A 228,025-nucleotide genomic window follows, 5' to 3' on the forward strand; every position below is an offset into this window, starting at 1 on the left:
CCCTCGTCCTCACCCTGCACGACCTGATCTATTACCAGAACCCGGCACCGCCGTCGTTCCTCCCGCTGCCCGTACGCCTGCTGTGGCGGCTCTACCACCTCGCCTACTGGCCGCAGCGCCTCCTGCTCGACCGCGCCGATGTGGTAGCGACGATCTCGCACACCACGGCCGGCCTCATCCGGGAGCACAAGCTCACGCGGCGACCCGTGGTGCTCGTCGGCAATGCGCCCCAGCCGACGGAGCGGCGCCGTGATCCGGAGGCTCCGCGGTCATCTTCGTTGCTCTACATGGGCTCCTTCATGCCCTATAAGAACGTCGAGACCGTGGTCCGCGCGATGGGACTCCTGCCCGGTTCGATGCTTCACCTGCTGAGCCGCATCACGGCGGAACGCCGGCGTGAGCTCGAGGCCCTCGCGCCTGATGCGGAGCGCGTGGTCTTCCACGGCGGCGTGACGGATGCCGAGTACGAGGACCTGCTGCATGACTCGACCGCACTCGTCACCCTGTCGAAAGCCGAGGGATACGGACTGCCCATCATCGAGGCGATGGCCACCGGCACACCCGTCATAGCCAGCGACATCCCGATCTTCCGCGAGGTCGGCGGTTCCGCAGCGCTGTACGTCGACCCGGACGACCCGGCGGCCGTGGCCGCAGCCGTGCGGACCCTGGAGGAGCCCGACCGGTGGGCGGAAGCGTCCCGTGCCGGACTCGAGCGGGCGTCGGCCTACTCGTGGGCCGCATCCGCGGACCAGCTCCGGCTGGCGTGCGAACGTGCAGTCGCCGAATATGCACGACGGCGGGCCTGACATGGCCGACCTCCAGTGCCCGGCCACGGCGATCCTGCTCGACGCCGCCGCCGCTCCGCCCCCGTGGCTGACACGCCTGAACGTCGCCGGACGGTTCGAGGCACGCGGTTCCGATGCCATCGTGGCCCTCGTGGAGGAGACGGCCGACCTGTACCGCGGGGAGGCCTTCGTGGTCGCCGCGCCTCCGGCCGACCTGGACCAGGCGCTGCGGACGCGCGGTATCGGAGGCACCACGCCGATCGTCGTCGAGATCGATTCGAACGGGTGGCGGACCGTGTCCCCTCCCTGAGGAGCAGATCCGTTACCGTGCCTCACACGCGTCGCCTCCGATGAGGACGCGGGCGCACAGGCGGGCGCTGAGGCAGGCTGGGGAGACGCGGCACGGGATCGGAGCCCGCCGGGTCACGCCATCGGTCAGAGCACGTCGAGCGCGTCGAGGCGGATGTGCACCGGGTCCCCGGTCCTTCTGGCCGAGAGCGCCGCACGGCGGGCGCGCAGCTGGCGGGTGATTCCGGCGGCGGTCCGGTAGGGGAAGAACAGCAGGACGCGATGGCTGCCCTGTCCGGCCAGCGCGTCGGTGGACGGCATCGCCTTCCCGATCCCGCGCGGAGGAAGCGCGGCACGGACGGCAAGCATCGCCTCCCTGCGGACATCCGGCGGTACGGGTGCAGGACCGACGACACGCGCTGCACCCTCGAGGTCCAGCCCCTCCAGGAAGTGCACCAGGGCCTCACGGGTCCCTGTCAGCACGGCGTACCGCACGGCGGGTGGAAGGCCCAGTTCCTGACGTTCCACCAGCTCGCGGGACGCGGCACCGGCGGGATCCCACCGCACCAGGTGCCCCACCGCGACGTCATCGTCGCCCGTGATGACGACCGTGCCGCCGGAGGTCGACGGCCGGGCGAGTATCGCCGCCGAGAACCATCTCCGCAGGGCGTCCTCGCCGGCCCGCAGTGTCTCCCTGCTGAGCATGGCGTTGCCGTCGAGCAGGATGACAGCCGCATATCCTTCTGCTGCCACGGGTTCGGCTCCTGACGTGGCGACGACGACGGCGGGAACATCGAGGACTGTGTCGACGATGTGTTCGCCCGCCGATGAGATGACGGGTACTCCGGGGAAAGCCCTGCCGAGCTCCTCGGCCGTCCTCGTGGCGCCCGCCACGGTGGCCCGGACACGCGTTCCCCCGCACGCGGAACAGGCCCAGTGGTTGTCCGGCCGGCCGCACCACCGGCACGCGAGCGGCGCATTGCGTCCCGTCTGCGCCAGTGGTCCGGCACAGACGGAGCACCGGGCGGGGTGGCGGCACCGATCGCATGCAACGGCCGGGGAGAAGCCGGTCCGAGCGACCTGCAGCAGCACGGGACCCTTCTTGAGTCCCGCCTGTGCTGCGGCCCAGGCGGCATGCGGGATCCGGGCCTGGGCGGCGTGTGGATCACGTTCCATCTGGAAGGCGTCGGCTGCGTGGACCACACGGGGGGATGCGCGCCGCACTTCGGTGCGATCGGCCTGGATGGCTCGGGCCCAGCCCGTATCGACGAGGCGTTGCGCTTCCGTGGACCGCGCGAAGGACGACAGCAGGATGCCCGCTCCCTCGTGTTCCGCCCGCAGCAGCACGACGTCCCGGATGTGCTGATAGGGGGCGCGCTGCTCGACGTGCTGGTCATCGCCGTCATCCCACAGACAGACGAGTCCGAGGTTCCGAACGGGGGCGTAGGCGGCGGACCGGGTGCCGACAGCAACCGTGGCCGTGCCCTGCAGGACCCGCAGGAAGTTCCTGTACCTCGGCGTGGCACCGTCCTCACCGGTCAGGCGGGCGACGGCGGGCGCGCCGAGGCGCGCCACGAGGACGGCCTCCACGCGCGCGAGGTCACGCTGGTCGGGAACGACGACGACGGCTCCCCGGCCGGAAGCGACGGTCGCCGCCACGGCGTCGGCCAACTCCTCGGTCCAGGCCCGGCTTCCGTAGCCCCCGAGGCTCGTGAGCACCGCGCGGGGAGACTCCCCTGCCGCGAGGTGCTGGAGATAGGCGGGCCCGTTGACATAGCGCTGGAAGGTGCCCTTGGCCGGGGGGCCGGGAACCTCCCGGGGCCGGGCGGGCTCGGGCTCGGACGGGGTGGGGTGCGGAACCGGCTCAGGAACGGCCGTCGCCGGCAGCACGAACTCGGCTTCGACGCGTGCCATCCGCGGCGGCACGGCGGACCGGAGCACATCGCTCACCGTTCCGACCGAACGGGCGGCGACCGACGTCGCCAGGGCGAGGATCTCCGGTGTGAGCACCCGCAGCGGGGAGACCACCTTTCCGAGCGGCAGCAGGGTGGCCGTCGTGCTGGCCTCCGCGACCCGTTCGGCCAGGAAACCTGCCTGTTCCCGACCGGCGAAGCGGACCTTGACCCGGACGCCGGGTTGCGCCTCCGCGTCCATGGCAGCGGGCACCGAGTAGTCGAAGAACCGGTCCAGGTGAGGAAGCTGCGCGTCGAGGACCACGCGGGCGATCGGCAGGATCCGGGCCCGCTCGGGATCAGTCTGCGGCAGCTTGGCAGCGCCGAATCCATGCAGCAGCGACAGTTGTCCGTCGGTGCCGTCAGGTTGCCGGGAGCTCTGTCGGGTCGGGTGGGGCGTGTTCTCCGTCATGATGCCGCGGCGGCCACCGAGCCGCTCCCTATCCCTTCCGCGTCAGGCGTTGAAGTAGCTCCGGAGCTTGTCCACCCGGTCGGTGCGTTCCCAGGTGAAGTCCTCCTCCTCGCGGCCGAAGTGGCCGTGCGCTGCCGTGCGCTGGTAGATGGGCCGCTTCAGGTCGAGTGCGTTGATGATCCCGAGGGGTCGGAGGTCGAAGAGCTCCCTGATGGCATCCCCGATCGCCAGAGGATCGACGGTCTCGGTACCGAAGGTCTCGACATAGATGCCCACGGGCTGCGCCATGCCGATCGCGTAGGCGATCTGGATCTCGGCGCGCCGCGCGAGACCGGCAGCAACGACGTTCTTGGCCACCCAGCGCATGGCGTAGGCGGCCGAGCGGTCGACCTTCGACGGATCCTTGCCGCTGAAGGCACCACCGCCGTGGCGGGCCATGCCGCCGTACGTGTCGACGATGATCTTGCGTCCCGTGAGTCCGGCGTCCCCCACTGGCCCGCCGATGACGAAGGCACCACCGGGATTGAGGATATGGCGGACCGATGACGTGTCGAGCTCGGATTCCGCGAGGACCGGGATGATGACGTGCTCCGCGAGGTCCGCGCGCAGCTCCTCGAGGGATACCTCGGCCGAGTGCTGGGACGAGATCACGACCGAGTCGATGGAGACCGGGCGGTCGCCGTCGTACCCGATGGTGACCTGCGTCTTGCCGTCCGGACGCAGATACGGGAGCGTTCCGTCCTTGCGCACGCTGGTCAGGCGCTCGGAGAGGCGGTGGGAGAGCCAGATGGGAGTCGGCATCAGGACAGCCGTCTCGTCGCTCGCATAGCCGAACATGATGCCCTGGTCCCCGGCGCCCTGCGCATCGTACGGGTCGACGCCGGTACCCTCACGGGTCTCGAGCGAGGTGAAGACTCCCGAGGCGATCTCCGCGCTCTGCTGCCCGATGGACACCGACACACCGCACCGTGCGCCGTCGAACCCGTTCGCCGAGGAATCGTAGCCGATACCGAGGATCGTCTTCCGCACGATCTCGGGGATCTCGACATACGCCTCCGTGGTGACCTCACCCGCGACGTGCACCAGGCCCGTGGTGACGAGCGTTTCGACCGCGACGCGGGAGTCCGGATCCTGCTCGAGGAGACCGTCGAGGATCGCGTCACTGATCTGGTCGCAGATCTTATCGGGATGACCCTCCGTGACCGATTCCGAGGTGAAAAGGCGCAGGGAGGAACCGGTGCTGGGTGAATTCACGTGCCCACTCTACTTGGTCGGAGGGACAGTCCTGCCCGGACGCTACGCGATGCGACGGCGCTGTCCGGCGTTCCGGCGGCGGGCGGTCGGGAGGAAGCCGTCCGAGCGGTTTCAGCGGGACAGGATCCGTGCCGCATGGTCGATGACGGCGTCCGCGACGACCCGCTTGCTTCCGCGAACCGGCCCCGATGCGCTGCCGTCCGCGTCGAGGATGGTGACCTCGTTGGAGTCCTTGCCGAAGACCAGGTCCGAGCCGACGACGTTGAGCACGAGGAAGTCGCAGCCCTTCCGCGCGAGTTTCGCGCGTGCGTGCGTGAGCGGGTCCGCGGACGCGTCGCCCGTCTCGGCAGCGAAACCGGCGATGACCAGCGGTTCGGCCAGGGACGCCCTGGCGATCACCGCGTCGCGGAGGACGTCGGGGTTCCGGACGAGGCTGATGACCGGATCGGCGCCGTCGTCGCTCTTCTTGATCTTGGTCGTCGCGACCTCGGCGGGGCGGAAATCCGCCACGGCTGCGGCCATCACGAGCACGTCGGTGGTGGCCAGCGCCCCGAGGACGGCATCCCGCAGCTCGAGTGCGGACTCGACCCGGACGACGTCGCAGCCACGGGGTGCTGCCACCTCGGCGTGCGCGAGGATGAGCGTCACCTGGGCACCCTGCGCCAGCGCTGCCTCCGCGAGGGCCATGCCCTGCTTGCCCGAGGACCTGTTGCCGAGGAACCGCACGGGGTCCAGCGCTTCTCGGGTTCCGCCGGCGGAGATCGTGACGCGCCTCCCCGCGAGCGACCCGGTTCCCCCTGCCCGGGCGGCAGCAGCCATGACCGCGTCGAAGATCTCGGCTGGTTCAGGAAGCCTGCCCGGACCCGAATCCGTGCCGGTGAGACGCCCCGACGCCGGTTCGATCACGGTCACGCCTCTGGATCGGAGGGTCTGGACGTTCGCCCGCGTCGCGGCGTGCTGCCACATCTCGGTGTGCATCGCCGGTGCCATCACGACGGGTCCGCGGGCCATGAGGAGGGTGCCGGTGAGGAGGTCGTCGGCGAGGCCGGCAGCCGCCCTCGCCATGACGTCGGCGGTGGCGGGGGCGACGACGATGAGGTCGGCCTCATGACCGAGCCGGACGTGGTTGACCTTGTCGACGTCGTCCCAGACGCTGTTGCTGACCGGATGTCCGGACAGCGCCTCCCACGTCGCCGTGCCGACGAACCGTGTGGCGGCGTCCGTCGGGATGACGGTGACGTCGTGCCCGGACTCCGTGAAAAGACGAAGGAGGGATGCTGCCTTATAGGCAGCGATCCCTCCTCCGACACCAAGTACTATGCGCACCGGTTGTCCGTTACCTGCCCTGCGGTTCCGGTTATTCGGACTGTTCCATGGGCGAGGACACGAGCATGCCCTCGTTGATCTCGCGGAGTGCGATGGACAGGGGCTTCTCGTTGAGCTTCGTGTCGACGAGGGGGCCGACGTACTCGAACAGGCCCTCGTGCAGCTGCGAGTAGTACGCGTTGATCTGGCGGGCGCGCTTGGCACCGTAGATCACGAGGGCGTACTTCGAGTCCGAGGCCTCCAGCAGAGAATCGATCGACGGGTTGATGATGCCTTCGGGCTGAGTTGACACAAATTCTCCAAATATTTTAGGCGGAAGGGCTGATGCGGCGCTTCTCAGCGCTGCAGCGGAAGCAGTCCCATCAGTGACACGAGCTCGTCTGCCGCATGCTCCACGGTGTCATTGACGACGGTGTGGTCGAATTCCGGCTCGGCGGCAAGTTCCAGTTTAGCCGTTTCCAGCCGCTGCTGCTGTTCCTCGGGTGTTTCGGTGCCGCGGCCGACGAGGCGGCGCACCATCTCCTCCCAGCTGGGCGGAGCCAGGAACACGAAATTCGCGTCCGGCATAGTGTCCTTGACCTGCCGCGCACCCTGCAGGTCGATCTCGAGGAGCACCCGGCGGCCCTCGTCCATGGCGGCCTGCACCGTGCGTCGCAGCGTGCCGTAGCGGTTGCGTCCGTGCACCACGGCCCACTCGAGCAGCTGCCCGTCGCTGATGAGCTGGTCGAACTCCTCGGGCGAGAGGAAGAAGTAGTGCACGCCGTCCACCTCGCCCGGACGCGGGGGACGGGTGGTCGCCGAGACGGAGAGCCATACCTCCGGGTAGTTGTCCCTGATGTAGGTGGAGACCGTTCCCTTGCCGACCGCCGTCGGGCCGGCCAGGACTGTCAACCGGGGCTGTGACACTGACTCTTCCTTACTTGCTGGCCGGGCCAGAGTGATGTTGTGCGAGGTAGGAGACGAGGGACGTGCGCTGATGGATGCCGAGGCCTCGTACACGCCGGGTCGCCGCAATCCCGACCTCGGCCATAATGGCCGCCGCCCGCACGTCGCCGACGCCCGGAAGGGCCTTGAGGAGGTCCAGTACTTTCAGGCGGCCCACGGCGTCGTCGCCGTCGGGATTGTCGATCACGTCCTCCACAGAGAGCTTACCGGTCTTCAGCCGGGACTTGATGTCCGCCCGAACCGCCCTCGCCGCCGTCGCCTTCTCGCGCGCCTGGGTTCGTTCGTCATCCGTCAATGGCTTCAGGCTCACTGGTGCTCCCTGCGCTGGACGGCACCACGTATGGCGGCGACCGCTCGTCGTATGGATGGGCAAAGGATGGTGCGGACGGAGGAATCGGGGTTGGGCTGGAACCGAACCTACCGGGCGCGTGCCCCGGAAATCAATGTACCCGCGGCATCATGCGAGCTCGTCGCGCGTCCGCTCCGCCGCTGCGCGGAGATCGGCGGGATGAGGGCCTGCCGCGAGGATGGCCCGGCTCGACGTCGGCAGGACGAACGGCAGGGCGTTCCCGAAGGCGGCACGCAGCTCGACGGTCCCGGCGCCCTGCGCTCCGACCCCCGGGGCGAGGATGGGACCGTTCAGCGAGCCCAGGTCCAGTCCGAGGTGCCGGGCGGCATCGCCGATGGTCGCCCCGACCACGAGGCCGACGTGACCCGGTCCGGCGCCGGCGTTCTCGGCGGCAGCGGCGAGCGCTATCGAGCGCGCCACCGACTCGTCCCCGCCCACGTGCTGCACCGAACGGCCTTCGGGGTTCGAGGTCAGGGCGAGGACGAAGACACCCCGGCCCGTCGCTGCGGCAAGGTCGATGGCCGGCCGGAGGGACTCGAAACCGAGGTAGGGATTGAGGGTGACGGCGTCGGCCGCCAGTGGCCGCCCCTCCCCCAGCCATGCTTCGGCGTACGCCAGCATGGTGGATCCGATGTCCCCGCGCTTCGCGTCGGCGATCGTCAGGACGCTGGCGTCCGCGGCCCGCGCGAGCAACGTCTCGAGGACGGCCAGGCCACGGGAGCCGTGCCGCTCGTAGAGGGCGACCTGCGGCTTGAGTGCCACAGCCACGGCCCCGACGGCCTCCAGCACCGTCAGCGAGAAACGCTCCAGGCCCTCGGGTGAGTCATCGAGCCCCCAGCCGGCGAGCAGGCCCGGATGTGGATCGATCCCGACGCAGAGGCTGCCCCGGGCAGCCCGGGCCGCCGCGAGGCGCTCTCCGAAAGGAGCACGCAGCGCAGCGGCCGGCGCCTCAGGAGGCATCGCGTGCCTCGGTGGAGGCGCGCAGGTTCGCGGCGTGTTCCTGGAGGCTCGTCACCGACCACTCGTAGGACCGCATCGCCTCGATCGCCTGCACTGCCGCACCGACCTCGGGGATGGTGGTGATGACCGGCAGCCCGTAGGACGTCGCGGCAGCGCGGATCTCGTAGCCGTCGCCGCGGGCCTGGCCGCCGGAGGGCGTGTTGATGATCATGTCGATCCCGCCCTCGGTGATGAGGTCGACGACGGTCCCCCGGCCCTCGCCCGCACCCTCGGCGACCTTGCGGACCGTCGTGGCCTGGATGCCGTTGCGGCGCAGCACGTCCGCCGTGCCGCCGGTCGAGACGATCTCGAACCCGAGGTCCACCAGGCGCTTGACCGGCATGATGATGGCGCGCTTGTCGCGGTTGGCCACGGAGACGAAGACCTTGCCCTCGATGGGCAGTGCGGCGTTCGCTGCGGCCTGGCTCTTGGCGAAGGCCGTGTCGAAGTACTTGTCGATGCCCATGACCTCGCCGGTGGATCGCATCTCCGGACCCAGCAGCGAGTCCACGACGGTGCCCTCCGGGGTACGGAAGCGGCTGAAGGGCAGCACGGCCTCCTTGACGGAGACCGGTGCGTCCAGCGGAAGTGAGCCGCCGTCACCCTTGGCGGGCAACAGGCCGCGCTCGCCGCGGAGCTCCGCGATGGTCACACCCGTGCCGATCAGCGCCGCACCCTTGGCGAGCTGCACGCCCGTGGCCTTCGAGACGAAGGGCACGGTGCGCGAAGCCCGCGGGTTGGCCTCCAGGACGTACAGGACGTCGGATGCGAGGGCGAACTGGATGTTGATGAGACCGCGGACGCCCACGCCCTCGGCGATGGCGAGCGTGGCTTCGCGGACCCGCTGCAGGACGTCGGCCCCGAGCGTGATGGGCGGGAGCACGCACGCGGAGTCACCGGAGTGGATGCCGGCTTCCTCGATGTGCTCCATGATGCCGCCGAGGTACATCTCCGTGCCGTCGTACAGCGCGTCCACGTCGATCTCGATGGCGTCCTCGAGGAAGCGGTCGATCAGGACGGGGTGCGCCTCGGTGATCTCCGTGGCATTGGCGATGTAGCGGGAGAGGTTCGCCTCGTCGTAGACGATCTCCATGCCGCGGCCGCCCAGCACGTAGGAGGGTCGCACCAGCACGGGGTAGCCGATATCGTCGGCAATCCTCTTCGCATCCTCGAAGGACACAGCGGTGCCGTTCTTCGGGGCGATCAGCCCGCCGGCGTCGAGCACCCGGCTGAAGGCACCACGGTGCTCGGCGAGGTCGATGGCCTCCGGGGAGGTGCCGAGGATCGGGATGCCCGCGTCGGCCAGTTCCTGCGCGAGCTTCAACGGTGTCTGGCCGCCGAGCTGCACGAAGACGCCGAGGACGCCGCCGGTGCGCTGCTCGGCCGCGATGACCTCCAGGACGTCCTCGAGGGTCAGCGGCTCGAAGTAGAGCCGGGTCGAGATGTCGTAGTCCGTGGAGACCGTCTCCGGGTTGCAGTTGATCATCACGGTCTCGTAGCCGGCCTCGCGGAGCGCCATCGTGGCGTGGACGCAGGAGTAGTCGAACTCGATGCCCTGGCCGATCCGGTTGGGGCCGGATCCCAGGATGATGATCGACGGCTTCTCGTGCTGGGCCACCTCGTCCTCCTCGTCGTAGGACGAGTAGTGGTACGGGGTGTAGGCGGCGAACTCCGCGGCGCAGGTGTCCACGGTCTTGAAGACCGGCCTGATGCCGAGGGCATGGCGGACACCGCGGACGACGGCGTCGGGGGTATGGGTGAGGGCACCGATCTGCTCGTCGGAGAAACCGTGGCGCTTGGCGAGCCGCAGCACCTCCTCCGTCAGGTTCGGGGCCGACCGCACCTCCTCGGCGACCTCGTTGAGCAGGACCAGCTGGTCGAGGAACCACGGGTCTATGCCCGTGGCCTCGTAGAGGCGCTCCACGCTGGCTCCACCGAGCAGCGCACGCTGCACCTGGGAGAGCCGCTCGGTGGTGGGACGCTTCGACGCCTCGACGAGCGCGTCGACCTCCCCGGGAGCGACGGGGGCGTAGGAGAGCTGCGAGCCCTTCTGCTCGAGCGAGCGGAGTGCTTTCTGCAGCGCCTCGGTGAAGTTGCGACCCATCGCCATGGCCTCGCCGACGGACTTCATGGTCGTCGTGAGTGTGGGATCCGCGGCCGGGAACTTCTCGAACGCGAACCGTGGCACCTTCACCACCACGTAGTCGAGGGTCGGCTCGAAGGATGCCGGGGTCTTCAGCGTGATGTCGTTCGGGATCTCGTCCAGCGTGTAGCCGAGGGAGAGCTTCGTCGCGATCTTCGCGATGGCGAAGCCGGTGGCCTTCGACGCGAGGGCGGAGGAGCGCGAGACACGCGGATTCATCTCGATGACGACGACACGGCCTGTGCCGGGTTCGATGGCGAACTGGATGTTGCACCCGCCGGTGTCCACGCCGACCTCGCGGATCACGGCGATCGAGATGTCCCGCAGCCGCTGGTATTCACGGTCGGTGAGCGTCAGGGCGGGAGCCACGGTGATGGAATCGCCGGTGTGGACGCCCACGGGGTCGAAGTTCTCGATGGAGCAGACGACCACGACGTTGTCGTTCTTGTCGCGCATCATCTCGAGCTCGTACTCCTTCCACCCGAGGATGCTCTCCTCGAGGAGCACCTCGCTCGTGGGGCTGTACTGCAGGCCCTGTCCGACGATCCGGCGCAGGTCCTTCTCGGTGTATGCGAGACCGGAGCCGAGGCCGCCCATGGTGAAGGAGGGGCGGACCACCATCGGGTAGCCGAGGTCCTCGGCGGCGACGAGGGCCTCGTCGAGGGAGTGAATGATGGCGGACCGGGCGGACTCGGCGCCACAGCGCGCGACGACCCCCTTGAACTTCTCGCGGTCCTCACCGAGTTCGATGGCGGCGATGTTCGCGCCGATGAGCTCGACGCCGAACTTCTCCAGGATCCCGTTCTTGTCGAGGGCGATGGCCGTGTTGAGCGCCGTCTGGCCACCCAGCGTCGGCAGCAGCGCGTCGGGGCGCTCCTTCTCGATGATCTTCGCGACGATGTCGGGGGTGATCGGCTCCACGTAGGTCGCGTCGGCGAACTCCGGGTCCGTCATGATGGTCGCCGGGTTCGAGTTGACGAGGATGACCCGCAGGCCCTCCTCGCGCAGCACGCGCAGCGCCTGGGTGCCCGAATAGTCGAATTCGGCGGCCTGTCCGATGACGATCGGACCGGAGCCGATGACCAGGACGCTCTTGAGGTCGGTTCTGCGGGGCATCAGTTCTCTTCCTGCGTTGTGCTGCTGAGTTGTGTGGGGCTGCGCCGGGGCTGCGTGCCCGTGACCTGGGATCCGTGCGTGCCCAGTTCGGCAGCTGCCGCGTCGGCGAGGGCAGCGGACTCGGAGGGGGCGTCGAGGGCCGAGGCCAGCACCGCATTCCCTGAACCCGGATCCGCCTTCTCGGCCCGCATGAGGTCGATGAAGCGGTCGAAGAGGTAGGCCGAGTCGTGCGGGCCGGCAGCCGCCTCCGGGTGGTACTGGACGGAGAACGCAGGGAGGTCCAGGCACGCGAGGCCCTCGACGACGTCGTCGTTCAGGCTCACGTGGCTCACCTCGACGCGTCCGTAGGAGCCCGCGGGCGCCTCGACCGGGCCGTCGAGCGGAGCATCGACCGCGAATCCGTGGTTCTGCGAGGTGATCTCGACCTTTCCCGTCCGGCGGTCGAGCACCGGCTGGTTGATGCCGCGGTGGCCGTAGCGGAGCTTGTACGTGCCGAATCCGAGCGCCCGTCCGAGGATCTGGTTACCGAAGCAGATGCCGAAGAAAGGCATGCGCGCATCGAGGACCCGACGGAGGAGCTCCACCTGCGCGTCGGCGGTGGCGGGGTCACCCGGTCCGTTGGACATGAAGACGCCGTCCGGCTGCGTGGCGACGACATCCTCGAAGGTGGCGTTCGCCGGCAGGACGACGGTGCGCACCCCGCGCTGGGCGAAATGCTTGGGAGTCATCGCCTTGATGCCGAGGTCCAGGGCCGCGATGGTCGCCACGGTCCCACCCGTCCAGCCGTGGTCTGCGGGCTCGACGACGTACGCCTCGTCGATGCTGACCTCCTCGGCCAGCCGGGAGCCCGTCATGGACGGCTGCGCGACGACCCTCTCGACCAGCTGACCCTCGGTCAGGGCGGCGTCGGGCCCGGAGAAGATGCCGGCCCGCATGGCCCCGCGCTCGCGGAGGTGCCGGGTGATCGCCCGGGTGTCGACACCCTCGATGCCGACGACGCCCTGCTCGCGCAACTGGTCGTCCAGGCTCTGCTCGGACCGCCAGTTCGACGGTCGGCGCGCAGCGTCGCGGATGATGTAGCCGGCGACCCAGATACGGCGCGATTCGGCGTCGTCCGCGTTCACGCCGGTGTTGCCGATGTGCGGCGCGGTCTGCACGACGAGCTGGCGGGCGTAGGACGGATCGGTGATCGTTTCCTGGTAACCGGTCATGCCGGTGGCGAAGACCGCTTCTCCGAGCGCGGTGCCCTCGGCGCCGTATGCGCGGCCGCGGAAGGTCCGCCCGTCCTCGAGGACGAGCACCGCGGGTGCCTTCGCGTGGGGTGGCTTCGATGGAGCGTGGCTCACAGCTGTTCCCTGCCTTCGGGGGTCGGTGGAGTTCGGTGGTCTGACGTAGTTCTGGTGCGGGTCCGGGAGTCCGGAATGGTCGGGGGGTTCGCCGGGAGGAGCCCTGCGACGGCGGCGACGAGCTGGGCCTTGTGCGCGGCGTGCCGGGTGCGGAAGCCGGTGTCCACGCGATCCGTCCGCTCGGGACCGAGTCTCCAGGTCACCACCACGAGGCCATTCTTCTCGACGAACTTGCCGGTCATGCCACCGGCCAGCTGCACCGAGACGAGGTCCTCCCGCGGGATGAAGACCGTACGGGCGCCGGTGCGGCTGACGAGGACGCCGTCGGGGTGGACGGCGGCGACGGCGTTGCCGCGGAGGCCGAGACCGTGGACCGCGATGCGGTCGAGCCAGTCCCCCGCCGTCGTCGTCGCGACGTACTGGCCCTCGGCTTCGTAGAGGACGGGCCCGAGGTCGGCGGGCACCTCCGGCGGTGCAGGGACGTCGCCCTGGCGTCGGAGGCGGTTCCGCCACCCGAGCGCCATCAGTGCCACGATCACGACGATGATGGCGACGGTCAGGGCCACCCAGCCTAGATATTCCATGCGGGAGCCTCCCCGGTCATCGAGGCGGCGGGTGCCTGTCGCGGTGTCGCGAGGCGGCCCTCCAGGACTGTCGGGTGCCCGGCGTAGAACGTCGCACGGACGCTGCCGGGCAGTTCGAGCCCGCGGAACGGGCTGTTGCGGCCCTTCGTGGCCATGGTGGAGGGGTCCACGGTCCAGCGCGCGGCAGGATCCACCAGGATCAGGTTGGCCGGTTCCCCCGCGGCGAGGGGACGGCCCTGGTGCTCGAGCCGGCCGATGCGCGCCGGAGCCACCGACGTGACCCGGGCGAAGCCCTCCCAGTCGAGCAGGCCGGTCTCCACCATGGCGTGCTGCACCACGGACAGGGCGGTCTCGAGACCCGTCATGCCCATCGCGGCCTGCGCCCACTCGCACTCCTTGTGCTCGCTTGGGTGCGGCGCGTGGTCGGTCCCGACGACGTCGATGGTGCCGTCCGCGAGGGCTGCGCGCAGGGCATGCACGTCATCGGAGGTCCGCAGGGGCGGGTTGACCTTGTAGACGGGGTCGTAGCTGCGGACCAGCTCGTCGGTCAGCAGCAGGTGGTGCGGGGTGACCTCGGCGGTGACGTCGATGCCGCGGGCCTTGGCCCAGCGGATGATCTCGACCGACCCGGCGGTGGAGACGTGGCAGACGTGCAGCCGGGACCCGACGTGCTGAGCGAGAAGGACATCGCGGGCGATGATGCTTTCCTCCGCGACGGCCGGCCAACCGGTCAGGCCGAGGACGGCCGAGACCTCGCCCTCGTTCATCTGGGCCCCCTCGGTCAGGCGGGGCTCCTGCGCATGCTGGGCGATCACGCCGTCGAACGCCTTCACGTACTCGAGCGCGCGACGCATCAGGACGGGGTCGTGGACGCAGATGCCGTCGTCGGAGAAGACGCGGACCGAGGCACGCGATTCGGCCATGGCGCCGAGTTCGGCGAGGCGTTGCCCGCCGAGACCGACGGTGACGGCGCCGACCGGGCGGACCTCGACCCAGCCCGAGGCGAGGCCGAGCCGGTACACCTGCTCGACGACGCCGGCGGTGTCCGCGACGGGCGAGCTGTTGGCCATGGCGTGGATGGCCGTGAAGCCGCCCAGGGCTGCGGCGCGCGAACCGGTCTCGACGGTCTCGGCGTCCTCCCGGCCCGGCTCGCGGAGGTGGGTGTGGAGGTCCACCATCCCGGGAAGCGCCACGAGGCCTTCGGCGTCGATGGTCACGGCGCCCCGCGATGCCGCGTCCGCTGCTTCCGGGCCGACGACGGCGATGAGGCCGTCGCGGATGAGGAGGTCGGCAGCGTCGCCGCCGAGGATCGATGCGCCGAGGATCAGATACTCCGTGGCGGAGGGGGTCGCGGTGGAGCCGGCGGTGGTGTCAGTGGTCACGGGGTGCGGCCTTCCGGGGTCGTCGCGAGCTGGTCGGGCTGGTCGGCCTGGTTTTCGGGCTGGTCGTCCTGCGGGTCGTCCTGCGAGTCACCCGAGAGCAGGAGGTACAGCGCGGCCATGCGCACCGATACGCCGTTGCGGACCTGGGCGAGGACCGTCGAGCGCGGCGAATCGGCGGCGGCGGACGAGATCTCCAGGCCCCGGTTCATCGGACCGGGATGCATGATGACCGTGTCATCGAGGCCCATGGTGTCCAGCAGGGCGAGCCGTCCGTCGTCGAACCCCCAGCGCCGCGAGTACTCCCGCGTGGAGGGGAAGAACGCGGCGTTCATGCGCTCGGCTTGCAGGCGGAGCATCATCACGGCGTCGGGCCGCTGGGCGAGGGCGTCGTCGAGGTTGTAGTACACCGTGCAGGGCCAGGCCCCGACGCCGACCGGCAGCAGGGTGGGCGGTCCCGCAAGGAGGACCTCCGCGCCGAGGGTCGTCAGGAGCCACACGTTGGAGCGGGCAACGCGCGAGTGCAGTACGTCCCCCACGATCAGGACCTTCATGCCCGCCAGGGTCGTACCCGCGGATGGCGTGCCGTCGAGCTTCGCCCAGTGGCGGCGGAGCGTGAAGGCGTCGAGCAGCGCCTGGGTCGGGTGCTCGTGCGTGCCATCGCCCGCATTGACCACTGCGGCGTCGATCCACCCCGAAGCGGCGAGCCTGGCCGGAGCGCCGGACGCGGGGTGGCGGATGACGACGGCGTCCGCGCTCATCGCCTCGAGGGTCTGCGCGGTGTCCTTGAGCGATTCGCCCTTCGAGACGGAGGATCCCTTGGCCGCGAAGTTGATGACATCCGCGGACAGGCGCTTCGCGGCGGCCTCGAAGGAGATGCGCGTGCGGGTCGAGTCCTCGAAGAAGAGGTTCACGACGGTGCGCCCGCGCAGCGCGGGCAGCTTCTTGATCTCCCGCTGCCCCACGGCCGCCATCTCCTCGGCGACGTTCAGCAGGCGCAGGGCGTTCCGGGCCGAGAGATCCTGCGTGCTGAGCAGATGCTTCACAGGCGGTCCTCGATGACGACCTCGTTGACCGCGGAGCCGCCGATCAGGTCGATCTCCGCCAGGTGGACGCGCACCCGTTCCCGGGACGACGTCGGGAGGTTCTTCCCGACGTGGTCGGCGCGGATGGGCAGCTCGCGGTGTCCCCTGTCCACGAGGACAGCGAGGCGGACGATGCGCGGACGCCCGAGGTCGGCGAGGGCGTCAAGGGCTGCGCGGATGGTGCGACCCGAGTAGAGGACGTCGTCGACGAGCACCACGACCTTGTCGTCGATACCCGACGGCGGCAGCTGGGTCGCGAGGGGCGACCGGGTGGGATTGCGGCGGAGGTCGTCGCGGTACATGGTGACGTCCAGCTGGCCGGTGATGAGATCGGGGTCCACGGCTGGATCGACGGCTGAGATCTTTTGCGCGAGGCGCTGGGCGAGGGGGAAGCCCCTGCGCGGGATGCCGAGGAGGACGAGGTCCCGGGAGCCCCGGTTCGCCTCGAGGATCTCGTGGGCGATACGCGTGAGTGCGCGGTCTATATCTGCTTCTGCGAGAACAACGCGCTTGTGGATGCCGGATTTCGAGGCAGGCACGGTCATAACACGCTTCCTCCTTCCCCGCCTCACTGGACGGAATTTAAAGGCTGGTTGCGGTGACAAAACTATCACAGCGGCGCCTACCCCTAGGGTTGCACCATGGCTATGAACACCCCCGGACCCGGCGTCGGCGACCCCCGCCGGGAGGACCGGCACGGCTACGGACAGCAGGGACCGAACCGTGGCGGACCACAGCAGCACCAGGACTGGTGGGGCACCACGACGCTCCGCCACCACCATCCGGCACCCGCGAGGACACAGGGGCATCCGCTCCATCCCGTATGGAATCAACCGCCTCCGCGGCGTAGGGGCGTCCTCAACATCCTCCTGGTGATCGCGGCGGCGCTCGTCGTCGCCGGCGTCCTGCTCCTGCTGTCCCTCTCCCTGGGTCCCTCCGCCTTCCTGCTCTGCGGCATCCTCGCCCTCGTCCCTCTGGCCATCTGCCTCCTCGGGCTGCGCTGGATCGACCGATGGGACCCCGAACCGCGCGGGGCCCTCGTCTTCGCCTTCCTGTGGGGAGCGGGAGCCTCGGTGGTGGTGACACTGCTCCTGGGGACCTACGTGGTGGAACTGCTCGGCAGCGCGCTGACCACCACGTCTCCCGAGGTGATCGGACCCGTCCTGCAGGCACCGCTCGTGGAGGAGTTCGCCAAGGGCCTCGGTGTCCTCATCCTCGTGTACACGCGGCGCAGCCACTTCGACGGACCGGTCGACGGGATCGTCTACGCCGGAACCGTGGCGGCAGGGTTCGCCTTCACGGAGAACATCCTCTACTTCGGTTCGGCCGTCGTGGAATCGGGCAACGCCGGCGCCCTCGTGGGGGTCTTCATCCTCCGCGGCCTGTTCTCGCCCTTCGCGCACGTCATGTTCACGTCGCTCCTCGGATTCGTGCTCGGCTTCGCGCTCAGCCGCGGTGGGGGCAACGGCCGCATCCTCGGTGCCTTCGTCCTCGGACTTCTTCCCGCGATAGCGGGACACATGCTGTGGAACGGCGGCACGCTCGTGCTGTTCAACAACTTCTTCCTCTTCTACCTCGTGGTGCAGGTGCCACTGTTCATCGCCGCGGTGATCGCCGTCGTGCTCCTGCGTCGCTCCGAGCGGCGGCTGACCGAGGCGCGGCTCGGCGACTACGCGCATGCCGGCTGGTTCACCCCGGAAGAGGTGCGTATGCTCGCCACCCGGCCCGGCCGATCGCAGGCGCTCGCCTGGGCACAGTCGGTCGGGGCGAAGAACGACATGCGCGAATTCATCCGCACGGGTTCGCGGATCGCCTACACGCGCCAGCGCATGCTGGGCGGACGGAGCGACGCCGACTACGCGGCGGAGGAGCGCGCACTCCTGGATGAAGCCAGCCGGCGCCGCGCCAGGATTTTCCAGCTGGCCTCGGCCCGCTGAGTCAGGGAGTGCCCGGACCCTGCTTGCCGGAACTCAGGCGAGCAGGGTCGGCTTCAGCTGCTGCAGCCTGCCGAGGAGACCGTTGACGAACTTCGGAGACTCGTCCGTGGAGAGCATCCGGGCCAGTTCCACGGCTTCGCTGACGGCGACGCCGTCGGGGACGTCGTCGTTGTAAAGCAGTTCCCAGCTCCCGATCCGGAGGACCATGAGGTCCACTGCGGGCATGCGGTCGAGGGTCCAGCCCTGTGAATAGGTGCTCAGGAACTCGTCGATCTGCTCCTGGTGCTCCAGGACGCCCTCGACGATGTCCACCGTGTAGTCGGCGATGACCATGTCGGTCTTCTCCCGACGGGCGCGGATGACCTCGAGGGCCGGCATGTCACGCTGTGTCGACTCGAAGAGGATGTCCAGGGCCCGGCGTCGTGCCTTGCTGCGTGCGCTCACTCGTTGACGCGTCCCAGGTACTCGCCCGTCCGGGTGTCGACCTTGACCTTGGTGCCGTTACCGAGGAAGAGGGGCACCTGGATCTCGTGGCCCGTCTCGACGGTGGCGGGCTTCGTGCCGCCGGTGGAGCGGTCCCCCTGGAGACCCGGCTCGGTGTAGGTGATCTCCAGCGTCACGGACGCGGGCAGCTCGACGTACAGCGGCGAGCCCTCGTGCATGGCGATGGTGGCCATCTGGCTCTCGAGCATGAAATTCGCTGCGTTCCCGACCGTCTTGCCGGGCACGGTGATCTGGTCGTAGTCGGTGGTGTCCATGAAGACGAAGTCCTCACCGTCCTTGTACAGGTACTGGTAGTCGCGACGGTCGACGGTGGCCGTCTCGATCTTCAGCCCGGCGTTGAAGGTCTTGTCGACCACCTTGCCGGAGAGGATGTTGCGAAGCTTGGTGCGGACGAAGGCTCCACCCTTGCCAGGCTTGACGTGCTGGAATTCGAGGACGTTCCAGAGGTTGCCTTCGAGCTTGAGCACAGTGCCGTTCTTGATGTCGTTCGTGGTCGCCACAGATTCACTTTCGTCGGTTTCGCGGGTGGATGGGCCGGCCGAGGCACAGCGGGCACGCGGAGGCGCACCGAAAGTCCAGGGATCAGTCTACCCCGAGCGGCGTGCGTACCGGCCGGCCGGGACCTGCGCTGCAGTGTCAGGCCCCGCGTCCAGCTCTCAGGACGCGATCTCCTGGTAGGCGGCGAAGAGGAGTGAGGTGTCCGGTACCTCGAGCATGCCGGGGCGGCCGACGCCGTCGAGCACGACGAACCGCAGGAGGTCGCCACGCGACTTCTTGTCCCGGCGCATACCGTCCAGCAGCGCTGCCCACCGATCGCGCCGGTAGGTGACAGGCAGCCCGAGGGACTCGAGGATGCTCTTGTGGCGGTCCGCCTCCACGTCGCTGAGCCGCCCGACCATCCTGGACAGCTCGGCGGCGAAGACGAGGCCCACCGAGACCGCTGCTCCGTGGCGCCATGAGTAGCGCTCGGCGAGCTCGATGGCATGCGCCAGCGTGTGGCCGTAATTGAGGTACTCCCTGCGGCCCGACTCGCGGAGGTCCTCCGAGACCACCTCCGCCTTGACGCGGATGGCCCGCTCGATGAGGTCCCGCAGCACCGGCGAGGTGGCGTCCGTCGCCGCTGCGGTGTCCTGTTCGATGAGGTCGAGGATCGCCGGGTCGGCGATGAATCCGCACTTGACCACCTCGGCGAGCCCCGTGACGAGCTCGTTCTTCGGCAGGGTGGCCAGCGCGTCGAGGTCGACCAGGACGGCGGCGGGCGGGTGGAAGGAGCCGACGAGGTTCTTCCCCTCGGAGGTGTTGATGCCCGTCTTGCCTCCCACGGCGGCGTCGACCATGCCGAGCAGGCTGGTCGGCAGGTGGACCACCCGGACACCGCGCAGCCAGGTCGCCGCGACGAAGCCACCGAGATCGGTCACCGCGCCCCCACCGACGGTGACGACGGCGTCCGAGCGCGTGAAGTCGTTCTGGCCCAGCACCTGCCAGCAGAAGGCGGCCACCTGGATGTGCTTGCCCTCCTCGGCGTCGGGTATCTCGGCGGTGACGGCGGTGAAGCCGGCGGCGGCGAGCTCGTCGCGGACGGTATCGCCCGTGGCGCGGAGGGCCCGGGGATGGATGACCAGGACGCGCCGCACGCGTTCGCCCAGGATCGCCGGCAGCCTGCCGAGGAGGCCCCGGCCGACGACGACGTCGTAGGTGTTCTCAGGGGTGCTCCCGGTGACCGGGATGATGGTCGCTTCGTCAGTCGCCATGGGTCTGCATTCCGATCTCGTGGTTGATGTCTGTGTCCAGCGAGTCAGCCACGGTGGAGGTCTGGTCGTTCGACGTGTCCGTGGTCCGGGGTGGGGGCGCCGCAGGCAGGGCACGCAGGACGGCGTCGGCCGTGCCCCGTACGCTCAATCCGCGGCCGTCGACCACGACCGTCGCGAGCGCCGCGTAGACAGGTCGTCTCGCCGCGTACAGCTCCTGCCAGCGCTCGGCAGGCCGGCCCGCAAGCAGGGGACGCCCCGAGTCCCCGCTGATGCGGGGCAGGACGGTCGCGAGGTCCGTGTCGAGGAACACCACGACGGCGCCGGCGAGGAGTTCCTGTGTCCGGGGATGAAGCACTGCTCCCCCGCCGAGGGACACGACGACGCCGGGGACGAGCACCTCGGCGACCACCTCTGCCTCCAGGAGCCGGAAGCCCTGCTCTCCGTGCCGGGCGAAGATGTCGGCGATGGTGCCGTGCCGTTCGACGATCAGCCGGTCGGTGTCGACGAAACGCGAACCCGTGCGTTGCGCGAGCACCCTGCCCACTGCCGATTTGCCGACGGCCATCGGACCCACGAGCACCACGGGGTGGTCCCGCATCCTCAGGCTCCTGCGGAGTCCAGGAACTCCGGGATGTTCTCGAGGTAGCTGCGCATGTTCCGCGCCGTCTCGGCGAGGGAATCACCGCCGAACTTCTCGGTGACCGCCTCCGCGAGCACCAGCGCGGTCATGGCCTCGGCCACCACCCCGGCAGCAGGAACGGCACACACATCCGAACGCTGGTGGTGCGCCCGGGCCGCCGCTCCGGTGCTGACGTCGACGGTCCGCAACGCCCGGGGAACCGTGGCGATGGGCTTCATTGCGGCCCGCACGCGGAGGGCGTCACCGATACTCATACCGCCCTCGATACCGCCTGCCCTGTTGCTGGCGCGGACGATCTTGCCGGAGTCGTTCCGCAGGATCTCGTCGTGCGCGGCGGTACCGCGGCGAGCCGCGGTCTCGAACCCGTCGCCGACCTCGACGCCCTTGATGGCCTGGATGCCCATCAGGGCCGCGGCGAGCCGCGAGTCGAGGCGCCGGTCCCAATGGACGTAGCTGCCGAGTCCCGGGGGGAGTCCGTAGGCGACCACCTCGACCACACCGCCGAGCGTCTCACCCTCTTTGTGGGCCGCATCGACCTCGGCCACCATGGCGTCCGAGGTGTCCCTGTGGAAGCAGCGCAGCGGGTCGGTGTCGAGCGCGATGACGTCGCTCGGCCGGGGCAACGGCGCATCCTCGGGTACCGACACGGAGGCGATGGATACGGTGTGGCTGACCAGGCGGATGCCGAGCCCCTCGAGGAATTTGGCGGCGACCGCTCCGAGGGCCACCCGGGTGGCGGTCTCGCGGGCGCTTGCACGCTCGAGGACGGGACGTGCCTCGTCGAAGCCGTACTTCTGCATGCCCGTGAAGTCGGCATGCCCCGGACGGGGTCGGGTGAGCGGCGCGTTGCGGGCCGACGCGGCGAGTTCGGCGGAGTCCTCCTCGCCGAGGGGGTCGGCGGACATGATCTTCTCCCACTTGGGCCACTCCGTGTTGGCCACCTCGATGGCCACGGGACCGCCCTGTGTGATGCCGTGGCGGACGCCGCCGATGATCCGGACCTGATCCTGCTCGAACTTCATGCGCGCGCCGCGTCCGTAGCCGAGGCGGCGGCGCGCCAGGGCCTCCTGGATGTCACTACTCGTGATGCCCACTCCCGCGGGCATTCCCTCGATGATCCCGACCACGGCGGGGCCGTGCGATTCTCCTGCCGTCAACCAACGCAACATGGCTTCCATACTGCCATGCAGACGGCGGGCATCAGCGTCACGTCATGCGGACGGCGTCACACATCACGTCCAGCAGCGCTGCGGAGTCCTGCGCACTGTCGGGAAAAAAGAGACGCACCTGCTCCACCGCCTGGTGCAGCAGCATGTCGAGGCCGGGGACGATCGTCCCGCCGGCCCGCTGCCAGCCGGCTGCGAGGGCGCTGGGCCAGGGATCGTAGGCGACATCGAGGAGCGTCCCCCGGGTGCGGAAGCCGCTGTCCGACTCCAGCTCGAGGGCCAGTGCGTCCCCGGCATGAGGCGGAAGGGTGGAGATGACGACCTCCGCGGTCCGCACGTGCTGTCCTGCCTCGGCCCACGGCAGGAGGACGACGTCGATGCCGAGGGCCGAGCCGACGCGCAGGAGGTCGGCCGCCGCGTCCGGACGCCGGACCAGCACGCCGGCCGACGAGGCTCCCAGCCTGGCCAGACCGGCCACCGCTGCGGCAGCCGTCCCGCCGCCGCCGAGGATGACCCCGTGGCCGGGGGTGCGCACGCCGGCTGCTGTGAGGGCGTTGGCGACGCCCGCGACGTCGGTGTTGTGGCCGGTGAGCGTGGCTCCGGGCGCATCGCCGGCGACGACGACGGTGTTCACGACGCCGAGGATCGCCGCCGGTTCGGTGGAGGTGTCGACGAGGCGCGCGACGCCCGCCTTCAGCGGCATGGTGACCGACAGACCGCGCCAGCCCGGAGTCGTCCGCACTGCCATGATGAACTCCTGAAGGCCGGCCTCATCGACGTCGAAGGCCGTGTAGGAACAGTCGATGCCGAGCGCACGGTAGGCCGCCGCGTGCAGCAGCGGCGATTTGGAGTGACCGATCGGCGACCCGATGACGGCGGCCCTGAGTGCGGGCGCCGGGGTTCCGGCGGGTAGCACCTACCCGCACCGTCCGGGGTTCTCGCCGCACCAGGCATCGTACTCGGTCACGTAGCGCAGGTGCTCCGCGTACGTCTCCGAGAACTTGGTCTCGCCGGTGTCGAGGTTCACCGTGACCCAGAAATAGAAGGGGACGTCCGCCGGATTGACGGTGGCGTCGATGGCCTCGTCGCCGGGGGAACCGATCGGCCCCTTCGGCAGGCCGGGGTTCGCGTAGGTGTTGTACGGGTTGGAGGTGTCCTGCTTCTCCTCGTCGGTCAGCTGGTAGCTGCGCTTGCCGAGTCCGTAGGTGACGGAGGCGTCGGACTGGATGAAACCGCTCGTCTCCGTATTGCCAGGCGTGAGGCGGTTGTTGATGGCGCCTGCGACCGTCGCATAGTCGCCCTGCTGGGCCTCGGCCTGCACGATGCTCGCAATCGTCAGGATCCTGTACTGCTCGGCCGGGTCCGTCACGCCGTCCTCGGCGAGGCGGTCGGTCGTCGCCTTGATCATCTCGGTGACGATGTCCGTGGCCGTCGCCTCGACGTCGAAGCGGTACTCCCCCGGGTGGAGGTAGCCCTCGAGCGAGAGGGCCTCCGGCGGCAGGCCGAACTGCGTCGGGGTGGCAGCCAGGGCGTCGAACTCGGCGCGGGGAATCCCGGTGGAGGTACTGAGGATGTCAAACACTTCGCCCTGCCGCAGATCGCGGGCTACGGCGGCGTAGGAGACGAGGGAGGGATCCTCGCCGAGCAGCGCCTCGGCGGCGTCGGCAGCAGGCATCTGGAGCCGCATCTCGTACTCGCCGGGCTGGACCTCGCGGCCACCCGAGATGGCGCCCAGCGCTTCGATGAACGTCTGCGAGTCCGCGACGATGTCCGCACTCTCGAGACCGGTGCCGATGGCCAGTGCGCCCGCACCTTCGGGGACGGTGAAGACGGTCTGGTCCCCGCCCGGGCCCGCGTAATCGGTCACCTCGTTGAGGCCGAGAGCGTCCCTCAGCATCAGGGCTGCGGCGTATACGGTCCCTGCGAAGAGCAGGAGGACGACGAGCATGACCACGGTCCGCCGGAGGCGTCTGCGCTGCTTGGTCTTCGAGGACGGACGACGGGTATTGCGGCGCGACTCCTCCTGGGCAGCGAAGAACTCCTCGACGGGTTCGGAGTAGGTGTCGGCCTCATCCTCGTCGTGCCTCTCGGCGGTATGCCGGCCTTCGGCACCACGGGCGGCAGAGGAATGACGCGTACGGTTGTTCACGACTCCGGATCCCTTCTGCTCGGCGTACTGTCCTTGATATCTGGCTCCTCTGTTGGGGTCAGCAGCGGGCCCTGAGCGCCCTCTGCGTCACGCGCAGGAACCGGATCCCCCACATCCCGTCCACGTGAACGTTGCATGTCGATGGCGTGCTGGAGTATTTCGACGGCAGCCACCTGATCCACTACCTTACGATGCTCACGGCTACTCAGACCAGCCGAATGAAGCGATCGATGCGCGGACACCGTGCTCAGGCGTTCGTCGACCAGCCGTACCGGTAACGGACGGGCCTGTCGGTCGAGTTCCTGCATCACCAGGTCCGCATAGGCCCGGGCCATCTCGGCGGAGGCGCCCTCCCTGCCGCTCAGGTTCTTCGGCAGCCCGACGATGACCTGCACCGCGCCTCGCTCGATGGCTTCGCGGACGAGGATCCGCACGTCGCTGTTCCTGCGCGGATCCCTCTTCAGCGTGCGGATCGGCGTCGCGAGCAGTCCGTCCCGGTCGCATCCGGCGAGGCCTACGCGGACCTGCCCGACGTCGACACCGAGCTTCGGTCCCTGGGGGTAGGACGCCGCGACCCCGCCGGTCGTCGCTTCCCCGCCGAGGTCGGACATCGGGCCGGTCAGCGTTCGGCTACGGCCGCGCGAATGGCCGAGAGGGCATCGGGGATGCGCGCTGCATCCGAACCGCCGCCCTGCGCGACGTCGTCCTTGCCGCCGCCGCCTCCACCGAGGATCTTCGCGGCCGTCCGGACCAGCGCACCGGCCTTAACGCCTGCAGCGCGGGCGGCGTCGTTGGTCGCCACGAGGACCAGCGGGCGGTCCTGGGAGACACCGGTCGCCGCGACCACGGCGGCATCGGAGCCGAGGCGTCCGCGCAGGTCCAGCACGAGGGTCCGCAGCTCGTCCGCACCGCCGATCTCACCGGCGTCGTGCGCGATCAGGCGTACTCCGTCGACGTCCACGGCGGTGTCGACGAGCGAGGCCGCGGTGGCGGTGAGCTGTTCCTTCCTCAGGCGGTCCAGTTCCTTCTCGGCGACCTTCAGCTTGTTGAGAGTGGCCGAGAGGCGTTCCGGCAGCTGGGCCGAGGGCACCTTGAGCATGTCGGAGAGCTCCGAGACCAGGGCGCGCTCCGCCGCGAGGTGGCGGAACGCGTCGAGACCGACGAGTGCCTCGACACGCCGGTTTCCCGAGCCGACCGACTGCTCCCCGAGCAGTGTGAGGCTGCCGATGAGCGACGTCGAAGCGACGTGTGTGCCACCGCAGAGTTCGCGGGAGAAGTCCGCGTTCATCTCGACCACGCGGACCGTGTCGCCGTACGCCTCGCCGAAAAGGGCCGTCGCCCCGAGCGCCTTGGCATCGGCTAGGGACATGATCTTCGTCTCGACCTCGTAGTTGTTCCGGATGGCGATGTTGGAGACCTCCTCGATCTCCGAGCGAGCCGCGGCGCTGATGCCCTCGCCCCAGGAGAAGTCGAAGCGCAGGTACCCGGCCTTGTTGTAGGACCCGCGCTGCAGCGCCTCGGGGCCGAGGATCTCGTGCAGGGCGGCGTGGACGATGTGCGTCCCCGAGTGGGCCTGCTCCCCCGCATGGCGGCGCTGGCGGTCGACGGCGGCCGTCACGGTCGCGCCCTGAACCACCTCGCCCTCGCGGACGACGGCGTGGTGGACGCTGAGGCCCTTGACCGGGCGCTGGACGTCGAGGACCTCCACGACGAAGCCGTTCCCCGTGATGAGGCCTACGTCGGCGGCCTGGCCGCCGGCCTCGGCATAGAACGGGGTTTGGTCGAGGACGAGCTCGATCTCATCGCCCTGCAGGGCGCTGGGAATGGACTGGCCCTTGTCCAGCACGGCGATGATCGTGCCCTCCGAAGTGAGCTCGTCGTAGCCGGTGAAGACGGTCTGGCCGCGGCCGAGGAGCTCGTTGAAGACGGAGAAGTCGGCGTGGCCCGCCTTCTTGCCGCGCGCATCGGCCTGAGCACGCTGGCGCTGCTCGAGCATGAGCGACCGGAAACCGTCGGCGTCGACCGCCAGTCCAGCTTCCTCGGCCATCTCGAGGGTCAGGTCGATGGGGAAGCCGTAGGTGTCGTGGAGCGTGAAGGCGTCCTGGCCGGACAGGGGTCGCTGCTCGGAGAGGGACTCGCGGACCGCTTCCTCGAGCCGTGCCGTACCGGAGGCGATGGTGCGCAGGAACGCCTTCTCCTCGGCATAGGCGATGCGGCTGATGCGTTCGAAATCGGTGTCGACCTCGGGGTACACGCCCTTCATCGCGTCGCGGGACGCCGGAAGGAGTTCGGGCAGGCACGCCTTCTCCACGCCGAGGAGCCGCATGGCGCGGACGGCGCGGCGGATGAGGCGGCGCAGCACGTAGCCGCGGCCCTCGTTCGAGGGGCTGACCCCGTCGGCGATGAGCATCAGGGAGGAGCGGATGTGGTCGGCGACCACGCGCATCCGGACATCGTCCGTGTGGTGTGGATCAGCGGCGGACTCGGCGCTCGTGTAGGTCTTGCCGCTCAGTGCAGCCGCCCGGTCGAGCACGGGACGCACCTGGTCGGTCTCGTACATGTTCTCGACGCCCTGCAGGATCATCGCGAGGCGCTCGAGGCCGAGGCCGGTATCGATGTTCTTCTTCGGGAGCTCGCCCAGGATCTCGAAGTCGTCCTTGCCCGTGCCCTCTCCGCGCTGGTACTGCATGAAGACGAGGTTCCAGATCTCCACGTAGCGGGAGTCGTCCGCCTCGGGACCGCCGTCGACGCCGTACGCGGGTCCCCGGTCGTAGAAGATCTCGGAGCAGGGACCGGCGGGGCCGGGCTGGCCCGTCGACCAGTAGTTGTCCTTCTTGCCCATCCTCTGGATGCGGGCGGCGGGGACACCGATGCTGTCCCGCCAGATCTTCAGCGCTTCCTCGTCCTCGTGGTAGACGGTGATCCAGAGCCTCTCGGCGGGGAGGCCGAAACCGCCGTCGGCGACGTCGCTGGTGAGCAGGTTCCAGGCAAGGCGGATGGCCTCGGCCTTGAAGTAGTCACCGAAGGAGAAGTTGCCGCACATCTGGAAGAAGGTGCCGTGCCGGGCGGTCCTGCCGACCTCCTCGATGTCGCCGGTGCGGATGCACTTCTGGACGCTCGTCGCCCGGTCGTAGGGGGCTACCTCCCGCGCGGTCAGGTACGGGATGAAGGGAACCATCCCGGCCACGGTGAACAGGAGCGAAGGATCGGAGGAGACCAGCGACGCCGACGGCACGACCGTGTGCCCGTTCTTCTCGAAGTAGCTCAGCCAGCGGCTGGCGATCTCGTGGGACCTCATGGTGGCACATCCTTCAGTGGTTGGTCGGAGCGCCGGCGAGGAAGGCATCGGCAGCGGAATTCCTGCTGCCGCCGCTCCCTGTCCGGGTGCGCCGTCGTTCGGTGGCGCTGCGCAGGCCGGCTCCCGGCTCGCGCCGCAGGATATCCGGGCGGAGACTCGACGCGGGTACGACGATGGGTGGTGCTGTTGGCCTAGCGGAGGGACCGACGGGACGATGGAACGGCGCCCGCTGCCGTCTCCGGAGCGACAGGGGCGGTAGCTCCGGGTAGCTCGACGCCGAGGGCGGCCCGCAGGTCGGTCTCGCGCTCCGCCATCGCCGAGCGCAGGGCATCGGCGAAGTCACTGATGCTGTCGCTGATCTGCCCGACGGCGCGGTTCAGGCCCTCGGGCCCGAGGGTCGACTTGGCCTGGGACACCTTACGGACGGCGACGACGCCGATGGTGATGCCGGCTGCCAGCCAGAAAGCTCTTCTGATCATCGTTGTCTCCGGTTCGTTGGGGGGCTAGCGGCTGCGACGTCGGCGTGCAGGCGAGGTGCGGCCGCCGAGGGCCGTGCGGACGCCGTAGGAGAAGGCCGAGACCTTGATGAGCGGAGAACCGATCGTGGCGGCGATGAGCGACGACAGCGCGGAGATGTTGGCCGAGGCGTCGGAGACGTTGGAGGTGATCCCGTCGACGGTCCTGAGCTGCTGGTGCGTGGTGCTCACGGTGCTGGTGACCTCCTCGATCAGCGGCGTCGTCTCGTCGGTGACGGTGCGGATGGCCTTGCGCAGCTCGTCGAACACGCGGCCGAGCTTCCAGATCGGAACTGCCAGCAGCAGGACCAGGACGGCGAACATGCCAGCAGCTATCAGGCCCGCAATATCTCCACCTGACATGGGCGGTCTCCTTTACGCAGGGGTGCACCGCCTCGACGGTGGCATGGGAATTCTTGCTGTTAGTACCTTACAGAACGAAGAGCCCGCGGCGGGTGCCGCGGGCTCTTCGTACGCACTTCTCGCTGGGTCCCGGTGGATTGCTCCGCCGGGCGGAGCGGCTAGCGTGCGTAGTACTCGACGACGAGCTGCTCTTCGCAGGTCACAGGGACCTCGGAGCGCTTCGGGCGGCGCACGAGGCGGGCCTGGAGCTTGTCGAGCTGCACGTCCAGGTAGCCCGGAACGGCGGGCAGGACGTCGCGGTGCGCACCGGCAGCCGCAACCTGCAGCGGAACCATGGTCTCGCTGCGGCGGTGGACGTGGATGAGCTGGCCTTCGGCCACGCGGAACGACGGGCGGTCTACGCGGCCGCCGTCGACCATGATGTGACGGTGCACGACGAGCTGGCGGGCCTGGGCGATCGTACGGGCGAACCCGGAACGGAGCACGAGGGCGTCGAGGCGCATCTCGAGCAGTTCGATCAGGTTCTCACCGGTCAGACCCGAGGTGCGTCGGGCTTCCTCGAAGACACGGGTCATCTGTGCCTCGCGGATGCCGTACTGGGCGCGCAGGCGCTGCTTTTCGCGCAGGCGTACTGCGTAGTCGCTGTCCTGCTTGCGACGCGCGCGGCCGTGCTGGCCCGGCGCGTAGGGCCGACGCTCGAGGTACTTCTCGGCCTTCGGGGTCAGGGCAATGCCGAGGGCTCGCGAGATGCGGACCTTCCGGCGGGCACGTGTGTTGTTAGCCACGTTTACCTTTCGATGTTTTTCGCGGCGAAGAAACGGGAAATGCCACGAGGGCATCCGCACTTCCTGGTGTCGCTGGCCTCCACTTGCGGAGAGCCGGGATTGGCCGCTTCCCGGTACTACAGTCCGCCGCGACCCTGGCTTCCGCCCGCGTTCAGCAGCAGGGAACCTGCTGGAGGAAGCGGAGGGAGGCTGGTACACGACGACTTGCCAGTCAGCGGTCAATGCTAGCAGTCGGGCGCTTCAGGGCCGAATCACGCTTCGGCTCCGGAGCGGAGGGACCGGGCGCCGCCTACTTCCCGCGGATGATCCTGCGCAGCCGGGTCAGGCGGGAGGAGATGTCCCGCTCGGCTCCCCTGTCCGTCGGCTCGTAGTAGTCCCGTCCCACCAGGTCGTCGGGCGCGTACTGCTGGAGTGCGATCCCGTGTGGCTCGTCGTGGGAGTACACATAACCCTTGCCGTGCCCGAGCTGCGATGCTCCCGGATAGTGGGCGTCCCGCAGATGGGCAGGGATGCCCTGACCGCGCCCCGCCCGTACGTCGGCGATGGCCGCGTTGATCCCGTTGTAGGCGGCATTCGATTTCGGCGCGGTGGCGATGTGCACCACCGCCTCGGCAAGGATGATGCGGGCTTCGGGCATACCGACGAGCTGCACCGCCTGGGCAGCGGCGACGGCGGTCTGGAGGGCGGTGGGGTCGGCCATCCCGACGTCCTCCGACGCGGAGATCATGAGCCGGCGGGCGATGAACCGCGGGTCCTCCCCCGCCTCGAGCATCCTGGCGACATAGTGCAGGGCGGCGTCCACGTCGGAGCCACGGAGCGACTTGATGAAGGCGCTCGCGACGTCGTAGTGCTGGTCCCCGGCGCGGTCGTAGCGCAGGGCGGCGACATCCACCGCCTTCTCGGCGTGCTCGAGAGTGACCAGCACGGGCAGGGTGACGTGTTCCTCGCCGTCCCCGCTGTCCTCGTCGCGTTCTTCCCGGCCGGCGTAGGGGTCGTGCGGTTGCGGAGGCTGCTCGGACTGGGCTACCCCGGCCGCGGCCTCAAGGGCCGTCAGTCCACGCCGTGCATCGCCTGCAGCGAGGCGGACGAGGTGCTCGAGCGCTTCCTCCGACACCTCCACCGTTCCCGCGAGGCCGCGTCCGTCGTCGACGGCGCGCTGCAGGAGGTTCCTGATATCCGACTCATCGAGCGGCCGCAGCGTCTGCAGGAGCGACCGCGAGAGCAGCGGTGACACCACGGAGAAGGACGGATTCTCGGTGGTTGCGGCGATGAGCACCACCCAGCCGTTCTCCACCCCGGGCAGCAGCGCATCCTGCTGTGCCTTGTTGAACCGGTGGATCTCATCGAGGAACAGCACGGTGGTCTGCCGGTAGAGGTCGCGCGTGGTCAGCGCCTCGTCCATCACGCGGCGGACGTCCTTCACGCCGGCTGTGATGGCGGACAGTTCGACGAATGTCCGGCCCTGCCCCCGCGCGATCACGTGCGCGAGCGTCGTCTTGCCGGTTCCGGGCGGACCCCACAGGATTACGGACGACGGCGCCGCGTGGGCCCCCGGATCATCCTCTCCGGCGAGCGTCCTCAGCGGTGATCCCCGCCCGAGCAGGTGCTGCTGACCGACGACCTCGTCGAGGCTGCGGGGCCGCATCCGCACCGCGAGGGGGCTGCGGGGCCGCACGACGCCCGAGGAACGGCCGCCGCCGGGTGCCGCATGATCCGACGCGTCGTCCTCCGCTGCAGCACTGAAGAGATCATTCACAGCGTCAACGTTACTGCGGGGCGCCGACGGCCCCGGTACGGTGGAGTCGCAGCACGTGGCACGGTCCCGTGAACCGACGATTCACCGACGAACGGACGAGACCCATGCCCTCCACAAGGTCGGTCCTCGTCGAGGCGCACCGCCTCGACGGGTGGCTCGCACGATTCGGTGAGCGCAACGGCGCCTACACCGTCGAACCCGATGGAGAGCGGGCCGACGGCTCGATCAGGCTCGCCGCCGTGAACGGCTGCACAGCCGTCCTCGCCCCACCGCTCCCCGTCAGAGCCCGGAGTCCCCGTGAGCCGGCGGGCGCCCCTGCCGCATCGGACCAGCGCGCACTGGGGGAACACCTGCTGTCGGGCGTCGATCCCTCGGCCACGGTGGGCTTGCTCCTCATCCGCCGTGGCGGGTACTCCGTCGGAATCTCCCGTGGGGGGACGGTGGTGGCCTCGAAGACCGGAACGCGCTACGTCCAGGGCAAGACGGCCGCCGGAGGCTGGTCCCAGCAGCGGTTCGCCCGACGTCGGGCCAACCAGGCCGATGCGCTCGTGGAGGAGACTGCGGCACGGGCCGCGAAGCTGTATGCCGCGGACCCGCCGTCGCTCCTTCAACTCGGTGGCGACAGGGCCCTGGCCACTGGCACCCTCGGCGAATCGGCGCTGAAAGCCTACGCACACCTGCCGCAGGTACCGTTCCTGACCGTGCCGGATCCCCGCTTCGCCGTCCTCAAGGAAGCAGCGCGGTCGGCGCTGTCGGTCCGGATCACCGTGACCGACCCACCTCCCGGTGCCGTCTGAGCGGACCTAGGGCGGCCTGCGATCGCATCACCCTTTGATGCGGCCGTCCCCAGGGCGGATGCTCCGTGCGTCAGGATCAGGTCGTCTTGCGGATGAGGGCGAGGTACATCGCATCGGTGCCATGGACGTGCGGCCAGAGCTGGGCGGTCGTCCCATGGCCTGCTCCCAGCGCTCCCCCGATGCTGACGGAATCGAGCGCGGAGCCCGCGTCCAGCCGCTCGAACCCGGTGCGCCTGCGCAGGCAGTCGTCGACGACCGCATCCGTCTCCGCGTGGTGCGGCGAGCAGGTCACGTAGGCGACGACACCGCCGGGCGCGACAGCGTCCAGGGCGGAGGCGAGCAGCTCCCGCTGGAGGGGCGCAAGGGACACGAGATCGGTCGGGGTCCTGCGCCAGCGCGATTCCGGGCGACGCCGGAGAGCGCCCAGCCCCGTGCATGGCGCGTCGACCAGCACACGGTCGAAGCTGTCCGGCTGGTCCTGCCCGACGGCGCGCCCGTCGCCGACCTGGACGGTCCACGAATCCTCCGGCAGGGGTCGCAGTGCCTGGCGTACCAGCTGGGCACGGTGGGGCACCGGCTCGATCGCGGTGAGGTGGACGCCGGCGTCCTGGCCGATCGCCGCGAGCAGCGCCGTCTTCCCGCCCGGGCCGGCGCACAGATCGAGCCACTGTTCGGGTCCCTGCCCGCGGCGCTCCCCGAGATCGACGGCGGCCAGAGCGCGAGCCACCAGCTGGGAGCCCGAATCCTGCACGCGGACGGTGCCGGTCGAGATTCCGGGGAGGCGGCTGACGTCACCGCCCGAGTAGTACGCCGAGCCCTCCGCCAATCGTCCCGGCTCGGCCCCTTCGGCCAGAGCGTCGTCAAGCGTCGCCAGTCCCGGCAGTGCCACGAGGTGCACCATTGGGGCTGCGTTGTCCGCGGCCAGGAGCGCGTCGATCTCGGCAACGTCGCGCCCATGCGCGACGAGCGCCTGTCGCAGGGCCCGGACGATCCACTCGGGGTGGCTGTGCGTCAGGGCTGCGATCGCCGTCGCGTCCGTCAATCCCTCGGTGATCTCGCTGATCCAGCCACCGAGGTCGCGTGCGGTCACCTTCCGCAGGACGGCGTTGACGAGCGACGACGGTCCCGCGCCGATCACTGCGCGGACGAGTCCGACGGTCTGGTCGAGTGCTGCGTGGGCGGGCACGCGCATCGCGAGGATCTGGTGGACGCCGATCCGCAGAGCATCGAGCACTGCGGGGTCCAGCTGGTCGAGCGGCCTGTCCACGCAGCGGGCGAGCACCGCATCGTAGGTCCCCTGGCCGCGGAGGGCGCCGTAGGTCAGCTCGGTGGCGAAACCGGCGTCCCGACGGTCGAGCCGATGCTTCCGGATGCTCGTCGGCAGGACCAGGTTCGCGTAGGCGTCCTCGGCCGCGACGGCGCGCAGCACCTCGAACGCCACGAGACGGGCGGGATCGGCCCGACGGGTGCGCTGGGACGGTGAGGCCTGGGAGAACTGACGCTCACCACCCCGGTTGCGCTCCCGGCCCTGCTCATTTCGACGGCGGCCGCCGCCCTGTCCTCCACCTGTCCCGGCTGACCGGTCCGGGGTTCCTGAACCAGTCCCCTGTCCCTGCCGCGGGGTACCGCGTCCACGGGACACGTCGCCCGCTCCTGGGGTCTCACTCATTCGAACACCAGCTCTCCGCGCGCTGCCGCGCCTCGTGCCCAATCGAGGGCACCCATCATCTTCTTGCCTGCGGGTTGGAGCTGTCCGAGCTCTACGGGCTCGGTACCCGTCCCCACGAGGACGGCGCGCCCCTGCACGCGGACGGTCCCGGGCGACAGCACCACGCGCTGGAGGTCGCTCACCCCCTCCGCCACCTCTCCGTCCGCGGTCGTTTCGGCGAGGCCGAGGTCAGCTGACAGGAGGGCCACGGGTGCAAGCTTCACGCGCTGCCCGTCGAGGGTCGTCCAGGCTCCCGGCTCGGGGGTGACCGCGTTGATGCGGCGCCGCACGGCGCCTGCGGGCTGCAGCCAGTCGATGCGGGCGTCGTCGATCGTGAGTTTGGGTGCGAGGCTCGGCTCGCCCGTCTGGGGAGTGGCGGTCACCTGCCCGGCATCGATGCCGGAGAGGGTCTGCACGAGCAGCACGGCACCGCTGTGGGACAGCCGCTCGAGGACTTCCCCGCTCGTCGCGGAGGGATCCAGGGACTCGGTCATGACGCCGAAGACGGGCCCGGTGTCGAGCCCCTCCTCGAGAAGGAAGGTGGAGGCGCCGATCACGTCGTCCCCGGCGAGCACGGCATGCTGGACAGGAGCCGCGCCCCGCCAGGCCGGAAGGACGGAGAAGTGCAGATTGATCCATCCGTGGCGCGGTATCTCCAGCCCGGCCGGCGGCACGATACCGCCGTAGGCGACGATCGCCGCTGCATCCAGCCGGAGTGTGCCGAGTCGGGTGATGAGGTCAGGAGTGAACCGGTTGGCCTTGAGGACCGGGAGCCCGAGCTCGTCTGCTGCTGCTGCGACCGGGCTCTGCGTGAGCACCCGCCTGCGTCCGAGCGGCGCGTCCACGCGCGTGAGCACGGCGACGACGTCGAACCCTGCCTCCACCAGTGCACGCAGCGAGGGCACCGCGACCTCGGGCGTGCCCGCGAAGAGGATCCTCATCAGCGAGCCCTGCCCAGGGAGCCGTTGCGGCGACCGGCGGGCGGGGCGGCGCCGGCGATGAAGCTCGACCCGAGTGAGCGGGAGCGCTCGGCCGCGGTGCGGGACGTCACGCGGTTGTAGTCCGCACTCCTGATGGCCCTGAGCGCGTTCTTGCGATCCTCCCCCTCGAGCCGATCGATGTAGAGGGTCCCCCTGAGGTGATCGGTCTCGTGCTGCAGCGCTCGCGCCAGCATGCCCGTCCCCTCGACCACGATCTCCTCGCCCGCGAGATTCCTGCCGGTGACGCGCGCCCAATCCGTCCGGTCGACGAAGCTGCCGAGTCCCGGCACGGACAGGCAACCCTCGACGTCGGACTCACCCTGCGACGCGCCGCCGACCTCCAGTACGGGGTTCACCACGTGTCCCTGGTCACCGTCCACCCGGTACGTGAAGACCTGGAGCCCGATTCCCACCTGGGGTGCCGCGAGACCGGCGCCCTGTACGTCGATCATCGTCTCGGTCATGTCGTCGATCAGACGGGCCAGCTCGGGACCGAACTCGGTGACCTCGGCCGCCGGAGTACGGAGGATGGGATCTCCGATCATGCGAATACTCAGGACGGCCATCGGTGCTCAGTTCCTCGTTTCGATCACAGGGGCGCGGTGCGCTGGAGGGGCTTGGATTCCACCCGCGCGCCGGAAACGACCGCGAGACTCCCGTCAATCCTAGTGCCGCGGGCCGGATCCAACCCCGTCGTGCTTCAGGCGGGCAGTGCCGGTTCAGCACGACCGGCCGACCCCGTGGCCCCGCTGGACCCCGCCGTACCATCCTGTCCGTCCCTCGAAGGTGGCGGGCCGATGGGCAGCAATGCCCGGCCGGCCTCCTCTGCCTCCAGACCGGCCTCCCACGCTCGCCGCAGTGCACAGAATCGAAGCCAGTGATTCCTGAGCACCGCCGGATTGGCACGCATAGCCCGCACCTCGGTCTGCCCGACTGCCACGCCCAGGAGGAGGGGCTGGTCACCGTGCGCCCACGGTCGCCATTCACCCTTCTGCGGGTCGACGACGGATTCCTCGGCCTTCATGCCGGCCACGAGTTGCATGACGACCTTGTCATCGAGGGCCTTCACAAATCCGTCGCGGTCGGTGTTCTTCGTCTTGTAGTCGATCAGGCAGGTCCGTCCGCCGATCGTCGCTACGAGGTCCAGGGTGCCGGCATACCCGAGTTCCGCGTTCCACACGGTCAGCTCGGGTTCCACGGGACGGACGTCGTACAGGTTCCACCATTCGTCGAAGCGCTGTGCGAAGCCTGCCTCGCCGTTCTCCTCGAGGGCCAGGCGGGCGGACTCCAGGTCCTCGGGACGGCCCAGCGCCCGCAATGCCACCTGTTCACAGTAATGATGCACCCGGGTACCGCGCTGGGCTGCCTCGTCGCGATACCGCTCGGCGGCCGACGCCGCGTCCCTCACGGTGCTTCGCAACTCCGCGGGGTTGCCCAGGGCACCCGGCAGACGCGGATCCTTCGAGAGTGCGGTCGCGGCCATGTGGCCGAACCACCCGCCGAGGGAGCTCGGCAATTGCGAGATGACGGTGGTGATCGACGGTACGGAGGGTTGCTCCGAGGTGGAGCGGGCGTACATCCTGCCGTGGGGTGTCGCGTGTGCAAGGAGCGGGGCGGTCATGGAATCAGTCTGTCAGCTACCTCTGACAGCCTTGTGCCGTGGGCGCCGCCGGGAAGCACGCAGGTGCCGGCCCGGGCGGCATCCATGCTTGAGGCGATTGGACGAACCCCCAAACGTCCTATAGAGTTTTTTCTCGTTGGAAAATGAAGAAACACCGTGAAATGCGCTGCATGGAGCGGGAATCTCAGGTCGTTCTCCTTCTGCGGACGTAGCTCAGCTGGCTAGAGCACCACCTTGCCAAGGTGGATGTCGCGGGTTCGAATCCCGTCGTCCGCTCGCAAGACACTGTAGGGCCGGCTCAGTCCGGTGACCGGAGAGATTCGGTCATGGTGGGGTGGCCGAGAGGCGAGGCAGCGGCCTGCAAAGCCGTCCACGCGGGTTCGAATCCCGTCCCCACCTCGTTACGGTACTTGCACCCATGGAAATGGGCGATTGGCGCAGCGGTAGCGCGCTTCCCTGACACGGAAGAGGTCACTGGTTCGATCCCAGTATCGCCCACGACGGCGCCCCCTCGGGGGCGCTTTTTTGCGGACGTAGCTCAGCTGGCTAGAGCACCACCTTGCCAAGGTGGATGTCGCGGGTTCGAATCCCGTCGTCCGCTCTCAGGCCGGTTGTCGGCCGTTGCCCGGTCCTGGCGAGGACCGGGCATTTTTTATGCTCCGCCATGGGCGAACGTATCGATTATCCCGGGTTGCGCCCAGCTTCCTGTCCTACACTGGCTGCAGCGGAGACGGACTGCGTCTCCAGGACCGAAAGGAGGTGTCCGTGGGTTTATTGGATGGGCTCAAGGGCAAGGCCGGCACCCTCGCGGGTAAGGCGACCGAACTCATTGGCGATAATTCCGACAAGGTGAAGAACGGCATCGGTAAGGCTGGCGGATTCATCGACAGCAGGACCCATGGCAAGTACTCGCACCACATCGACGGAGTGCAATCAAAGGCTTCGCGGATGGTCGACAACATCGACAAGAAGGACGGCAAGGGCGACGTCGGCCCTACCCTCCCGCCGGCCGTGTGATTCCAGCCCGGCAATAAGGAAGCGCCGGTCCCGCCGAGAGGCGGCACCGGCGCTTCTTGCATGTCGGCCCCTAGGACCTAGCTCGCCACGTCACTGCCCTGGCGCGCGAGGGCGGTCAGGCGGGAGACGGCACGGTAGTACTTCTTCATGTAGCCGCCACCCATCATCTCCGGCGTGAAGAGATTGTCGAACGTGGTGCCGCTGGCCATGATGGGCACGTCGCGGTCGTACAGTCGGTCGGCGAGGACGACGAACCGCAGCGCCACGGACTGCTCGGTGATTGTCTCCACGTTGTGCCAGGCCACGGCGTCGACGCCGTCCAGGAGCTGCCGATAGCGGCTGGGATGCACGTCGGCCAGGTGCCGCAGCAGGTCGGAGAAGTCGTCCTCCGCGAGGACGCCCGCTGAGAAGGAGTCGATGCGGTCCCGCAGGGCGGCGTCATCGATAGCCTCCGGAGCCTGTGGGAGGCCACGGTGACGATAGTCGTCTCCGTCGATCCTGGCCACCTCGAACTGGTCCGCGAGGACCTGGATCTCCCGCTGGAAGTCCTGGGCGGCGAATCGTCCGTCGCCGAGCGATCCCGGCAGGGTATTCGACGTCGCGGCCAGTTTGACGCCGGCGTCGGCCAGTTCCCGCATGAGGCGGGACATGAGGACCGTGTCGCCGGGGTCGTCGAGCTCGAACTCGTCGATGCAGACGAGGCTGTAGCCGCTCAGTGCCTCCACGGTCTTCCGGAAGGTCAGCGCTCCCACGAGGTTCGTGTATTCGACGAAGGTGCCGAAGGACTTGCTGCCGGAGGAGGCGTGCCAGAGCGAGGCCAGGAGGTGCGTCTTGCCGACGCCGAAACCGCCGTCGAGATAGATGCCCGCCCGGGAGGCAGGCTTCCTGCCGCCGAAGAGCTTCCGGAAGCCCGAGGGCTCCGGCTCGTTGACGGCGGTGGCGAACTCCCGCAGTTTGGTGACGGCGGCCGTTTGTGACGGCTGCTGGGGATCCGGACGATAGCTGTCGAAGGACACCTCGCCGAACCGCGGGGACGGGTAGAACCCGCCGAGCAGTTCATCGACGGAAACCTTCGGTGAACGCTGTGTCAGGTGTTCGATGACTGGCACGGGTGTGGACCGCTTTCTCTCCGGCAGGGGTTCGTCACGGTGTGCGTGGGCCACGACGGCGTAGCGCACGCGCCGCTTCCGCTACGCAAGCCTACGGCAAGCCCGTCCGTCCAATACCCGGGCAGCACGGGATTGCCGGGCCTTGACCGCAGGGCATGGAGGCGCCCTCACCGTTCCACGGAGCCCGCCCGGTTACCCGGCTCCCGCCGGAGCACCCGGAAGCAATTGCCACGGCCCGTGGTTAGGCTAGTGGAAGACCCGCACCGTGCAGACAGCTATGCGAAAGGCCACAATGACCCTGGCATCAGATACACAGGACAAGTTCGCCGAGTACGCCCACCCGGAGCGCCTCGTCTCCACCGACTGGCTTGCCGCCAACCTCGGAACAGACGGGCTCGTCGTCGTCGAATCCGACGAGGACGTCCTGCTGTACGAGACCGGGCACATCGCCGGCGCCGTCAAGATCGACTGGCACACAGAGCTGAACGACGAAGTGACGCGCGACTACATCGACGGCGAAGGCTTCGCCCGCCTCATGGCGGCCAAGGGCATCTCGCGCGACTCCACCGTGGTCATCTACGGGGACAAGAGCAATTGGTGGGCCGCCTACGCCCTGTGGGTCTTCACGCTCTTCGGTCACGAGGACATCCGCCTGCTCGACGGCGGCCGGGACAAGTGGGTCGCCGAGGGTCGGGACATGACCACGGACCGGCCCGACGTCGCCACGGCCGAGTACCCCGTCGTCGAGCGCGACGACGCTTCGATCCGCGCCTTCCTGGGCGACGTCATGGAGCATCTCGGCAAGCCTCTGATCGACGTCCGCTCCGGTGACGAGTACACCGGCGCCCGGACCACCATGCCCGCCTACCCGGAGGAGGGCGCCCTGCGCGGCGGCCACATCCCCACGGCGGCGTCCGTCCCCTGGGCGCGTGCCGCCGCCGAGGACGGCACCTTCCGTACCCGCGCGGAACTGGACGCGATCTACCGTGACGAGGCGGGCCTGCAGGACGGCGACGACGTCGTGGCCTACTGCCGGATCGGCGAGCGGTCGAGCCACACGTGGTTCGTCCTCACGCACCTCCTCGGATTCCGGAACGTCCGTAACTACGACGGCTCCTGGACCGAGTGGGGCAACGCCGTCCGCGTTCCGATCGTCAAGGGCACCGAGCCGGGCGAGGTTCCCGCGTCCGCAGCGCGATCGGCGCAGGCAACGCGATGACCACTGAGGCCGTCCCCGCGAAACTCGCCGAGATCATCGACGACTTCCAGGACCTCACCGAGCCGGATCGGCTGCAGCTCCTGCTCGACTTCTCCCGCGGCCTCCCGGGTCTGCCCGAGCGCTACAGCGAACACCCCGAACTGCTCGAGCAGGTCGTGGAGTGCCAGACCCCGCTCTTCCTGACCATGGAGATCGGGGACACACCGGAGCGGCCCGTGCACCTCTTCTTCTCGGCACCGCCGGAGGCCCCGACGACCCGCGGCTTCGCAGGGGTGCTGCTCGAGGGGCTGGACGGGCTGCCGGCGGCCGAGGTGCTCGCGATTCCCGACGACGTGCCGGACCGTCTCGGTCTCACGCGTGCCATCACTCCCCTGCGCATGCGCGGCATGAGCGCGATGCTGGGCCGCATCAAACGGAAGATCAGGGAAGCGCAGTAGTCCCGGCGTCTACTGACCCGGGGGTTCGGCGACGCCGGCCGCGTGCGACCTCCCGCCGGGAAGGGTGCGCCCGAACACGTTTGCGTCGAGCCAGCGTTCGACGACGGACTCCCACCGCTCCGGGTCGAGGTTCCACTCCTTCGTATGACGTGCGCGCTGGAACCGCTCCAGGGTCACGAAGGCCGGGTTCTTCGCAGCGAGTTCCGCGGAGGGCCCGATCGGGACGAATTCGTCGTCCTCGCTGTGCAGGAGGAGGGTCGGCAGCGTGAGCTGCTCCGCCCGGGCGATCCAGTCCATGCTCTTGAGGTCGAGGGGCGCGGCCAGCCCCGTGATCCGTCGCGCACGCTGGCTCGCCAGGAGGTACTGACCCAGGCGTCCCACCGGCGCCGGGATCCGGTTGAGCTCGGCGTGGTGCGCGAGCACCTCGATCCAGTTGATGACGGGACCGTCGAGGACGAGCGCGCAGATACGCCGGCGGTGGCGCGAGAGATCGGCGGTCTGCAGCACGATCGCACCCCCCATGGACCACCCGAAGAGGACGACGTCGCGCGCCCCGTGGGAGACGGCGTAGTCGATCGCCGCGTCGACGTCGTGCCACTCCGTCATGCCGAGCCCGTATCGGCCGTCCGGGGCCGACGGTGCCTCGCCGTCGTTCCGGTAGGACAGGACGAGACTCGTCATCCCGAGGCGACGCGCCGGTCGCAGGGCACGCAGCGCCTCGGCACGTGATGCTCCGCGGCCGTGCACCATCACCGCCCATGTGGTCGCGGGGGCTTCCGCCCGGACGAGCCAGGCCGGAGCGGATCCACCCTCCACGGGGATGAGGACCTCCTCGTCCGCAAACCCCATGGCAGAGGGCGCCGGGTAGACCGCACCACCCCACCAGCCCCGCGTCGCCGCAGCGAGATCACCCGAATAGACGCTCTCGACCTCGCGCTCCACGGTGCCCTCGCGGGGGACGTACGAACGGATGGCCCCGATGCGGGCATGTCCCGTTCCCTGGTCGAAGTGGAGGCTGTACTTCCCCTCGATGACCGTGTCCTCATTGGCCGGCAGGATGACGGTCCGGCTGCCAGCGGATCCGACGACCGCGAGGATGTCGAGGTTCTCGTCCCGACCGCGGGAGGGCGTCACGATCTGCCGCGCGAAGTAGACGGCGAGCCCGGACACCGCCCCTGCGGCCGAGGAGGCGACAGCTGCTCCTGCCCCTATTCCCAGTGCCGTCCACTTGAGCCAGGGAGTGGGGACCCGCTGCGCTGCGGCCGTTGACCTCGTCGATGCCATAGCTTCATTTCTACCCTGCTTCCGCCCCGTGCGGCCAAGCCCCGCCGCTCGGCTCCGTCCCGGGGCTCCGAGTGCGGGACTCCCGCAGTACAGTGGCGCCATGAGCCAAACGATCCTCGTGCTGACCGAGGAAGCCCTGACACACGCCGATCTCCTCAACCTCCAGACCCTGCAGGGCGACGAGCCGGCGGAGGTGGTGGTGCTGATTCCCGAGGACCGGAACGAGTCCGTCCTCGGGGAGTTCTTCCGCCACCTGAGTCTTCTCGAGGTGGGTGAGGCCTTCCGGACCTTCTCCGCGGACGACCGCCGCCATGACGAGATCACCGCGCGTACCGCCGTCGAGGAATCGCTGCAGCTGCTCACTCGTGAGGGGTTCGCCGCGCGCGGACGGACGACGACGGGCAACCCGGTCGACGCCCTCGTGCAGGAGGCGACCGACAGCGGCGCCGCGCAGGCCGTGGTCATCACGCGTCCGCACGCGATGGCCGATACCTTCCACACGGACTGGGCTAACAGGGCGCAGGACAAACTCGGGATCGCCGTACTGCACCTGTACTCCGGCTCGGGATTTATTGGCGACTCGTAGGCGTTGGACCGGGTATGACGACTGAACGCGAGGCCTACACGCCTGACATCGACAAGTCCGACGACGAGTGGCGCCAGGAACTGACACCCCAGGAATACCAGGTGCTGCGCAAGGCCGGCACCGAGCGCCCCTACACGGGTGAGTACTACGACTCCAAGACCGCAGGCACCTACGAGTGCCGGGCCTGCGGAGCCGAGCTCTTCACGAGTAACGAGAAGTTCGACTCCCACTGCGGATGGCCCTCCTTCTGGGCGCCGCTGGCCGAGGACAAGGTCCGTTACCTGTACGACCGCTCGCTGGGCATGGAGCGCATCGAAGTCCGCTGCGCACGGTGCGACTCCCACCTCGGACACCTGTTCAAGGGTGAGGGCTTCGACACTCCCGTGGACCAGAGGTTCTGCATCAACTCGATTTCCATGAAGCTGGTCCCCGCCGGCTGAGCGGTGCATCTCACTCCCAGGACTCCGAAGGCCGGCCCCCGGGCCGGCCTTCACCATGTCCCCTGTAGCAAGGCCGTCTGGTCCTAGCGGGGATCGTGAGCTCAGCACCATAAGACTTCCTTACTCTCAAGGGTTTTGAGTGTAAGTAACGCTGACTGTGTTGCTACGCTTCCGGCAACGGACCTACACCCCGACCCGAGAAAGCAGGAGCCATGACCCTCGCCCCCGCCTCCACCAAGCCCACTTCCACCACACTCACCGACACCACAACAGCCCGCGACACTTCGGGGCACACCAGGCCACAGGAGCACAGCTCCTGGCTGGCGCTCAAGGCTGCCGCCCGGGAATTGCGCCTGCTACAGGTGAAGGACGGCTCCATCCCCGATCCTGATCACCATGCCGCCGCAAGCGCGCACACGACCACCATCACCGCGGCGGTGCAGGACCTCGCACCCCTGTTCCCGCACGACGCCGAGTACCTCGCGCGAACCGTGGCCGCATTCGAGGCATGGCGCGCCGGCGGCTTCGCCGTCCCGGACTTCCTCGAGCCGCTCCTGGCCTTCCAGCCGCAGCTCGACCGTGTCGACGGGCTCCAGCACCTCGTCGTCTTCCCCATGTACACGCAGAACGGCAGCACCAGCCGTCTCGTCGAGGCGGTGCTGATCGAGGTCCTCTGGCCCGAGTTCATCGCCGAGCTCGAGGCAGGCGCGTACTCGAACGCCCTGTTCGTGCCGATCCGCTTCCTCGACTTCACCGAGGGTTACGACACCAACTCCGCCGTGCTCTTCCCGGAGACCGTCGCCGTCAGCTCGACGCCGACCTTCACCTGGGGTGCCATCTTCGCGGATCGTGAGGCAGCCCGCTTCCGCCGCGTCGTCAGGGCGGCTGCGGACATCACGCGCCTCGACCTGCCCCGGGACGCCCTCGACCTGCTCGACGACCAGACGCTGGCCGAAGAGACCTTCGTGATGTGGGACCTCATCCATGACCGCACCCATATGCGCGGTGACCTCCCCTTCGATCCCTTCATGATCAAGCAGCGCATGCCGTTCTTCCTCTACTCGCTCGAGGAACTGCGGTGCGATCTCACGGCGTTCCGTGAATCGGTGCGCATCGAGAAGGACGACGACGCATCGCCCGAGGCGAGGAAGCACGCGAAGCTCGTCCAGTACGCCGTCATCTTCGACCGCATCTTCCGCTTCAGCATCACCGGGAGCCGGGTTCGCAACTATGACGGCCTGGGAGGACAGCTCCTCTTCGCCTGGATGCACCAGCACCGCGTCCTGCACTGGACCGACACCAAGCTGACGATCGACTGGGACGACGCGGCCGCCGTCGTCGTCGCCCTCGGCGAGCAGATCGAAGAGCTGTACTGGCGCTCGATCGACCGCCCGAAGATCGCCCACTGGCTCGCCGCCTATGAGCTCGTCTCCGCCACGGTGACGCCGCACCCCGCCTCCCTCTGGGCCAAAGGCCCTGACGCGCTCGAGCTCATGGGCCCGCCGCGCGGCCTCACGGACGCCGTGCTCGACGACGAATTCCCCCTCTCGATGTTCTTCGAGGCGCTGGACCGCAAGATGAAGCCCGTGATCGAGTCCACGGCCGGCATCACGGCGGACCTGGCATGAGTGCTGCCGAGGCCGCCCGGACTGCCGTCGTCGCGGGTGCCACGAGCGCGTCCGGCGTCGCCCTCACCCGGCTCCTGGTCGAAGCCGGGTACGGCGTGGTCGCCGTCGGCTCCGACGCCGGGAGGCTAGACGCCGCCTTCGGGGTCCTCGACGGCGTCGACCGCCAGGTGTGTGACCTCACCGACGAGAGCGCCGTCACCGCCCTTGCCGAACGGGTACGTGCAGACCATGGAGGCGCACACGCGCTCTTCCACCTGGTCGGCGGCTGGAGGGGCGGCAGGGGCATCACGACGCAGACGACGTCGGACTACGACGCCCTGCACCGCTCGGTCTTCCTCACACTGTTCAACACGAGTCGGGCGTTCTACGACCAGCTCGCCGCACGGGACGGCAGGCTTGCAGCAGTATCGGCGACGGCGGTCGCTGCCCCGACAGCGGGCAACGCCTCCTACGCAGCGGTGAAGGCGTCCGTCGATGCATGGCTGCAGGCCGTGGCCGACGGCTTCGCGAAGGACGGCACCTCGGCCGCGGCCACCGCCGTCGTGGTGAAAGCCCTGGTGGACGACGCCATGCGCGCACAGCAGCCCGAACGGACCTTCCCGGGTTTCACGCACGTCGACGAGCTGGCACGCATCCTCGCGTCCCTGCCGGGGAGGCCGGCTCCGGAGATCAACGGAGCCCGCATCGATGCCGTTCGGGGATAATGGGAACGTGACCGACACGATGATCCCCGCCGCAGACGCCTCCCTCCACGACCGCACCCAGCGCAGCTTCGCCTCCGACAACTACTCCGGCGTGCATCCCGAAGTGCTCACGGCGCTCGCAGCCGCCAACGAGGGACACCAGGTCGCCTACGGCGAGGACCAGTACACCGCGCGGCTGCAGGAGGTGATGGAGCACCACTTCGGTGAGGGCATCTCGATCTACCCCGTGTTCAACGGCACCGGCGCGAACGTCCTGTCCCTGCAGTCGATCCTGCCGCGATGGGGCGCCGTCATCTGCCCGCGGACCGCGCACATCAACGTCGACGAGAACGCCGCACCCGAGCGCGTCGGCGGGATCAAGCTGCTGACCGTGCCCACGCCGGACGGCAAGCTCACCCCCGAACTGATCGACCAGGAGGCCTGGGGCTGGGGCGACCAGCACCGCGCACAGCCCCTGGCCGTCTCGATCACCCAGACGACAGAGCTCGGCACGCTGTACTCCGTCGCCGAGATCAAGGCCATCGCGGACCACTGCCACGCCCGCGGCATGCGCGTCCACATGGACGGCGCCCGCCTCGCCAACGCCGCCGCAGCCCTGGGACAACCGTTGCGGGCCTTCACCCGGGACGCCGGCGTGGACATCCTGTCCTTCGGCGGCACCAAGAACGGGCTGATGTTCGGCGAGTGCATCGTGGTCCTCGACCAGGAGGCATCCACTGGGCTCGAGTACCTCCGGAAGCTCAACATGCAGCTCGCCTCGAAGATGCGCTTCGTCTCGGCACAGCTGATCGCACTGCTGGAGGGCGACCTCTGGCTCCGCTCGGCGTCGCACGCGAACGCCATGGCGGCCAGGCTCACCGAGGGCGTCCGCGGTATCCAGGGCGTGACGCTGACCCAGGAGACGACGGCCAACGCTGTCTTCGCCCTCCTGCCTCCGGGCGCGGCGGACCGCATTCGGGAGAGCTTCCGCTTCTACGACTGGGACCAGGCCACGGGCGAGGTCCGGTGGATGTGCTCCTTCGACACCACCGAGGAGGACGTCGATGCCTTCATCGACGCGATCAGCCGCGAGGTCTCGTCCTGACTCCAGCCCGTCGACCGGAGGGCTTCCAGCCCCTCGGGCCACGGCGCGCCGCCGCCGAACCCACCCCTGCAGGGCATAGCCTGCGGGTGTGAGTGCATTAGGCGGCATATCCCAGCTCCCTGGAGAATTCCTCGACGCCCTCTCCGGTCTCCGGAAGGCAGCCCGACGCAGTGAGATCAGGCTCGAGGAAATACCTGCTCCCTCCCGTCTCGCCCCCTTCGCAGTTGCGCTCGGAGCGGAGATCTTCGCATCGACCCCGGTCACGCCACCGCCCCTCCACGGGCCTGCGCGAGCCCTCGTCCTTCCGCCCCAGCCCGAGGAACTGGCCACCGGCCGCTTCATCCTCCTCTACGATCCCGAGGGATCCGAGGTTTGGAACGGATGCTTCCGCATCGTCACATACATCCGCGCGCAACTCGAACCCGACATGGGCAATGACGCCCTGCTCGGCTCCGTCGCGTGGACGTGGCTCGTGGAAGCGCTCGAGAATCACGGCGCCCGCCATCACAGTACGGGCGGCACGGCCACGCGGATCCTGTCCGAGAGCTACGGCACCCTCGAGGACCGCCCCGACACCATCGACATCGAGTTGAGGGCTTCCTGGACGCCGACGACCTCCGACGTGCGGCGCCACCTCGAGGCGTGGTCCGAGATGGTCTGTACATTCGCCGGGCTGCCTCCCCTGCCCGAGGGCGTCGCGCACCTGCCACACCGCAGGTCCTGAGCGTCCCTGGAGCTATGGATCCCTTCAGGACACGGCCCGCTGCGGGGATAGACTGAAATCACCATGAGTTCCCACACCTCCGAACAGACGGACAGCGCCGAAGCGTCCGATCAGACCGTCGATACCGATGCCTCCATCCCACTCCCCCTCCTGACCGAGCCGCGCGGCGGCGTCCCCCTCGTGATCGACACCCAGGCAGGGCTCGAGCGGGCTGCAGCGGCACTCGCGGCGGGAACGGGACCGGCGGGGGTCGACGCCGAGAGGGCATCCGGGTTCCGTTACGGGCAGCGTGCCTTCCTGGTGCAGATCCGTCGGGAAGGCGCGGGAACGTGGCTCATCGACCCCGAGCCCTTCGACGACCTCCGCATCATCGACGACGCGCTCGACGGCGTCGAATGGATCCTGCATGCCGCCAGCCAGGACCTCCCCTGCCTCTCGGAACTCGCGATGTGGCCCGACCGGCTCTTCGACACCGAGCTCGCGGCCCGCCTCGCCGGCCTTCCCCGCGTCGGGCTCGCCGCCGTGATCGAATCCCAGCTCGGCTTCAGCCTCGCCAAGGAGCACTCGGCCGCGGACTGGTCCAAGCGCCCGCTGCCCGAGCCGTGGCTCCGCTATGCCGCGCTCGACGTCGAGGTCCTATCCGAGCTGCGCGCCAAGCTCGTCGATCTCCTCGAACGTGACGGTAAGCTCGCCATCGCCGAGGAGGAGTTCGAACACATCCGGCAGACCCCACCGGCTGAACCGCGCGTGGATCCGTGGCGCCGCACCTCGGGGCTGCACCAGTTGCGCGACCGTCGGCAGCTCGCCGCCGTACGGCAGATGTGGCTCGAGCGTGAGGACCTCGCGCAGCGCCGGGATGTCGCGCCAGGCCGCCTCATCCCGGATTCGGCGATCATCGCGGCCGCCAAGGCGATGCCTGCTACGGTGCCTCAGCTCCTGGGTACCAAGGGCTTCCATGGGCGTGCAGCCCAGAAGGAGGCACCACGCTGGCTGAAGTGCATCAGCGATGCGCGGAAGCTCACCGACCTCCCCCCGCTGCACATCTCCACGAACGCCCCTCCGCCGCCGCGGATCTGGCCCGAGAAGGACCCGGAGGCCGCTGCTCGCCTGCAGACGGCGCGCCCGCGCGTGGCCGCCCGCGCGGATGCGCTCGGGATGCCGCTGGAGAACCTGCTGACGCCGGACTATTTGCGGCGTATCGCCTGGCGCCCGCCGGCAGTGCTCTCCCTGGAATCCGTGTCGGCAGCCCTGATCGAACTGGGCGCCCGGCCTTGGCAGGTCGAGCAGGTCGCGGCGATCATCACGGTAGCCTTCCTCGATCCTGATCCCCTGCCGGCCAGGGGCCAGCAGGCCGACCGGCAGACCGAAGCGCAGGCGGACCAGCACGCCGCGGCGCAGCCGGTCCCACCGTCCATCCGGGTGACGACCACCGACTGATCCCGAGGACCCTCCTGGCTGCTTGCACGCTATGTTACCCATCAGTAACATAGTGGCGGATCAACATCTCAAAGAGGAGCAACAGGTGAGCCTACACATCGGGACCACGTCCCCGCGGAGTGCATCACGCGCCGTCCGCGACGTCGTCTTCGTCGATGGAGTCCGTACCCCCTTCGGCAGGGCAGGCGACAAGGGCATCTATGCGGGAATGCGTGCCGACGATCTCGTGGTGAAATGCATCCGCGACCTCATGCGCAGGAACCCGTCCCTGCCGGCCGAGCGCATCGACGAAGTCGCGATCGCGGCCACCACGCAAACCGGCGACCAGGGGCTGACGATCGGTCGGACCGCGGCACTCCTGGCGGGTCTGCCCCGGACGGTGCCGGGATTCGCGATCGACCGCATGTGTGCGGGCGCCATGACCGCCGTGACCACGACGGCCTCCGGCATCGCCTTCGGCGCCTACGACATCGTCATCGCGGGCGGCGTCGAGCACATGGGCAACCACCCGATGGGAGTCGGCGCAGACCCGAACCCGCGCTTCGTCTCCGAGCGGATCGTCGACCCGGCAGCACTCAACATGGGCAATACCGCCGAGAACCTCCACGACCGCTTCCCGGCCATCACGAGGGACCGCACGGATGCCTACGCGGTCCGCAGCCAGCAGAAGCTCGCCCAGGCGTACGAGGCCGGGCAGATCCAGCCCGGCCTCGTCCCCGTGGCCGGCAGGAAGCCCGGCTCCGGCTGGACCCTCAACACCGTCGACGAGCCTCCCCGTCCCGGCACGACCGTGGAGGATCTCGCCACCCTGCGGACGCCGTTCCGCGCGCACGGGCGGGTGACGGCAGGCAACGCCGCCGGCCTGAACGACGGAGCGACGGCGGCCCTGCTCGCCTCCGCGGACGCAGCTGCGGAACTCGGGCTTCCCGTCCGCATGCGCCTGGTGGCGTACGCCTTCGCCGGCGTCGAGCCCGAGGTGATGGGGATAGGCCCGGTTCCCGCGACCGAGAAGGCCCTGCGCCAGGCGGGCCTCGACATCGCCGACATCGGCCTCTTCGAGATCAACGAGGCCTTCGCCGTCCAGGTCCTGAGTTTCCTCGACCACTTCGGCATCGACGACGAGGATCCGCGCGTCAACCGCTACGGCGGAGCCATCGCCGTCGGGCACCCGCTCGCGTCCTCCGGCGTCCGCCTCATGAACCAGCTCGCACGCCAGTTCGAAGAGGACCCCTCGGTGCGCTACGGCATGACCACCATGTGCATCGGTCTCGGCATGGGTGCCACCGTCATCTGGGAGAACCCCCACCACGAGCACTACGGACAGGATGCAGCATGAGCTTCGAACGCTACGACGAACTGGTCGGGCTCGTCCCCACCGAGGTGGTAACCCACTCCTACGTCCAGGACATCGCCCTTCCCGAGGGTGCCGGCGTCCTTGCGCTCATCACGCTGGACAACGACCTGGATTCCACGAAGCCGACGACGCTGGGGCCGAACACCCTCATCGAGTTCGGCCGCACGCTCGAGGGACTGAAGGAACGCGCCGCACGGGGCGAGATCAGCGCCGTCGCCGTCACGGGCAAGCCCTACTTCCTGGTGGCGGGAGCCGATCTGAGCACCGTCAAGAGCGTGAGGTCGGAGCACCTCGGCAGGCTCATGGCGGAGCTCGGCCATGAAGCCTATGACCTGCTGTCCGACATGGGCGTGCCGAGTTTCGCGTTCATCAACGGAGTTGCGCTCGGTGGCGGGCTCGAAGTGGCTCTCGCGGCCAACTACCGGACGGTGTCCTCGGGTGCCAACGGCATCGGGCTGCCGGAAGCGTTCATCGGGCTCGTCCCGGGCTGGGGCGGCGTGTACCGCCTGCCGCGCCTGATCGGGCCTGCGAACGCCGTCAAGGTCATGATCGAGAACCCGCTCAGCAACAACCGCAGCCTCGATGGCAGCGCGGCGTACGAGCTCGGTATCGCCGACGCCCTGTTCGAGCCCGCCGACTATCTCGAACAGTCGCTGGTGTGGGCAGCACGGGTCCTCACGGGTGGCGAGGCAGCGGAGGCGGTTGCGCAGCGACGCGCCAGGCTCGCCCGGTACGACGACGTCGCCTGGGCCGGAGCTGTCGCCGCGGGACGTGCGTTCGTCGAGGCGAAGACCAGCAATGCGGCCCCGGCGCCGTCGCGCGTCCTCGACCTGCTCGAGGCCGGACGGACCCTGTCGCAAAAGGAATCGGCGGCGGCCGAGTGCGCGGCGCTTTCCGACCTCATGCAGACACCCGAGTTCCACGCCACGGTCTACGCCTTCCTCGACCTCGTGCAGAAGCGCGGCAAGCGCCCGGCAGGAGCCCCGGACCGGAAGCTGGCCCGCCCGGTGACGAAGGTCGGCGTCGTGGGCGCCGGGCTGATGGCGAGCCAGCTCGCCCTGCTCTTCGCCCGGCAGCTCAAGGTGCCCGTGGTCCTCACCGATATCGACCAGGCCCGCGTGGACAAGGGCGTGGGGTACGTCCACGCCGAGATCGACAAGATGCTCGGCAGGAAGCGCCTCTCGCAGGACGCGGCGAACCGCACCAAGGCGCTCGTATCCGGCTCCGTCTCGAAGGAGGTCTTCTCTGATGCCGACTTCGTCATCGAGGCGGTCTTCGAGGAGATGTCCGTCAAGAAGCAGGTGTTCAAGGAGGTGGAGGCCGTCGTCTCCCCCGAGTGCATCCTTGCGACCAACACCTCCTCGCTGTCCGTCGCCGAGATGGCAGCCGACCTGCAGCACCCCGAGCGCGTGGTGGGCTTCCACTTCTTCAACCCGGTGGCGGCGATGCCGCTGCTCGAGGTCGTCCGGGCACCGAAGACCGACGAGTCCGTGCTGGCGACGGCGTTCGTCCTCGCCAAGGGACTGAAGAAGAACGCGGTGCTGGTGCAGGATGCCCCTGCCTTCGTGGTGAATCGCATCCTCGGGCGTATGTTCGGCGAGATCACGGCGGTGTTCGACGAGGGTACGGACGCGGAGACCGCCGACAGCGCGCTGCGGCCCCTGGGACTGCCGATGACGCCGTTCAGGCTCCTCGCACTCGTGGGACTGCCCGTCGGGCAGCACGTGCAGGAATCGCTGCACGCGGCCTTCGGCGACCGGTTCCACGTCTCCTCGAACCAGCAGAAGCTCATCGAGGCCGGGGTCAAGGGACTGTGGGAGAGGCAGGAGGACGGCACCGAGATCGTCCCCGAGCAGACCCTGGCGCTGATCGAGCGCGGGAGCACGCCGTCGTCGGCGGAGGACGTCCTGCGCCGCACGCAGGACGCGCTGGCGGACGAGATCGGGCGCATGCTGTCCGAGGGCGTCGTCGCGGCGCCCGAGGACATCGATCTCTGCATGATCATGGGCGCGGGATGGCCGATGCACCTGGGGGGCATCACGCCCTACCTCGACCGGGTCGGGGCGTCGGAGCGCGTTCTCGGGAAGACCTTCCACCAGGCCTGACGGGACATTGGAAAGGCCCCTGCCATTCGGGCAGGGGCCTTTGTCGCGGAGGGAACGGACGGCTCAGGCCGCCGGGCGGGGGAAGATCCGATCGAGTTCCGCGAGGTCGTCGTCCGATGGCGTCCACGCGACGGCTGCCGCGTTCTGGCGAACCTGCTCGGGCGAGGTGGCACCGGCGATGACGGACCCGACCGAGGGCTGGGCGGCCAGCCAGGAGAAGGCCACCTGCACCTCGGTGACCTCGCGCTCGGCCGCGAACGCGGAGAAGGCCTCGAGCTGGTCCCAGTCCACGGTCTCCAGCACGTTCCTCCGGGAGTGGGTGAGCCGACTCCCCGCGGGGACCTCGTCGCGCCGGTACTTGCCCGTCAGCAGGCCGTTCGCCAGCGGGAAGTACGGGAGGACCCCGAGCCCGTAGGCCTCGACGGCGGGAACGACCTCTCGTTCCAGGCGACGGTCCAGCAGGTTGTAGGGATTCTGCGCGGAGATGAACGGCGTGTAGCCGCCGCTGCGTGCCGTGAACTCGGCCTCGGCAATCTGCCAGCCCGCGAAGTTGGAGTGGCCGAGGTAGCGAACCTTGCCGCTCGTCACGAGGTCGTCGAGGGCCGCGAGGGTCTCCTCCACAGGCGTCAGGGCATCCGGAGCGTGGTACTGGTACAGGTCGATCCACTCCGTCCCGAGGCGACGGAGCGAGGCCTCGACAGCGCGGATGATGTAACGCCGGGATCCGCGCGCATTCCAGTCCGGGCCGTTCACCCCGCCCATGTCGAGGCCGAACTTGGTGGCGAGGACGACGTCCTCGCGCCCGCTGCCGAGCGCCTTCCCGAGCTGCACCTCACTGACCCCCGGCTCGACCCCGTACATATCGGCGACGTCGAACAGCGTGATGCCGGCGTCGATCGCTGCATGGACGACAGCGTCGGTGCCCTCCTGGGATCGGGAGGTCGTGCCGGCCCTGCCCAGATTGTTGCAGCCGAGCCCGACGGTGGAAACGCTGAGTCCCGAGGAACCCAGTCTGCGGTAGGTCATCATGGACCTAACCTACCAACACAGTTGCCCCGGGCACATGACCGAGGCAACTGTTGACGTTCGGTGGGGTCAGGCGAACCAGATGCCGATCTCACGCACCGCGGATTCCGCGGAATCGGATCCGTGGACGAGGTTCTGCTGCACCTTCGCACCCCAGTCGCGGCCGAAGTCACCGCGGATGGTCCCGGGCGCGGCCGTCGTCGGCTCGGTGGTCCCGGCGAGGGACCGGAAGCCCTCGATGACGCGCTGGCCCTCGAAGACGGCCGCCACGATCGGTCCGCTCAGCATGAACTCCACGAGTGGTTCGAAGAACGGCTTGCCGACGTGCTCCGCATAGTGCTCCTCGAGGAGTTCGCGGGTGGCGTGCACCTGCTTGAGCTCGGCAATGGTGTAACCCTTCGCCTCGATACGGGACAGGATGGAGCCGGTCAGGCCGCGGGTCACGCCGTCGGGCTTGACGAGGACGAGGGTGCGTTCAACGCTCATAGGATCTCCTGGGCAGGTGGGCGCTGCCGTGGAACGGCGCGCGATGGGAACAGCTGGTATCGGTATCGACTCTACTCAAGCCGGCGGGCCTACTCGGGGTTCGCCTTCTCCCAGGCGGCCTGCACCCGGTCGCGCTCCACGTTCTCGCGGTCCACGCGCGTTCCCTGCCGTATGCCGAACAGCCAGATCAGGGCGAAGGCGAGGCCGACGACGAACATGGTGGGCTCGAGGAATCCGCCTGCGATGAGAACGAGCTGCAGGAACCAGCCGACGCCGACGCCCCAGGGTTTCGTGAGCACCGCACAGGTCAGGATGAGGACCACGCTGAGGATCAGTCCCGCCGTGAGGATGAGCCCGGGGGAGATCTCGTCGCGTCGCAGACCGAAGACCGCGAGCGTCGCGAAGAACACCACGAATGCCTCGAGCAGCAGGACCGTCGAGGCGAACAGGATCTTCGTGGACCGGCGCTTCCTGGGCATGCCGGGCCGCCATTCGCGCTGCGCCTTCGTCATGCGTGCCATGCTTCGCCTACTTCCCGAGGAGCGTGCGGGCTTCTCCGACCACCGTGATCGAGCCGGTCACGAGGATGCCCCCTGCCAGATCATTATTCTCCTCGACCTTCATGACGGCCCATTCCAGTGCGTCATCGAGGGAGGGTGCGATGTTGATGTTCTCCTCGGCGAAACCGGCCGAGAGGGCGGCCTGCAGGAGGTCCGCCGCCGGCACGGACCGGGGCGACGTCGACTGCGTGAGGCAGACGTCCTCCAGGATGCCGCCCAGTTCCTCGTGCAGTTCGGCGAGCATCCCCGCGGCGTCCTTGTCCTCGAGGATGCCGATGACGAGCACGAGGCGGGAGAAATCGAAGGCCTCGTTGATGCCCTTGGCCGCGGCGCGGGCGCCTGCCGGGTTGTGCGCGGCGTCGACGATGATGCTCGGGGCGGTGCGCACCACCTCCAGGCGTCCGGGTGACGTGACGGCGCGCAGGCCGTTGCGCACCAGGACGGTGTCCAGCTCACGCTCACCGCCGCCGAGGAAGGCCTCGACCGCTGCGACGGCCAGGGCGGCGTTCTCCGCCTGGTGCTCGCCGTGCAGGGGTACCAGGAGCTCGCCGTAGCGGCCGGCGAGTCCGGTGAGGGACACCACCTGGCCGCCGACCGCGACCGTCCTGGACTCGACCCCGAACTCGACGCCCTCGAAGCGGAATTCCGCGCCGACCTCCCGGGCCCGCTCGAGGAGAACCTGGGCGGCGTCGTGCGGCTGGATGGCGCTCACGAGGAATGCGCCGGGCTTGATGATGCCGGCCTTCTCCAGGGCGATGTCCTCGACGGTGTCGCCCAGCAGGTCCGTATGGTCGAGGGAGATCGGAGTGACCACCGCGACCTGCCCGTCCCCGACGTTGGTGGCGTCCGTGATCCCGCCCAGGCCCACCTCGATGACGCCGACGTCGATGGGCTCGTCGGCGAAGATGGCGAACGCGAGGATCGTGACGCACTCGAAGTAGGTCAGGCGGGGCTCGCCGGCCACGAGGAGTTCGCCGTCGATGATGTCGAGGTAGGGCTTGATCTCGTCCCAGACCCGGACGAACGTCCCATCGCTGACGGGCTCGCCGTCGATGCTGATGCGCTCCGTAACGCGGGACAGGTGCGGGCTCGTGTAACGGCCTGTGCGCAGGTCGTGCGCCAGCAGGATGCTCTCGATCATGCGCGCCGTCGTGGTCTTGCCATTGGTTCCGGTGATATGGATGATCGGGAAGGCCCTGTTGGGCTCGCCCAGGATCTCCATGGCCCTGTACAGCGGGGCCATCCGCGGTTCCATCCTGTTCTCCGGCGCGCGTCCGAGCAGCTCGGCGTACACGCTCTCGACCGAGAACCTGTCGAGCCCTGCACTGATACCCGTGGAATCTGTCCCGGTGTCGTCCATATCATCCATGGTGCTGCTCCTGCTTCCCGACGGTGATGCTGAATTCGTTGCCTGCTGCCTCGTCCGCGGTGATGCGGAGCTCCACCGTCAGGGTCTCGGACCTGATCAGGGCCGCATTGGCCTCGAGGGCCTCCACCCTGTCGGGGGCGACGCCGATCGTGGTGGTGATGCGGTCGCTGATGTCGAGGTCCGCGTCTCGGCGTGCCTGCTGGACGGCCCGTATCGCGTCGCGAGCCGTGCCCTCCGCCGCCAGCTCCTCCGTGACCTCCGTGTCGAGGACGAGGAATCCGCCGCCCGGCAGGACCGTGACGGCCTTCGACGCGGCATCGTTCCCCTCCACGATGGTATCGAGCGTGTACTCGTGCGGCTCGAGGGCGAGGCCGCCGGCAGTCACGACTCCGTCGTCGGACACGGACCAGTCCCCCGACTTCGCCGCCTTGATGACGGTCTGCACGTTCTTGCCAAGGCGCGGTCCCGCCGCCCGGGCCTGGACGACGAGGCGCTGCGAGATCCCGAACTCGGCCGGTTCGGCATCCGCCGAATCGACCAGGCGCACGCCCTTGAGGTTGAGTTCGTCCGCGATGATCGACTGGTACTGGCCGGAGAGCTGGGCAGCTCCGGGCGCGACGACGGTCAGCTCGCGGAGCGGCAGGCGCACCCGGAGGTTCGCTGCCTTCCGCAGGCTGGAACCGACCGAGCACACCTGGCGGGTGCGGTCCATCTGCTCCACCAGCTCCGGGGCGGCGGGGAACGATGCGGTGTCGGGCCAGTCGGTGAGGTGCACCGAGCGCCCTCCGGTGAGCCCGCGCCAGATCTCCTCGGTCACCAGGGGAAGCAGTGGAGCGGCGGCCCGGCAGACTGCTTCCAGGCAGGTGTAGAGCACGTCGAAGGCGTCCGTGTCCTCGTCGAAGAAGCGCTGGCGGCTGCGGCGGACGTACCAGTTGGTCAGCGTGTCCAGGTAGCGACGCAGGGACTCGCACGCGTCGCTGATGGTGAAGGCATCGAGCGCTGCAGTGAGGTCGCGGACGAGGTTGCCGGTGTTCGCCAAGATGTAGCGGTCGATCGGCTCCTTCAGCTGCGCTGCGGCCTCCGGCGTCACGGTCTTCGCCTCGTAGCCCGCGCCGCCGTTCGCGGCGTTCGTGTAGAGGCTGAAGAAGTGCCAGACGTTCCACAGCGGCAGGATCACCTGGCGGACGCCCTCGCGGATACCCTGCTCGGTGACCACGAGGTTGCCGCCGCGGAGGATCGGCGACGCCATGAGGAACCAGCGCATGGCGTCCGAGCCGTCGCGGTCGAAGACCTCCGAGACGTCGGGGTAGTTGCGGAGGCTCTTGGACATCTTTTGTCCGTCGGACCCGAGGACGATGCCGTGGCTGATCACGTTGCGGAAGGCGGGGCGGTCGAAGAGCGCCGTCGAGAGGATGTGCAGCATGTAGAACCAGCCACGGGTCTGACCGATGTACTCCACGATGAAGTCGGCCGGGTTGTGGGTGTCGAACCACTGCTCGTTCTCGAACGGGTAATGCACCTGGCCGTACGGCATGGAGCCGGAGTCGAACCAGACGTCGAGCACGTCCTCGACGCGGCGCATGGTGGACTGCCCGGATGGATCATCGGGATTGGGACGGGTCAGCTCGTCGATGAAGGGACGGTGGAGGTCGACGTCGCCCTGCTTGTTCACCGGCAGCCGCCCGAAGTCCGCCTTCAGTTCCGCGAGCGAGCCGTACACGTCCGTGCGCGGGTACTCGGGGTCGTCCGACTGCCATACCGGGATGGGGCTGCCCCAGAAACGGTTGCGGCTGATGGACCAGTCGCGTGCGTTGGAGAGCCAGGTGCCGAATTGCCCGTCCTTCACGTTGCCCGGGATCCAGGTGATGTCCTGGTTGAGCTCGACCATGCGGTCGCGGATCTTCGTGACCTCGACGTACCACGATGACACGGCGCGGTAGATCAGCGGATTGCGGCAGCGCCAGCAGTGCGGGTAGCTGTGGACGTAGCTGGCCTGGCGGACGAGGCGGCCCGCCGTCCTCAGGACACGCGTGATGTGCCTGTTCGCTTCGAAGACCTGCAGCCCGACGATCTCGGCCAGCGGCCCTTCCCTGAAGATCGGCAGGAACTTCGCGCCCTCGTCGACCGAGAGGATCACCTGGATGCCGGCTTCCTCGCAGATCTTCTGGTCCTCCTCGCCGTAGGCGGGCGCCTGGTGGACGAGCCCGGTGCCATCCGTCGTGGTGACGTAGTCCGCCACGAGGATGCGGAAGGCGTTGCGGTATCCGCCCTCGTCCGGATCGGCGAGGTAGTCCCACAGCGGTTCGTAGGTGAGTCCCTCGAGTTCCGTGCCGAGGTGTCGCGACGAGACGGCGGCGTGGGCGGCGGGCGCGTTGGCGAAGCCTAGGTCCTTGGCGTAGTTGCCGAGGAGGTCCTCGGCGATCAGGTACCGTCCTGCGGCGCCGTCGCGCTCGGCGTCGACGACCGCATAGGTGATGTCCGGCCCGACGGCGAGCGCCGCGTTCGTGGGCAGGGTCCAGGGGGTGGTGGTCCAGGCGAGCGCCTGCACGCCCGCGAGGTCCTGCGACAGGACGGACTCCCCGGCGAGGATCGGGAAGGTCACGGTGACGGTCTGGTCCTGGCGGTCCTGGTAGACGTCCTCGTCCATGCGGAGCTCGTGATTGGACAGCGGCGTCTCGTCGTTCCAGCAGTACGGCAGCACGCGGTAGCCGTTGTAGGTGAGCCCCTTCTCGTGCAGGGTCTTGAAGGCCCAGAGGACGGACTCCATGTACTCCGGGTTGAGCGTCTTGTAGTCGTTGTCGAAGTCGACCCAGCGTGCCTGCCGGGTCACGTAGTCGCGCCACTCCCCCGCATACTTCATGACGGAGGCGCGGGAGGCGTCGTTGAACTTGTCGATCCCCATTGCCACGATCTGCTGCTTGTCGGTCATCCCGAGCTGCTTCATCGCCTCGAGTTCGGCCGGCAGCCCATGGGTGTCCCACCCGAAGCGCCGCTCCACGCGGTGGCCGCGCTGGGTCTGGTACCGGCCCACGAGGTCCTTGGCGTATCCGGTGAGGAGGTGCCCGTAGTGCGGCAGCCCGTTGGCGAAGGGCGGGCCGTCGTAGAACACGAACTCGTTCGAGCCGTCCACACCGGCATCACGGGCATCGATCGATGCCTGGAAGGTCCCGTCCTCCTGCCAGTAACGCAGGACACGCTCTTCGAGTTCGGGAAAGCGTGGGGACGCGCTGGTTCCGGGAGAAGCGCCCCGGGCGTCGGGTGACACTGCTTTCGGGTAGATCTGCGGCATGGTTTTCATCCTGTGTACGGCGGCGTCGGGTGGAGCAGGAATCCTGCTGTGAGGACGGGTTCCCGTTCCGCCCACCGCCGGTTGCCTGACCGGCCGCGGGGGTCCTGGACCCGCGGTACCACCTCACTTGCCGCCGTCGTCCGCCGTGCCGCTCCTGGCGGGTACAGCGAGCGGGGCCGCCGCTCGTTCAGGCTGTGACGGGCCATCCCGTCCGGTTCTACGGGCCGCCCGTGGGGCTGGCCTTTCTTCCGGAAGCTCACCGGTGATAGCCGGGTCGATGCTGTTCCCCCAAGTCTAGCCCGGCCCTGAATTCGTTGTCGAAAGCGCGCCTGCACCATGGCAAGGGGTTCGGCTGCGGATGAATCCCGTTGTGGTGACAGCCCGGTGTTGGCAGGCTGGTTCGGATACTCAACCGCAACAGGATGGACACCGCATGCCCGCTCAGGCCCTCCCTACCGCGTCAGCTCTGGACACCGCACGGTTGCTGCTGGGGGTCCTCCTTCCCACGGTCGCGGAGGGGCCGGTCATCAAGCGCCCTCGGGCCGTCGGGCTGGCCGCCCGCCTCGAACTGGACTCGAAGGCAGTCGCCATCGTGCGGAAGGTGCACGGCAAGTACCCTGACGGACCGCTGATGCTGAAGCTGCCGATCCGGAAGCAGGCCGTGGTGCTGGCGCCCGAGGACGTGGAGACCGTCCTTGCGCAATCGCCGGATCCCTTCTCCCCTGCCAGCAGCGAGAAAAAGGCCGCACTGTCGCACTTCCAGCCCTCCAACGTCCTGATCTCGCAGGGTCCGGTGCGGACGGTGCGCCGTGTCCTGCACGAACAGGTCCTGGACACCGATCACCCCGTGCACCGTCTCGCGGACGCATTCGTGCCCGTGGTGGAGGACGAGATCCAGGAGCTCCTCGTCGACGCCGTCCGCGCCGGCTCCCTGCCCTGGGACGACTTCGCGGACGCCTGGCACCGCGTGATGCGCCGCGTGGTCTTCGGGGACCACGCCGCAGACGATACCGGGCTCACCATGATGCTGGACAGGTTGCGGAAGGACGGGAACTGGGCGTTCCTCAAGCCGGTGAGAAAACGCACCCGCGCGCGCCTGAACGAACGCATCAGGGACGAACTCGCCCGCGCCGAACCGGGGAGCCTTGCCGCCGCCCTCGCGGCCGCTCCGAAGGGCGACGGCGCCGAACCCGCGGATCAGGTACCCCAGTGGCTCTTCGCCCTGGACAATACCGGCATGGCGGCCTTCCGTGCCCTGGCCGTTCTCGTGACTCATCCGGAGGCCATGGCGGCAGCGCGGCGCGAGATCGACGGCGATACGTCGGGCCGCCGGCACCTCCCGTACCTGCGCGCGTGTGTCCTCGAGGTGCTGCGGCTCTGGCCTACCACTCCGATGATCCTGCGGCAGACGACGCAGCCTGTGCAGTGGGCTCGGGGCCTGATGCCGGCGGGGTGCGGCGTGCTCATCTACACGCCCTACTTCCACCGGGACGACCGTCACCTCCGCAGTGCCCACAACTTCTCCCCGGAGCGGTGGCTCACCGACGAGGACGACGGCTGGCCGCTGGTGCCCTTCAGCGACGGCCCGGTGGTGTGTCCCGGGAAGCAGCTCGTCCTGCTCCTGACGAGCACAGCCCTCGCCTCGCTGGTCAGCGGGCATGACTTCGAGGTGCAGGAGGGCCCGAGGCTCGACCCGGCCCGCCCCCTGCCGGGCACGATGGACAACTATTCCGTGACACTTGGGGTGTCCCTCCGGGCCTGACCCCCGGGCCTGGCCCCGGTGCGAGCGCTCCTCCTTCACGGGCGCTGCCGGCTGCCCGGCTCCACCGCCGAAACAGTTCGGCGGCGGCACGCGTTCCCCGGGTCAGAGACCCGAGATCGGGTGCGGGTGGCCGAGGGACGGTGAGCCTGCCGGCATCAGCACCTTCAGCGCCCGGGGCATCACTGTCACGGCGGCCGGGAGCGAGCCTACGAGCTCACCGTCGGCGTAGACGTTGAGGGGCTTGTCCGCCGTGATCGTGACGCTCGTTCCGCGGGCGGTCGCGACACCCGGCGTGCCGATGTGCCGGCCCCGGTACGAACGGAGGAAGGTGGCAGCGACGGTCAGGATCGACGAGCGGCCCAGCGACACCACGTCGAGGAAGCCGTCGTCGACCGTCGCCCCAGGGCAGATCCGCAGTCCACCGCCGTACTGTCCGGTGTTCCCCACGGCGATGAACCAGCCGGGGAAGATCCGCTCCTGTCCGTCGACGGACAGGGTGAAGGTCACGCTCCGCCAGGCCCATAAAGCTCTCAGCCCGCCGTAGAGATAGACGAACGGACCGAGACGCAGACGCGCCGCATTGCCGTACTCGTTCGCGAGCGCATCGAACCCGACGTGCGCAACACCCAGAAAGGGGCGACCGTTGACGTGGCCGAGATCGATGTCGGCGCTGGCATAGCGCGCGAGGGCACGGACGGCCCGCACGGGGTCCAGCGGCAGTCCGAGGCGTCGCACGGTGTCGTTCCCGCGGCCGCCGGCCAGGGGCAGGAGGATGGCGCCTGACTCCTGGACACCGGCGGCGACGGCGCCGAGGAATCCATCACCGCCCAGGGCTGCGACGACGCTCCCCGGCGCAGCCGCTCGCGCCTGTTCCGTAGCCTCGCGCAGGCTCCCCGTGCGAACGACGGAGAGCTCGAAACCTTCGCGCCTCAGCGCTGCTGCGGTGCGCGGTCCGAGCCGCCGTGCCCGGCCCCGACCGGCGGTCGGACTGACGAGGAGGAGCGCCTCTCCCCTGCGACGCGGGTCTCCGCGCCGGTCTCGGTGTGGAGACCATCGGACGTCCGGACCACAGGCGATCGGGCGGCGAGCCCTGTGGTGTCGTCCCGGCAGGGGCACATCAGCCCCGGAGGACCTTGTGATTCGCAGCCTGCGCGAGGGGACGCAGGACGAGCTGATCGATATTCATGTGGTGCGGCGCGTTGAGCGTGAACGCCACCGCACCTGCGACGTCGTCCGCCGTCAACGGGTGGGCGACGCCCTCGTAGACCTTGTCCGCAGCGCCCTGGTCCCCACCCAGCCGGTTGAGGGAGAATTCCTCCGTGTGCACCATGCCCGGCGACACCTCGATGACCCGGATGTTGTTCTCGGCCTCCTCGAGGCGCAGCGCGCGAGCCATGGACTGCTGGGCCGCCTTCACCCCGCAGTACCCGGCGCCGCCCTCATAAGCCGCCATTGCCGCCGTCGAGGTCAGGAACAGCACACTCCCCTGGCCGGCCTCACGCAGAGCCGGCAGGAAAGCGCGCGTCATGCGCATCGAGCCGAGGACATTGACGTCGTACATCCATTCCCAGTCCTCGGTGACCGCCCCCGCCACCCGGTCCGCTCCGAAGGCGCCCCCCGCGTTGTTGACGAGGGCGTGGATCGGGCCGGACGCCGTGACCTCGGCCGTGAAGGCATCGACGGATGCCTGGTCGGTGACGTCGAGGGCCAGCGGGGTGGCTCCCGTCTCCTCGGCGAGCGCCATGAGGCGGTCGAGGCGACGGGCGGCTGCGATGACCTCCCACCCGCTCCGGCGGAGGGCACGTACGGTTGCCGCCCCGATACCGGAACTCGCCCCGGTGACGACGGCGCGCAGGGCAGAGGGGGCGGGGTCGGCAGGGGCGCCGAGGAGCGCGGAGGTGATGTGGGTCATGGGGCAACTGTAGCGATGCCCAGACCTGCCCTGTCGAGTGTTCCCGTCAGGGTTTGTGGGGTCCTGTGACCTCCCGACCGAGGGTTTCCGGCTCGACGGCGTCGGTCGTTAGGGTTGGTAGGCACGACCGCATCGACCGACCCTCGCCCCGCCCCTCGGCAGATCGCCACCCCGGCATCCCGTTCCCTCGCGCGCGCGTCCCCGCCCGATTCCACCGAAGGACCTCGCATGACGCCCACCCCGGCAAGCACCGACCAGCGCGTCCTGACACCGATGGAGCGTCAGTCGGTCCTTCATACCCTGAAGAGCCCCCGACTCCTGAAGACCGAGGTCCTTGCGGGGCTCGTCGTCGCCCTGGCCCTGATCCCGGAAGCCATCGCCTTCTCGATCATCGCAGGCGTAGACCCGCGCCTCGGCCTGTTCGCGTCCTTCACCATGGCGGTAACCATCGCCTTCCTCGGTGGCCGACCGGCGATGATCTCCGCCGCGACCGGGGCGGTAGCGCTGGTGATCGCTCCCCTGGTCGCGAGCCACGGCGTCGACTACTTCATCGCCGCCGTCATCCTCGGCGGGACCTTCCAGGTCATCCTCGGACTCGTCGGCGTCGCCCGGCTCATGCGCTTCATCCCCCGGTCCGTCATGGTCGGCTTCGTCAACGCCCTCGCCATCCTCATCTTCATGTCGCAGGTCCCCGAACTCATCGGCGTTCCGTTCCTCGTCTATCCCATGGTCGCCGTCGGACTCCTCATCGTCTTCGGGCTCCCCCGCCTCACACGCGTCGTGCCCGCGCCGCTGGTCGCCATCGTCGTCCTGACGGTCTTCGCCGTCCTCGCGAACGTGCTCGTACCCACGGTCGGGGACAAGGGCGACCTGCCCGAGAGCCTGCCCTCGCTCTTTTTCCCGAACGTGCCGCTGACCCTGGAGACACTGCAGATCATCGTGCCGTTCGCCCTGGCGCTGGCCGCCGTCGGACTCCTCGAATCCCTGATGACGGCGAAGCTCGTCGACGACATCACCGATACCCGCTCGGACAAGACGCGCGAGTCCTGGGGCCAGGGTGCCGCGAACATCATCACGGGCTTCTTCGGCGGCATGGGCGGCTGCGCGATGATCGGCCAGACCATGATCAACGTGAAAGCCTCCGGCGCCCGCACCCGCATCTCGACGTTCCTCGCCGGGATCTTCCTGCTCATCCTCGTCGTCGCGCTCGGGGACGTCGTCGCCCTGATCCCCATGGCGGCCCTCGTCGCGGTGATGATCTTCGTGTCGATCGCGACCTTCGACTGGCACAGCATCCAGCCGTCCACACTGAAGCGCATGCCCAAGAGCGAGACGACGGTCATGCTGGCCACCGTGATCGTCACGGTCTGGACGCACAACCTCGCGATCGGCGTCGGGGTGGGTGTCCTTGTCGCCATGGTCGCTTTCGCGCGCCGCGTCGCGCACTTCGTCACCGTGGAGCGCACCGAGGACACGCACGACGGCGCCCCTCATGTCACCTACGCGGTGAACGGCGAGCTGTTCTTCGCGTCCTCGAACGATCTCTACACCCAGTTCGAGTACGCGACGGACCCCCATCGGGTGACCATCGACCTGCACGGGTCGCACCTGTGGGACGCCTCCACCATCGCCGCCCTGGACGCCATCGAGGAGAAGTACCGGTCCTTCGGCACCCGCGTCGACGTCGTCGGCCTCAACGAGGCCTCCAGCTCGATGCGCGAGCGGCTCGGCGGCCACCTGGCGGCAGGTGGGTAGGACCGGATCCGTGGAATCGGGGCACTCGGCCGTAGGGAACAATGGGGGAATGGCCGATACGACCCAGGGCACAGACACGCCCTCACCCCAGTCCGTTTCCGTTCCCGACAAGCCCGCGCTCGAGGGCCTCGAAGAGAGGCTGTCCCGCCGATGGCGCGAGGACGGGACCTATGCCTTCGATCGGGACACCACCCGCGAGGCGGTCTACTCGATCGACACTCCCCCGCCGACGGCGTCGGGATCGCTGCACGTGGGGCACATGTTCTCGTACACGCAGACCGACGTCATGGCGCGCTTCAAGCGGATGAGCGGCGCGAACGTCTTCTACCCGATGGGCTGGGACGACAACGGCCTGCCCACCGAGCGCCGGGTGCAGAACTACTACGGTGTCCGCTGCGACCCGTCGGTGCCCTATGACGCTTCTTACCGTCCGCCCGCCGAGCCGGCGAAGAACCAGCGCGACTTCGACGCCGTCTCGCGCCGGAACTTCATCGAGCTGTGCGAGGAACTCGCGGTCGAGGACGAGAAGGTCTTCGAGGACCTCTTCAGCACGCTCGGGCTCTCGGTCGACTGGAACCTGACGTACCGGACCATCGACGACACCTCCCGCGCCGTGTCACAGCGTGCCTTCCTCGAGAACCTCACCGCAGGCGACGCCTATCTCGCCGAGGCGCCGACCCTGTGGGACGTCACGTTCCGCACCGCGGTCGCCCAGGCGGAAGTGGAGGACCGGGAGCAGCCCGGCGCCTACCACCGCATCGCGTTCCATGCGCCCGACGGGCGGCAGGTCCACATCGAGACCACACGCCCCGAGCTCCTGCCCGCCTGTGTCGCACTGGTGGCCCACCCCGACGACGAGCGCTACCAGCCGCTCTTCGGCACCACGGTCACCTCCCCCCTGTTCGACGTCGAGGTCGAGATCAAGGCACATCCCCTCGCCAAGCCCGACAAGGGCAGCGGTATCGCCATGATCTGTACCTTCGGCGACCCGACCGACGTCACCTGGTGGCGCGAGCTCCAGCTGCCCACGCGCGCCGTCGTCGGGCGTGACGGACGCATCCGTTCCGAGACGCCCGAGTGGATCGCCACCGAGCGCGCCCGCGACAACTACGCGCAGCTGGCCGGCAAGACGATCTTCAGCGCCAAGGAGGCAGTTGTCGCCCTGCTCCGCGACAGCGGGGACCTCGACGGTGAGCCGACGAAGATCACGCACCCGGTGAACTTCTACGAGAAGGGTGACAAGCCTCTCGAGGTCGTGACCAGCCGTCAGTGGTACATCCGCAACGGAGGGCGCGACGCCGGCAAGCGGGACGCCCTGATCGAGCGCGGACGGAACATCGAATTCCACCCGGCCTTCATGCGCTCGCGTTACGAGAACTGGATCGAAGGACTCAACGGTGACTGGCTCGTGTCACGCCAGCGCTTCTTCGGTGTCCCCGTGCCGGTCTGGTACCGGCTCGATGCCGACGGCGAGCCCGAGTACGACGAGCCCATCCTCCCAGCCTTCGCAGCGCTGCCCGTGGACCCCGCCGCGGAGGCCGCACCCGGCTTCGAGGAGTCCGCGCGCGACCAGCCCAACGGCTTCACCGGCGACAACGACGTCCTGGACACCTGGGCCACGTCGTCCCTGACACCGCAGATCGTCGGCGGCTGGACGCGGGACGAGGACCTGTTCGCCAAGGTGTTCCCGTTCGACCTGCGGCCACAGGGACACGACATCATCCGGACCTGGCTCTTCTCGACCGCGGTCCGCGCGGACGCCCTGCAGGACTCCGTACCGTGGAAGCACGCAGCTCTCTCGGGGTGGATCCTCGACCCGGACCGCAAGAAGATGTCGAAGTCCAAGGGCAACGTCGTGGTGCCCACCGACGTCCTCGAGCAGTTCGGCGCGGACGCCGTGCGCTACTGGGCGGCATCGGCGAAGCTGGGCGCGGACACGGCCTACGAGATCAACCAGATGAAGATCGGCCGTCGCCTCGCGATCAAGCTGCTCAACGCGTCCAAATTCGTCCTGAACCTGGGCGTGACGGAGGCGTCGATCGGTGCGGGCTCGCTCGATCGCATCTCCAACGCCCTGGACCTGTCCCTCCTGGCGCAACTGCGGACGGTCACGGAGCAGGCAACGGCTGCCTTCGAGAAATACGACTACGCGCGCGCACTGCAGCTCACCGAGTCCTTCTTCTGGACCTTCACGGACGACTACGTGGAACTGGTCAAGGACCGCGCCTACGGCGACTCGGACGACGCCGGGACACGGTCGGTGCAGACCGCCCTGGCGACGACCCTGGACGCGCTCCTGCGCCTCTTCGCGCCGTTCCTGCCCTTCGCGACCGAGGAGGTCTGGAGCTGGTGGCGCGAGGGTTCCGTCCACCAGGCGGCCTGGCCCTCGGCCGACGCACTCACCGCGCTCCCTACCTCGGCCGACGCCGGTGTCCTGACGTCGGTAGCGCTTGCCCTCGGAGGTATCCGCAAGGCCAAATCGGAGGCCAAGGTCAAGCAGCGCACCGAGGTCGAGACTGCCGTCGTGACTGCCCCGGCCGCACAGGTCGAGCGCATCCGGGCCGGTCTCGCCGACCTGCTCGCCGCCGGCAACGCGAAGGATCTCCGGCTCGCCGAGGGTGATGGCGCACTCGTGGTGTCCGACGTCGAGCTGGTGCCCCAGCCCGCGGAGTAGGTTCCATCGAACGCAGGACGGACCCGCCGATCGGCGGGTCCGTTCTGCGTCAGCTGTGACCTAGTCGAACGTAGGGCTCTCCGTGCGGGAGCGCTTTAGTTCGAAGAACTCCGGGAACTCCGCCATCAGGACGGCACCGTCGAAGATACGGCCGGCCGCCTCACCGCGCGGGATCTTTGTGAGGACCGGGCCGAAGAACGCGGTTCCGTTGAACGCCACTACCGGTGTGCCCACCTCGTCGCCCACGCGGTCGATCCCGTCCTGGTGGGATGCGCGCAGCTGCTCGTCGTACTCGTCCGTGTGGGCGTACTTCGCCAGGTCGGCGGGCAGGCCCACCTCGTCCAGCGACTCGCGGATGACGACGTCGAAGTCCTTGACCTGTCCGATGTGGATGCGGGTTCCCATCGCATCGTAGAGCTTCTTGACGAACTCGTCGCCGTGGAGCTCGCGGGCCGCGATGATGACACGAACCGGACCCCAGGCCTGGAGCATCATGGCCTTGTACTCCTCGGGCAGGTCACGGCCCTCGTTGAGGACGGACAGGCTCATGACATGCCAGTCGACCGAGATGTCCCGGACCTGCTCGACCTCGCCCATCCAGCGCGATGTGATCCAGGCGAACGGGCACAGGGGGTCGAACCAGAAATCGGCTTTCTCGACGGTGGTGGACTCGCTCATGCGGTACTCCTTCAGACGTTGGTGAGGCCGTGGCCTTTTCCGGTGCAACCTGCCCCGGCGGCTCCGTATTCCACGCCGATTGGTGCCACGCCGCCCGAGACGGTGTAATGAAGGGACACGACCAGCCGACGGTGACTGGCGCTATCCCTGCGTCGCAATCGGGCTGAATGAGTCCGCACCGGTATCGCCGGTGCTGAAAGGGACGCAGGCAATGCAGCACTGGACCGAGAACCGCGACACCTGGCTAGAGCGCGAGGCACTGGCCGAGGCCATGATCCCGCTCATCGGACGCCTGTACCGCAGGAACAATGTGGTGACGAGCATTCACGGGCGCAGCCTCATCAACAAGTCCACGATGAACATCCTCAAGGCTCACCGCTTCGCCCGCCGCATCACCACCGAAGAACTCCGCGTCGAGGACACCGCTCCCCTGCTCGAGATCCTCGCGAACCTCGACCTCGGGGCCGCGGCCATAGACCTCGGACGGCTCCGCCTCGCCTACGACCGGGCCCGCACGACAACCGACCACGGCCACGCCGATGACGGACCCTCGCTGGAAGACTTCGTCCGCGCCGAACTCGCCGACATCATCGGCCAGGGCGGACGCGACGAACGCACCACCACCGACGTCGTCCTCTACGGGTTCGGACGCATCGGCCGGCTCGTCGCCCGACTGCTCCTCGAAAAATCCGGCGGGGGCCACGGCCTGCGCCTGCGCGCCGTCGTCGTGCGCCGCGGCTCCGACAACGACCTCACCAAACGCGCCAGCCTCCTGCGCCGCGACTCCGTCCATGGCTCCTTCGAGGGCACCATCCAGGTCGACGAGGCAACGGACACCATCACCGCCAACGGCGTCCGCATCCAGGTCATCTACTCCGATGATCCCTCCTCGATCGACTACACCGCCTACGGCATCTCCGACGCCATCATCGTCGACAACACCGGCCGCTGGCGCGACGAAGAAGGCCTCTCCCAGCACCTGGCCAGCACCGGCGTCGCGAAAGTCCTCCTCACCGCCCCCGGCAAGGGAACGCTGAAGAACATCGTCCACGGCATCAACCACGCCACCATCGACGACGACGACCGGATCATCACCGCGGCCTCCTGCACCACCAACGCCATCACCCCGGTCCTCAAGGCCATCAACGACCGGTACGGCGTGATCCACGGCCACGTCGAGACCGTCCACTCCTTCACCAACGACCAGAACCTCATCGACAACTTCCACAAGGGTGACCGCCGGGGCCGCTCAGCTGCCCTGAACATGGTCCTCACCGAAACCGGTGCGGCCACCGCGGTCGCCAAGGCCCTCCCGGAGCTGGCCGGGAAGCTCACCGGCAGCTCCATCCGCGTCCCCACCCCCGATGTCTCCATCGCCATCCTCAACCTCACCCTGCAGAAGGAGACCACCAAGGACGAGGTCAACACCTACCTGCGCGAGATGTCTCTGCACTCCGGGATGCGCAAGCAGGTCGACTACATCGACAGCCCCGAAGTGGTCTCCACCGACTTCGTCGGCTCACGCCGCGCCGGCATCGTCGACGGCCTCGCAACCATCGCCGACGGCACCTACCTCGTCCTCTACGTCTGGTACGACAACGAATTCGGCTACAGCTGCCAGGTCGTCCGCGTCCTCGAAGAAATGGCAGGAGTCCACCCGCCCTCCTACCCGGCAGCCGACTTGAACGAGGCACTGGCAGCGACCGTGTGACCGCCTTGTGACAGGAAAAAGGCCCGGCCGTTCGGCCGGGCCTTTCTCCTGTCGAGCTGTCGAGCGGCCGTCAGGCGGACTTGTTGCGGCGCTTCGCGACGACCTCATGGGAGATGAGTGTCGGCTCGGCGCGCTTGGCGACGACGTCGTCCGTGATGACCACCGTGGCGATGTCCTCGCGGCTCGGAAGGTCGAACATGACAGGCAGCAGCACTTCCTCCATGATCGCGCGCAGGCCGCGCGCACCCGTCCCGCGGTCGAGGGCGAGCTCGGCGATCGCCTCGAGCGCCTTCGGTTCGAAAGCGAGTTCGACGCCGTCGAGCAGGAACATCTTCTGGTACTGCTTGATCAGGGCGTTCTTGGGCTCGGTCAGGATCTGCATGAGCGCCGGGCGGTCCAGGTGCGTGACAGTGGTGATGACCGGGAGTCGCCCGATGAACTCGGGGATGAGACCGAACTTCAGGAGGTCTTCCGGCATGACGTCGCCGTAGCTGACTTCCTCGTTCTTGAGGGAGCTGAGCGGGGCCCCGAAACCGATGCCCTTCCGACCGGCGCGCGAGCCGATGATCTCCTCGAGGCCGGCGAAGGCGCCCGCCACGATGAAGAGGACGTTCGTGGTGTCGATCTGGATGAATTCCTGGTGGGGGTGCTTACGGCCACCCTGCGGCGGGACCGATGCGACTGTTCCCTCCAGGATCTTGAGCAACGCCTGCTGCACTCCCTCGCCGGACACATCACGCGTGATCGACGGGTTCTCGCTCTTGCGCGAGATCTTGTCGATCTCGTCGATGTAGATGATGCCCTGCTCGGCCTTCTTGACGTCGTAGTCGGCGGCCTGGATGAGCTTGAGGAGGATGTTCTCGACGTCCTCGCCTACATAGCCGGCCTCGGTGAGTGCTGTGGCGTCCGCGACGGCGAAGGGTACGTTCAGCCGGCGAGCGAGCGTCTGGGCGAGATAGGTCTTGCCGCAACCCGTGGGGCCGATCAGCAGGATGTTCGACTTGGCGATCTCGACGTCTTCGGTCTCTGCCGCGTCGGCCAGGGTACCGGCAGCGCGGGGGCCGTTGCCCGACTGGATGCGCTTGTAGTGGTTGTAGACGGCGACCGCGAGTGACCGCTTCGCGGGCTCCTGTCCCACCACGTACTCCTGCAGGAAATCGAAGATCTCGCGGGGCTTGGGCAGCTCGAACGTCCCGAGATCCGCTACCTCGGAGAGCTCCTCCTCGATGATCTCGTTGCACAGGTCGATGCACTCGTCACAGATGTACACGCCGGGGCCGGCAATGAGCTTGCGTACCTGCTTCTGGCTCTTTCCGCAGAAAGAGCACTTGAGTAGATCGGTGCTCTCACCAATGCGAGCCATGGTTGAATCCCCTTAGGTATTGCGCGATTGCTATGACCACTCTAGGCCACCTGACTGCGGGAGCCGGTATCAAAATGCCCGTGGTGCCTTGCGGCGCCACGGGCTTCGATCGCTGTCCTTCAGTGCCGTCCCGTGTCCGTCCGATGGTCCTGCGCCGCCGGACGGACACGTGGACCTAGGGTGTGTTGATCTTCGGCGGGGTCATCTTGCGGGAGTTCAGGACCTCGTCCACCAGGCCGTACGCGACGGCGTCAGCGGCGGTGAGGATCTTGTCGCGCTCGATGTCCAGGCTCACCTGTTCGGAGGCGCGGCCGGAGTGGAGCGCCAGCGTGTCCTCCAGCCAGGTCCGCATGCGCATGACCTCGTTCGCCTGGATCTCCAGGTCGGACGCCTGGCCACCCTGACCGCCCGAGAGGGCCGGCTGGTGGATCAGGACGCGCGCGTTCGGCAGGGCCAGTCGCTTGCCGGGTGCACCGGCCGCGAGCAGGACGGCGGCGGCGCTTGCGGCCTGCCCGAGGCAGACGGTCTGCACCTCGGGACGGATGAACTGCATGGTGTCGTAGATCGCCGTCATCGCGGTGAAGGAACCACCCGGTGAGTTGATGTACAGCGTGATGTCGCGCTCGGGGTCCGTGGACTCGAGGACGAGCAACTGCGCCATGACGTCGTCGGCGGAAGCGTCGTCAACCTGCGTACCGAGGAAGATGATGCGATCCTCGAACAGCTTGGTGTACGGGTCCTGGCGCTTGAACCCGTAGGGCGTGCGCTCTTCGAACTGGGGAAGGATGTAGCGGCTGGTCGGAAGGTTTTGCGCCTTCGATCCCGCTGCTGCCTGGAAATCGTGGTTCATGGTGTCTCCTGTAGGACGACTGGTCGGAGTGGGCTGCTGCGGACTACGCGGTCTGCTCGGTGCCGCCGCCACCGGCGACGGAACCGGAGTGCGCGGAGATGTTGTCGAAGAAGCCGTAGTCGAGGGCTTCCTGGGCCGTGAACCACTTGTCGCGGTCGTTGTCCTTGAGGATCGTCTCGACGGTCTGACCCGTCTGCTCTGCCGTCAGTTCTGCCATGACGCGCTTCATGTGGAGGATCAGTTCCGCCTGGATGCGGATATCCGTCGCCGTTCCACCGATGCCCCCGGAGGGCTGGTGCATCAGGATGCGGGCGTGAGGGGTCGCGTAGCGCTTGCCCTTCGTACCCGAGGACAGGAGGAATTGACCCATCGACGCGGCAAGGCCGGTCGCAACCGTGACGACGTCGTTCGGGATGAACTGCATCGTGTCGTAGATGGCCATGCCGGCCGTCACCGAACCGCCCGGGGAGTTGATGTAGAGGTAGATGTCGCGCTCCGGGTCCTCGGCCGACAGCAGGAGCAGCTGCGAGCAGATGACGTTCGCGTTGTCGTCGCGGACCTCTGAACCGAGCCAAATGATGCGCTCCTTCAGGAGCCTGGTGTAGATGTACTCGTCACGACCGCCCATCTCGGGGGCGGCCATGCTCGGGGTACTTGGTTCGGTTGCCATGAACGTTAACCTCTCACTCTGGCGGGCCGCTGCCACATTCGGCCGACCCGTCCGTTTGTCTCTTCTTGGACACTAACCCGCTGGGATGCCGAATTGCTCCCGCTCGGGTAACTGTTCGCTGACGGCGCACGGTCGACGGCCGACCCCTCGACGGGTGCGTCCCGGGGAGCCTCGACCGGTCGCGCAGTGCTTAACGAGGCAGCGGTGCCGCCGCCCGGAGGCTGCGGCACCGCTGTCCGTGATGCAGGTGGAGACTAGTCCGTGACAGCCTTCTTCTTGGTCGACTTCTTCGGTGCCTTCACGGCCTCCGGCTCCTCAGCACCGGCAGGCTCTGCCGGCCCGGTGGCGTCGGCGATCTCCGGCTCGGTAGCGTCGGCTTCCGTAGCATCGGCTTCCGTGGCGTCGGTTCCGGACTCGTCGGCCTGGATGTCGTCGACGGCGTCCTGCTCGGTCTCGACGTCGTCGAACCCGATGGTCTCGGTCTCGTCACCCGCGGGGCGGACGAACTCGGTCAGATCGATGGTCGCACCATTGGTGTCCGTGACCGTGGCGTACTCGAGGACCTTGGCGAGGGCCTTCCGGCGCCGCACCTCGCCGACGATCATCGGCACCTGGCCGCTCGAGTCGAGCATCTGGGCGAACTGGTTCGGTTCCATGTTGTACTGACCGGCGGTCGAGACGATGTAGTCGATCAGCTCGCTCTGGCTGACTCCGACCTCTTCCTTCTCGGCCACGGCGTCGAGGATGACTTCGTTCTGGAAGGCTCGCTCGGTATTGGTGCGGACCTCCGCGCGATGCACCTCGTTGTCGTGGTCCTCACCGGCTGAATGCGCGTTCTCGCCGTTGAAGTGCTGCTCCAGCTGCTCCTCGATGACACTTGCCGGGACGGGTACGGCGACGAGCTCCACGAGCTTGTCCAACACCTTGTCCCGCGCCTCGACGCCCTGGTCCATGAGCTTCGACTCCGAAGCCTGCTTGGCGAGGTCTGCGCGCAGCTCCTCCGCCGTGTCGAACTCGGAGGCGAGCTGGGCGAATTCGTCGTCGACCTCGGGGAGCTCGCGCTCCTTCACGGCCTTGACGATGACCTTGACCTGGGCAGTGGCGCCGGCGTGCTCGCCGCCGGCCAGCGTCGTCTCGAACGTCGCGTCCTCATCCGTGGACAAGCCGGTGACAGCCTCGTCCATGCCTTCGAGCATCGTGCCGGAACCGATTTGGTAGGACAGGTCCTGGGCCGAGTCGACCTCGACGCCCTCGACCGATGCCGTCAGGTCGATGGTGAGGAAGTCGCCGTCCGCTGCGGGCCGGTCGACAGCGGTGAGGGTGCCGAAGCGCCCGCGCAACTCGTCCATGGCCTTCTGTACGTCCTCGTCGGAAGCCTCGACGGGTTCGACGGTGACGTCGAGGCCCTTGTAGTCGGGCAGTTCGACCTCGGGGCGGATGTCCAGCTCGACCGTGAAGGTGAGCTGGCCATCCTTCTTCGCAGGATCGGGGACCTCGGTGATCTCGACCTCGGGACGGCTGAGGGGGCGGATGCCCGTCTCCTGGACAGCGCTCTGGTAGAAGCCGTTGAGGCCGTCGTTGATGGCCGTCTCGATGACGTAGCCACGGCCGACTCGCTGGTCGATGAGCTGCTGCGGGACCTTGCCCTTGCGGAACCCCGGGACCTGGACCTGGGTGGCGATGGTCTTGTAGGCCTCGTTGATGCTGGGCTTCAGTTCCTCGAAGGGGACCTCGACGTTCAGCTTCACCCGGGTGGGGGAAAGGGTTTCAACAGCGCTCTTCACAGCGTAGGACTCCTGAGATGATTGGGATTGGTACTGCAGCGGAGGCACTTTCCTCATCACACGACAGAGTCGGGGTGACAGGAGTTGAACCTGCGACTTCCTGCTCCCAAAGCAGGCGCTCTACCAAGCTGAGCTACACCCCGTAAGTGCGAGTGTCAGTCTACGCACCTTTGCGCCTGCCGCGCACATTTGGCGATAGCGCGGCCGTTGTGGTGTAGTTATATGCGTTCCACGAGGCCCCGGAAGGGTCCGCTGCGGGGATGTAGCTTAATGGTAAAGCCTCAGTCTTCCAAACTGATTACGCGGGTTCGATTCCCGTCATCCCCTCTTGTACGGCCGTATACGGCCTCGATCACCCGGGCGTCCGCCCGGGTGATCGCTGTTTAAGCAGCCATCTTTCCGACCTTCAGTCGGCCTGGCACGAGGGGCACCAGTAGACCGTGCGAGCCGCCATGGCCGCACGCAGGATCGGTGTCCCGCAGCGGCGGCAGGGCTCGCCCGTCCGCTTGTAGACGTAGTTCGGGGCCGAACGCTTCGGACGGCCGTTGCGTGCCTCGACCGTCGTCGTGATGATGCGGCCTTCCCGGACGCCGTCCTTCATGAGCCGGACGGTATCGGTCCAGATTCCGAGCGCCTCGTCCTCCCTCAGCTGCCTGCCCGGGCGCCACGGATTGATGCCCTGGAGGAACAGCACCTCAGCCCGGTAGACGTTCCCGATCCCGGCGATCACCGACTGGTTCATGAGCTGGACGCCGACGGGCGTAATACTCGACATCACCCTGCTGACGAACTCCGTCCCGTCCGGTCGCGGCTGCAGGGGATCCGGCCCGAGCTTCGCCCGCGCTGCGTTCTCCTCGGCCCGGGTGATCACCTCGCAGGCGGTCGGGCCCCTGAGGTCCGCCCACCCGTGAGCCGACACGAGCCGCACCCGCACCGCTCCGACCGGCTCCGGCGGACCGCCGTAGGCAGCAGGGCCGGTGCCGTCGTCGGCGGACTGCTCCGACTCCCCTATCCTGCGCGGCGCGCCGATACTCGAGGCTCCACGGAACGTCGCATCGCCGCCGAAACTCCAGGCCCCGTAGAGGCCGAGGTGCACACGGAGCACGCGGTCGTTGTCGAACCGCAGGAACAACTGCTTGCCGTGGGCGAGGGCGCTCAGCAGGGTTGCGCCGTCCAGCTGGGCAGCACCCGCGGCAAAGCGCCCCTGCGGACTCGAGACAGCGAGCTGCTCACCCGTGAAGACGGACGTGAACTGCTTCGCCAGCCGGTGGACCGAGTGGCCCTCAGGCAACGCTTCCCGTTTCCTCGAAGCGCGCTACCTGCGCGATCCTGCGGCTGTGCCGCTCAGCACCGCTGAAGGGCTCGGCGAGGAACGCGTCGATAATCGCAGTGGCTTCCTCGACGCGGTGCTGGCGCCCTCCGACGGCGACGACGTTGGCGTCGTTGTGCTGGCGCGCCAGGCGGGCGGTGTCGAGGCTCCAGGCGAGGGCAGCACGCACGCCGCGTACCTTGTTCGCCGCGATCTGCTCCCCGTTGCCGGAGCCGCCGAGGACGATCCCGAGCGCATCGACGCCCGCCGCCTGATCGGCGATGACGGCCTGTGCTGCATCGATGCAGAAGGAGGGGTAGTCGTCCTCGGGATCGTAGGACGTGGGGCCGTGGTCGACGACGTCGTGCCCTGCCGCTGTGAGGTGCGAGAGCAGGTGGGCACTGAGCTCCATGCCGGCGTGGTCGGTGGCGAGGTGGACGCGCATGGCGATCGGTTCCTTCGGGTGGGCGCCGGGAGGGCCGCGGGAAGCTGCGGGGTGGGGTCCGCCCAGCCTGGCAGGACGATTCCACCCTAGTCCGCCGGGCCGGGGTCGGTGAAGCGCGTCATGGCGGCGGCCGGAATGAGAGAATCGAAGCGCCGCGTACCCCGCACCGCACGCGCCGTACCTCAACCCCACCCTGGAGGCGATCCTTGCCCGGTCTGAACCTGACGCGCGAAGAAGCACGCACACGCGCTGAACTGCTCACCGTCCGCTCCTACGAGGTCACCCTCGACCTGACACGCGGCGAGCGCGTGTTCCGGTCGACGACGGTCGTCGCCTTCGACGCACAGCAGGGCGCGTCGACCTTCATCGACGCCGTGACGGACACGGTGCACCGCGTCGAGCTGAACGGCGTCGAGCTCGATCCCGCGGATGTCGCCGACGGCGTCCGGATCCAGCTGCCGTCGCTCGCCGCCGGCAACGTCCTCGTCGTCGAGGCCGACATGCTGTACATGAACACCGGTGAGGGCCTCCACCGGTTCACCGATCCGGTGGACGGCGAGGTGTACCTCTATACCCAGTTCGAGGTCCCCGACTCCCGCCGCGTCTTCGCGGTCTTCGAGCAGCCGGACCTGAAGTCGACGTTCCGCTTCGCCGTGACTGCGCCGTCGCATTGGGATGTCATCTCCAACTCGGCGACCCACGAGCCCGTACAGGCCGGCTCCGTTGCCGATGGTGGCGCCGCTTCCACCTGGTACTTCGAACCGACGCCGCTCATCTCCTCGTACGTGACGGCCCTGATCGCGGGTCCCTACCAAGCCGTGCGCAGTGAATTGACGAGCTCCGACGGACGGACCATTCCCCTGGCCGTCTTCGCGCGGAAATCCCTCATGCAGTACCTGGACGCCGAGAACATCTTCGCGCTGACGCGCCAGGGTTTCGCATTCTACGAAGAGCAGTTCGGCACGCCCTACCCCTTCGGCAAGTACGACCAGCTGTTCGTGCCCGAGTTCAACGCGGGCGCGATGGAGAACGCCGGTGCCGTCACGTTCGTCGAGACCTATGTTTTCCGCTCCCGCGTGCCCGATGCGACCGTGGAACGACGCGCGATCACCATCCTCCACGAGCTGGCACACATGTGGTTCGGTGACCTCGTCACGATGCGCTGGTGGAACGACCTCTGGCTGAACGAGTCCTTCGCCGAGTTCATGTCCACCCTGGCCGCGGCCGAGGCGACGGAGTTCACGCAGTCCTGGACGACCTTCGCCATGCTCGAGAAAGGGTGGGCCTACCGCCAGGACCAGCTCCCCTCCACGCACCCGATCGTGGCGCAGATCAACGACCTCGAGGACGTCCAGGTCAACTTCGACGGCATCACCTACGCCAAGGGTGCTTCGGTCCTCAAGCAGCTCGTGGCCTGGGTGGGCCAGGAGGAGTTCATGCAGGGGGTCCGCCGGTACTTCGCCAAGCACTCCTGGAAGAACACGGAGCTCGTGGACCTCCTCTCCGAACTGGAGGCGGCGAGTGGACGCGACCTGAAGGCCTGGTCGGCGCTCTGGCTCGAGACCGCCGGCGTCAACACCCTCCGCCCCGAGTTCCAGACCGACGACGACGGTGTCATCACCTCGTTCACCATCCTGCAGACTGCGATCGAGGCCTTCCCGACCATCCGGCCGCATCGCCTCGCCGTCGGTTTCTACGATCAGGACGACGACGGCGCCCTGATCCGCGTGCACCGGCTCGAACTCGACGTCGACGGCGAGCGCACGGACGTACCCGAGCTCGTGGGACAGAAGCAGCCGGCGCTGGTGCTGCTCAATGACGACGACCTCGCGTACGCGAAGATCCGCCTGGACCCGGCGTCGCTGCGAACCTCGGTCCAGCACGTCAAGGACTTCAGGGACTCGCTCCCCCGGACCCTCGTCCTCGCCTCGGCGTGGGATGCGACCCGCGACGGGGAGACGCCGGCCCGCAACTACGTCGAACTCGTGCTGCAGAACATCGGTGCCGAGTCGGATTCGTCCGTCATTCTCGTCCTCCTTCGCCAATTGGCCTCGACCCTGACGTTCTACGTCGCGCCGGAGGACCGCGAGGCCATGGGTGATGCCGCAGCGGACACCCTCCTCGAGTTGGCGCTCGCCGCCGGCCCGGGGTCCGATGCGCAGCTGCAGTTCACCCGCGCCTTCTCGTCGCACGCCCGGACGTCCTCCCAGCTCGACGCGGTCGAGGCGATACTGACGGGTGAGCGCGTTCCCGAGGGGATCACGGTCGACCAGGACCTGCGCTGGGAGCTGCTCACGAGCCTCGTCGTCGGAGGACGCTACGGCGCCGAGGAGATCGAGGCCGAACTGGCACGCGACTCGACGGCCACGGGCGGGCTCGCGGCGGCTTCGGCCACCGCGGCACTCCCCACGGCACCTGCCAAGGACGCCGCCTGGGCTGCACTCGTCGATGCCACCGACCTGCCGAACGCCACCCAGCGCTCCATGATCTCCGGGTTCACCCGCGTGCACGACCGCTCGCTCCTCGAGCCCTTCGTCGAGCGGTACTTCGCGTCCATCCAGGACGTGTGGGCAACCCGCACGCACGAGATCGCCCAACAGATCGTCGTCGGGTTGTACCCCTCCCTGCTGACCACCCAGGACACCCTCGACCGGACGGACGCCTTCCTCTCCGGCCTCGGTGACGCATCACCGTCACTCCGGAGGCTCGTCCTCGAGAGCAGGGACGGCATCGTCCGGGCCCGGACGGCGCAGGCGGTCGACAGGTAGCCGGTCGACAGGTAGCCGGCCGACAGGTAGCCGGCCGACAGGTAGCCGGCCGACAGGTAGCCGATACGCGGCGCGTAGGCGCTGGGCAGGGAGGACCACGGTGGTCCTCCCTGCCCTACGGTCCTGCGGAATCCGTCAGGATCAGCCTGCGATACGTTCAGGGACTAGGGTCGGACCATGAACCTGCAGGAGCACCACTACTCCGCGCGCCTCCGCTGGACGGGCAACCTCGGCTCCGGCACCGCAGGATACCGGTCCTACAGTCGCGACCACCAGATCGAGGTGGACGGCCCCGGGCTGCTCCTCGGAACCGCAGATCCCACCTTCCACGGGTCAAGAGACCGCTGGAACCCGGAGCAACTTCTCCTGACCGCCGTCGCGCAGTGCCACATGCTGTCCTACCTCCACGTCGCCGTGACGGCCGGGGTGATCGTCACCGCCTATACGGACACCCCTGCCGGGACGATGCGCCTCAACCGCGACGGCAGCGGCGAGTTCACGGGCATCGTCCTTCGGCCGCACGTCGAAGTGGACGACGCCGGGCAGGTGGCGTTGGCGGACTCGCTCCACGCCGAGGCCAATCGCCTGTGCTTCATCGCTCGATCGGTCGCTTTCCCCGTGCTCCACCAACCGACAGCCACGGGGCCGGTGCCGGGTTAGCGGCCGTCGTCGTCCCTGCACGCAGCGCCTCCGCTGTAGCCTGTTAAGGCATCCCCGCGCCTACCCCTCGGGGCGGACTCCCCGGATGCCTGCGTGAAAGCGACTCTTATGACATTCCTCCCCTCCCTCGGCTACGGCGGCCAGGTCATCGGCTCACTGATCATCCTGATCGGCGCCCTGCTCCTGTGGCTCGTGATCCGTTTCCTCATCGCCAGGTCGGTGACGCGGGTCCAGAACGGCTATTCCGTCTTCAAGAAACCGCATTTCAAGTGGGCCCAGCCCGCACTCCGTCCGTTCGACAGCGCGCGTCGCGTCCAGCGCGCGGAGACGATCGGCGGCCTGCTGTCGAGCGTTGCCGCAGGCACCATCGCTATCGTCGCCATCCTGATGGCCATCGAGACCCTCGGCTTCAACATCGGTCCCATCCTCGCGAGCGTCGGCATCGTCGGCATCGCCATCGGCTTCGGAGCCCGCGAGGTGATCCGCGATGCCTTCCTCGGATTCTTCATCACGATCGAGGACCAGTACGGCATCGGCGACACCATCGAGGTCGGCGACACCGTCGGCGTCGTGCAGTCGCTCGGACTGCGCATCACGCGGATGATCGACGAGGACGGCGCCATCTGGTACGTACGCAACGGTGATATCACCAAGGTGGGCAACCGCTCGCAGGGCAACTACGTTGCACCGCCCGCCGAGCCTGTCGCTGCTGCGATCCCCTCGACCATCGAGGGAACGGCATGAGCGGGCTTCCTCCCGAGGGCCCGGGCACCTCGGCCACGGGCGATTCGGTTGCGGGCGGCGCCCAGGGCGATCCCGCGTCCCTCACTCCATCCCCGACCGCGGGCCACCTGCCGGTGCAGCCCGCGGGTGGACGCACCGCCCTGCCCGTCGAGCGTCTCGTAGCCGCCGGTCAGACCTTCAACCAGCCCGAGTACACCGACAACTTCTACGAGGCGATCGGTGGACACGCGACCTTCGTGCAGCTCGTCGACGTGTTCTACGACGGCGTGGCCGATGACGAGGTACTCCGTCCGATGTACCCCGAGCAGGACCTCGGGCCGGCCAAGGAACGCCTCCTGCTCTTCCTCGAGCAGTACTGGGGCGGACCGAAGGCCTACGGTGAGCAGCGGGGCCATCCACGCCTGCGGATGCGCCACATGCCGTTCCGCGTGGGCCCGCAGGCACGGGACCACTGGCTGCAGCACATGCGAGCGGCCGTCGAAGCCCTCGACCTCGCACCCCTGCACGAGGCCACCCTGTGGGACTACCTCGACCGCGCTGCGCACTCGATGGTCAACGCGGCCGACTGACCGTCCGGCCACCGACCGCAGGCGCCCCGGCCGTCCGGGCTAGAGGACCGCTGCTGCGCGCACAAGGATGTGGCCACGGACGGTGCTGATCCTCGACCACCGTCCGTTCTCGTGGATCGACGCGTCGCCGTCGGGGTCGAGGAAGCCCAGGCTGTATGCGCCGAAAGCAGCACCTGCAGGCACACTGCCGGGAACACTGGCGAGCTGACGACCCCAGACTTCGGCGCGGACACTGCTCACCAGCGGTGCTCCGGCGCGATCCGGGAGCGCGCGCGCTACGTCGCCGATGCCATCCCTCGCGGCCTGCTCGAGAACCGCGCACGGCACCGAGCCCGCGGGCGTCCAGCCGGCACGTGGCGGGAGAACGCCGGCCCAGTTCTCGGTGACGGTGACAGTGGGGACGGAGAACTCGACGTCGTCGCCGTGCATGCGGGCGAGCCTGTCCAGCACCGATCCCAGCGGCACGGTCGCATCGACGGTGGCCCTGCCTCCGAGCGCCATGGTCCGGAGCCCGAGCACCGTCGGGATCGGCTCGCCCAGGACGGTCGGACCGAGCGTACGGACATACGCCGCAAGGACGGGCCCTGAGCTCATCAGGCGCATCCCACCGTCGTCGTTGGCCCGGGCCCGGGCGGTGAAGGTCCTGAAATCCGCAACGGTATGGGTATCGGCGAAGCGCAATACCGGGGATGTCATGCCGCTCCTGCCTGGCGCGCGCGGCGGAAGGGAACGGGTGGGCCCTGCCAGGACTGGAGGATGCCCTTCTGCGCAGCAGAGAGGCGGACGGGCCGCCCGGTGCTGCGGCTGACGAGCACCATGGTGGTCGCCGCTATTGCGCTCGTGATGCTGTTCTCCACCTCCAGCCGGTCCCGGACGGCGTACCCGAGGTCGAAGCTGGATACGCCGACGGCCGTGATCCACAGGTCGACGGCGGCCGGGACGGTGCTGAAGTTCAGCGGCGCCCGGTACTCGATCTCCTGTCGTCCCACGAGGGTGTAATGGTCCGGGTCGATGACTTCCATGAACGACCCACCCGCCTGCGGCTGACTCATGAGGTGCACCCGAGCGTCCTCCAGGAACTGGAAGTACCGCACGTTGTTCACGTGACCGTAGGAGTCCTCGTCGCCGAAGCGCAGGTGAAGGGGGATGGTGTGGACCGGAGACATAGGGCCATCATCTCAAACGCCTGCCTGCCGGATACATTCGGCGGGCCCCGTCCCGGATCGGTGTGAGGAGGGCCATATGCCTGCGGCGGTATCCGTGTTGAGTGCCGGTGGGGCTGCGTCTACTGTCAGTAGACGCCCGGAAGCACGCGCTTCCATCGCACCTGTCCCCGAGGAGACACCGAACCATGGCAGAACACGCGCCGCCAGCAGAGGCCCCCGACGTCGCGGCACCGACCAAGGACCCGACCGCTGCCCTCCTCGATCTTCTCGATCTCAGTTCGGCCGAGGGTGCCCAGACGGATGAAGAGATCTTCGTCGGAACGAGCGCGCGACAGCCGAGCCGCCGCGTCTTCGGCGGACAGGTCCTCGCCCAATCGCTCATCGCGGCCATGCGCACCGTAGAGCCCACCCGCGACGTCCACTCGATGCACGGGTATTTCCTCCGTGCCGGCGACGCGGACAAGCCCATCACCTTCGGCGTCCAGCGCCTGCGGGACGGCCGTTCCTTTTCCGCGCGCCGGACGCACGCATACCAGAACGGCGTCCCCATCCTCTCGATGATCGCCTCCTTCCAGGAACCGGACGACGGCGTCGTCCACCAGGACCCGATGCCCGCGAACGTGCCCGACCCGGAGGACCTCCCGTCCACGGCGGACCTCCTCGGCGGCTTGGACCATCCCGTCGCCCGCGCCTGGGCCTTCGACCGCCCCTTCGACATCCGGCACATCGATGCGCCGCTGTACCTGTCGAACGAGGGGTCGAAGGAACCCCGGAACGCGGTGTGGATGCGCAGCCTGGGACCCATGCCGGCTGATCCCAACCTCCACCGGGCCGCCCTGGCCTACGCGAGCGACTACACCCTGCTGGAGTCGATCCTGCGTCCTCATGGACTCAGCTGGATCCAGAAGGGCATGAGTGTCGCCAGTCTCGATCACGCCATGTGGTGGCACCGACCCGTGCGCGTCGACGACTGGCTCCTCTATGTGCAGAGCTCTCCCAGTGCCTCCGGCGCCCGCGGACTGGCGGCCGGCCGCATCTACAACCGCGGCGGAGAGCTCGTGGCAAGCGTGGCCCAGGAGGGCATGGTCCGGATCCCGTCGGCCTGACGTCGGCTCTGCGCCTCCTGGCTCTGCCTGAGGCGCAGGAAAGGGAAGGACCCGACCGCCGGTCGGGTCCTTCCCTTTATTACTGCAGTGTTGCTCTGTAGCCCAGCGTCAGTCGCGCGTGAGGCGCCGGTGGGTGACGCGGTGCGGCTTCGCCGCGTCGGGGCCGAGGCGCTCCACCTTGTTCTGCTCATATGCGTCGAAGTTGCCTTCGAACCAGTACCAGGCGTCCGGGTTCTCCTCGGTTCCCTCATAGGACAGGATGTGCGTCGCGACCCGGTCGAGGAACCACCGGTCGTGCGAGACGACGACGGCGCAGCCGGGGAATTCCAGCAGCGCGTTCTCGAGGCTGGAGAGGGTCTCGACGTCGAGGTCGTTGGTCGGTTCGTCGAGAAGCAACAGGTTGCCTCCCTGCTTGAGGGTCATCGCGAGGTTCAGGCGGTTTCGCTCACCGCCCGACAGCACGCCGGCTTTCTTCTGCTGGTCCGGGCCCTTGAAGCCGAAGGCCGAGACGTAGGCTCGGGACGGCATTTCGACCTGCCCCACCTGGATGAAGTCGAGTCCGTCGGAGACGACCTCCCACAGGGATTTGTTCGGATCCAGGCCGGCGCGGGACTGGTCGACGTACGAGATCTTGACGGAATCGCCGATGCGCAGTTCTCCACCGTCGAGGGGCTCGAGGCCGACGATGGTCTTGAACAGCGTGGTCTTGCCGACACCATTGGGGCCGATGACCCCGACGATGCCATTGCGCGGCAGAGAGAAGGACAACCCGTCGATGAGTACCCGCTCGTCGTAGCCCTTCTTCAGTTTGTGCGCCTCGATGACCTGGCTGCCGAGGCGAGGACCCATGGGGATTTGGATCTCCTCGAAGTCCAGCTTCCGCGTGCGATCGGCTTCCGCTGCCATCTCCTCGTAGCGGTTCAGTCGGGCCTTGGACTTCGTCTGGCGGCCCTTGGCATTCGAGCGGACCCATTCGAGTTCCTCGGTCAGCCGCCTGGAGAGCTTCTGGTCCTTCTTGCCCTGGACCTCGAGGCGCGCGCGCTTCTTCTCCAGGTAGGTCGAGTAGTTGCCCTCGTAGGGGTACAGGTGGCCCCGGTCCACCTCGGCGATCCATTCGGCGACGTGGTCGAGGAAGTACCGGTCGTGGGTGACGGCCAGGACGGCGCCGGCGTAGGACTTGAGGTGCTGCTCCAGCCAGAGCACGCTCTCGGCGTCCAGGTGGTTGGTGGGTTCGTCGAGGAGCAGGAGGTCCGGTTTCTGCAGGAGGAGCTTGCAGAGCGCCACGCGCCGGCGTTCACCACCGGAGAGGACACGGACATCGGCGTCCGGCGGCGGACAACGCAGGGCGTCCATGGCCTGCTCCAGCTGGGAATCGAGGTCCCAGGCGTCGGCTGCGTCGATTGCTTCCTGCAGCTTGCCCATCTCGTCGAGCAGTGTGTCGTAATCGGCGTCCGGGTTCGCCATCTCCTCGGAGATCGCGTTGAACCGCTCGATCTTCCCGTAGATCTCACCGACGCCCTCCTGGACGTTGCCGAGTACGGTCTTCTCCTCGTTGAGGGGCGGTTCCTGCAGGAGTATGCCCACTGAATAGCCTGCGCTGAGGCGCGCCTCACCGTTCGACGGCGTATCGAGGCCCGCCATGATTTTCAGGATGGTGGACTTACCGGAGCCATTCGGTCCGACGACACCGATCTTCGCGCCGGGGAAGAACGACATGCTGACGTCGTCGAGGATTACTTTGTCGCCAACAGCCTTGCGGGTCTTGGTCATTGTGTAGATAAATTCCGCCATGAGTCCAAGGCTAGTGGTTGCCTACCGTGTTCTCACACTTGGGCGGCTCACCCTGCCCGGCGGGGACCGCCACCCTGCTCCGCGGAAGGAGTCCGCATCAGCGCTGATCACCGACAAAGCACCCCCCGGACGCGAGGGCCGGGAGCACCACCGCCGAGACGACACCCTCGCGTACCTCGCCGAAGACGCAGCGCCCGGCCACCAGACCGGCACCCTGGATGGCATCCACGTCGAGTCCCGTCGGCGTGCGGTCGATCGACACCTCCACGAGTTCCGGAACAGCTCCGGCGTCCGCAAATCCCTGTTCGATGGCTGCCCCGACGTCCTCACGCGTCACCGTACCCCCGCTATCAGCGAGGCCCTGCAGCGCCGACCGGACGGAAGCGGCGACCGGTGCGGCGTCCCTGTCCGAAGATGACGGCAGAGGAGGGGCCGCTGTGAGGCCGGGGTCGGAGGAGGGCGATGGAGGCGATGAAACGGATGGAGTCGCGACATCCGCACCGGACTCCTGGGGAGCCGGCGCTGCTTCGGCCTCCCCTGTCGTCATCACCGGACCGTCGGCAGCCGGGGCAGGAGCGAAGTCCCTAGCCGCAGTGCAGGATGAGAGCACGACAAGGGCCGCTGCACACGAGACGACCACGCGCAGGATGCTGCAAGGTCGGCGAAGGGGACGTGCTGGCGCGGCTATGATCACCTTCTCATCCTGCCACGCGCCTCCGGGAGCGCTCATCGGCGCTCCTTGGAGGCAGACCGCGGCGGGCCCCATGGCCCTCCCACCACCCCGCCTGACGGCGTCGTGCATGCTCGACTAGAACGGGACGGACGCTGCGTCCACGAGGTCCTGCCGCCTGGCCGCCTCGTGTCCCTCGGATGATGGTCCCGTCCCGCCCTCCGCATCACCTATTGCTCCTTCATCCGCGTCGACGATCGACCCGTCGATCTCACCCGTCGCGGGGTCGACGCCGCCGGGAAGCCCATCGGGACCACTGTCCTGAGTGGCCGGATCGACGAGTTGATCATCGGCGTGCGCTACGGAGGGTGCCTCTGCCCTATCCGTGGCCGTCCGCCTGAAGTTCGCCGTACCCCACATGAGGTCGTGACCCGCCGTGTCGGCGTCGATCTCCACCGACGTTCCCGTACGGCCGTCCGCATTGATCCACGGCCGGACCTTGAGGCGACCGGTGACGATCACGCGGTCGCCCTTCTTGATGCTCACTCCGGCATTGGTGGCCAGCTGCCGGAACATCGAGACGGAGTACCAGTTGGTGTGCCCGTCCACCCACGCGTTGGCCTCCCTGTCGAAGCGACGTTCCGTGGAGCACATGCGGAACCCTGTGATCGGTAGTCCGCTCTGCGCCAGTGTCACGCGCACCTCTGTTGCGACGTAGCCCCGCACGGTGATGATGTCAGTCATGATGTGTCCTTCCGTTGGTCTGGAGGACGGTGTGGCACCGGCCCGGGTCCAGTCTCGGCTCCCGGTCGGGGACCACGTCCGTGCGTGGGTCCTATGTTGATAACCCGCCAGGGCGGGATCCTTGGTACGCCAACCCTGCGAGGTTCGGAAGCACTTCTTCCCGGAATTCACGGCTTGAGCCTGATCCGGCTGTCTTCCTAGCGTGGAGACATGGATACCGCATCGCGCCCCCGGACCACGGACACCGGGGCAAGGGTCATCGGGAGCCTCGACGAGCTGGGGGAGATCGTGCAGGGCGACGAGCCCGTGTACCTTCGCTACTCCTGCGGGTTCGCGGCGGATAGGGATTCGACGAGCAAGGACGGCGAGAGCGGCCTGACCCTGCCGGGGCTCTCTGTCAATCCCCTCACTCCCGAGCAGTGGTGGACACGACCGATGCAGGACTGGCTTGCCCGACAGATCTGCCAGTACCGGCATCTGGCGGAGGAAGAGGACCGTTTTCCCTGGATCCTCACGGGCACGTGCGTGGGCCGGGGGCCCGACTGCGAGCCGCTGCTCACCGACGTGACGCCTCTCGGTCGCCTGCACGACCGGCTGCTGCACGAAGCGGAAAAGGTGTACGACGAGAGGTTCGATACAGGGAACCAGCCCTAGGCGTCCACTCCTGAATCGGGAAAGGACCGGACGCATCGGCGTCCGGTCCTTTTCACTGTGCCCCCGGCAGGATTCGAACCTGCGACCAGAGGATTAGCAGGAAGCGCTACGCGCAGATACGTTCTAGCGCGCGTAAGCCCGCTACTTTCCTGCAATCACGGGGCTGAACAGGGTATCCGCACTTCTGCCTGCCCGTGTCGATCCGTCCCGATACGTGTCGATACGCGGGGTTTCCGGTGGGTAAGCGGTGGGCGGCGTCCACTCCTGAGTGCCTAACTGAGGTCCCTCATTCGTCCGGTCATCAGAGCGATGTCCGTTCCAAGCTTCACGGCTTCCTCGGGGGTTAGCTCCACCTCGACGTCGACGTGGAGCCGGAGACCCACCCCCGTAGTCCAGGCAAGGGCGAGGAAGTAGCCGTCACTGATCGTTGGACCCCAGTAGACATTCCCGTTATCCGCGTCCTGTGTGAATCCATCTGGTGCAGTGGTGAGACCCATTGTTGTTCTCCTTTAGTGAGACCCCCTGAGCGGGCTGGTGAGCTCACTGAACACCCCTGAATAAGTCCGCGCAAGCCCGGCATGCCATACGGAATGATCCATTCCATACAGCCGCTTCTTGCGTGGATCTTGCCTAATTCCTGATCTATCCGACCCCTGTCCAACATTCGATCTAGCGTCCCCAGTCCTTCTTCAAGTTTGACGGTAGGGGTGCTCCGTCCATGTACCCGCGCATGGTCCTAGCAGAGGCTTCGTGCCCGTACTTCTCGAGCTTCTCGATCGCCAGGGTTAGGAGCTGTCGCAGCTTTGCGGCTTCGGCCCGGGTGTCAGCGAGGACCTGCCACTGCTCGGGCTTGTCCCCGCCGGCCCACTGCCTGAGGTATCGCCATGAGGTGAGTTTCACTTCCTCGCGCTCAAACTCACTTGGATGCTTGGGCCTTCCATTCCTCAGGAGATGGTTTCGCACCTCCTCCTCTCGCCACTGGGCTTCCTGCTGCTCCACTAAGCGCAGGATCTTGTCCGAGCTCCCGGCCACCAACGCTTTCACGATGGATAGGGTGACGTCCGTTGGTACGAAGTAGCCGCGGGCCGACCGATAGGAGTGTTCACTGTGGGGAACGCTGCATCCGATGGCCTGCTCGAGAGCGCCAACATCGTAGATGAGACTGACGCCGTTGCGGTCCATTGCGTACTCCATGACGCCGGGCTCGAGGAGCTCATCGACAGCCCACCCGAAGGCCTCCACGAGACCCTCGCTGGCGGTTGGTGATGCCGCGGTCAGTTGCGCCCAGTTCGCTTCGTCCTGACGGCGCTGGTCCACGTCCGCCCAGAGGACCTGCAGGCGCTGCGGTGGCACCCACTCCTCCGCCTGATCCTGTCCCTCCGCGAGGAACCGAACGAGGACCCTTTTCGCTTGCCGGCCTCGGCCCTGCCTGACGAACTCCACCTGCTCGAAGTCGCCCTTCGCGCCCTGCCTATAACCGTAGCGCTGGCCCTCCTCAAGCATCCGGCGCCACAGGGTACTTTTTCGGCTGTCCCGTGGCGAGAGCCTCGATCGATGCGAGGATGTCGGCTGCCAAGAGGTCACCGGGGAACGGCAATCGATCTCCCCAAGCCTCATGAGTCCGCCAAGGGTCAATGCCGATTGCCCATTCGTGGGGATCGATGTTGATCGTGTCCGAGGGTTCGCTGCGGCGGAGCAAAATGGTGTACTGCCGGGGTATCTGCGCGATGAGAACGGGTAGCTTCAGTTCGGCACGATACTGACGATTTGCCTCTTCAGAGGTTTCCATGGCGATGCGCGAGCTGCGGACCCTTTCGCGGCCGAGCAGTGTTGTGAGGACCTCCTCGAGAAGGCTTATGACGCGGCGGTCCCGAGCGTCTTTCTCCCGCCTCTGCTCATCCTGCCGGCGCAAGATGATGTCGCGCCCTAAGATCCATAGCGCGACTAGAGTCGCCGCGAGAGTAGCAATAGCAGACAGCGCGTCCCAGCCCCCAGATTCCATTCGGGCATCATGTCACAACGACGCTGGCGCCCCACCTCCGAAGAGATGGGGCGCCAATGCACTAAGCCGGATTTATGGGTGAAGTTAGACCGGCTCCGGCCAAGTGACCCGGCCAGAGAGGTCCGCGAGTACGCCGCCTTCCATGTGCGCGTATTCGAATTGGCGGGTCTCGGGGTGGTTGCCGCCGTAGGTGCCGTAGTGGAACTGCGGGCCCACTGCCCGGTTGTACCCGATGGCGGCGGGTGCATCGAAGTAGCTGACCCCGTCGAACCATGCCTTCAGGTAGCCGCCGCCACTCTTGCTGAAGGTGGATGCCGAGACGAACCGGTGCCACTTGCCCGGCGTGAAGGTGAAACCGGTACGGACCACCGTGGAAGGGCTGGCGGTGCTCTTGTTCGGCCATGAACCGCCAACGAGCAGCGGGTTCACCTGAGCCGAGCTGCCGTTGATCGGGTCGGACCGGGTGATGAGGTGCACCTTGTTGCCCTCGTACTGGACGAGGGACAGTTCGGGAGACAGCCCTGACGTATCGCCGGCATCGTTCGTGTACCGGTATTGGAACATGAGGACGTAGGCATCGCTTGAGACCGACGGCTTCAGGATGCGGAACCAGAAACTCGTCCAGACCGGCACGTCGAAGGGCAGTGCCCCGCCGACGATCAGCTCGGCGCGGCGCTGAGTCGCCCCGTCTTCAGGCATCCGGTCACCGTTACGGATCTCGAAACGTGTCCGGTGTCGGGCGTTCCGTGCGACCTGGACCGCGTAGAACGTCTTCTCATCGGCGAGGACCGATGTTTCGCCGTGGGTCGCAGCCAACTGAAGGGAGCCGATGGCCTGATCCCGTAGCGCCCTACCCGAGTTCAGGAACCGGGGGATATTCACGAACTGAGGCGGGGCGAGCACTTCCGAATCGCCGGGCACGTAGGCGGCTCGCGGGACGAGAAGGATCTTTTCGACCGTGTAGCTCCCATCGAGGGCAGACGCGATGTTCAGCGACTTACCCACGACGGTGACGTTCCGGGCGATGACGCCCCGCTCGGCCGTCATCGCGAGAAGGGCATACTCGCCATTAGCCGGAACTGTCAGGGTGTGAGTCGACGCCGGCCATGATCCGACGAGGTAGGGCGGCTGGATGAACGCTTCGCCCTGCCGGGCGTGCGTGGTCGCGGTCGTCATGAAGTCACCGATAGACAGGATCACCGGCTCGGCGCCGACACCGCCGTTGCGGGTGATGACCACGAGTGCCACCTGTGCCGCACCCCCGGGATCGCCGAGGCGTACCGTCGCACGGTGCTTCCCGCCGTTGAGGGTGGAGACGGGCACGGTGGCGCCGAGGACGCCGGTCGAGGAGTTGAACCATCCGGCGTGAAGTCGGGCGTTGTCCACCGCTGCGGTCGGGTGGGTCAGTTCACAGTTGAAGGACAGGATGACGTCTGATCCTGGCGTGAAGATCGGGACGCGGATACCGGCCGCAAGCGCCCCGCCTACGGGCGTGATGCTGAAGGTCAGGCTAGTCGGCGCCACGCTGACCACCGTTTTGACCTGGCTGTTATTGTGCCCGAACCACTGGGAGGGGAACGCGCCACCGGACCCGACAACTCCGACCGTGCCACCGCTAAACGGGTAGTTCGGGGTGATGTTCGCCCCGGCCTGGAACGCTTGGAGGGCGCCACTCGTGGCGAATGTCGGGGCTGTGAGGGTCGCGACGGTTGCCCGGTCGGGCTGGCGTACGTTCTCAAGCCGGTAGTCGCCGTTCACGAAGTCGGCCAGGACAGAGGACTTGGCGTAGAGCGATTCGAGTGTCCGGGCGTACGTCGTCAGGGCTTCCGTTTTGTCCAGTTTGGGTGCGGTCTCGGTCGCAATAGTGGCACTTAGTGCAACTCGCGCCGCCGTTCCTGGTGTTTGGATTTCGGTGGCGATGGCCTGAGCGGTCGGGACGACGTTGGAGCCGTCCTGGCCGGGCTCGCCCTTGAAGGTCCCTGCCGCAGCGGCAGCCTCCAGCTCAGCCGTAACACGGGCAGGCATCTCGGCCGCTACCAACTGAGCAGCTGCACGTGCCTCGTCAACAGCTTTCTTCATGCCGTCGTTGGAGAGACGCTCCCATTCGAAGGTCCCGGACTTGAAGATGTGGGCGTAACTGTCCGATGTGACCCGGACGTCGGGCATGACGGACCGGTCCGATGTTTTGATGGTCGTCGCCGCTCGCCCGCCCACCTTCACCGGCAGGGGATTGGTTTTGGAGATGTCACCGAGCTCAAACACCTGGAACTCCGCGCCAGGTGCAGCGATGAACTCACTGACCGAATCGTCTGCGTCAACATTCGCCGAGTTACCGGCGACGACACCTTCGTAGAAAACTTCCAACATACGATCAAACTCCTAATTCTGTAGTGAGGCGGCGGACATCCCCGACCGACACAAGGGTCCGACCGGAAACGTCACCGTGATCGACAAGCGTTCCCTGCTCGAGGAGTGCACGGATGGTTGCCTCAGGGACGTCGGTGATGGTGGCCGCCACGCTCGGCGGTTGAAGATTGCTGATGGGTATTTGAGTCATGAAGGCCTCCTGGGCCAGTTGGTGCGGGCGGATGGTTCGTGTGGAAAAAACCGGGAAGAGGTATTGGCTACTTCAAATCACGACCTCGCTCCATGGCTGGTCAGGCACGACGCCGGTCCATGACGGAAGCCCCTCAGAGCCGTCGGGCAAGTTGTCAGCGGCCCACTGGTGCCGTGCGTCATTCCATGCCGCCCAGCGCTGATACTCAGACGCGCCAGGCCAACTGTCAGGCTCGAACACGACCACGCTCGCCGGGAACCCCGCCGGCACCTCCGCAGGCCGCCTACGTCGCCTAACCACGGCGTCGGCCCACATAGACTCCGCGGACACCGTTGGACGGCGGCAGGTCATCGTCCAACCCGGGTATCTGCAGCGTTACCAGCAGCCGAGCAAGAGCCAGGCGCTGCTGGCGGGCTTCAGCGACTGCGGGATGGACCCGGGACCCCTGAGAACTCGTGAGCATCAGTCCGTCCTTCTTCACGGCGGCGTCGAGCCCCGCAACACGGTCGCGGATCCTGCACGCCTCCTCGAGGACGGCCAGCTCATGCTCAGCCCACTCGAACTCGTCCGTACACGAGTCCCACAGCTTCCGGCCCGGTGCATTCAAGCCCCTAGGTACTGCCATCTGAAGCACCTTCTACTGCCCCAAGGGCTGTTTGTTTCGGGCCGGGGAGAGATATTGCCTAACCCCAGCGGTGCTACTCGTTGTGTCGAGGGGGGACCCCCGGGTGGGTCGGTCCTACTTGAGGAGCTGTGCGGCTTGTGCCCCATGGTGGAAGGCGGTGACGGCTCGGCGTGCCTGCAGTGCTTGCCCGGCTTCGATGCCTTCCTGCATTGCATATGCGTGCTCCCTCCGCTTGTTCGTCTCAGTCGGGCCCGCGAGGCTGACTGTGTGTCCGGCGCTCACTCCTGCCCAGTGCGTGAGGTTCTTGCCGAGCATGCGGATGTCATCGGCGGGGGTGTCGCCCGTATGCAGCCGCCGGACGGTGCTGCCTACTGGCGTACCGTCGAGCCTGCCGATGATGCTGAGGAGCATGTTGATTGCCGAGTCCAGTGCCTGCAGAGTGTGCAGTGCTTCCCGTGCTTCTGTGTTCGCTCGTGCCACTTCGATCCCGGCTTTGAGAATCCGTTCGTCGTCGAGGTCGTCCATCCCACCGGCTATGAGTACGGCGTGTGCGGCGCTCAGCCTCTGGCCTGCCTCGTCGTACACGGGCTTGAACGCTTCCACGATCTCGTCGAGGTTGTCGGCGACGACCGTGTACAGCCGTGTCCTGGCTACTTCGGTCAGCGCTTCTGTGCCTGACATCTGCCGGAGCTTCTCCATCACGATGGCTTCCTGGATCCCCTGGTCGGTGAAGGGGTCGGTGCCTGCTTCGAGCGAGTCATTGACCGCTTCGGGGACGCTCTTGCCGGTGAAGTTCAGCTCGGCGGCTGCGTTGATCAGGCCCATCCTGCGGTCGAGCTCTTTGCGGATCTGGACGGGGATGGTGACCTTGTGTGCGTCCGCGGCCTTGAGAAGCTGGCGGACGGTGAGGGGAAGGGTTCTGGAGACGCTCATCGCGTTGTCCTTTCGTCGGTGGTCTTGCGTGGGCTGTTGCTGGGGGTGAGGTGTCCTCCGTGGATCCAGAGGCCTGCGAGGCCTGCGTCCACGAGCCGCTGCGCGAGGGCATCACCATTGACCGGCTCGCTGATGACTTCAGCGGGCCTGTTGCGCTTTCGCTGTTTCGGGTCGTGCTTCTGCGGCATCAGCGTTTTCCCTTCTTGGGTGCGTTGGGGCAGGAGGGTTGGTGGGCGTACTCGTAGGTGCATCGGCCCATCGCCCCGGCGGTGGACTCCCTAACCGTGGGGAAGCACTTCCTGCACTCCGACGGGGCTACTCGTCGCTTCATGTAGCTGCTTCTTTCTTTCGGAGGGTGTTGAGGATGGCGTACGGGTGAACTCCGGATTCCCACATCCCCGCGGCTGTCCGGCCGTCGATTCCCTGGACTCCGACGCCTTCGCTCGATAGCCAGAGCTCGAGCTCTTCGAAGTCGCTCTCAGGCTCAGGGGGAGAATTCGCGCGATCGCCGGGAGGTGATCCCGAGACAGAGGTCTCGGAATGATGGAGAGGATCTGTTGTAGAAGATCTGTTGGTGTATCTCAGCTGTGATACCCGGTCGGCTTCGTCTGATACCCGGTCTGTCGACTGTGATACCCGGTCTTGGTCTCGCTGCTCCCCTACCGGGTATCTCAGCTGTGATACCCGGTCGTCCGTGAGGTAGAGGTCGTAGCTGTCAGCCCATGTCCGGTCTGGGTGCCGGTTCGATTCCGTCGTCCGAGTAATCCACTCGTCTTCTCGGAGCGCTTTGAGTTGGCGCTTGATGGTGATGAGAGACTTACCCGTGACGGCAGCTAGCAGCTTGTTCCCTGGGTGCGCGTTCCGCCCCTCGGCGGTCGTGTAGTCCCAGAGCGCGAAGGCGACACTCTTCTGCACGTCTGACAAAGCTGAGCGCGACACTGCTCTGTGCCAGTCGAACTTGAAGGATGAACGCATGGTGGCTGCTTTCCGGGTGTGATTGGTCAGCAGGTGACTTCTGGTGTCTCCCGCGTCATACCGGTGGCAGTGATCCATGCGATGTGCTCAGAGGCACCGAGAAGCATTTGCGTGAATTGTGCAAGCTGCACCGGGGTGATGTCGCTCGCGCAGTCGACGGCGATGGTGAGACCTTCAGCGCCAGTCCACACCAGCTTTACCGACGCGAATTCGGTCTCCGTGCCTGGTCCCCACCACAGGTTCGGGTTGTCGGGATCCTGGGTGAAGTTCTTCGGTCGAGTGGTGGTCATCTCTTGAGTGCTCATCGTTGTGTCCCCTTGCAAGTTGTTCTTGATACCTCGAATGGCGAGTAGACGCCGTAGTCGATTCCTCTGATCCGCGGTGAGCGCCATCAGCGCTCCCTCCGTTCCTCAATCCAGGAGTCGAAGTCTGCGCGGGAGGTGCGCAGGTGCTTGCCGATGCGTAGGGCTCGCGGTGCTTTTCCCTTTGTCCGCCACTCGTAGTAAGTACGAACCGTGATACCCAGCTCGTTCGCTATCTGCTGTGGAGAAAGCCATTCGGTCGGAGTGGCTTCAGCTGTTCCTTGCATGTACGTCCCTCTCCTCTCGGGAATAATTCCATGCCCTGGAATATTCCGCTGGGAGAGACGCTACTGCTACTAATGATTCCTGTCAATTGCTCTTGTGACGTGTTGTCACCTATCCTTCGGAGCATGGAACAGAGCATCGAAAGTAAGCTGGGCCAGCATGTCCGCCTGCTGCGTGTGTCTCATGGAATGACGCAGGCAGAACTCGCCTCAGCGATGCGCGAGCAGGGCTGCCGCGTCACGCAGGCAACAATCGCGAAAATCGAGAAGGGCTCGCGGCCCCTCCCGGTGACCGAGATAATCGCGCTCGCGAAGGCGTTCGGTCTGCGCACTTCGTTCTTCATGCGCCTAGTCGAGGGGGACCCAGTAGCCGATGAGCTAGCTCAGGTGGAGGCAACTCTTGCCGGACTAGCCACCGAGGAGCGCCAAGCGAGGGACCGCATTCGTGACCTGGAGGGTGAGATCGGCGCTATCGATCGGGCTCGCCAGAAAGCACTGAAGCGCAAAGCCATTCTTGTGAAGACCAATGCCTAGGCCTCCCCTACCGCTGGGCTCCTGGGGGAAGGTCAGCCGCGATCAAGTCTCTCCCGGCGTCTGGCGCGCCATGGCTCGCTTCCGAGACTTCGACGGCATCACACGCAAGGTGGAGGTGCGAGCCGCAGCGACGTCGAAAGCCGATCGTGGCGCGCGAGCGGAGCGTCTGCTCATAGCTACGCTGCTGGATCGTGCAGCACCTGCCGGCGAGGACGTCACAGCCGATATGCGGCTCTCGAAGCTCTCGGTCGTCTGGTGGACCGAGTTCGAGCAGATGGACCGCGCACAGAACACACGGAGACGCTACCGCGAGGTGCTGGACGCCTACGTACTCCCCGGTGTTGGCGGTTTGAAGATCCGTGAGGCTTCGGTCAGCATCCTGGACCGCTTCCTGAAGACCATGACGGCCCAGCATGGCGCCGCCACGGCGAAGCTGTGCAAGACGGTCCTCTCGGGCATGCTGGGGCTCGCCGCACGCCACGGTGCACTCGAGTTGAACCCCCTGCGGGACGTTGCGGCGATCGCGGCAACCAAGAGCGAGGTAAAGGCGCTTGGGATCGAGGAAGTGCACGCTCTTCGGGCAGGCCTGCACCTGTGGCAGACCTCGAAGCCTGCGCGTGGTCGGCCGCGTCCGACCGACCTCCTCGACGTCGTAGACGTCATGCTCGCGACCGGGGCCCGCATTGGAGAGGCACTGGCGGTGCGCTGGAGCGACATCGACCTCAGCCCGAAGCGCCCCACGCTCACAGTCAACGGGACGGTCATTCACGTCAGCGGTAAAGGGCTCACGCTGCAGGAGCACCCGAAGAGCACGAACTCCCGGCAGCGCTACGTGCTCCCCCCGTTCGCCGTTGAGATGCTCTTGCGACGTCAGGTGCAGCAGAGCGCTGGCAACGCTTGGGACGTCGTCTTTCCGTCCTCGACGGGGACGCTGCGGGATCCCAACAACTTCCGGAAGCAGTGGCGCTCGGCGCGTGACGAGCTCGGCTTCTCGTGGGTTACGCCGCACACGTTCCGAAAGGCCGTAGGGACGATCCTCGCGGCCTCGGAGGGCATGGCAGCGGCGTCGGCGCAGCTCGGGCATTCCAGTGAGCAGGTGACCCGCACGCATTATGTACAGCGCGTGCACGACGCCCCTGATATGAGCCAGATTCTTCAGACATTCGGTACCAGAGACGAGACGCTTTGATCACTCCCGCGCCAGTTCCCCCCGCTGTGGGTCCCGCCGTCTCTGACGTCATCTCTCAAATCGGCGACTCGTGGGGCACCGTCATCGTCGCGATCCTCGGTTTCGCAGGAATCCTGCTCACGCAGTCGATTACGAATCGGCGTGAGCGGACACTGCAGGAACGCCTTCTCGTGCATCAGGTAGGCGCCGACTTGAGACTGCGTCGCACCGATGCCTACAGCGAGCTCACCGATGCGATCATGCACTTCATGCTGGTCATTCCGGATGTCCTACTACCAGAGTCAACCGCTGGCGACCTCGACGCTGAGGAGAGAGGTCCGATCAATAAGGCATCCGTGCGGGCCCAGCTGCTTGCCTCCGAACCCGTGAAGCAGAGCATTTCCGATCTGATGGACCGCGTTTACGAGTATGCGGATGACCTTAGTCAGGCCACCTGGGAAGCAGTCGATGACGCTACAGATGACTTCATTGCCGCCGCACAGGCCGAAGATGACAATGGCAACGTACTCGGCCGACAGAAACACCGACGGCGTCGTGTTTTCGGTGGGTATCCGGTGGATCGCACCAGTCAGGCAAAAAAGGAGAGCGGCCCTGACGAGACATAAGGCCTAGTCAGAGCCGCTTCGAGGGTGCCCCCGGCAGGATTCGAACCTGCGACCAGAGGATTAGAAGGCCCCTGCTCTATCCCCTGAGCTACGGAGGCAGTGACCCCAGTTTACTATGGCCCGCTCCACCGACCGGGGTCGGTACATCCTGCGGCTCCCCCGCGGCAGGGCGGCTACTCCTCGATCGCGGGGAAGGTGACTCTCAACTCGAGCCGGTGCTGACCATCCGGATCCTGTGAATAGACGGCTTTGCCGGAGATACCGGAAAGACCTTCGGTGCCCGACCCGGGGATGATGTGCCCGGAGCTCGCTGCGTCCGCACCCTCGGCGACGCCCCAGTGCTGCACAGTCATCGCCCCCGTGCGCTCGCCGATCCTGCCGACGAACTGTTCGGACGCCACGTAGCCTGCACCGATGTCGTTACCTGCCATCAGCAGTTCCGCCGTGCTCGTCCCGCTGATCTCGCCCTCGAAGACCTTCGCGGCCCGGACCCTTGAGAGCTCACCGGTGCTGCCTGGCTCCACGTACGGTTCCGCAACCCAATCGGTAATCTCGTACTCGCCGCTGTACGTCGTCGTTCCTATATCGATCATCCCCTCAGTATCGCCGTTACGCGCCGGTCCTGCATGTCGGGACCTGTCCGGGGAAGGGCTCGACGCCGGCACCGGCCGACTACTAGTGCAGCTGACCCGGAGCCAGGGGGCTGTAGCGCCGACGGAAAAGCACCTTCGTGCTGGGGTCGATGAAAACGAGGTAGAGCGCGAAGCCGAGGGCGACGAGGGCTGCGACCTGACGCGCCACCGCCAGGCTGAGATCGAAGTAGGGGAAGATGTCCAGCTGGTCGGAGATCGCGTAGACCATGAAGAAAGCCACCGTGATGTACATGAACTTCACCTGCCAGTCGTCCCGGATACCGGTGACGGCGAACAGCGGGATGAGCCAGACGACGTACCAGGACTGGATCATGGGAGCCAGCAGGACGATAGCCGCGAACGCAAAGGCCAGGCGTCGGACGAGGCGACTGTGATCGCCCCTGAAGACCTGGACCGCGATGATCACGAGGGAGGCCACGCGGGCGAGGGTATGGAAGGCGTTGGCGAGGTCCCAGCCGCTCAGTCCGAGGGCATTGCCGAGGGTTGCGATGACGAGACCGATGAAGCCGATTGGGGCGTACCAGATCCAGACGCTGCCAGGGGTGCTGAGCGCTCCCACCCAGCCGAACCCGAAGGTGTTCACGAGCCCCATGAGCCAAAGGATGCCCAGGCACAGGCCGGCCGTCATGAACCAGTAGAGGAACTTCCGCGGCCACGACGCTCCCTTGCCGGCCCACATCAGCCCGATGAACGGCAGGAAGATCAACGTGATCGGTTTGACGCCTACCGACAGTGTGATCAGCAGGATGCCGAGCAGGGGCCGCTTGGTCGCCGAGAAATACAGGCCGGCCAGCGCCAGACCGATCATCAGGGAGTCGTTATGGATGGCAGCGACGAAGTTGATGAGGAACAGCGGGTTCGCGGCCGTCAGCCACAGTGCGCGGTTCGCGTTGATCGAATGCAGTTCCGCCAGCTTCGGAATGAAGTAGACGCACAGCGCGACGCCGATGAGCGCCACAACCCTGAACAGGATGATAGAGGTATCCGGGTTGCCGCCCGTGATCCTCACGATGCCCTCCTCGATCCACAGGAAGACGGGTCCGTAGGGTGTCGCGCTCTGCGCCCAGAGATCATCGGCGCCGATCTGCAGGTAGTTGGAGATCTGCGAGTAGCCGTCCACGTACGGATTGAGCCCGGCGACCATGACCTGGCCCTGGGCGATGTAGGCGAAGACATCCCGACTGAACAGGGGCAGGCATGCGGCCAGCGGCACCGTCCAGGCGATGATCGCCTTCATGATGTACGGCCGCGTCTCGTCCGACCAGCCATTCAGTCGTTGACCCAGCCGCAGCCACGCACGGATCAGGAGCATCCCGCCCACGGCCAGGAGCAGGACGGACAGCACTGCGCCCGCGGGTTCGAAACGAAGCCAGATGATGATGGGATTGCGTCTGAGGTCCGCCGACGCGAGGGACAACCAGCCGACCCCGAGGGAGCCCATCCACATCATCAGGGAACCGATGAAGCCCTGCACGATCGCGACGTTCGGACGATTCAGGCCCGGCTGCGTCTCGACCTGTGTGAGCGGGAGCTGGGCGGGCATCTGGGAGATCCAATCGTCGGCAGGCATGAGTCGGCGTCGAACGCCCATGTCCTCAGGCCGCCGACCGATCAAGGCCTGACGACGGGCACACTGCGGTATGCAATGCCCTTGCCGGAAGCAGCAGGGTTACCCAGATCTCCCCGCAGCCCTGAGCGAACTGTTCGAATATTAGCATCGGCATCGTCCCTCGCCCCATAGGCAGCACAGGAGCCCGCGCGGCGACAGACAGACGGGGAGCGTGCACGACGGCGCGGATTCACGGCTCGCGTGATGGGCGATCAGGCGCGTCGGTGCTGGACTGTAGATTGGTCGGATGCCGATATCGAGTGAACACATCGTCTGGATCGATTGCGAGATGACGGGGCTGGACCTCGCCCATGACGCCCTGATCGAAGTGGCCGTCCTCGTGACCGATGCCGAGCTCAACATCCTGGGCGATGGGGTCGATCTCGTGATCAAGCCGACGCCCGAGGCGCTGGCACAGATGGGTGACTTCGTGCGGACCATGCACACGACGTCCGGGCTCCTCGAGGAACTCGACGGCGGCATCACCATGGAGGACGCGGAGCAGCAGGTCCTCGACTACATCCGCAAGCACGTGCCGGAGCCCCGCAAGGCGCAGCTCGCCGGCAACTCCGTCGGCACGGACCGGAACTTCCTCCTTCGCGACATGCCCCTCGTGGTCGATCACCTGCACTACCGGATCATCGACGTCTCGACCATCAAGGAACTCGCGCGCCGCTGGTATACCCGCGCCTACTTCCAGTCGCCACCGAAGACGGGCGGTCACAGGGCGCTCGGGGACATCGAGGACTCGATCAGGGAACTCCGCTATTACCGGGCCGCTGTCTTCGTGCCCGCGCCCGGACCGGACTCCGCCACCAGCAAGGCCATCGCTCGTACCATCACGTCCTGACCTCCTGGACTGCGGCCGACCTGGCCTGTCCTGAGCACGATGAATTGTGTGTAAACTTGTATCCGCTGCCTTCCCCGGACAGCCTGACGGGAAGTCTTTCCGCAGGCTACCGATGAAGTCGCATGGTGGGTATAGCTCAGTTGGCAGAGCGCCTGGTTGTGGTCCAGGAGGTCGCGGGTTCAACCCCCGTTACTCACCCTCAGTCGTCGGGATCGTTCCCGACCATGGATGCCGTCCCGGAGATCGTCCGGGACGGCATCCGTATTTACGGCCCCAGCACGCCCGTGCCCGGGGTGGCACGCCGTCAAGGTCTGCGCCGCCACCGGTCCGACAGCAACGAAGGACCCCGCACCATGGAACGCACAGTGTTCGATGAGGATCACGAGCTCTTCCGCGACGTCGCCCGTGAATTCAACGACCGCGCCGTGGCGCCCCACTACGCGGAGTGGGACCGGCAACACATGATGGACCGGTCCGTATGGACAGCCGCAGGCGAGCAGGGTCTCCTCGGTCTGGCTGTGCCCGAGGAATTCGGTGGTGCGGGCATGCCCGACTACCGCTTCCGCTCGGTCCTCGACGAGGAATTCGCGCGCAGCAACCACCTGGCCGTAGGTCTGGCCTTCCACCTGCACGACGACCTCGTTCTGCCCCACCTTCTCGCGTACGGCTCCGAGGACCTCAAGGAGCGGTGGCTGCCCGGCATGGTCTCCGGGGAGATCGTGACGTCGTGTGCCTGGACGGAGCCGGGTGCCGGCAGCGATCTGCGCGGCATCAGGACCAAGGCGGTCCGCGACGGTGATGACTGGCTCATCAGCGGGCAGAAGGTCTTCATCGGCAACGGGATCAGCGGTGACGCATCCCTCGTTCTCGCCAGGACCGATGGCAGCACCGGGCGCGGTTCCAGCGATTCCTTCTCCCTCTTCATGGTGAGCAGAGGCGAGGGCTACACCCCCGGCCGCCAGCTCGACAAGATGGGACTTCGCGCCTCGGACACGGCGGAGTTGTTCTTCGACAACGTCCGGGTGCCGGGATCCGACCTCGTGGGCGAGGTTGGCCAGGGCCTGCGCTACAGTCTGGAGCAGATACCCCAGGGTCGGCTCGGGATCGCCGTCGCGTCCGCGGCCCTCGCCCGAGCCACCTATGAGCAGACCCTCCGGTATGTCACCGAGCGCAGTGCCTTCGGGGAAAGGGTGCTCGATTTCCAGAACACCCGTCACGTCCTCGCGGACATCCTGACCGAGGTGGAGGTGACGGAGACCTTCGTCGATCAGTCGGTGCTCGCCTTCAATGCCGGCGCCCTGACCCCCACTGCCGCGGCCCAGGCCAAGCTGTGGGCGAGCGAGCGGGCGAAATCGATCACCGACCGCTGCCTCCAGCTCCACGGCGGGTACGGCTACATTCTCGAGTACCCGGTTTCGCAGGCGTTCCTGGCCGCGCGGCTGCTGACGATCTTCGGCGGAACCAGCGAGATCATGCGCGAGTCCATAGGCCGCTCCATCGCAGGCCGATCCCCGCAGAACAGGTAGATGCCATGACTGTCCATCCCATCACCATCATGGGGGAACCGGTCCTGCACCGGCGAGCCCGCCCCGTCGAGGCTTTCGATGATGAGTTGCGGGCCCTGATCGCCGACCTGTTCGAGACGATGGACACCGCGAACGGCGTGGGCCTCGCGGCTCCGCAGATCGGCGTGGGACTGCGCATCTTCGTGTACGGCATGGAGAACGACGACGACGTCCCGCCGCGCGGCGTCCTCGTCAACCCGACGCTGGTCACCTCCAAGGTGCCGGGGTCGGACCCTGACCCGGAGGAGGAGGCGGAGGGCTGCCTCTCCGTACCGGGCGAAGCCTTTCCGCTCAAGCGTGCCGAGTGGACGCGCGTGACGGGCTTCGACGGCGACGGGTCCCCTGTTGAGTTCGAGGCCACCGGATGGTTCGCCCGATGCATGCAGCACGAGTACGACCATCTTGACGGCAGGCTCTACGTGGACCGGCTCAACGCCAAGTACACACGTAGAGCCAGGAAAGCCATGAAGAACAATGGCTGGGGCATCCCTGGGTTGACGTGGATGCCGGGCGTCGATCCGGACCCCTTCGGGCACTGATCCCGCGCAGGTAGGGCCGGCAGATCCCCGGTCCAGGTTGTTCGAGGACGGGCCCGGGGAAGTTCTACAGCGAGCCTTTCGGTGCTTCCTCGCGCGGGACGGGCGCGGGTGCCTCGGCGAGGTCCTCGAGGCGCGTGACACCACGCAGCGGACCCAGCAGGGCCACGAGCGGCGCCGTACACGCGATGACGACACCGACGAGGATCGCCTGACGGATGCCGACGGTTTCCGCGAGCACACCGGCTGTCAGGCTGGCGAGGGCCAGCATCCCCCAACTCACGGTGCGGGATGCCGCTCCCAGCCGCCCCATCATGCCGGGAGGACAGACGCGCTGGCGAAAACTCGAGCCCACCACGATGTTCCATGAGACGCTCGCGCCCATCACGAACATACCCGCAACCCCCCACAGCATCCCCCAGCCGGGTGAGAGGACCAGCAGCGAGCCGTAGCCCAGGACGCCCGGCACCATGGACCAGCGCCACAATGGCCCGGACCCGAAGCGTTCGCCCATCCAGTTCGCGGTGACGCCGCCTACCGCTCCCCCGAGTGAGGCTGCCGCAAGCAGGAGTCCGAGCCACACTTCGGATTCTCCCAGCGTCCTCAGCACCAGCAGGACGATGAGGGAGGCGGCGATGTTGCCGCCGAGGTTCCAGAGGGCGGCGTTGAAGAGCAGGGCGCGGAGGGGCGCGGTGCTGAACGTGTAGCGAAGGCCATCGGCCATCTCACGGACGATCGGCCGCTTGGTCGGCGGCTGGACGACTTCTTTGACGTCGAGACGCTGTACCGCGAAGAGCGACACGATCGATGCCGCGAGCTGGACCAGGAGGGTATTGGAGGCACCCGCAAAACTCGTGAGCCACCCGGCCATTGCTCTCCCGGCGGCGTCGGCGGCGGCGCCGGACCCCGTGATGAGGCCATTGCCCTCCATGAGTTCATCCGGTGTCACCGCCTGCTGCACCAGGGCGGCGTCGGCCAGTTGGAAGAACACGGAGGCCACCCCGGCGATGAATGCCACACCGAACAGCAGCGGCGTACTCAGGAAGCCGAGCCAGTATCCAAGGGGCAGGACACCGAGGACGACCACGCGAACGGCGAGCGCGGCCATCATGACGGGCTTGCGTGGAAGGCGGTCCACCCAGACGCCGATCAGTAGGCCGAGGATCAGCCACGGGAGAAAGGTCATACCGGCGAGGGCGGCGACCTCGAAATTACTGGCCTGCAATTCCACAGCGGCGATGATCGGTAGCGCCACGGCTGCGACGGCGTTTCCCAGGACACCCGAGGTGCTCGACACCAGGAGAGCGCGAAAGTTCCGATTGCGCGCGAAAAGACGTTGCTCTTTGATGCCCCCAGCGCTCATCCGATCACCCTAACCGAGGCCGGGTAGGGTGAACGGACGCTTCTGGCCAATCGTAGATAGCTCATCCGCCACCCTTGACGTTTGGAGGGCCTGCGCCGACAATGGTTCGTTTCAGCAATGATCTGGTGATCCCTTCTGAAAGTTCCCGGTTTCTCCCTCGGCTTAGCGATACCTGTTTCGATTGCCCGAACCCTAGGAGGAGTGGACCATGGATATGGGAGAGCTTCCCGCGATCGTTCCCCCCAGCATGATTGCGGTCGATGCTCTCCCGAGGCGGCTATAGACGCCGGGCGGTCCCCCTACCTTCTGAGACCGGGTACGGGGGACCGTTTCACGCCCGGGGCGTGTTCGATCCGCCCATGGGATGTAGGGAGGTGAACGGGCCAGCCCCAAATGCCCCAGCAGTAGGCCGACCCGTTCCTACCGTCGCGCTTGCGTACGAGACCCGCGGCGGTGTTCCAAGATTAGGCCGACGACTGCTCCGGAACAACGTCTGACGCGCCGGGAGAGCCGTGGGTTGTCGCCGGGCCGAGAGCGCGGCCCGGCTCTCGCCGCGCTGCCGCCGAGAGGGTCGGTAGTGGGATGGGTCGACCGATATGCCGGGTATCTACCCCGTCTGCTTCTCACCTGCGGTAATGCCAGCTCGGGTGAGACTGGGGCGAGAACCGCCGAACAGAGGGTAATAACCCGATCGGTCGGCGGGGCCGCCCGGGTGTCGTCATCGTGCCACAGACGGCTGTACGTGGAGAGCGTCTCGTTGGCGTCCTTGCGCCCCAGCCGGTGCGCGACAGCCACCGGTGACATGCCCCCGGCGATCAGCACTGGCCTGCGCCTCGTTTTTCCTTGGCGGAGAGCCGGCGTACTGCTTCGATGATCCCCCTGCGGGTGATCCTGCCTTCCGTGAAGCCGGCTGAGCGCAGTGATGCCCTTTTCTCTTCGGAGTGCGGGGCACTTTCGTCACTGCGTGCTAGCCGACACGGAGCGACAGGATCTCGTCGCCGCCAGCCACGAACGTAAGGTAGTCCGATGACCATCGAACTCCCTACCGAGCGAGCACCCCTCGATGCGAGGGTAATCCCAGCTCTCGACGCGTTCACTGGCGCCTCCGACGCAAACTCGCTCGACCGCATAACCGCAGCCATCACCGCCGCGGATGCCATCGACGCCCAGCACGGCATTCACCGGGTCAAGGTCGACGACGAGACGGTCGAGCGCATCGCCTTCACTCTCGGCAGGATCTACAGCCGTGGGGACGAGTTCGACTTCCGCGATTACATGAGGACGGCGCGAAAGGTCCTCGACGCCCTGACCGGCCGGCCCGCCGCGCCCAGCTGGGGCGACCAGGTCGGTGAGGTGCACTGACGCTGCTCGCGGTGACTGCAGGAGTTCTCGCTGACATCAGGACCGACGTCGTGCAGTAGAGCCCCGACCCTTCATCAGGTAGAGCTCTACTGCCTCGTGCGAGCTAGCGGAGCATGAGTGTCAGCACCACCAGGATGCAGGCTCCGCCAAGCACGAGGAACGCCAGGCCCTGATGCTCGAGCCTTTGATTCGGATCCGTTCGCTGGAGATAGTCGTCGACATAGTTCCTTAGGGCATCCATTTTCGAAGTGTAGCGATTGTCGTGTCGGTGGTGGCCGCTCCGGTGGCGGGGATGGAACGCGCACCCCGCCCAGGCTGGCACGGCATCCCGCCTTCCAGGACAAGTTCCTTCCACCCATCGGCCTCCCCGAACCCACAGCGGGTGTCACGGCGACGGAGCGAAACTCCTCGCCCATCTGGTGTGACCTGGTCTATTCTGACGGCCACTCGCAGACGGTGAAGGGCTTTGCGATGGACTGGACGAACAGCATGGTCCTGGGCGAGTGGGTCGAATACTCGATGCCCGTGAGGTTTGGGTGAACGCGAACGTCGTCCGGCGCCGGCAGGTGGAAGTAAAGAGGCCGAACCGCGACGGCTAGTCGCTCTTCGATCTGAACGCCGAAACCAATTTCTGAACAAGAACGACCAGCAGCAGCGCAGCCCCGCCGAAGAACAATGCGGCGAGCCATAGATCCGGGGCCTCACCGCTGCCATTCGTGCCCCAACCAAGACGCCATGCTGCGAGTGTGCAGGCAATCATGGAAGCACCGACGATGAAGCAGATCGCTACCCATTTCGGCCGTCCTATATCCATTCGCTCAGAGTAGATCAGGGCTGCGCTGCGGATGTCACGGCGTTGCGCCATACCCAGCCCTCTCCATGCATCGGTGTGGGCTCAAGGAACCAGATCAAGCGGCCGCAATGCTCGGCGTACCGCTTGTTCTGACCCAGAACCGGGAGCGTACGTGCCAGCAGTGGCATCCTGGAAACGTGAGCTGACACGGCGCGACTGACCACCCATGAATGACTCGCGTCTAGCATTACGGTGACTCTCACTACATGAGACCAACCTTGGGGGAACCATGTTCGACACTTCTGCTGTGCCTACGGATGCCACAGGTGGCACGCCGTCATGAACGTTTCCCTTCTCTCGGACCCATGCACCACCGGATGGATGAATTGGGGTTACGGCGAACTGTGGCTCACTCCAGATCACCTCGTCAGAATCGGTCGGCGCGGACTCACGCTGCGTTCCGCTGCACTCGGCGGAGCAATGGGCGGGGCCATGGTGGCAGGGGGCATCCTCGCTCTGAAAGCCGTCGAAGCAGCTGACAGGAAATTCGGTGAGAACCGGCTCAAGCCAGGCGCCTCGATGGACGTCGATGCGGATCAATGGGAGCGACAGATCGCGGCTCATCCGCAGCGCACTCTCATGCTGCCCCTCAAGCACATCGCGAACGTAGATCTACGGCTGGGACTCAGCACATCACGGCTGAATGTTGCGATGACAGACGGTAAGCGACACAAACTCCTCTGGATGTTCAACGAGCACGCTGCTCCTTTGCTCGCCGGCAGATTCGGGCCGCAGCTCGGCCAGCCCTGAGCGACCTCGGCCGGGATCACTGACGACCATCCTGAAAGTGCTCCTGTCCTCAACCGAAGTCCCACGAGGATCGTCACCCTGACCACCCAGCGCCGCTTCATGACCCTGACTGATGTCGCTGAGGAGTTGGCGCTCTCCCAGTCGCAGATATACGTCCTCGCGACGTCAGGCGACCTGCCAGCCGGCGGACCTCCCCACGGGGTACGTCCGGGGACATCGACAGCTCGGGCCGTGCGGATTACGGAGAGGATCGGGGTGAGATCTGGGTGATCCACTTCCCACCGCTACCGGTCAATTCCGCCCATCAGCAGACGGGGAAATTGCCAGCGTTTCCGGGAGAAACGCCGTAATCAGCGTCCTACTAGGCCGGTCGAGGGATGGGTCGACCGATACGCCGGGTTCTGTCATCGCACGCCGTTGCCGTCGCGCGAGTGGCGGCCATCCATCTACGAACGCCGTTGCCGACGCCCTCCAGCGGCCTACCCGTGCACTCGGGCGGGCAGCCCTCGATCGCGCACTGTCTGGCCTTGCTCCGGGTGGGGTTTACCGAGCCGTGCCGGTCACCCGGCACGCTGGTGGTCTCTTACACCGCCTTTTCACCCTTACTCCCCTGCATGCCGAAGCCTGCGAAGGAGCGGTCTCTTTTCTGTGGCACTGGCCTGCGGGTTACCCCGAGTGGGCGTTACCCACCACCCTGCCCTGCGGAGCCCGGACGTTCCTCGGTGGAGCGGGTGCTCGCGCACCGTCCAACGCGGCCGCCTGGTCGACCCATCCGTCGTCCATTCTAGGCGGTGTTCTGTCCTGTCCGGCCCCATGGGTGGAGGACGCTTTGCCTCCGGGCGATGTCGCGCGGGACTGTCGACGGAGTTGGATACAGTTGATTGGTGCTGATCCTGCTCCCTCCCTCAGAAGGCAAGTCCGCCGCCCGCAAGGGCGAGCCGTTCATCCTGCAGGAACTGCACTTTCCCGTTCTGAATGAGGCTAGGAGGAGCGTGCTCGACGCGCTGAGGACCGCGAGCGGGACAGCTGACGCCCACGCTCTCCTCGGGGTCGGTGCGTCGCTCTCCGAGGACGTACGGCGGAACCTGATCCTCGATGAGGCACCAGCCGCCCCCGCGCACGACGTGTACTCCGGAGTCCTCTACGACGCCCTCGGTTACGCACGCATGACCCCGGTGCAGAAGAAGAAGGCGAGGGAGCAGTGCGTCGTCGTGTCAGGCCTGTGGGGGGCCCTCGGTTTCGGTGACCGTATTCCCGCCTACCGCCTGTCGATGTCGGTCGATCTTCCCGGCACGGGCCGGCTCGCCGCCTACTGGAGGAAGCACCTCTCGGCTCCGCTGCTCGAGCACGCCGGTTCAAAGCTGGTCGTCGACTGCCGCTCCAGCACATACACGGCAGCCTGGGCTCCGCCGCCGCAGCAGACCGCCGCTGTCAATGTGTTCCAGTTCCGCGGTGGCAAGCGAACGGTCGTCTCGCATTTCGCCAAGCACACGCGGGGCGAACTGGCCCGGCACCTCCTCACCCGGCGCGGGTCGGCACCCTCGACTCCTGCTGCCCTGCTTCGCGCAACGCATGAGAAATGGGCCGCGGAGCTGGAGCCTGCAACGAGCAGGAAGCCCGCCCAGCTCAATATCCTGCTCGACTGACGACCGGCTGACCAGCGCCTGACGACCGACCGAAGCCGCTTGACAGCCGCCGAACACGGACTGTCAGTCGGCGACCAGTTCCACCTCGAACCCCTCTTCATTCTCCAGGTAGGCGGCGTAGTGGTCGGGGCCTCCGGCGAAGGGATGGCGATCCGGGAACAGCAGCGACCAGCCGTGGCTTGCAGCGCGGCGCGTCAGCAGATCGACGTCGGCACGGGAACCGGCGCTGAAGGCGAGGTGGTTGACACCGGGGCGACGACGATCGTAGGCACCGTCGGCGACATCGGGGCCGCTTTCCAGAACTACGTAGAATTGGTCCGAGCCGAAGCTGGTGCCGGTGTCCCAGGCTTCCCTGCGGGGAAAGCCCAAACGCTCGAGCAACCAGCCGAGGCTCGCGTCAGCCCCCTTCAGGTCCTTCGTCCACACCTCTACGTGGTGGAGCCTGCCTGCGGGACGGGGCTCGTCGGACAGCGCCACAGCTTCCTGCTGCGGCTCGGCGACACGTCGCGGCTTCCATTCCACCCCCGCCATGCCTGCATCCATCCCCTCGTTCGACAGGCGGTCGGCATCCTTGTTGCGCTCACGCGGTATCCATTCGTAGGTCACGCGCCGCGGATCGAGGACCTTCCGCGCCTTCGCCGCGAGGACGCGCATGTCCGCGTGCTTGATCTGCCACCGGCCGGACATCTGCTCGACGACCAGCTTGGAGTCCATCTTGACGTGCACGGACGCCGTCGGGTTGATGTCCCGCGCCAACTCCAGTCCGGACACCAGGCCCGAGTACTCCGCGACGTTGTTGGAGGCCTTGCCGATGTAGGCGGCCTTCTCCATCAGGATCCGTCCCGTGTCGGGATCGCGCACGAGCGCTCCGTAGCCGGCGTGCCCGGGATTGCCCCGGGACCCGCCGTCGGCCTCGACGATGAGGCGTGGGGGCGCACCCTCCGTACTTCTGTCGTCGCGCTCATAGGGGTCGAACAACTGCTGATCCGTCACGGCTGCTGGTTCCCCCAGTCACTCGAGCGGATCAGGATGCACCCCGAGTCGGGGCACAGGACGATATCGTCCGGTGCAGCGCCCGAGATGTCGGCCAGGTCACCGGGGCTCAGCTGCATTCCGGAGCCTTCCGACTTGCCGTGGAACAACCGTGCTGCTCCGACGCCGCGCCGTGCGAGGATCCGCTCGTAGATCGCCAGAAGCGCGGTATCGAAGGTTGCGGCGAGTTCGTTGCGCTGCGCCTGCACCTTCCCGCGCTGTGCCTCGATCTCGGCGAGCTCTGCGTCGCGCGCCTCTTCGAGGGCACGCAGTTCCTCGCGCACGGCGTTGGTCCGACCCTGCTCTTCGGCCCGGGCCGTTCGCGCCGATTCGACGCGCTCCATCACGTCGAGCTCCACGTCCTCGAGGTCTGAACGCCGCTTCGTGAGCGAAGCCACTTCGTGCTGCAGGGCCGTCAGGTCCTTGGAGGTCCCCGTACCGCTGTTGAGTCGTTTGTCATCGCGTTCGAGCCGTGTCACGACTGCCTGCACCTCGTCCTCCGCGCGGGTCAGTTCGCGTTCGAGGTCGCCGAGTTCGGTGGTGGCTCGCACCAGCTCGCCGTCGACCTCCGCCACACGTGACGCCACAATCCCGAGCTCGGGGTTGCTGCGCGCGGCGGTCGCCCTGCGGGCAAGCTTGTTGAGGGTCGAGTCGAGGGCCTGCAGGTCCAGCAGGCGGAGTTGTTCCTCAGGTGCAGCCTTGGCCACGATTAAACCTCCAAAATGGTTGGATGGCGCACGACGAGCGGGCGTGGGCGTCGCTCAAGCCTAGGCCACGTCAGCTGCTCGAGGGGTCAGGCGGGGCACCAGCCAAGGTGCCAGGCGGGGCAGCCGTGAGCGCGCATCGGAGTGTCAGCGGCCGGGGGTGAGGACGAAGTCCCAGGGGTCGGTATTGACACCGCTCACGCGGATGTCGGTGCTGAACCCCTGATCGGAGAGGACGTTGGCCAGGGCGTCGGCCGCAGGCGTGAGCCACAGCCACTCGCTGCCGAAGTGTGACACGTCGATCAGGTACGGCGTCGCTCCCCCGGCCGCCTCCCGCACCTCCGACGCGGGATGGTGCCGCAGGTCGGCCGTCACATAGACATCCGCGCGGCTGGAGCGGACTCGGTCGAACAGCGAGTCCCCCGCGCCACCGCACACTGCAATGCGGCGCACCAGTGCATCCTTGTCACCTGCGACCCGCACCCCGCCGGCCACGGCCGGCAGGATCGAGAACACGGATTCGGCGAAGACCCCGAGGGCCACGGCGGACTCGAGGTTCCCTACGCGTCCGATCCCCTCCTCAGGCAGGCCCTCCGCTGCCCGGGTCAGCGGTTCGATGTCCTGGAGACCAAGGGCATCGGCGAGCACATCGGACACGCCCCCGACCGCACTATCGCCATTCGTGTGCACCGTGACCAAAGCGCAGCCCGCCTCGATGAGGCGATGGATCGCGTCGCCCTTGAACCCGGACGCCGCGACCGTCGATACGGGCTTGAGGAGGAGGGGATGGTGCGAGACGATCATCGTCGCCCCCCAGCCAAGCGCCTCGTCTAGGACGGCGGCCGTGGGGTCGACAGTGAACAGGATCTTGTCGACACGATTGCCCGAGCGTCCGGCAACGAGGCCGACGGCATCCCAGCTCTCCGCGAGGCTCTCCGGCCACAGCTCTTCGATGGCGACGAGCACATCACCGACGGTCGGCGTCGTCGTGGGCGGCGGTTCGGTTGGGGCTGCCCCGCTCGTCCCGGGTACCGACGGTCCGAGGCCGGCGTCGTGCTCGTTGTGTTCCATGACACCAGTAATACCCGTCGCCCGCGCACCCCTCCAAGTCTGTGTATTCCTCTGCAGGCTGATCCCCACCGGGAATCTTCGGTGCGCGCCGTGCATTGACCTAGTCATGAAGACTTTTGTGCTTGGAGGGGGCTGTTTCTGGTGCCTCGACGCCCTTTACCAGAAGACCGTAGGAGTAACCGAGGTCGTCTCCGGTTACACCGGCGGCCATACGAAGCACCCCGACTATGACTCCGTCTGCTCCGGCATGACGGGCCACGCGGAGGTCGTCGCGGTCAGTTTTGAGGAGACCGTCGTCCCCGAGGATGTCATCCTCGACATGTTCTTCGTCTCCCATGACCCGACGACGCTGAACCGTCAGGGGTACGACGTCGGCACGCAGTACCGCAGCGTCATGTACTACCAGGACGCGGAGCAGAAGGCGATCTTCGACGACGCCATAGCCAAGAACCAGGAGAACTGGAAGAACCCGATCGTGACCGAGGTCAGCCGACTCCCGGAGTTCCATGTTGCTGAGGACTGGCACCAGGACTACTACGCGAAGCATCCCGAGCAGGGCTACTGCCAGGTGATCATCAACCCGAAGCTGGCCAAGGCCCGCAAATATTACTCCCAGTGGCTTGCCGCGTAGGCGCCTCGACCCCCACCCGTTAAGCTGACCGCCGTCCGTCCGGTAGCGGTTTCCTTTCCTGCTGTCCGGCGCGCGACGTCCCGCAATACTCCCGATTAGTGAACAGGCAGGCCCAGCATGGCAAAGATCTACGACGACGTCACCCAGTTGGTCGGTGGCACGCCCCTCGTGCGCCTCAACCGCCTCACGGAGGGGCTCGACGCGCAGGTCGCCGTCAAGCTGGAGTTCTACAACCCCGCCAACAGCGTGAAGGATCGGATCGGCGTCGCCATCATCGACGCCGCGGAGAAGGCCGGAGCCCTCCACCCTGGTGGGACCATCGTCGAAGGGACCTCGGGCAACACCGGGATAGCCCTCGCGATGGTGGGCGCTGCCCGCGGATACAGGGTCATCCTCACCATGCCCGAGACGATGTCCACCGAGCGCCGGGTCATGCTGCGCGCCTATGGTGCGGAGATCGTCCTCACGCCGGGCTCGGAGGGCATGCGAGGCGCCGTCGATCGGGCGAAGGACATCGTCGCGACGACGGAGAACGCGATCTGGGCGCAGCAGTTCGCCAACGCCGCAAATCCCGCCATTCACCGCGCGACGACGGCCGAGGAGATCTGGGAGGACACCGACGGCGCAGTGGACATCTTCGTCGCGGGGGTGGGCACCGGCGGCACGATCACCGGCGTCGGCCAGGTGCTGAAGAAACGCAAGCCCGGCGTGCAGATCGTCGCCGTCGAGCCCGCTGATTCCCCGATACTGAACGGCGGAGCTCCCGGGCCCCACAAGATCCAGGGCCTCGGCGCGAACTTCATCCCGGAGAACCTCGACCGCGACGCATACGACGAGGTCCTCGACGCGACGGTGGAGGACTCCGTGCGCGTGGCCCGCGCCCTGGGTACCCAGGAGGGCATCCTCGGCGGGATCTCGTCCGGCGCCATCGTGTGGGCGGCGCTCGAACTTGCGAAGCGTCCTGAGAACGCCGGTAAGCTCATCGTGGCCATCGTCTGCGACTTCGGCGAGCGGTACATCTCCACGGTGCTCTTCGACGACATCCGCGGCTGAACAGGGTCCGACGGGACTCCTGACCCATCAACCCAGCACGACAACCCCATGTGAAGGTAGCCGGTGAGCTTTCTAGCACGATTGCACGAGGACCTCGAGACAGCGCGTACTCACGATCCTGCTGCCCGCGGGTCCCTGGAGAACACCGTGGTGTACTCCGGGCTGCATGCCATCTGGGTGCACAGGCTCACGCACCGTATGTGGCGCAACGAAAAACTGCGCTTCCCGGCGCGCGCCCTCGCCCAGCTCGCGCGGGCCCTCACCGGCGTCGAGATCCATCCGGCAGCGACGATCGGGCGACGCTTCTTCATCGACCACGGCATGGGGATCGTAATCGGCAGTACTGCCGAGATCGGCGACGACGTGATGCTCTACCAGGGCGTGACGCTCGGCGGTCGGTCACTCGAGAAGGTGAAGCGACACCCCACCATAGGTGACCGCGTCACCATCGGCGCAGGGGCGAAAGTGCTGGGTCCCATCACCATCGGAGCGGGCAGTGCGGTCGGTGCCAACGCCGTCGTCGTGAAGGACACTCCCCCTGACTCGATCGTCACGGGAATACCTGCAACCTTCCGCCACAGGGACTCGCGCCGCGAGACCCTGCCGGCGGTCGATCCGGCGGAGTACGTGGACCCCGCCATCTATATCTGAGGCCTGAACAAGGAAGCCCCCGGACAAGCGTCCGGGGGCTTCCTTGTTCAGGGTGCGATCAGTGGGTGTCGACGGCTTCGATTTCCGACTTGTCTTCGCCCCACAGGGTGTGGAACGTGCCTTCGGTATCCACGCGGTTGTAGGTGTGCGCTCCGAAGAGGTCGCGCAGTCCCTGCGTGAGGGCTGCCGGCAGGCGCTTGCGGCGCAGGCCGTCGTAGTAGGCCAGCGATGCCGAGAAGACGGGCACGGGGATGCCGAGCTGAACGGCCGTCGCGACCACGCGGCGCCAGGCGGGGACGGCTCCTGCGATGGCTTCGGCGAAGGCGGGGGCGAGCAGGAGGTTGGCCGGGCGGGTGTCCGCTTCGGCGTAGGCCTTCATGATGTCGTCGAGGAGTTCGGCGCGGATGATGCAGCCGGCGCGCCATAGCGAGGCGATCTCGTCGAGCTTCAACTCCCAGCCGTATTCCTTGGCTGCGGCGGTCAGCATGTCGATGCCCTGGGCATAGCTGACGAGCTTCGAGGCGTACAGGGCGAGCCGGACGTCCTCCACGAAGGTCTCGGGCAGGTCCACCGACCCCTCATGACCCTGCAGGATGTCCTGGGCCAGCACTCGCTGCTCCTTCTGCGAGGAAAGCGCACGCGCGAACACCGATTCGGCGATGCCCGACGTCGGACTGCCCAGTTCCAGCGCGGAGACCACCGTCCAGCGGCCGGTCCCCTTCTGCCCGGCGGCGTCGACGACGACGTCCACGAAGGGCTTGCCCGTGCGCTCGTCGATATGTCCGAGCACCTCGGCGGTGATCTCGATGAGGAACGACGACAGGGTGCCCGAGTTCCAGTCCGTGAAGATTTTCGCCTGGTCCGCCGGCTCGATACCGGCTCCTGACCGGAGGAGGTCGAAGGCCTCGCCGATGACCTGCATGTCCGCGTACTCGATACCGTTGTGCACCATCTTCACGAAGTGGCCGGCTCCGTCCGTGCCGATCCACCGGCAGCAGGGCTCACCGTTGTACTTGGCGGAGATCTTCTCGAGCATCGGGCCGAGGGAATCGTAGGACTCCCGCGATCCGCCGGGCATGATCGACGGACCGAGAAGCGCTCCCTCCTCGCCGCCCGAGACGCCGACACCGACGAAGTGGAGGTCCTGCCGGGAGAGCGCGGCTTCGCGCCGGCGCGTGTCCTCGTAGTGGGAGTTCCCGCCGTCGATCACGATGTCGCCGGGCTCCAGGAGCGGCGTCAGCTGGTCGATCACGGAATCGACGGGCTTGCCCGCCTTGACCATGATCAACACGCGGCGCGGCTTCTCTAGCGAGTCGACGAGCTCCTGCAGGGTCTCCGTGCGGACGAACTCGCCGTCGTCGCCGTGCTTCTGCAGCAGCGTGTCCGTCTTCTCGATGGATCTGTTGTGGAGGGCCACGGTGTAACCGTTCCTGGCCAGGTTCCGGGCCAGGTTCGCTCCCATGACTGCCAGGCCTGTGACGCCGATCTGTGCGCTCAATGTGTTCTCCGTCGTTTGTCAGCTGCATGCATGACGCTGCATGTACCGGTGCTCCGGCGCGTTCCTGCGCGGGCCGACCGGTCGCTTTCACACTATTACCGTCTGAACACCCGCCGCCACACCGGTGGATGTGAACGGCGTTTTGTGTCTCCGGGCCCAGTAGGAGGGACGTGTCCGACCCGACAGGTTCCCGGCTGGGACGCTGGCGCGATCCATGAAACAATGGTAGGGATGTCCGACGTTACCCTTACCCCTGCTCCCCCCGCCCCGTCTTCCTCGCGCCCCCAGGTGCGTCCCGAGGTCGAGGGCGCACAGCCGATCGTCTCGAGCGACGGTCGGCCCCTGCTGCAGTTCAAATCCCCCCGCGTCAGTCAGCCGCCGGTCCACCTCGCCGATCTCACGCTCGCGGAGCGGCAGGATCGCCTGAAGGAACTTGGACACCAGGGCTTCCGTGCCAAGCAGCTGTCCAAGCACTATTTCTCGCACTACACCACGGACCCGGCCGCCATGAGCGACCTCCCGAAGGCCGGCCGCGAGGAACTGGTCAGTGCCATGTTCCCGCCGTTGCTCACCGAGGTGAAGCGCCTGACGACGGACAACGGCGACACCATCAAGTTCCTGTGGCGGCTGTTCGACGGCGCGCTCGTCGAGTCGGTGCTCATGCGCTACCCCGGCCGCGTCACGCTCTGCGTCTCCTCCCAGGCGGGCTGCGGCATGAACTGCCCGTTCTGCGCCACGGGCCAGGCAGGACTCACCCGCAACATGTCGACGGCGGAGATCGTCGATCAGGTCGTCGCCGCGAACCGCGCCCTGGCCGAGGGTGCCCTGGGCGCCCTGCGCACCGACGGCGGACACGACGCCGACCGCGTGACCAACATCGTGTTCATGGGGATGGGTGAGCCGCTGGCGAACTACAAGCGCGTCATGGGTGCCCTGCACCGCTTCGTCGATGAGTCCCCCGAGGGGCTCGGCATGTCGGCGCGGAACATCACGGTCTCCACGGTGGGCCTGGTGCCGGCCATCAACAAGCTGGCTGCGGAGTCCCTGCCGGTCACCTTCGCCCTGTCCCTCCACGCACCAGACGACGAGCTGCGCGACGAGCTCATCCCGGTCAACACCCGGTGGAAGGTGGACGAGGCCCTCGATGCCGCCTACAACTACTACCGGACCACCGGCCGCCGCGTCAGCATCGAATATGCCCTGATCAAGGACATGAACGATCACGCCTGGCGTGCGGATCTGCTGGCGAAGAAGCTGAACCAGCGTGGACGCGGGTGGGTGCACGTCAATCCGATCCCCCTCAACCCGACGCCCGGCTCCATCTGGACCGCGTCCGAGAAGAGTGTCTCGACGGAGTTCATCAACCGCCTGCGTGCAGCCGGCATTCCGACCACGCTGCGCGACACCCGCGGCAAGGAGATCGACGGCGCTTGCGGCCAGCTCGCCGCCGGCGAATAGCGGTACGCAGCTCTGCTCCGATTGGCGCGATCGCTCGCCGAGCCGGTATAGTCGAGCCTCGTGATGATGCCCGATCCGCTGAACACGGCGAGGGTGCAGCACACGCGTCAGGGTCTTTAGCTCAGCTGGTAGAGCGCCACGTTTACACCGTGGATGTCATCGGTTCGATCCCGGTAGGACCCACAGATTGATCAGGTAGAAGAAGGGAGCTTCGCGGCTGCGGGGCTCCCTTCTTCGTTCCGCTGATCCGTTGTCAGGGTCAGTTCCCTGCCGGCCGCACTTCCTGCGCTTCGACCCCAGCGGCGTCGCTGCCCGTGCCCGGTTCCTCGAAGATCGGCTCGAGGAGCTCCGGGGGGATACCCGGAGGAGTGGGTTCGTGGAAGGGGATCGATTGCGGGGGGAGGCAGGTGTAGGGATCCGACGGTTCCGTCCACCAGGCCCCCGCGTCCGTGATGGGGCACTGAGGGTAGGACGGCTCGGGCAGCGTCTCCGGCGGTAGGTCGCCGCCCATTCCGCTGCCGACTCCCCCGCCACCCTGGCCACCCGTTTGTGGGGCATCCGCACCCGATCCGGCCGCTGCGGGACCGACGTCGGCCGGAAGCGGCTGATCGATGACAGGAGCTGGTGTGACAGTGACCACGCCGACCGCCGGGTCGATCGGCGACGGGCTGGTTCCAGGGAGGTCGACAGGCGAGGGGCTGACTGCCAGAAGGTCGACAGGAAGGTCGATCGTAGGGATGACCAAGGGGTCGATCGCGGAAGAACCGGGGGTAGCGGCATCGGCAGCAGCTGCAGCACTGGTCGCCCAGGCAGCCTGGCCCGATGTCGACGCCGATTCCGGCACAGCGGCAACAGGGCTCTGCAGGTTTGCGGGCACCGGACCGGCGGGTACCGCGCCGGCAACCACCAGGCCGGGAGTGCCCGGGACAGCAGAATGGCGGCTGGTCGTGTCCGGCGTCGGCAATACTTCCTGGGGTACGACCGATGCGGTAGCGCTGCCGACTTCCTCGCCCGGGGTGCTGGCCGGCAGGACATCGCGCTGGACAGATCCGAAGGCCCAGGTGTGACCCGGCCCCTGGAAGTCGCAGGCAAGGGGCGCGACGACGACGGCCGCTACGGCACTGAGAGTTACGGCGAGAGACTTGATCGAAGAACGCATTTTCCACCCCGGCTTAGAGACCTATGGGATGACCATAGGGCGAACCGGCGGGAGCTGAACCAGTAACCCCTACTCACATCCGAGAGGGACTACTTGCACGGGCGGGAAACGACACCTAGTCCTGTGACAGGTCAGGCAGGCGCTCGGCGAGGTAGGACAGGGCCTCGGAGACCCCGGCTTCGACCTTCAGCGAGGCGAACTCGTCACCGCGTGTCCAGCCGCGGTTGACGATGACCACCGGCTTACCCGCTTTGTAGGCGTGGCGGACGAACCTCAAGCCGCTCATCACCGACAGGGAGGAGCCCGCAACGAGGAGGCCACCAGCCGCATCCACCATGGCGTAGGCATCGGCGACGCGGTCCTTCGGTACGTTCTCACCGAAGTAGACGAAGTCGGGCTTGAGCATGCCCCCGCAGACGGGGCACGGCGCCACGATAAAACCAGCCGTGTCGTCGACCTCGGCATCGGCATCGGGTGCGACGTCACCGGCGTCGGATTCGCGCTCGAGATAGCCCGGATTCAGGTCCTCCAGGATCTCGGCGATACGGGCTCGCGGGAACGCGGAGGAACACTGGAGACACACCACCAGGTCGAAGGTGCCGTGAAGGTCGATGACGTTCGTGCTTCCTGCCGAGGAGTGCAGCTTGTCGACGTTCTGCGTGATCAGGCCGGACAACAGTCCGCGCTGCTCCAACTGCGCCACGGCTTCGTGTCCCATGTTCGGGTCGGCCCGGCGGAGGTGCCGCCACCCTACGTGGTTGCGCGCCCAGTAACGGCGCCGCAGGGCTTCGTCGCCCACGAACTGCTGGTAGGTCATCGGGCTACGCGGCACCGATTGCGGACCGCGGTAGTCGGGTATCCCGGAGTCGGTGCTCAGGCCCGCTCCAGTGAGGACGGCCAACCGTAGGCCACTGAGAAGGGCGACGGCCTGATCCAGCAGTTTCCGCTCCTGCTGGTCGAGCGGTTTGAGCTCCCTGGTCGGCATGCCGCTGACGAAGCCGGTCAGACCGAGCCTCGGACGGGACTCCGGTCCGGGCTGGTCCTCACGCGCGCCCGAACCGTCACCCGCTTGGATCATCGGAAGGTCCGCTCCGGGATCATTGCAGGGTCACAGCGCCGCTTCGACCGCAGACAGTGCTCGGGAATAGTCGGCGATGGGGCGTCCCTGTCCGTGCTCGGAGGACACGACGGCTCGGACGGTACCGGCACCATCCAGGACATAGCTCACGCGTTCGGCATAACCCTTGGTCTCGTCGAAGGCAGCGAAGGTTCGGGTGACCAAGCCGTGCGGCCAGAAGTCGGCCAGGAGGTCGAAGGAGATGTCGTTCGCGTCCGCGAAGGCGCGCAGCGTGTACTTGTGATCGACGGAGATCGCTACGAGGGTGACGCCGGCGGCGTCGAACAGATCGAGGTTGTCCCGCAGTTGCCCCAGCTCGTCGGTGCACACGCGTGAGAAGGCGAACGGGAAGAACACCAGGACGGAACCGCCCACGAGGGACGAGCTCTCGACCGTCTCCCCGAACTGGTTCGCGAGGGTGAAGGTCGGCGCGACAGACCCTATCTCCAACGGCACGGTCTACTGCTTCCGTCGGCTGACGAGCCGGGTCGCCGACCATTCCCTGGACACGCCCGCCGAGGAGGTCGAGTGCAGTCCCGCCGTCGGTGCAGCCTCCTGGACATCGGCGGGAGAGACATAGCCGGGACGGCCGGACTTGGGTGTGAGGAGCCACACCACGCCGCCGGCTCCGAGCGACGTGAGCGCGTCCACGAGAGCATCCACGAGGTCGCCGTCACCGTTCCGCCACCAGAGCATCACACCGTCGACGACGTCCTGGTCGTCCTCCGTGAGCAGTTCAGCTCCGAGCCCGTCCTCCAGTTCCTCCCGGAAGTCGAAGTCGACGTCGTCGTCGTAACCGAGTTCCTGAACAAGGTCTCCATCCTTGAAACCCAACTTGCCTGCCACGTTGACCGCAGTGGCGGCTTCAGCCTCGCTCACTTAGCTCCTCCTGGAAAAACGGGACTGTCGCCTGACGTGTCCTCGTATAGATATACATTGCTACCAGCCAACACCTTTATACGCCAAGCATCAAGCCGGAGGGCGCTTTTGGCGGCTTGGGCGGCCAAGGAGGTGCGGCAGCCGCCCATCCCCTGGTGTCCGTGCACGCCCTCGGCGTAATCTGCCGGGCGGCCCTCCCCCCGCTACGCAGAGGAGGCACGGCGGCGATAGAGTGAATGGATAGATGGCCGCGGTGCTAACGCCGGTCGGCCCAGCATGCATCTCTGCGTGGGCCCATGAGCCGTGCGCAGGCATAAAGCGACACAGACATAATCTGTGGAAGTGGAGAGATATCGCGTGGCTGTAGAACAAGGTACGGCGGATATTCTGAGCGGTCTGACGGTCGGCAAGCCCGACGGGGATCCCGAGGAGACCGCCGAGTGGATCGAATCCCTCGACCAGCTGATCCGCACCCAGGGCACCGAGCGCGCGCAGTACATCATGCGCTCGCTCCTTCAGCGTGCGGGTGCGCAATCCGTGGGCGTGCCCATGGTCACGACGACGGACTATGTGAACACGATCCCGGCGGATCAGGAGCCCGAATTCCCCGGCGATGAGGAGATCGAGCGGAAATACCGTGCCTGGCTGCGCTGGAACGCTGCCGTCATGGTGCACCGTGCGCAGCGCCCCGAGATCGGCGTCGGCGGTCACATCTCGACCTATGCCGGAGCGGCAACCCTCTACGAGGTGGGCTTCAACCACTTCTTCAAGGGCAAGGACCACCCCGGCGGTGGTGACCAGGTCTTCTTCCAGGGCCATGCCTCCCCCGGGATGTATGCGCGCGCCTACCTCGAGGGCCGGCTGACCGAGGAGGACCTCGACGGGTTCCGGCAGGAGAAGTCCAAGGAGGGCCACGCGCTCTCCTCGTATCCGCACCCCCGCCTGATGCCCAAGTTCTGGGAGTTCCCCACCGTTTCCATGGGCATCGGGCCCATGAACGCCATCTACCAGGCACAGTCCAACCGCTACCTGCACAACCGCGGCATGAAGGACACCTCCGACCAGCAGGTCTGGGCGTTCCTGGGCGACGGCGAGATGGACGAGCCCGAATCACGCGGCCTGCTGCAGCTGGCGGCCAACGAGAACCTCGACAACCTCAACTTCGTGATCAACTGCAACCTCCAGCGCCTCGACGGTCCCGTCCGCGGCAACGGCAAGATCATGCAGGAGCTCGAAGCGTTCTTCCGCGGCGCCGGCTGGAACGTCATCAAGGTGGTCTGGGGACGCGAGTGGGACTCGCTCCTGGCCAAGGACGACGACGGCGCACTGGTCGACATCATGAACCAGACGCCCGACGGCGACTACCAGACGTACAAGGCCGAGTCGGGCGGATTCGTCCGGGACCACTTCTTCGGGAAGTCGCCGGCGACGAAGGCGATGGTCGAGGACCTGACGGACGCGGAGATCTGGAACCTCAAGCGCGGCGGCCACGACTACCGCAAGGTCTTCGCGGCGTACAAGGCCGCAACGGAGTTCAAGGGCAAGCCCACGGTCATCCTCGCCAAGACCGTCAAGGGCTACGGCCTGGGTCCGCACTTCGAGGGCCGCAACGCGACCCACCAGATGAAGAAGCTGACCAACGAGGACCTCAAGGCGTTCCGCGACCACCTGCGGATCCCCGTCACCGACGAACAGATCGACGACGACCTCTACAACGCCCCGTACTACCACCCGGGAGCGGATTCGCCCGAGATCAAGTACATGCTCGAGCGCCGCCGCGAGCTCGGCGGGTTCGTACCCGAGCGGCGCACGAAGCACGTCGACATCGTGCTGCCGGGCGACAAGGCGTACGAGATGGCCAAGCGCGGGTCGGGCAAGCAGATGGCCGCCACGACCATGGCCTTCGTCCGCATCCTGAAGGACCTCATGCGGGACAAGGAATTCGGCAAGCGGATCGCCCCGATCATCCCCGACGAGGCCCGCACGTTCGGCATGGACTCGTTCTTCCCCACAGCGAAGATCTACAACCCCAAGGGCCAGAACTACCTGTCCGTGGACCGTGACCTGATCCTCGCCTACAAGGAATCCGTCGAGGGACAGATCCTCCACGCCGGGATCAACGAGGCCGGCTCCATGGCTGCGTTCACGGCGGCCGGAACGGCCTACGCCACCCAGGGACAGCCGCTGATCCCGATCTACGTCTTCTACTCCATGTTCGGATTCCAGCGCACCGGAGACTCCATCTGGGCCGCCGCGGACCAGATGGCGCGCGGCTTCATCATCGGGGCCACCGCCGGACGCACCACGCTCACCGGCGAAGGACTCCAGCACGCCGACGGACACTCCCCGATCCTCGCGTCCACGAACCCCGCAGTGATCACCTACGACCCGGCCTTCGGATACGAGATCGGACACATCGTCCGCGACGGCCTCAACCGCATGTACGGCGACGTCGGCGACAAACCCGAATCCTTCCGCAACGTCATGTACTACATCACCGTCTACAACGAGCCCTTCGTGCAGCCCGCGGAGCCGGAGGAACTCGACGTCCAAGGACTGCTCAAGGGCATCTACCTCCTCAAGCCCGCGAAGGTCGACGGGCCCCGCACCCAGCTGCTCGCCTCCGGCGTCGCAGTACCCTGGGCGCTCGAGGCACAGAAGATCCTCGCCAAGGACTGGGGAGTGTCGGCCGACGTATGGTCCGTCACGTCCTGGAACGAACTGCGCCGAGACGGCCTCGACGCCGAGGAGGAAGCCTTCCTCAACCCCGGCGCCGAAGCCCGCAAGCCGTTCATCACCCAGCAGCTCGAAGGCGCGACCGGCCCGATCGTCGCGGTCTCCGACTTCATGAAGGCCGTTCCCGACCAGATCCGCCAGTTCCTGCCCAACGAGTTCGCCACGCTCGGCGCTGACGGTTTCGGTTTCTCCGACACCCGCGCAGCGGCGCGACGGTTCTTCAAGATCGACAGCCACTCCGTCGTCGTCCGCGCCCTGGAAATGCTCGCCCGCCGCGGCGAGGTCGACGCCAACGCCCCCAAGGAAGCCATCGAGAAATACCGCCTGCTCGACGTCACCGCCGGCACCACAGGCAACGCCGGCGGCGACTCCTAACACGCAACCCCCCGGAAGGGCGACGGCGGGAAGCAGCTTCGGGCTGCATCCCGCCGTCGCCCTTTTTGTAGCCTTCTCACAAATGGAGCCCAGCGGCGTCGAGACCGTATGCTCGAAGGATGCCGCAGCCCGAAGATGCTCCCGGTCGCTCTCCCGGCGCCGTCGGAGCGACGAATGCAGGAACCTCTCCCCCGGACCCCGCGACCGTCGAGAAGCTGCGCGCCACTATCGGGTCGCTGTCGACCGCGACCCTGAAACAGCTCGACGCCGACCTCCCGTGGTACCGCGGTCTTCGCCCGGACGAACGATCCGCCCTCGGGATGGTGGCTCAGAAGGGCATCGCCTCCTTCGTCAACTGGTACCAGAAGCCCGTGTCACCGGCGTGGGTGCTCAGTGATGTCTTCGGTACGGCGCCCACCGAACTCACGCGGTCGATCAGCCTGCAGAAGGCACTTCAACTCATCCGGGTGGTGGTCCAGGTCGTCGAGGACCACGTGCCGTTCCTGGCGCCGGCCGCCGATCAGGCGCCGTTGCGGGAAGCCGTCCTCAGATACTCGCGGGAGGTCGCCTTCGCCGCAGCAGATGTGTATGCCCGCGCAGCCGAGACGCGGGGGTCCTGGGACACGCGACTGGAGGCACTCGTCGTCGACGCCATCCTCCGGGGGGAGAGCTCCGACGCACTCCGCTCGCGCATCGCCGCCGTCGGGTGGAAGTCGCAGGCGCGCATCACCGTGATGGTGGGCAGCGCCCCGCAGGAACCCAATGCCGGCTTCCTCAACGAGCTCCGCCGCGTCACCGCGCGCCTCGCCGAAGATGTCCTCGTCGGCATTCAGGGTGACAGGCTCATCCTCGTGCTCGGTGGCGTGCGGGACCCGGGGAAGGCCTATCCGAGGATCAGCGAACTCTTCGGTGACGGCGCCGTGGTGTTCGGGCCGGAAGCAGAGTCGCTCGTCGCCGCCAGCAGTTCGGCGCAGGCCGCCTTCGCCGGTCTGACGGCTGCTCGCGCCTGGCCCGACGCGCCCCGCCCCGTCTCCTCGGAGGACCTCTGGCCCGAACGTGTGATGTCCGGGGACGACACCGCCCGACGCGCCATCGTGCGTTGCATCTACCGACCGCTCCTCGCGGCGTCGAACGGGCTCGAGCAGACGCTTTCCGCCTATCTCACCCTCGGTCACTCACTCGAAGCCACCGCGAGGTCGCTGTTCGTCCATGCCAACACCGTCCGCTACCGCCTGCGGCGTGTCTGCGACGTGACGGGTTGGGATCCCCTCATCCCCCGTGAGGCCTACGTCCTTCAGACTGCACTGGTGGTGGGACGGCTCGCGGCCGGCGCAGCCCCGCCGGCGTCCTCCGGCGGGACCACGGCCGGAATCACCCGGGCCGTCCGCTCGCGCGGCGCCGACAAGCGTGCGCCTGCTGCCGTGGGCCGCCCCAACGGCTTGTAGACTTCCTACAAAGAGGCACAGCCAGCTTGGTTCAGCCGAACACCCGATAATGCTCCTTCTCTTTGGAAAGCTGGAACAGTGCTTGCAATCGCCTGCCCCGGACAGGGCTCACAGACCCCCGGCTTCCTGGCCCCCTGGCTCGACCTCCCCGGGGTCCGCAACCACCTCGAGCAGCTCAGCGACCGCGCGGGCACGGATCTGGTACGGCATGGCACCACCTCTGACGAGGACACCATCAAGGACACCGCGGTCGCTCAGCCGCTCATCGTCGCTGCCGGGCTCGTCACGGCCCGCCTGCTCCTGGCGGACTACTCGCTGACCGCAGCCACCGTCGTCGCCGGTCACTCGGTGGGTGAGCTCACCGCCTCCGGTATCGCCGGGGCTCTGTCCGAAGACGACGCGGTCGCATTCGTCCGGGTCCGGGCGAATGCCATGGCGGAAGCCGCCGCCGCGACGCCGACCGGTATGAGCGCGGTCCTCGGGGGAGACCCCGATGACGTAGCGGCGCGATTGGCCGAACTCGGCCTCACCGCCGCGAACGCCAATGGAGGCGGCCAGGTCGTCGCGGCCGGGACGCTGGAGCAACTTGCGGCCCTGAGCGGGAACCCACCGGCAAAGACCCGCGTCATCGCCCTCAAGGTCGCCGGAGCGTTCCACACCGGTCACATGTCCCCCGCCGTCACCGCCCTCGAGGCATTGCGTCCATCACTCACGCCTGCCGACCCCGTGGCTACGCTGATGTCCAACTATGACGGGAACCCCGTCGCTACCGGTGACGGGAACCTCGACAGCCTGATCGCGCAGGTCTCCCGTCCTGTGCGCTGGGACCTCTGCATGGAATCGATGCAATCGATGGGCGTGACCGGGATGATCGAACTGTCCCCCGCAGGGACCCTGACCGGCCTCGCGAAGCGCGGAATGCGCGGGACAGCGACACTCGCCGTAAAATCGCCCGAGGACCTGGACGCAGCCCGCAGCTTCATCGGGGAACACTCCCGCACCACGGACCTCGATCCGACACTTACCTCCGAAGGACCTCAGTGAGCATCACCGCCATCAAGCAAGCCCCCCTCCGTGAGCACACGCGCATCCTCGGCGTAGGGGCCTACCGTCCGGAGATCATCGTCACCAACGATGACGTCTGCCAGTGGATCGATTCCTCCGATGAGTGGATCCGGCAGCGGACGGGCATTGTCACGCGGCACCGGGCGCCCCGCGATGTCAGTGTCATCGACATGGCAGAAGCTGCCTCCCGCGAAGCACTCGTTGCGGCCGGCATCGACGCCTCCCAGCTGGGGGCGGTGCTCGTCTCGACCGTGACCCACCCGTATGCGACGCCGTCGGCGGCCGCCCAATTGACCGACCGGCTCGGTGCGACTCCAGCGCCCGCATATGACATCTCCGCCGCTTGCGCAGGCTACTGCTACGGGATCGCGCAGGCAGACGCGCTGGTCCACGCGGGATCCGCGGAGTACGTCCTCGTGGTCGGTGTGGAGAAGCTCTCCGACTTCATCGACAACTCCGAACGCACCATCTCCTTCCTCCTCGGTGACGGTGCCGGTGCCGTGGTCATCGGTCCTGGCGAATCTGCCGGGATCGGTCCATCGGTCTGGGGTTCGGACGGCAGCAAGCACGAGGCCATCCGCATGAACCATTCACTGCTGGATGTCCGCGACTACTCGCTCGGGTCGGTTGCCACAGACACCGAGGGAGAGCAGGACACCGCGGAAGGCCGTGAAGGCCTCTGGCCGACGATGGTCCAGGACGGACCAACCGTGTTCCGCTGGGCTGTCTGGGAGATGGCGAAAGTCGCCCAGCGCGCCCTCGATGCCGCAGGTGTCTCCGCCGACGACCTCGCCGTGTTCCTGCCGCACCAGGCGAATATCCGTATCATCGATGAGATGGTGAAGCAGTTGAAGCTTCCCGGGCATGTCTACGTGGCTCGGGACATCGTGGACGCAGGCAACACCTCGGCAGCCTCCATTCCCCTGGCGATGCATCGAACCCTCAAGGAACATCCGGAGTTCAGCGGCAAGCTCGCGCTGCAGATCGGATTCGGCGCCGGTCTGGTGTTCGGAGCACAGGTCGTGGTCCTCCCCTAGTTTTCAAGCCCAAACCGCGACCGTGCGGTTTGACCATCCCCGCCGGTGCACCGGCAAGAACAGAAAAGGAGCCACCATGGCTAGCAACGAAGAAATCCTGGCCGGTCTGGCAGAGATCGTGAACGAGGAGACGGGCCTCGCCCCCGAGTCCGTCGAGATGGACAAGTCCTTCACCGACGACCTCGACATCGACTCCATCTCGATGATGACGATCGTCGTCAACGCCGAGGAGAAGTTCGGCGTGCGGATCCCTGATGAAGAGGTCAAGAACCTGAAGACCGTCGGCGACGCCGTCACCTTCATCTCAGGTGCGCAGGCCTAAGAACCTGCCGTTCCCCGCGCTGCGGCCGCTCCCGGTGTCACCGCCGGTGGCGGCCGCATCCGTCCTCCCTTCGCCCCGGTTCGGCCGGCGCACGCCCTAGCTTTGAAAGAGTGACCATGCCACGCAAAGTCGTCATTACCGGACTCGGTGCAACCACCCCCATCGGCGGGGACGTCCCAACGATGTGGGCCAACTCCCTCAAGGGAGTCTCGGGCGCACGAACCATCGAGGCCGACTGGGTACAGAAATACGAACTGCCGGTCACCTTCGCCGCGCAGATCACCGTCCCGGCGTCGGAGGTCCTCACACGCGTCGAAGCCAAGCGCATGGACCCTTCGACGCAGTTCGCTGTGGTCGCCTCCCGGGAAGCCTGGCGTGATTCCGGGATCGAGGACGTCGACAAGGATCGTCTCGCCGTCGCCTTCGCTACGGGTATCGGCGGGGTCTGGACCCTGCTCGACGCCTGGGACACACTGCGCGAGAAGGGCCCGCGGAGGGTCCTGCCGATGACGGTGCCGATGCTCATGCCCAATGGCCCTGCCGCGGCCGTGAGCCTCGACCTCGGCGCCCGTGCCGGCGCACACACCCCGGTGTCGGCCTGCGCCTCGGGCACCGAAGCCCTCCACCAGGGTCTCGAACTGATTCGATCCGGCAAGGCCGACGTCGTCGTCTGCGGCGGTGCCGAAGCTGCCATCCACCCGATGCCGATCGCCGCCTTCGCCTCCATGCATGCGCTCTCCCGCCGGAACGACGAGCCTGAACTGGCGTCCCGCCCCTACGACACGGGCCGGGACGGCTTCGTCATGGGAGAGGGAGCCGGCGCCATCGTCCTCGAGGCGGAAGAACACGCCCTCGCACGTGGTGCGCGGATTTACGCCGAGCTCGCCGGTACTTCCGTCACGGCCGACGCGTACCACATCACCGCTCCCGATCCCGGCGGCCTCGGAGCGACCCGCGCCCTGAAGGCTGCTCTCTTCGACGCGCGAGCACAGCCGGAGGACGTCGTGCACATCAACGCTCACGCTACGTCGACCCCGGTCGGGGACAAGCCCGAGTACACAGCCCTGAAAGCAGCCCTGGGAAACCACCTCGACGAGGTGGCCGTGTCCGCTACCAAGTCCCAGACAGGACACCTCCTCGGAGCTTCTGGCGCTGTCGAGGCCGTCATGACGGTGCTCGCCCTCTACGAGCGGAAGGCACCGCTCACCATCAACCTCGACAACCAGGATCCCGAGATCCCGCTCGATGTCGTGACCGCACCCAGGGACCTGCCGTCGGGTGACATCGTCGCGCTGAGCAACTCCTTCGGTTTCGGCGGACACAACGCCGTCATCGTCCTACGCAGCGTCTAGGTCGGCCAGACACACGAGAGGCGCCGCCCGGCCGGGCTGCGCCTCTCGTGTGTGTGGAGCAGACTGAGTGTCGCCGTCGGCGTTGGCCGCAGCGTCAGAATTCCCTGGTGTCCTGCGGTCGACGCTCCGCCGAACGTCCTTGCCTGTGCCAGCCCCCGATCATCCGACCTGGTGCAGCCAGCGCACAGGAGCACCCTCCGCAGCATGACGGAACGGTTCGAGCTCCTCGTCCCAGGACTCGCCGAGTGCAAGGGACAGCTCGTGATAGACGGCTGCAGGATCACCGGCACCCGTCTCGTAGGCATAACGGATCCGGTCCTCGGTCACCATGATGTTGCCGTGGACGTCGGTGGTGGCATGGAAGATGCCGAGCTCAGGAGTGTGCGACCAGCGGCCACCATCTGCCCCTGCACTCTGTTCCTCGGTGACCTCGTAGCGCAGATGTGCCCACCCTCGCAACGCAGAAGCGAGCTGGGCTCCGGATCCCTGCGGGCCGATCCACGACAGCTCGGCGCGCAACATTCCGGGCGCGGCGGGTTGCGCTGTCCACTCCATGTCGATGCGCTTATCCAGCACAGAGCCGATAGCCCACTCGATATGAGGGCACAACGCAGTAGGGGCCGAGTGCACGTACAAGACACCGCGCGCCATCACAACAGACATTCCATCCTCCATAGCTGTAGGTACGTCTTCCCCAACGACCTTCAATGGATGATGAAACAGCAAACGGATGTGCCAGAGCTTTACGAGACCCACCCGCACGGCGTGCGGGTTCGATGTGACTACTGCTTATTGTGCACGAGAAGCCTCGATTCCGCTACTGCACCTACCACAGTGCCAGTGCTGGAGCGTCCCGGCTTGCTCGAGGAGTTCTGACGGGCGGCGAGGCTCCTACGCCCGCGGGTGCGCCTGCTCGTAGCTACGCCGGAGCCGATCAACGGAGACGTGGGTGTACAGCTGCGTGGTGGCGAGGCTCGAGTGGCCGAGCAACTCCTGCACGGCGCGGAGATCAGCACCACCGTCCAGGAGGTGAGTGGCAGCAGTGTGCCTCAGGGCGTGGGGACCTCTCGCCGCAGTGTCACCCAGTCCTTCGAGGGCTTCCCTGACCTGGGTGCGGACGGCCCTCTGGTCGATACGTCCTCCACGGCGGCCGAGGAACAATGCCGGGCCGCTCCTCCCGTTCACCCGCTGCGGGCGGCCGCGACGCAGCCAGTCGTCGATGGCATAGCCGGCAGGCACCCCATAGGGAACGGTACGTTCCTTGTCCCCCTTGCCCGTCACGACAAGGGTTCGGCGCTCCGTATTGACGTCGTCCACGTCGAGGCCGACCAACTCACCGACTCGGACACCCGTCCCATAGAGCACCTCGAGCATGGCCCGACGTTGGAGCTGGTGGGCATCGCCCTGCTCGCTGCGCCCTCCAAGGCCCTCGAACAGGGCCTGCGCCTGCGGGTGGCTGAGTACCGCCGGCAGGGTGCTGTTGCGCTTGGGTGCTCGTAGGCGTAGAGCGGGATTCAGTGGGACGATCTCCTCGCGCACGGCCCAATCCATGAAGGACCGAACCGCCGCTGCTCGTCGCGCCAACGTGGATCGTGCCAGGCCTGCTTGATCGAGCGCTCCGAGCCATGCCCGGAAGTGACGGAGTTCGAGCTGGCCCAGGTCTGATGCACCAGCCCCTGCAGCGTGAGTGAGGAACAGGGCGACATCCTTCTTGTACGCCCGTACCGTGTGCTCGGATCTGTTGCGCTCCAGCGTCAGGTACTTCTCGAACCCCTGAAGGGCCCTAGCAGGTCCTCCGTATGATTCAGCGGTTCCGTCAGTCATGTCTTCCTCCGCCCACCAGTATCCACGCCTCGTCGGTTCGATGAAGGCACTTCACCCAGCGCGTTTCGCAATCCTGCGCCGACTGGGCGTGCGCATTGGCCCAGGTGGGAGAGATTGACATCCGAATTCGTGGGGAGCAGGGCGTCAATAGCCTGATAATCGACAGGCGGCCAACGAGGCGGCCACGGGTGATGAATCCGAGGTGCGACAGATTCACAGTGATAGTGGCGGTCCAATGGAAGGAGTAGAAGGGTGGGCATCAAGCCCCGCTGCGCAGTGCGGCCCTGGCTGCCCGAGAGACTCCCTGGCCCGCGTCGGCCGGTTCATCAGGTCCTGGAACACCCCGGTCTGCGTTCACCTAACGTCCTGGCTAATCCGGCGCGTCGATGTGGCGGACGACGCTCTTCTTGCTTCCCAACGGGACCGGGTCTGCATCTGGAACTCCGTCCGATTCCCTGTCCAGCAACTCCGTCTTCGTCGCGTTGCCCGCGGCATAGCCGACCACAGCGCCAGTGCTGCTGACCACCCTGTGACCAGGCACGATGATCGACACCGGATTGGCCCGTACGGCCGCTCCGACAGCCCGCCCCATGCCGGCATTACCCAGGTGCGCGGCGATGTCCCGGTAGCTGCGGCGTTGACCGTAGGGTATTCCGGTCAGGGCAGTCCAGACCATTCGCTGGAACTCGGTTCCCCGAAGATCCACCGGCACGTCGAAGTGACGCCGTGAGCCGGCGAAATACTGCCCGATCTCACCCGCCGCCCGCTGCAGGAGGACCTCTGTCGCGCTCGGACTGACGTCAGGCCCTGCCTCCGCCTGATTTCTCCCGTCTGCTGGCATGACGACGGACGGCTCCAGTGGCCGTCCGAGGAGCGACTGTGCGGGCACCGGAGAGTGGTCCTCGTGATACAGGCCGACGATCGCCTCGCCGTTCGCGACGATGCGCAGGACCCCGACAGGAGAGTCGATGTCCAGGTATCGCCGTTCCGCGCCCGAAGCGTTGGTGTCTTCTTCTGCACTGCTGGACTCGATGCTTGTCATGAGGGTTCTCCGCGAGGTGTTCGTGATGGGCAGGGCGTTGTTCGGGGACTCGGCAAGACGGAAGAGCGAAACGGCGCCTCATTCCTTCTGCCGTCGCCATCCGACGCTCGTCCTGTGAGCAAGGCCGGCAAGTTCCAGCCGGGCGAGTCCCCTCAGGACCTCACGGATGGACAGACCGGCGACCGATGCCAGTTTGTCGACGGTGGTGAAGGCGCGAACGGGTAGTCCGTCGAGCACCAGAAGATCGGGGATGGTCAAGCCGTCCTGATCCCGGGCCGGCTCAGCGTCCTCCCTGGCGCGGTCGCCCAGGGGTGGTTCGCCGAGCGGGCCGGCTAGTTCGGCGACGTCGGCAGCGTCGGTGACACAGACGGCTGTACCATCCCTGAGCAACCGGTGGCATCCCGCGGAGTTGGCAGAGTGGACCGAACCAGGGACGGCTCCAACCGGCCTTCCGAGGCCCGCCGCATGGTGGGCTGTATTCAGGGCGCCGGACCGCCAACGAGCCTCGACGACGACTGTCACGGCGCTGAGAGCAGCGATCAACCTGTTGCGCTGTAGGAATCGCCACCTTGTCGGAGAACTTCCGGGCGGCACCTCCGAGATGAGCAGGCCGCTGCGCGCGACGGTTCGGAGTAATTCCTCGTTCCCGGCTGGGTAATAACGATCGACGCCGCAGGCCAGCAGCGCGACGGTGGCTGGGAAAGCACCGTCATCGGTCGTTGCGAGCGCTGCCCTGTGAGCCTGCGCATCGATCCCGTAAGCGCCACCTGAGACCACCGAGTAACCGCGGGACGCAAGGCCGGAGGCCATATCGGCTGTCACGGAGGACCCATAGTTCGTGCTGTCCCGCGAACCTACGACGGCGGCCAGCCGACCGAGGTTCGGAATCTCATGATTACCTCGTACCCACAGGCACAGGGGCGCCGAGGTCTGGAGATCGTGCAGCGCCGCCGGCCACTCACTCGATTCCGGAGTGACGAGCCGGCCCGTCAGTCGCTCGAGCGTGGCGAGATCACGCTCGGGAGCCAGATCCCCGAGACGCGGCGCCCACCGAGACAATCCCTCCTGCAGGTGGTCACGGCGGTCATCCGGCATCCCGAGTAGGTCATGAAGCTGAGCCCGGACGTCGTGACCGGCGTGGATCTCGCCGCGGGCGATGCGCAGGGCATCGATTGGGCCGACCACGGACACGAGGCCCAGACCGACGGTGTCGGACGGCTCGAAGAGCCTCGAAAGCGCGGCCCTGGCCGCTGTTGTGCTGTCCGTCCCGCCCGTCGTCACTGTGCGCTCTCCTGGAGACGGAACCCCAGGGCCGTGACGACGTCATCGGCCTCCGGGGTGTCACGACCAGCGAGATCCGAGATGGTCCAGGCGACGCGGAGAACACGATCCCAGCCACGAGCGCTAACCAGGCTCCGGTCCAGCGCCTTATCCAGGGACGCCGTCACCTTCCGCGGCAGGGCGAGGTCTCCCCGCAATATCCGTCCCTGCACCTCCGAATTCGTGGTGTAGTTCCAGCGGCGCAACCGGCTGCGCTGTGCAGCCCGCGCTCCGGCGACTCGTGCGGCTACAACGGCCGAGGTCTCGGCAGACGTGCCCCCGGCATAATCGGCGAGACTCACCCTTTGCACGACCACCTGCAGATCGACCCGATCCAGCAGGGGCCCCGACAGCCGGTTGAAGTACCTGCGACGTTGCTGGGCCGTGCACAGGCAATCGATTCCTTTTCCATTGGCGAGCCCGCAGGGACAGGGGTTGAGCGCGAGAACCAGCTGGAAGCGCGCAGGGTAGGACGCGGTGCCCGATGCACGATGAAGGACGAGGCGCCCGCTCTCGAGCGGCTCCCGCAGTGCTTCGAGAACCCGGCGCTCATACTCCGGCGCCTCGTCGAGGAACAGGATGCCCCGATGCGCCCGTGACGCGGCTCCCGGCCTCGGGATACCGCTGCCGCCCCCGATGATGGAGGCGGGAGTTGCCGTGTGGTGGGGGCTCTCGAAGGGTGGCTTACGGACCAGCTCGGCGCAGTGCCGGTCACCGCTCAGGCTATGGATGGCGGTGACCTCCATGGCGTGATCATCCTCCAGATCCGGCAGGATGCCCGGCAGCCGCTCGGCAAGCATCGTCTTGCCCGCACCGGGAGGTCCCATCATGAGCAGGTGGTGCGCACCGGCCGCCGCGATCTCGAGGGCGAATCTCGCTTCCTGCTGACCTGCGATATCCGACAGGTCCTTGAGCGGCGCGGATGGCAGGACTCGGGTCATGGCCCCGGTGCGTATCGAGGGGTCGGGACGATCCACGTCGCCGACCTCCGCTCCGAAAGCCACGGCGACGTCCGCAAGGGTCTGGAACGCCCGGACCTCCGCTGCGGGGACGAGTGCCGCTTCCGCCTCATTCTCCTCGGCAACCACTATCCGATGGTGTCCGGCTTCGACAGCGGCCATCACCGCCGGGAGGACACCATGCACGGGACGCAGTTGCCCATCCAGTCCGAGCTCGGCGATGAAAACCGTCGAACCGCACCCCCGGACATCGCCCGCTGCGGCAAGCGCCGACATGACGATCGCCAGGTCGAAGGCCGACCCTCGTTTCGGCAGGGACGCAGGAATGAGGTTCACCGTGATCTTTCGGCGGCTGAGTGGAACCCCCGCGTTCCGGGCGGCCGCCCTGATACGGTCCTTGGCCTCGTTGAGCGACGCATCCGGAAGACCGAGCAGTACGAAGGCCGGCAGGGTCTGCCCGATATCCGCCTCGACCTCGACGATGTGCCCGTTCATACCGACAAGGGATACTGCGTAGGTCCGCCCGAGCACCGTCAGATCACCGCCCGGACATGCTCGATCCGTGGAGTGCCGGAACCGTCGTCGAGGACTCCGACGGCGTCGACGCGGAACCCGCTGAATCGCAGGTTGTGCCCGCACGCCCATTTCGACGCGAGCAGGTACAGCCGCTCGAGCTTGCTCGCCGTGATGGACTCGAGCGGTTGCCCGAAGTCGTCCGAACTGCGCGTCTTGACCTCGACGATCACCAGCGTCGACCCGTCGATCGCGACGAGGTCGATCTCCCCCGCGGGACACCGCCAATTGCGGTCGACGATCGTCAGCCCGGCCCGTTCTAAGAAGTCAGCGGCCGTCGCTTCCCCGCGACGCCCCAATTCATCCTTTGCCAACATGGCTACCACCTCCGCCCCCAGCTTCAGGGAGGCAGAGAAGGTGCACGGCAGGCTCCTGGCCTATGTGGACAACCTCAGGCAGAACCAGGCGGAGCGGCGGACCGACTCAGTTGCCCAGCGTCCCGTCCTTCGGCAGCGCCATGTCGTCGGACTTCGACAGTTCCTCCACGTTGACGTCCTTGAACGTGATGACACGGACGTTCTTCACGAAGCGGGCGGAGCGGTACACGTCCCACACCCAGGCATCCTGCAGGGTCAGGTCGAAGTAGACCTCGCCGTCCGCCGAGCGGGCCTGCAGGTCCACGTTGTTCGCCAGGTAGAACCGGCGCTCCGTCTCGACGACATAGCTGAAGAGCCCCACGACGTCCCGGTACTCGCGGTACAGCTGGAGCTCCATGTCGGTTTCGTAGTTCTCAAGATCTTCGGCACTCATTCGACCATCATCCCTCAATATCGATACGGGGCATGCCGGGCCTGTCCACGCTTCCCAGCCGCCAGGTCTTCCGGTGATACTCACTGGGCCCGACGGCGTCGATGGACCCCCTGTGCGCCTCGGTGGCGTACCCCTTGTTCACGTCCCAGCTGAAGGCGGGGTGCTCGGCGGCGAGAGTCACCATCAGGGCATCACGCTCCACCTTCGCGAGCACACTGGCTGCAGCGACACTCAGGCACGTGAGGTCTGCCTTGATCTTCGTATGTACGGGCGCCGAGCAGGCGATGGTTCCCACCGGCGGTGCACCCTGGTCCGTCTGGAAGAGCTCGCCCTGTGACCGGGCGGAAAGCCAGTCGTGATTGCCGTCGAGGACGACGACATCCGGAGTGACGGTCTCGAGGACATCGGCCCAGGCCCGGCTACCGGCGGCACGCAGGGCGGCCATGAGGCCCAACCCATCGACCTCGGCCGCGGTCGCGTGTCCGACGGCGGACGCGACGGACCAGCGTCGGATGCGTGGCACCAGCGCCTCACGCTGGGAAGCCGGCAGCAGCTTGCTGTCGCGCACTCCGCGAAGTCCGGCCGTAGCGTCGAGGTCCACGACGACGATACCCACCGATACAGGTCCGGCCAGCGCTCCCCTGCCGACCTCATCGCAGCCGGCGATGTAACGGTGTCCGTCCGCCCCGAATGACTTCTCGAAAGTCAGGTTCGGGGCGGTGGATCGCTTCCTGCGCGGTGCTGTCATCGTCCTGCCGGAATCAGCTGTGCCGCAGCCTCCGGTTCGGGAATTCCGCCGAAGACATCGGGATGGTTGCCGAGGAAGCCGATGCGATCGAGAGGCCAGGCGATGACGGCCGCTTTGCCCTCGATGTCATCGACGCTCACGAACCCCTCCCCTTGCTTGTCGCGGTTGGCACGGGAGTCGGCGGAGGCATTGCGGTGGTCGCCCATGACCCAGATCCTGCCGTCGGGCACGACGACGTCGAACGGCACGTCCGACGGGTTGGCGCCGGGATAGAGGTAGGGCTCGGTCAAGGGCTCGCCGTTGACCGTGATGCGGCCCTGGGCGTCACAGCAGATGACATGGTCACCGGCCAGTCCGATGACGCGCTTGACGAGGTGCTGATGAGACTCGTCCGGAGCGAGGCCTATGAAGATGAGGGCTTCCTTGAACCAGCCGATGTCCGTCCCGGCCTGAGGTGGCAGCCACTCCTGCTCGTCACGGAAGACGACGATGTCACCGCGCTCGAGGTCGAAGGGCTGCGGCACGAGCTGGTTGACGAAGATGCGGTCGTCGATCTCGAGGGTCTCCTCCATGGATCCCGACGGGATGAAGAAGGCCCGGAAGAAGAAGGTCTTGATGAGGAAGGACAGCACCAGCGCGATCACGACGATCGTCGCGATCTCCTTCAACCATGCGCCGATCCCGTGGTCGGCCTCCTTCTTGTCCCGTGGCGACCTCGCGAATCCCTTCCCGGGGGCACCTGAGACCTCGGCAGCGTTGGAGGCGTTGGGTGCGACGGCGCCATCGCCGACCTCGGAGGAGTCGGGATCGACGGGGTGTGGTGCGGGTGCCTCGGCTCCCGAGTGTGACTTCCTGCGGAAGCTCCGTGCCATGTGCGAAATGTCCTCTGTAGTCGTGATACCCGGCGGCTACCCCACCGGACGCGGTTCTGCGGCGTCGACGCCACTGAACCGCCGGGCTCAGCCGACGTGCTGCTCGATCGGGGCGAACCGGTCAAGTGGCCAGACTAGCTGAAACGCCCGCCCGATGATCCGGTCCTCGGCGATGAGGCCGCCGCCCGGAGCGCCCAGGAGGGCCCGCGAGTCCATGGATGCCGATCGGTGGTCTCCCAGCAGCCATACCCGGCCCTCCGGAACGACGACGTCGAAGGCCTGATCGCTCGCTGCATCCCCCGGATGGACGTACGGCTCGTCGATCGGGTTCCCATTGAGCGTGAGCCGACCGTCGGCGGAGCAGCATACGACGTGGTCCCCCCCGACCCCGATGACGCGCTTGACGTACACCGTGTCGCTGCCGGACATCCCGAGCCACTGGCTCACTCCGGCAGCAACCTGCACGGGAACGCTGCGCGGATCCGTGATCGGATCGAAGGACCCTCGCCCGTCGAAGACGACGATGTCTCCGCGCTCCACTGCTCCGCGCTTTTCCTCGAGCTTGCTGACGAGGACGCGATCGCCCTCGGCGAGCAGGGGTTCCATCGACGCTGACGGGATGAAGTAGACATCGAGGAGGAAACCGCGGATCAGTCCCGTGAGGACAGCGGCGAGGACGACGGTGGAGAACACAAAACGCCAGCCCACACAATGGGACCGGCGTTTCGCGTGCGCTCCAGCCGAAGGGCGGGAAGCAGGTTCTTCGTGCACTGAAGAAGAGTTACTTGACCGTCTTGGGGTCGCGCTTCTCCTTGATCTTCGCTGCCTTGCCGCGCAGATCACGCATGTAGTACAGCTTGGCGCGGCGCACATCACCCTTGGAGACGACCTCGATCTTGTCGAGGACCGGGCTGTGGACGGGGAACGTACGTTCCACGCCGACACCGAAGCTCACCTTGCGGACCGTGAAGGTCTCGCGGATGCCGTCGCCCTGGCGTCCGAGGACGAAGCCCTTGAAGATCTGAACACGGGTGTTCTTGCCTTCGATGATGTTCACATGGACGTTGACGGTGTCGCCGGCGCGGAAGTCCGGGACGTTGTCGCGGAAGGATACGGCGTCGACGGAATCGAGAATATGCATTTTCGTGCTCCTGGTGAACGCCACAGGTCATTCACGTGGGTCACGGCGGACAATGACCGGACGCGAGGTCAGGGCAATACCGCCGAAGTAGTGTCCGACCGATCCGATGATTCGGCGGCCGGTGTGTGGAACTGTTGGCTGGACGCCCCCTGTGGCAGGGTCCGGCCCAGTGGACACAAACAACCATTCTTCCACAGCGATCGGTTCAACCGCTAATACGGAGGCCGCACGAGCCTGCCGTCGACGACGTCGAATCCTGCGGCGCGCAACGCCTTCATATCTGCTGGGGACAGGGTAGCGGCCTCGACGTCGGCGAGGAGGTCCGGCCGCCGCTCGGCCGTCCGCTGGAACTGCTCCACCCGGCGCCATTGCGCGATCTTCGCGTGGTTGCCGCTCAGCAGCACCTCCGGGATGTCGCGCCCGCGCCAGGATGACGGCTTGGTGTAGACCGGGTACTCGAGCAGACCGTCGGAGTGTGACTCCTCGACGAGGGACTCGGGGTTGCCGACGACGCCGGGGATCAGCCGTCCGACAGCCTCGACCATGGCCAGCACCGCGACCTCTCCCCCATTGAGGACGTAGTCGCCGAGGGACACGGGACGGACGTCGAACTGCCCTCGCGCCCAGTCGATCGCCCTCTCGTCGATACCCTCGTACCTGCCGCAGGCGAAAACCAGGTGGTCCAGACCGGCGAGCTCGTGGGCCATCGCCTGGTTGAAGACCGCTCCGGCCGGCGACGGGACGATGAGCGTCGGTCGTCGCGCTGCGGTCGGGGACGCTGCCACCACGGCCTCCAGGGCGAGCGCCCACGGCTCCGGCTTCATCACCATGCCCGCACCGCCACCGTAGGGTGTGTCGTCCACCGTCCGGTGGCGGTCCGTGGTGAACGTGCGGAGGTCGTGGACCCGTACATCGAGGACGCCGTCCTGCCGCGCCTTGCCGATGAGTGACAGGTCGAGCGCGGCGAGGTACTCCGGAAAGATGGAGACGACGTCGATGCGCACTAGCCGCGCGCCTCGCCGGGCGTAGCCTCGTGCTCGACCGCTGCTGCGGCGTCCACGTCATCGCCGTCGTCGGGTGCCTGGTTGGACCCGGGGGTATTCAGGTCGAAGAGCCCCGCCGGCGGAACGATGACGATGTAGCCGCCCTTCGGATTCACCTCGGGCACGATGTCCGCGACGAATGGCACCAGTGCTTCATGTCCGCCTGGCAGCTCGACGACCAGCAGGTCCTGCACGGCCATGGTCCTCAGCGCCGTCACCTTACCCACGGATTCGCCGTCCACGCGGGCGTCCAGGCCGACGAGCTCGTGCTCGTACCAGGCGTCGTCGTCGTCATCCTGCGCACCAGCGGTGTCGATGAAGAGCTGCGCGCCCCGCAGGGTCTCGGCCTGGTTGCGGTCGGAGACCTGCTCGAAGGCAATGATCAGGATGTCCTTGTTCCACCGGGCCTTCGCCACGGTCAACTCCGTCACGGCGGCTCCCTCGACGCGGAAGGTCCCCCCGGCATCGAATCGGGCTTCGGGGGCGTCCGTGAAGAGCTGGACGGTGACCTCTCCCTTGATTCCGTGGGGCTTCCCGATCCTGGCGACGAGTACGTCCATGGTGGTGCTCCTGCTGTTGTGCTGATGCGGATTCGGGTGATTAATGCGATCGGCCCCACCACCGGGTCCTGGTGGTGGGGCCGATCAATGCCGTTCGTCGGTGAAGCTCGGGCCGGTCAGCCCCGGCGGCGGTCGGTGTCGACTACGTCGACCCGTACGGGCTCGCCGTCCGCGAGTGCGGCCACCACGGTGCGCAGCGCACGGGCGGTGCGCCCCTGGCGACCGATCACGCGTCCCAGGTCCTCCTGGTGCACGCGGACCTCGAGCGTCTCGCCGCGACGGTTGTTCTTCGCGGCGACCCGGACATCGTCAGGGTTGTCGACGATGCCGCGGACGAGGTGCTCCAGAGCTTCGGCCAGCAATTTACTCTGCCTCGGTCGCTTCCGGGGCGTCGTCGTTCTTCTTCGCCTTCGACGTGATCGCCTCGGGGACGATCACCGAACCCTTCTCGGGGGCCACGAACGCTGCCTTGGGTGCCTTGGTCCTCAGGGTGCCTTCCTGGCCCTTGAGTCCCTTGAACTTCTGCCAGTCACCGGTGATCTTGAGCAGGACGGAGACCTGCTCGGTCGGCTGAGCGCCGACTCCGAGCCAGTACTGCGCACGCTCGGAGTCGATCTCGATGAACGAGGGCTCCTCGGTGGGGTTGTACTTGCCGATCTCTTCGAGGGCACGGCCATCACGCTTGGAGCGTGCATCCATGACGACGACACGGTAGAACGGTGCGCGGATCTTGCCCATGCGCTTGAGGCGAATCTTTACGGCCACTTGTGTGGTCACTCCTTGTGAATAAAAAGGGCGAACCCATCATCCTGCTCCCGTGGGGCGGGCCATTCATGGGGGTTCAGAGGACACAATGCACGCGCAGAGAGAGGGGCTGCACGGATCGAGTACGGATCCATTGTGCCAGACCGCCGTGCTTTAGGCGATTCCGCCGAACGGACCGGCGACGGCGACACGGAGCTGATTGCGCCACGGGTCCTCGAAACGCAGTTCGGCGCCCGTGTGATGACTACCGATACCCGCGTGGGAGAGGCGATCGGCAAGCGCCGCCACCTCGTCGGCCACGGGGACCCGGATGAGGACCTCACCGAGCCCGAGGGTGTCCTTGCGCGGTCCGGCTCCCCGGCTGTTCCAGACATTCATGGCCATGTGGTGGTGGTAGCCGCCGGCAGACACGAAGAGCGCCTGGTCGTGCCACCCCGCGGTGCGCTCGAATCCGAGCACGTCCACGTAGAAGCGGTGCGCCGCGTCCACGTCACCCACCTGGAGGTGCACATGCCCGACGGCGGCACTCCTCGACTCCGCCTGCGCCACCGCTGCCTCCGTGAGGTGCTTCTCGATGTAGCCGCGCGGCGGGAGTGGCAGGCTTCCCATCACTACCGTGCGGCCACCCCGCTCGTCGCGCGACCAGTCCCAGGTATCCCTTGGCCGGTCCACGTACAGCTCGATGCCGTTGCCCTCGGGATCGGCGAAGTAGAAGGCCTCGCTCACGAGGTGGTCGGCGCTGCCCACATAGGAGCTCAGTGGATGCCGCGCGGCGGAGGCGACGACGGCGGCAAGGTCCGCCTGATCCTCGAAGAGGAGAGCCGTATGGAAGAGGCCTGCCTGGCCGGGCTGTGCCAGGTGGAGGTGACGCGCAGCCTCCAGACGGACCACCGCCCTTCCCCGGCGTCCCAGCACGACGGCGTCGGTGCCGTCGTCGAGCACCTCGAGAGCGAGGGCCGTCCGGTAGTAGGCGGACATTCCGGCGAGATCACCGACCTTGAGCGTCAGTGTTCCCATGGTGGTGTCTGTGGGCAGCAGATCCTGCGTGGACATCTGGGGGGCTCCTTCTCATGCGGATGGGTCAACACCTGCACAACTACTTGAAGCTTCAAGTTATTCCACGGGGTTGCGGTTGAGGTCCTCTCCGCGCAGCACGACGGCCCGGAGAGAGGCGAGCGTCGTCACATCGGTGCGGGGATCGGCGGAGCACACGATCGCGTCGGCGCTCGCTCCCTCCTCGATGCCCGGGAAGCCGAGCCAGGATCGCGCCGCCCAGCATGCGGCATCGAGCGCGGCGGCTGCCCCGAGCCCGGCGGCGGCAAGTGCCGCGACCTCGTCGGGAAGCCTCCCGTGCGGAATGACGCTGCCGGCGTCGGTACCCGCGTAGACGGCGATACCGGCGTCGTGGGCCTGACGGACCATGGCGTGGCGGCCGCTCCATAAACGACGCATATGCGCCGCATAGTCCGGGTACTTCCCGGCTGCGTCGTCGGCGATATCCGGAAAGGTATCGATGTTGATGAGCGTCGGCACGATGGCGACGCCCTGCTCGACGAAGCGCGGGATGTGGCGGGGCAGCATCCCGGTGGCGTGCTCGATGCAGTCGATGCCGGCGTCGAGCATCCCGTCGAGCGTCTCCGCGGCGAAGCAGTGTGCGGTGACGCGCGCCCCCTCGGCGTGGGCGGCGGCAACCGCCTCCTGCAACGCGTCGGTCGGGAAGGCCGGCGCGAGGTCTCCGATGGATCGGTCGATCCAGTCCCCGACGATCTTGACCCAACCGTCTCCGGATCGCGCCTGCTCGGCCACCGCGGTGGCGAGCTGGTCCGGCTCCACCTCGACGGCGTAGTCGCGGAAGTAACGGCGGGTCCGTGCAACGTGTCGCCCTGCGCGCACGAGCCGGGGCAGGTCCGCCCGATGCTGCACCCAACGCGTGTCATTGACCACACCCGCGTCGCGGATGAGCAGGGTTCCCGCGTCCCGGTCCTGCAGCGCCTGCTGTTCGGCCAGCTCATCGGGCACCCGGCCCCGCCGGTCGAGGCCGACATGGCAGTGCGCGTCCACCAGCCCCGGCAGCACCCAGCCCTCGAGCGTCCGGCGTGGCCTGCCGGACGGGCGACGGAAGGTGAACAGGCCATCCTTCACGTAGACATCGGGAACCGTGTGCGACGGCGACAGCAGCACGGTGCCTGTGAGGTGCAGATAACCTGCGTCCCCGCGGCTTCCACCGCCCTCGCCGGACGGTTCCCTCACGCCGCCACGTCCTGCCTCATGGACCGCAGGAACGCGCGGATCACTGCATCGCCCTCCGCCGAGTCATGGGGCCGATGCGCGCCCGGCGCCACCCGATGGACCGCGCCCGTGCCGGCGAGGTATTCGGCGGCTTCCTCGTACAGCGGCTCCCACCCGCCCGTCAGCACGAGGGTGGGGACGCCCGGCACGATGGACAGCGGCGCATCCCACGGCGGACTCTGGAGTCGCAACCGGGCGGCGTCCCTCCGCGCGTCTGCGGTGGTCGGCAGGTGCGCGTCAGCCGAGAACACACGGCGCACGAACCTGCGGAGATACTCATCGTCCGTCAACGTGTCCCGTTCGGCGAACAGCGGCGCCATCAGCTCGATGTGCGCCCTCGTCGCGGGGTGGCCGACGGTGAGTGACAGGCATGCAGGTTCGACCAGGGTGAGCGACCGCACCAGGTCCGGGCGCTCCACGGCGACCATCAGGGCCGAGACGGCGCCCTGCGAATGCGCGACGAGATGCCCGCCCTTTCCGAGGGCCTCCACCAGGATCTCCCCGTCACGGGCGTGGTCGGTCGGCAGCGGATCCTCGGAGAGCGAGTATCCGTGACGTCGGACGTACAGGCAGTCGAAGTCGAGCGACAATCCGTGCTGCCGGGGCCAGGCGGCAGCACCGAAGGAACCACTCCCGTGGACGAACACCACGCGCTCGGGAGCCATCAGGATCCCGGCACCGCATGGAACGGACGATCGGGCAGCACCGCGGATGCTACTTCCCGAGGAACTTCTCGAAGCCCTTGGGGAGATTCATTGCCGACGGGTCGAAATCCTCCTGGCCGCCGAAAGCCGCACCGGTGGGCGCAGCAGTACGGGCTGCGGCGCGCCGCGCCTCCGCCTCGCGGGCCTCCAGTGCTGCCTTGGCTGGGTTCCCCGAGCGGGGCTTCTTCTTCCCCTTGGCCGCCGTGGCCTTGCGGGGACTTCCGAACCCACCGGGGCCGGCCATGCCGGGCATCCCGGGGATTCCGCCGCCGGACGCCATCTTCTTCATCATCTTCTGCGCCTGCGTGAAGCGCTCCAGGAGACCGTTGACCTCGGAGACGTGCACGCCGGAGCCGCGGGCGATGCGCGCGCGCCGCGAGCCGTTGATGATCTTCGGAGCGACGCGCTCGTGCGGGGTCATCGAGCGGACGATCGCCTCCACGCGGTCGATCTCGCGCTCGTCGAAGTTCTCCAGCTGCTCACGCATGTTGGCCGCACCAGGCATCATCATGAGCATCTTCTTCATGGAGCCCATGTTGCGGATCTGCTGCATCTGCGACAGGAAGTCGTCGAGCGTGAAGTCCTCCTGGTCGGCGAACTTCTTCGCCATCCGGGCCGCTTCGTCCTTGTCCCAGGACTTCTCCGCCTGCTCGATCAGGGTCAGGACGTCGCCCATGTCGAGGATGCGCGAGGCCATCCGGTCGGGGTGGAACAACTCGAAGTCGTCCAGCCCTTCGCCCGTCGAGGCGAACATGACGGGCTTGCCGGTGATGGAGGCGACCGAGAGGGCGGCACCGCCGCGGGCATCGCCGTCGAGCTTGGTCAGGACGACGCCGGTGAAGTTGACGCCCTCGTTGAAGGCGAGCGCCGTATTGACCGCGTCCTGGCCGATCATCGCATCGATGACGAAGAGGACCTCGTCGGGGCTGATGGCCTCCCGGATATCCGCGGCCTGCTGCATCAGTTCGGCGTCGACGCCGAGACGACCCGCGGTGTCGACGATGACGACGTCGTGCAGGCGCGCCCGCGCCTCGGCGATGCCCTGACGCGCGACGGCGACCGGGTCACCTGTGGCTGACTCGAACTCGGAACTGACACCGGGGTGAGGTGCGAAGACGGGAACTCCCGCACGCTCCCCGTTGACCTGGAGCTGACGGACGGCGTTCGGTCGCTGCAGGTCGCAGGCGACCAGCAGGGGGCTGTGTCCCTGGCCCTTGAGCCACTTGGAGAGCTTGCCCGCGAGCGTGGTCTTACCCGCTCCCTGGAGGCCCGCGAGCATGATGACCGTGGGCGGGTTCTTGGCGAGGCGGATGCGGCGGGTCTCGCCGCCGAGGATCCCGACGAGTTCCTCGTTGACGATCTTGACGATCTGCTGGCCCGGGTTCAGTGCCTGGGACACCTCGAGTCCGAGGGCGCGTTCCTTGACGGAAGCCGTGAAGGAACGGACGACGGGGACGGCGACGTCGGCGTCGAGCAGGGCGCGCCTGATCTCGCGCACCGTCGCGTCGATGTCCGCCTCGGTGAGGCGGCCCTTGCCGCGCAGGTTCTTGAAGGTCGCAGTCAGCCGGTCGGAGAGTGAATTGAACACGTGCCGTGAACTACTTTCATCGGGGATCAGGGAGGCTCAACTCCCTAGGGTATCAACTGGCACTGCAGGAGGACCGACCGCGGCCGAGCCTGCCCGTCCGCGGATCGGCCGGGAGCTACACCATCGGCACGACCCTCCGCCCGGTGCGCACTCACGTCCCGGGTTTTGTCGCAGGGCGGGACACCCGCAGGGATAGGTGGCAAGGTGAAGACGTGGATACTCACTCACTCGCAGAACACGATTCCATCCCCGCCGAGGCCGAGACGCGCGTGCAGACGCTGCTGATCCTCGGAGCTTCGGGGGACCTCACCGGACGGCTCCTTCTTCCCGGCCTCGCCCGGCTCATCCGCCTCGGGCGGGCCGACGGCCTGCACCTCGTGGGGGCGGGTTCCGACGACTGGACGGACGAACAGTGGCGTGAGCGGCTCGACGGGGCGTTCGCGCCGGCCCTCGCAAAGGCCGACGACGCCGGGCGAGCGGCGCTCCAGCAGGTGCGGGACGACAGCTCCTACCACCTGCTCGACGTGACCAGGGACGGCCTCGCCGAACTCGTCCGGACCCTTAAGGGGCCCGTTGCCATCTACTTCGCGCTGCCACCCGCCGTGAGCCAGATGGCCTGCAGCGCGCTTGGTCCGGGCTCGCTGCCGAGAAGCACCCGGCTCGTCATGGAGAAGCCCTTCGGCACGGACCAGGCGAGCGCCCACAGCCTCAACGACAAGCTGTCGAAGCTGGTCCCGGAGCAGAACATCCACCGTGTCGACCATTTCCTCGGCAAGGCGACCGTCTTCAACATCCTCGGGCTCCGTTTCGCCAACCGCATCCTCGAACCGGTGTGGAACAACCTGCACATCGAGAAGGTCGAGGTGATCTTCGACGAGGACCTCGCGCTCGAGAACCGGGCGCGCTACTACGACGGCGCCGGGGCGCTGCGGGACATGATCCAGAGCCATCTGCTGCATGTCATGGCGCTGCTGGCCCTCAATGCGCCGTCAACCCTGCACGAGCGTGACCTGCGCGACCACATCGGGTCCGTCCTGCGGGCGAGCACGGTGAACCTCGACGACCCGACCAGCAGCCGTCGTGCCCGGTACACCGCGGGCACGATCGGCGACCGCGGGATCCCCGACTACGTCGCGGAACCGGGCGTGGACGCCTCCAAGGGTACGGAGACGCTCACGGAGATCACGGTGTCCATCAACAACCAGCGCTGGTCCGGCGTCCCGTTCGTCCTCCGCTCGGGCAAGGCGCTGGGGGCCAAGCGGAAGGAAGCCGTCATCACCTTCCGACCGGTCAGCCACCTGCCCGTCGGCTTCACGGGCCAGGATGCACCGACCAGGCTCCGCATCGGGTTCGGCCCTGACACGCTGCAACTGGAACTCGACGTCAACGGACCCGGTGACATCTTCTCGCTGGACCGCGCGACCCTCAGTGCGAACCTCAACGAAACGGATCTCCTCCCCTACGGCGAGGTGCTCGACGGCGTCCTCGCAGGGGACCCGACCCTCTCGGTCCGTGGTGACACGGCGGAGGATTGCTGGCGCATCGTGGAGCCCGTCCTGAAGGCGTGGTCCGAGGACCTGGTGCCCCTCGAGGAGTATCAGGCGGGCTCTGTCGGACCCGATGCCTGGCCGTCCTCCCACGGGCGGGCCTGACACCTCCCGGACTGGACAGGACACACAGGACCACACAGAGGGAGGGCCCCCACCTGCGTGGGGGCCCTCCCTCTGTGTCTGCTCTCTACAGTGCTGCGTCCCCGCGCTCACCCGTCCGGACGCGGACGGCCTCCTCGACCGGGATCACCCAGACCTTGCCGTCTCCCGCCCGCCCGGTGTTGGCCGTGGACACCAGCACATCGACGATGTCACTGACCCAGGCGTCCGCGACGAGGACCTCCACGCGAGCCTTCTGCAGGAGGTCCACGGTGTACTCGGCACCGCGGTACACCTCGGTGTGGCCGCGCTGGCGGCCGTAGCCGCTCGCCTGGCTGACCGTAAGGCCCTGGACACCGTAGTTCTCGAGGGCCCCCCGAACTCCGTCGAGCTTGTCGGGACGGACGATCGCTGTCACCAGTTTCATGAATGTACGCCCTCCGTGACGTTCTGCTTCGTGGTCTGTGGCTGCTTCTGCTGTGTGAACATCTGCTCGGCGAAGGGGTGGAAGGATCCGCCGACCCCGAGACCGCCGAACTCGTAGGCCGTCTCCGCATGCTCCGACAGGTCCACTCCGGATACCTCGTTGTCCGGGCTGATGCGGAACCCGATGGTCTTGTGGATGGCGAGACCGATGATGGCGGTCATCACGGCGGACAGGGCGATCGCGATGGCGGCTGCCACGATCTGTGCGACGAGCTGACCGGCGCCGCCGCCGTAGAAGAGACCGCCACCCTCGCCGTCGACGGGCAGGGCGATGAAGCCGAGCGACAGCGTCCCGACGATGCCGGCGACGAGGTGCACGGCGACGACGTCGAGCGAGTCATCGAAGCCGAGGCGGTACTTGAGGCCGACGGCGAGTGCGCAGATCGCGCCGGCGACCAGACCCAGGCAGACGGCACCGACGGGGCTGACATTGGCGCAGGCCGGCGTGATGGCCACGAGACCGGCGACGATGCCCGAGGCGGCACCGAGGGACGTGGGGCGTCCGTCGCGGACGCGCTCGGTCATGAGCCAGCCGACCATGGCGGCTGCCGGAGCGGCCATCGTATTGATCCAGATGAGGCCGGCTTCCTCGGCGGTGCCCGCTGCACCACCGTTGAATCCGAACCAGCCGAACCAGAGGAGGGCTGCTCCCAGCATCACGAACGGGATGTTATGGGGGCGCTGCGCCGGATCCTTGCCGAATCCCTGGCGCTTGCCGAGGATCAACGCGAGGACGAGGGCTGCGACGCCGGCACTGATGTGCACCACGGTGCCGCCTGCGAAGTCGATCGCCTCGCCGACAGCACCTCCGACGGAGCCGTCAGAGCTCAGGAGGCCTCCACCCCACACCATGAAGGCGAGGGGGCAGTAGACCGCGGTGACCCAGATGGGGACGAAGATGACCCAGGCGCCGAACTTGGCGCGGTCGGCGATCGCGCCGCTGATGAGTGCCACCGTGATGATGGCGAACGTCGCGCCATATCCGGCACCGATCAGGTCCTCGGTGCCGATCAAGCTGGTCAGTCCGAAGGACGTGAACGGATTGCCGAAGAGTTGCGCGATGCCGTCACCGCTGGTCATCGAGTAGCCCCACAGGACCCACACGACTCCCACCAGTCCGACGGCGATGAAGCTCATCATCATCATGTTCAGTGCTGCCTTGGCGCGCGTCATCCCGCCATAGAAGAAGGCGAGGCCGGGGGTCATGAGGAGTACGAGGGCGGCTGAAATCATCACCCATACGTGGCCTGCTGTCAGATCCATCAAACACGGTCCTTCCAAAGGGGCGGGTACTTCCCGCACCTCAAGAATGAGCGGGTCGTGTTTCCGTCCTTTGGGCTTCGCATTGCGCGCAGGTTACATCAGTCTCACGCACGTAAAAGCCGCGTGACGCCGATGTTTCCAGCACGTTTCCAGGGCCGGGATCCCTTGCTGATGGGGGCTCCAGGGTCTATGCCACGGCTCAGTTCAGCAGCGCGTCGACGAATGCCTCGGCGTCGAACGGTGCGAGATCATCCGCTCCCTCGCCCAGCCCGACCAGCTTGACGGGCACACCGAGGCTGCGCTGGATGGCTACCACGATGCCGCCCTTGGCGGTGCCGTCGAGTTTGGTGAGCACGATGCCCGTGATGTTGACCACCTCGGCGAACACGCGTGCCTGGGCGAGCCCGTTCTGGCCCGTCGTCGCGTCGAGGACCAGGAGGACCTCGTCCACCGTGCCCTGCTTCTCGATCACGCGCTTGACCTTGCCCAACTCGTCCATCAGTCCGACCTTGTTCTGCAGGCGACCGGCGGTGTCGATCAGGACGACGTCGACCTCCTGGTCGATGCCGGCCTTGACCGCCTCGAAGGCGACGGACGCCGGGTCGGCACCGTCGACGTCGGACTTGACCGTCGGCACGCCCACGCGGGCGCCCCAGGTGGCCAGCTGCTCGGCCGCGGCTGCGCGGAACGTGTCGGCCGCTCCCAGGATGACGTCCTTGTCGTCGGCGACCAGGACGCGGGCGAGCTTGCCGACGGTGGTCGTCTTGCCCACTCCGTTGACCCCCACCACCATCACGATGGCCGGCCGGTCGGCATGACGCTGCGTCGCGAGCGAGCGGTCCATCGACGGATCGACCAGCTTCACCAGCTCCTCACGGAGCATGTCCTTGACCTCGGCAGGACTGCGACTGCCTGCCACCTTCACACGCTCGCGCAGGGCGTCGACCAGCTCCAGGGTGGGCTCGGTGCCGAGATCCGCCATGAGGAGGGTCTCCTCGACCTCGTCCCACACGTCCTCGTCGATCCTGTCCCTGGACAGCAGCGCGAGCAGTCCCTTGCCCAGCGCATTGTTGGACCGCACGAGACGGGCGCGCAGGCGTGCGAGCCGACCCTGGACGGGGTCGACCGTGTCGAGGCTCGGTCCTGCAGGGGCGCCTTCGAGACCACTCAGATCGTCGGGTACGAGGACGTCGGTCGTGGTGCCGTCCGGGCGCTCGAGCACATCTGTCGACGTCGAGCCGTGGGCACCGCCGGTGATCTGGTCATCAGGATCGCGCGGGGAGGAGTACAGGCCCGGGGGCGTGCGCCTGCCGCGTACCAGCAGGGTCACCACTGATCCGATCACGGCGAGCGCGAGGATGACGAAGATGACAGGCAGGAGGATATCGTTCACCGATCCACCTTCTCATATGGTCCGTTTCCCGCAGGGGCTGATTGAGCGTCCACTCGCTGCAATGACAGAATGCGAGGACCATGGCCCGACCTCCCCGCACGCGCAAGAACTCCCTTCTCAGGACCTTCTCTTCGGTCAGGCGGAGGGGGCGCGTTGCCTCACCCGCGGCGGAGCAGCAGCGCATACCGAGGGAGATCAGGGTCCTCATCGCCGCGGCCTTCGTGATTGCCATCGGGTTCGGCCTGGTGGCTCCGATCCTCCCCCAGTTCGCCCGGAGCTTCGACGTCGGTGTCACCGCCGCGTCGGTGATCGTCAGCGCCTTCGCCCTCACCCGGCTCCTGTTCGCCCCGGCGGGCGGCTGGCTCGTCGAGCGGCTCGGCGAGCGCCCCGTCTATATCGGCGGGCTGCTCATCGTCGCGATCTCGACGGCGGCGTGTGCGTTCGCGGGTGACTACTGGCAACTGCTGGTGTTCCGGGGTCTCGGCGGCATCGGATCGACCATGTTCACGGTCTCCGCGATGGGCCTGATCGTCCGGCTGGCACCGCCGTCGATCCGCGGGCGGGTGTCCGGCGCCTATGCCACTGCCTTCCTCCTGGGCAGCATCGGCGGACCGATCCTCGGCGGGTTGCTCGCAGGGCTGGGACTCCGCGTTCCGTTCCTCGTCTACGCGTGCGCCCTCGTCGTCGCGTCCGCCGTCGTCTTCACCCAGCTGAAGGGGACGTCGCTGGCCGACCGGAAGGCCGCCAGGGAACAGACTCCCCTGACGGTGCGTCAGGCAGTCACGGACTCCGGTTACCGGGCGGCCCTCGTCTCCAGCTTCGCGAACGGGTGGTCCTCCTTCGGCATCAGGATGGCCCTGGTGCCGCTCTTCGCGTCGGCGGTGCTGGATGCCGGCCCGCAGATCGCGGGCATCTCCCTGGCGTTCTTCGCAGCGGGGACCGCCCTCGCGCTGACGATGTCCGGGCGGCTCGCCGACAGTATCGGCAGGAGGCCGCTCGTCATCACCGGACTGATCGTCAACGGTTCTGCGATGGCCGCGCTCGGCTTCTCCGGCAGCGTCGTGGTCTTCCTCGCGATCTGCGTGGTCGGCGGGATCGGCACGGGCCTGCTCAACCCTGCGCAGCAGGCAGCCGTGGCGGACGTGATCGGCAACGGCCGGAGCGGCGGCAAGGTGCTGGCCGCCTTCCAGATGAGCTCCGACCTCGGTGCGATCATCGGCCCGATCGTCGCGGGCTTGATCATCGACCGCCTCTTCGTCGGCTCCTACGACGTTGCCTTCGTCGTGACGGGAGCATTGGCGATAGCAGCCGCGGCCGTATGGTCCGGCTCCCGCGAGACTCTTCCGCCGCAGTTCCGCGCCGCCGCGACCGGTGCGCGGACCACGACGGGCGACGACACGACCCGGCGTCCGGAGTCCTAGGGCGCCCCTCCACACCGAGGCCACTCCGCGGTCACCCCGCGGTCACCCCGCGGCCACCGGTGCGCCCGCTAGTCGAGGACCTTCCCGACCTCCGCGGCGAGCCGCTGGCTGATCACGGTCGAGACGCCGTCGCCCTGCATGGTCACGCCGTAGAGCGCGTCCGCGACTTCCATGGTGCGCTTCTGGTGGGTGATGATGATGAGCTGGCTCGATTCGCGGAGCTCCTCGAAGATCGTGATCAGTCGACCGAGGTTCGTGTCGTCGAGTGCGGCCTCCACCTCGTCCATGACGTAGAACGGCGATGGCCGCGCCTTGAAGATCGCGACGAGCAGGGCCACCGCCGTAAGGGACCGCTCGCCTCCGGAGAGCAGTGACAGCCGCTTGATCCTCTTGCCGGCCGGCCTTGCCTCCACCTCGATCCCGGTGGCAAGCATGTCGGTGGGGTCGGTCAGGACGAGGCGGCCCTCCCCGCCGGGGAACAGCGTGGCGAAGACGCGCTCGAACTGCTCGGCGGTATCCCGGAATGCCGCGGTGAACACCTGCTCCACGCGCTCGTCGACCTCGCGGATGATCTCCAGCAGGTCCTTCCGCGTCGCCTTCAGGTCCGCGAGTTGCGTGCTGAGGAACTGGTGCCGCTCCTCGAGGGCCGCGAACTCCTCCAGGGCCAGCGGATTGACCCGGCCCAGCGCGGCGAGATCACGTTCGGCCCGCTTCAGCCTTTGCTCCTGCTGCTCGCGCACGAACGGGATGCCCTCGGGGACCGCATTGCCGTCGTCGTCGACCGGCGTGCGCAGGGCGGCCCACTTGTCCTTCGTCGCGGGATCCTCCGGAACGGGGAGGTGGGGACCGAACTCCTCCACGAGGTGATCCGGCGTGAGACCCAGCTCCTCGATGGACCGGTTCTCCAGCGCTTCGATCCGCAGCCTCTGCTGCGCCCGCGCGAGTTCGTCGCGGTGGACCGAGTCCGTCAGCCGGGCGAGCTCGACGCCGAGGTCCGCGTTCACCGAGCGGACCTCCTGGAGCTCGGTGTCCTGCTGGTCGCGCAGCCGCTCGGCGTCGTCCCGCTGGTCCACCGCGACTGCTACCGAGCCGGCGGCGCGCTGCTCGGCCCCGCGGGCAGCGGCTGCAATCGCCGCAGCCCTGATCGCCTGGGCATTCCGTATCCTGGCCTTCTCCGCCGCCTGCTCCCTGGCCCGGCGCTCCGACTGTGCCGCGCGTTCGAGGGATACTGCCCGGTTGGCCAGTGCCGTCAACTGCTCCTCCCGGCTTCGCAGCGCCAGCCGTGCCTCCAGCTCGGCCTGCCGTGCAGCGACGGCGGCACCCTGCAGGGTGTCGCGCTGCTCGGTCGACGGCTCGGCTTCCACGGGCTGCTCCTGCAGGTCCTTCAGGCGCAGCGCCACCTCCTGCAGCCGGATCTCCTCCCTCGCGAGGTTCGCCTCTGCGGCGCGCTCGAGGGCCGTCAGGCGCTCGGCCTCGCCCGCGGCCGAGCGGAGGCCGGTATTCAGCTGGCCGAGCTTCTCGGCGACTGCCGCCATGCGGGCATCGGAGTCATGGAGGCGTTCGAGTGCGGCGTCCACACGCTGCTGCGCGGCCTGCCGACCCGCCCTTGCGGAGGACAGGCGGAAACGCAGGCGTTCGGTCTCGGCCACCACCCGGGCGAGATTGTCCGCAGTCTCCTCGGCCGCCGCCCGCAGCTCGAGGTAGCCGGCCGCCCCCGGAGTTCCTCCCCGGGCCGTGTGCCGGGAGACGACGTCTCCGTCGAGCGTGACCGCGATACCAGCGGTGCCGTCCTCGACGACGGCACGCGCCCTCCCGAGGTCCCGGACAACGACGACGCCCTGCAGCAGGTTCCCGATGGCTGCATCGAGCTCGACCGGCATGGCCACGAGATCGATCGCGGGGGTGCCGCCGTCAGCAGCCGGCGCCGTCGGGGCTCCGGGCACCTTGACGGCAGCAGGTTCGATGTCCGCGGAACCGGGTGCGACGACGAGCGACACCTGGCCGGCGTCGTCGTGCTTCATCAGCTCGAGGGCCTGCACCGCCGCAGCGACGCTGTCCACGGCGACGGCGTCCGCCGCACCCGACAGTGCCGCGACGACGGCCTTCTCGAAGCCAGGGGCCACCTGCAGGAGTTCGGCGAGCGGTCGGGACACGCCGTCGAGGCCGGCGGCCAGGAGTGCGCCGGAGCCATCGCGCTGCCGGAGCCCCTCGCGCTGTGCCTCGAGCCGGGCCGCGAGTGCACCGCGTTCCGTCTCTGCGGTCCTTTCCTGCTCGACGAGCGCGTCGAGGTCGACCGTGACGGACGCGAGGAGGGTGGAAGCCTCCTCGTATTCGGCGTCGAGGCCCTCCTCGCCTTCCTCGTGACCGGCGACCTGTCCTTCGAGCGCCGCGAAGTCACGCTCGGCGGCGCGCCGTCGTTCTTCGGCTGCAGTGATGGAGGCCCGGAGCCGTCCCAGCTCGGCGACTGCGGACTCGACACGCGAGCGGGCCGCGCCCACCGTCCCGGCGAGCCGGGCGTCACCCTCCCGGCGATCGGCCGCCGCCCTGAGGAGCCGAGCCAGGCGGACATCCTCCGCGGCGGAAGCATCCTCGGCTGCACGCCGGACCACGAGCGATTCCTCGAGGACGCGTCGAAGCGTCTGCACCTCCCCCTCGAGGTCCGAGACCTCGATCCGCACGCGTTCGGCCTGCCGGTCGAGGTGATCCGGGTTCCGGGTCTGATCCGATTCGACCCCGCCCTGTCCCAGCAGGTGGCTGCGGTCCTCCGCCCGTGCGGCCAGCGCACCGAGCTTCTCCCGCACACTCGACAGGGCGTACCAGTTCTCTCGGGCACGGTTGAGGGCGGGAACGGCCGCAGCAGCAGCCTGTTCGAGGGCCGCCTGCCGCTGCCGTCCCGATCCGAGCTGCCGTTCCACCTCCTCTCGGCGTGCCTGGAGGGCCGCCTCGGCAGCGACGTCCCGCTCGAAGCCGGATCGGAGGTGGACCAGCTCATCCGCAAGGAGGCGGGACCGCGCGTCGCGGACGGCGAACTGGACCTGCTGGGCCCGCCTGGCCACCTCCGCCTGTTTCCCCAAGGGCGTCAGCTGGCGTCGCAGCTCACCGGTCAGGTCGGAGAGCCGCGCGAGGTTCGCCTGCATGGCGTCCAGCTTGCGCACGGTCTTCTCGCGGCGCCGGCGGTGCTTGAGAATCCCGGCAGCCTCCTCGATGAAGCCGCGCCGATCCTCGGGTGTGGCATGCAGCACCTTGTCGAGCTGGCCCTGGCCGACGATGACGTGCATCTCGCGGCCGAGCCCGGAGTCGGAGAGCAGTTCCTGGATGTCGAGGAGGCGGCAGTTCTTGCCGTTGATCGCGTACTCGGAGCCGCCCGCGCGGAACAGCGTCCGCGAGATGGTCACCTCGGAGTACTCGATGGGGAGTGCGCCGTCTGCGTTGTCGATGGTCAGGGAGACCTGGGCCCGTCCCAGCGGAGCCCGGCCCGACGTGCCGGCGAAGATGACGTCCTCCATCTTGCCGCCGCGCAGGGTCTTTGCGCCCTGCTCCCCCATCACCCAGGCCAGCGCGTCCACGACATTGGACTTGCCGGAACCGTTGGGCCCGACGACGGCCGTGACGCCCGGCTCGAAGTCGAAGGTGGTCGCCGAGGCGAAAGACTTGAACCCTCGCACGGTTAGACTCTTCAGATGCACAGTGTCAGGATCTCCAGGTGGGGTAGGACTTCCCCAATCTACTGGAACGCACCGACCGTGCGGGGTATCGGACGGCGGACAAGACTGCTGGGCCCCGTTAATCCGAGTGACCCGCCCGCGCAATAACAAGTAGGCTTACAAAAGTTCCAGCAGTATTCAAAGGCGTCCAGGCCGATCCATTCGTGGGTACCTCACGGCCGTACACCGGCGCTGACCAGTTGACGAGGCAGGAAATTTGACCGGTAACGCGACGTTTCGACATGACAACACGGCCCTGCTTGCCGTCACGAGTGTGGAGGCGCCGGTAGTCGTCACTTCCGCAGAGTTCGACGAACGGCTGGCACCCAGTCTCAAGAGGCTCCGGCTCTCCAAGCGGCTCCTCGAGCGCGTGGCAGGAGTCACGGAGCGTCGATGGTGGTCCCCGGGCTCCGACTTCGACGACGCCGCGATCGAGGCCGGCGCCAAGGCGATGGCGGAGGCCGGGATCGAGCCGAGCGACGTCGGTCTGCTCATCAACACCTCGGTGACCCGACGCAATCTCGAGCCATCCGTCGCCGTCAAGATCCACCACTCCCTCGGACTTCCCTCCTCCGCCATGAATTTCGACCTGGCGAACGCATGCCTCGGTTTCGTCAACGGGATGACCCTCGCCGCGAACATGATCGACTCGGGTCAGATCAAGTACGCCCTGATCGTTGCCGGCGAAGACGCCCAGAAGACGCAGGAGGCCACCTTCAAGCGCCTCAACCGCGAGGAGTCCACGCGGGAGGACTTCCTCAGCGAGTTCGCGACCCTCACCCTCGGGTCCGGCGCGGCCGCCGCCGTCATCGGTCCGGCAGACCTCCACCCCGGGTCCCACCGCATCCTCGGCGGAGTGTCCCGCGCGGGCACCCAGCACCATGAACTGTGCGTGGGCGGGGTCGACGGTATGTATACGGACACGAAGGGCCTGCTCGACGGCGGCCTGGAACTCGTGGTCACCGCGTGGCACGAGGCGCAGTCGGATGGCTGGAAGTGGGACGCGATGGACCGCTACGTGACGCACCAGGTGTCCAACTCCTACACCAACGCCATCATCAAGGCGGTGGATCTCGAGCGCGAGCGCGTCCCCATCACGTTCCCGCACTGGGGCAATGTGGGCCCGGCATCGCTGCCGATGACGCTGGCTCAGGAATCTCAGTCGCTCAATCCGGGCGACCGCGTGTTGTGCCTCGGCGTGGGTTCGGGCCTCAACACGTCGATGATGGAGATTGCGTGGTAGCACTCCCCGGCATCGATCCCTCGTGGTCGATGTACGTCGACGTGCCCTCGACCAGCGGCGCCGATGCCCCGGGAACACGTCACCGCTGGCATTACCTCGACAACGGCGTAGGCACCGATGGCTCGGCCGTGAAGGGCACTCTCCTCTGTGTCCATGGGAATCCGACCTGGTCCTACCTCTGGCGGACCTACCTCGCAGCCGGTCTGGCGGAAGGCTGGCGCGTGATCGCCGTGGACCAGCTCGACATGGGCTACTCCGCGAGGACGGGTGTCTTCCGCCGGCTGGCGCACCGCATCGCCGACCTCGAGGACTTCGTCGGCGCCGTCGGCCTCAGTGGGCCCCTCGTGACCGTCGGCCATGACTGGGGCGGCGTCATCAGCCTCGGCTACGCCCACCGCAATCGCCAGGGACTCGCGGGCGTCGTCCTGACCAATACCGCCATCCATCAGGACCCGACCCGCCGGATCCCGGCGCCGCTCAGGCTCGCGCTGGCCCCCGGCGTGCATGATGTGGGTACCCGGGCCACCACCGCGTTCCTCGACGTGACGCTCGCCCTCGCCCGGCCGGCGCTGGAGCGTGACGTCCGCAAGGCCTTCCGGGCTCCCTACCGCAGGGTGGCGGACCGTCAGGGCATCGCGAATTTCGTCTCCGACATACCTGCCGATCCCTCCCACCCGAGCTACACCGCCCTGACCGGAACGGCGGAGGGTATCCGCAGCATCGACGTCCCCGTCCTGATGATGTGGGGTCCGCATGATCCCATCTTCTCCGACCCGTACCTCGAGGATCTTGCGCAGCGGTTGCCCCATGCGGATATCCACCGCTTCGAACGGGCGAGCCACCTCGTCCAGGAGGACGCCGACACCGCGTCCACGGCAATGGAGTGGCTGGAAGCCCGGTCGGTCGGGAACACCGCGCCCGGCCTCCGTCCTGCCGTCGACGACAGGACGGGTGGCACCGCGACGAATGCTGCCGCGGACGAGAACGCCCTCTCCGGTGGCGCCGCGACCGGAGATGCTACCCCCTACAGGCCGCTCGGCCGGCGGATCCACGAGCTGGCCACCGGCCCCGACGGCGAGACCACGGCCGTCGCCGAGATGAAGCCCACCGGACCACCCCGCGTGTTGTCCTGGCGGGAACTCGACGACGACGTCGCCGCTGTCGCCGCCGGCCTGGCCTCGCTGGGCTACGGACCGGGGAGCAGGGTGAGCCTCCTCGTCCCGCCCGGCGTGGACCTCACGGTCCTCATCTACGCGTGCCTGCGGATCGGCGCGATCATCGTCGTCGCCGACGCCGGCCTCGGCACACGTGGATTGAGCCGTGCCGTCAGGGGTTCGGCGCCCGACGTCGTCATCGGCATCGAACGCGCCCTCATCGCCGCACGGGCCTTCGACTGGCCCGGGCGAAGGATCAGCGCCGCTCCCCTGTCCGCGGTACGGCGACGAGCACTGCGCGTGGACGCATCCCTGAACGACCTGCGTGCCGCCCGTCCCGCCGATGCGACACCGGAACGATCCGATGCCGATGCCGATGCCGATGCCGATGCCGATGCCGCTATTCTCTTCACCTCCGGCTCTACCGGCCCTGCCAAGGGCGTGGTGTACACCAACCGCCAGCTCTCCGCCATGCGGGATGCCGTCGAGTCGACACTCGGTCTAGGCCCTGGCAGTTCACTCGTCGCCGGTTTCGCACCCTTCGCCCTCCTCGGCCCCGCACTGGGAGCCACGTCCGTGACACCGGACATGGACGTCACCGCACCCCGGACGCTGACGGCGCAGGCGTTGGCCGACGCAGCCGCAGCGATTAGCGCGACCGTCGTCTTCGCCTCACCGGCGGCCCTCCGGAACGTCCTGGCCACCTCGTCGGATCTCTCAGCCGATGGCAGGACAGCTCTCGGGCGGATCGCGCTGATGCTCTCGGCGGGCGCACCGATCCCGGTTCCCCTCCTGGAAGCCGTGCAGGAGCTGGTCCCCGCCGCAGCACTCCACACGCCGTACGGCATGACGGAATCGCTCCTGGTCGCCGATATCGACCTCGACGGGATCCGGCGCGCTGCAGCAGCCGCTGACACCGGGCTCGATGGCGCCGGCAACGGCGTGTGCGTCGGGTTGCCGGTCCACGGCGCCCGGGTCGCCCTCAGTCCGCTCGGGGCCTTCGAGGGACACAGCACGTCCGACTGTGATCGTGACGGCGGTCCGGACGGCGGCCTGCGCGGCGGCTCCCGCGACGACTCCCGCGACGGCGAGGCGGTCGGACCGCCGACCACGACGCCCGGCGTGACCGGAGAGATCCTCGTCGACGCGCCCCATGTGAAGGACCGCTACTTCCGCCTGTGGAAGACACAGCAGGACTCCGCCCACACCCGTCCCTGGCACCGCACGGGCGACGTCGGACACTTCGACGCCGACGGCAGGCTATGGGTCGAGGGCCGTCTGGGGCACGTCGTCACGTCGCCCGCCGGGATCGTGACACCTGTCGGACTCGAGCAGGCACTGGAAACCCTCGACGCCGTCCGCCTCGCCGCCGTCGTCGGCGTCGGGCCCGCGGGTACCCAGGCCGTCGTCGCAGTCGTCGAGACCGCATCGGCAGGACGACGGCCGCAGCTCGCTTCCGCACCACTGGCCGCAGCAGCCCGCGCCATCGCCCGGCAGCGGGGCGTCGAGGTGTCGGCCGTCATCGAGGTAGCGGCGCTGCCGGTGGACATCCGCCACAACGCGAAGATCGACCGCGCGCGCGTCGCTGCCTGGAGCGCCCGCTTCCTCTCGGGTGGGCGGGCCGGATCCCTGTGACGGTCCTCGTCACCGGGGCGAGCGGCATGCTCGGCCGCGCAGTCGCAGAGCACCTCCTCGGCCAAGGTGAGGCGGTGCGGTGCTTCCAGCGAAGGCCCTCAGGTGTCGGAGCAGAGGACGTTCTCGGATCGATAGAGGACGACGACGCTGTCGAGGAGGCCGTCCGGGGGTGCACCGCGGTGATCCACCTCGCAGCGAAGGTGTCCTTCACCGGACACGCCGCCGAGTTCGACCGCATCAATGTCCAGGGTACGGATCGGCTGCTCCGGGCGGCAGAACGTGCCGGAGCCACCGACGTCGTCCACGTCTCCTCACCGTCCGTGGCTCACGGCGGGACCTCGCTCGTGGGCGCTCCTGCCGGCCGCGCGGATCCTGATCACGCACGGGGCCACTACGCCCGCACGAAGGCGTCGGCCGAGCTGCTGGCCCTCGACCGTTGCTCGGCTTCGTTCCGGGTGGCGGCGGTGCGGCCCCACATCGTCTGGGGCCCGGGCGACACCCAGCTCGTGGAACGCGTCCTCGACCGCGCGCGAAGCAAACGCCTCCCACTGCTCGACGGCGGCACCGCCCTGATCGACACGACCTACGTCGACAACGCAGCGTCGGCGATCGTCGCCTGCCTGCGGAGGATGGACCAGGCGCGGGGGCTGTCCCTCGTCGTCACGAACGGGGAGCCCCGCCCTGTCGCAGAACTGCTCGCCGGAATCTGCCGTGCCGGGGGCGTCACCCCTCCGGAGTGGTCCGTACCGGGAGCTGTGGCGCGGGGCGCGGGCGCCGTCATCGAGCGTGCCTGGCTCGCCCTCGGGCGGTCGGATGAACCCCCGATGACCCGGTTCCTGGCCGAACAACTCTCCACCGCCCACTGGTTCGACCAGCGCCGTACCCGGGCCGTACTCGACTGGCAGCCCACGATATCCGTCGACGAGGGCTTCGAACGGCTCGGGACGTACTACCGCCGCTGAGGGTCCGACGCATTCCTCACGGAACAGCGCGGCGCCACCTGCACGAAAAAGGACGGGATGCCAGGCATCCCGTCCTTCTTCTATCACTCTCGAGCGCCCGGCCGCCCCCGCATACCTTCCGCGGGGCCGGCGACCGCCTGCTAGCGGGTGTAGTACCCGTCGACCGCCATGACGCCGACCGAGTGCACCTGCGTACCCTGCGAGGGGTTGAGCGCACTGATCATCTGGCCGTTGCCGAGGTAGATACCCACGTGGCTTCCGCCGTTCTGGCTCACGAGGTCACCCGGCTGCGGGTTGCTGGTAGGACGCAGCGCGGCGAACTGCGACCACGTGGTGCGCGGAAGGTTGATGCCGTTCTGCGCATAGGCCCACTGGACGAAGCCCGAGCAGTCCCAGGCGCCGCGCGCCGTGCCGCCGTAGACGTAACCCGAGCCCTCGCCCTGCATTGCCGTTGCGGCGATACCACCGGCCGGTGCGACCGACGCGGACTGGAAGCTGATGGCGGGCTGCGCCGCGACCGGCGCTGCAGGAGCCGCAACCGACACTGCAGCAGCAGCGGCCGGAACTGCGGCGATGGATGCCGACTGGGTGGAGTACTGCTGGGGTGCTGCCGAACCACCGAGCGAGATGGACTGGCCGGGGTAGATGACCGAGCCGTACCCGAGACCGTTCGAGGCGAAGACCGCCTCGAGGCTGACACCGTGGGCGGCTGAGATGCTGCCCAGCGTGTCACCGGCCTGGACCGTGTAGGTGCCGGCTGCGGACGTGGTGACCGCTGCCTGCTGGGTTCCGGCGGACTGGACGCTGATCTCGCCTGCTGCGCTGGCGGGAAGCGCTGCACCGAGCATGATGCCCGAAGCGGCTACGACGACGGCGGCAGGCTTGCCTGCGACCGACGCACTCGCGGTGACCGCGCGTGACGCTGTGATGATGGGGTTGATGCGCGTAGGGACTGCCCTGTGGCGCGCGATATTGCTCTTCCTGGACATGCTGCTGCCTTTCCCAATGCCGGCGAAGTTAGCTGTCGGGTTCGGATGGGACATCCGGACACGTTCCTCGCAGACCAACGCCCCCGGGCTGGTCTACGCGCGTCTTTACCCCTAGGACTCGTAAGCGAGTCCACTTTCGGTTCCCCCGCCCCTGTCGAAATGTGTAGCGAACGGTCCTTCCTCATCGACAGGGTTAGGCAGAGTGAGGAAGGGCGCCCCTCCGTGGTGGAATGAGCGCGGGATCAACGGTACGCGTTGGTCGAACTCTTGTCACATTTGGGTTACGGAGCAGCACCGTTCCGCTGCCCGACCCACGGACTAGGGTCTTGCGTTGCGCGGCCTGGGCTGGCAGTAGGGACACAGGCAGGAGGATCTGTTCATGAAGGACTCCCTGCGCAGGAGCGTGTGCCGGCCTTCGGCAGCGCACCGCCGGCAGGGCAGGCCCGAACGCCCATAGGCCTCGAGGTCGCGTGCGAAGTATCCGGATGCGCCGTTGACGTTGACGTAGAGCGAGTCGAAGCTCGTCCCGCCCGCGGCCAGCGCCCGCGCCATGACGCTCGTGGCCGCCTCGATGATCCGCAGCGTGTCCGGGCGCCGCATGGTGTCGGTGGGACGGGCGTAGTGGAAGCGGGCCGCCCAGAGAGCCTCGTCGGCGTAGATGTTGCCGATGCCCGAGATGAGTCCCTGATCGAGGAGCGCGCGCTTGAGGCCGGTCCTTCGGGCGCGCAGCCGATGGTGGAAGTCCTCCACGGAGAAGGCCGGGTCGAGGGGGTCGCGTGCTATGTGTGCGGCCTGGTGCGGAATGAGTGGCAACGCACTGGCACCCGTCCCACCCGGCTGCCCGTCCACCGTCGGTTCCAGGTCCGCGACGAACATCCCCCCGAAAATCCGCTGATCGACGAAACGCAGGTCGGCAGGGAGTGGCTCGCCGCCGTCCTCGCCCCTGGCGGCCGAGAGGCTCAGGCGCACCTTCAGGTGCTTCTCCCGCGGGGCGTCGGCCTCCTCGATGAGCAGTTGACCGCTCATACCGAGGTGGGCCATCAGGGCCACCTGTGGAGCGTCGGCGCGGTGGTCGGGGTCCTCGAGCGTGAGCCAGAGGAATTTCCCGCGTCGCACGACATCCGTCACCCGTGCTCCGGTGACCCTGCCCCTGAAGTCCTCGACGCCGGGAACGTGACGGCGAAGGGACCGCGGGTCGACCACCTCCACGCCCTCGATGATTCGGCCGGTGACCCAGCGGGCCAGGCCGCGCCGTACCACCTCCACCTCGGGCAGTTCAGGCACTCAGGAGCCGTCGCTACGCGACCCGGCCGGGGCCTCGTGATCGAGTTGCACGGAGCCGTCGGACAGCAGCTTCCAGGAGGCCGCCGCTGCAGCCTGCTCGGCTTCCTTCTTGGAGTGCCCGCTGCCGGAGCCGTAATCCACCCCCCCGATCACGAGACGCGCGGTGAAGCTGCGCGCATGGTCGGGACCGGAGCCGTCGACCTGGTAGTCGATCAGGCCCAATCGCCGGGCAGCGGCAGTCTCCTGAATGCGCGTCTTCCAGTCGGTGCCCTCGCCGAGGACGGCGGAATCGCGCAGCAGCGGCCCGATGAGGCGCATGACCATCACACGCGCGGTCTCGATACCGTGGCTCAGATAGGTGGCGCCGATGACGGCTTCCATGGTGTCCGCGAGGATCGAGGCCTTGTCGCGCCCGTTGGTGAGCTTTTCACCCTGGCCCAGCAGGACGAAGCTGCCGAGGTCGAGGGTCCGGGCGACGCCCGCGAGCGCCCTGGTACTCACGACGGCGGAACGGCGCTTGGCCAACTCCCCTTCGGACAGATCAGGGTTGTCCCTGTACAGGGCATCCGTCACCGCCAGGCCGAGCACGGAGTCACCGAGGAACTCGAGGCGCTCGTTGGTCGGTATCCCACCCTTTTCGTAGGCATAGGACCGGTGTGTCAGGGCAAGACGAAGCGTCTCGGTGTCTATATCGACACCGAGACGCTTCGTAAGATCTTCTGTACTCTTCACAACCGCATCAGCTGATCCAGTATCAAACGAACGTCCACCGCTGCGCCTGGCGCGTCATGGACACGTCCGTTGTTAGACGTCGGCTACCTTGCGGCCCTTGTACTCGAGGAACAGCGGGGTGCCGGCCGAGTCGGTGACGACCTTGGCCTGGTGCGCAAGGCTGTAGGTGATGCGGCCGTTCTCGAGGGTCTTGACCAGCTTGGGGGCGGTTGCCTTCCACTGGGACCGGCGTGCGCGGGTATTCGCGCGGGACATCTTCCGTTTCGGGACAGCCACGGCTAAATCTCTTCTCTCTCGTCTGACTCTGACTTGGGTGCCGCATCATTCTCAGCGGCGGTGCCTGCCAACCCGGCGAGGGCTGACCAGCGAGGATCCAGAACTTCGTGGTGGTGGTCCGGATCGTCGTTGAGCTGGGCTCCGCATTCGGAGCACAAGCCCTGGCAATCCTCCCGGCACACCGGCTGGAATGGCAGTGATGTGACCACTGCATCCCTCAGCACGGGCTCCAGAGCGACCGAATCGTTCTCCACCCTGTGCTGTTCTTCCTCCTCTTCTACCGACAGCGACTCGGAGTCGCTGTAGAAGAAGAGTTCCTGGATATCCACCTCGCGGTCGAACCGCAGTGGCTCCAGGCAACGGCCGCACTCGCCGGTTACCTCGACGCTTGCCGTTCCCGACACCAGGATTCCCTCGTACACGGATTCGAAGCGCAGCTCGAGTTCCATGTCGGAACCCTCCTGCACGCCGATCAGCGCCACGCCGAAATCCTTCGGCGCCGGTACATGTTCCTCGAGTGTCCGCATGCTACCCGGACTGCGTCCGAGATCCTTGACACTGAATGTCAAAGGCGAACTGAGATCGCTTTTAATGGTGACTCCTGTAGAACATATGACCGACGTACCATCCTAGCCTGATACGGCGGGCATGCCCAAAACGCCGGTGCAGCGCCGGCGTGTACCGACCTAGGACGATGGTCCACCACCGGTGGAGGGAATGTCGTCGTCGACCGCCGGTACGAGGTGCCGCAGGACGGCTTCCGGCACGAACGGACGGATGTCACCGCCGAGAGCTGCGACCTCCTTCAACAGGGTCGAGGAGACGTGGGCGAACGCAGTGCCCGTGGGCAGGAAGACCGTGTCGACGTCGGCCAGGTGCCGGTTCATGGTGGCCATGGGCACCTCGTAGTCGAAGTCCAGGCCGGACCGAAGGCCCTTGACGAGCGCCGTCGCCCCGTTCTCCCTACAGAAATCGGCCACGAGACCGGCACCCATCCGGACCACGCGGACGTTCGGCAGATGCGACAGGCTGTCGGCGCAGAAAGCGAGGCGTTGGTCGATACCGAACCGGTACTTCTTCGAGTAGTTCGTCGACACCGCGACGAGCACTTCGTCGAAGAGCCGGGCGGCACGACCGATGACCTCGATGTGTCCGTTGTGGAGGGGGTCGAACGATCCGGGGCAGACGGCGCGGCTCATGCGTCCACGGTACCCAGTCCCACGCGGGACCGCCGTATCGCCCCGTCCACCGGCGGCTCCGCCGTCGTCGACCGGTCGCGCAAAGGGCAGGACCCGCGATACTTGAGTCATGACGACTGATGCGCAGCGAAGGGTACCGCGGGACACGGCCGCCCCGTGGACGAGGGCCGCACGCGGAGCGAACCTGCTCGGCAGCGACGGCGGACTCGGTATCACCATCTTCGAAGAAGTGACCGCCCTCGCCCAGAAGCACTCGGCCATCAACCTGGGCCAGGGGTTCCCGGACGAGGACGGACCGCGGGAGATCCTGGACGCCGCTCGATCTGCCATCGCCGACGGAGCAAACCAATACGCCCCGGGCCAGGGACTGCCGGTCCTTCGTTCCGCGATCGCCGCGCACCAGGAGCGGTTCTACGGCCTCACCGTGGATCCGCACACCGAGGTGATCGTCAGCACGGGGGCGACCGAGTCCATCGCCGCGGCGATCCTCGCCTTCGCCGGCCCGGGTGATGAAGTATTGACGTTCGAGCCGTTCTACGACTCCTACGGAGCCGTGATCGGCCTCTCGGGCGCCACGCATACGACCTCGCCGTTACTGGCACCGGACTTCCAGCCCGACGCCGCCGCACTCGAAGCCGCGTTCAACGACCGGACGAGGATCATCGTCGTCAACAACCCCCACAATCCAACGGGCAGCGTCTTCCGGCGCGAGACCCTGGAGCTGATCGTCCGGCTGGCAGAGCGCCATGATGCCATCATCGTGACGGACGAGGTGTACGAGCACCTGACGTTCGGGGCCGAGCACGTGCCGGTCGCGACCCTGCCCGGAGCCGCTGCACGCACCCTGACGATCTCCTCCGCCGGCAAGACCTTCTCCGTGACCGGCTGGAAGGTCGGCTGGCTCACCGGGCCCGCCCGGCTCGTGGCTCAGGTCCGCACCATCAAGACGTTCCTCACCTACACGTCCGGGACACCGTTCCAGGGCGCCGTCGCGCTGGGGCTCGGACTACCGGACGCGTTATACACCACCGCGGCGTCGACACTCCGCCGGAAGCGCGACCTGCTCGGCGAGGGACTCAGGGCAGCAGGTTTCAAGGTCTTCGAACCGGAAGGCACCTTCTTCACCATGGTCGATGCCGCGCCGCTGGGCATCGAGGACGCCACGGCGCTGGCTCGGCGCCTGCCGTCGCTCATCGGAGTCGCGGCGATCCCCGTGGCGATGTTCTGCCACGAGGAAGGTGCCCTGCGCACGCGGTCCCTGCTCCGCTTCGCCTTCTGCAAGAAGTTCGACGTGATCGAGGAGGGCGCCCGGCGCCTGGCCACCCTGAAGGAACACGTGTGACCGATGAACCGGGAACAGGACCTCCCGCAGCAGAGGAGTTCGAGGTACCCACGTCCTGGCTCCCTGGTGCCGGCGCGTATGCGGAGATCGACGAGGACGCCCATATCGAGGGTGCACTGATTCTCAGTATCGGCGGCGCCCAGCAGTCGCATGTGGACATGGCCCACCCCGATCGGGTGTTCTACGAGTATCTCCAGCGCATTGCCCACGTCATCGACCTGCTCTCGACTCCGGGAGCTCCCCTGCGGGTCCTGCACCTCGGCGCGGGGGCGCTGACGCTCGTGCGCTACGTGCAGGCGACGCGTCCCGGATCGTCCCAGGTGGCCGTCGACCTCGAGGCCGACCTCATCGCCCTGGTCCTCGCCGAGATGCCGCTGCCCGACGGCACGGCGTGCGAGATCATCATCGGTGACGCCGCGGACGTCGTCCTCGAACAGGCGGACGGGGCCTTCGATGCCGTCGTGCTCGACATCTTCGCCGGAGCGGACGCACCCGCCCACCTCACGTCGGCCGACTTCGCGGCGCACCTGCTGCGCGTCTGTGCTGACGACGGCGTGGTCCTGGTCAACGTCGGCGACGATCCACCCCTGACGTTCGCCCGCGCACAGAGCAGGCAACTCGCGTCCCTCGCCGTGGCGTCGGCGGTCCTGACCGAAGCCGGGATGGTCGATGGCAGCCGCGCGGGCAACGTCATCGTCGCGGCACGCCGCAGCGCCTGGCCGGATGCCTGGACCACCGCCCTCCTCGCTGCCGGACCCCACCCCGCCGCAGTCCTCGCGGGTCCGGCCCGCGCAGCCTTCGAGCAACCGGGCGGGAGCTAGAACTAGTGCTCGCCCCTCGCCGTGGGTCCGCTCCGCGCAAGGGCCGGCCCGTCCGTGCGCGGAGGGTCGGGAGCGAAAGCCTGCGGTCGGTCGTTCTGCAGGGTCGGGGTGAAGGAGCCATCCGGATGTGCCCGGCGCGCGAAGTAGATGCAGGAGGGCGGCACGGGTCCGCCTGTACCCTGTGGAGGAAGAGCGTCGACACGAGAGCGGCGTCGCAGCACCACAGGTCCTGACGGGGAGGAGAACTGGCATGGCCGACGCCGGTCTTCCCTATCTGCGCTCCCTCGTCCTTGTGTCGCTGATCCTGTCGGTGTCCTCCGCCTCGCACGTGGCCGCCGCCGGACATCTGCCCGCTCCCGCCGTGATTCTCCTGCTCGGCGTGCTCCTGCTCCTCCCGATGATGCTGCTCGCGCGGCGCCCGGTCTCGTTCCGTTCGGCGCTTCTCAGCATGGGAGCCGGACAGTGGCTGTTGCACGCGCTCTTCTCCATGACCGCCGTTCCTGCCGTCTGCCAGAGCTCCGCGGCCGGCCCGGGCCATCATGCCGCCTTCGAGCTCGCCTGCTCGCCCGTGGCCCAGGACTCGATGGCCGGAGCGTCCGGCGGAGCGCTGATGATCCTGCTGCACGCTCTGGCGACAGTCGTCCTCGCGGCTGCGGCGTCGACGAGCGAGACGGCCCTCACCTCGCTCCGCGCCTGGCTCCGGCCGCTCCTCGTTCTTCCCTCCGTCGTCCTCCTGCCCGACACTCCGCACCGCCCGTCGGTGCTGGCCGTGCCGACGCCGGTTGCACCACGGTCCGCACACACCCGGGTTCCCACGCTGCGGGGTCCGCCACGTCTTCTGGCCCTGGCCGCCTGAACCGGAGATCCGAAGGGTCTCGGGTGGCAGGTCGGCACCAGCGATCTTCCTGACCCAATTTCCCGCTGCTCGACCCCGCCGTCGCGGCCGCAGTCGAGCGCACCCCCGGAAGGCAATCCCATGTCATCGAACACCCCCCAGCGAAACCGCCCCATCCTCACGACGTCCGCCGTCGCCCTTGCAACCGCCGGGCTCATGGCCTTCGGCCTCGGTGCCGCCAGCGCACACGTCACCGTCACACCGGCATCCACCACCGAGGACGGCTACTCGCAACTCACGTTCAGCGTCCCCAGCGAGTCGGAGACCGCAGCGACCAACAAGCTCGAGATCGAACTCCCCACGGAGCAGCCCTTCACGTCCGTCCGCGTGAAGCCTGTGGAGGGCTGGACGGCGGACGTGGTCACCGGCACCCTGCCGGAACCTGTCACCACTGCCGACGGCGCTACCCTCACCGAGGGTCCCCTGTCCGTGGTCTGGACGGCGGAGGCCGGCTCGGAGATCTCGCAGCAGGAATACCAGACGTTCTCGATCTCCGTCGGACGCCTGCCCGAAGCCGGTTCCATGGTGGTGCTCCCGGCAACGCAGTCCTACACCGACGGCGAGGTGGTCGCCTGGGACCAGGAGACCGTCGAAGGTGCCGAGGAGCCGGACAAGCCGGCGCCGTCGTTCGTGACGACGGCCGCGGTCGAGGGCGATGACGCCCACGGAGGCGCTGCCGCCGCTGCCGAGACCCCTGAGGCCATCGACGCCGAGCAGGCGTCCTCCAGCTCGGATTCGGGCTCGGCTTCGGCGGTCGGCTGGATAGGGCTCGTCGCCGGACTGCTCGGTCTGGCCGCCGGAGCTACGGCCCTGGTCCGCACGCGCAAGGCCTAGTCCCCGATACCGGCGCGGTGCCGGCGTGCGAACCGGCACCGCGCCCCCGGGCGGCATCCCTGACAGCAGGAGGCGAGGGGCGCCGGGTCCGTGCGCCGCGGCGTCCGGACACCGGATCGCATCAGCTCAGGCGGTTGCCGGCTCCAGGAACCAGAGGCGGGTCTCGCCGTACTTCTTGTCCGAGAACCGTTCGAGCCAGGCCGGCCACGGGGGCTCCGGCGTCCGGGCGGACCGTTCCACCACGACCACGGCGCCTTCCGCCAGTCGCGATTCGAGGGCCTCCAGGACGGCGATCACGCCGTTCGCGTCGACCGTGTAGGGCGGGTCCATCAGGACGAGGTCCCAGGTCAGTTCCGGCGCGACGCGGTCGAGGTACGTCTCCACCTTGGACCGGTGCACCCTCACAGCTGTCCAGCCGAGCACCCGATTCACGAGGTCGGCGTTCTTCTGGGCCACCATCGCGGCGCGGTCGGCGGATTCGACGAGGTCCACGGTCGCAGCACCCCGGCTCGCGCTCTCGACGCCCAGGGACCCCGACCCCGCATAGAGGTCGAGCACGTGCGCTCCTTGGAGCACCCCGTAGGACTCGAGGCGTGAGAAGAGCGCCTCCTTCACTCGGTCCGACGTCGGCCGGGTGCCGTTGCCTTCGACGCTGACGAGGGTCGAGCCACCTGCGGCTCCAGCGATGATACGCGTCATGGATCGACTCTATCGCCCGTCAGGGGCGCACCCGGAACCGGTCCGGGCAGCGACGGACGGTTGACGGGATAGACGGCCACGTCCGCATGACGGATGGTGAGGAAGACCTGGGCCCCCGCAACGACGTCCAGCGTGACGACGTCGATGGGTGCCATGTCCGCGGCCATACCCGCGGCGTGGACCCGCACCACGTCACCGCGGTGTTCGACGTCGTCGACCGCAGCCCTGATGCAGCTCGTCCCCGGCGCCAAACCGGCTTGGAGGGTCACGGCTACCTGCGCGGGCCGCACGGCGAGGCCGAGGTCCGTGCCCTGGGCCACAGGAGGACCGAGCGGTACGTGCAGGCCGTTCACCCCGACGAACCCCGATGTCGTCCGCCGTCCCGGCACCAGGTTCAGGCCGGCGAGCCGGGCACCGAAGGCGGTCAGAGGGCGTGTGAGGACTTCGCCCGTCCTGCCGGACTCGACCACCCGTCCGCCGTCGAGGATGAGGACGCGGTCGGCGAGCAGGAAGGCGTCGAGCGGGTCGTGCGTCACGATGATCGCCGACCGCTCCGCCAGGACGTCGCGGAGCAGGGTCCGGATGGCCGGGGCGACGCTCACGTCGAGAGCCGCGAGCGGTTCGTCCAGCAGGAGCAGGGAGGGACCGGCGGCGAGTGCGCGCGCGACGGCGACCCGCTGTGCTTGGCCTCCCGACAGGTGCGCGGGCCGGCGGCCCGCCAGATCCCCGATGCCCGCGCGCTCGAGCCAGTGCAATGCCGTGACGCGAGCAGTGGTCCGGTGCACCCCTCGGCTACGGGGTCCGAACGCCACGTTCTCCAGGACCGAGAGATGCGGGAACAGGAGTGCCTCCTGGGCGAGGAGTGACACCCCCCGTCCGCGGGGTTCGGTGAGGACGCGACGGCCGGGCCCGACGTCGAAGAGGACTGATCCGTCCAGGGCGGCCCGGCCCCCGGTCGGAGCCAGCAGACCGGCCAGGAGGTCGAGCAGCGTGGACTTGCCCGCACCGTTGGGACCGAGCACCGCGAGCGTCTCCCCGTCGGCGAGCTCGAAGGACACGTCGAAGTCCCGGTCGGCAAGGGTCGCGTCGAACGACAACACCATCAGCGCACCGCCTCCGGTGCGCGGCGCCGCGGCGTCCCGGCCGCGGTCACCGCGAGGCGGTCCAGCGGCCGGACCCGGTGTGCGACTCCGACGACGGCGATGGCGACGACGACGAGGATGAGGGACAGCGCCACGGCTGCGTCCGGATCGGTCTCGCGCTGGAGATAGATCTCGAGCGGCAGGGTCCTCGTGGTGCCTTCGAGACTGCCGGCGAACGTCAGGGTCGCGCCGAACTCACCCAGCGCGCGGGCGAACGAGAGGACGGCGCCGGACACGAGGCCCGGCAGGACCAGGGGCAGCGTGATCCGCCGGAGCACCGTCCAGCGACCGGCTCCGAGGGTCGCGCCGACGGCCTCGTAGCGCGTTCCCACGGACCGCAGGGCACCCTCGAGGCTGAGTACGAGGAATGGGAGGGCCACGAACGCCTGTGACATGACGACGGCCGTCGTCGAGAACGCGATGTCGATTCCCAGCGCGGAGAAGCTGCTGCCGAGCAGCCCTCGCCGGCCGAAGGTGTACAGCAGGGCGATGCCGCCGACGACGGGCGGGAGGACCAGCGGCAGGAGCACCAGGGACCTGACGAGGCGCTGGCCGCGGAAGGACGTCCGGGCGAGGACGAGGGCCATGGGAACGCCGACGACGACGCAGACGGCCGTCGCGGAGAGCGACGTCCTCAGGCTGAGGAGGAGGGCCGCCCGCGCGCTGTCGGAGGTGACGAGCGGTACGAAGCGCGGCCAGTCGACGCGCAGGGCCATGGCCACCAGCGGCAGGACCAGGAAAAGTCCCCCGACGACGGCGACCGCGACCACCCAGCGCGGAAGGGCCGCGGTGTTCATGCGTTGTGCCGTCCACGGGTGGCCGACCGCCCGCGGCCGGCATCAGGGCGCACCGAAACCCGCCGCCTGCAGCACCGCCGTACCCTCGTCACCCGTTACGAGATCGACGAAGGCCTGCGCGGTCGCGGCCTCGCCGCTGTCGGCCAGCGACGCTATCGGGTAGGTGTTGACGACACTCGACGACTCGGGGAAATTGATGCCGAGCACCGCGTCACCCGCTGCCAGCACGTCGGTCACGTAGACGAGACCGACGTCCGCCTCACCGGAGGTGACCTTTCCGATCACGTCCGTCACGGAGGACTCCTCGCTGACCGGCGTGAGGTCCACGCCTGCGGCCTCCTCCACCGCTGCCGCAGCTGTTCCGCAGGGTACCTGGGCTGCACACACGACCGTCTTCACGCCGGATCGCGCGGCGTCCGCGAGTGTTGCGATGCCCGCGGGATTGTCGGGCGGCACGGCCAACTGGAGGATGTTCGTCGCGAGATCGACCGCCGGTCCCGCGAGGAGTCCGTCGTCGGCCAGCTTGCCCATGGTGCGCGTGTCGGCGGAAGCGAGGACGTCGGCGGGCGCGCCCTCGATGATCTGGGTGACGAGGTCCGACGACCCAGCGAAGTTGAGCGTCACGTCGGTCCCGGGGTACTCGTCCTCGAACCGCTCGGCGAGCTCGGTGAAAGTCTCCTTCAGCGAGGCTGCGGCGAACACGGTGATGCTCCCGTCGACCGCGTCAGCCTGCCCACCGCTGCCCGCCGCGCCCGGTTCGCCGGCTCCGCACCCCGTGGCGGTGAGCACGACGACGCCGATGGCTGTGAGGACGAGGTGGCAGGAGTTCCGGGTACGCCCGTTCCTGGTCATGCCCTTCCTGCCGGGGTCTCGATGATGACGGTGGTCGCTTTGATGACGGCGATGGCAATTGATCCCTTCTCCAGGCCGAGATCACGGACTGCCTCACTACTCATGAGGGACACCACGCGGTGCGGCCCGCACTGGAGCTCGACCTGCGCCATGACTTTGTCCTGCAGGACATCGGTCACGATGCCGACGAACCGGTTGCGGGCGGATCGCCCGATGTCCGACGGGTCTCCCGGCAGGACGGCGTTCCGGTGCGCGAGCGTCGCCAGCTCGAACGCATCGACCACCGACCTACCCGCAGCGTCCTTCGCCCTCCTGAGCACACCGCTGTCGATCCACCGGCGGACGGTGTCGTCGCTGACTCCGAGGTATCGGGCCGCGTCTGCAATCCGTAGCTGCGTCATGAATCCGATGCTACATCCTCAGGTGCGGGGCGCAGGGATGCTAACCCTTCTCGAGGAATGCTTCCTTTTCCGGGTCGAGGTACAGCTCGATGGCCAGCGAGAGTCCCGGGTACCCCTTCAGGTCCGGATCACCCGCAACGATCTCCTGGGCGTCGCTGCGGGCCTTCTCGATCACCTTGCCGTGCTGGGTGATCTTGAGGAACCGGAGGGCGGAGCGTCCACCCGACTGCGAGGCCCCGAGGATGTTCCCCTCCCGCCGTAGCTCGAGGTCCTTCTGCGAGAGCTCGAACCCGTCGGTCGTCGACGCGACGGCGGACAGGCGCTCGCGGCTTGGGTGCTCGGGCTCGAGCTTCGTGACCAGGAGGCAGGTTCCCGCGTGCCCGCCCCGGCCGATGCGGCCCCTCAACTGGTGCAACTGCGAAATGCCGAAACGGTCTGCGTCCATGATGACCATGAGGGTCGCATTGGGGACGTCGACGCCCACCTCGATCACGGTCGTGGCGATGAGCAACTGGACGGTGCCGTCGGTGAAGCGCGACATGACGTCGGCCTTGTCCTGTGGATCCATCCGACCATGCAGCATGCCACTGACGACGCCCCGCACCTGGGGTATGTCTGCCAGCGACTCGAACAACCCCACCACACTGGTCAGTTCCTGCTGCCCGCCGGCCTTCTTCTCTCCCTGCGGCTCTCCATAGAGCGCCTCCGGGGCGTCCTCCTCGGCCTTGCCGTCGTCCCCGATCTTCGGACACACCACGTACACCTGACGCCCGGCGTCGATCTCCTCCCGTGCCCGGGCCCAGATCCTGTCGATCCAGCCGGGGTGCTCGGTCAGGCCGACCTCGTGGGTGGTAATCGGGCTCCTGCCGGCCGGCAGTTCCGAGAGCGTCGAGGTCTCCAGATCGCCGAAGACCGTCATCGCGACCGTCCGCGGAATCGGTGTCGCCGTCATGACGAGGACGTGCGGAGAGGTGCGGGCCTTGGTGCGCAGCGAGTCCCGCTGCTCCACGCCGAAGCGGTGCTGCTCATCGACGACGATCAGCCCGAGGTCGAAGAACTGCACGTTGTCGGAGAGCAGGGCATGCGTCCCGATGATGATGCCCGCATCTCCCGACGCCGCCTCGAGGAGCGACGTCCGCCGCTGCGCCGTGGACATCGATCCCGTCAGCAGTACAACCCGCGTTCCGTCCATCGCCCCGCCGAGCATCCCGCCCTCGGCGAGCGGACCGAGCGTCCGCGTGATGGACTGGAGATGCTGCGCGGCGAGCACTTCCGTCGGTGCCAGCAGGGCCGCCTGCCCGCTGGCGTCGATGACCTGGAGCATCGCACGCAGCGCCACCAGCGTCTTGCCGGAGCCGACCTCCCCCTGCAGCAGCCGGTTCATCGGATGGTCCTGGGCGAGGTCCTCCGCCAGCGTGCCGCCGACCTCGAGCTGTCCCTTCGTCAGGGTGAAGGGCAGCCTCGCGTCGAACTGATCGAGGAGCCCACCCTCGCGGCGGGGCCGGGCGGTGGCCTCCTCCCGCGCTGCCAGTGCCCGACGGCGGGCCAGGGCTGCCTGCAGGACGAACGCCTCCTGGTAGCGGAAGCGGTGCTGCGCCCGGTAGGCGTCCTCGACCTGCTGCGGCCGGTGGACCAGCTCGTAGGCGGTGGCGAGGCTCATCAGCTTGTCGCGTCGGGTGATCGACGCCGGGACGGGGTCGTCGAGGTCGGACAGGCGGAGGGTGTCGAGGATGGTGCCGACGGCCAGCGCAATGCGCTCGCTGCCCAGCTTCTCGACGGCCGGGTAGACCGGGATGGGCCGGTTGACGTAGTCCGGATCGTCGTCCCCCTCGTCCAGGAGCACGTAGCCGGGGTTGGTGAGCGACAGCTTCCCGCGGTAGACCGTGACCTTGCCGGAGAACATGGCACGCACACCGGGCTTGAGGTCGCGCTCGGCGCCGTAGCCGTTGAAGAACGTGAGGCTCATCGCACCGATGCCCCCCTCGGCGTCGTCGGTGATGACGACCTCCAGCAGCATCCCCTTGCGCGTGCGCATCCTGCGGGAGTTGGCGGATTGGACGCGGGCGATCAGGGTCACCTCCTCGTCCACCGGGACGTCCGCGATGGGCGTCAGTTCACCGCGCTTGAGGTAGGTGCGCGGGAAATGGTTGAGCAGTTCACCGACCGTGGTGATACCGAGGTGCTTGGCGAGGAGCTTCGCCAGTGGACCGAGGTGCCGGTCCAGCGGTGCGTCGAGTTCCGAGGCGGTCGTGGACCGCGCCGTGTCAGGAGTCACCGGCCCCGGCTCCCGGACCGGGGGCGGCGAGCTGGGTGACGGTGATGTTGACCGGACTACCGGCCTCGTTGATGAGCGCCAGGGCCGGCGCAGCTTCCGGCACGTGCACGTGGACGCGCCAGCGGTAGCCCTCCTCGACCTGGGTGACGGCGCTCATGATCACCGAGTCGCCGATCTCGTCGAGGTGGAGGCGGAGCGTGGCGGCGTCCAGCGGACTCAGGTTGATGGTGCACATGACTTCGACGCCGTCCGCATCGCCGCCGTTGTGGATGTGCGGGGCCTGGATGTCATAACCGTGCAGTCCGTCGAGCAGCTCGTCCTGCAGCTCCTCGCCGAGTGCTGCGGCTCGCAGGGCGTCCAGGATCAGCAGGAAGCCGACGCCGCCCGCGTCCACCACTTCGGCATCGGTGAGCGGTTTGAGCTGGCTTTCCGTGTACACCACTGCTTTCAGCGCACTCTGCACCGAACCCCTGAGCGTCAGGGCGAGCGTCAGGTTGCTGTCGTCCCCTGCGTGCGCGGCGGCTGTTTCGGCGGCCCCCTGCGCGCTGGCCTCGAGCACGGAGAGCATGGTACCCGGTACGGGATCACTGAGCGCAGACCAGCTCCTGATCTGCGCCCGGTGGAGCGACGAGGCGAAGAGCGAGCAGGTGAGGCGGGTGGTGCCGTGGAGCGGTTCCGCGAACGCTGCCAGGAAGACCGCGAAGAGCGTCCCCGAGTTGCCCCGGGCATCCTCCATCGCGGCGCGGCCTGCGAGCGCGAGCAACTCGCCCAGGTCGGACGTGTCGGCGGCGCTGACTGCACGGGCAGCGGAACGCACCGTCTGGTAGAGGTTGGTGCCCGTGTCGCCGTCGGCGACGGGAAAGATGTTGATCGCGTTGAGCCGGTCGCTGTGGTTGCCGAGGGACTCTTCCGCCTTGCTCAACCAACGCTTCATCGCGACTGCATTAGCGGTGATCTTAGTGTGCAAAGTGATCCCATCCCGTGAGAGCTGTCGCCTGTGACGCCAGTGTCACCTGCGGCTTGCCCGGCCTCACCGAGCCTACCGCAGTGAACCCGGGTGGAAGCAGGACGTCCGGGGGGAACGCGGCGAGGAGCCCATGGTCCTCGCCGCCGCCGAGCACCCAGTCCATGGGGTCGACGCCCAGCAGGTCGGCCGCCGGCGCCAGCGGACCGGAGTATTTCCGAAGCGCCGCCGGGTCGAGGTCCAGGTGCACCCCGCTCGCCGCGGCAATTCTCTGCGCGTCGCGTACAAGGCCATCGGATATGTCAAGCATTGCACTGGCGCCGGCACCTGCAGCGACCGGACCTGCGGCGAGGGGCGGGGAGGGTCGCAGTTGCGCCGCGATCAGCTCCTCCCCCAGCTGTCCGAAGTCGGCGGGTGGGCGGGCGCCCTCGAGGATCGCGAGGCCGGCCGCGGCCCTCCCGAGCGTGCCCGCGACCGCGAGGACGTGCCCTGCCCTGGCGCCCGATCTCAGCACGGGGGTGAGGCCCCGCATCGCTCCGGTCACGGCCGCCGTGATGACGAGCTGCGCACCGCCGCCGAGGTCGCCACCCACGACCGAGCAGGACTGGGCACCCAGCTCTCTGATCGCTGCCGCGAGTCCCCGGGCGCAGTCCTCGACCCAGGCGATCGGAGTCGGCGAAGGGAGCGTGAGGCTCACCACGAGCGACGTCGCGACGCCACCCATCGCGTTGACGTCGCTGAGGTTCTGGGCCGCCGACTTCCAGCCGACGTCGTAGCCCGTCGTCCTGAATCCACCGGGCCGCAGGAGCCGGAAGTCGTGATCCTCGACCAGGGTGTCCATCGAGACGACCAGGGGCCCGGCCTCGGGCACCAGGACTGCGGCATCGTCCCCGGGACCGACAAGCGCCCCGGAAGCAGGACCCAGCAGCGGAAGGATCCGGGCCAGGAGTTCGCCTTCGCTCACATCGCCGACGGTTCCCCGACGGGCTCTCGCATCATCGGCAGGGGACCGCGCTGTGGCTACCCCGTTGTGCGGATCGTGGCTCATAGGCCCTGCCGTGGGATTCCGGACCGGCGCAGAGGACCTGCACCCCGGCGCCGGCTCATGCCGTCGTCAGGGCGGTGACGTAGTCACCGAGCCGGTCAGCGGCAGCCGCGGGGGCGAAGCCGGTGGCCCGGAGCTTGGCGAGGTCGAGCGTGCTCTGCAGGGGACGCGGAGCGGCAGCCTTGCCGGCGAAGTACTCCTCCGTGCTGACACCGGTGACGTCCGCGCGGTTCCTGCCGCAGAGGGCGTACACATCGGCCGCGATGTCGGCCCAGCTCTGGGGCTCCCCGTCGTTCGTCACGTTGTAGGTGCCGAACGGCGCCTCGTTCCCGACGAGGTGCAGGATCGCAGCGGCGATGTCCGCAGTGAACGTGAGGCGCCCGATCTGGTCGTTCACGACGCTCGGGGAGATGCCCCGTCCCGCAAGGTTCGCCATGGTCCGTACGAAGTTTGCTCCCTCGCCGATCACCCAGCTCGTGCGCAGGATGTAATGCCGCGGCACCGTCGCGACGATCGCGTCACCCGCCGCCTTCGTCTGGCCGTAGACGCCGAGCGGGCTGAAGGGCTCTGCCTCCTGGTGCAGCTCCTGCGTTCCGTCGAACACGTAGTCGCTGGAGATGTGGACGAGGGTCAGGCGGTGCGTGCTCGCTACCCTGGCGAGGGCCGCGACCCCTGCGACGTTGACGGCCCAGGCGGCAGCCCGGCCCTCGGCGCTCTCGGCCGCGTCGACCGCGGTGTAGGCCGCAGCGTTGATGATCGTGTCGTAGGCCGTCCACGGGCGGGCGCCGTCGAGCTCGTCACTGAGCAGGTCCAGTTCGGCCCGTCCCGCGAATTCGACCGACGGCTGGTCTGCGAGGGCGGACCGCAATGCCTTGCCGAGCTGGCCGTCAGCGCCCACGACGAGAGTCCTGCGCGGAGCCAGGGCGGTGACGTCGCCGAGGCGCGGGTGGGCCCGGTCCTTGTCCGACAACTCCGCGTTGCCGAGGGGGATGGGCCATTCGATGGCCGCCGTCTCGTCGGCGAGGTTCAGGAACACGTACTGGTCCTGGGCATCCGCGGACCAGTGGTCGTTGACCAGGTAGGTGTACGCCGTGCCATCCTCCAGCGTCTGGAAGGCATTGCCGACGCCCCGCGGGATGAAGATCGCCGTCGAGGGGTCGAGCTCGGCGGTGAAGACGGCGCCGAAGGACGGGCCCTCGCGGAGATCGACCCAGGCACCGAAGACCCGGCCCGTGGCAACGGAGATGAACTTGTCCCACGGTTCGGCGTGGATCCCCCGCGTCGTGCCGGCGGTCTCGTTGAAGGAGATGTTGTTCTGGACCGGACCGAAGTCGGCGAGGCCGGCGGCGGTCATCTTGGACCGCTGCCAGTTCTCCTTGAACCAGCCGCGGTTGTCACCGTGGACCGGAAGGTCGAAGAGCACGACGCCGGGGATCGGCGTCTCGCGTGAGGCGAGGGGTTTCGAGAAGACGGGACCCATGCGCTACTGCCCCAGTTCGATGTACTTGGACTCGGTCACGGCCTTCTGCGGCCGCCACCAGGTTTCGTTGTCGCGGTACCAGGCAATGGTGTCGCGCAGGCCCTGCTCGAAGTGGTGGAACTCGGGCGTCCAGCCGAGCTCGGTGCGCAGCTTGGTCGAGTCGATCGCGTAACGGAGGTCGTGGCCCGCACGATCGATCACGTGGTCGTAGGCATCCGCAGCCTGGCCCATCTCGGTGAGGATGAGCTCCACGACGTCCTTGTTGTTCCGCTCGCCGTCGGCGCCGATCAGGTAGGTCTGGCCGATCTCGCCCTTGTTCAGGATGGTCCATACCGCGGAGGAGTGATCGTTCGCGTGGATCCAGTCGCGGACGTTCAGGCCCTCCCCGTAGAGCTTGGGACGCACGCCGTCGATCACGTTCGTGATCTGCCGCGGGATGAACTTCTCGACGTGCTGGTAGGGACCGTAGTTGTTCGAGCAGTTGCTGATGGTGGCCTGGACCCCGAAGGACCGGACCCACGCACGCACGAGGAGGTCGGACGCCGCCTTGGTGGACGAGTAGGGGCTCGACGGATTGTAGGGCGTCTCCTCCGTGAAGCGCTCGGGGTCGTCGAGCTCGAGGTCGCCGTACACCTCGTCGGTGCTGATGTGGTGGAAGCGCCTGCCGTACCTGCGGGCCGCCTCGAGCAGCGTGTAGGTGCCGATGATGTTCGTGTCGAGGAACGGGCGGGGGTCATGCAGCGAGTTGTCGTTGTGGGATTCGGCGGCATAATGCACGACGGCGTCGGCTCGCTCGGTGAGCGGACCGACCACGGCGGCGTCCGCGATGTCCCCGACGACCAGTTCGAAGCGCTCCGAGGGCAGCCCCTCGAGGGAGGCGTGGTTGCCTGCATAGGTCATCTTGTCGAGGACCGTGACGGAGACGTCCGTGTGCTCCATCAGATAGTGCACGAAATTGGACCCTATAAAGCCGGCGCCGCCGGTCACCAGGAGATTCTTCACGTCCTGCACTTTACCGGGTGCACCCGCGGTTGCCTGGTCGGGCGCAGTTCACGGCAGGCCGACGCCCCCTGGACTTCGACTGGGAGGCGCCCTCGTGCTCCCCGTCGCCTCAGCCCTGCACCAGCCCGGCACGGACCGGTGCAGGGCTCTGCGTCACGACTGGTGGCGGCCCCGCCTGCGCACGACGACGACGGCGACAACGGCCAGGAGAGCGGCGAGGAGGCCTGCACCGATCCACGTGACGGGTGCTGTCGAGGACGCGCGGTCCTCGCCCACGGCCGCCGCAGTACTGCGGACCGATGGCGATGCGGACCGGCTTGCCCGCGGCGACGCGCTCGCCGTCGGGCTGGTGGTCGGGGCTGCGACCGTAGGAACGGCCGCAGGCGGCGCCGCGCCCGGTGATGCGGTGGGCGATGCGCCGGCAGTGGACGCCGGGACCGGAGCCGGGATCGGAGCCGGTGCATTCGCGGATGCCGTCGCCGAAGGGCCTCCGGCGGTAGGGCTCGGTGCGGGTGCCTCGGCCGGTACGTCCACGACGTCCCCCGACACGGAGTCGTACCGCAGGTTCGTGTAGATCAGCGTGTCGGCGAACAGGAGGTAACCGGTGTCCGGCTCGATGAGGTGGCCGGTCCCCGGATGAACGAGATAACCCGTCCGTGCATTGATCGCGAAGCCGGTCGCCGGGTCGACGCCGGCCGTCGCGGTGGGATCGGGCACGGGCGGTGCGGGCTCGCCGAAGGTCGCGGCGGGCTGCGGCTGCTCCACGACGTCCGGCTGCTGCCGGGCTAGGACGTCCGGCTGCTGCTGGGCGACGACGTCCGGCTGCTGCTGCTGCTGCTGCTGCTGCTGCTGCTGGGCGACCATGGCCGGCCGGACGGCCGCGGCATCCACCGCGAGCGCTGAGGTGGGCGCGGCGATCAGTGCTCCCGCGACGAGGAGCGCAACCCTTCCGGATCGGGATCCGACTGTCCTGGTGCGGGCTGTCAGGGGCAGGGCGGGGTGGTGGGGCGCTGTCATTCGTCCTCGGCTCGATGTCCGCACCCGTGCCGCTGAGACAGCACCGGGCGCGCAGGGGACCGTCAGCGTGGCTCGGCTGCGGCTCTCGAATACTACTGTCGGCGATCCTCGCGGCCCGTTCACCGAAGCCCTGACCGCTCCGTGTCGTCAGTGCGCCGGGGCTACACATTAGGGTGGGACCATGCGTGCTCTCCCCCGCGCCGTAGCCCTCGCGGCGGCCGCCGTCACCCTGCTCGTCGTACTGCCCGGCTGTACCTCCGTGGTCGACGTCGATCCGGCGGAGGATGCCGCGCACGCGTCGTGCGCCGACGTGATGATCGCGCTGCCGCCCACGGTCGCCGAGAACGAGCAGCGCGACACCAACAGCCAGGCGACGTCGGCCTGGGGTGATCCCTCGAAGGTGGTCCTGCGATGCGGCGTAGGTGTACCCGGTCCCACCACCGATCCCTGCGTGACGGTGAACGACGTCGATTGGGTGGTCCGTGAAGGGGACCCTGCGTGGACGGCGACGACGTACGGCCGCGATCCCGCCGTCGAGGTTCTGTTCGACCCCGACGAGGTGGCCTCGAGCACGGTCCTCGTGGAACTGGGCGATGCCGTGTCGCGGGTCGAGCAGACGCGCGCCTGCGTGGGCCTGTCCGACGCGACTCCGGCACCGCCTGGCGGCTGACGCGCTTCGGCCGGCCGAGCCGGATCCAACGTTCCACCCAGCTTCACCCGAACCAGCCGCGACCCGCCAGGAGGCACCGTGAAAGCCGAACAGATCTCCGACGTCTGCACCTTCCACGGAGAGGGACCCTACTGGGACCCCCGGCGCGGGGAGCTGCTCCTGGTGGACATGATGGAGGGTGATGTCCTCGTACGCCACGAGGACGGCACCTTCGATCGGCATGACGTGCACCCGCGCCTCGCCGGAGTGATCCGCGGCCGGACCTCGGGGGGCTACGTCATCGGCGTCGAGCGGGGATTCCTCTTCTCCGACGACGCATTCACGGACCTCGTTCAGGGTCCCCTGGCCTTCAGCGATCCCGCCGTACGCATGAACGACGGCGGCTGTGACACCGCTGGCCGCTTCCTCTGCGGGTCGATGGGCTGGGAGGGCGGCTTCGGCGCGGGCGCGCTGTACTCACTGGATCAGGACCATGCTGTCTCCACGGTCCTGGAAGGACTCACCGTGTCCAACGGCCTGCACTTCTCCCCGGACGGCGGCACGGCCTTCCTCAGCGACACCCCGACGGGGCGCATCGATGCCCTCGGGTATGACGTGGAGGCCGGGCGCTTCACGGACAGGCGCACGTTCGCCGTCATCGAATCCGCCCTCGGCATGCCCGACGGAATGGCCATCGACGCGGAAGGCGGCATCTGGACCGCGCTCTACGGCGGAGGAGCCGTTGCGCGCTACGACGCCGCTGGCAGGCTCTCGGAGCACATTCCACTCCCCGTCACGAACGTGACGGCCTGCGCGTTCGGCGGCAGGGACCTCTCGACCCTCTTCATCACCACCACCCAGGAGAACATTCCTGAGGGCTCCGAACCGCAGGCCGGCGCGCTCTTCTCCCTGGACGCAGGAGTAGCCGGAGCGGCCCTGCCGATGTTCAGGGGCTAGGTGCGCCTCAGAGAATCGGCTTGCCGCCCGTGACGGCGATGCGTGCTCCCGAGACATAGCTCGCCTCGTCGGATGCCAGCATCACATAGACCGGCGCGAGCTCGGCGGGCTGACCGGCCCGCTGCATCGGCACCTGCTGGCCGAAGCTCTCGACCTCCTCCTCCGGCATCGTGGCAGGGATGAGCGGGGTCCAGATAGGTCCGGGAGCCACCGAGTTCGCCCGGATGCCGCGCTCGGCGAGCAGCTGCGCCATCGACGCGATCATGTTCGCGATGCCGGCCTTCGTCGCCGAATAGGGCAGCAGGGTCGGCACCGGATTGTCCGAGTTGACGGAGCTGGACCCGATGATCGAGCCGCCGGGACCCATGTGTGGCAGGACGGCTTTCGTGAGGTGGAAGAAGGCGCTGAGATTGGTGGCGAGGGTGTAGTCCCATTCCTCGTCCGGGATCTCCTCGATGGACTCGTGCGACATCTGGTACGCGGCGTTGCTCACGAGGATGTCCACCCGACCGAATTCCTCGACGGCCGTATCGACCACGGCCCGGCAGGTTGCGGGGTCGGCGAGGTCACCGGGGAACAGGACGGCCTTCCGCCCCGCCTCCTCCACCCAGCGCGCCGTCTCGCGGGCGTCGTCGTCCTCGTTCAGGTAGCTGATGAGCACATCCGCACCCTCCCTCGCATAGGCGATCGCCACCGCGCGGCCGATGCCGCTGTCGCCGCCCGTGATCACCGCCTTCTTGCCCGCGAGGCGTCCCGAACCACGGTAGGACTGCTCGCCGTGATCCGGTGTCGGGTCCATGGCTTCCGTGGTTCCGGGTGGTTCCTGCTGCTGTGCTGGCTGGCTCACTGTTCCTCCTGGTGTCTACGGATGATCGCACCCGTGGGTTCCTTGCCCTTCCACCGTAAGCACGCTTAGTAATTGAAGGGAAGCGGACATCCGGTCCGGGAATCCGTTGCACAGGAGGACCTGCAGTCCCATGCCGTATGCAGCCGAGTACATCCTGCCGCTCAAGTGGGCCGACATCGGGGCGGTGGCCGAGCTGTCCGGCTACCTGGAGCACCTGGTCCGGTGGGTCGACGTCACCGTGGTCGACGGCTCCGCCGGCCCCTTCTTCGAGCGGCACGCCCGGGCCTTCCCCGCCGGTGTCCGCCACGTCAGGCCAAATCCGGAGCTCCTCCGCGGGGGCGGCAACGGCAAGGTCCTGGGTGTCCTGACCGGATTGGCCCTGGCGCGGCACGAGCGCGTCATCGTCGCTGACGACGACGTCCGGTACGGCCGCCCCGACCTGCAGCGGATGCTCGGCCTCCTCGACGGGGCGGATCTGGTGCGGCCCCAGAACTACTTCGCGCCGCTGCCGTGGCACGCCCGCTGGGATACTGGACGGACGCTGCTCAACCGGGCTCTTGCCTCTGATTACCCCGGCACGCTCGCGATCCGGCGGAGCATCGTCGTGGCCGCCGGCGGCTACAGCCCGGACGCCCTCTTCGAGAATCTCGAGCTCATCCGCACCGTACGGGCCGCGGGCGGTGTCGAGGTCCGCGCCGACGACCTCTTCGTCCGTCGCATCCCCTGCTCGGCCCGGCACTTCGCCCGGCAGCGCGTGCGGCAGGCCTACGACAGCTTCGCGCAGCCGGTGAGGCTCGCCGCAGAGCTGAGCGTGCTGCCGACGTTCCTGCTGGCCCGGCCTACGGGCCGGCAACTCGCGGTCATCGCCCTCACCGTCGTCGCACTGGCCGAGGTGGGACGGCGACGGCGGGGCGGGCGTACGGTCTTCCACCCGGCAGCCGCACTGTGGGCCCCCGTGTGGCTCCTCGAACGGGCCGTGTGCAGCTGGCTCGCCGTCGTCTGCAGGGTACGCGGAGGAGTGGGCTACGCCGGGGGGCGGATGAAGCTTGCCGCCCACTCCGAGCGGAGCCTGCGGATCCGATGGGCAGACGGCGGGCATCTGGGGCCCCTACCTCGCTCCCCCGGGTCGGACTCCACCTGATCCCTCCGCCTGACGGTGTCGGTGATAGTAAGTACACTGATGGCTCAAGCCGATCACGATGAAGAGGTACTCACATGGCAGACACACTGGGAAGTCCGAACTCCGAGCCCGAGGGTGGTTTCGAGCGGGATCCATCCGACTGGGTGACCGGTGACGAGCCGATGACCGCAGCGCAGCGCAGCTACCTCGACACTCTCGCACGGGAGGCCGGCGAGGAGATCCCGGCGGATATCAACAAGGCCGAGGCGTCGGAGCACATCGACCGGCTGCAGAAGAAGAGCAAGCGGGTCAGCGACTCCTGAGCTCCGACGCGTGACCTCACGGTCGCCTGATCCCACTCGACGACGCCCTTCCGTAGGCAGGTACGGACATTCCCACTGGACGGGGTCGACGAGTGGGATTCTTGCGTCCGGGGCTGCCGCCTACCCGGCTACCGTGCGGCCGCGAAGTTGAACTCGGTGCAGATGTCCCGGCCGAACATGAAGCGCCGTACCGGAGCCGTGCGTGCCTCGGCCAGGACGTCGGAGCCGGTGAAGCGGATGCCGGGAACGCCGTCCCCGACGAGCACGGGGGCCGTGGTGAGGTAGAACCTGTCCAGCAGTCCGGCCTCGAGGAAACGCGACACGGTATTGCCGCCACCCTCGACGAGCACCTTCCAGAGTCCCCTGGCCTGCAGGATGTCCAGGACCCTGCGAGGCGCGAACTCCTCCGCAGGCAGCCTCACGACCTCCACCGAGGCGGGCAGTCCGTCGGGCACCATGGCGTCGAGGCCCGTGATCCAGAGGGTGGGGACGCCGTCGTCGGCGAAGACCCGTGCATCCGCGCCGACTTTCGCGCCGGCGTCGAGCACCACCCGCACGGGGCTGCGTCCGGCCACGTCCCCGACAGCCAGCGAGCAGTCCTCGGCGAGGACCGTCGAGGCACCGACGACGACGGCGTCCACGAGCGCGCGCAGGCGCTGCAGGTGACCGTGGTCGCCCCGGTCCTCGTGCAGGCCGGAGTCGCCGGAGCGTGACGCGATGAAACCGTCGAGGCTCTGCCGCAGCTGCCCGATGACGAGCTGCCCCGTCGCTGCCGCGAGGTAGCCGTAGCGATGGGTGAGCTCCTCCGGCTCGCCCGGCGCGGGAGCGGTCGGCACGACGCCGTCGAGCAGGGACTCCCACGCGTCTGCTGACGGAGCGGCGTCGTCGTGCCTCATGCGGGCGCGCTTGGTCGCGAGGTAGCCGGCATTCTCGGAACGCTCGGACACCGCGAGGCCGCGGCGCTCGACGACGCTGATCCCCAACTCCTCCAGGGCTTCCTCCTTGGCCGGATTCCCTGAGAGCAGGCGGACCGCACTGATGCCGAGGTCCTGCAGGATCTCGGCCGCCTGGTCATAGCGGCGGGCGTCGATGGGCAGTCCGAGGGCGGTGTTCGCGTCCACGGTGTCGATGCCCTGGTCCTGCAGCGCGTAGGCCTTGAGCTTGGCCAGGAGCCCGATGCCCCGGCCCTCGTGTCCGCGGACGTACACCACGGCCCCTCGCCCCTCCTGGGCGATAGCAGCGAGCGCGGCGTCGAGCTGCTCGCCGCAGTCGCACCGCCACGACCCGAACGCGTCTCCGGTCAGGCACTCGCTGTGGACACGCACGAGTGGGGGCGGATCCTGCGGGCCGTGGGCATCGTCGTCGATCCCCTGTGCGAGGACGACATGCTCGATCCCTCCGCCGTCACGGTAGCCGACCATGCGGAAGGTCCCGTGCCTGGTCGGCAGGACGGTCTCCACGACCCGCTCGACGCTGGCCGGGACGGAGGAGGACTCGGACTCGGCGGACCGGATGGACTGGGCGGGCATGCAACAACCTTAGGAGCGGTGCGGACGACGGCGAAAACGTGCGTCGTACTGTCAACGGACAGCAGCAGCCGTTTATTGCTGGATCAGGGACGGCGGGTGCCGGGGCAGGGGACGGCGCACTCCGGCCGCGGCGCGTCCGAGGACCTCGCGGAAGGCCAGCACGGCCGGCCGGCGTGCACCTGCGCGGCGTGCGGACGTGAAGATCGAGCGGCGCGGGCTGTCGTCGAGCTCGAGGAGCTGGACGGGCACGCTCCGTCCCGTCCACACGAGGTCCGGCATGAGGGCGACGGCGTTACCCGACTCGATCAGGCGGATCTGCGCCTGCAGGTCGGCGGTCTCGTAGCGGACGTCCGGCTCGAAGCCCGCTCGCCGGCACGCCTGCTCCGCCCAGTGACGGGACGCCGCTCCCCTGGGCTCCATGACCCACGCCGCCTCCGCCGCCTCCGCGATCGTGGAAATACCCTCATGCCCCATTCCCGCCCCGGGGACGGCGAATCGAATGGAATCCTCCGTCAGCGGCAGGTGGTCCAGCTCGGGGTGGCGGGGGGCGGCGTGGCCCGGGTACTGCTCGGCGATCACGAGGTCGAAGTCACGGGCGAACGTCTCGTACAACGCTTTCTCCGGCTCGCGCTGCACCATCTCGATGCGGACGTCCGGGTAGTCACGCGTCATGGCGGTAAGGGCGTCCGGCATGAGCGCCAGCGCCGCGGACTGGAAGACCGCGACCCGCACGGTCCCAGACACCGTGGTCAGCGACGCCGCCAGATCGGCCTCGGCCCGCTCGAGAGTCTCCAGCAGTTCCGCGGTGTGGGCTACGAGCACCTCGGCCTGCGGCGTGAGCACGACCCGCCGACCGGTCTTCCGCAGGAGCTCGACGCCGACCTCCTTCTCCAGGAGAGCCAGCTGCTGCGACACGGAGGACGGGCTGTAGCTCAAGGCCGCTGCCACCTCCGCAAGCGTCCCCCGGAGCTTGAGCTCGCGGAGCAGGCGCAGCCGACGCAGGTCGAGCATGGGACCTCCAGGGAGTCGTTACTACAGTCCTACCGATGGATAACCTTCGGGAATCGTCGCTTTTGCTAATCCTAGAGCCTGCCGATACTGGGAAGTGAAGTTGCTGCTTCATCCTGTGCCGGCGTGAGCCGTCCGACCGAGAGCCGTTGCCATGACAACCCAGATCCCGCCCCGTGAGGGCCTTTCCGCCACCGCGACACCCCTGGACACGTCCGCCGTGCCGGGCCAGGGGTCCGATCACGCGTCGGCGCACTCTTCCGCCCGAGACACCACCCATTTCTCCACCGGAGGCGCCACCCACTTCTCCGCCGGGTCGGGCGGCAGCACGGACATACCCGCAACGCTGCCGGAGGCGTCGATCGCGCTCGTGCGCCGGTGGCTCACCGAAGCGTCGAACGTCCCGGTCGACACTTCGGCACAGCAGCTCGCCGGCGTCCTGAAGGATCCGAACGGGCTCGCGTTCACGGTGGGCTTCGTCGACGGCGTCATCCGTCCGGAGGACCTCGCCGTCGCAGCACGCAATCTCGGAGCCATCGCACCGATGGTGCCCGGATTCCTGCCTTGGTACATGCGCTCCGCGGTGAAGATCGGGGCCGCCGTCGCGCCCGTCCTTCCGCAGGTCGTCATCCCCATCGCGCGGCGCGTGCTCCGGGGCATGGTGGGCCACCTCATCATCGATGCTTCCGACGCCAAGCTCGGCCGGTCGATCAGCAGGATCAGGCGCGAGGGAATAGGCCTCAACGTCAATCTTCTCGGCGAAGCCGTGCTGGGAGACCGTGAGGCCGAACGCCGGCTGGAGGGCACCGTCCGCCTCCTCGAGCGCCCGGACGTCGATTATGTCTCCATCAAGGTGTCCTCCACCGTCGCCCCCCATCCCGCCTGGGCCTTCGAGGAGGCCGTGGAGCACGTCGCCGAGAAGCTCACTCCGCTCTATGCGCTCGCGGCCCGATCGGAGAAGCCCAAGTTCATCAACCTCGACATGGAGGAGTACAAGGACCTCGATCTGACGATCGCGGTCTTCACGGCGATCCTCGGCCGTCCCGAATTCGAGACCCTCGAGGCGGGCATCGTGCTGCAGGCGTACCTGCCGGACTCGCTCGCCGCGATGATCCGGCTGCAGGAGTGGGCGGCCGCCCGACGCGCCCGTGGCGGAGCCGGGATCAAGGTCCGGGTCGTCAAGGGTGCCAACCTCCCGATGGAGCACGTCGAGGCGTCCCTCCACGACTGGCCGCTGGCCACCTGGGGATCGAAGCAGCAGTCGGACACCCACTACAAGCGCGTGCTGAACTATGCGCTGCAGCCGGACCGCATCGACAACGTCCGCATCGGCGTCGCGGGCCACAATCTCTTCGATCTCGCCTTCGCGTGGCTCCTCGCCGGCGAGCGCGGCGTCCGCCACGGTATCGAGTTCGAGATGCTCCTCGGCATGGCCCAGGGTCAGGCCGAAGCCGTCAAACGCGATGTCGGCTCGCTGCTCCTCTATACGCCCGTCGTCCACCCGAGCGAATTCGACGTCGCCATCGCCTACCTGATCCGGCGCCTCGAGGAGGGTGCGAGCCAGGACAACTTCATGTCCGCGGTGTTCGAGCTGTCCGAGAACGAGGCGCTCTTCGAGCGGGAGAAGAACCGTTTCCTCGCCTCGCTGCAGGAGCTCGACACCATCATCCCGGCGCCCAACCGCCGGCAGGACCGGACCGTCCCCTCGGCGGCCCACCCCGGCAGCGGTTTCGCGAACACGCCTGACACGGACCCTTCTCTGCCCGCCAACCGGGCGTGGGGCCGGGCGATCCTCGATCGCGTCCCCACGTCCCGCCTGGGGAACGACGTCGTCGCCGCCACGACCCTCACGCGTGCCGAGGAGCTCGAGGACACCATTGCCGGCGCGGTTTCCGCGTCGGGCTCCTGGGGTTCGCTGAGCGGTGCCGAGCGCGCAGCGGTCCTGCACAAGGCGGGGGACTCGCTCGAGGCACACCGCGCGGACCTCATGGAGGTCATGGCCGCGGAGACCGGCAAGACGCTGGACCAGGCCGACCCGGAGATCTCCGAGGCCGTCGACTTCGCCCACTACTACGCGGAGCGCGCACGCGAGCTCGACGACGTCGACGGTGCCTCCTTCTCCCCCGTGCGCCTCACGGTCGTGACGCCGCCGTGGAACTTCCCGGTCGCGATCCCGGCCGGGTCTACGCTCGCCGCCCTGGCGGCGGGCTCAGCGGTCATCATCAAGCCGGCCTCCCAGGCACGCCGATCGGGTTCCGTCATGGTCGAGGCCCTGTGGGCGGCAGGCGTACCGCGTGAGGTCCTGCGGCTCGTGCAGGTCGAGGAGGGCGACCTCGGCCGGCAGCTCATCGCCGACCCGCGGGTCGACCGCGTAATCCTGACCGGCGGCTACGAGACCGCCGAACTGTTCCGCTCCTTCCGGACGGACCTGCCGCTGCTGGCGGAGACCTCCGGCAAGAACGCCATCATCGTCACGCCGAGCGCGGACCTCGACCTTGCGGCGAAGGACGTGGCGCAGTCGGCCTTCGGCCATGCGGGCCAGAAGTGCTCGGCGGCCTCCCTCGTGATCCTCGTGGGCAGCGCGGGCACGTCACGGCGCTTCCGCAACCAGTTGCTCGACGCCGTCACCTCGCTGACGGTCGGCTACCCGGAGGATCCGACGGCGCAGATGGGTCCCGTCATCGAGCCGGCAGCGGGGAAGCTCCTCGACGGCCTGACGACGCTGGGCGACGGGGAGTCCTGGCTCGTCGAACCTCGCAAGCTCGATGACTCGGGCCGCCTGTGGAGTCCGGGGGTGCGCGACGGCGTGCGGCGCGGTTCGACGTACCACCTGGCGGAGTACTTCGGCCCGATCCTCGGCATCATGACCGCCGCGACCCTCGATGACGCCATCGCGCTGCAGAACGACATCGACTACGGACTGACCTCCGGCCTGCATTCGCTGGACAGCCGTGAGATCGCGACCTGGGTCGACGGCGTGCAGGCAGGAAACCTGTACATCAACCGCGGTATCACCGGGGCGATCGTGCAGCGGCAGCCCTTCGGCGGCTGGAAGAAGTCGGCCGTCGGTGCCGGCACCAAGGCCGGCGGCCCGAACTACCTGGTGGGGCTCGGCTCCTGGTCGTCGAAGGAGTCCCTCACCCGGGGAGCTCCCCTGCCCGTCGTCGCACCCCTGCTCACGGCGGCCCATTCGGCAGGCCTGCCCCAGACCGAGGTCGCTCGTCTGGAGCGCGCCGCCGCATCGGATGCCGCGGCCTGGACCAGCGAGTTCGGCCGCGTGCAGGACGTCTCGGCCTTGGCCGCGGAGCGCAATATCTTCCGCTACCTCGCGCATCCCGTGACGGTGCGCCTCTCGCAGGGCGCGCTCCTCGCCGACCTCGTCCGGGTCCTCCTCGCCGCTGGGGCGGCCGGTGCGCCGGTCTCCGTCTCCTCTGCCGTGGAGCTCCCCGACGAGCTCCGCTCCGTCGTCGATGACCAGGCCGACAGCGTTGCCGTGGAGGACGATGACGCCTGGCTGGCCCGTGTGGGACAGCTTCCCGTGCGCCGTGTGCGACTCATCGGCGGAAGCGCGTCAGCCCTCGCCGTTGCCACGGGAGGACGCCCGGATCTCGCTGTCTATGCGCAGCCGGTCACCGAATCGGGACGGGTCGAAATCCTGCCTTTCCTGCAGGAACAGGCGATCAGCATCACGGCGCACCGCTTCGGCACGCCGAACGCACTGACCGAGGGCATTCTCTAGTCCGGCCCCGCGTCCGGTCCGTCGGCTCGTCACGGCGCCCTCTGGCAGAATCGATCCCGACAGTATCGATGCCCTCCTGGGCGGCCGGAAGGATCGACGCCCCGATATGAGGAACACCGGGAGGACCCCGAAGACCCGGGAGCCATGGCTGACGGCGTGGCTCCCGGGTCTTCTCGTGATGGCGGCCGGCGTCACCGCGTCCTTGGCGCTGGCTTCGCTCCAGACTCTCCTCGGGGCCCTCGTCGTCGCGCTCCTCCTCGGAATCCTGCTCGGCAACTCCAGCCTGTATTCCGAGGGGCTCCGAACGGGTGTCGGCGGCGGGACCAAGCGCCTGCTGCGCGCCGGTGTGGTCCTTCTCGGACTCCAGCTCGCCCTGCCGGACATCTTCGCCCTGGGGCCGCAGGTCGTCCTCCTGATCGTCGCGTGCGTCGCCGTGAGCTTCTACAGCACGCTATGGCTTGGACAACGCTTCGGCCTGACCCGGACAGGGTCCCTCCTGATGGCCGCGGGCTTCTCGATCTGCGGCGCGTCGGCCGTCGCGGGGGTGCAGGGCATCGTCGACGCCGACGACGACGAGGTGGCCTCCGCGGTCGCGATGGTCACGCTCTACGGCTCGCTCATGATCGTCGCCCTGCCCCTGCTGAACGCGGTGATCGGACTCGACGGGAGCCGCTTCGGCATCTGGTCCGGCCTCGCCGTCCACGAAGTGGCGCAGGTGGTCGCGGTGGCCAGCACCGCCGGCACCGTGGCACTCGCGTCCGCGACGGTGGTCAAGCTCGGCCGCGTCCTCATGCTGGCGCCCGTGGCAGCTGTGGCAAGCATCGGCGAACGACGGCGGGCTACTGCTGCTGCTGCTGCGCCGAGTTTCCCGGAGGGAACGCCGAACAGCTCCGGGATGTCCGGCAGAGGAGCTCGCGCCGATCTCCGTGCCGCACGTCGGACCACGCCCCTGATTCCGCTTTTCGTCGTCGGGTTCCTCGCGATGGTGGTCCTGCGGTCCCTCGACGTCCTGCCGCAGCCTCTCCTCGACACCGGCCGGACCCTGACGACCATCCTGCTGGCCGCAGGGATGTTCGGGCTCGGCGCAGGGATCGACATCCGGCAGCTCCTCAGGACGGGCGGGCGCTTCGCGGCCGTCGGTGCTGCCTCCACGCTGCTGCTCGCGGGGGTCTCACTTCTCGGCGTCGTCGTCCTGGCTTAGAGTGTGTCTCCTGATGCCCGGAGCCAGAGTGTGACGGCGCTGAAGACAACCCGCCGTAGATGAAGCGAGCTTGTCGTAGCGGGACGAACTCCCGGCATTGCTGGCTGATTGTGAAGGGGCGTCTGTTGCATTCCTTGGAGTCCTCGACGTCGTAGCTGACGGGTCGGTCCTCGGGTCGCGGCGTCCGGGGTGTCCTTGCTGGTCGAAGGGCTCCGGGATGACCGCGACGATTCCACGGGAGGGAGCGCAGGCGCTGACCGATGACCCGCACCGAGTAGGCCTCGTCGCCGCGGACCCGGTCCGCGTGCAAGGGCGCGCGTCCCGGGCCCGGCCGGGCGACTCGAGAGTGATTCATCAGGATCGGGAACATCGGCGCGTCTCCGGCGTGGTCTGGTCCGATGAGGACCACCAGGGGAATCCCGCCCATCAGGGACGTCGTGAATCTTCGTGCTCGGCCCGCCTCCAAGACCGGCCCATGCCATGATCCGCGGTCCCATCATCGGGCCTGCGTCAAAAAACATCACGCGCTCTCGGATATCCTCCCGTACGCCATCATCACCATCAGGAGACGCGTCCTCGTGTTTCACCTTTTCAATCCCCGCCGTCGCCAACTGCGCCGGTCGGTGCATCTGGCGGTACTGACCAGAGGTTCTTCTATAAAATACCCCATTTTTGCAGTTAACTACCCGAATTCGGGTGTCGACTACTTGAAGAATCGACGCCATTTCACCATAATTACTTGCTCGACCCGTTATTCGTGGCTTGATGCCGAATAAGACCTAGGCGCATCGGCGGATCTCCAAGGTGCCATTCCTGACGGCAGGCGGGCGGTGTTCAGGTGCGGCGAAAACTGATGGACCGACACATTGAATAAAGTATCACAGCCCTTTTCTGATCGCTAGCGGTCATCTACAATGAAAGTGCACCCTGAAAAGGTGTAGGGGCGGCCCTGCTGGGGAAGCACGGTCCGAATGTGAAGATCGCAACTAGAGGCAACGGAAACGAACGCAGGCAGGCAAGGCTGTCCGAATTATTCCTGGTTCGCGCATCTGCTCTGGCATGAACGAGCGGCCTCGCCGGACATCCGCCCGCGGCGTGCTGACCGCGGCACGCACCAATTCCTATTGTTGGCCCGGCATGTGTGGAAGAAAGCCATCATGAAAAAATCTCTTAGTTGGCGCCTGTTCATCCTCGTTGCAGGAACACTGTTCGGTTTGCTGGCAGGCATGAGCCTGTCGGCACCAGCCATTGCGTCCCCCGTCCAAGTAGCAATGGATGGGAACTACCACGGCGACGATGAAGATCTAACCCTCAAGGTGAACCGCGACGGCAAACTGAAGGTCGTCGGCGACGATTACGATTCCAATTGGGTTTACGTGCAAGTCGTCCAAATAAATCACAATGGCAAACAAAGGATAATCGACGAGCGCTACGTGTGGACGCAGCGCGGTGACTTCAACTACCTAATCCAGAAGGGCAAGTGCGACAACTCTTACCAGGCGTATAGCCACAGCGAGAAGGATGGCTGGGATAAGAGCGATAAGATGAGGATCAGATGTGACAAAGGCGGTCATCATAGTTACTAATAACGCAGGTCCACTTAGTGCATGATACGAGAATTTTCTCTGAGTGTCTTGATGGGCATTCTCGACCCGGTGGGGGTTGGGCCTTCGCAGGACCAACCCTTGCGGGTTAGGTCATCGGGGCATGTGAGCTTCAAAGAGATTCGGCGCCGTGGATGGATATACGGCTGCGCACCGGCCAACTAGCTTGAGTCCGATTTCGCGGCCGGGAGAGATCGATGCATCTCGCGAATAGGGGCGTTATCGATAGCGCTGCGGCAGCCTCACCCAACGGGGAATTGGGCGTTCGAGTTCTCAAGCTCCTGTAATCCTCGATCGACTCGACTTTATTGCGACTGACTCATTGCGACTGACTTATCGCGGGTGTCGCTTCACGGGGCAGCCCCTTCAGGACGGGCGGACAGCCCTCCCTGGAGCTTCAGTTAGCGACGGCGGGATTGAAAAGGTGAAACACGAGGACGCGTCTCCTGATGGTGATGATGGCGTACGGGAGGATATCCGAGAGCGCGTGATGTTTTTTGACGCAGGCCCGATGATGGGACCGCGGATCATGGCATGGGCCGGTCTTGGAGGCGGGCCGAGCACGAAGATTCACGACGTCCCTGATGGGCGGGATTTCCCCTGGTGGTCCTCATCGGACCAGACCACGCCGGAGACGCGCCGATGTTCCCGATCCTGATGAATCACTCTCGAGTCGCCCGGCCGGGCCCGGGACGCGCGCCCTTGCACGCGGACCGGGTCCGCGGCGACGAGGCCTACTCGGTGCGGGTCATCGGTCAGCACCTGCGCTCCCTCCCGTGGAATCGTCGCGGTCATCCCGGAGCCCTTCGACCAGCAAGGACACCCCGGACACCGCGACCCGAGGACCGACCCGAAGAACCGATCCGGGTCACGCCAGGGCGCGGGCGGGAGATAGGGACGCGAACTCTCATGCCCCCGGTAGGCCGGGCGGCTCAGCGCAGGCCGGTACCGCGGTCGAGGGCGAGCCCGATCAGTTCATCGATGAGCTCTGTATAGCCGAGACCGGACTTGGCCCACATCTGCGGGTACATGCTGATCGGGGTGAAGCCCGGCATCGTGTTGATCTCGTTGATCACCAAGCGGCCCTCCGGGGTGTAGAAGAAGTCGACGCGGGACAGACCCTCGCCGCCGATCGCCTCGAATGCCTCGGCTGCGGAATGACGCACGCGTTCGATGACCTCCGCGGGGAGGTCGGCCGGACAGGACAGCTCGGCGGCAGCCCCGTCGACGTACTTGGCCTCGAAGTCGTACCAGGCGTGGTCCCCGGGCTGGATGGCGATCTCACCGGGAAGGGACGTGCGCGGGGCGTCGAGGCCCCGGCCCTGCAGCACGGCGACCTCGATCTCGCGGCCCACGATGCCGGCCTCGATGACCACCTTGGGGTCGAAGGCGCGCGCGGCCTCGACCGCGGCCCGGATCCCGGCGGCGTCCTCCACCCGGGTGATGCCCATCGAGGAGCCGGCCCTGGCCGGCTTGACGAACAGGGGGAACCCGAGCGCCGTCGCCCGCTCGATGCTTGCCTCGGAATCGGTGCGCCACTGGCGATCCGTCACCACCACGTAGGGGCCCACCTCGAGACCCACCGACGCGAAGACCACCTTCATGAAGTGCTTGTCCATCCCGACGGCGGACGCCAGCACACCGGCGCCGACGTAACGCATGTCCGCCATCTCCAGCATGCCCTGCAGCGTCCCGTCCTCACCGAACGGACCGTGCAGCAGCGGCAGGACGACGTCCACCCTGCCGAGGCTCTCGGGGACTGAGCCGGGTGCGGCGACGAGCAGTTCCTGCCCTGCCCTGCCGTCGACGGCGGTGCCCATCACCACGGCCTGCTCGTTCGCCGTGACCTCGGGCAGTACGTCGGACCGGAGGGACCAGGCGGACGGGTCGGCCGAGACCAATGACCACTGGCCGGATCTCGCGATCCCCACGGGAACGACGTCGTAGCGGGAGCGGTCGATCGCCTCGAGGACGCCGGCCGCGGTCACGCAGCTGACGGCGTGCTCGCTGGAGCGTCCGCCGAAGAGGACGAGGACTCGGGCCTTGCGGGCAGGAGTGGCAGTCTCGGTGGTCACGGTGGTCACGGTGGTCACGGTGGTCACGATGCGTGATCGCCTTCCGGCTTGAGGTTGCGGGCCAGCAGGCGCGGCCCGAGGTCGTTCACGGACAGGCGTCCCTGGAGGACGGCCACCACGCTCTCGGTGATGGGCATGTCCACGCCGAGTTTCGTCGCGGACTCCAGGACGGCCTGCGCGGACTTGATACCCTCGGCCGTCTGGTTCATGCGCACCGTCACCTGGTCCAGCGTGAGCCCCTGACCCAGGAGGTGACCGGCGGTGTGGTTCCTCGACAGGGCGGAGGAGCAGGTGGCGATGAGGTCCCCCATGCCCGCAAGCCCGGACATGGTCTCCGGCCTGCCCCCGAGCGCGACGGCGAGGCGCGTCGTCTCGGCGAGGCCCCGGGTGATGACGGAGGCCTTGGTGTTGTCGCCCATGCGGCGGCCCTCGCAGATACCGACGGCCAGGGCGATCACGTTCTTCACGATCCCGCCGATTTCCACGCCGATCACATCGGTGGAGGTGTACGGGCGGAAGTAGGACGCCGTGCACGCCGCGGCGATCCAGGTGGCGGTGTGGTGATCGGGACAGGCGACGACGGACGCCGTCGGTTCCTCCCGCGCAATCTCCATCGCGAGGTTCGGGCCGGACAGGACGGCGATGCGCCCGGCGGGGAGGCCGAGCTCCTCGGCGATGACCTCGCTCATGCGGGCGTCCGTGCCCACCTCGAGCCCCTTCATGAGGGAGACGAGGACGGCATCGGCCGGTATGAGCGGGCGCCAGGCCGGCAGCTGGGCGCGGAGCGTCTGCGCGGGCACGGCGAGGACCACGAGTTCGCTACCGGTGAGGACGGCGTCGACGTCGGCCGACGCGGTGATGTTCAGCGGGAGCCGGGTGTCTCCGAGGTAGCGCGCGTTCCGGTGTTCGGCGGTGATCTCGTCGGCGACCTCGGGACGCCGCGACCACAGCATGACGTCGGTCTCCGCGGAGGCGTCCGCCAGGACCTTCGCGAAGGTCGTCCCCCAGCTTCCCGAACCGAGGACGGCGATCTTGCGGGGCGGCCGGGCACTCCTCACGGTGTCGCTCACGGCTTGGCCCCTGGCTGGGCCTCACCAGGACCCTGCTCCCTCGTTCTGCTCTCGCGGGATTCGACGTCGCGGGGTTCGCGCCCCAACCGCTCCTGCTGCTGCAGCGCCGGATTCCAGCGCTCGGCTGGAGCCTGCTCGCCCCGGAGTTCGGCGAGGAGCTCGGTGATGGCATCGAGGATGCGGTCGGTCGCCGCGTCGAGGGTGGTGCGGGTCAGCGGTGCACCGCGGAACTCGCTGAGGTCCACGGGATCGCCGACGAGCAAGCGGGAGCGCTTGCGCGGGAACGGATAGAACCGCTTGGCGTAGCGGGGGAAGAACTCGTGAGCGCCCCACTGCGCGATCGGTACCACCGGCGCACCGGTCTGCAGGGCCAGGCGGGCTGCGCCGGTGCGACCCTTCATGGGCCACATGTCCGGGTCCCGGGTGAGGGTGCCCTCCGGGTAGATGATGATGCCACCGCCGTCCGCCAGCGCGTCCCGGGCGGCTTCGAGGGACCGGTTCGCGCCCGCGGAACTGCGCTCCACCGGCACCTGCCGGATGATGCGCAGGATGGACCCGATCACCGGCACCTTGAACAGCGATGCCTTCGCCATGAAGTGCGGCATGATGTCCTGGTTGTAGAGGAAGTGAGCCACCACGATCGGGTCGATCTCCGTGACGTGGTTCGGGCAGACGATGATGCCCGTGCCGCGGGGCAGGCGTTCCTGCCCCTGCCATTCCTTGGACATCATCGCGTTCATGGCCGGCCTCACCCAGGAGGCGAGGAAGGCGAACATGGCACGTGAGCCCCGAGGCTCCCCCACGTTCCCGAACCGCCTAGGAGAGTGCCACGGCGGCAGCCGGGGCGTCCTCCGTGATATCGAAGTCGGCGCCCAGGCCCTCGAGCTTGTCCTGGAAACGCTCGTAGCCGCGGTTGATCAGTTCGATCCCGGTGACGTGTGAGACGCCGTCGGCCGCGAGGGCTGCGATCAGGTGGCTGAAGCCTCCACGCAGGTCGGGGATATGGATGTCCGCACCACGGAGTTGTGTGGGTCCGGAGATCACGGCGGAGTGGAGGAAGTTGCGCTGGCCGAAGCGGCACGGCACACTGCCGAGGCACTCCCGATGAACCTGGATGCTGGCGCCCATGCGGATCAGGGCATCGGTGAAACCGAAACGGTTTTCGTAGACCGTCTCGTGGACGATGGACACGCCGGAGGCCTGCGTGAGGGCGACGATGAGCGGCTGCTGCCAGTCGGTCATGAAGCCGGGGTGGACGTCCGTCTCGAGGACGAGCGGGGAGAGGGGCTTACCCGGGTGGTAGAAACGGATGCCGTCGTCGTCGACGTCGAAGGCTCCGCCGATCTTCCGGTAGGTGTTCAGGAACGCGGTGAGGTCGAGCTGCCGGGCACCCTCCACGTAGATGTCACCCTTGGTGACCAGTGCGGCGGATGCCCAGGAGGCCGTCTCGTTACGGTCCGAGATCGCCTTGTGGTTGTACCCTGTCAGTTCCTTGACGCCCTCGATGCGGATGACGCGGTCCGTCTGGACCGTGATGATCGCGCCCATCTTCTGCAGGACGGCGATCAGGTCCATGATCTCCGGTTCGACGGCGGCACCCGACAGCTCGGTGATGCCATCGGCGCGGATGGCCGTGAGAAGCACCTGCTCCGTTGCTCCGACGCTCGGGTACGGGAGGGTCAGCTTCGCGCCGTGGAGGCCCTTCGGTGCGGAGATGGAAATACCGCCGGGACGCTTGTCGACGACGGCGCCGAAGTTGCGGAGGACCTCGAGGTGGTAGTCGATCGGGCGGTCACCGATCTTGCAGCCGCCGAGGTCGGGGATGAAGGCCTCGCCGATGCTGTGCATGAGGGGCCCGCAGAACAGGATGGGGATGCGGGAATCGCCGGCGTGGGCGTCGATGTCCTTGGAGCGGGCCATCTTCGCCTCGCTCGGGTCCATGGTGAGGTCGCCGGTGACCGGGTCCTTGGTGACCGTGACGCCATGCAGCTGCAGCAGGCTGGTGACGACGTCGACGTCCTTGATCTCGGGGACGTTCCGGAGCACGGACGGCGTGTTGCCGAGGAGTGAGGCGACCATGGCCTTCGGAACCAGGTTCTTCGCCCCGCGGACGGATACCTTGCCCGTCAACGGAATGCCGCCGCGAATGGTCAGAACGCTACCCATGAATACCTATTTTCCTCATACGTTTAGCCCCCGCGGAGTCGAAAATGCTCGTTCCAAGCATAGGAGCACCCCGGGGCAGACAGAAATACAAGGGTACTTCGTGCGCACCCTCTTCCATGATAGGAACCCCCGCGGGTGCGCCGGCATTCCGGCAGGCCCTTCGAACGGCACGTGACCTGCGCGACATCCACCTACGGGAAGCCCGGTCACCGAACCGTGGTTCAGCTGCGGACGGGCAGCGTCGTCGGCTTGAAGGACGGGCGACGGGCTTCGAACGCCGTGATGTGCTCTTCCTGGCGAAGCGTCAGGCCGATGTCGTCCAGCCCTTCGAGCAGGCGCCAGCGCGTGTAGTCGTCGATCTGGAAGGGTGCACTCACGGAGCCGCACTGTACGCTGCGGGATACGAGGTCCACGGTCACGGTGGTGCCCGGCTCGTTCTCGATCACCTTCCAGATGAGCTCGATGTCATCCTGCGCCACCTGCGCGGCGACGAGTCCCTGCTTCCCGGAGTTGCCGCGGAAGATGTCGGCGAAGCGCGAGGACAGCACCGCGCGGAAGCCATAGTCCTTCAGGGCCCAGACGGCGTGCTCGCGGGAGGAGCCGGTGCCGAAATCCGGGCCGGCGACGAGGACGGAGCCGCGGGAATAGGGCTCCCGGTTGAGGATGAAGCTCTCCTCCTTACGCCATTCCGCGAAGAGCGCATCTTCGAATCCCGTGCGGGTGATGCGCTTGAGATAGACGGCGGGGATGATCTGGTCGGTGTCGATGTTGCTCTGGCGCAGCGGAACGCCGATGCCGGTGTGCGTGGTGATCTTCTCCATGGCGGGCTCCTAGGCTGCTGGCACGGTGGGCGTTGCGGACGCAGTGTCCGCGGGATTTACGGCAGAGGCGCCCGTACTGCCCGGCAGCGGACCGAGGTCCGACGGCGAACTGAGGGTACCGCGCACGGCCGTGGCGGCGGCGACGACGGGTGAGACAAGGTGCGTGCGTCCGCCCTTGCCCTGGCGTCCCTCGAAGTTGCGGTTCGAGGTCGAGGCGCAGCGCTCCCCCGGCGCGAGCTGGTCGGGATTCATGCCGAGGCACATGGAGCAACCAGCGAACCTCCACTCGGCTCCGAAGTCCTTGAACACACGGTCCAGGCCCTCGGCTTCGGCCTGCAGGCGCACCCGGGCTGACCCCGGGACGACCATCATCCGGATCGCGGGATCCTTGTCCCGTCCCCTGATGATGTCTGCCGCGATGCGGAGGTCCTCGATGCGGCTGTTGGTGCAGGAGCCGAGGAACACGGTGTCGACGCGGATGTCCTTCATCGGCGTGCCGGGCTCGAGGGCCATGTAGTCCAGGGCCCTCGTGCAGGCGGCCTTGTCGTTCTCGTCCGCGAAGTCGTCCGGTGACGGCACGGCCTGGGAGAGGGAGACCCCCTGGCCCGGATTCGTGCCCCAGGTGACGAAGGGCTCGAGCTCGTTCGCGTCGAGGAACACCTCGGCGTCGAAGACGGCGTCGTCGTCGGTGCGCAATTCACGCCAGTCGGCGACGGCGGCATCCCAGTCCTCGCCCTGCGGAGCGTGCGGGCGGCCCTCGAGGTACGCGAACGTGGTCTCGTCCGGCGCAACCATGCCGGCGCGGGCACCGGCCTCGATGGACATGTTGCAGATGGTCATGCGCGCTTCCATCGACAGTGCCCGGATGGCCGACCCGCGGTACTCGAGCACGTAGCCCTGGCCGCCGCCGGTGCCGATCTTGGCGATCACCGCCAGGATGATGTCCTTCGAGGTCACACCGGGCTTGAGCGTGCCCTCGACCGTGACGCCCATGGTCCTGAAGGGCTTCAGCGACAGGGTCTGGGTGGCCATCACGTGCTCCACCTCCGACGTCCCGATACCGATGGCGAGCGCCCCGAACGCTCCGTGCGTCGACGTGTGCGAATCGCCGCACACGACCGTCAGACCCGGCTGGGTCAGGCCGAGCTGCGGACCGACGACGTGGACGATGCCTTGCTCGGCGTCACCGAGCGAGTGCAGGCGGACGCCGAATTCGCGGCAGTTCGCTCGGAGGGTCTCGATCTGCGTCCGGCTGGTGAGATCGGCGATCGGCTTGTCGATATCCAGCGTCGGAGTGTTGTGGTCCTCGGTGGCGATCGTCAGGTCGGGGCGGCGCAGCGGCCGACCGGCAAGGCGGAGGCCCTCAAACGCCTGCGGCGAGGTCACCTCGTGCACGAGGTGCAGGTCGATGTAGAGGAGGTCGGGCTGCGCTTCGGCGCCGACGACCTCGCCCTTGCGGACCACGTGCGCGTCCCAGACCTTCTCTGCAAGTGTCTTGCCCATGACGATCGTCCTTTTCTGTTCCGAAGCGCCACACCGGTGGGGCGGCGGCTGTCGGGACCAACGGTGGAGTCAACTCAACCAGTGCCCGACAGTTGGTGCCAGCCGGACGGCTTGCGTCTCAGATAATGAGACTGCAATATCATCCTATGGACAATTCTAGCGGCGTCGGAGTCATCGACAAGGCCGCGCTCGTGCTCGACGCCCTCGAGGCCGGACCGACGACGCTCGCACAGCTCGTCGCCTCCACGGGCCTCGCCCGGCCCACCGTCCACCGGCTGGCTCTCGCCCTCGCACACCACAGGCTCGTGGGACGCGACATTCAGGGGCGCTTCGTGCTCGGCAGCAGGCTCGTCGAACTGGCGTCCGCGGCCGGCGAGGACCGCCTGATCGCGGCGGCGGGACCCGTCCTGCTCAACCTGAGGGACGCGACGGGCGAAAGCGCGCAACTTTTCCGGCGCCAGGGTGACTGGCGCGTGTGCGTAGCCTCCGCCGAGCGACCCGTGGGCCTGCGCGACACCATCCCGGTGGGGACGCAGCTATCCATGAGGGCCGGCTCGGCCGCGCAGTGCCTGCTCGCCTGGGAGGACCACGACCGCCTGCTGAAGGGCCTGCAGCACGCACGCTTCACGCCGACGGTACTGGCGGGAGTCCGTCGTCGCGGGTGGGCCCAAAGCCTCGGCGAGCGTGAGGCGGGAGTCGCTTCGGTCTCGGCTCCCGTGCGTGGACCATCCGGAAGGGTGATCGCCGCCGTGTCGATCTCCGGTCCCATGGAGCGCCTCACCCGCCAACCGGGGCGCATCCACGCCGAGGTCGTCTCCGACGCGGCCCGCCAGCTGACGCTTGCGGTCGCCAAGGCGGCGGACTGACATGGGCGCACCGGATCAGGGGAACACGGTCGGGCTGAAGCAGCGGTATGCGATCTTCCTGCGCGGCGTGAATGTAGGCGGTATTACCGTTCGGATGGCCGATCTCCGGAGCGTGCTCGGGACCCTGCCCCTGACCGACGTCGCGACCGTCCTCGCGAGCGGCAACGTCACGTGCACCTCGGAACTGGACGCTGCAGCCATCAAGGACCTCGTCGAGGACGCGCTGCGTCGCCGGTTCCAGTACCAGGCGTGGGTGATCGTCGTCGGACGGGCGGATCTTGCGGCCGTGGCGGCATCCGTGCCGACACGTCCGGACGGCGGTGACGGCACGTCTGTGGCGCCACCCGACGTCCACACCTATGTGACTCTGTTCACTGGTAGGGACGAACTCACTGCCTTCCTCGACGACGCGAACGGCATCGAGGAGCAGCCGACCGTGCTCGCGGGTCGGACCGCCGTCGCGTGGTTCTCCCCCAAGGGCCGGTCGACGGACGTCCCCCTCGCGAAACTGCTGGCGCGCTCGCGCTTCGCCGCCGTCTCCACGACGAGGAACATCAACACCATCGAGAAGGTCCTGGGACTGCTCGGCTGATCGGTGGCGTCCGAACGCCGGACAAGCACCGTCCCGCCTGAGCGCTCCGGCCGGTACTCCCGCTCCCGTTGCCGCGACTAGGCCGGTTTGGCGTACGTTGCCGCGCTCATGATCTCGTAGCCCACGAACGTCTCGTCGTTCTCGACCCAGGCGTCGTGGCCGGCGGGTATCGAGTAGGCGTCGCCGGCGTGGATCGTGGTGCGGGTTCCGTCCTCCATCTCCACTGCCAGGGTCCCGGCGGTGCAGACCCCTAGGTGGTTGTTCTGGCAGCTCTCGGTGTGGACCACGGTCTTGACGGTCTCGGACCATCGCCAGCCGGGCTCGAATGTGAACCTGCCCAGCGTGGTGTCGCCGAGGCTGACCACGTCGACTTCGGTTTTCGGCGGACGGCGCTTTTCATCGGGCTCGTTGAAGGATTTCGATTCAAGGGCGTTGACAGTTATGGCAGGCATTTTGTCCTCCTCGATGGGTTGCTTCTAACCGTTCATCCGGAGGAGAAAGCAGATGCTCCGGGAATGAGGATCCGGCGGACCCCGATGGGGGCGCCCTGTGAGGGCTGGGCCGAACACGTGCGGGCGACGCTAAAAGCGTGCTCCCACCCGTAGTGGATGTCAATGTGCCTGGGCCATCCCGGCATGTCCGTCGCCTGCCCGGGCTACACGGCATGGGCGACCGCCCCGAGGCGGAACCGGCCGGTCACACGACCCTACAATGGCCAGAAAAGCACCCGCCGACAGAAGAAGGACAGTCATGCGCCTGATCGCCCAGGATTGCTACAGCCTCGAACAGCAGAAGGGGTCGCACGGTTTCGTCGTCGTCGGCGCCGGTCGGACCGCGGTGATCGATCCTGGGATGTCGTCCGGGTTCGACGGCGTCATCGCCGAGCTGCGCGCCAACGAGACGATCACCGGCCCCATCACCGACATCGTCCTCACGCACTACGACGCCGACCACGCCCAGTCGGCACAGCGTCTCCAGGAAGCGCTGGGGGCCACCGTATGGATCGGCCGGGACGACGCCGATGTCCTCCGCGGCCGAATCATCCCCAAGACCCTCTTCCGCAAGGTCCTGCAGAGGGTGGCGCGCGTGCCGTTTCCCGAGGGCGCGCGGGAACTGACCGGTTCGGGCGAGATCTTCCCGGGCCTCAGGTACTTCCCCACCCCGGGCCATACGCCGGGGCACTATGCGTTCCAGTGGCAGGCGGTGCTGTTCACCGGTGATGCCGCCAAGGTGTCGGCGGACGGCCGGGTCAGCGACTTCTATGCAGTCGTCATCAACGACAAGCCTGTTGCCGCGCGAACGGTCCAGCTCCTGGCGGAGCACATCCGCACCGGGTCCGTGGAGTGGATCTGCTCGGGCCACAATGCGATCGCCCGGACCGGCACGGCCTCCTGACGCAGGCGGACGTGATCAGCCGCGCCCGGAAGCTGCCAGGACGGCCGCGGTGAAGGCGTTGCAGCGCTCGATCTCGTCGGCGACGGGCTGCAGGACGACGTCGTGCGCCACGCCCGAGCAGGCGTCGAGCAGGCGCTTCCGCACGCGTGACGCACGCCGTCCCGCGCCCCATCGCGCGAGCAGGGCGGCCACGACCCCCAGGAGGACTCCCGCGGTCAGGCCGCCGAGGATGAGCAGCGTGGGCACAGGGAAACCCTCGACCCGCGGAACGTCGATGGCGGGGAGTTGCAGGAATCCGAGGACTGCCAGGACCCCGAGCCACGCCAGTCCCGCGACGAGGGCCGCGAAGGCGATCCACTGCAGTACGCCGAAGATGCCCCACCAGGCGCGCCTGCCCGTCTCGAGGTCCGTCCCGGTGACGGCGGTATCTAGGGCATCCGTCAGCTCCCCCGCAGTGTCGCGGGCGGCGTCGCGGATGGACGTGTGCCACGGTTCGACGACGTCGCCTGCCGCCGCATCCCCGAACACCCGCAGCGCGTGATCCACCCTCGCACGCTGGGCGGGTTGGGCGAGCGGGAGCGACGAGCGCCGGAGTTCCGGAGCCATGTCCTGGGACCGCAGGTTGAGCCGCCGCAGCGGATCGGGCCGGAGCCCCGCGAGCCACCGCGTCACGGGCCAGCCCATGGTTGCGTGCGCGTCGCGGCGGTAGGCACTGCGGACGGCGTCCACCACGACGCGGACTCCCGCTGCTGATCCGAGCTCGTCGGCCAGTGCGTCCAGCGCACCCCCGGACGGCATGGCGACGGCGGGGTCCGCCGTGAAGGGCAGCAGCTCGGCTGCTGACCGCGCCGCGTCCGCCACCATCCTCCGCGTCGCCGCGGCCCGGCTCTCCGCGAGCTCCCGGATCTGTCGCGAGAGGTCTCCGACGCCCTGGCCTGTCCTCGCCGACACAGGAAGGACGACGACGTTGCGCAGGCCTTCATCGGCGAGGATCGCTTCGAGCGAAGCGGTGACCGCGTCGAGGTCTGTGGTGTCCAACCGGTCGGCCTGGTTCAGGGCTACCAGGGTCACGGCCTCGTGCGTCGCCAGCTCCTGCAGGAAGTCGTGGTGGAGCGCTGCGTCAGCGTACTTCTGGGGATCCACCACCCAGAGCAGGACGTCCACCTGCCCGGCGAGCCGGTGGACGATCTCGCGGTGCGCCAGCGTGATCGAGTCGAAGTCGGGCAGGTCCAGCAGGATCAGACCTGCAGCGGAATCGAGCGGTACCGGCACTTTCGACGGGACGGTCGAGGAACGGGTCGTCGACGTCGAACGCCTGCGCCGCCACCGGAAGAGTCCCCACCTCGGCCGGCGCTCGGCTGCATCACCGGCCTGATCGAGGTTCGTGGGCAGGTCGGCGCTGTCGCGGCCGGCCTGATCGGGATTCGCGCCGTCGCGGCTACTGTTCCGGGCGGTCGCCGCGACCAGCACCTCGGCAGGTCCGCGTCCCGCGACGCCCTTCCCGGCCTGTGCCCCATCGATCTGTGCCGGCCCTGCGGGCCCGGTAGGTTCCGCAGCCGGCGCCCCGCCACCTGCCCCGGCCACCAGCAGCGCGCCGTCGGGCAGTTCCACGCGCTGGCGCACATCGAGCCAGTCGAGCAGCTCGTAGCTCCCCTGCCGTCCCCACACGAGTGCCAGCGGTTCCGACGTCGTAGGCCTCCGCGCCGCCACCCGAGCCGCATCGGTGCCGCTCAGGGCGTTCACCAGGGAGGACTTTCCGCTGCCGGTGGGTCCGAAGACCCCGACGACGGTGTGGTCACCGGACAGGGACCGGCGGGTTCCCGCACGGTCGAGGGCGCTGTGGAGGCGTTCGAGGTGGTCCTGCGGCAGCCGGTCGACGCCGAGGTCGTGGGCCGTCCGCAGTCGGTCGAGTACCCCCGTGAGGGACGTCCCCAGCTGTGTCTCCGCGGCAGCGTCCAGGTGTCGGCTCACGCCTCGTCCTCCGCGTCGGAGGGTTGCCCGGCCGGCAATGCCGTGCGCAGCCGGCGGGCGAGCACGCGCAGCGACTCCGCGGGTGTCTGCTGCGCAAGGGGCGCGAGGCAGACCTCGTAGGGCGCACGCTCGTGGCGGAAAAGCCCTTCGACACGCTCCGACAGGTTCGTGCGTGCCGTGGCGGTCAGGCGACGAACGGCGTCATCGCCGAAGACGGCTTCGAGGAGCTTCTGACCCGCGATCGCGGACGCACCAGCGATCCCGATCTCCCCGCCCGTCAATCCCCCGGTCGACGCGAAGACCACCACCATCAGGGCGACGGCAATGCCGTTGACACCGAAGGAGAGCATCCGGGCGGTGAAGCGCTTGTCCGCGCCCTCGGCTTGGACGAGCTGGAGAAGGTCCTGCTGCCAGGCTCGGATCTCACCGGCCACGGCGGCGGAGAAATCATCGGCCCGCCAGGCGGGCACGCCATGCAGCAACACCGCACCGGCCTGGTCCGAGCGCCACCGTCGCCGCGTCGCCTCATCCGCCCGGGCGGCCTGCTCGACGATGACGGTCTGCAGTCCGCTCCCGATGGCCTCGGCCACGGTGGACGCCGGTGCCGGCCGACCGGTGAAGAACGCGCTCACACGGTCGCGGGCCCAGCCGATCCTCGTCTCGAGTCCCCGCATGAACTCGCCGGTACCGACGAAGTCCTGCCAGCGGGCGAGGACCTCCCCCCGCAGCAGCCTGCCGTCCTCGGTTGCCGCCAGGACATCCGCCAGGGCGTCCCTGTACGCGCTGTCGACCGCGGCTCGCAGTGCGTCCCCGACGGACTGCTCCTGTTCGGCGGCAACGGCTATCGCCTCGATGCGAGCCGCCAGGGCGCGCGTGGCACCGCGGACGGTGCGTCGGGCGATGTCGCGGCGCCCCTCGGCGTCCGCCGCCAGCGCCTGCAGCCAGCGCATGATCGGTTCGACGACATCGGAGGGCAGCATGCGGGAGGCATCGAGCCGCACCTCGGGGATGACGAAGATCGGAGCATGGCCGAGATTCTCGGCGGCGAGCAGTGTCAGCAGGTCTCCCCGGATCTCCTCCTCGACACCGGGTGGGACACGGTCGAGGACGACCGCGACCAGCACGTCCCGGCGCCCGGCCTCTGCCAGCAGCTTCCAGGGAACAGCATCCGCATAACGGTTCGCCGTGGTGACGAAGATCCACAGATCCGCCGCAGCGAGGAGCTGTCCAGCGAGCCTGCGGTTCTCATCGGCGATGGAGTCCACGTCGGGGGCATCGAGCAGGGCGAGGCCCGGCGGCAGGGTCGGCACGGGTCGGAGGAGCAGTGTGTCGGCGCCGGCGGCCTGATGGAGGCCGGACCGCGGTTCCGAGGTCGACGACGGGATCGAAGGGCTCCCGAACGCGGCTGTCCCCGAGGACGCCTCGACGGGTCCGTCATCTCCGGCCAGGCGGACCCGGCTCAGTGTCGGCAGGATGCGGGCGTCGTCGAACCAGGCGCCGTCGTCGGGATGATGCAGCAGGAGAGGCTGTCGTGTAGTGGGCCGGACGGCACCCGCGACGGACACCGACCGTCCCACCAGGGCGTTGACGAGCGTCGATTTCCCTGCACCCGTCGAACCGCCGACGACGGCGACCAGGGGCGCGTCCAGGCTGGCCAGACGCGGCAGGATGTAGTCGTTGAGCTGACCGCGCGCCGCCTCGGCGGAGCCGCGCGCCTCGACCGACGTCGGAAGGGCCAGGGGGAACGCAAGGCACTCCAGTGCCCCGCGTACCTCACGCAGCAGCGAAGGAAGCCCGCGGGCCTCGCCGGCGAGGGAAGGTGCGCTCATGGCACCATCATGCCAGCCAGTGTGCCGGCCGGCCGGAGCTTGCCCGACGACGTCGTTCAGGTATTCTCCCGGGCGCTCGAGAACCGGGCAGGTGAACCAGGTGCCCTTGCCCGGAGTGGCACCTGGTTAAACAGGACGTCCCGGACATCATGATGATGTCCGGGACGTCCTCTGTGTCCGTGAGGACCGCTGTGACCCCAGCGGGATTCGAACCCGCGTTACCGCCGTGAGAGGGCAGCGTACTAGGCCGCTATACGATGGGGCCAGTACTTTTTCTTGCTACTTCCTGCTTTTTCCTACTTGTGCCATCCCGTCCGTGAGGACCGGAGTGCGCTGGGGTACCAGGACTCGAACCTAGAATGTTGGTACCAGAAACCAGTGTGTTGCCAATTACACCATACCCCAATGGCGCTTTTCGAAGCCCTGATCGTGCTGGGATCCGCTCGCGTATCCGCTCCGCGCCGAGAAATAACTTTACCGGACGGAGGGCAGGAACTGCAAAACGGCTTCCAGCCCGGCGATACGCGGCACTGCCGCCGCGTCCTCCACGACTGGTTCACCTGCAGCACCCTGGTATCCCGCAGCCGTCCCCCCGTCCGCAGCCGGGTCAGGGCCGGGCCCGCCGCCCCGGCCTGCCCGGTCCAGCCATACGCCGACCAGCCCGGCGTTCCTCGCCCCGACCGCGTCGATCTCACGGTTGTCGCCTACATAGAGGGTCCTGGCTGGCAGGGTGCCGAGGAGCCTGGCACCCTCCAGGTAGATCGCCGGATCGGGCTTCGCGACGCCGACGGTGTCGATGCCGACTAGGATCCCGATCCGACCCAGTCCGGCGCGATTCAGCTTCGCGCGTTGGTAGTCGTGCACATTGTTGCTCACGGCGCCGTACGGTATGCCCCGCGCGTCGAGGTCGTCCAGCAACGGCCCGACGTCGTCGTAGGCCCGGAAGTGGAGCGGGAGCGTCTGCTCGTATTCGCGCACCCATGCCTCGGCCACGTGCCCCAGGAAGGGCTCGGGCGTGAATGCAGCCCTGGCGTGCCGGACTCGGTGGACGCGCTGCTCCTCGAAAGTCAGTTCCCCGGCGAGGAAACGATCGTAGTGCCGTTGCGGATCGGTGGTGTACATCGCCTTATAGCGCACCCAGTCGTCGTCACCGAGGTGGCTCAGCGCCGGATCGGGGACGGACTGGAGGGTGTGCCCCATCGCCTGTTCGAGATCCACGAGCGTGTCGTCGATGTCGAACAGCACCCCGTCGGCCACGCTGGCCTCCTGTCCCGCCTGGTCAGCGTCGGACACCCCTCAGTCCACCGTCGCACACAGGGCGCGTACCCGTGCGATCGAAGATTCCCGTCCCAGGATCACCATGGATTCGAACAGCGGCGGGGAGATCCTGCGTCCCGAGATCGCGGTGCGGACGGGGCCGAAGGCGACCCTCGGCTTGAGGCCGAGAGTATCGACCAGGGCAAGTCGCAGCGCCGCCTGAAGCGCCTCCGCATCCCAGGCCTCGCAGCCCTCTAGCGCCTCCAGCGTTGCATCGAGGACCTCGGCCAGGTTCTCCGGCAGACCCTTCCGGGCGTCGTCGGCGATGTCGACGGCGTCGTCGGCCTTGAAGAGGAAGCCGATCATCTCGGGGGCTTCACCGAGGAGTGTGATGCGCTCCTGGATCAACGGCGCGGCCGCCGCGATGACGCGAAGCTCCTCGACCGTGGGTTCTTCGCCGATGACGCCGGCGGCAGCGAGGTAGGGCAGGAGGCGGCTGCGGAACTCTGCGGGGTCGAGCAGCCGGACGTGGGTGCCGTTGATGGCCTCGGCCTTCTTGAGGTCGAACCGGGCGGGGTTGGCCAGGACGTCACGCACGTCGAACTTCTCGACCAGCTGCTCGACCGAGAAGATGTCCTCGTCTGCCGACATGCTCCAGCCGAGGAGCGACAGGTAGTTGAGCAGTCCCTCGCGGATGAAGCCGCGCTCCCGGTGCAGGAACAGGTTGGACTCGGGATCACGCTTGGACAGCTTCTTATTGCCCTGGCCCACCACGTACGGCAGGTGGCCGAAGAGCGGCATGTATTTCGCGACGCCGATATCGATCAACGCGCGGTACAACGCCACCTGGCGTGGAGTGGAGGACAGCAGGTCTTCGCCGCGAAGGACATGCGTGATGCCCATGAGCGCGTCGTCGACCGGGTTGACGAGGGTGTAGAGCGGCGCCCCGTTCGCCCGCACGACGGCGAAGTCCGGAACACTGCCCGCGCGGAAGGTGATGTCGCCGCGGACCAGGTCGGTGAAGGTGATGTCCTCGTCGGGCATCAGGAGGCGCAGGACCGCCGGTCTGCCCGCAGCACGGAACGCGTTCTTCTGTTCCTCGGTGAGGGTGCGGTCGTGGTTGTCGTAGCCGAGCTTGACGTCGCGACCGGCCGCCCGATGGCGCTCCTCGACCTCCTCCGGCGTCGAGAAGGACTCGTAGAGATGGCCGGCCTCCGTGAGCCGCGTGATGACATCCCTGTAGAGCTCGCCGCGCTGGGACTGGCGGTAGGGGCCGTGCGGTCCGCCGACCTCCACGCCCTCGTCCCAGTCGATGCCCAGCCAGGTCATCGCTTCCAGGAGCTGCAGGTAGCTCTCCTCGCTGTCACGGGCGGCATCCGTGTCCTCGATACGGAAAATGAGTTTTCCGCCGGTGTGGCGCGCGTAGGCCCAGTTGAACAGCGCGGTCCTGATGAGCCCGACATGCGGCGTGCCCGTTGGTGACGGGCAGAATCTGACCCGGACGGGCGTGGCATCGGTGACGATGGGGAGGTCTGCGGCAGTAGTCATGATGGTTTCAGTCTACGTGGGGCCCCCTGGCCGGGCGCGCCGCCGGGGCGCCTCCGCCCCGACGATGCAACCTGTCAGCGGCGGGCTGGGTTGGACAGCCGTCCGATGCCTTCGATGTCGACGTCGAATCGCTGGCCATCCGTGATCATGCCTACTCCGGCGGGCGTGCCGGTGAGGATGATGTCGCCGGGCAGCAGGGTGAAGGCCTGTGACACGTAGGCCACGAGTTCACGGGCCCCCCAGATCATGTCGCTGGTGGAGCCGTCCTGGCGGAGGTCACCGTCGAGCGAGCCCCGGACGCGGAGGTTCTCGGGGTCGAGGTCGGTCTCGATCCAGGGGCCGATCGGGCAGGACGTATCGAAGCCCTTCGCCCGCGCCCACTGGTCGTCGGTCTTCTGCACATCACGCGCGGTGAGGTCATTGGCGCAGGTGTAGCCGAAGACGACGTCGTCGACCCGCTCCAGCGGGACGTCCTTGCAGATCCGGCCGATGACGACGGCCAGTTCGGCCTCGTAGGAGATCTGGTCGGAGAAGGACGGCAGCATGATGGGGTCACCAGGGCCGACGACGGAGGTGTTGGGCTTGAGGAACATCAACGGCGCAGCCGGAGTCTCACTGCCCATCTCCTGGATGTGGTCGGCGTAGTTCCGTCCGATACCCACGACCTTGCTACGCGGAATGACGGGTGCCAGCAGGCGTACGTCCTCCAGGGCATGACGTACGCCGGTGAGCTGGACGCCGTTGTAGAAGGGGTCGCCGTTGATGACAGCGACCTCCTCGCTTCCGGCCGGGCCTTCGACGACGCCGAAGGTAGGGTCATCATTTACGACAAAGCGTGCAATTCGCATGCCGCTAAGAGTAGCCTGAGCCGCTGCATCCGAACGCGGTCGCCGTCGCGGAGCCCGGTGCCGCTGGGCAAAGAAATACCGCGGGCACTCCCTCCCCAGAACGAGGGTGCCCGCGGTATCAGTACTTCAGGTCGAACTGGTTCTCAGCTGCCTGACCAATCGTCAGGATTTACTGAAGAAACTCAGTACGGCCAGGATCCAACGCGGTCGGTGGAGGAAATCGGAGCAACGGTACCCGACTTTGCTGGGGCAGCATTGGCTGCTGCGGCGCCACCAGTGACGAGGAAGGTAGCAAGGATAAGTGCGGAGGTGATGCGCTTCATAGCGGTGTCCTTTGGGAGCGATTGACGGAAACGACGAAGGCCGCCTATTACCACGAGCGACTCTACAATCATCCTAAGCCACACCAGTCACTTCCGTAACATCCTTTGAGCAATTCCTACAAAGAATTTTTCGACGAGTGGTTCCGAAGGGCGAAAACCCGTCTAATTGGACGAGCAGCCCGATCAACGCGGAAAGCCGAAGGTGTGCATGAGTTACAGGGAAGCTGCAGGCGAGCGATTGTTACTTGAGTTGCGTGCCCGCGATGCATGGAACCAGCGCGCCTACGAGGCAGCTCAGAAGCTCGCTGAGGAACTGGCGGCGGCAGCCGCGCAGGATGGCGACGACCTCGGCTGGTGGAACGCGACGTTCCTGAGCGGAGAATGCCTCCGCAAGCGGGGCCTCATGGAGGAGTCCCGGTCCGTCGCGGACGAATTGGCTGCGCATCCTCTGACAACGCAATCAAAGGCGTTGAGTGCGCGGGTTTTCACCCTACGGGCCTTCGCGCTTCAAGGCCGCGGTAATCTCGCCGAAGCTGTGGATGCAGCCCGGTCCGCGGTACGCGATGCAGAAGCAGCGCCTGAACAGGTCACAATATGGGTCGAGGCGCAAAATGCCCTGATCGCTGCGCTCGCTGAGAGCGGCAGGCTGGAGGACGCCTGGAATGAGTGCCTCGCTCTTGCAGAGTTGCTGTCGAAGGAGCCGAACAGCCAGACGAGCGGCCTTGGGTACTGGGCCATCGGCAACGTCGCCTTCCTTCTCAAGCGCATCAGCGAGGGGGTGGATTATCACCAGCTGGCAGCGAAGAACCTCTCCCCCACAAATGACCTAGACCTGTGGGCGCGATTCAACCGCGGCTCCGCGGATTTCCGCCTCGCAGCCGGAATCATCGAACCCGAAACCCTCGAATGCATCGAGCGAGCGGAACTCGCGAGCTCGATCGTCGGAGGGACGGAACGTGATCGCCTCGAACTGAAACTGATTCGCGCGCAGTGGCTCGTCCTCACGGGACAGTTCGAGGCCGCCGGTAAACAACTCACAGAAATCATCGACAAGAAGCACTTGTTGGCCTCGCATGTCGCCGCCCAGGCCCATTTCCTTCAGGGACAGGCGTTGGCCGGCTCTACCAGCAGCGCAGACGCCCTTGCCGACCTCAGGCTGAGTGAAGAGCTCTTCCTGCAGTCAGGTGCTGATGACAGAGCAACCACTGCCAGGGCTCTCATCGAGACCATTCAGCAGCCACAAAGCTGAACCGGCACAAGCGATTGAAAGTCAAGGGGAATTCGCGGCAACACCCTTGCCCTGATCTCCGCCGCGCCTGACGTAGCGTCTTCTTCAGGCCCCGACCGGGCTGGGCGTTTTCCCCCATTACTCCCACCCCGATCGGGGCTTTTCCACGCTCGCGTCCTCCGGGCGAAATTGAGGCTATCTTGACGCGCCGACAGGCCTGCGATGAAGCGTCCCGGTGCTAGTGTTTTCCCGTCAGGTAGCCGATGGCGCGATGCTCGCCGTTCATCTGCTTCCGGCTGGATCAAGCACGCAGGTCCGGATCCAATCCATTCATTCATTCGGCGACGGCTCGGGGGTAGGGCGCCATGACGAGGGCTTCCTCCTGCAGCATCTCCCGTGTAGGGCTTGTCCCCTGGTTGCTCCTTCCGACCGCGGGCGCCGCTGACGTGACCACACCCGGATTCCTGCCCTCCGGAATGTACGCTGGGACCGATGAGCGCTGACCAGAAGGACCCCCGGCTCGCCATGCTGGTCGAGAGCATCGTGCGGCTATCGCGGGGAGAACTGAGCAGTCGCATCGAACCCTCCACCGCACGGGACGAGGTTGACGCCGTCATCACCGGTGTGAATCTCCTCGCCGAAGAACTGGAGCAGGTGTACGAGCAGTTCGAGAAGCGCGTGGAGAGCCGCACGGCCATGCTCCGGCAGGCCCACCTGGACATGATGAAGATGGCCATGTCGGACGCCCTCACGGGTCTCGCCAACCGGGTCGCGCTGATGGATGCCATCGAGGAAGCACTTAACCAGGCTGCGAATGGCGCCTTGCCGCCGGCCCTGCTGCTCCTCGACCTCGACAGTTTCAAGAACGTCAATGACCGCTTCGGCCACGATGCCGGTGACCGTGTCCTGCAGGAAGTCGCCCTACGCCTCAACAGCGTCGTTCGGGAGAGCGACGTCGTCGCAAGGCTCGGCGGAGACGAGTTCGCGATCCTCCTTCCGGCCGCCACGATGGATATCGCCATGCAGGTGGCGCGCAGGGCACTCGAGGTCCTCGGACAACAGGTCCGTCTCGACTCGCTCTACGTACACTCCCGCGCCAGTATCGGCGTCCGGCTCGGAACCGCGGAGCAGACGCCGGAAGAACTCCTGCTGGATGCGGACACGGCGATGTACGCCGCAAAACGCGAGGGTCGCAGCATCATCAAGGTCTTCGAGCCCGTCATGCTGTACTCGCGTCAACTGCGCAGCCAGATGGCGACCGAACTGCGTGGCGCCATCAGCGCCGACGAACTGGTCCTGCATTACCAGCCCGTGGTCGAGCTGGCGACGAATCGCATCCTCGGCGTCGAAGTGTTGGTGCGCTGGCAGCACCCGCTGCGAGGACTGATACCGCCCGATACCTTCATTCCGCTCGCCGAGGAAATCGGCGTCATCCACGATCTCGATCGCTGGGTCATGTCGGCGTCCCTCCGGCAGCTCGCCCGGTGGAGACGCGACCTCGATCTCGATGCGGACTTCCAACTCAGGGTGAACCTGTCAGCGGTCGAGCTCAAGCAGCTGGACCTCGTCGACCACGTTCGAACCCTCCTCCGCGAGCTCGAACTTCCCGCCCAGAACCTGGTAGTGGAAATCACCGAGACCGCGATCGTGACGCGCGGCGAGGTGGAGATGTACTCGCTGCTCAGCCTGCAACAGCTCGGAGTCGGCATCGAGATCGACGATTTCGGTACCGGCTACTCATCAATCAGCTACCTGCGCGAGTTGCCGGTCAGCATGGTCAAGGTGGACCGCTCCCTCTTGGTCGAACTGGATACCAGGGCCGGTCAGCTGGAGTTCGTCGCGGCCATCCTGCAACTGATCCGGGCTGCCGGGCTGGAGGCTGTCTTCGAGGGGATCGAGACACGCGAGCAGGCGGACCAGCTGCGCGCCATGGGTTGCGCGAGCGGCCAGGGATACTACTTCAGCCGGCCCCTGCCGGCTGAAGAGGCCGGCGCCCTCCTCGCCTCCACACGGCACCTGCGCGTGGAGGAAGGTATCGACGACCCCGAGGTAGCGCCGTTGCGGTGACCGCGCGGGTCCTTGCGGTCACGGATCAGACCAGGCGCGTGAGCCAGCCGTGCGTGTCCTCGACGGTGCCGGTCTGGATGCCGAGCAGCTGGCGGCGGATCGACATGGTGACCTCCCCCGCCGCAGCATCGGCCATGCCGATGAACTCGTCGCCGTCGCGGAGCTGTCCGATGGGGGTGATGACCGCGGCCGTACCGCAGGCGAAGACCTCGGTGATCTCGCCACCGGCTACACCGTCACGCCATTCGTCCAGGGTGATCTTCCGCTCGCTGACCTGCAGGCCGCGATCGCGTCCGAGCTGGATGACGGAGGAGCGCGTGACGCCCTCGAGGATGGTTCCGGACAGGGCCGGCGTGACGATCGAGCCGTCCCGGAAGACGAAGAAGACATTCATGCCGCCGAGCTCCTCGACGGCGTTGTCATTGAACTGATCGAGGAAAAGGACCTGCTTGCAGCCGTGGGCCTCGGCCTCGAGCTGGGCAGCGAGCGACGACGCGTAGTTGCCGCCCGCCTTCGCGGCACCCGTGCCGCCACGTCCCGCCCGGGCGTAGTTCCGTGAGACCCAGATGTCGACGGGCTTCACCTCGCCCCCGAAGTAGTTGCCGGCAGGGGATGCGATCACGCGATACGAGACCTCGCGCGCCGGCCGTACGCCCAGGAATGCCTCCGTGGCAATCATGAAGGGACGCAGGTACAGGCTCTCGCCGTCGCCGGAGGGAATCCAGTCCTGGTCCGCCGCGACGAGCTGGCTCAGTGACTCGAGGAACAGTTCCTCCGGGAGCTGCGGCAGGGCCAGGCGCACGGCCGAGCGGTTGAGACGAGCGGCATTGGCGTCCGCGCGGAAGGTCCAGATAGACCCGTCGGCGTGCCGGTAGGCCTTCATTCCCTCGAAGATCTCCTGGCCGTAGTGCAGCACCGCGGCGGCAGGATCAAGGGCGATGGGGCCGTAGGGCTCCAGCCGGGCGTCGTGCCACCCTCCTACACCGGATGCATCGACGCGGAAGTCGATGATCGTCGTGTGGTCGGTGAAGTAGTTGCCGAACCCGGGGTTGGCCAGGATCGCCTCCCGCTCCGCTGCGGACGCCCGCTGCATGGACAGGTGCCGGGCGAACCGGGTATCGGTGGCTGTCATGATTCCTCCGCGCTCACGCGGGCTGCTCGTGCGGCAGGGCCGCCGTCGCCCGTCGGTGGTCAGTGCTTCGACACTGGGTTAATGATGTGTAACCACCTTAGGACACGGCAGCGGCAATCGCATCGCCGACGGCGGCCGTCCTGCGGTCCGTGGTGCGGGACGAGATGTCCTCCTCCACAGCTTGCTCGATCCTCGCGGCGTGCTCGTCGAGACCGAGGTGCCGGAGCAGGAGCGCCGCCGAGAGAATTGCGGCGGTCGGGTCGGCGATCTGCCGGCCGGCGATATCGGGCGCCGACCCGTGCACGGGTTCGAACATCGAGGGCGCGGTGCGCTCCATGTTGAGGTTCGCGGACGCCGCGAGCCCGATCCCGCCGGAGACAGCCGCTGCCAGGTCGGTCACGATGTCGCCGAACAGGTTGTCCGTCACGATCACGTCGAAGCGCGACGGATCGGTGACGAGGAAGATCATCGCCGCGTCCACGTGCAGGTAGTCATGGCTGACGTCGGGGAACTCGGCGGCGACGGCCTCGACGGTGCGCTTCCACAGGTGGCCTGCGTAGACCAGGACGTTGTGCTTGTGTACCAGCGTCAGCTTCCTGCGGCGCGCCGACGCCCGCGTGAAGGCATCGCGCACCGCACGCTCCACGCCGAATGCCGTGTTGAGTGAGACCTCGGTGGCCACCTCGTGCGGCGTCCCTCCGCGCAGCGTTCCTCCGTTGCCGGTGTAGGGGCCTTCGGTCCCCTCCCGAACCACGATGAAATCGATGACACCGGGAGCAGCCAGCGGACTGGGCACCCCGGGATACAGGCGTGAGGGTCGCAGGTTCACGAAATGATCCAGGGAGAAGCGCAGCTTCAGCAGGAATTCGCGCTCGATGAGCCCGGACGGGATACGCGTATCTCCAGGAGCCGCGCCCACCGCCCCGAACAGGATGGCGTCGTGGCCCCTGAGTTTTCCGAGGGTCTCGTCGGAGAGCGTCTCCCCCGTCTCGAGCCAGTGCTGGGCGCCGAGCGTGTACTCGGTCAGCGTCAGGCGGACGTCGTCGCCCGCGACGGCCCGCAGCACCTTGACGGCCTCCGCGGTCACTTCGGGGCCGATCCCGTCCCCGGGGATGACGGCGAGGTCGATACTGCGGAGCGCATCAGTCATGGCTCCAGCGTAGGAAAGCACGCGGGGCGGTCACAATCGGTCCGCAGGGTGAGACAGCTCCACCCGGGGTCGGCGGAGCAGTGGGACGAACGGAGCGGCGCCACCCAGGGCGGAGCACCGATCGTGCGCAGCCGCGCCTGTCGGTCCTGACCGACAGGCCACGGACGGGACGTCCCGCATCCCCGCGCCGCGCGCATGCGCGACCTATATTGTGAGGACAGCTCAGCAGAGGTCGGGAAGGACACCGTGGCGCAGGACGAAGTACGTGGACGTCGAGGTGACGCCTCCGCCGTCGTCGCCTCCGCATCCGGCAACGAACGCGCACACCTCAAGCGTCTCCTCGAGGACGGCGGCGTCCCGACCAGGACGGTCACCACGGCAGCCTCGCTCCTCGACGAGGTACTCACGGACCGGCCCGACGTCCTGCTCGTCGATGTCTTCCTGGCCCTCGCGTACGCGGACACACTCGCCGACACCATCGCCCAGCACCCACAGCTCACCGACCTGCCCGTGATCCTCCTGCTGCCCGAGGGCGGCGCCGGCGAGCTCCCGGATACGCTCGCGCCTTCCCTCTCCGACGTCGTCTTCCGACCGCTGGAGGCCACCGAGGTGCTGCAACGGACCCGATCCGCGATTGCGCGGCGACGGCACCGTCAGGCGCAGAGGGCATCATCCGAGCGGCTGCGCGAGGACATGCGCAGGATCTCGGCCCGCATCCGGGCGACGAATGATCCGGCCGTGATAGTGGACCAGTTCCTGCCGGCGGTCGGCCAGGCCCTCGACGCACACCACGTGGCACTGCAGGTCTTCGACGACGACCGCGTTGCAGCGCACAGCTGCAGCTGGACCAGGGACACCGATGGTGGAGCAGCTATCGCAGCCCCGCTCCGGACCCACCAGGAAGCGTCGCTCGCACTCGCACTCGAACTGTGGGAGGACACGGCGACCGCATCCTTCAGCTCCGGACCAGCGGCCGCGCCACAACGGGACGACATCCCCCCGCCGGAATGGATACTCCACCACGCACGGGCGGCCCCCGCGAGCCTGCAAGGAGACGACCGGACGATGCACGGTGTCGTGGCGGCCCTCGGCGAGGGAGACACTCCGTTCGGGCTGCTGTGGATCATGAGTGAGGAGACGCCCCTGACCTGGACCGGCGTCGAGGCAGCACTCACGCAGCACGTCCTCGGCAACCTCGCACACGGGCTGATCCAGGCGCAGCTGATCTCCCGGCAGCAGCAGGCCGTACGCAAGCTGCGCGCCCTCAACCAGGCGAAGAGCGACTTCGTCGGCACGGTGAATCACGAGCTGCGAACACCCCTAGCATCCATTGCCGGCTACCTCGAGATGATCATCGATGGCGTCGGGGGCGAGCTGCCGCCGGAAGCCCACACCATGCTGCAGGCCGTCGAGCGCAACACCGCCAAGCTGAGCCAGCTGATCGACAACATCTCTGCGCTCTCCGCCCGGGAGACCGACGCGTCGGAGCACGGTCCCGTCGACATCGTGCACCTCGTCTCGGAGCTGACCAGCCGCGCGGTGCTGCAGGCCGCTGCAGGCGGCATCACACTCGACTGCGCCCTCCCAGACCGGTTGGTCACGGTTTCCGGTGACCGCGGGCAGCTATCGGCGGCCCTCGCGGTGGTCCTGTCCAACGCCATCAAGTTCACCCAGCAGGAGGGCACCGTCTCCGTGCGGCTGACGCAGGAGCCCGACCACGAACACGTCGTCATCGTCGTGCAGGACACGGGGATCGGCATCCCCGTGGATGACCTCCCCCGCCTGTTCGATGCTTTCCATCGGGCGTCGAATGCGACACCTGCCCTTCCGGGCGCGGGCGTCGGACTGAGCATCGCCAAGAAGACGCTCGAGGACCACCACGGAACTATCACGATCGAATCCAGCCTGGGCGTCGGCACATCGGTGGCGATCACGCTACCGCTGCTGAACCACGCTGCCGTAGGCTGACGAGCTGGACTCCGCACGGAAGGAACGCTCATGACCGCGGCAGCGAATCGCATACCGGTGCGCCAGTTGGATCTGGACACCCTCCTGCCTTACCTCGACCTCCATCTCGTCGGTGCGACCAACGGCGTTCGCCTGTTCCGGGCGGCGGGCCTCTCCTGGGCCGGGACACCGTACGAAGAGGACTTCACGCGGCTGCGGCAGGAGATCAGCGAGGAGCGCACATTCCTCAAGCGACTCATCAAGGCTCTCGGTCATCGGCCGAGCCTCGTCAAGATGACCCTTGCCAGGGTCCTCTCCGTCATCGCCGACCTGGATCCCCTCAACCCCAAACGGCGGAAGGCGAGCGCGGGCGCGCAACTTGAGCTCGAAGCCCTGCAGTCACTGCTGAAGGGGAAGGAAGCGCTCTGGTCGACGCTGCTGGCGCTCTCTCCCGCAGGATCGGGACAGCAGGCGAACATGGCGGAGACAGTCCTCAATACACCGGTCCTGGAGCGGCTCCTCGAAGCCTCCAAGCGACAGCAGGACACGGTTGCCCGCGTCATGACCGAGACGGCGTCGGCCCGCTTCCTGCAGCAGTAGCTGGGCATCACCCTGCAGTAGCCCGGGCATCACCCTGCGGTGGTCCGGCGGCGACCGCAGGGGCGCCTCACTCCCCCGCGGGTCCTTCGTATTTGGGGAAGACGGGCGACGGAGCGGGCAGCCGGGTCCCGACCTCGATGTGCCGGCCCAGCGCCTCGAAGCGGCGCAGCGCATCGTCGCCGTCGGTACCCTGCCCCAGTGCGGTAAGGATCTGGCCCGCGCTGGTCGGCATCACGGGCTGCGCGAGGATCGAGACCACCCGGAGCACCTCCAGCGTCACGTAGAGCACGGTGTTCATCCGCTCGGGGTCCGTCTTGCGGAGCACCCACGGCTGCTGGTCGGCGAAGTACGCATTCGTGTCGCCGAGCACCGTCCAGACCGCCTCGAGTGCTCGGGAGAACTCCTGGCGGTCGTAGGCCGAACGGCTCGCGTCGAGCAGGGCGTGCGCCTGATCGAGGATCCCGGTATCGGCGGATGCCAGCGGGCCCGGCTCTGGCACGGCACCGCCGCAGTTCTTGGCGACCATCGAGAGCGAGCGCTGCGCGAGGTTGCCGAAGTTGTTCGCGAGGTCGGAATTCATGCGCCCCACGACCGCCTCATGGCTGTACGAGCCGTCGGCTCCGAAGGGGACCTCACGCAGTAGGAAGAAGCGGACCTGGTCCAGGCCGTACTGGTCCACCCAGTCACCCGGCGCCACCGTGTTGCCCAACGATTTGGACATCTTGACGCCGCGGTTGTGCAGGAACCCGTGGATCATGACGCGCTTCGGCACCTCGAGGCCCGCGGACATGAGGAAGGCGGGCCAGTAGATGGCGTGGAAGCGTGAGATGTCCTTGCCGATGACATGCACGTCGGCGGGCCAGAACTTCCGGAACGTCTCCGATCCGGTGTCCGGGTATCCGACGCCGGTCAGGTAGTTCGTGAGTGCATCCACCCACACGTACATGACATGGCGGTCATTGCCTGGAACGGGGACGCCCCAGTCGAAGGTGGTGCGGCTGATGGAGAGGTCCTCAAGTCCCCGTCGCACGAAGGAGATGACCTCGTTGAAGCGGGACTGTGGCGCACCGAACTCGGGCTGCGACCCGTAGAGGTCCAGCAGCTTCTGCTGGTAGGCCGAGAGCCGGAAGAAGTAGCTCTCCTCCTCGGTCCAGGTGACCTCCGTGTCGGTCTCCCTCGCGTACCGCACGCCGTCCTCGCGGACCTCCGTCTCGTCCTCGCCCCAGAACGCCTCGTCCCGCACGGAGTACCAGCCGGCGTACTTGTCGAGATAGATGTCGCCGTTCGCCTCCATACGCTTCCAGATCTCGGTCGCGGCGGCGTAGTGGTCCTCGTCCGTGGTACGGATGAAGCGGTCGTAGGACGTCCCGACGACGTCGTTCATGTCACGGAACGCAAGCGCGTTGCGGGTGGCCAACTCGCGGACGGGGATGCCCTCGCGGTCCGCTGCCTGCTGCATCTTCAGGCCGTGCTCGTCCGTCCCCGTCAGGTACATGACATCGAACCCGTCCAGGCGCTTGAAGCGCGCCATGGCGTCGACGGCGATGGTCTCGTAGGCGTGCCCGATATGCGGGACGCCGTTCGGGTAGGAGATGGCCGTGGTGATGTAGAACGGAGGCTTGGCGTCAGCAGCGGGAGTCACCCTATGAAATTACCCCGCGGGACCTCCATTTGCCCAAGTGCGGCAGGGGGGGGCAAGGACAGGTCGGCCGTCTCCGGCAGTCACGCGACGACGACGGCGTCGAGTCCCAGCACCGCGTGGACGCCCCAGGTCCGGTTGGCGATCTGCGTGACGCGGAGGTCGACGACGGAACTGGCGAGGGCCAGCGCCGTCTTCCGTTCCAGTCCGTACAACTGCTGCAGCCAGGTCAGCATCGCACCGAGCGCTTCCGCCGTCGCCCTGTTCAGGTCGGCATCGAATCCGAAGGTGATGCGGGCGGTCGGGGTGAGCGCATGGATGCTGCTGAGTGGCGTATCGCGGACGACGTCGACGGTGAGCGTCGTCGTCATGCCGCACTCGATCGCGGTGCCACCGACCTCGCCGTCACCCTGCGCGGCGTGCCCGTCGCCGAGGTGCAGGAGCGCGCCGGGCACGGTGACGGGCAGGAACAGCGTGGACCCGGCCGTCAGCTCGCGGCAGTCGATATTGCCGCCGCCGGCGGCGCGGGGAGGGGTGGTGGAATGTTCTCCGGGCTCCACGGGCGGCAGGCCCACGACGCCGAGGAACGGAGCGAGCCGGACCGTGTGGCCGTGCTGGTTCGTCCCGGTCCCGGCGTCGCGGTCGAGGTCCCACAGCAGCCAGGCGGGCTCCGACCCCTCGATGCCCAGGCTGTGGGCGAAGGCGTCGTCCCGACTGCCCCCGGCGGTCCAGCCCCAGTCCGCTGTCTCGAAGGCGTCGAACCGGAGGGCGAGCACGTCGCCCGCGGTGGTTCCGGCTACCTCGATGGGGCCCGTGAGCGCGTGCCCCCGGCGATCAGGGAACCGGTAGGGCGTCGTCGCGCCGGGGGCGGACTGCCGTTCGAGGTGCCCCCAGGCGTCCAGGGACTCGACGATCACGCGGTCGCCGGGTTCGATCGTCAGCACGGGTGCGGTGTCCCGGGACAGGACCTGCGTCGCGGTCGCCTGCCGGGCGGGGAGCCGGTGGGTCGCCATGGGAGCGCCTTCCTCTGGAACGTCGATCAGGTGACAGCGGTCATGGGACTTCGATCAGTCCTGCAGGTCCACTTCGCGGGCCACGGATGCACCGATCTCGGCGCGTATGGCGTCGAGGACCTCCTGGGGCACGGAGCTGTCCACGGTCAGGAGGGACAGCGCCTGGCCCCCCTCCTTGTTCCGTGCCACCTGCATGCCGGCGATGTTGATGCCGCGCTCACCGAGCAGGCGACCGAGCGTCCCGATGACACCGGGCCGGTCGGCGTACAGCAGCACCAGGAGGTGGTCGCTGATGGGGATCTCGAGCTCGTAGCCGTTGACGCCGACGAGCTTCTCCACCTGCTTCGGCCCGGTCAGGGTACCGGCCACCGAGATCTGCGAGCCATCGGACAGAGCGCCGCGCAACCGGAGCACGTTGCGGTACTCCTCGGACTCCGGTGTGGTGATGAGCCGTGAGGTGATGCCGCGCTGCTCCGCGAGGATCGGTGCGTTCACGTAGGACACCTGCTCCGACACGACGTCGGTGAAGACGCCCTTCAGGGCGGCGAGTTCGAGGGCCTTCACGTCGAGGGACGCGATCTCGCCGGCGACCTCGATGTCGATCTGCGTCAGCGAGTCGTGCGTCAGTGCGGTGAAGATGCGTCCCAGCTTCTCCATGAGCGGAATGCCGGGCCGGACGGCCGGGTCGATGACGCCGCCGGCCACGTTGACGGCGTCGGGCACGAGTTCTCCGGCCAGGGCGAGCCGCACGGACTTCGCCACCGAGACGCCGGCCTTCTCCTGGGCCTCCTCCGTCGAGGCACCGAGGTGAGGTGTGACCACCACGCTGTCATGGGCGAAGAAGGGCAGGTCGGTGCTGGGCTCCTGCACGAAGACATCGACGCCGGCTCCGGCGATCCGGCCCTCCTCGAGCGCCGTGTGGAGGGCCACCTCGTCGACGAGTCCGCCACGGGCGACATTGACGACGTACGCGGTGTCCTTCATGAGAGCGAATGCGTCGGCGCCGAGCATGCCCACGGTCTCGGGGGTCTTCGGCATGTGGATGGTGACGAAGTCCGATTCGCGGAGCAGTTCGTCGAGTGTCACCAGGCGGACGTTGAGCTGCGCTGCCCGGGCCGAGGTCACGTAGGGGTCGTAGGCGAGGATCTGCGTGCCGAAGCCCTGGAGGCGTGCCGCAACGAGCGCACCGATGCGACCGAGGCCGATGATGCCGATGTTCTTCTCGTAGAGCTCCGTGCCGGAGTACTTGGAGCGCTTCCACTCCCCCGCCTTCAAGGCCGCACTGGCCTGCGGAATGTTCCTCGCAAGGCTGAGGATGTGGCCGACCGTCAGTTCTGCCGCGGAGATGATGTTCGACGTCGGGGCGTTGACCACCATGACGCCCGCCTGCGTCGCGGCCTTGATGTCGACGTTGTCCAGGCCGACGCCGGCGCGCGCGATGACCTTCAGCTTCGGCGCCGCGCTGATGGCTTCCGCGTCCATCCGCGTCGCCGAGCGCACCAGGACGGCGTCGACATCGGCGAGTGCGCCGAGGAGCTGCGCGCGGTCCGCTCCGTCAGTGCTGCGGATCTCGAAATCGGGGCCGAGGGCCTCGACGGTGGCGGGTGAGAGTTCCTCGGCGATGAGGACGACGGGCTTCGGGGTCACGGGGAGTTCCTTCTGGGGTGTGGCAGAGGGCGGCTGGCTGGGAACGGCCGGTCGCTGCGGACTTGGGCCGGACATGAGACCGGCAGGGCACCTGCTCGTCGCTGAGCGTTGAACACGTGCCCTGCCGGGGAGGGATCAGGCGCTAGCGCGCGACCGAGCCCTCGGTGTAGTCATCGTTCGTCTTGATCCACGAGAAGAGCTTGCGGAGCTCGCGGCCCGTGCTCTCGATCGGGTGGTCCTCACCCTTCTTGCGCAGCTCGGTGAACTCGGGGGCGCCGGCGTCCTGGTCGTCGATGAAACGCTTTGCGAAGGCACCGCTCTGGATGTCCGCGAGGACGGCCTTCATGTTCTCCTTGACCTCGGGCGTGATCACGCGCGGGCCGGAGACGTAGTCGCCGTACTCCGCGGTGTCGGAGACGCTCCAGCGCTGCTTGGCGATGCCGCCCTCGACCATGAGGTCGACGATCAGCTTGAGCTCGTGCAGCACCTCGAAGTAGGCGACCTCGGGCTTGTAGCCGGCCTCGGTCAGCGTCTCGAAGCCGTACTGGATCAGCTGCGACGCACCACCGCACAGGACGGCCTGCTCGCCGAAGAGGTCAGTCTCGGTCTCCTCGGTGAAGGTGGTCTCGATGACGCCCGCACGCGTGCCGCCGATGGCCTTCGCGTAGGACAGCGCGAGGTCGCGCGCTTTGCCGGTGGCATCCTGCTCGACGGCGATGAGGTCGGGAACGCCGCGTCCGGCCTCGAACTCGCGTCGGACGATATGCCCCGGGCCCTTGGGTGCCACGAGCGCGACGTCGACGTCGGACGGAGGCTGGATGTAGCCGTAGCGGATGTTGAAGCCGTGGCCGAAGAACAGGGCGTCGCCGGCCTGCAGGTTCGGGGCGATGTCGTCCTTGTACACGTGGCGCTGCACCTGGTCCGGGGTGAGCACCATGATGAGGTCCGCCTCGGCGGTCGCCTCGGCCACCGAGAGGACACGGAGCCCCTCCGCCTCGGCCTTGGCGCGCGACGCCGATCCTTCCTTCAGTCCGACGCGCACGTCGACGCCGGAGTCACGCAGGCTGAGGGCGTGGGCATGGCCCTGGCTGCCGTAGCCGATGACGGCCACGGTGCGGCCCTGGATGATCGAAAGATCTGCATCGTCGTCATAGAACATCTCGGTCACGGGTGTTTCTCCTTGGGGTGGGTGGTGCTGGAAAGGTAGGGGTAGCGCTCGGAAGCGCTGTCAGGCGCTGCGGAGGGCGCGGTCGCTCATCGACTTGGCCCCGCGGCCGATCGCGAGGGTGCCCGACTGGACGATCTCGCGGACGCCGAACGGCTCGAGCACGGACAGGAGCGCCGAGAGCTTCTCGGGCGTGCCCGTCGCCTCGATGATCAGCGAATCGGTGGCGACGTCGACGACGGAGGCGCGGAACAGGTCCGCGGCCTGCGTGACCTGCAGCCGGGTCGCGGCGTCGGCCCTGACCTTGATCAGGATGTGGTCGCGCTGCACCGACTGCTCGGTGGTCAGCTCGACGATCTTGATCACGTTGATGAGCTTGTTCAGCTGCTTGGTGACCTGCTCGAGGAGTTCCTCCTCGGCCTCCACCACAACGGTGATGCGGGACATCCCCGCGACTTCGGTCGGTCCGACCGCAAGCGAGTTGATGTTGAACGCGCGCCGGGCGAACAGGCTGGCAACGCGGGTCAGGACGCCGGGAACGTCCTCGACGAGCACGGAAAGGGTGTGTCGTGCCATGGTCAGTCCTCCTGCTCCCAGGTCGGGGTCATGTTGCGGGCAATCTGGATGAGGTCGTTACTGACGCCCGAGGGCACCATCGGCCACACCATCGAGTCGCGGCTGACCACGAAGTCGATGACGACAGGGCGGTCGTTGATCGCAAGGGCCTGCTGGATGGTGGCGTCGATGTCCTCGTCGCGCTCACAGCGCAGCCCCACGCAGCCGTAGGCATCGGCGAGCTTCACGAAGTCGGGCACACGAACGGTGTCGTGCCCGGTATTGAGGTCCGTGTTGGAGTAGCGCCCCTCGTAGAAGAGGGTCTGCCACTGCCGCACCATACCTAGGGACGAGTTGTTGATGACCGCGACCTTGATGGGGATGTTGTTGATGACGCAGGTCGCCAGTTCCTGGTTGGTCATCTGGAAACAGCCGTCGCCGTCGATGGCCCAGACCACGCGGTCCGGGTTGCCGACCTTCGCGCCCATGGCTGCCGGGACCGAGTAGCCCATGGTGCCGAGGCCGCCCGAGTTCAGCCAGGCGTGGGGGCGCTCGTACTGGATGAACTGTGCCGCCCACATCTGGTGCTGGCCGACTCCGGAGACGAAGACGCCTTCCGGTCCGGTGAGTTCGCCGATGCGCTTGATGACCTGCTGGGGTGCCGACAGGCCGTCGTCGGGCTGGGTGAAGCCGACCGGGTAGGTCTCACGCAGGTGGTTGATGGTCCTCCACCAGGCGGAGATGTCCGGCCGTTCCTGCGTTCCGAAACTTTCACGGACGGCGGCGGTCAGCTCGGGGATGATCTCCTTGACGGACCCGACGATGGGCACGTCGGCCGTGCGGTTCTTCGAGATCTCGGCCGGGTCGATGTCGGCGTGGATGACCTTGGCGTTCGGCGCGAAGCTGGAGAGCACGCCGGTGACGCGGTCGTCGAAGCGGGCTCCGAGGGTGATGAGGAGGTCCGCCTGCTGCAGGGCCGTGACAGCGGAGACCGAGCCGTGCATGCCGGGCATGCCCACGTGCTGGTCGTGGGAGTCCGGGAAGACGCCGCGGGCCATCAGCGTCGTCACCACGGGCGCGCCGACGAGCTCTGCGAGCTCCTTCAACTCGGCGGACGCATGGCCCTTGACCACGCCTCCGCCTACGTAGAAGACGGGGCGCTGCGAGCCGCTGATGAGGCGTGCGGCCTCGCGGACCTGCTTCGAGTGCCCGCGCATCACCGGGCGGTAGCCGGGGATGTCCACCTTGGGCGGCCAGGAGAAGATCATCGTCGACTGCTGCGCATCCTTGGCGATATCGACGAGCACCGGACCGGGGCGTCCGGTCGTCGCGATGTGGAAGGCCTCCGCGAGGACGCGGGGGATGTCCTGCGCCTTGGTCACGAGGTAGGAGTGCTTGGTGATCGGCATCGTGATGCCGACGATGTCCGCTTCCTGGAACGCGTCCGATCCGATGAAGGCGCTCGAGACCTGGCCCGTGATGGCGACCATGGGCACGGAATCCATGTGGGCGTCGGCGATGGCCGTCACGAGGTTGGTGGCACCCGGGCCCGAGGTCACGATGCAGACTCCGGGGCGGCCGGTCACCATGGCGTAGCCCTGCGCCGCGTGGCCCGCACCCTGCTCGTGGCGCACGAGGATGTGGCGGAGTTTCGTGGAGGCCAGGAGCGGGTCGTACGTGGGAAGGATCGCCCCGCCGGGAAGACCGAAGACGTCGTCGACTCCGAGTTCCTCGAGGGACCGGACGATCGCGGCGGACCCGAGCATCTCGGTGGGCGCCACGACGGCGTTGGACCCTCGGACGGCGCTCACCGGGACGACGGGCGCGGCCGCGGTCTCGCGCGCGGGTGCTGCGGGAGGTGCTGGTCTTGCTGCCAACAGCGCTGGGCTGATGGGCGATCCCTTGGACATCTCAGACTTCCTTCGGAACGTGTGCTGCACTGCTGCAGCTGGAACTGCGGACGGACTTCCACGCGCCCCTCTTCCGTCGACAGATTGTGTCAACAAAAAAACCCCTCAGCCTTGTCGGGCTCTGCGAGGGGTTGCGCGTGACTGCAGTCGTCGATGAGACGGGCTTCAGGCCACGCGCTGCATAAGGACGACGACTACGGGTTCGAGCTGCATACCTGTAGTCTCCTCGCCCCCGCGAAAGGGTGTCAACCACACCCCCTGCGATCTCACATGGTGGACTCCTGCGTCCAGTTAGTGGACACTAACGCTCTTCCCCATCTCACCGGCGCGGGGGGAAGATGCCCCCGCGCCGGCCACGCGAACCTGCGCTAGCCGCAGTAGGCACCGGTCGACGCCGAGTGGACGAGCTTGGCATACTTCGCGAGCACGCCCTTGGTGTAGCGGGCGGGGAGCGGCTCCCAGCCCACCCTGCGCTCCTCCAGCTCGGCCTCGTCGACGAGCAGGTCGAAGCTCTTGGCCGCGATGTCGACCCGGATGCGGTCGCCGTCGCGCACGAACGCGATGGGACCGCCGTCGACCGCCTCGGGTGCGACGTGGCCGATGCACAGGCCCGTGGTGCCGCCCGAGAAGCGTCCGTCGGTCAGGAGGAGGACGTCCTTGCCGAGGCCCGCACCCTTGATGGCGCCGGTGATCGCGAGCATCTCGCGCATGCCCGGCCCGCCCTTCGGCCCCTCGTAGCGGATGACGACGACGTCGCCGGCGTGGATGGCGCCGGCGTCGAGCGCCTCGAGGGCACCGTTCTCACGCTCGAAGACGCGCGCGGTGCCTTCGAAGACGTCGGCATCGAAACCGGCGCTCTTGACCACGGCACCCTCGGGTGCCAGCGAGCCATGCAGGATCGTGATGCCGCCGGTCTTGTGCAGCGGGTTGTCGAGTGCGCGGAGGATCTTGCCGTCGAGGTCCGGCGGGTTGATGTCCGCGAGGTTCTCCGCGAGCGTCTTGCCGGTGACGGTGAGGCAGTCGCCGTGCAGCAGTCCGGCGTCGAGCAGTGCCTTCATGATCACCGGCACCCCGCCCACCTTGTCGACGTCGAACATCACATAGCGCCCGAACGGCTTGAGGTCGCCCAGGTGCGGGATCGTGTCACCGATGCGGCTGAAGTCGTCGAGCGTGAGGTCCACCTCGGCCTCGCGGGCGATCGCGAGGAGGTGCAGGACGGCGTTCGTCGAACCGCCGAAGGCCATGGTGACCGCGATGGCGTTCTCGAAGGCCTTCTTGGTCATGATGTCGCGCGCCGTGATGCCGAGGCGCAGGAGGTTCACGACGGCCTCGCCGGACTTCTGCGCGAACGCGTCGCGTCGGCGATCGACCGAGGGAGGTGCGGCGGACCCGGGCAGTGACATCCCGAGGGCCTCGCCGATGCAGGCCATGGTGTTGGCGGTGTACATACCGCCGCACGCACCCTCCCCGGGACAAACGGCGCGTTCGATGCTGTCGAGGTCCTTGAGGCTCATCGTGCCGGCGGCGCAGGCACCCACCGCCTCGAAGGCGTCGATGAGGGTGACTTCCTTCTCCGTGCCGTCCTCGAGCTTCGCGAAGCCCGGCATGATGGTGCCCGCGTACAGGAAGACGGAGGCGAGGTCGAGGCGTGCGGCTGCCATGAGCATCCCGGGCAGCGATTTGTCACAGCCGGCGAGGAGCACGGACCCGTCGATGCGCTCGGCCTGCATGACCGTCTCCACGGAGTCGGCGATGACTTCCCGTGACACGAGCGAGAAGTGCATGCCCTCGTGACCCATCGAGATGCCGTCGGAGACGGAGATGGTGCCGAACTGCATGGGGAACCCGCCGGCCGCGCGGACGCCTTCCTTCGCGCCCTCCGCCAGGCGGTTGAGGGACAGGTTGCAGGGGGTGATCTCGTTCCAGGAGCTCGCGACGCCGACCTGCGGCTTGGCGAAGTCGTCGTCGCCCATTCCCACCGCACGAAGCATGCCGCGTGCGGGCGCCGCATGGATTCCGTCCGTGACGATGCGGCTTCTGGGCTTGATGTCTGGAGTTGTTTCCACGCTCATGAGGGAAAGTCTAGGCCCGCGTTGCAGGCACGTTTCGCCATATGACCCTCCTGTTACAGCAGCCGGCGACGGGGAAGGAAGGGCCGTCTCCACCCGCGCGGATCCTCGTGCCCTCCCGCCGCCCTCCGGTACAGTGTGGATCTCGCGGGCAGTCCTTCCGGCCCGCCGGCCGAGAGCTCCGCGAGAAGTCCCGGACGGGACCAGTCCGACAGCCTCCTACCGCAACGGCGTGATATGACTCCCGATGAGCCCTCCGACTCCAGCCCACCCCTCGACGGCGGACAGGGACTGAAGAACGCCCTGCGCCGCGTCTTCGACGGGCAGATCCCCAACTACGGCGACTACAACCTGGTCTTCGCGGCACGGCACGCGGGCCAGGCGGCGGGACGCGCGCGAACCTCGCGGTCGGCTCCGGTGGCTCCGTCGCCGTCCGCCACCGCCTACGTGGTCGGCTATCGCTGGAAGCCGATGGAACTCATGATCGCGCCGGTGGACCTGACCGGCATCACGGGCGCCGGTGTGCCCGTCGAGGTGAACATGACCAATCTCGCGCATGCGCTCCAGTGGGATGCCGACGACAGCTTCGAAGTCGGCACGAGCACGGGGCGGATCTTCCGCTTCGACGTGTCCGCCGATCCGGTGCTCGATATCGGGCCGGGCACTCCCCTGCACCTGCCGCAGGACGACGACGTGATCGACTTCAACGCCTTCATGGATGCCTTCATCGCGATGGCCTGATGAACCTGCGTCCGGATGGGACGACCTAGTCCCAGGGGCCCTTCCGTACGAGGTTCTCCGGCTCGCGGCCCTCCCCGAGAAGCCCGACCTGACGCTTCAGCAGTGCGAGGATTCGAGGCGGGAAAGCCTCCGTGTTGCCGCCGATATGGGGGGTGATGATCACTCCGGGAGCGCTCCACAGCGGATGGCCCTCGGGCAGTGGCTCCGGGTCGACGACGTCGAGCGCCGCTCTGAGCCGACCCGCCAGGACCTCGCGTGTCAGTGCCTCCGTGTCGACGACGGCGCCGCGGGCCACATTGACGATGAGCGCGCCGTCGGGCAGGGCAGCGAGGACCTCGCGGCCGATCAGTCCGCGCGTCGCTCCGGTCAGGGGTGTGATGACGATGACGACGTCGTGGTCCGGCGCGAGGCCGACCAGCTCGTCGCTGCCGTG

General features: G+C 67.6%; 210 protein-coding genes, 11 tRNA genes, 1 other RNA gene and 1 riboswitch (2 of these 223 only partly in view). Of the genes, 76 read left to right on the forward strand and 146 right to left on the reverse strand.

Annotated features, from left to right (window positions below):
- Positions 1-806, forward strand: the 3' portion of a protein-coding gene (locus D6T63_RS03770) for a glycosyltransferase family 4 protein (protein ID WP_120147710.1). It extends 280 nt beyond the left edge of the window; 806 of the gene's 1,086 nt are visible here — the last part of the coding sequence; its start codon lies beyond the left edge, outside the window; the stop codon is at positions 804-806.
- Between the two features lies 1 nt (position 807).
- Positions 808-1,095, forward strand: coding sequence for a hypothetical protein (locus tag D6T63_RS03775; protein WP_120147711.1), 288 nt, complete (start codon positions 808-810; stop codon positions 1,093-1,095).
- Between the two features lie 125 nt (positions 1,096-1,220).
- Here D6T63_RS03775 and D6T63_RS03780 read toward each other — a convergent pair whose 3' ends face one another.
- The 13 genes from D6T63_RS03780 to pyrR form a co-directional block, all read right to left on the reverse strand.
- A complete protein-coding gene (locus tag D6T63_RS03780; RefSeq protein ID WP_182976865.1) occupies positions 1,221-3,437 on the reverse strand; it encodes a primosomal protein N' in 2,217 nt (738 codons plus the stop codon).
- A gap of 42 nt (positions 3,438-3,479) precedes the next feature.
- Positions 3,480-4,691 (reverse strand): methionine adenosyltransferase, encoded by a 1,212-nt coding sequence (metK, locus tag D6T63_RS03785; protein ID WP_120147712.1) that lies wholly within the window; start codon positions 4,689-4,691, stop codon positions 3,480-3,482.
- 111 nt (positions 4,692-4,802) lie between these two features.
- Positions 4,803-6,017 carry a bifunctional phosphopantothenoylcysteine decarboxylase/phosphopantothenate--cysteine ligase CoaBC gene (gene coaBC / locus D6T63_RS03790; RefSeq protein ID WP_120147713.1) on the reverse strand — a complete coding sequence of 405 codons (1,215 nt, stop codon included), beginning with the start codon at positions 6,015-6,017 and terminating at the stop codon, positions 4,803-4,805.
- Between the two features lie 31 nt (positions 6,018-6,048).
- Positions 6,049-6,309 (reverse strand): DNA-directed RNA polymerase subunit omega, encoded by a 261-nt coding sequence (gene rpoZ / locus D6T63_RS03795; protein WP_120147714.1) that lies wholly within the window; start codon positions 6,307-6,309, stop codon positions 6,049-6,051.
- Between the two features lie 44 nt (positions 6,310-6,353).
- A complete protein-coding gene (gmk, locus tag D6T63_RS03800) occupies positions 6,354-6,923 on the reverse strand; it encodes a guanylate kinase (protein ID WP_120147715.1) in 570 nt (189 codons plus the stop codon).
- A 10-nt stretch (positions 6,924-6,933) separates the two neighbouring features.
- The gene (gene mihF / locus D6T63_RS03805) at positions 6,934-7,272 is read right to left on the reverse strand and encodes an integration host factor, actinobacterial type (RefSeq protein ID WP_120147716.1); all 339 of its coding nucleotides are present in this window, start codon (positions 7,270-7,272) and stop codon (positions 6,934-6,936) included.
- Positions 7,273-7,419: 147 nt separating this feature from the next.
- Positions 7,420-8,271, reverse strand: coding sequence for an orotidine-5'-phosphate decarboxylase (pyrF, locus tag D6T63_RS03810; RefSeq protein WP_120147717.1), 852 nt, complete (start codon positions 8,269-8,271; stop codon positions 7,420-7,422).
- Positions 8,261-11,569, reverse strand: a complete 3,309-nt coding sequence (gene carB / locus D6T63_RS03815) for a carbamoyl-phosphate synthase large subunit (RefSeq protein ID WP_120147718.1) — start codon at positions 11,567-11,569, stop codon at positions 8,261-8,263. The genes pyrF and carB overlap by 11 nt, the downstream gene beginning before the upstream one ends.
- A complete protein-coding gene (carA, locus tag D6T63_RS03820) occupies positions 11,569-12,915 on the reverse strand; it encodes a glutamine-hydrolyzing carbamoyl-phosphate synthase small subunit (protein ID WP_120147719.1) in 1,347 nt (448 codons plus the stop codon). Before carA ends, carB begins: the two co-directional genes overlap by 1 nt.
- Positions 12,912-13,499 carry a PH-like domain-containing protein gene (locus tag D6T63_RS03825; protein WP_235830541.1) on the reverse strand — a complete coding sequence of 196 codons (588 nt, stop codon included), beginning with the start codon at positions 13,497-13,499 and terminating at the stop codon, positions 12,912-12,914. The genes carA and D6T63_RS03825 overlap by 4 nt, the downstream gene beginning before the upstream one ends.
- Positions 13,487-14,881, reverse strand: a complete 1,395-nt coding sequence (locus D6T63_RS03830) for a dihydroorotase (protein ID WP_120147720.1) — start codon at positions 14,879-14,881, stop codon at positions 13,487-13,489. Before D6T63_RS03830 ends, D6T63_RS03825 begins: the two co-directional genes overlap by 13 nt.
- A complete protein-coding gene (locus tag D6T63_RS03835) occupies positions 14,878-15,924 on the reverse strand; it encodes an aspartate carbamoyltransferase catalytic subunit (protein ID WP_120147721.1) in 1,047 nt (348 codons plus the stop codon). The genes D6T63_RS03830 and D6T63_RS03835 overlap by 4 nt, the downstream gene beginning before the upstream one ends.
- Complete coding sequence (pyrR, locus tag D6T63_RS03840; protein ID WP_120147722.1) at positions 15,921-16,508, reverse strand: bifunctional pyr operon transcriptional regulator/uracil phosphoribosyltransferase PyrR; 588 nt, start codon at positions 16,506-16,508, stop codon at positions 15,921-15,923. The genes D6T63_RS03835 and pyrR overlap by 4 nt, the downstream gene beginning before the upstream one ends.
- A gap of 96 nt (positions 16,509-16,604) precedes the next feature.
- On the opposite strand from pyrR, the gene D6T63_RS03845 reads away from it, so the two are divergent.
- Positions 16,605-17,900, forward strand: a complete 1,296-nt coding sequence (locus D6T63_RS03845) for a PrsW family intramembrane metalloprotease (protein ID WP_120147723.1) — start codon at positions 16,605-16,607, stop codon at positions 17,898-17,900.
- A gap of 33 nt (positions 17,901-17,933) precedes the next feature.
- Here the strand turns inward: D6T63_RS03845 and nusB are convergent, their stop codons facing one another.
- From nusB to D6T63_RS03910, 13 genes are all read right to left on the reverse strand, one after another.
- Positions 17,934-18,344, reverse strand: coding sequence for a transcription antitermination factor NusB (nusB, locus tag D6T63_RS03850; protein ID WP_120147724.1), 411 nt, complete (start codon positions 18,342-18,344; stop codon positions 17,934-17,936).
- Positions 18,341-18,904: an elongation factor P gene (gene efp / locus D6T63_RS03855; RefSeq protein WP_055771376.1), complete on the reverse strand. Its 564-nt coding sequence runs from the start codon at positions 18,902-18,904 to the stop codon at positions 18,341-18,343. Before efp ends, nusB begins: the two co-directional genes overlap by 4 nt.
- 156 nt (positions 18,905-19,060) lie before the next feature.
- Positions 19,061-20,155: a 3-dehydroquinate synthase gene (gene aroB, locus D6T63_RS03860; protein WP_120147725.1), complete on the reverse strand. Its 1,095-nt coding sequence runs from the start codon at positions 20,153-20,155 to the stop codon at positions 19,061-19,063.
- A complete protein-coding gene (locus D6T63_RS03865; RefSeq protein WP_120147726.1) occupies positions 20,145-20,753 on the reverse strand; it encodes a shikimate kinase in 609 nt (202 codons plus the stop codon). Before D6T63_RS03865 ends, aroB begins: the two co-directional genes overlap by 11 nt.
- Positions 20,754-20,755: 2 nt before the next feature.
- Entirely contained in the window at positions 20,756-21,964 is a 1,209-nt protein-coding gene (aroC, locus tag D6T63_RS03870) for a chorismate synthase (RefSeq protein ID WP_120147727.1), read from the reverse strand.
- A 37-nt stretch (positions 21,965-22,001) separates the two neighbouring features.
- Complete coding sequence (locus D6T63_RS03875) at positions 22,002-22,877, reverse strand: shikimate dehydrogenase (RefSeq protein WP_120147728.1); 876 nt, start codon at positions 22,875-22,877, stop codon at positions 22,002-22,004.
- Positions 22,878-24,110 (reverse strand): endolytic transglycosylase MltG, encoded by a 1,233-nt coding sequence (gene mltG, locus D6T63_RS03880; RefSeq protein WP_120147729.1) that lies wholly within the window; start codon positions 24,108-24,110, stop codon positions 22,878-22,880.
- Positions 24,107-24,721, reverse strand: a complete 615-nt coding sequence (ruvX, locus tag D6T63_RS03885; RefSeq protein WP_120147730.1) for a Holliday junction resolvase RuvX — start codon at positions 24,719-24,721, stop codon at positions 24,107-24,109. Before ruvX ends, mltG begins: the two co-directional genes overlap by 4 nt.
- A gap of 8 nt (positions 24,722-24,729) precedes the next feature.
- Complete coding sequence (gene alaS, locus D6T63_RS03890; RefSeq protein ID WP_120147731.1) at positions 24,730-27,408, reverse strand: alanine--tRNA ligase; 2,679 nt, start codon at positions 27,406-27,408, stop codon at positions 24,730-24,732.
- 191 nt (positions 27,409-27,599) lie between these two features.
- Entirely contained in the window at positions 27,600-27,887 is a 288-nt protein-coding gene (locus D6T63_RS03895; RefSeq protein WP_220725873.1) for a DUF6167 family protein, read from the reverse strand.
- 24 nt (positions 27,888-27,911) lie between these two features.
- Positions 27,912-28,286 (reverse strand): DUF948 domain-containing protein, encoded by a 375-nt coding sequence (locus D6T63_RS03900; RefSeq protein WP_120147732.1) that lies wholly within the window; start codon positions 28,284-28,286, stop codon positions 27,912-27,914.
- A 158-nt stretch (positions 28,287-28,444) separates the two neighbouring features.
- Positions 28,445-29,071 (reverse strand): 30S ribosomal protein S4, encoded by a 627-nt coding sequence (gene rpsD, locus D6T63_RS03905; protein ID WP_120147733.1) that lies wholly within the window; start codon positions 29,069-29,071, stop codon positions 28,445-28,447.
- A gap of 289 nt (positions 29,072-29,360) precedes the next feature.
- Positions 29,361-30,827, reverse strand: a complete 1,467-nt coding sequence (locus D6T63_RS03910) for a replication-associated recombination protein A (protein WP_120147734.1) — start codon at positions 30,825-30,827, stop codon at positions 29,361-29,363.
- 104 nt (positions 30,828-30,931) lie between these two features.
- On the opposite strand from D6T63_RS03910, the gene D6T63_RS03915 reads away from it, so the two are divergent.
- Entirely contained in the window at positions 30,932-31,624 is a 693-nt protein-coding gene (locus D6T63_RS03915; RefSeq protein ID WP_120147735.1) for an acVLRF1 family peptidyl-tRNA hydrolase, read from the forward strand.
- 76 nt (positions 31,625-31,700) lie between these two features.
- Here D6T63_RS03915 and D6T63_RS03920 read toward each other — a convergent pair whose 3' ends face one another.
- The 4 genes from D6T63_RS03920 to D6T63_RS03935 all read right to left on the reverse strand — a co-directional run bounded on the left by D6T63_RS03920 (position 31,701) and on the right by D6T63_RS03935 (position 35,933).
- Complete coding sequence (locus tag D6T63_RS03920) at positions 31,701-33,293, reverse strand: RsmB/NOP family class I SAM-dependent RNA methyltransferase (protein ID WP_120147736.1); 1,593 nt, start codon at positions 33,291-33,293, stop codon at positions 31,701-31,703.
- On the reverse strand, positions 33,290-34,273 hold the full coding sequence (locus tag D6T63_RS03925) for a methionyl-tRNA formyltransferase (protein ID WP_120147737.1): 984 nt from the start codon (positions 34,271-34,273) through the stop codon (positions 33,290-33,292). Before D6T63_RS03925 ends, D6T63_RS03920 begins: the two co-directional genes overlap by 4 nt.
- Positions 34,273-34,878, reverse strand: coding sequence for a peptide deformylase (gene def, locus D6T63_RS03930; protein ID WP_120147738.1), 606 nt, complete (start codon positions 34,876-34,878; stop codon positions 34,273-34,275). Before def (D6T63_RS03930) ends, D6T63_RS03925 begins: the two co-directional genes overlap by 1 nt.
- Before the next feature lie 134 nt (positions 34,879-35,012).
- Entirely contained in the window at positions 35,013-35,933 is a 921-nt protein-coding gene (locus tag D6T63_RS03935; protein ID WP_235830542.1) for a cytochrome, read from the reverse strand.
- Between the two features lie 202 nt (positions 35,934-36,135).
- Between D6T63_RS03935 and D6T63_RS03940 the strand changes: the two genes are divergently transcribed.
- From D6T63_RS03940 to D6T63_RS03960, 5 genes are all read left to right on the forward strand, one after another.
- Positions 36,136-36,209: transfer RNA gene (locus tag D6T63_RS03940), tRNA-Gly, on the forward strand.
- Between the two features lie 52 nt (positions 36,210-36,261).
- Positions 36,262-36,332 (forward strand) — tRNA-Cys (locus tag D6T63_RS03945).
- A gap of 27 nt (positions 36,333-36,359) precedes the next feature.
- Positions 36,360-36,431: transfer RNA gene (locus D6T63_RS03950), tRNA-Val, on the forward strand.
- A gap of 29 nt (positions 36,432-36,460) precedes the next feature.
- Positions 36,461-36,534: transfer RNA gene (locus D6T63_RS03955), tRNA-Gly, on the forward strand.
- Between the two features lie 164 nt (positions 36,535-36,698).
- Positions 36,699-36,950: an antitoxin gene (locus D6T63_RS03960; RefSeq protein ID WP_235830543.1), complete on the forward strand. Its 252-nt coding sequence runs from the start codon at positions 36,699-36,701 to the stop codon at positions 36,948-36,950.
- 77 nt (positions 36,951-37,027) lie between these two features.
- Here the strand turns inward: D6T63_RS03960 and zapE are convergent, their stop codons facing one another.
- Positions 37,028-38,059, reverse strand: coding sequence for a cell division protein ZapE (gene zapE, locus D6T63_RS03965; RefSeq protein ID WP_120148035.1), 1,032 nt, complete (start codon positions 38,057-38,059; stop codon positions 37,028-37,030).
- Between the two features lie 292 nt (positions 38,060-38,351).
- Between zapE and D6T63_RS03970 the strand changes: the two genes are divergently transcribed.
- On the forward strand, positions 38,352-39,278 hold the full coding sequence (locus tag D6T63_RS03970; protein WP_120148036.1) for a sulfurtransferase: 927 nt from the start codon (positions 38,352-38,354) through the stop codon (positions 39,276-39,278).
- Complete coding sequence (locus tag D6T63_RS03975) at positions 39,275-39,715, forward strand: SufE family protein (protein WP_120147740.1); 441 nt, start codon at positions 39,275-39,277, stop codon at positions 39,713-39,715. Before D6T63_RS03970 ends, D6T63_RS03975 begins: the two co-directional genes overlap by 4 nt.
- 9 nt (positions 39,716-39,724) lie before the next feature.
- On the opposite strand, the gene D6T63_RS03980 is transcribed toward D6T63_RS03975, so the two are convergent.
- Positions 39,725-40,999 (reverse strand): alpha/beta hydrolase family protein, encoded by a 1,275-nt coding sequence (locus tag D6T63_RS03980; protein WP_120147741.1) that lies wholly within the window; start codon positions 40,997-40,999, stop codon positions 39,725-39,727.
- A 100-nt stretch (positions 41,000-41,099) separates the two neighbouring features.
- Here D6T63_RS03980 and D6T63_RS03985 point away from each other — a divergent pair, with 100 nt between their 5' ends.
- From D6T63_RS03985 to D6T63_RS04025, 9 genes are all read left to right on the forward strand, one after another.
- A complete protein-coding gene (locus D6T63_RS03985) occupies positions 41,100-41,585 on the forward strand; it encodes a hypothetical protein (RefSeq protein ID WP_120147742.1) in 486 nt (161 codons plus the stop codon).
- A gap of 14 nt (positions 41,586-41,599) precedes the next feature.
- The gene (gene msrB, locus D6T63_RS03990) at positions 41,600-42,025 is read left to right on the forward strand and encodes a peptide-methionine (R)-S-oxide reductase MsrB (protein ID WP_120147743.1); all 426 of its coding nucleotides are present in this window, start codon (positions 41,600-41,602) and stop codon (positions 42,023-42,025) included.
- A gap of 212 nt (positions 42,026-42,237) precedes the next feature.
- Entirely contained in the window at positions 42,238-43,653 is a 1,416-nt protein-coding gene (locus D6T63_RS03995; protein ID WP_220725874.1) for a DUF6421 family protein, read from the forward strand.
- Positions 43,650-44,357 (forward strand): SDR family NAD(P)-dependent oxidoreductase, encoded by a 708-nt coding sequence (locus D6T63_RS04000; RefSeq protein ID WP_120147744.1) that lies wholly within the window; start codon positions 43,650-43,652, stop codon positions 44,355-44,357. The genes D6T63_RS03995 and D6T63_RS04000 overlap by 4 nt, the downstream gene beginning before the upstream one ends.
- 19 nt (positions 44,358-44,376) lie before the next feature.
- The gene (locus D6T63_RS04005; protein WP_120148038.1) at positions 44,377-45,441 is read left to right on the forward strand and encodes a threonine aldolase family protein; all 1,065 of its coding nucleotides are present in this window, start codon (positions 44,377-44,379) and stop codon (positions 45,439-45,441) included.
- 88 nt (positions 45,442-45,529) lie between these two features.
- Positions 45,530-46,165, forward strand: a complete 636-nt coding sequence (locus tag D6T63_RS04010; RefSeq protein ID WP_120147745.1) for a DUF3000 domain-containing protein — start codon at positions 45,530-45,532, stop codon at positions 46,163-46,165.
- A 63-nt stretch (positions 46,166-46,228) separates the two neighbouring features.
- On the forward strand, positions 46,229-47,602 hold the full coding sequence (locus D6T63_RS04015; protein WP_120147746.1) for an HRDC domain-containing protein: 1,374 nt from the start codon (positions 46,229-46,231) through the stop codon (positions 47,600-47,602).
- Between the two features lie 85 nt (positions 47,603-47,687).
- Entirely contained in the window at positions 47,688-48,938 is a 1,251-nt protein-coding gene (locus D6T63_RS04020) for a thiolase family protein (protein ID WP_235830544.1), read from the forward strand.
- Positions 48,935-51,061: a 3-hydroxyacyl-CoA dehydrogenase NAD-binding domain-containing protein gene (locus tag D6T63_RS04025; protein ID WP_120147747.1), complete on the forward strand. Its 2,127-nt coding sequence runs from the start codon at positions 48,935-48,937 to the stop codon at positions 51,059-51,061. The genes D6T63_RS04020 and D6T63_RS04025 overlap by 4 nt, the downstream gene beginning before the upstream one ends.
- A gap of 63 nt (positions 51,062-51,124) precedes the next feature.
- On the opposite strand, the gene D6T63_RS04030 is transcribed toward D6T63_RS04025, so the two are convergent.
- The 5 genes from D6T63_RS04030 to ileS all read right to left on the reverse strand — a co-directional run bounded on the left by D6T63_RS04030 (position 51,125) and on the right by ileS (position 57,791).
- Positions 51,125-52,090, reverse strand: coding sequence for an aldo/keto reductase (locus tag D6T63_RS04030; protein ID WP_120147748.1), 966 nt, complete (start codon positions 52,088-52,090; stop codon positions 51,125-51,127).
- A 66-nt stretch (positions 52,091-52,156) separates the two neighbouring features.
- On the reverse strand, positions 52,157-52,573 hold the full coding sequence (gene ndk, locus D6T63_RS04035) for a nucleoside-diphosphate kinase (protein ID WP_120147749.1): 417 nt from the start codon (positions 52,571-52,573) through the stop codon (positions 52,157-52,159).
- Positions 52,574-52,662: 89 nt separating this feature from the next.
- Positions 52,663-53,094 (reverse strand): DUF4233 domain-containing protein, encoded by a 432-nt coding sequence (locus tag D6T63_RS04040; protein ID WP_120147750.1) that lies wholly within the window; start codon positions 53,092-53,094, stop codon positions 52,663-52,665.
- A 7-nt stretch (positions 53,095-53,101) separates the two neighbouring features.
- Complete coding sequence (locus D6T63_RS04045) at positions 53,102-54,502, reverse strand: bifunctional folylpolyglutamate synthase/dihydrofolate synthase (protein ID WP_407923702.1); 1,401 nt, start codon at positions 54,500-54,502, stop codon at positions 53,102-53,104.
- The gene (gene ileS / locus D6T63_RS04050) at positions 54,495-57,791 is read right to left on the reverse strand and encodes an isoleucine--tRNA ligase (RefSeq protein ID WP_235830545.1); all 3,297 of its coding nucleotides are present in this window, start codon (positions 57,789-57,791) and stop codon (positions 54,495-54,497) included. The genes D6T63_RS04045 and ileS overlap by 8 nt, the downstream gene beginning before the upstream one ends.
- A 433-nt stretch (positions 57,792-58,224) precedes the next feature.
- On the opposite strand from ileS, the gene D6T63_RS04055 reads away from it, so the two are divergent.
- Entirely contained in the window at positions 58,225-59,553 is a 1,329-nt protein-coding gene (locus D6T63_RS04055) for a cytochrome P450 (RefSeq protein ID WP_120147752.1), read from the forward strand.
- A 102-nt stretch (positions 59,554-59,655) separates the two neighbouring features.
- On the opposite strand, the gene D6T63_RS04060 is transcribed toward D6T63_RS04055, so the two are convergent.
- On the reverse strand, positions 59,656-60,669 hold the full coding sequence (locus tag D6T63_RS04060) for a diacylglycerol/lipid kinase family protein (protein WP_182976866.1): 1,014 nt from the start codon (positions 60,667-60,669) through the stop codon (positions 59,656-59,658).
- Position 60,670: 1 nt separating this feature from the next.
- A complete protein-coding gene (locus tag D6T63_RS04065) occupies positions 60,671-61,465 on the reverse strand; it encodes an SDR family NAD(P)-dependent oxidoreductase (protein WP_120147754.1) in 795 nt (264 codons plus the stop codon).
- Between the two features lie 228 nt (positions 61,466-61,693).
- Between D6T63_RS04065 and D6T63_RS04070 the strand changes: the two genes are divergently transcribed.
- Entirely contained in the window at positions 61,694-63,220 is a 1,527-nt protein-coding gene (locus tag D6T63_RS04070; protein WP_120147755.1) for a SulP family inorganic anion transporter, read from the forward strand.
- Between the two features lie 49 nt (positions 63,221-63,269).
- Positions 63,270-65,894, forward strand: coding sequence for a valine--tRNA ligase (gene valS, locus D6T63_RS04075; protein ID WP_120147756.1), 2,625 nt, complete (start codon positions 63,270-63,272; stop codon positions 65,892-65,894).
- Positions 65,895-65,954: 60 nt separating this feature from the next.
- Here valS and D6T63_RS04080 read toward each other — a convergent pair whose 3' ends face one another.
- Entirely contained in the window at positions 65,955-66,572 is a 618-nt protein-coding gene (locus tag D6T63_RS04080) for a mycothiol-dependent nitroreductase Rv2466c family protein (RefSeq protein ID WP_120147757.1), read from the reverse strand.
- 211 nt (positions 66,573-66,783) lie between these two features.
- Here D6T63_RS04080 and D6T63_RS04085 point away from each other — a divergent pair, with 211 nt between their 5' ends.
- Positions 66,784-68,283, forward strand: coding sequence for a glyceraldehyde-3-phosphate dehydrogenase (locus tag D6T63_RS04085; RefSeq protein WP_120147758.1), 1,500 nt, complete (start codon positions 66,784-66,786; stop codon positions 68,281-68,283).
- Positions 68,284-68,353: 70 nt separating this feature from the next.
- Here the strand turns inward: D6T63_RS04085 and clpX are convergent, their stop codons facing one another.
- From clpX to D6T63_RS04110, 5 genes are all read right to left on the reverse strand, one after another.
- Entirely contained in the window at positions 68,354-69,646 is a 1,293-nt protein-coding gene (gene clpX, locus D6T63_RS04090) for an ATP-dependent Clp protease ATP-binding subunit ClpX (protein WP_120147759.1), read from the reverse strand.
- A gap of 175 nt (positions 69,647-69,821) precedes the next feature.
- On the reverse strand, positions 69,822-70,496 hold the full coding sequence (locus D6T63_RS04095) for an ATP-dependent Clp protease proteolytic subunit (RefSeq protein ID WP_120147760.1): 675 nt from the start codon (positions 70,494-70,496) through the stop codon (positions 69,822-69,824).
- 43 nt (positions 70,497-70,539) lie between these two features.
- The gene (locus D6T63_RS04100) at positions 70,540-71,166 is read right to left on the reverse strand and encodes an ATP-dependent Clp protease proteolytic subunit (RefSeq protein WP_326963095.1); all 627 of its coding nucleotides are present in this window, start codon (positions 71,164-71,166) and stop codon (positions 70,540-70,542) included.
- Positions 71,167-71,420: 254 nt separating this feature from the next.
- The gene (tig, locus tag D6T63_RS04105) at positions 71,421-72,950 is read right to left on the reverse strand and encodes a trigger factor (RefSeq protein WP_120147762.1); all 1,530 of its coding nucleotides are present in this window, start codon (positions 72,948-72,950) and stop codon (positions 71,421-71,423) included.
- A gap of 69 nt (positions 72,951-73,019) precedes the next feature.
- Positions 73,020-73,093, reverse strand: a tRNA-Pro gene (locus tag D6T63_RS04110).
- 113 nt (positions 73,094-73,206) lie between these two features.
- Between D6T63_RS04110 and D6T63_RS04115 the strand changes: the two genes are divergently transcribed.
- Positions 73,207-73,277: transfer RNA gene (locus D6T63_RS04115), tRNA-Gly, on the forward strand.
- A gap of 79 nt (positions 73,278-73,356) precedes the next feature.
- Here D6T63_RS04115 and D6T63_RS04120 read toward each other — a convergent pair.
- Together D6T63_RS04120 and D6T63_RS04125 are read right to left on the reverse strand one after the other, a co-directional pair.
- Positions 73,357-74,241 carry an Fpg/Nei family DNA glycosylase gene (locus D6T63_RS04120; RefSeq protein WP_120147763.1) on the reverse strand — a complete coding sequence of 295 codons (885 nt, stop codon included), beginning with the start codon at positions 74,239-74,241 and terminating at the stop codon, positions 73,357-73,359.
- Complete coding sequence (locus tag D6T63_RS04125) at positions 74,234-74,704, reverse strand: ribose-5-phosphate isomerase (RefSeq protein WP_120147764.1); 471 nt, start codon at positions 74,702-74,704, stop codon at positions 74,234-74,236. Before D6T63_RS04125 ends, D6T63_RS04120 begins: the two co-directional genes overlap by 8 nt.
- Before the next feature lie 215 nt (positions 74,705-74,919).
- On the opposite strand from D6T63_RS04125, the gene pepN reads away from it, so the two are divergent.
- The 4 genes from pepN to D6T63_RS04145 all read left to right on the forward strand — a co-directional run bounded on the left by pepN (position 74,920) and on the right by D6T63_RS04145 (position 79,445).
- Positions 74,920-77,472, forward strand: coding sequence for an aminopeptidase N (pepN, locus tag D6T63_RS04130; protein WP_120148041.1), 2,553 nt, complete (start codon positions 74,920-74,922; stop codon positions 77,470-77,472).
- Positions 77,473-77,649: 177 nt separating this feature from the next.
- Entirely contained in the window at positions 77,650-78,132 is a 483-nt protein-coding gene (locus tag D6T63_RS04135; RefSeq protein WP_120147765.1) for an OsmC family protein, read from the forward strand.
- A 108-nt stretch (positions 78,133-78,240) separates the two neighbouring features.
- On the forward strand, positions 78,241-78,876 hold the full coding sequence (locus D6T63_RS04140; protein ID WP_120147766.1) for a mechanosensitive ion channel family protein: 636 nt from the start codon (positions 78,241-78,243) through the stop codon (positions 78,874-78,876).
- A 140-nt stretch (positions 78,877-79,016) separates the two neighbouring features.
- Positions 79,017-79,445: a globin gene (locus tag D6T63_RS04145; RefSeq protein WP_120148042.1), complete on the forward strand. Its 429-nt coding sequence runs from the start codon at positions 79,017-79,019 to the stop codon at positions 79,443-79,445.
- Between the two features lie 39 nt (positions 79,446-79,484).
- Here the strand turns inward: D6T63_RS04145 and D6T63_RS04150 are convergent, their stop codons facing one another.
- Positions 79,485-80,141 (reverse strand): hypothetical protein, encoded by a 657-nt coding sequence (locus D6T63_RS04150; RefSeq protein WP_120147767.1) that lies wholly within the window; start codon positions 80,139-80,141, stop codon positions 79,485-79,487.
- Positions 80,138-80,611, reverse strand: coding sequence for an acyl-CoA thioesterase (locus tag D6T63_RS04155; protein WP_120147768.1), 474 nt, complete (start codon positions 80,609-80,611; stop codon positions 80,138-80,140). The genes D6T63_RS04150 and D6T63_RS04155 overlap by 4 nt, the downstream gene beginning before the upstream one ends.
- 185 nt (positions 80,612-80,796) lie before the next feature.
- Here D6T63_RS04155 and D6T63_RS04160 point away from each other — a divergent pair, with 185 nt between their 5' ends.
- Entirely contained in the window at positions 80,797-81,717 is a 921-nt protein-coding gene (locus D6T63_RS04160) for an acyl-CoA thioesterase (RefSeq protein ID WP_120147769.1), read from the forward strand.
- Positions 81,718-81,825: 108 nt separating this feature from the next.
- Here D6T63_RS04160 and ettA read toward each other — a convergent pair whose 3' ends face one another.
- The 3 genes from ettA to ssb form a co-directional block, all read right to left on the reverse strand.
- Positions 81,826-83,508, reverse strand: coding sequence for an energy-dependent translational throttle protein EttA (gene ettA / locus D6T63_RS04165; protein WP_120147770.1), 1,683 nt, complete (start codon positions 83,506-83,508; stop codon positions 81,826-81,828).
- 97 nt (positions 83,509-83,605) lie between these two features.
- Positions 83,606-84,055: a DUF6993 domain-containing protein gene (locus D6T63_RS04170; protein ID WP_147394299.1), complete on the reverse strand. Its 450-nt coding sequence runs from the start codon at positions 84,053-84,055 to the stop codon at positions 83,606-83,608.
- Between the two features lie 261 nt (positions 84,056-84,316).
- Positions 84,317-84,922 carry a single-stranded DNA-binding protein gene (gene ssb / locus D6T63_RS04175; RefSeq protein ID WP_120147772.1) on the reverse strand — a complete coding sequence of 202 codons (606 nt, stop codon included), beginning with the start codon at positions 84,920-84,922 and terminating at the stop codon, positions 84,317-84,319.
- A 210-nt stretch (positions 84,923-85,132) separates the two neighbouring features.
- Here ssb and D6T63_RS04180 point away from each other — a divergent pair, with 210 nt between their 5' ends.
- Positions 85,133-85,576: a DUF6098 family protein gene (locus tag D6T63_RS04180; RefSeq protein WP_120147773.1), complete on the forward strand. Its 444-nt coding sequence runs from the start codon at positions 85,133-85,135 to the stop codon at positions 85,574-85,576.
- Between the two features lie 272 nt (positions 85,577-85,848).
- On the opposite strand, the gene D6T63_RS04185 is transcribed toward D6T63_RS04180, so the two are convergent.
- The 11 genes from D6T63_RS04185 to D6T63_RS20185 all read right to left on the reverse strand — a co-directional run bounded on the left by D6T63_RS04185 (position 85,849) and on the right by D6T63_RS20185 (position 93,257).
- Positions 85,849-86,073, reverse strand: coding sequence for a hypothetical protein (locus tag D6T63_RS04185; protein WP_120147774.1), 225 nt, complete (start codon positions 86,071-86,073; stop codon positions 85,849-85,851).
- A gap of 172 nt (positions 86,074-86,245) precedes the next feature.
- A complete protein-coding gene (locus tag D6T63_RS04190) occupies positions 86,246-87,079 on the reverse strand; it encodes a hypothetical protein (protein WP_120147775.1) in 834 nt (277 codons plus the stop codon).
- On the reverse strand, positions 87,072-87,578 hold the full coding sequence (locus D6T63_RS04195) for a hypothetical protein (RefSeq protein ID WP_120147776.1): 507 nt from the start codon (positions 87,576-87,578) through the stop codon (positions 87,072-87,074). The genes D6T63_RS04190 and D6T63_RS04195 overlap by 8 nt, the downstream gene beginning before the upstream one ends.
- Before the next feature lie 84 nt (positions 87,579-87,662).
- Complete coding sequence (locus D6T63_RS04200) at positions 87,663-89,945, reverse strand: heparin lyase I family protein (RefSeq protein WP_120147777.1); 2,283 nt, start codon at positions 89,943-89,945, stop codon at positions 87,663-87,665.
- A 4-nt stretch (positions 89,946-89,949) separates the two neighbouring features.
- The gene (locus tag D6T63_RS04205; RefSeq protein ID WP_120147778.1) at positions 89,950-90,135 is read right to left on the reverse strand and encodes a hypothetical protein; all 186 of its coding nucleotides are present in this window, start codon (positions 90,133-90,135) and stop codon (positions 89,950-89,952) included.
- Between the two features lie 292 nt (positions 90,136-90,427).
- Complete coding sequence (locus D6T63_RS04210) at positions 90,428-90,760, reverse strand: hypothetical protein (RefSeq protein ID WP_120147779.1); 333 nt, start codon at positions 90,758-90,760, stop codon at positions 90,428-90,430.
- A gap of 114 nt (positions 90,761-90,874) precedes the next feature.
- Entirely contained in the window at positions 90,875-91,693 is an 819-nt protein-coding gene (locus D6T63_RS04215; RefSeq protein WP_120147780.1) for a hypothetical protein, read from the reverse strand.
- Positions 91,690-91,881 (reverse strand): hypothetical protein, encoded by a 192-nt coding sequence (locus D6T63_RS04220; RefSeq protein ID WP_120147781.1) that lies wholly within the window; start codon positions 91,879-91,881, stop codon positions 91,690-91,692. The genes D6T63_RS04215 and D6T63_RS04220 overlap by 4 nt, the downstream gene beginning before the upstream one ends.
- A 139-nt stretch (positions 91,882-92,020) precedes the next feature.
- Positions 92,021-92,668 (reverse strand): hypothetical protein, encoded by a 648-nt coding sequence (locus D6T63_RS04225; RefSeq protein WP_120147782.1) that lies wholly within the window; start codon positions 92,666-92,668, stop codon positions 92,021-92,023.
- Positions 92,669-92,694: 26 nt separating this feature from the next.
- On the reverse strand, positions 92,695-92,973 hold the full coding sequence (locus D6T63_RS04230; protein WP_220725875.1) for a hypothetical protein: 279 nt from the start codon (positions 92,971-92,973) through the stop codon (positions 92,695-92,697).
- A gap of 86 nt (positions 92,974-93,059) precedes the next feature.
- Entirely contained in the window at positions 93,060-93,257 is a 198-nt protein-coding gene (locus D6T63_RS20185; protein ID WP_120147784.1) for a helix-turn-helix domain-containing protein, read from the reverse strand.
- A 123-nt stretch (positions 93,258-93,380) separates the two neighbouring features.
- Between D6T63_RS20185 and D6T63_RS04240 the strand changes: the two genes are divergently transcribed.
- The 3 genes from D6T63_RS04240 (at position 93,381) to D6T63_RS04250 (ending at position 95,582) form a co-directional block, all read left to right on the forward strand.
- Complete coding sequence (locus D6T63_RS04240; protein WP_220725876.1) at positions 93,381-93,788, forward strand: helix-turn-helix domain-containing protein; 408 nt, start codon at positions 93,381-93,383, stop codon at positions 93,786-93,788.
- Between the two features lie 70 nt (positions 93,789-93,858).
- A complete protein-coding gene (locus tag D6T63_RS04245) occupies positions 93,859-94,977 on the forward strand; it encodes a tyrosine-type recombinase/integrase (RefSeq protein WP_182976867.1) in 1,119 nt (372 codons plus the stop codon).
- Positions 94,974-95,582, forward strand: coding sequence for a hypothetical protein (locus tag D6T63_RS04250; protein WP_182976868.1), 609 nt, complete (start codon positions 94,974-94,976; stop codon positions 95,580-95,582). Before D6T63_RS04245 ends, D6T63_RS04250 begins: the two co-directional genes overlap by 4 nt.
- Positions 95,583-95,607: 25 nt before the next feature.
- Here the strand turns inward: D6T63_RS04250 and D6T63_RS04255 are convergent.
- From D6T63_RS04255 to mptB, 3 genes are all read right to left on the reverse strand, one after another.
- A tRNA-Arg gene (locus D6T63_RS04255) sits at positions 95,608-95,680 on the reverse strand.
- A 75-nt stretch (positions 95,681-95,755) separates the two neighbouring features.
- Positions 95,756-96,175, reverse strand: coding sequence for a DUF3224 domain-containing protein (locus tag D6T63_RS04260; protein ID WP_120147788.1), 420 nt, complete (start codon positions 96,173-96,175; stop codon positions 95,756-95,758).
- Between the two features lie 82 nt (positions 96,176-96,257).
- Positions 96,258-97,805: a polyprenol phosphomannose-dependent alpha 1,6 mannosyltransferase MptB gene (mptB, locus tag D6T63_RS04265; protein WP_235830546.1), complete on the reverse strand. Its 1,548-nt coding sequence runs from the start codon at positions 97,803-97,805 to the stop codon at positions 96,258-96,260.
- Positions 97,806-98,091: 286 nt separating this feature from the next.
- Here mptB and orn point away from each other — a divergent pair, with 286 nt between their 5' ends.
- From orn to def (D6T63_RS04285), 4 genes are all read left to right on the forward strand, one after another.
- The gene (gene orn, locus D6T63_RS04270) at positions 98,092-98,694 is read left to right on the forward strand and encodes an oligoribonuclease (RefSeq protein ID WP_120147789.1); all 603 of its coding nucleotides are present in this window, start codon (positions 98,092-98,094) and stop codon (positions 98,692-98,694) included.
- Positions 98,695-98,819: 125 nt separating this feature from the next.
- Positions 98,820-98,892: transfer RNA gene (locus D6T63_RS04275), tRNA-His, on the forward strand.
- Between the two features lie 155 nt (positions 98,893-99,047).
- Positions 99,048-100,220 (forward strand): acyl-CoA dehydrogenase family protein, encoded by a 1,173-nt coding sequence (locus D6T63_RS04280; RefSeq protein WP_120148044.1) that lies wholly within the window; start codon positions 99,048-99,050, stop codon positions 100,218-100,220.
- 5 nt (positions 100,221-100,225) lie between these two features.
- Positions 100,226-100,798: a peptide deformylase gene (def, locus tag D6T63_RS04285; protein WP_120147790.1), complete on the forward strand. Its 573-nt coding sequence runs from the start codon at positions 100,226-100,228 to the stop codon at positions 100,796-100,798.
- A gap of 64 nt (positions 100,799-100,862) precedes the next feature.
- On the opposite strand, the gene D6T63_RS04290 is transcribed toward def (D6T63_RS04285), so the two are convergent.
- A complete protein-coding gene (locus tag D6T63_RS04290; protein WP_120147791.1) occupies positions 100,863-102,158 on the reverse strand; it encodes an MFS transporter in 1,296 nt (431 codons plus the stop codon).
- A gap of 1,026 nt (positions 102,159-103,184) precedes the next feature.
- On the opposite strand from D6T63_RS04290, the gene D6T63_RS04295 reads away from it, so the two are divergent.
- Positions 103,185-103,520 (forward strand): hypothetical protein, encoded by a 336-nt coding sequence (locus tag D6T63_RS04295; protein WP_120147792.1) that lies wholly within the window; start codon positions 103,185-103,187, stop codon positions 103,518-103,520.
- Between the two features lie 103 nt (positions 103,521-103,623).
- Here the strand turns inward: D6T63_RS04295 and D6T63_RS19135 are convergent, their stop codons facing one another.
- Positions 103,624-103,761, reverse strand: a complete 138-nt coding sequence (locus D6T63_RS19135; RefSeq protein ID WP_182976869.1) for a hypothetical protein — start codon at positions 103,759-103,761, stop codon at positions 103,624-103,626.
- Positions 103,762-104,115: 354 nt separating this feature from the next.
- A complete protein-coding gene (locus tag D6T63_RS04305; RefSeq protein ID WP_120147794.1) occupies positions 104,116-104,385 on the reverse strand; it encodes a hypothetical protein in 270 nt (89 codons plus the stop codon).
- Between the two features lie 309 nt (positions 104,386-104,694).
- Here D6T63_RS04305 and D6T63_RS04310 point away from each other — a divergent pair, with 309 nt between their 5' ends.
- Positions 104,695-105,123 (forward strand): hypothetical protein, encoded by a 429-nt coding sequence (locus tag D6T63_RS04310; protein WP_147394300.1) that lies wholly within the window; start codon positions 104,695-104,697, stop codon positions 105,121-105,123.
- A gap of 374 nt (positions 105,124-105,497) precedes the next feature.
- On the opposite strand, the gene rnpB is transcribed toward D6T63_RS04310, so the two are convergent.
- An RNA gene (gene rnpB / locus D6T63_RS04315) (RNase P RNA component class A) lies at positions 105,498-105,894 on the reverse strand.
- Positions 105,895-106,007: 113 nt separating this feature from the next.
- Between rnpB and D6T63_RS04320 the strand changes: the two genes are divergently transcribed.
- Positions 106,008-106,769, forward strand: a complete 762-nt coding sequence (locus D6T63_RS04320; protein WP_120147796.1) for a YaaA family protein — start codon at positions 106,008-106,010, stop codon at positions 106,767-106,769.
- 63 nt (positions 106,770-106,832) lie between these two features.
- Here the strand turns inward: D6T63_RS04320 and D6T63_RS04325 are convergent, their stop codons facing one another.
- The 3 genes from D6T63_RS04325 to D6T63_RS04335 form a co-directional block, all read right to left on the reverse strand.
- Positions 106,833-107,762 (reverse strand): reverse transcriptase-like protein, encoded by a 930-nt coding sequence (locus tag D6T63_RS04325; protein ID WP_235830547.1) that lies wholly within the window; start codon positions 107,760-107,762, stop codon positions 106,833-106,835.
- A complete protein-coding gene (locus D6T63_RS04330) occupies positions 107,759-108,508 on the reverse strand; it encodes a zinc ribbon domain-containing protein (RefSeq protein ID WP_120147797.1) in 750 nt (249 codons plus the stop codon). The genes D6T63_RS04325 and D6T63_RS04330 overlap by 4 nt, the downstream gene beginning before the upstream one ends.
- A 144-nt stretch (positions 108,509-108,652) precedes the next feature.
- Positions 108,653-109,576: a Nif3-like dinuclear metal center hexameric protein gene (locus D6T63_RS04335; RefSeq protein ID WP_120147798.1), complete on the reverse strand. Its 924-nt coding sequence runs from the start codon at positions 109,574-109,576 to the stop codon at positions 108,653-108,655.
- A 106-nt stretch (positions 109,577-109,682) separates the two neighbouring features.
- Between D6T63_RS04335 and msrA the strand changes: the two genes are divergently transcribed.
- The 3 genes from msrA to epsC all read left to right on the forward strand — a co-directional run bounded on the left by msrA (position 109,683) and on the right by epsC (position 111,911).
- Complete coding sequence (msrA, locus tag D6T63_RS04340) at positions 109,683-110,207, forward strand: peptide-methionine (S)-S-oxide reductase MsrA (protein ID WP_120147799.1); 525 nt, start codon at positions 109,683-109,685, stop codon at positions 110,205-110,207.
- Between the two features lie 117 nt (positions 110,208-110,324).
- Positions 110,325-111,260: a cysteine synthase A gene (gene cysK / locus D6T63_RS04345; protein ID WP_120147800.1), complete on the forward strand. Its 936-nt coding sequence runs from the start codon at positions 110,325-110,327 to the stop codon at positions 111,258-111,260.
- A gap of 63 nt (positions 111,261-111,323) precedes the next feature.
- Positions 111,324-111,911: a serine O-acetyltransferase EpsC gene (gene epsC / locus D6T63_RS04350; protein ID WP_120147801.1), complete on the forward strand. Its 588-nt coding sequence runs from the start codon at positions 111,324-111,326 to the stop codon at positions 111,909-111,911.
- Positions 111,912-111,969: 58 nt separating this feature from the next.
- Here epsC and gndA read toward each other — a convergent pair whose 3' ends face one another.
- Positions 111,970-113,409: an NADP-dependent phosphogluconate dehydrogenase gene (gene gndA / locus D6T63_RS04355; protein ID WP_120147802.1), complete on the reverse strand. Its 1,440-nt coding sequence runs from the start codon at positions 113,407-113,409 to the stop codon at positions 111,970-111,972.
- A 231-nt stretch (positions 113,410-113,640) separates the two neighbouring features.
- On the opposite strand from gndA, the gene rlmN reads away from it, so the two are divergent.
- On the forward strand, positions 113,641-114,867 hold the full coding sequence (rlmN, locus tag D6T63_RS04360; protein ID WP_235830548.1) for a 23S rRNA (adenine(2503)-C(2))-methyltransferase RlmN: 1,227 nt from the start codon (positions 113,641-113,643) through the stop codon (positions 114,865-114,867).
- 110 nt (positions 114,868-114,977) lie between these two features.
- Positions 114,978-115,050 (forward strand) — tRNA-Val (locus D6T63_RS04365).
- A 76-nt stretch (positions 115,051-115,126) separates the two neighbouring features.
- On the opposite strand, the gene D6T63_RS04370 is transcribed toward D6T63_RS04365, so the two are convergent.
- The 4 genes from D6T63_RS04370 to D6T63_RS04385 all read right to left on the reverse strand — a co-directional run bounded on the left by D6T63_RS04370 (position 115,127) and on the right by D6T63_RS04385 (position 118,022).
- Complete coding sequence (locus D6T63_RS04370; protein ID WP_120147804.1) at positions 115,127-116,026, reverse strand: hypothetical protein; 900 nt, start codon at positions 116,024-116,026, stop codon at positions 115,127-115,129.
- A 115-nt stretch (positions 116,027-116,141) separates the two neighbouring features.
- On the reverse strand, positions 116,142-117,104 hold the full coding sequence (locus D6T63_RS04375; protein ID WP_120147805.1) for an NAD-dependent protein deacetylase: 963 nt from the start codon (positions 117,102-117,104) through the stop codon (positions 116,142-116,144).
- Positions 117,105-117,134: 30 nt separating this feature from the next.
- Positions 117,135-117,593, reverse strand: a complete 459-nt coding sequence (locus tag D6T63_RS04380) for a redoxin domain-containing protein (RefSeq protein ID WP_235830549.1) — start codon at positions 117,591-117,593, stop codon at positions 117,135-117,137.
- Positions 117,594-117,602: 9 nt separating this feature from the next.
- Positions 117,603-118,022 (reverse strand): DUF3052 domain-containing protein, encoded by a 420-nt coding sequence (locus D6T63_RS04385; protein ID WP_120147807.1) that lies wholly within the window; start codon positions 118,020-118,022, stop codon positions 117,603-117,605.
- A 357-nt stretch (positions 118,023-118,379) separates the two neighbouring features.
- Here D6T63_RS04385 and aceE point away from each other — a divergent pair, with 357 nt between their 5' ends.
- From aceE to fabF, 6 genes are all read left to right on the forward strand, one after another.
- Complete coding sequence (aceE, locus tag D6T63_RS04390; protein ID WP_120147808.1) at positions 118,380-121,133, forward strand: pyruvate dehydrogenase (acetyl-transferring), homodimeric type; 2,754 nt, start codon at positions 118,380-118,382, stop codon at positions 121,131-121,133.
- Between the two features lie 119 nt (positions 121,134-121,252).
- Positions 121,253-122,578 (forward strand): PucR family transcriptional regulator, encoded by a 1,326-nt coding sequence (locus tag D6T63_RS04395; RefSeq protein WP_120147809.1) that lies wholly within the window; start codon positions 121,253-121,255, stop codon positions 122,576-122,578.
- Between the two features lie 78 nt (positions 122,579-122,656).
- Entirely contained in the window at positions 122,657-123,622 is a 966-nt protein-coding gene (locus D6T63_RS04400) for an ACP S-malonyltransferase (RefSeq protein WP_120147810.1), read from the forward strand.
- Positions 123,619-124,680: a beta-ketoacyl-ACP synthase III gene (locus tag D6T63_RS04405; protein WP_120147811.1), complete on the forward strand. Its 1,062-nt coding sequence runs from the start codon at positions 123,619-123,621 to the stop codon at positions 124,678-124,680. The genes D6T63_RS04400 and D6T63_RS04405 overlap by 4 nt, the downstream gene beginning before the upstream one ends.
- A gap of 76 nt (positions 124,681-124,756) precedes the next feature.
- Positions 124,757-125,002, forward strand: coding sequence for an acyl carrier protein (locus tag D6T63_RS04410; protein WP_026552001.1), 246 nt, complete (start codon positions 124,757-124,759; stop codon positions 125,000-125,002).
- A 116-nt stretch (positions 125,003-125,118) separates the two neighbouring features.
- Positions 125,119-126,354 (forward strand): beta-ketoacyl-ACP synthase II, encoded by a 1,236-nt coding sequence (gene fabF, locus D6T63_RS04415; protein ID WP_120147812.1) that lies wholly within the window; start codon positions 125,119-125,121, stop codon positions 126,352-126,354.
- Positions 126,355-126,513: 159 nt separating this feature from the next.
- Here fabF and D6T63_RS04420 read toward each other — a convergent pair whose 3' ends face one another.
- From D6T63_RS04420 to ffh, 19 genes are all read right to left on the reverse strand, one after another.
- On the reverse strand, positions 126,514-127,017 hold the full coding sequence (locus D6T63_RS04420; RefSeq protein WP_120147813.1) for a DUF3145 domain-containing protein: 504 nt from the start codon (positions 127,015-127,017) through the stop codon (positions 126,514-126,516).
- A 228-nt stretch (positions 127,018-127,245) separates the two neighbouring features.
- Entirely contained in the window at positions 127,246-128,178 is a 933-nt protein-coding gene (locus tag D6T63_RS04425; RefSeq protein ID WP_120147814.1) for a tyrosine recombinase XerC, read from the reverse strand.
- A gap of 370 nt (positions 128,179-128,548) precedes the next feature.
- On the reverse strand, positions 128,549-129,220 hold the full coding sequence (locus tag D6T63_RS04430) for a methylated-DNA--[protein]-cysteine S-methyltransferase (protein WP_120147815.1): 672 nt from the start codon (positions 129,218-129,220) through the stop codon (positions 128,549-128,551).
- Between the two features lie 78 nt (positions 129,221-129,298).
- A complete protein-coding gene (dprA, locus tag D6T63_RS04435; RefSeq protein WP_120147816.1) occupies positions 129,299-130,501 on the reverse strand; it encodes a DNA-processing protein DprA in 1,203 nt (400 codons plus the stop codon).
- Complete coding sequence (locus D6T63_RS04440) at positions 130,498-131,994, reverse strand: YifB family Mg chelatase-like AAA ATPase (protein ID WP_235830550.1); 1,497 nt, start codon at positions 131,992-131,994, stop codon at positions 130,498-130,500. The genes dprA and D6T63_RS04440 overlap by 4 nt, the downstream gene beginning before the upstream one ends.
- 38 nt (positions 131,995-132,032) lie before the next feature.
- A complete protein-coding gene (locus D6T63_RS04445) occupies positions 132,033-132,398 on the reverse strand; it encodes a YraN family protein (RefSeq protein WP_182976870.1) in 366 nt (121 codons plus the stop codon).
- 97 nt (positions 132,399-132,495) lie between these two features.
- Entirely contained in the window at positions 132,496-132,822 is a 327-nt protein-coding gene (locus D6T63_RS04450; protein ID WP_120147819.1) for a DUF2469 domain-containing protein, read from the reverse strand.
- 7 nt (positions 132,823-132,829) lie between these two features.
- Entirely contained in the window at positions 132,830-133,570 is a 741-nt protein-coding gene (locus tag D6T63_RS04455; protein ID WP_120147820.1) for a ribonuclease HII, read from the reverse strand.
- Positions 133,567-134,442 carry a signal peptidase I gene (gene lepB / locus D6T63_RS04460; RefSeq protein WP_120147821.1) on the reverse strand — a complete coding sequence of 292 codons (876 nt, stop codon included), beginning with the start codon at positions 134,440-134,442 and terminating at the stop codon, positions 133,567-133,569. Before lepB (D6T63_RS04460) ends, D6T63_RS04455 begins: the two co-directional genes overlap by 4 nt.
- Before the next feature lie 87 nt (positions 134,443-134,529).
- Positions 134,530-135,135, reverse strand: a complete 606-nt coding sequence (lepB, locus tag D6T63_RS04465) for a signal peptidase I (RefSeq protein ID WP_235830551.1) — start codon at positions 135,133-135,135, stop codon at positions 134,530-134,532.
- A gap of 88 nt (positions 135,136-135,223) precedes the next feature.
- Entirely contained in the window at positions 135,224-135,583 is a 360-nt protein-coding gene (rplS, locus tag D6T63_RS04470; RefSeq protein ID WP_120147823.1) for a 50S ribosomal protein L19, read from the reverse strand.
- Positions 135,584-135,795: 212 nt separating this feature from the next.
- Positions 135,796-136,587 (reverse strand): tRNA (guanosine(37)-N1)-methyltransferase TrmD, encoded by a 792-nt coding sequence (trmD, locus tag D6T63_RS04475; protein WP_120147824.1) that lies wholly within the window; start codon positions 136,585-136,587, stop codon positions 135,796-135,798.
- Complete coding sequence (rimM, locus tag D6T63_RS04480; protein ID WP_120147825.1) at positions 136,587-137,186, reverse strand: ribosome maturation factor RimM; 600 nt, start codon at positions 137,184-137,186, stop codon at positions 136,587-136,589. The genes trmD and rimM overlap by 1 nt, the downstream gene beginning before the upstream one ends.
- A gap of 116 nt (positions 137,187-137,302) precedes the next feature.
- Complete coding sequence (locus D6T63_RS04485; RefSeq protein WP_105030847.1) at positions 137,303-137,548, reverse strand: RNA-binding protein; 246 nt, start codon at positions 137,546-137,548, stop codon at positions 137,303-137,305.
- Between the two features lies 1 nt (position 137,549).
- Entirely contained in the window at positions 137,550-137,951 is a 402-nt protein-coding gene (gene rpsP / locus D6T63_RS04490; RefSeq protein ID WP_120147826.1) for a 30S ribosomal protein S16, read from the reverse strand.
- Positions 137,952-138,104: 153 nt separating this feature from the next.
- On the reverse strand, positions 138,105-139,004 hold the full coding sequence (locus D6T63_RS04495; protein ID WP_120147827.1) for a VOC family protein: 900 nt from the start codon (positions 139,002-139,004) through the stop codon (positions 138,105-138,107).
- A 60-nt stretch (positions 139,005-139,064) separates the two neighbouring features.
- Positions 139,065-140,201, reverse strand: coding sequence for an amidohydrolase family protein (locus D6T63_RS04500; protein WP_407923704.1), 1,137 nt, complete (start codon positions 140,199-140,201; stop codon positions 139,065-139,067).
- Entirely contained in the window at positions 140,198-140,905 is a 708-nt protein-coding gene (locus D6T63_RS04505) for an alpha/beta fold hydrolase (RefSeq protein WP_120147828.1), read from the reverse strand. Before D6T63_RS04505 ends, D6T63_RS04500 begins: the two co-directional genes overlap by 4 nt.
- A gap of 49 nt (positions 140,906-140,954) precedes the next feature.
- A complete protein-coding gene (gene ffh, locus D6T63_RS04510; RefSeq protein ID WP_120147829.1) occupies positions 140,955-142,532 on the reverse strand; it encodes a signal recognition particle protein in 1,578 nt (525 codons plus the stop codon).
- Positions 142,533-142,744: 212 nt separating this feature from the next.
- Here ffh and D6T63_RS04515 point away from each other — a divergent pair, with 212 nt between their 5' ends.
- Positions 142,745-144,184 carry a glucose-6-phosphate dehydrogenase gene (locus D6T63_RS04515; protein WP_235830552.1) on the forward strand — a complete coding sequence of 480 codons (1,440 nt, stop codon included), beginning with the start codon at positions 142,745-142,747 and terminating at the stop codon, positions 144,182-144,184.
- Positions 144,185-144,269: 85 nt separating this feature from the next.
- Here the strand turns inward: D6T63_RS04515 and D6T63_RS04520 are convergent, their stop codons facing one another.
- The 3 genes from D6T63_RS04520 to ftsY all read right to left on the reverse strand — a co-directional run bounded on the left by D6T63_RS04520 (position 144,270) and on the right by ftsY (position 147,323).
- The gene (locus D6T63_RS04520) at positions 144,270-144,608 is read right to left on the reverse strand and encodes a P-II family nitrogen regulator (protein ID WP_120147830.1); all 339 of its coding nucleotides are present in this window, start codon (positions 144,606-144,608) and stop codon (positions 144,270-144,272) included.
- Entirely contained in the window at positions 144,605-145,930 is a 1,326-nt protein-coding gene (locus tag D6T63_RS04525; protein WP_120147831.1) for an ammonium transporter, read from the reverse strand. The genes D6T63_RS04520 and D6T63_RS04525 overlap by 4 nt, the downstream gene beginning before the upstream one ends.
- A gap of 199 nt (positions 145,931-146,129) precedes the next feature.
- Entirely contained in the window at positions 146,130-147,323 is a 1,194-nt protein-coding gene (ftsY, locus tag D6T63_RS04530) for a signal recognition particle-docking protein FtsY (protein WP_120147832.1), read from the reverse strand.
- Between the two features lie 80 nt (positions 147,324-147,403).
- On the opposite strand from ftsY, the gene D6T63_RS04535 reads away from it, so the two are divergent.
- Entirely contained in the window at positions 147,404-148,744 is a 1,341-nt protein-coding gene (locus tag D6T63_RS04535) for an MFS transporter (RefSeq protein WP_120147833.1), read from the forward strand.
- A gap of 68 nt (positions 148,745-148,812) precedes the next feature.
- Here D6T63_RS04535 and smc read toward each other — a convergent pair whose 3' ends face one another.
- Positions 148,813-152,430: a chromosome segregation protein SMC gene (gene smc / locus D6T63_RS04540; RefSeq protein WP_120147834.1), complete on the reverse strand. Its 3,618-nt coding sequence runs from the start codon at positions 152,428-152,430 to the stop codon at positions 148,813-148,815.
- Positions 152,431-152,665: 235 nt separating this feature from the next.
- Between smc and D6T63_RS04545 the strand changes: the two genes are divergently transcribed.
- From D6T63_RS04545 to D6T63_RS04555, 3 genes are read left to right on the forward strand one after another with little or no spacing between them, the layout of a single operon-like run.
- Positions 152,666-153,691 carry a 3-oxoacyl-ACP synthase III gene (locus tag D6T63_RS04545; RefSeq protein ID WP_120147835.1) on the forward strand — a complete coding sequence of 342 codons (1,026 nt, stop codon included), beginning with the start codon at positions 152,666-152,668 and terminating at the stop codon, positions 153,689-153,691.
- A 29-nt stretch (positions 153,692-153,720) separates the two neighbouring features.
- Positions 153,721-156,480: an alpha/beta fold hydrolase gene (locus D6T63_RS04550; RefSeq protein ID WP_120148048.1), complete on the forward strand. Its 2,760-nt coding sequence runs from the start codon at positions 153,721-153,723 to the stop codon at positions 156,478-156,480.
- Positions 156,477-157,442, forward strand: coding sequence for an NAD-dependent epimerase/dehydratase family protein (locus D6T63_RS04555; protein WP_120147836.1), 966 nt, complete (start codon positions 156,477-156,479; stop codon positions 157,440-157,442). Before D6T63_RS04550 ends, D6T63_RS04555 begins: the two co-directional genes overlap by 4 nt.
- A gap of 140 nt (positions 157,443-157,582) precedes the next feature.
- Here the strand turns inward: D6T63_RS04555 and D6T63_RS04560 are convergent, their stop codons facing one another.
- From D6T63_RS04560 to coaD, 6 genes are all read right to left on the reverse strand, one after another.
- Positions 157,583-158,431 (reverse strand): C40 family peptidase, encoded by an 849-nt coding sequence (locus tag D6T63_RS04560; protein WP_120148049.1) that lies wholly within the window; start codon positions 158,429-158,431, stop codon positions 157,583-157,585.
- Between the two features lie 2 nt (positions 158,432-158,433).
- Positions 158,434-158,610: riboswitch (cyclic di-AMP (ydaO/yuaA leader) on the reverse strand.
- Positions 158,611-158,749: 139 nt separating this feature from the next.
- Positions 158,750-159,715, reverse strand: coding sequence for a bifunctional DNA-formamidopyrimidine glycosylase/DNA-(apurinic or apyrimidinic site) lyase (gene mutM / locus D6T63_RS04565; protein ID WP_120147837.1), 966 nt, complete (start codon positions 159,713-159,715; stop codon positions 158,750-158,752).
- Positions 159,716-160,447, reverse strand: coding sequence for a ribonuclease III (gene rnc / locus D6T63_RS04570; protein WP_120147838.1), 732 nt, complete (start codon positions 160,445-160,447; stop codon positions 159,716-159,718).
- Between the two features lie 72 nt (positions 160,448-160,519).
- Complete coding sequence (gene rpmF, locus D6T63_RS04575) at positions 160,520-160,723, reverse strand: 50S ribosomal protein L32 (protein WP_120147839.1); 204 nt, start codon at positions 160,721-160,723, stop codon at positions 160,520-160,522.
- A gap of 2 nt (positions 160,724-160,725) precedes the next feature.
- Complete coding sequence (locus D6T63_RS04580) at positions 160,726-161,292, reverse strand: YceD family protein (RefSeq protein WP_120147840.1); 567 nt, start codon at positions 161,290-161,292, stop codon at positions 160,726-160,728.
- A 117-nt stretch (positions 161,293-161,409) separates the two neighbouring features.
- Complete coding sequence (gene coaD / locus D6T63_RS04585) at positions 161,410-161,922, reverse strand: pantetheine-phosphate adenylyltransferase (RefSeq protein ID WP_120147841.1); 513 nt, start codon at positions 161,920-161,922, stop codon at positions 161,410-161,412.
- 109 nt (positions 161,923-162,031) lie between these two features.
- Here coaD and D6T63_RS04590 point away from each other — a divergent pair, with 109 nt between their 5' ends.
- The 4 genes from D6T63_RS04590 (at position 162,032) to D6T63_RS04605 (ending at position 165,814) form a co-directional block, all read left to right on the forward strand.
- Complete coding sequence (locus D6T63_RS04590) at positions 162,032-163,264, forward strand: aminotransferase class I/II-fold pyridoxal phosphate-dependent enzyme (RefSeq protein ID WP_120147842.1); 1,233 nt, start codon at positions 162,032-162,034, stop codon at positions 163,262-163,264.
- The gene (locus tag D6T63_RS04595; RefSeq protein WP_235830553.1) at positions 163,261-164,085 is read left to right on the forward strand and encodes a spermidine synthase; all 825 of its coding nucleotides are present in this window, start codon (positions 163,261-163,263) and stop codon (positions 164,083-164,085) included. Before D6T63_RS04590 ends, D6T63_RS04595 begins: the two co-directional genes overlap by 4 nt.
- Positions 164,086-164,335: 250 nt before the next feature.
- Positions 164,336-164,941, forward strand: coding sequence for a hypothetical protein (locus D6T63_RS04600; RefSeq protein WP_120147843.1), 606 nt, complete (start codon positions 164,336-164,338; stop codon positions 164,939-164,941).
- A 120-nt stretch (positions 164,942-165,061) separates the two neighbouring features.
- Positions 165,062-165,814, forward strand: coding sequence for a YcnI family copper-binding membrane protein (locus D6T63_RS04605; protein WP_120147844.1), 753 nt, complete (start codon positions 165,062-165,064; stop codon positions 165,812-165,814).
- Positions 165,815-165,940: 126 nt separating this feature from the next.
- Here the strand turns inward: D6T63_RS04605 and rsmD are convergent, their stop codons facing one another.
- The 11 genes from rsmD to D6T63_RS04660 all read right to left on the reverse strand — a co-directional run bounded on the left by rsmD (position 165,941) and on the right by D6T63_RS04660 (position 177,488).
- Positions 165,941-166,513, reverse strand: coding sequence for a 16S rRNA (guanine(966)-N(2))-methyltransferase RsmD (gene rsmD, locus D6T63_RS04610; protein WP_120147845.1), 573 nt, complete (start codon positions 166,511-166,513; stop codon positions 165,941-165,943).
- Positions 166,510-167,616: a sulfate/molybdate ABC transporter ATP-binding protein gene (locus tag D6T63_RS04615; protein ID WP_120147846.1), complete on the reverse strand. Its 1,107-nt coding sequence runs from the start codon at positions 167,614-167,616 to the stop codon at positions 166,510-166,512. The genes rsmD and D6T63_RS04615 overlap by 4 nt, the downstream gene beginning before the upstream one ends.
- On the reverse strand, positions 167,616-168,452 hold the full coding sequence (locus D6T63_RS04620) for an ABC transporter permease (protein WP_120147847.1): 837 nt from the start codon (positions 168,450-168,452) through the stop codon (positions 167,616-167,618). Before D6T63_RS04620 ends, D6T63_RS04615 begins: the two co-directional genes overlap by 1 nt.
- Before the next feature lie 42 nt (positions 168,453-168,494).
- Entirely contained in the window at positions 168,495-169,304 is an 810-nt protein-coding gene (modA, locus tag D6T63_RS04625; protein ID WP_120147848.1) for a molybdate ABC transporter substrate-binding protein, read from the reverse strand.
- Positions 169,301-169,705, reverse strand: a complete 405-nt coding sequence (locus tag D6T63_RS04630) for a TOBE domain-containing protein (RefSeq protein WP_120147849.1) — start codon at positions 169,703-169,705, stop codon at positions 169,301-169,303. The genes modA and D6T63_RS04630 overlap by 4 nt, the downstream gene beginning before the upstream one ends.
- A gap of 40 nt (positions 169,706-169,745) precedes the next feature.
- Positions 169,746-171,980: an ATP-dependent DNA helicase RecG gene (locus D6T63_RS04635; protein WP_120147850.1), complete on the reverse strand. Its 2,235-nt coding sequence runs from the start codon at positions 171,978-171,980 to the stop codon at positions 169,746-169,748.
- On the reverse strand, positions 171,970-172,914 hold the full coding sequence (locus D6T63_RS04640) for a DAK2 domain-containing protein (RefSeq protein ID WP_120147851.1): 945 nt from the start codon (positions 172,912-172,914) through the stop codon (positions 171,970-171,972). The genes D6T63_RS04635 and D6T63_RS04640 overlap by 11 nt, the downstream gene beginning before the upstream one ends.
- 22 nt (positions 172,915-172,936) lie before the next feature.
- The gene (gene thiL / locus D6T63_RS04645; protein WP_120147852.1) at positions 172,937-173,992 is read right to left on the reverse strand and encodes a thiamine-phosphate kinase; all 1,056 of its coding nucleotides are present in this window, start codon (positions 173,990-173,992) and stop codon (positions 172,937-172,939) included.
- Between the two features lie 55 nt (positions 173,993-174,047).
- The gene (locus tag D6T63_RS04650) at positions 174,048-175,469 is read right to left on the reverse strand and encodes a sugar nucleotide-binding protein (protein WP_120147853.1); all 1,422 of its coding nucleotides are present in this window, start codon (positions 175,467-175,469) and stop codon (positions 174,048-174,050) included.
- A gap of 3 nt (positions 175,470-175,472) precedes the next feature.
- Positions 175,473-176,471 (reverse strand): dTDP-glucose 4,6-dehydratase, encoded by a 999-nt coding sequence (gene rfbB, locus D6T63_RS04655; RefSeq protein ID WP_120148051.1) that lies wholly within the window; start codon positions 176,469-176,471, stop codon positions 175,473-175,475.
- Between the two features lie 153 nt (positions 176,472-176,624).
- Positions 176,625-177,488 carry a hypothetical protein gene (locus D6T63_RS04660; RefSeq protein ID WP_120147854.1) on the reverse strand — a complete coding sequence of 288 codons (864 nt, stop codon included), beginning with the start codon at positions 177,486-177,488 and terminating at the stop codon, positions 176,625-176,627.
- Between the two features lie 181 nt (positions 177,489-177,669).
- On the opposite strand from D6T63_RS04660, the gene D6T63_RS04665 reads away from it, so the two are divergent.
- Positions 177,670-178,158, forward strand: a complete 489-nt coding sequence (locus tag D6T63_RS04665) for a DUF3515 family protein (RefSeq protein WP_120147855.1) — start codon at positions 177,670-177,672, stop codon at positions 178,156-178,158.
- A 78-nt stretch (positions 178,159-178,236) separates the two neighbouring features.
- Positions 178,237-179,094, forward strand: coding sequence for an SMP-30/gluconolactonase/LRE family protein (locus D6T63_RS04670; protein ID WP_120147856.1), 858 nt, complete (start codon positions 178,237-178,239; stop codon positions 179,092-179,094).
- Positions 179,095-179,101: 7 nt separating this feature from the next.
- On the opposite strand, the gene D6T63_RS04675 is transcribed toward D6T63_RS04670, so the two are convergent.
- Entirely contained in the window at positions 179,102-179,941 is an 840-nt protein-coding gene (locus D6T63_RS04675) for an SDR family oxidoreductase (RefSeq protein WP_182976871.1), read from the reverse strand.
- Positions 179,942-180,071: 130 nt separating this feature from the next.
- On the opposite strand from D6T63_RS04675, the gene D6T63_RS04680 reads away from it, so the two are divergent.
- On the forward strand, positions 180,072-181,082 hold the full coding sequence (locus tag D6T63_RS04680) for a glycosyltransferase (RefSeq protein ID WP_235830554.1): 1,011 nt from the start codon (positions 180,072-180,074) through the stop codon (positions 181,080-181,082).
- 74 nt (positions 181,083-181,156) lie between these two features.
- Complete coding sequence (locus D6T63_RS04685) at positions 181,157-181,384, forward strand: DUF3072 domain-containing protein (protein ID WP_120147857.1); 228 nt, start codon at positions 181,157-181,159, stop codon at positions 181,382-181,384.
- Positions 181,385-181,512: 128 nt separating this feature from the next.
- Here the strand turns inward: D6T63_RS04685 and ribA are convergent, their stop codons facing one another.
- Together ribA and D6T63_RS04695 are read right to left on the reverse strand one after the other, a co-directional pair.
- On the reverse strand, positions 181,513-182,913 hold the full coding sequence (ribA, locus tag D6T63_RS04690) for a GTP cyclohydrolase II (RefSeq protein ID WP_120147858.1): 1,401 nt from the start codon (positions 182,911-182,913) through the stop codon (positions 181,513-181,515).
- A gap of 72 nt (positions 182,914-182,985) precedes the next feature.
- The gene (locus D6T63_RS04695) at positions 182,986-183,924 is read right to left on the reverse strand and encodes a LysR substrate-binding domain-containing protein (RefSeq protein ID WP_120147859.1); all 939 of its coding nucleotides are present in this window, start codon (positions 183,922-183,924) and stop codon (positions 182,986-182,988) included.
- 151 nt (positions 183,925-184,075) lie between these two features.
- On the opposite strand from D6T63_RS04695, the gene D6T63_RS04700 reads away from it, so the two are divergent.
- From D6T63_RS04700 to D6T63_RS04710, 3 genes are all read left to right on the forward strand, one after another.
- Complete coding sequence (locus D6T63_RS04700; RefSeq protein ID WP_120147860.1) at positions 184,076-187,660, forward strand: bifunctional proline dehydrogenase/L-glutamate gamma-semialdehyde dehydrogenase; 3,585 nt, start codon at positions 184,076-184,078, stop codon at positions 187,658-187,660.
- Positions 187,661-187,766: 106 nt separating this feature from the next.
- On the forward strand, positions 187,767-188,861 hold the full coding sequence (locus D6T63_RS04705; protein ID WP_120147861.1) for a YeiH family protein: 1,095 nt from the start codon (positions 187,767-187,769) through the stop codon (positions 188,859-188,861).
- A gap of 1,157 nt (positions 188,862-190,018) precedes the next feature.
- Positions 190,019-190,447 (forward strand): hypothetical protein, encoded by a 429-nt coding sequence (locus D6T63_RS04710; protein WP_147394301.1) that lies wholly within the window; start codon positions 190,019-190,021, stop codon positions 190,445-190,447.
- A gap of 588 nt (positions 190,448-191,035) precedes the next feature.
- On the opposite strand, the gene D6T63_RS20190 is transcribed toward D6T63_RS04710, so the two are convergent.
- The 7 genes from D6T63_RS20190 to leuC form a co-directional block, all read right to left on the reverse strand.
- Positions 191,036-191,260: a hypothetical protein gene (locus D6T63_RS20190; protein WP_147394302.1), complete on the reverse strand. Its 225-nt coding sequence runs from the start codon at positions 191,258-191,260 to the stop codon at positions 191,036-191,038.
- 137 nt (positions 191,261-191,397) lie between these two features.
- Positions 191,398-192,540: a D-alanine--D-alanine ligase family protein gene (locus tag D6T63_RS04715; RefSeq protein WP_120148053.1), complete on the reverse strand. Its 1,143-nt coding sequence runs from the start codon at positions 192,538-192,540 to the stop codon at positions 191,398-191,400.
- Positions 192,541-192,563: 23 nt separating this feature from the next.
- Entirely contained in the window at positions 192,564-193,610 is a 1,047-nt protein-coding gene (locus D6T63_RS04720; RefSeq protein WP_120147863.1) for an NAD(P)H-dependent glycerol-3-phosphate dehydrogenase, read from the reverse strand.
- Positions 193,607-194,413, reverse strand: coding sequence for a lysophospholipid acyltransferase family protein (locus D6T63_RS04725; RefSeq protein ID WP_407923705.1), 807 nt, complete (start codon positions 194,411-194,413; stop codon positions 193,607-193,609). The genes D6T63_RS04720 and D6T63_RS04725 overlap by 4 nt, the downstream gene beginning before the upstream one ends.
- Before the next feature lie 13 nt (positions 194,414-194,426).
- On the reverse strand, positions 194,427-195,776 hold the full coding sequence (gene murA / locus D6T63_RS04730; protein ID WP_120147865.1) for a UDP-N-acetylglucosamine 1-carboxyvinyltransferase: 1,350 nt from the start codon (positions 195,774-195,776) through the stop codon (positions 194,427-194,429).
- Between the two features lie 221 nt (positions 195,777-195,997).
- Positions 195,998-196,597 carry a 3-isopropylmalate dehydratase small subunit gene (gene leuD / locus D6T63_RS04735; protein WP_120147866.1) on the reverse strand — a complete coding sequence of 200 codons (600 nt, stop codon included), beginning with the start codon at positions 196,595-196,597 and terminating at the stop codon, positions 195,998-196,000.
- 9 nt (positions 196,598-196,606) lie between these two features.
- A complete protein-coding gene (gene leuC, locus D6T63_RS04740; RefSeq protein ID WP_120147867.1) occupies positions 196,607-198,100 on the reverse strand; it encodes a 3-isopropylmalate dehydratase large subunit in 1,494 nt (497 codons plus the stop codon).
- A gap of 146 nt (positions 198,101-198,246) precedes the next feature.
- Here leuC and D6T63_RS04745 point away from each other — a divergent pair, with 146 nt between their 5' ends.
- Positions 198,247-198,966 carry an IclR family transcriptional regulator gene (locus D6T63_RS04745; protein ID WP_120147868.1) on the forward strand — a complete coding sequence of 240 codons (720 nt, stop codon included), beginning with the start codon at positions 198,247-198,249 and terminating at the stop codon, positions 198,964-198,966.
- A gap of 1 nt (position 198,967) precedes the next feature.
- Positions 198,968-199,558: a DUF1697 domain-containing protein gene (locus tag D6T63_RS04750; protein WP_120147869.1), complete on the forward strand. Its 591-nt coding sequence runs from the start codon at positions 198,968-198,970 to the stop codon at positions 199,556-199,558.
- A 77-nt stretch (positions 199,559-199,635) separates the two neighbouring features.
- Here D6T63_RS04750 and D6T63_RS04755 read toward each other — a convergent pair whose 3' ends face one another.
- Positions 199,636-200,010, reverse strand: coding sequence for a cupin domain-containing protein (locus D6T63_RS04755; RefSeq protein ID WP_120147870.1), 375 nt, complete (start codon positions 200,008-200,010; stop codon positions 199,636-199,638).
- 298 nt (positions 200,011-200,308) lie between these two features.
- Here D6T63_RS04755 and D6T63_RS04760 point away from each other — a divergent pair, with 298 nt between their 5' ends.
- Complete coding sequence (locus tag D6T63_RS04760; RefSeq protein WP_182976872.1) at positions 200,309-200,953, forward strand: MBL fold metallo-hydrolase; 645 nt, start codon at positions 200,309-200,311, stop codon at positions 200,951-200,953.
- 15 nt (positions 200,954-200,968) lie between these two features.
- On the opposite strand, the gene D6T63_RS19485 is transcribed toward D6T63_RS04760, so the two are convergent.
- The 7 genes from D6T63_RS19485 to D6T63_RS04795 all read right to left on the reverse strand — a co-directional run bounded on the left by D6T63_RS19485 (position 200,969) and on the right by D6T63_RS04795 (position 208,406).
- On the reverse strand, positions 200,969-202,924 hold the full coding sequence (locus D6T63_RS19485; protein ID WP_235830555.1) for a GTPase: 1,956 nt from the start codon (positions 202,922-202,924) through the stop codon (positions 200,969-200,971).
- Positions 202,921-204,753: a dynamin family protein gene (locus D6T63_RS04770; RefSeq protein ID WP_120147872.1), complete on the reverse strand. Its 1,833-nt coding sequence runs from the start codon at positions 204,751-204,753 to the stop codon at positions 202,921-202,923. Before D6T63_RS04770 ends, D6T63_RS19485 begins: the two co-directional genes overlap by 4 nt.
- A gap of 192 nt (positions 204,754-204,945) precedes the next feature.
- Positions 204,946-205,018: transfer RNA gene (locus D6T63_RS04775), tRNA-Glu, on the reverse strand.
- 68 nt (positions 205,019-205,086) lie between these two features.
- Positions 205,087-205,158 (reverse strand) — tRNA-Gln (locus tag D6T63_RS04780).
- A gap of 69 nt (positions 205,159-205,227) precedes the next feature.
- Positions 205,228-206,046 (reverse strand): HAD family hydrolase, encoded by an 819-nt coding sequence (locus D6T63_RS04785; RefSeq protein WP_235830556.1) that lies wholly within the window; start codon positions 206,044-206,046, stop codon positions 205,228-205,230.
- A 3-nt stretch (positions 206,047-206,049) separates the two neighbouring features.
- Positions 206,050-207,558, reverse strand: a complete 1,509-nt coding sequence (gene gltX, locus D6T63_RS04790; protein ID WP_120147873.1) for a glutamate--tRNA ligase — start codon at positions 207,556-207,558, stop codon at positions 206,050-206,052.
- A 74-nt stretch (positions 207,559-207,632) separates the two neighbouring features.
- Complete coding sequence (locus D6T63_RS04795; protein ID WP_120147874.1) at positions 207,633-208,406, reverse strand: fumarylacetoacetate hydrolase family protein; 774 nt, start codon at positions 208,404-208,406, stop codon at positions 207,633-207,635.
- 531 nt (positions 208,407-208,937) lie between these two features.
- Between D6T63_RS04795 and D6T63_RS04800 the strand changes: the two genes are divergently transcribed.
- Positions 208,938-209,978 carry a tetratricopeptide repeat protein gene (locus tag D6T63_RS04800; protein ID WP_120147875.1) on the forward strand — a complete coding sequence of 347 codons (1,041 nt, stop codon included), beginning with the start codon at positions 208,938-208,940 and terminating at the stop codon, positions 209,976-209,978.
- Between the two features lie 471 nt (positions 209,979-210,449).
- The gene (locus D6T63_RS04805; protein ID WP_120147876.1) at positions 210,450-212,024 is read left to right on the forward strand and encodes a putative bifunctional diguanylate cyclase/phosphodiesterase; all 1,575 of its coding nucleotides are present in this window, start codon (positions 210,450-210,452) and stop codon (positions 212,022-212,024) included.
- Positions 212,025-212,049: 25 nt separating this feature from the next.
- Here the strand turns inward: D6T63_RS04805 and D6T63_RS04810 are convergent, their stop codons facing one another.
- Both D6T63_RS04810 and D6T63_RS04815 read right to left on the reverse strand, forming a co-directional pair.
- Positions 212,050-213,156, reverse strand: a complete 1,107-nt coding sequence (locus D6T63_RS04810; RefSeq protein WP_120147877.1) for a branched-chain amino acid aminotransferase — start codon at positions 213,154-213,156, stop codon at positions 212,050-212,052.
- A gap of 97 nt (positions 213,157-213,253) precedes the next feature.
- Positions 213,254-214,306, reverse strand: coding sequence for a 3-isopropylmalate dehydrogenase (locus D6T63_RS04815; RefSeq protein WP_120147878.1), 1,053 nt, complete (start codon positions 214,304-214,306; stop codon positions 213,254-213,256).
- 246 nt (positions 214,307-214,552) lie between these two features.
- On the opposite strand from D6T63_RS04815, the gene D6T63_RS04820 reads away from it, so the two are divergent.
- Positions 214,553-216,274 carry an ATP-binding protein gene (locus D6T63_RS04820; protein ID WP_120147879.1) on the forward strand — a complete coding sequence of 574 codons (1,722 nt, stop codon included), beginning with the start codon at positions 214,553-214,555 and terminating at the stop codon, positions 216,272-216,274.
- A 30-nt stretch (positions 216,275-216,304) separates the two neighbouring features.
- Complete coding sequence (locus D6T63_RS04825) at positions 216,305-216,853, forward strand: hypothetical protein (RefSeq protein WP_120147880.1); 549 nt, start codon at positions 216,305-216,307, stop codon at positions 216,851-216,853.
- Positions 216,854-216,920: 67 nt separating this feature from the next.
- On the opposite strand, the gene metG is transcribed toward D6T63_RS04825, so the two are convergent.
- The 7 genes from metG to ilvD all read right to left on the reverse strand — a co-directional run bounded on the left by metG (position 216,921) and on the right by ilvD (position 226,854).
- Positions 216,921-218,495, reverse strand: coding sequence for a methionine--tRNA ligase (gene metG / locus D6T63_RS04830; RefSeq protein WP_120147881.1), 1,575 nt, complete (start codon positions 218,493-218,495; stop codon positions 216,921-216,923).
- Between the two features lie 80 nt (positions 218,496-218,575).
- On the reverse strand, positions 218,576-219,505 hold the full coding sequence (locus tag D6T63_RS04835) for an acetamidase/formamidase family protein (protein ID WP_120147882.1): 930 nt from the start codon (positions 219,503-219,505) through the stop codon (positions 218,576-218,578).
- 54 nt (positions 219,506-219,559) lie between these two features.
- The gene (serA, locus tag D6T63_RS04840; RefSeq protein ID WP_235830557.1) at positions 219,560-221,152 is read right to left on the reverse strand and encodes a phosphoglycerate dehydrogenase; all 1,593 of its coding nucleotides are present in this window, start codon (positions 221,150-221,152) and stop codon (positions 219,560-219,562) included.
- Positions 221,153-221,294: 142 nt separating this feature from the next.
- A complete protein-coding gene (ilvC, locus tag D6T63_RS04845; protein WP_120147884.1) occupies positions 221,295-222,320 on the reverse strand; it encodes a ketol-acid reductoisomerase in 1,026 nt (341 codons plus the stop codon).
- Between the two features lie 60 nt (positions 222,321-222,380).
- Complete coding sequence (gene ilvN, locus D6T63_RS04850; RefSeq protein ID WP_120147885.1) at positions 222,381-222,893, reverse strand: acetolactate synthase small subunit; 513 nt, start codon at positions 222,891-222,893, stop codon at positions 222,381-222,383.
- 2 nt (positions 222,894-222,895) lie between these two features.
- Entirely contained in the window at positions 222,896-224,782 is a 1,887-nt protein-coding gene (locus D6T63_RS04855; protein ID WP_120147886.1) for an acetolactate synthase large subunit, read from the reverse strand.
- A gap of 368 nt (positions 224,783-225,150) precedes the next feature.
- On the reverse strand, positions 225,151-226,854 hold the full coding sequence (gene ilvD, locus D6T63_RS04860) for a dihydroxy-acid dehydratase (protein WP_120147887.1): 1,704 nt from the start codon (positions 226,852-226,854) through the stop codon (positions 225,151-225,153).
- A 234-nt stretch (positions 226,855-227,088) separates the two neighbouring features.
- Here ilvD and D6T63_RS04865 point away from each other — a divergent pair, with 234 nt between their 5' ends.
- Entirely contained in the window at positions 227,089-227,592 is a 504-nt protein-coding gene (locus D6T63_RS04865) for a hypothetical protein (protein ID WP_120147888.1), read from the forward strand.
- A gap of 25 nt (positions 227,593-227,617) precedes the next feature.
- Here the strand turns inward: D6T63_RS04865 and D6T63_RS04870 are convergent, their stop codons facing one another.
- Positions 227,618-228,025: the 3' portion of a 2-hydroxyacid dehydrogenase gene (locus tag D6T63_RS04870; protein WP_120147889.1), read on the reverse strand. It continues 564 nt past the right edge of the window; 408 of the gene's 972 nt are visible here — the last part of the coding sequence; the start codon falls outside the window, past its right edge; the stop codon is at positions 227,618-227,620.

The sequence above is a fragment of the Arthrobacter cheniae genome, from assembly GCF_003602275.1.
Classification (GTDB): Bacteria; Actinomycetota; Actinomycetes; order Actinomycetales; family Micrococcaceae; genus Arthrobacter_D; species Arthrobacter_D cheniae.

What these genes read in the sequence shown, in the direction of transcription:
- D6T63_RS03775 (WP_120147711.1), top strand. Translation starts at nt 808, where the DNA reads ATGGCCGACCTCCAGTGCCCGGCCACGGCGATCCTGCTCGACGCCGCC.
- D6T63_RS03780 (WP_182976865.1), bottom strand. Translation starts at nt 3,437, where the DNA reads ATGACGGAGAACACGCCCCACCCGACCCGACAGAGCTCCCGGCAACCT.
- pyrF (WP_120147717.1), bottom strand. Translation starts at nt 8,271, where the DNA reads ATGCCTCCTGAGGCGCCGGCCGCTGCGCTGCGTGCTCCTTTCGGAGAG.
- carB (WP_120147718.1), bottom strand. Translation starts at nt 11,569, where the DNA reads ATGCCCCGCAGAACCGACCTCAAGAGCGTCCTGGTCATCGGCTCCGGT.
- D6T63_RS03825 (WP_235830541.1), bottom strand. Translation starts at nt 13,499, where the DNA reads ATGGAATATCTAGGCTGGGTGGCCCTGACCGTCGCCATCATCGTCGTG.
- pyrR (WP_120147722.1), bottom strand. Translation starts at nt 16,508, where the DNA reads ATGACCGTGCCTGCCTCGAAATCCGGCATCCACAAGCGCGTTGTTCTC.
- D6T63_RS03845 (WP_120147723.1), top strand. Translation starts at nt 16,605, where the DNA reads ATGGCTATGAACACCCCCGGACCCGGCGTCGGCGACCCCCGCCGGGAG.
- aroB (WP_120147725.1), bottom strand. Translation starts at nt 20,155, where the DNA reads ATGGCGACTGACGAAGCGACCATCATCCCGGTCACCGGGAGCACCCCT.
- D6T63_RS03865 (WP_120147726.1), bottom strand. Translation starts at nt 20,753, where the DNA reads ATGCGGGACCACCCCGTGGTGCTCGTGGGTCCGATGGCCGTCGGCAAA.
- aroC (WP_120147727.1), bottom strand. Translation starts at nt 21,964, where the DNA reads ATGTTGCGTTGGTTGACGGCAGGAGAATCGCACGGCCCCGCCGTGGTC.
- ruvX (WP_120147730.1), bottom strand. Translation starts at nt 24,721, where the DNA reads ATGTCCGACCTCGGCGGGGAAGCGACGACCGGCGGGGTCGCGGCGTCC.
- alaS (WP_120147731.1), bottom strand. Translation starts at nt 27,408, where the DNA reads ATGAGGTCCCACGAGATCGCCAGCCGCTGGCTGAGCTACTTCGAGAAG.
- D6T63_RS03895 (WP_220725873.1), bottom strand. Translation starts at nt 27,887, where the DNA reads ATGATCAGAAGAGCTTTCTGGCTGGCAGCCGGCATCACCATCGGCGTC.
- D6T63_RS03900 (WP_120147732.1), bottom strand. Translation starts at nt 28,286, where the DNA reads ATGTCAGGTGGAGATATTGCGGGCCTGATAGCTGCTGGCATGTTCGCC.
- D6T63_RS03915 (WP_120147735.1), top strand. Translation starts at nt 30,932, where the DNA reads ATGCCCTCCACAAGGTCGGTCCTCGTCGAGGCGCACCGCCTCGACGGG.
- D6T63_RS03920 (WP_120147736.1), bottom strand. Translation starts at nt 33,293, where the DNA reads ATGAGTGAGACCCCAGGAGCGGGCGACGTGTCCCGTGGACGCGGTACC.
- D6T63_RS03925 (WP_120147737.1), bottom strand. Translation starts at nt 34,273, where the DNA reads ATGAGGATCCTCTTCGCGGGCACGCCCGAGGTCGCGGTGCCCTCGCTG.
- def (WP_120147738.1), bottom strand. Translation starts at nt 34,878, where the DNA reads ATGGCCGTCCTGAGTATTCGCATGATCGGAGATCCCATCCTCCGTACT.
- D6T63_RS03935 (WP_235830542.1), bottom strand. Translation starts at nt 35,933, where the DNA reads ATGACCGCCCCGCTCCTTGCACACGCGACACCCCACGGCAGGATGTAC.
- D6T63_RS03970 (WP_120148036.1), top strand. Translation starts at nt 38,352, where the DNA reads ATGACCCTGGCATCAGATACACAGGACAAGTTCGCCGAGTACGCCCAC.
- D6T63_RS03975 (WP_120147740.1), top strand. Translation starts at nt 39,275, where the DNA reads ATGACCACTGAGGCCGTCCCCGCGAAACTCGCCGAGATCATCGACGAC.
- D6T63_RS03980 (WP_120147741.1), bottom strand. Translation starts at nt 40,999, where the DNA reads ATGGCATCGACGAGGTCAACGGCCGCAGCGCAGCGGGTCCCCACTCCC.
- D6T63_RS03985 (WP_120147742.1), top strand. Translation starts at nt 41,100, where the DNA reads ATGAGCCAAACGATCCTCGTGCTGACCGAGGAAGCCCTGACACACGCC.
- msrB (WP_120147743.1), top strand. Translation starts at nt 41,600, where the DNA reads ATGACGACTGAACGCGAGGCCTACACGCCTGACATCGACAAGTCCGAC.
- D6T63_RS03995 (WP_220725874.1), top strand. Translation starts at nt 42,238, where the DNA reads ATGACCCTCGCCCCCGCCTCCACCAAGCCCACTTCCACCACACTCACC.
- D6T63_RS04000 (WP_120147744.1), top strand. Translation starts at nt 43,650, where the DNA reads ATGAGTGCTGCCGAGGCCGCCCGGACTGCCGTCGTCGCGGGTGCCACG.
- D6T63_RS04005 (WP_120148038.1), top strand. Translation starts at nt 44,377, where the DNA reads ATGATCCCCGCCGCAGACGCCTCCCTCCACGACCGCACCCAGCGCAGC.
- D6T63_RS04015 (WP_120147746.1), top strand. Translation starts at nt 46,229, where the DNA reads ATGAGTTCCCACACCTCCGAACAGACGGACAGCGCCGAAGCGTCCGAT.
- D6T63_RS04025 (WP_120147747.1), top strand. Translation starts at nt 48,935, where the DNA reads ATGAGCTTCGAACGCTACGACGAACTGGTCGGGCTCGTCCCCACCGAG.
- D6T63_RS04030 (WP_120147748.1), bottom strand. Translation starts at nt 52,090, where the DNA reads ATGATGACCTACCGCAGACTGGGTTCCTCGGGACTCAGCGTTTCCACC.
- ndk (WP_120147749.1), bottom strand. Translation starts at nt 52,573, where the DNA reads ATGAGCGTTGAACGCACCCTCGTCCTCGTCAAGCCCGACGGCGTGACC.
- D6T63_RS04040 (WP_120147750.1), bottom strand. Translation starts at nt 53,094, where the DNA reads ATGGCACGCATGACGAAGGCGCAGCGCGAATGGCGGCCCGGCATGCCC.
- D6T63_RS04045 (WP_407923702.1), bottom strand. Translation starts at nt 54,502, where the DNA reads ATGGATGATATGGACGACACCGGGACAGATTCCACGGGTATCAGTGCA.
- ileS (WP_235830545.1), bottom strand. Translation starts at nt 57,791, where the DNA reads ATGCCGCAGATCTACCCGAAAGCAGTGTCACCCGACGCCCGGGGCGCT.
- D6T63_RS04055 (WP_120147752.1), top strand. Translation starts at nt 58,225, where the DNA reads ATGCCCGCTCAGGCCCTCCCTACCGCGTCAGCTCTGGACACCGCACGG.
- D6T63_RS04065 (WP_120147754.1), bottom strand. Translation starts at nt 61,465, where the DNA reads ATGACCCACATCACCTCCGCGCTCCTCGGCGCCCCTGCCGACCCCGCC.
- D6T63_RS04070 (WP_120147755.1), top strand. Translation starts at nt 61,694, where the DNA reads ATGACGCCCACCCCGGCAAGCACCGACCAGCGCGTCCTGACACCGATG.
- valS (WP_120147756.1), top strand. Translation starts at nt 63,270, where the DNA reads ATGGCCGATACGACCCAGGGCACAGACACGCCCTCACCCCAGTCCGTT.
- D6T63_RS04080 (WP_120147757.1), bottom strand. Translation starts at nt 66,572, where the DNA reads ATGAGCGAGTCCACCACCGTCGAGAAAGCCGATTTCTGGTTCGACCCC.
- D6T63_RS04085 (WP_120147758.1), top strand. Translation starts at nt 66,784, where the DNA reads ATGCAGCACTGGACCGAGAACCGCGACACCTGGCTAGAGCGCGAGGCA.
- clpX (WP_120147759.1), bottom strand. Translation starts at nt 69,646, where the DNA reads ATGGCTCGCATTGGTGAGAGCACCGATCTACTCAAGTGCTCTTTCTGC.
- D6T63_RS04095 (WP_120147760.1), bottom strand. Translation starts at nt 70,496, where the DNA reads ATGAACCACGATTTCCAGGCAGCAGCGGGATCGAAGGCGCAAAACCTT.
- D6T63_RS04100 (WP_326963095.1), bottom strand. Translation starts at nt 71,166, where the DNA reads ATGGCAACCGAACCAAGTACCCCGAGCATGGCCGCCCCCGAGATGGGC.
- D6T63_RS04125 (WP_120147764.1), bottom strand. Translation starts at nt 74,704, where the DNA reads ATGCGCGTCCACCTCGCCACCGACCACGCCGGCATGGAGCTCAGTGCC.
- D6T63_RS04135 (WP_120147765.1), top strand. Translation starts at nt 77,650, where the DNA reads ATGAACCTGCAGGAGCACCACTACTCCGCGCGCCTCCGCTGGACGGGC.
- D6T63_RS04140 (WP_120147766.1), top strand. Translation starts at nt 78,241, where the DNA reads ATGACATTCCTCCCCTCCCTCGGCTACGGCGGCCAGGTCATCGGCTCA.
- D6T63_RS04150 (WP_120147767.1), bottom strand. Translation starts at nt 80,141, where the DNA reads ATGACATCCCCGGTATTGCGCTTCGCCGATACCCATACCGTTGCGGAT.
- D6T63_RS04155 (WP_120147768.1), bottom strand. Translation starts at nt 80,611, where the DNA reads ATGTCTCCGGTCCACACCATCCCCCTTCACCTGCGCTTCGGCGACGAG.
- D6T63_RS04160 (WP_120147769.1), top strand. Translation starts at nt 80,797, where the DNA reads ATGGCAGAACACGCGCCGCCAGCAGAGGCCCCCGACGTCGCGGCACCG.
- ettA (WP_120147770.1), bottom strand. Translation starts at nt 83,508, where the DNA reads ATGGCGGAATTTATCTACACAATGACCAAGACCCGCAAGGCTGTTGGC.
- D6T63_RS04170 (WP_147394299.1), bottom strand. Translation starts at nt 84,055, where the DNA reads ATGACGACAGGGGAGGCCGAAGCAGCGCCGGCTCCCCAGGAGTCCGGT.
- ssb (WP_120147772.1), bottom strand. Translation starts at nt 84,922, where the DNA reads ATGACTGACATCATCACCGTGCGGGGCTACGTCGCAACAGAGGTGCGC.
- D6T63_RS04180 (WP_120147773.1), top strand. Translation starts at nt 85,133, where the DNA reads ATGGATACCGCATCGCGCCCCCGGACCACGGACACCGGGGCAAGGGTC.
- D6T63_RS04185 (WP_120147774.1), bottom strand. Translation starts at nt 86,073, where the DNA reads ATGGGTCTCACCACTGCACCAGATGGATTCACACAGGACGCGGATAAC.
- D6T63_RS04190 (WP_120147775.1), bottom strand. Translation starts at nt 87,079, where the DNA reads ATGCTTGAGGAGGGCCAGCGCTACGGTTATAGGCAGGGCGCGAAGGGC.
- D6T63_RS04195 (WP_120147776.1), bottom strand. Translation starts at nt 87,578, where the DNA reads ATGGAATCTGGGGGCTGGGACGCGCTGTCTGCTATTGCTACTCTCGCG.
- D6T63_RS04200 (WP_120147777.1), bottom strand. Translation starts at nt 89,945, where the DNA reads ATGTTGGAAGTTTTCTACGAAGGTGTCGTCGCCGGTAACTCGGCGAAT.
- D6T63_RS04205 (WP_120147778.1), bottom strand. Translation starts at nt 90,135, where the DNA reads ATGACTCAAATACCCATCAGCAATCTTCAACCGCCGAGCGTGGCGGCC.
- D6T63_RS04210 (WP_120147779.1), bottom strand. Translation starts at nt 90,760, where the DNA reads ATGGCAGTACCTAGGGGCTTGAATGCACCGGGCCGGAAGCTGTGGGAC.
- D6T63_RS04215 (WP_120147780.1), bottom strand. Translation starts at nt 91,693, where the DNA reads ATGAGCGTCTCCAGAACCCTTCCCCTCACCGTCCGCCAGCTTCTCAAG.
- D6T63_RS04220 (WP_120147781.1), bottom strand. Translation starts at nt 91,881, where the DNA reads ATGCCGCAGAAGCACGACCCGAAACAGCGAAAGCGCAACAGGCCCGCT.
- D6T63_RS04225 (WP_120147782.1), bottom strand. Translation starts at nt 92,668, where the DNA reads ATGCGTTCATCCTTCAAGTTCGACTGGCACAGAGCAGTGTCGCGCTCA.
- D6T63_RS04230 (WP_220725875.1), bottom strand. Translation starts at nt 92,973, where the DNA reads ATGAGCACTCAAGAGATGACCACCACTCGACCGAAGAACTTCACCCAG.
- D6T63_RS20185 (WP_120147784.1), bottom strand. Translation starts at nt 93,257, where the DNA reads ATGCAAGGAACAGCTGAAGCCACTCCGACCGAATGGCTTTCTCCACAG.
- D6T63_RS04240 (WP_220725876.1), top strand. Translation starts at nt 93,381, where the DNA reads ATGGAACAGAGCATCGAAAGTAAGCTGGGCCAGCATGTCCGCCTGCTG.
- D6T63_RS04245 (WP_182976867.1), top strand. Translation starts at nt 93,859, where the DNA reads ATGGCTCGCTTCCGAGACTTCGACGGCATCACACGCAAGGTGGAGGTG.
- D6T63_RS04260 (WP_120147788.1), bottom strand. Translation starts at nt 96,175, where the DNA reads ATGATCGATATAGGAACGACGACGTACAGCGGCGAGTACGAGATTACC.
- mptB (WP_235830546.1), bottom strand. Translation starts at nt 97,805, where the DNA reads ATGCCTGCCGACGATTGGATCTCCCAGATGCCCGCCCAGCTCCCGCTC.
- orn (WP_120147789.1), top strand. Translation starts at nt 98,092, where the DNA reads ATGCCGATATCGAGTGAACACATCGTCTGGATCGATTGCGAGATGACG.
- D6T63_RS04280 (WP_120148044.1), top strand. Translation starts at nt 99,048, where the DNA reads ATGGAACGCACAGTGTTCGATGAGGATCACGAGCTCTTCCGCGACGTC.
- def (WP_120147790.1), top strand. Translation starts at nt 100,226, where the DNA reads ATGACTGTCCATCCCATCACCATCATGGGGGAACCGGTCCTGCACCGG.
- D6T63_RS04290 (WP_120147791.1), bottom strand. Translation starts at nt 102,158, where the DNA reads ATGAGCGCTGGGGGCATCAAAGAGCAACGTCTTTTCGCGCGCAATCGG.
- D6T63_RS04295 (WP_120147792.1), top strand. Translation starts at nt 103,185, where the DNA reads ATGACCATCGAACTCCCTACCGAGCGAGCACCCCTCGATGCGAGGGTA.
- D6T63_RS19135 (WP_182976869.1), bottom strand. Translation starts at nt 103,761, where the DNA reads ATGGATGCCCTAAGGAACTATGTCGACGACTATCTCCAGCGAACGGAT.
- D6T63_RS04305 (WP_120147794.1), bottom strand. Translation starts at nt 104,385, where the DNA reads ATGGCGCAACGCCGTGACATCCGCAGCGCAGCCCTGATCTACTCTGAG.
- D6T63_RS04310 (WP_147394300.1), top strand. Translation starts at nt 104,695, where the DNA reads ATGAATTGGGGTTACGGCGAACTGTGGCTCACTCCAGATCACCTCGTC.
- D6T63_RS04335 (WP_120147798.1), bottom strand. Translation starts at nt 109,576, where the DNA reads ATGGAACACAACGAGCACGACGCCGGCCTCGGACCGTCGGTACCCGGG.
- msrA (WP_120147799.1), top strand. Translation starts at nt 109,683, where the DNA reads ATGAAGACTTTTGTGCTTGGAGGGGGCTGTTTCTGGTGCCTCGACGCC.
- cysK (WP_120147800.1), top strand. Translation starts at nt 110,325, where the DNA reads ATGGCAAAGATCTACGACGACGTCACCCAGTTGGTCGGTGGCACGCCC.
- rlmN (WP_235830548.1), top strand. Translation starts at nt 113,641, where the DNA reads ATGTCCGACGTTACCCTTACCCCTGCTCCCCCCGCCCCGTCTTCCTCG.
- D6T63_RS04370 (WP_120147804.1), bottom strand. Translation starts at nt 116,026, where the DNA reads ATGCGTTCTTCGATCAAGTCTCTCGCCGTAACTCTCAGTGCCGTAGCG.
- D6T63_RS04375 (WP_120147805.1), bottom strand. Translation starts at nt 117,104, where the DNA reads ATGATCCAAGCGGGTGACGGTTCGGGCGCGCGTGAGGACCAGCCCGGA.
- D6T63_RS04395 (WP_120147809.1), top strand. Translation starts at nt 121,253, where the DNA reads ATGCCGCAGCCCGAAGATGCTCCCGGTCGCTCTCCCGGCGCCGTCGGA.
- D6T63_RS04410 (WP_026552001.1), top strand. Translation starts at nt 124,757, where the DNA reads ATGGCTAGCAACGAAGAAATCCTGGCCGGTCTGGCAGAGATCGTGAAC.
- fabF (WP_120147812.1), top strand. Translation starts at nt 125,119, where the DNA reads ATGCCACGCAAAGTCGTCATTACCGGACTCGGTGCAACCACCCCCATC.
- D6T63_RS04420 (WP_120147813.1), bottom strand. Translation starts at nt 127,017, where the DNA reads ATGTCTGTTGTGATGGCGCGCGGTGTCTTGTACGTGCACTCGGCCCCT.
- D6T63_RS04425 (WP_120147814.1), bottom strand. Translation starts at nt 128,178, where the DNA reads ATGACTGACGGAACCGCTGAATCATACGGAGGACCTGCTAGGGCCCTT.
- D6T63_RS04430 (WP_120147815.1), bottom strand. Translation starts at nt 129,220, where the DNA reads ATGACAAGCATCGAGTCCAGCAGTGCAGAAGAAGACACCAACGCTTCG.
- D6T63_RS04440 (WP_235830550.1), bottom strand. Translation starts at nt 131,994, where the DNA reads ATGAACGGGCACATCGTCGAGGTCGAGGCGGATATCGGGCAGACCCTG.
- D6T63_RS04450 (WP_120147819.1), bottom strand. Translation starts at nt 132,822, where the DNA reads ATGAGTGCCGAAGATCTTGAGAACTACGAAACCGACATGGAGCTCCAG.
- D6T63_RS04455 (WP_120147820.1), bottom strand. Translation starts at nt 133,570, where the DNA reads ATGACAGCACCGCGCAGGAAGCGATCCACCGCCCCGAACCTGACTTTC.
- lepB (WP_120147821.1), bottom strand. Translation starts at nt 134,442, where the DNA reads ATGGCACGGAGCTTCCGCAGGAAGTCACACTCGGGAGCCGAGGCACCC.
- rplS (WP_120147823.1), bottom strand. Translation starts at nt 135,583, where the DNA reads ATGCATATTCTCGATTCCGTCGACGCCGTATCCTTCCGCGACAACGTC.
- rimM (WP_120147825.1), bottom strand. Translation starts at nt 137,186, where the DNA reads ATGGACGTACTCGTCGCCAGGATCGGGAAGCCCCACGGAATCAAGGGA.
- D6T63_RS04495 (WP_120147827.1), bottom strand. Translation starts at nt 139,004, where the DNA reads ATGTCCACGCAGGATCTGCTGCCCACAGACACCACCATGGGAACACTG.
- D6T63_RS04505 (WP_120147828.1), bottom strand. Translation starts at nt 140,905, where the DNA reads ATGGCTCCCGAGCGCGTGGTGTTCGTCCACGGGAGTGGTTCCTTCGGT.
- D6T63_RS04520 (WP_120147830.1), bottom strand. Translation starts at nt 144,608, where the DNA reads ATGAAACTGGTGACAGCGATCGTCCGTCCCGACAAGCTCGACGGAGTT.
- D6T63_RS04525 (WP_120147831.1), bottom strand. Translation starts at nt 145,930, where the DNA reads ATGGATCTGACAGCAGGCCACGTATGGGTGATGATTTCAGCCGCCCTC.
- D6T63_RS04535 (WP_120147833.1), top strand. Translation starts at nt 147,404, where the DNA reads ATGGCCCGACCTCCCCGCACGCGCAAGAACTCCCTTCTCAGGACCTTC.
- D6T63_RS04550 (WP_120148048.1), top strand. Translation starts at nt 153,721, where the DNA reads ATGTACGTCGACGTGCCCTCGACCAGCGGCGCCGATGCCCCGGGAACA.
- D6T63_RS04560 (WP_120148049.1), bottom strand. Translation starts at nt 158,431, where the DNA reads ATGTCCAGGAAGAGCAATATCGCGCGCCACAGGGCAGTCCCTACGCGC.
- coaD (WP_120147841.1), bottom strand. Translation starts at nt 161,922, where the DNA reads ATGAGCCGCGCCGTCTGCCCCGGATCGTTCGACCCCCTCCACAACGGA.
- D6T63_RS04590 (WP_120147842.1), top strand. Translation starts at nt 162,032, where the DNA reads ATGACGACTGATGCGCAGCGAAGGGTACCGCGGGACACGGCCGCCCCG.
- D6T63_RS04600 (WP_120147843.1), top strand. Translation starts at nt 164,336, where the DNA reads ATGGCCGACGCCGGTCTTCCCTATCTGCGCTCCCTCGTCCTTGTGTCG.
- D6T63_RS04605 (WP_120147844.1), top strand. Translation starts at nt 165,062, where the DNA reads ATGTCATCGAACACCCCCCAGCGAAACCGCCCCATCCTCACGACGTCC.
- rsmD (WP_120147845.1), bottom strand. Translation starts at nt 166,513, where the DNA reads ATGACGCGTATCATCGCTGGAGCCGCAGGTGGCTCGACCCTCGTCAGC.
- D6T63_RS04615 (WP_120147846.1), bottom strand. Translation starts at nt 167,616, where the DNA reads ATGGTGTTGTCGTTCGACGCGACCCTTGCCGACCGGGACTTCGACGTG.
- D6T63_RS04620 (WP_120147847.1), bottom strand. Translation starts at nt 168,452, where the DNA reads ATGAACACCGCGGCCCTTCCGCGCTGGGTGGTCGCGGTCGCCGTCGTC.
- modA (WP_120147848.1), bottom strand. Translation starts at nt 169,304, where the DNA reads ATGACCAGGAACGGGCGTACCCGGAACTCCTGCCACCTCGTCCTCACA.
- D6T63_RS04630 (WP_120147849.1), bottom strand. Translation starts at nt 169,705, where the DNA reads ATGACGCAGCTACGGATTGCAGACGCGGCCCGATACCTCGGAGTCAGC.
- D6T63_RS04640 (WP_120147851.1), bottom strand. Translation starts at nt 172,914, where the DNA reads ATGAAGCGTTGGTTGAGCAAGGCGGAAGAGTCCCTCGGCAACCACAGC.
- thiL (WP_120147852.1), bottom strand. Translation starts at nt 173,992, where the DNA reads ATGAGCCACGATCCGCACAACGGGGTAGCCACAGCGCGGTCCCCTGCC.
- D6T63_RS04650 (WP_120147853.1), bottom strand. Translation starts at nt 175,469, where the DNA reads ATGGGTCCCGTCTTCTCGAAACCCCTCGCCTCACGCGAGACGCCGATC.
- D6T63_RS04660 (WP_120147854.1), bottom strand. Translation starts at nt 177,488, where the DNA reads ATGACAGCGCCCCACCACCCCGCCCTGCCCCTGACAGCCCGCACCAGG.
- D6T63_RS04665 (WP_120147855.1), top strand. Translation starts at nt 177,670, where the DNA reads ATGCGTGCTCTCCCCCGCGCCGTAGCCCTCGCGGCGGCCGCCGTCACC.
- D6T63_RS04680 (WP_235830554.1), top strand. Translation starts at nt 180,072, where the DNA reads ATGCCGTATGCAGCCGAGTACATCCTGCCGCTCAAGTGGGCCGACATC.
- D6T63_RS04685 (WP_120147857.1), top strand. Translation starts at nt 181,157, where the DNA reads ATGGCAGACACACTGGGAAGTCCGAACTCCGAGCCCGAGGGTGGTTTC.
- ribA (WP_120147858.1), bottom strand. Translation starts at nt 182,913, where the DNA reads ATGCCCGCCCAGTCCATCCGGTCCGCCGAGTCCGAGTCCTCCTCCGTC.
- D6T63_RS04695 (WP_120147859.1), bottom strand. Translation starts at nt 183,924, where the DNA reads ATGCTCGACCTGCGTCGGCTGCGCCTGCTCCGCGAGCTCAAGCTCCGG.
- D6T63_RS04700 (WP_120147860.1), top strand. Translation starts at nt 184,076, where the DNA reads ATGACAACCCAGATCCCGCCCCGTGAGGGCCTTTCCGCCACCGCGACA.
- D6T63_RS04705 (WP_120147861.1), top strand. Translation starts at nt 187,767, where the DNA reads ATGAGGAACACCGGGAGGACCCCGAAGACCCGGGAGCCATGGCTGACG.
- D6T63_RS04710 (WP_147394301.1), top strand. Translation starts at nt 190,019, where the DNA reads ATGAAAAAATCTCTTAGTTGGCGCCTGTTCATCCTCGTTGCAGGAACA.
- D6T63_RS20190 (WP_147394302.1), bottom strand. Translation starts at nt 191,260, where the DNA reads ATGACCGCGACGATTCCACGGGAGGGAGCGCAGGTGCTGACCGATGAC.
- murA (WP_120147865.1), bottom strand. Translation starts at nt 195,776, where the DNA reads ATGGGTAGCGTTCTGACCATTCGCGGCGGCATTCCGTTGACGGGCAAG.
- leuD (WP_120147866.1), bottom strand. Translation starts at nt 196,597, where the DNA reads ATGGAGAAGATCACCACGCACACCGGCATCGGCGTTCCGCTGCGCCAG.
- leuC (WP_120147867.1), bottom strand. Translation starts at nt 198,100, where the DNA reads ATGGGCAAGACACTTGCAGAGAAGGTCTGGGACGCGCACGTGGTCCGC.
- D6T63_RS04745 (WP_120147868.1), top strand. Translation starts at nt 198,247, where the DNA reads ATGGACAATTCTAGCGGCGTCGGAGTCATCGACAAGGCCGCGCTCGTG.
- D6T63_RS04750 (WP_120147869.1), top strand. Translation starts at nt 198,968, where the DNA reads ATGGGCGCACCGGATCAGGGGAACACGGTCGGGCTGAAGCAGCGGTAT.
- D6T63_RS04755 (WP_120147870.1), bottom strand. Translation starts at nt 200,010, where the DNA reads ATGCCTGCCATAACTGTCAACGCCCTTGAATCGAAATCCTTCAACGAG.
- D6T63_RS04760 (WP_182976872.1), top strand. Translation starts at nt 200,309, where the DNA reads ATGCGCCTGATCGCCCAGGATTGCTACAGCCTCGAACAGCAGAAGGGG.
- D6T63_RS04770 (WP_120147872.1), bottom strand. Translation starts at nt 204,753, where the DNA reads ATGAGCGCACCTTCCCTCGCCGGCGAGGCCCGCGGGCTTCCTTCGCTG.
- gltX (WP_120147873.1), bottom strand. Translation starts at nt 207,558, where the DNA reads ATGACTACTGCCGCAGACCTCCCCATCGTCACCGATGCCACGCCCGTC.
- D6T63_RS04795 (WP_120147874.1), bottom strand. Translation starts at nt 208,406, where the DNA reads ATGCGAATTGCACGCTTTGTCGTAAATGATGACCCTACCTTCGGCGTC.
- D6T63_RS04800 (WP_120147875.1), top strand. Translation starts at nt 208,938, where the DNA reads ATGAGTTACAGGGAAGCTGCAGGCGAGCGATTGTTACTTGAGTTGCGT.
- D6T63_RS04805 (WP_120147876.1), top strand. Translation starts at nt 210,450, where the DNA reads ATGAGCGCTGACCAGAAGGACCCCCGGCTCGCCATGCTGGTCGAGAGC.
- D6T63_RS04810 (WP_120147877.1), bottom strand. Translation starts at nt 213,156, where the DNA reads ATGACAGCCACCGATACCCGGTTCGCCCGGCACCTGTCCATGCAGCGG.
- D6T63_RS04815 (WP_120147878.1), bottom strand. Translation starts at nt 214,306, where the DNA reads ATGACTGATGCGCTCCGCAGTATCGACCTCGCCGTCATCCCCGGGGAC.
- D6T63_RS04825 (WP_120147880.1), top strand. Translation starts at nt 216,305, where the DNA reads ATGACCGCGGCAGCGAATCGCATACCGGTGCGCCAGTTGGATCTGGAC.
- D6T63_RS04835 (WP_120147882.1), bottom strand. Translation starts at nt 219,505, where the DNA reads ATGGCGACCCACCGGCTCCCCGCCCGGCAGGCGACCGCGACGCAGGTC.
- ilvN (WP_120147885.1), bottom strand. Translation starts at nt 222,893, where the DNA reads ATGGCACGACACACCCTTTCCGTGCTCGTCGAGGACGTTCCCGGCGTC.
- D6T63_RS04855 (WP_120147886.1), bottom strand. Translation starts at nt 224,782, where the DNA reads ATGTCCAAGGGATCGCCCATCAGCCCAGCGCTGTTGGCAGCAAGACCA.
- ilvD (WP_120147887.1), bottom strand. Translation starts at nt 226,854, where the DNA reads ATGAGCGTGGAAACAACTCCAGACATCAAGCCCAGAAGCCGCATCGTC.
- D6T63_RS04865 (WP_120147888.1), top strand. Translation starts at nt 227,089, where the DNA reads ATGACTCCCGATGAGCCCTCCGACTCCAGCCCACCCCTCGACGGCGGA.